Consider the following 230686-nt stretch of genomic DNA (forward strand, 5'->3'; position numbering starts at 1 on the left):
CGGAAAACAAACTCTCGGTGAACGTGTCGGCGCCGCGCATGATCTCCAGTGGGCAAGTGGTGGTTCATCTATCAACGCTTCACGAACTCTGCGCGATGACGTGTTTCAGCGGTACTTCAGCAACCTGTTAGGTTGAAAACTCGGACAAGCGGAGCCAAGCCGAATGCAGATGTTGACGCACGCTGGATAGAAATCCCGAATCAGGAGGTCCATTCCGGAAACGAACTCACGGAATATTCCCGCCATCGTGTGGTCTGCAACTGGCTTCTGGCCGAGTTGATCGAAGATCTGTCGCCGCAGTTCGCAGCTCTTTCTGCGGGCACAACGCTTCATTTTGAAGCAGTTTCGTACTGCGCCCTCGAGACCATCGACGTTTCCGACAGACTCGAGAAACTTGTCATCGGCAAGTTCCCGGGTTTGCGAATGATCGCAAAACCGTCGACAGAGCCGTCCTCGGTGTTCCGTACGGATGCGCTACTCGACAGCATGAGGCCAGGTGTCATTCATCTGCTGGTCGCGGTTCAATTGCGCGAAGCTGTAAGCGAGCGCTTGCAGGACGGTGATGCTGAGGCGGGCGTCGCATTACTGTTGGGACATCCAATCATCGCTGAGAAGAAGCCGGAGTCCAGTGCGCTGCTGTTACATCGCCCCGCACGTGGTCGGGCCAATTCCATAGGCGAGACGCTCGAAAACGCGATGCGTTGGGGAAAAGCCACGTCGGCGAATGTTGGCGCTCTCTGGAGTCACGGAATTTCACCGGATATGGAGGTCGCAATCAGGTCATCGTCCCAAATCGACGGAAACAAATCCCGGATTGACTTGAGAACCACCGTTGGGGATTGCGGAGAGGCGGGGGGATGGTTAGCCACCGCACTCGCAGCAGAATTCGCCGCGCGAACCGGCGATCCCCAACTCGTTCTTACGCAGGAAAACCGCGACCTGATCGCGCTGGTGTGCAGAAAACAAGCATGAGTGAGCACAAGTCTGAACCCGTAGCCCTTTTTATCGGCATCGGCATTTGCATTCTATTCGTTGCGCTGGGTCTGACTGTCTGGCTAGAAGGTCCGGCGCACGGATGGACGCAAGAGACACGAATTATTATCGAATTGTGCCTGCTCTCGGGCATGCTCATCGCGCTGATGCTCGTGAAGTACTTCGAGGCCGTCGTGCTCTGGATCGCATCGATGCGCGCGACGCAGTGGTTCGCCCGCTACGATTCGAAAAATAAGCGAGCACGAGGCGCGAGCGAAGACCCGGCATTAGCGCATTTCACTGCACCGGAAAATATTGTTGCGTTGCGCGAAGCGCTCCGCGCCCTCCACGGCCGCCACTGGCGCTACCGCGACCGCTGGCTCCTGCTAACCGGCGACCTCCCCCTGGTAAAACGCCTCGCTCCCGGCCTCGCCGAAACCGGCTACGCCATCACCGGCAACACAGTCCTGCTCTACGCAGCTCAAACCAGCACGACCCTCGATTCCACCTGGCTCACCCAAATCCGCCGCCTGCGCCGCCGCCGGCCGATCGACGCAATCGTCGCGATAACCCGCAACCGCAGCTCAGCCAACTCCCCCTTCGACGCCGACGCGCTCGCCCAACGCCTCGCGTGCCACGCGCGTGCACTGCGCTGGTCTGCGCCTGCCTATCTGCTCAACGTAACGGACTTCAGCACCGAACCGAAGGGCGACGACGAAGCGATCGGCCTAACGTGGTCGAACGCCCGAGTGCATGCGGCCCACATCGACGACTCGCTACAAAACCTCACGCGCCGCCTCGCGGACGCCGGCGTCCTTCGCCTCGCCGACGACAAACACGATCGCTATCCGGCGGAGTTGTCGCAACATATCGAAAGGCATTCCAGCGCGTTGTCGGGACTGGTCGCGCAGACTGCGCATTCGAGGTACTGGCGCCAGACCGTCCACGGCCTTCTGTTCGCGCCGCTCTTCAAGGAGCGCGAACTAGCCCCGCCCGCGACCCCTGACGACGACAAAGACAACGCAGACGAATACCTCGAAGCGGAACGCATCACCCCCCCAAACCGCACGCTCTGGCAAACCATCGCCGACCACAGTCGCAAGCTCCACGGTCACCGCATCGGCTTCTCGCTATCGACCACCGTCGCGTGGACGGCCTCCGCGGCGATCGCGCTATGGATCACCGGCACGATGATCTCGGGTTTCACGAACCGCACAACGATCCACACCGCCGCCGATACGCTAACGAAGCTCGCGGAAGCACCCGACCCAAGCCGATCGATGCAAACGCTCGACACACTCGACAGGCAGATCGACACGCTCGAATCTCACCAGCGTGACGGCGCCCCACGCCTCGCACGCTTCGGCCTGAACCGTGACGCCGCGTTGCTCGACGCCCTATGGCCCAGCTATGAAAACGCCGCCGGCCGCATTCTCGTCGGCCCGATCCGCGAGAAGCTGGAGGCGCGGCTGCATCGGCTTGCGTCACTGACCGACGCCGAGATTGCAAGCGGCGGCAGTGGCGAGGTGCAGGCCGCCTACGACACGCTGCAGACCTACATGATGCTCGCCAGGCCCCAACGCGCGATCGCGGCCTTCCTCGCACCGCAGCTCGCCGCGACGTCCGCACCCGCGCGTCCCGCCAATTCGCCGCTGTCGGCCGGCGCATGGGAGGACCTGCGTCAGCACACCATCGCCTTCTTCGCGAATCATCTAGGCCAGCGTGCCTCGACGAGCGGCTCGTCGCTCGCGATCGTCGCCGACAGCGGTCTGATCTCGGCGACGCGCCAAACGATCATCGGCGTGCGTGGCATCCAGAACTCGACCGACGCGGTCTATCAGCAGATCCTCGACGACGCCAAAGCCAAATACCCGTCCGTGCCGCTCGCGACGCTGCTCGGCGACGCATCGAGCCGCGGTTTATTCGGCACCACGGCCACGGTCCCCGGCGTCTTCACGCGCGCCGCGTGGGAGGAGCGCATCGCAAAAGCGATCGACGACGCGAGCGAGCAGAGCAAGGTCACGGGCGACTGGGTGCTGTCGGACGTCGAAAACAAAACCGAGCCGCCGTCGTCGCTGAAAGCCGAGCTGCGTCAGCGCTATTTCGACGACTACGCGCGCGCATGGTGGCGGTTCCTGAACAGCCTGCGTTGGCAATCGGCACCGTCGCTGTCCGCCACCGCCGATCAGCTAACGCTGCTCGGCGACCCACAGCGCTCGCCGCTCGTGACGCTGATGAACGCGATCGTCTATCAGGCGGGCACTGGCGCGCGCACGCAATCGCTGTCGGACACGCTGGTCAGCAAAGCGCAGCAACTGGTCGGCGCAGACCAAAAAAATCCGTCGAAGCAAACGCAGCCGCCGCTTGCACCGCTCGCAGTCGCGTTCGGGCCGATCCTGCGGCTTGCCGGAAGCGATCTAGCGTCCGGCGTCACGAGGGAGAACGCGAAGTCCGCCGCGCAACTGGCCGCGACCGGCGATCTCAGCGTCGCGCGCTATCTCGAACGCGTGACCGCGATGCGTCTGAAGATCGAGCAGATCGTGTCGAGTCCCGACACCGACGCGATGGCGCGTATCGCCGCGCAGGCGGTGCTGCAGGGCAAGACCTCGGACATCGCCGACAGCCGCGATTACGCAAGCCGCGTTGCCGCGAGTCTCGGCGAGCGGTGGGCCGGCTTCGGCGGGCTGTTCCAGGCGCCGCTCGATCAAACGTGGCAGGTACTGATGCAGCCAGCCGCGGCGAGCCTCAACGAGTTCTGGCGCACGGCGATCGTGGCTGACTGGGACGGCGCGTTCGGCGGCCGTTATCCGTTCGCGGACTCCGACAATGACGCATCGCTGCCGGAAATGGCGCGCTTCATGCGCCCCGACAACGGCGTGATTACGCAGTTCGTCACAACACAACTGGCGGGTGTGGTCGAACGGCAGGGCGATCGCTGGATCGCCGCGCAGGGCACGAGAAACGGCCGCGCATTGACGCTCGATCCGGCGTTCCTCGACGGACTGAACGAAATGACCCGCGCGTCGACGGTGCTGTTCCCGTCCGGCGACGCTCACGTGCGCTACGAATTGCGCGCGGTGCCGACGCCGGGCGTCACCGACATGCGTTTCGTGCTGTCGAGCCGCGAACTGCATTACTTCAACCAGAAGGAAGAGTGGACGCCATTCCTGTGGCCCGGCGATTCGCTCGAAAACCTGTCGCATATCGAATGGCAGACCGAGCACGGCGGCTTGCGCTCGGCACTCGACGCTCAAGGCCGCTTTGGCCTGATCCGTCTACTCGAACGCGCTCAGGTGTCGCAACAGGACGCCGCGCGCTATGTGCTGTCGTGGCAGCCCGACCAGAGCGAGGGCATCCCATTGCGCGTACAGCTGCGCAGCGAGGCTCGCTCGGGCCCGCTCGAAGTGCTCTCGCTGCGTCACTTCAAGCTCCCCGCTCGAATCTTCGTGACCGGCAACCCAAAGAGCGCGCCGAAGCTATCCGAGGCGAACCTGCCGCCGCCATTGCCGCCCGCGGCGCTCAACGCGGCGAAGCACGCGGCCGTGGGCCTGCCGCAAGGTTCGCTGCCGGAGGTTGAATAAATGCTGTCGAGTTTGTTGAAGACGCTGTTCCCGTCGCGCGACGAAGAACAACGCGTACGCGCGCGTCTCGATGCGTGGAGCGCATGGCTTCAGCCGCTGCCCGGCGAGCACGGCTGCGGCCGCGACCCGGGCTATGAAGACCTGTTCTTCGAGTTGCGCGAGGAAACGCAAAAACTCTCCGGTATCGACGACAGCCTGGTCGTCCGCTCGTGCGAGCAGTTGCTGAAGGAGACCGGCAAGGATCTGCGTCTCGCCGGTTACTACGCGGTTGCACGTCTGCGCGCGGACGGTCCTTCCGGCTTCGCGGATGGGCTCGAACTAGCGGCGTCGCTCGTCGAGCGCTTCGGCGAGAATGTGCTCCCCGCGCGCGCCGAGGCGAAGAAGGGCGCGCTCGACATGCTTGCCACCACACGCGTCATCGAACTGCTGGAGCGTCGCGGCGAGTTCGCGACGGCCGACCTCGAACGCGCGATCGCCGCGCTGGATCTGCTCGTCACGCGTACGGCCACGTGGAGCGGCGCCGCTCAGCCGAATCTCGCCGCGCTGATCGCGCGCTTCGAGCAGAACGACGCAGCGTCGCGTGGTAATGAGCTCGATCCGGCAACGTCACCCGTCGCGTCGGGCCGAGCTTTTGCAGGCAGCCCAAACGTATCGATCGCATCGACGCGCGACCTGCTCGACCAGGCCCGCTCAATGGCGCTGTGGCTACGCGACCAGGAGAACGGTTACCTATCGTCTGTGCGGCTGGTCCGCACCGTTCGCTGGGACACGCTGCACGAAGTGCCGCCCGTCGATGCGGCATCACGCACACGTCTGATGCCGCCGCGTGGCGAGCTGCGTCAGCAGATGAAGCGGCTCGTGCTGCAAAAGCAGTGGCATGAGCTGCTCGAACGCGTCGAGGGCGCATTCCTGGAGGGCGTCAATCACCTGTGGTTCGATCTGCAGTATTTCCAGCATGTCGCACTCGATCACGTCGGCGCGCCGTACAGCGCATGGCGTGACCAGTTGCGCGGGGATTTCGCGCTGTTTCTCGAACGCTTGCCTGGCATCGAGCGCCTGGCGTTCAACGACGGCACGCCGTTCGCCGACGACGTATCCCTCGAATGGATCGCGCGCCACGCGGTGGTGCGCAATCTGGAGGCGGGCGAGAGTATTGCGCCGCTGCCGGTAGCGGCCGGCAGCGACGACGAAGGGACCGGCGACTGGCCCGAGATCGAAGCACAGGCGCGCGACCTCGCGGAACAGGACGGCATCGGGGCGGCATTCGCCTGGCTCGACGCGTTGCCGGGCCTCAAGACAGACCGTCATCGCTATCTGCGGCGGCTAGTGATGGCGCGCCTCGCCGATCACGCGGGTCGCGCGGACACCGCGCTCGCACTGTTCACCGAACTGGACACGAGCGCACGGTCGCTGCCGCTCACGCGCTGGGAACCCGCGCTCGTGTTCGAGGTGAAGCAGCAGTTGCTGCGAACGCTGAAGGCGCTGAGCAACCGTAAGGACGCCGACAAACCCGCGCTCGCGCGCCGCATCGGCGAACTGCAAGCCGAGTTGACCGTGCTAGACCCGGCGCGGGCGTTGACCTTCTGACAAGAACACCAAGCATGGAACACGATGACCCCATCCTGCGCTACTACGAAGCCGAAATGCGCTACCTGCGCGAGGCAGGCAAGGAATTCGCGAGCGCGCATCCCGACCGCGCGCGCATGCTGAATCTCGATCGCGTCGGCGATCGCGATCCCTACGTCGAGCGCTTGCACGAAGGTTTTGCGTTTCTGACCGGCCGTCTTCAGCAGAAGCTCGACGATGAATTGCCCGAGTTGACCGAAGGCCTCGTGAGTCTGCTGTGGCCGCACTATCTGCGGATGATTCCGTCGCTGTCGATCGTCGAGCTGTTGCCGCTCGCGGAGAAGCTGCAGCGAACCGAGCTGGTGCCGGCCGGCGTGCCGGTGCGCTCGGCGCCGATCGCGGTGCCGAACGCGGCAGGCGCCGAGGGCGCGACGCCGAAGACCGTGCAATGTCTGTACCGGACCACGCAGCCGGTCACGCTGCAGCCGCTATCGATCACGCACGCGGGGCCCACTGTGCGCCACGACGGCCGCTCGATCGTCCGGCTCGGCTTCGAGCTCGATCAGTCCGCGCGTCGCAAGGAAACGGACCTGTCGCGCGTGCGGCTGTATCTGAATGCCGATCTGCCGACCGCGTTCGCAATGCATCTGGCGCTTACGCGCGAGGTCGAGGCGATCCACTGGCGCATTCCGGAAGTGCGCGATGGCGAAGCGCTGCCGCTCGCCAACGTGACGATCGAGCCGGCCGGTTTCTCTGCCGACGAGCGGCTGTGGCCAAAGGCCGACGCGGCGTTTTCCGGATACCAGTTGCTGCTCGAATACTTCACGTTTCGCGAGAAATTCCTGTTCGTCGATCTGTGCGGACTCGACGTGACGAAGCTGCCGGACAACTCGACGCGCTTCGAACTGGAGATCGTTCTGAAGCGCGCGTATCCGTCCGAGCAGCGATTCAGCGCGGAAAACGTGCGGCTTTTCTGCACGCCGGTGATCAACCTGTTCGAACTCGATGCCGAGCCGATCGAGATCGATCATCACGAAACCGAATACCGCGTGTTGCCCGCTGGTCATCAGGGCGAGCACGTCGAGACCTATTCGGTCGATGCGATCGAGGCGTTCGATCATGACACCGCCGAGCGCTACGAGTACGTGCCGTTCGCGACGTTCCGGCATCGTGGCGGCATGCTGCGGCACGAGGCGCCCGAGCGCTACTTCCACGCGCGCGTGCGGCCCGGCGTCGCGGGTCTGCATGAGACGTGGGTCGTGCTCGGCGGTCACGCCTGGGAGACGATGCATACGCTGCCCGAGGAAAGCCTGTCGCTGCGCGTAACCGGCACGAACGGCATGCTGCCACGCAAGGGCCTGCGCGAAGCGAGCATCGCCGAGTTGGTGACGAGCACGCCGAACCTCTCCGGCGTGAACAATCTCGTCACGCCGACGCTGCCGCTCTATCCGCCGACCGGCGACCGCTTCCAGTGGCGTGTGCTATCGCATCTCGCGCCGAATTTCTACCGATTGGCCGCGCAGCAAGGCGCAACGGGCTCCGTTATGAGTGCATACGCGAACGCTTTCGAGGCGCACAACGAACCGCCGAATCTCGACCCGCTCGTCGGCGCGCTCCTCGCGCGCGCGCCGCGGATGAACTTCATGCAGCTGTGCCGGCTGCTCGAATTGCGGGTTCCGCAGCATGCAGGCTTCGGCACGCGCGATACCGCGGCGCACGAACCGGTACGCTTCCGGCCACGCGCGCGCACCGGTTTTCCGGCGGGCGAGATCGCCGCGGTCGAATTCGACGATGATCCGGACTCCTTCGTCGCTTACACGCGGCCGACGGTTCGCACGACCTTCATGGGACTCTACGGCGTCGACGCGGCGATGCCGTCGCACATGATCGATGAGATCGTGCTTCGCGAAGAAGGGCACGAAGTGGTCGAAGCCTTTCTCGATCAGTTCAATCACCGTTTCGTCACGCTGCTGTATCGCGCGTGGAAGAAGTACCGCTATCCGGAGAGTTTTCGCGCGGGCGGCAGCGATGCGCATTCGCGCAATCTGCTGTGCCTCGCCGGCTTCGGCTGGGGCGACAAGCCTCAACGTGCAGGCTTGCCCGATTCGCGGATGCTCGCGTTGCTCGGCCTGTTGATCCAGCGTACGCGCACGCCCGAAGGGCTCGCGGGCGTAATCGCGCTCGCGGTACCGGGCGTCGATGTACGGGTGGATGAGTTCTTTCCCGCGCGCGCGCGCGTCGGCAAGCCGCAACCGCTGACGGCGTTGGCCGTTCGTGCTGGTGCGACCAACGACAACGGCGCGCGCCGCGGCCTCGGCGGCGGCTATGTGCTCGGCAAGCGGCTTGCGTATCGCAGCCGGGCGGTGCGCGTGACGTTGCGGCCGGCCGATGCCGCCCAGGCGCACGATCTGTTGCCGGGTGCGTGGCTGCATCGCGAGTTGATGGCGTTCGTGCAGTTGTATGTCGGGGTGAAGGCCGACGTGCATCTGCATATGGAAATGTCGTCGCGCGTCGCACCGCTGCCCGCGATCCACGGGGAATCGGCCGGACCCGCGCCGCGCCTCGGCTGGACCACCGTGCTGCCCGCCATGAGCAAACGCCTGATCAACGTCGCGCTCGGGGTTTATCAAGCGTTTCCGAAGCCCGCGGCCAATCCGTACCTGACTCGATCCGCGTGATGAACGACGCGCCCAAAGGACTATTGATGAATCTTCGTTCTACCGTTTCCGCCGTTGCGGCCGTTGCGCTGCTGTCGGCGTGCGGCGCATGGCAAGCCGTGTCGGACGCGTCGTCGAGCGCGTATCATGCGGTGTTTTTCAAGCAGATCAAGGTGCTCGACGTCGATCTGTCCGCGCGCGAAGCGCTGAACCCCGACGACGCCGGTCGCGCGACATCGGTCGCGGTGCGCGTGTATCAGTTGAAGGACCGCAAGGTGTTCGATGGCGCGTCGTACGAGGATCTTCTAAAGAACGACCGCACGCTGCTCGCCCAGGATTTGCAGGCTAGCATGGCATCGGTGCTGAATCCGGGGGCGTCGGCGAGCCTGTCGCAACCGATGCACGCCGATACGAACTATGTGGCGGTCGTCGCGTTCTATCGCAACCCCGGCGACGGGGATGGCTGGAAGTATGTGATCGCGAAGAAGAAGCTCGACGCGAATAAGCCGTTGAAGATCTCGTTGATGGATCAGTTTCTGGTGACGGCGGGCAGTGTGGCTCACGATTGAGTTGAGCCACCGGCTCAATCCTTTCGACCGAGATAGCCCGGCAGTCCCAATGCCAAGTCGCTCTTTGCCAGCTTCAAGGCTTCCTTGAGCAAAGCCGAGAACTTTTCGTCGCTATCGGGCCGCGGCAACATCGCGCGGAAGAAGTCGGCCCAGCGAAATTCTTCCAGCGGGACATTGGTTTTTTCATAGCCGCCGGCATCGCGGACCGCTGCCGCGAGGCTTCGATATTCGTCGTCTTTCAGTTCCCAGACGTGCTGCGCCAGGTCGGAGAAAGGCCGGCGCACCCCTTGCGCATCATACGGAAAGGTCCATCGTTCGTTTTCCATGCTGAGCCAGAACGACGCCCACGTGTACGAGGAAAGATCCCGCACCAGCACGACCGGAACCGAGCGCACGCCAACCTGCCACAGCGCCGCCGCCACATGGTGATGATCGATCGCGAACGGTATGCCTTTCGGTCCGCAGACGATCGGTATCGGCTTTTCGGCTATGGCCATTTGCAGGTCATGGCCGCTCAGCGATCGGTATTGGCGCGCTTTTTCCCGCACCTCGCGCGCGCCGTGGGTCATCTGCGTCGGACGCAGTTCTTCGATTTGCCGCGTGTCCATGCCGGTCTCCCAATACGGATGCACGACGGTCTACGCATATTTCATGCCCCGAAGGCGAGCGGTTGACGACCGAAGCGCGGGCCGTTATTCCTTTTGCGTACGCAGCAATAGAGCAAAACGCTGCATACGGACGACCACGCGGCGCGCATAGCCCTTTCCGCCCCCGCTGTACCGCCACAGCGCGGCGTTGACGTCGCCCCCAGAGGCATCGAGGTAATCGCGCAATATCGACGAGCCGATGCGGATATTGACGATGGGATCGTCGAGTTCCTCGACACTGGCGAATGCCTGCGGATGGGCGGCGGGCAATATCTGCATCAGTCCGCGGGCACCGGCCGCGCTCACCGCACGCGGGTCGAAGCCGGATTCGACAGCCATCACCGACAACAGCAGAACAGGCGACATCGCATAGCGGTCCGCTTCGGTGAGGACGGCTTGTGCAATCTTCAACGAATCGGCAGTCGATAGGCGAAATTGCGCGCGCAGCGCGGCGACGATGTCGTCGGGACTCGACACGGGATGAGCCTCCGTCGCCTCGCGGCCACCGGATGTTTGCGCCTTGGCGTAGTGCAACAGACTGCAAAGTGCGAGGGCCGTCGTCATTAAAGCAAGCCGCAATAATGTGTATCTCCAACGTGCTTTGGCAACGGCATGGTTTGGTGCGTGCATATGATCAGGGATGAGCCCGGATGCAAGCACTGTAGAGACGATATCGTCGAAGTCTTCAAAAAAGATCAGTAGTGCGCGTAAAAATGGTGTAAAGATCCTGAAGATCTGGAGGGAGTCCTAGCGCCGCGCGCACCGTCGAGGATGCCTACGGCGCATCGTCCACACACAGCACCGGATCGCTGACCAGACAATCCGCATCGGATGGGGCAGGCGCACCGCCGCGCGTTTTCAACGATGTCTGCTGCGCGGCGATGCGCAAGCCTTTGGGCAGCAGCACCCACATGCGCAGCCGCTCTTTGGTGTGGCTCGCCTGGGTCTGCGCGGTTCGACCGAAGCCGTAGAAATAGTCCGCTCTGACGGCGCCCTGAATCGCGCCGCCCGAGTCCTGCGCGAGCATCAGGCGGTTGATCGCACCGGGTGCCTGAGGATCGTCACGCGTGGACACGAATACCGGCGCGCCGAGCGGCGTGGTGCGCGGATCGACGGCCACCGAGCGGCCCGCCGACAGCGGCACGCCCAGCGCGCCCAGCGGACCGTTCGGCGAATCGGGAATCGCACGAAAGAACACATAGCTCGGATCGGAAATCGCGAACACAGGGTGAGGTTTCGGCGCATTGGACGTTTGTGCATTGGTTCCGGCTCCAGCCGCATTGCCGGCAGCGTGCCCGCCAGTGGAGCCCGAGACCGCCGGCCTGATCGCGCCTGCATTCGCTGGCGTGGTCGTCGCCAGTGTGAAACCGCGCAGCAACGGTGAGGTCGGTTCGTCGTCGCCGTCGGCAGCCGTTGCGTTGCCGTTGTTGCTCGCGGCGGCCGCGCGGTCGTCGCTGACGTCGACCTCCATCTCCATGCCACGCACGACGAGCTTGCGCGCGCCGGCCGTCGCGTTGCCGTTGCGCGCGAGCGGCGGCAGGAACGGTCGGCCGTTCTGTTCCGCATAGGCGAAGCGGCGAATCGAGCCGTCGCTCATGCGGACCTTGCCCGCACCTTGCAGCTGCATCGAGTACAGCATCACCGGGTCGTCGACATACGCGAGGATCGGCGCCTTCAGTGCGCCGCGCTCGATCTCGGCGCGGGTGTAGTACGGCACGATGCGCCCGCCGTCGAGCCGCAGGCGGATCTTCTTGTCGCGGATATCCGGCACGCTATCGCGCAGGTCCAGCGCGTAGACGCCCTTGAGGTCGCCAGTCGTTGCATCGCTGAGCGGGATCACGTTACGTCCATCGATGCGCGCCGCGCTCACGCCGCCGCGCGCGCGGTCCGGCAAGCGCCGCGCATCGAGGTAGAGCATGTCGGCCGGCGTGCCGTAGACCGGATAAAGGTAGGCGCCGCCGTACTGCTGGCTGCCGTTGAGCAGCGGCTCGTAGTAGCCGGTCATCGTGCCGTCGAGCGAACGGTCGGGATTGCGGATCTGGTACGCGTTGAAATACGTTTCGAAGAAACGCCGGATCGCCGCGACGTTGCCAACGTCCACAGCTCGCGCAGCATTGCACGGCTCCGACCAGCCGCTGCGCGCGCCGAGCACGGTGCAACTGCGGCGAAACGCTTCCCACGACGCGGTGACGTCGTCCGTATCCCAGCCGGGGAGATCGGCGAAAGCGGTCGGCTCGTAGTAGGCGTGGCGCGTCGCGAAGCCGCCGCTCGACTCGGTCCTCGGTCGCGGGTTATCGGAGCCGGTGGAGGTGCCCGGTGCCGTCGCTTGTGTCGTTGCGGGAGCGGGCGTAGCAGCTGGTACGGTTGGCGGCGCGGTTCGCGATGCCTGCGCCGTTGGCGCAACCTGCTCGACCGGCGATGCCCCTGCATGGCTCGCGTCCCCCAGGATCACGCTGGTCGCGGGCGTGTTGCCCGCGCAAGCCGCGAGCGTGGCTGTCAGCGCAAGCAGGAGAAGCTGAGCCCTTTGCATGCGGCCTCCTTGCGAACCATCGCAAACGTCGGGCGCGCTAGCCGCGCGGCTTGACGGCATCGATGGTGAACGTGGCGGCGCCGAACGCGCCGGCGCAATCCGCGGTGCCTGCCGGGCAACGCGGCTTGCCCGCGAACGGCGAATAATGCGGGCCGCGGCGCGCGGCCGCCTGCTGCTGGGCATCAGCGGGGAACGACTGGAACGGCGCCGCGGACTTCAGTCCGCCGTCGGAAAAATCGCGCGGCGTCGTCGACACCAGCGTCAGGAAGTGATTGGGACCCGGCGGGTTGCCCGCCAGCATCGGCCAACTGGCGCGCGGCAACGACAGCGTCTGACCGGCGGCGATCCGGTTGTTGCGATCGAGTCCGTTCGGAAACAACATCAGGTACTGACCGTCCGGATCGACCATGAACACATACACGTAGCCCGCACGGTTGCTGTCGAGTTTGAACTGCAGATAGTCCTTGCCGATCGTGGCGGACGTTCTGCCCGGGGTGGCGGTAACCTGAATCGACGGATCGGCCAGCGTCACGATTCGCTCCAGTTCGCTGGCGGGGGTGAAGGGTGCGAGATTGTCGGCTTGTTCGGGTGGTGTGGCGGGCGCGGTAATCGTGGCAGGCGAAGCAGGAGCAGCCGGCGCAGCGGGGGCAACAGCAGCAACGGCTGCCGGATTTGGAGCGGCATTGCCAGACGTCTGCGCTGGAGTCTCGGCCGGCTTCGGCGAAGCCGTGTCGTGCGCATTCGTGCTTGCAGTGACAGCCGGGCTCGCGGCCGGTGGTGTACGCATCGCAAACCACGTACCGATCCCCGCGAGGGCCACGACGCAAAGAGCACCTGCCGCGATTAAGCCCGTGCGCTTCCGTTGACTACCGGCTGGTGCAGGAACGGCCGCCGCGGCTGGCTCATCGCGCTTCGCCTCGACAGTGGCGGCTGGCGCCGTTCGCGGCGCAGCGGTACTCGCTGTCTCGACCGAAACGCGCGTGTTGGGTTCGATCGCCGCATCCGCGTCATCCCGCGTATCGATGGCAATTCCCAGTTCGTCTGCCAGCGCCTGGACGCTTTGCGGGCGATCTTCGGGGCGCACCGCGAGCGCATGATCGATCGCGCGCAGGAACCGTTCGCTATACCGGCCGGCCGCGGCAGTGGCGAGCGGCACATACGTGTCGCTCATCAGCCTGCCGACGGAAGGCGGCGGTGTCTTGCCCTGAATCGCGAAATAGACGACCGCGGCGAGTGCGTACACATCGGTCCACGGCCCCTGTTTCAACGCCGCCACTTCGGCATATTGCTCGACCGGCGCATAGCCCGGCTTCAGGATCACGGTCAAGGCCTGGGTCATGTCGCCGATCACGCGCCGCGCCGCGCCGAAGTCCAGCAGCACGGGGCGGCCGCTGCCCTTGAGCAGCATGATGTTGTCCGGCGCGATGTCGCGGTGATAGCACTGCGCCGCATGCAACACCGCCAGCGCTTCGAGCAGCGGCGCAAGCAGCGCGCGCAGCCAGGCTTCATCGGGTGGGGCGCTCATGCGGCGCAAGCCGTCGCGCAGCGTCACGCCCTCGTAATACGGCATCACCATGTACGCGGTGCCGTTGGCCTCCCAGAACCGGTACACCTTGACGAGCGAATGATGATCGAAGCGGGCGAGCAGCCGCGCTTCGTTGATGAAGCTTTTCAGGCCGGCGCGGAAAGTGTCTTCATGACGTTCCGAGCGGACCGATACTTCGGCCGCGCCGACGCGCGTGGCGAGCGCGGCGGGAATGTATTCCTTCAGCGCGACGTGACGTCCTAGCTGGGTATCGTAGGCGAGATAGACGATGCCGAAGCCGCCTTCGCCAATCAGATCGACGATCTCGAACTCGCCGAGCCGGGTGCCGGCGGGCAGCGCATGTTGCGCGTTCGAACCCTGCGCGGCGGGGCGGAGGACGACTGTACGATCGGCGCCCGCCGCATCGGCGGGGTTCTGCTGGCCGTCCGGTCCGGACGCCTGTTGCACGATCACGGTTTTGTCGTCGGGGCTGCTCATCGGCTTTGGCTCCCTGGAGGGTACGACGGCTGAGCCCGGCACATGCGAGCGCCACCCTCACGCGCAGGCGCGTCCATCCTTAAGACGAGCGAGCGAGCCATTTTTTGAAATCGGGCCGGCCCGCGCGCGCGGGCGTTGGTCCGCGTGCGGCCGCCAGTTTCAAAATCGGCGGGCCGAATTCGTCTATACGGTGTTAGTCAACCGCTGCGTGCAGCTTGCGGGTTGTACGCGCATTCCATCCCAGCCGCTTCCTTTTGCCTTCTTGCAGGAAGTTAAAGTGAACGAGCGCCAAGGCCTATCGAGCGGGATGGCACACAGCGTCGTGCAACGCGATTCGCGGCGTGCGCTCGTCGCATGGGTCCCCCGGCTCGATGCCGCGTGGATCACGGGCGCGCTCGTGATTGGCTCGATACTGCTGGGCGCGGCGGGCAATTCGCTGGCCGCCGGCCCGTCCGCCGCCGCGGCGCGGCCCGCGAGCGGCGTGGCCCTCGCGCCCGAGTCGTTCGCCTTTCGTCAGGCCGACGAACGCGAACGCGACGCCGAAACGATCAACACGTTGACGTCCGAAGGGCGTCTGCTGTTGTCGCGTGACCGCGTCAAACTCCCTGCCTACGACTATTGCAGCATGTCCGTCGCGGCCGCCGAGCGCGGCGACTTCCGCGACAGCGTCGATGCCGCGGCGCGCGCGCTGGTGGTGGCCGGGCAGACCAACAATGAGGATCTGGCGGCCCTGTCCAAACGCGACCTCGCGATCGCCTACAGCTATGCCGGCGACCTCGACAACGCCGAGCGCTATGCCCGCGATGCGCTAGCTTCCACACCGAAGGCGCCCGAGCAGGTCTTTGCGCCGGCCAACAAGGTGCTTGGCGATGTCGCGTTGCGCCGGGGCAAGCCGCAGCAGGCGCTGGCCGCCTACGAAGACGCGCTGACGACCGCGTCGCCGCGCTACAAGCCGCTGGTGCTGATGTCGATCATCAACGCGCAGCTTGCCCGGGGCGATACGCTCGGCGCGCGCCAAACCTTCGACGCGGTCGGCGCCCCGGCCACCGCAGAGCTAGCACCCGCCTACCGGCGCATCGAAGGCAATCTGCTGCTGGCCGAAGGCAAGCCCGAGGAGGCGAAACACGCGTTCGAAACGCTATTGAGCGAAAGCGGCAATTCCAGCGACGCCAACTACGACCGTCTGTGGGCTCACGAAGGCATCGGCCGCGCCGACCTCGCGCTCGGTGACAAGGCGAATGCGCGCGAAGCCTACCTGCTCGCCGTCGACGACTCCGAGAAAATCCGCGCGCGGTTTCGCAGCGACGAGTTCAAGACGGCGCTGTTCGGCGACACGCAAACGGTCTTCGAACAGGCGATCGCGCTGACGGTCGAAACCGGCGACTACGCGATTGCCTGGGATCTATCCGAACGCAGCCGGGCGCGCGCGCTGCTCGACGTGGTGCGCAATCGCGTCGATACCGGCGTCGACGACCGTCAACTGAACGGGCAGGTGCCGAGCCTCGCCGCGACGCGCAATGCGCTCGAGCCCAACGAGGCGATCGTGGAGTTTCACAGTCTCGACAAGGAGCTGATCGTCTGGGTGGTGCGTGCCGATGGCCTGACCGGCCACACGTTGCCAATTGCGCGCGCCGACATGGATGCCGCCGTGACCGACCTGCGCAATGCGATCGTGCGCCGGCGGCCGGCCGCGCTGACCTACGGCGACAAGCTCGACGCGTTGCTGATCGCGCCGCTCGGCCTGCGCCCGAACGAGCGGCTGATCATCGTGCCGCACGGCGCGCTGCACTATCTGCCGTTCCAGGCTCTGCACGATGCCGACGGCTTTCTGATCGAACGCCATGCGATCGCGCTCGTACCCTCGGCGAGCGTCGCGGTGCAACTCGCGCAGCGCCAGCGGAAGATCGCGAGCGATCTGGTCGCATTCGGCAATCCGACCATCACGCCTGCTTATGCGCTGCCGGGCGCCGAGGCGGAAGTGCAGGGCATTGCGCCGCTGTTCGCGCGCAACGAAGTGTTCCTGCATAGCGATGCCACGCGCCTGAGCTTTCGCGACAACGCGCCCGCCGCACGCGTGCTGCACGTCGCGACGCACGCGCAGGCCGACACCATCGATCCGTTGCACTCGAGCATCCTGCTCGCGCCCGCGACGCAGCCCGCCGACGGCCCGGACTCGCTGCTCGCGAAAGACATCTACAACCTGAAGCTCAACGACGTGTCGCTCGTCACGCTGTCGGCCTGCGAGACCGGGCTCGGCCGGATCGCGCGCGGCGACGAGATTCTCGGCTTCACGCGGGCGTTCTTCTATGCCGGCGCAACCAGCCTGATCGTGTCGATGTGGCCGGTCGCCGACGAATCGAGCGCGCTGACGATGCGCACCTTCTACGCGCAACTCGCGCAAGGCCATGAGGCGATCGACGCGATGCGCACCGCGCAACTGGCGGTTCTGCACACGCCGCGCTTCGCGCATCCGTTCTTCTGGGCGCCATTCGATCTGATGGGTGGCTGGCGTTTGACCATCGCGCGTCAGCAACAGGGATGAACCCAACCAACCCTAGACCGATGAGAAGACTCCGACTGATCGCCGCGGCGGTGTCCTGCAGCAGTGCGCTCGCGTGGGGCCAGACATTGCCGAACGCGGGCAGCATCCTGAACCAGACGGCGCCGCGCGAAACCCGGCCCGCGCCGCCGGGCGGCAATCAGGCGCTGCCCGCCGTGCCGCCGCCGGCGGCACCCGTGACGGCGCCCGGCCAGACCTTCCTGCTGAAGAGCATCACGCTGAAGGGCAACGACACGATCGCCAGCGATGCACTGCTCGCGCCCGTGCAAGACAAATTCGGCAAGCAAACCAGTTTCGCCGGGCTCGAAGAAATTGCCGCGCGCATCACGCAGGTCTATCGCGATCACGGCTATCTGCTCGCCCAGGTGGTGATCCCGCCGCAGGACGTGACGTCCGGCAACGTCGAATTGAGCGTGCTCGAAGGACGCGTCGGCCACGTGCGGCTCGATATCGCGGCCGGCACGCCGATCCGCGAAGACCTGTTGCGCGCGCGGGTCGCGCAGATTCCGCTGGGCAAGCCGCTGCAGCAGCACGAACTCGAACGGACCATGCTGCTGCTGTCCGATCTGCCGGGTATTCAGGTTTCCTCGGCGATCGAAGCGGGCGAGGAGCCGGGCACGGTCGATCTGACCGTCAACGTCGCGCCGGCCAAACGCTGGACCTTTGCGCTCGATGTCGACAACTTCGGCGCGGAGTCGAGCGGTACCTGGCGGCTCGGTGCGCTCGCGCGCCTGAATTCGCCGTTCATGATCGGCGACAACCTCGACCTGCGGCTGCTCGGCAGCGAACGCGGCGACACGCTTTATGGGCGCATCGGCTACGAAGCGCCGATCAATGCGCAAGGAACGCGCGTCGGGGTCGCGGTGTCGCGGCTCAACTATGTGCTCGGCAAGGAATTCGCGTCGCTCGACGCGCAGGGCGAGGCGACCGTGGTGGACTTCACGCTCACGCATCCACTCGTGCGCACACGCAATCAGAGCCTGTTGGCACGCGTGAATCTCGAGTATCGCGACCTGATCGACAACATCGGCGTCGTCGATCAACACAATCCCAGATCGCTCGTTGAGGGCAGTGTCGGCCTCAGCTACGAAAGCCGCGACGCGCTGTTCGGCCGCGGCTTCAACAGCGCGGATGTCGAACTGTTGATCGGCAGTCTGCATTTTCGCAACGCGCAGGCCGAGGCACTCGATGCGTCGCCGCTCGGGCGCGACACGCAAGGCACCGAAGTGCGCGCGACGTTCTTCGCGAACCGCCTGAACGCGATCACCGAGCGGCTCAGCGTATTCGCCGGCGTATCCGGCCAGTGGGCCGGAACCACGCTCGACAGTTCGTCGCGCTTCCTGCTCGGCGGACCGCACGCGGTGCGCGCTTATTCGCCGTCCGAGGCACTGGTCGACGAGGGTTTCGTCGCGACCCTCGAAGGGCGCTTCGCGATCGATGCGCGGGCCACCGTGTTCACGTTCTTCGACTTCGGTACGGGCTGGTACAACGCGACGTCGCGCCCGGGCCAGGGGTCGAACGTGATCACGCGCAGTGGCGTGGGTCTCGGCGCGTTCTGGGCCGCGCCGGGCGGTTTTTCGCTACAGGGCACGGTCGCATGGCGCACGACCGGGCCCGATACGACCGGCAACGACAGGTTGCCGCGCTTTTATGTGCAACTGACCAAGACGTTCTAGCAGGCAGCCAAACGCAGCCAGACGCGACCAAACGCAACGCAACGCAACGACAAGCAGCAATCTGTGCCGAGGTGTGTGATGAACAAGCCATGCAATGTGCGACCCGCGCATGCGAGCACGATCGCCGGCGCGGTCGCCGCGTTGTTCGCGGCATCGTATATGCCGCTCGTGCTCGCGAATCCGACCGGCGGCCAGGTGGTGGCCGGCACGGTCAGCATCAACTCGCCGGCCGCTGGCCAGATGCACATCACGCAGGGCTCGTCCAATGCGATCGTCAACTGGAACACGTTTTCGATCGGCAGCGGCGAAGCGGTCCGCATCGCGCAGCCGTCGGCTTCCTCCGCGCTGCTCAACCGCGTGATGGGCAACGACCCCAGCGTGATCGCCGGACGCTTGCAGGCCAACGGCAAGGTGTTTCTCGTCAATCCGGCGGGGGTGATCTTTGCGCCAGGGTCCTCGGTGAACGTGGGATCGATGGTCGCTTCGACGCTCAATATCTCGAATGCCGACTTTCTTGCCGGCAACTACCATTTCGTCGGCGCGTCCGCGGCGCCGCTCAGCAATGCCGGAACGCTCAGCGCGGCCGAGGGCGGCACCATCGCGTTGCTCGGCGGCACGGTCAGCAATAGCGGCACGGTCAGCGCGAAACTGGGCACCGTCGCGCTGGGCGCGGGCAACGACATCACCGTCGACTTCGCCGGCGACGGGTTGACCACGCTGAAGATCAACCAGGGCGCGGCGCACGCGCTGATCGGCAATACCGGCACAGTGGCCGCCGACGGCGGCACCGTCGTGATGAGCGCACAGACGGCCGATGCGCTGGCCGGCACGGTCATCAACCAGCAAGGCATCGTGCGCGCACAAGGCCTCAGCGAGCATAACGGCCACATACTGCTCGACGGCGGCACGAATGGCGTGACCCAGGTGGGCGGTACGCTCGACGCCAGCGGCGGCGCAGGGCAAACCGGCGGCAGGATCGACGTGACCGGCTACGACGTGGCGCTGCTGCCCGGGGCGTACATCGATGCGAGCGGTGCCGCGGGCGGCGGCACCGTGCACTTCGGCGGCGGCCCGGCGGGCGCGGACCCCGCCATCCGCAATGCCGATGCGATCTGGATGTCGCCCACCGCCAGCATCCATGCGGATGCGCTCGTCGACGGCAATGGCGGCAACGTCGTCGCTTACAGCGAAACGGCCAGCCGCATTTACGGCACGTTGACCGCGAAGGGCGGTCCACGGGGCGGCAACGGCGGCTTGATCGAAACGTCCGGCCACACGCTCGATACGACCGGCATGAGCGTCGATGCATCGGCGCCGAAAGGCCAGGGCGGCCGGTGGCTGCTCGACCCGTTCGAGGTCGACATCGTGACGCAGATACCGGATGTCACCGCTGCGCCGGTCCAAACGCAAACCGCGGCCGATTCGAACACGATGACGTTCGGGCCGATCACCGGCAGCACGTTCATCCTGAACACGGCGCTTACCGGCCCGCTGAGCCTTGGCACGTCGGTGACGGTACTGACAGGGACCGATCCCAACCTGGGCGCGGGCGACATCGTCGTCGACGCGCCGCTCAGCCTCACGACCGGCACGCTTCCCGCCACGCTGAAGCTGAGCGCGACGGGATCGGTGCTGGTCAACAACACCATCACGTCGAGTGCCGGGCCGCTCAGCCTCGTATTCGATGCGAACGTGGGCGGCACGAGCCCGCTCAGCCTGGTCTCGTTCCAGGGCGTCACCGTGAGGACCAACGGCGGCAGCGTGACGTTGGGCAGCGGCGGCGCGAGCCCGATCCTGATCCAGAACTCGAACATCGACACGGCGGGCGGCGATCTGACGGTGACCGGCACGTTCCCGATCAATGGCGTGGCGATTGGTTATCTGGTCACGTCGTCGTCGGGCATCTTCATCGACGCGTCGACCATTTCCACGCAGGCCGGCCTGTTCTCGCTGTCGGGCGTCGCGCTGGGCGCGAACGCCAACGGCGTGGCGATCGAAGACGCCAGCGCGCTGTCGACGACGAGCGGCGCGCTGCGTATCACCGGCACGGCGACCGCCGGCGGCGGAGGCAACGACGGCGTCTTCGCGCAAGGTAACAACACGATTCGAACCGGCAGCGGCGCGCTCAACATCAGCGGTGCCGGCAGTTCGAATATCGAGGATCAGGGCATCGGAGTGTTTCTATCCAGCACTTCCGCCAGCACGACGAGCGGGGCACTGAGCGTGAACGGCAGTGCCTCAGGCAGCGGCGCAACGGGCGTGTTCCTGAGCGGCGGCGCCACGGTGGGCGGGAGTGCCACGCCGCAACCCGGGCTCAGCAGTTCGGGCGGCGCGATCGCGGTCAACGGGAGCGTCGCGCAAAGCGCGCAAGGGGGCTTCGGCGTCGAGATTCAGAACACCACGATCTCCAACACGACCGGCTCGATCGGCGTGACGGGCAATGTCAACGGCACAGCCACCGGCGGCACCTTCGCGGACGGCGTCTTTTTTTCGGGCGCCACGCTGAACACCGGCAGCGGCGACATTTCCGCCGCCGGCAGCGTGTCGTCGAACATGAACGTCAGTATCGGCCTCGACATGCATGGGTCGTCGGTCCAGTCGACGAGCGGCAACATCAAGTTCACCGGACAAAGCGTCGGCGCCGCGGTGAACGGCGACTCGGTGATCGGACTGATGTTCGAGAACACGCCATGCGTGGAATGCGTCCAGACGTCCCCCGTATCGGTGACGACCGGAACGGGCACGGTGAGCCTGTTCGGCAGCGGCACCGGTCCGTTCGTGCAGGGCGTGCTGATCACTGACGGCACGACGATCACGTCGACCAACGGCGGGGCGATCGATATTCGCGGCACGGTGAGCGGCCCGGCCGGCAGCAGTCCGAACCTGCAGAACGACTACGGCGTGCTGATCGCCAATGGCACGATCGGCGCGACCGGCACGCGTAACACGACGATCGGCATCGCCGGTTCGACTACCACGTCCGATCCGGGCGTCGCGATCGGCCTGGCCGTCCCGGAGGTCGAGCAGAGCGAGTTCGGGCTGCTCAATCCGACCACCGGCGTCACCGGCGGCATAACGACTGCGGTCGCCAATGCCGCGACCGACAACGTGACGATCTCGACCACGAGTCCCGGTTCGATCGTATTGCGCGCATTCAACGACGGCACCGCGAGCAGCCTCGCGATCACGCAGGCGACGCTGACGTCGTCGGGCGGCGTGCTGTCGATCATGCCGGCGTCGGTGGACCCGTCGAGCTTCGCGATCACCGCGCAGAACGCGACGCCGATCACGCTGCTCGGCACGGGCGGCGGCCTCAGCATCGACGCCCCGACTTTCGCGAGCTTCGCATCGATCCCGAACATCGTGCTGGGGTCCAGCACCCAGACCGGACGCATCACGGTAAGCGGGCAGTGCGTATCGGCCGGCTCGCCTTGCGTGCCGACGCGGCCGTCCTTCGCGAACAATCTGACGCTGTCGAACCCGGGCGCGGGCAGTCAAGGGATCGCGCTGAGCTTCGGCATCTCGACCCCGGGCCAGACCTTGATGTTGTTGTCCGCAGGTCCCGTCACGGACCCCGGCGGCATCCAGACCGCCGGGCTCATCCTTGCCGGCCCCGGTAGCTTCACGCTGACCGATCCGCAAAACGACGTCGGCGTGCTGGCGATGGCCAATGCGGGCAACGTCGACTTCTCGAACTCGCATGGTTTCGTGATCGGCCCGCTGACGAGCCGGACGTTCGACACCGCCGCGAGCCAGCTGAACCCGATGAGCGTGACGAACTCCACGCTGACCGGCAACCTCGTCGCGACCGCCACGACCGGCAATATCGGGCTGGGCGCGGCCACGCCGTCCGCGACGGCGCCGAGCACGAATCTGAGCGCGGGCGGCTCGATCGATCTGGTGATGGAGAACGGCGTTTTCGTCGATGCGAACTCCGGCACACTTGGCGCCGGCAACGCATGGCGAGTCTGGGCCAGCACCTGGACCGGCGAAACACGCGGCAGCGTGCAGCCGAACACCGCGCAGCCGAATTTTTACGGCTGCCTGTTTGGCTCGGGCTGTAGTTGGGGCGGCACGGTGCCCGCTACCGGCAATCATTTCGTCTATGCCGCACGGCCGACGGTCACGGTCACCGCGGATGGCGCGACGCGCTTCGTCGGTGCGCCTAACCCGGCGTTCACCTATACGACGAGCGGCCTGATCAATGGCGACACTGCCGCGGGCACGTTGAGCGGCTCGGAGACGACCACGGCCACTCTGACGTCACCGGCGGGCGGTTATCCGATCGACCCCAACTTCACGTCCAGCGTCGGCTATATCGTCAACGAAGTGCCGGGCACGCTGACGGTGATTCCGTTCCAGAACTCGAACCCTCAGGGCCCGATTCCCAATCCGGTCGCGCAAAGCGGGCTGCAGACGTTTTTCAGCAGCCAGGAGCAGACGTTCGTCTACGAAAACAATCTGCAGGGCACCAACATCTGCATCGGCTCTAACCAGCCGCTCTTCAGCACGACGCCGCCGGGCGAGAATCAGGACATCCTCGCGGTCGAATGGAAACGGGTGCGCTCGCAGCCGAACCTGAACAGCTGCATGCTGACGAACGCCCAGCACGGCTGCGGCGACTTCTAGCGGGAGCGAGGCGAAGCGGACGGAACCGGCGGCGGCGCGCCTTCGGGCGAATGCAGCGCGCGCAGTTGTGCGATGGCGGCCTCGGCGCTCGCGACGAACCGCTGCGAGAGCCGCCATGCTTCGACGACGTCCTCGTGGACGGGCTGCTCCATGCCGAGGTGAATGCGGAAGAATCGCTCCGCGTGGATTTCCGGGTGGTAATGCTGGCGCACCCGCTTCGCGTCGATCAGCCGCCGGTTGCCGAACAGCCGGCTCAATGCCCACGAAAACGCGCCGTCTTCGCCACCGACGCGGCGAAAGAACACGTCGAGCGGAAACCCGCCCAGCGCGCGATACACCGCCCGCCGGATCACCAGACTGCTGGGCACGGTGTTGCTCAGGATTGCAGCGTATTTTTCGAAATCGGGATGCTCGACGATCGCGCGAGGAAAGCCCGCATAGTCGACATCGAGCCGCACCGATGCCTCTCCCGGACAGCGCTGCAGATAGCCACTCGCCGCAGCCAGCGCGCCGGGCAGGTATTCGTCGTCAGCGTCGATGAAAGCGAGCAGATCCTCGCTCGCGTGCATCGCGGCCCAGTTGCGCGCGGCCGCGACGCCGCCGTTCACGTGCATGCGCAGCACCTGCACGCGCGCGTCGAGGCGGCCGTAATGTTGCGCGACGTCGATCGAAGCATCGGTCGAGCCATCGTCGACGACGATGATTTGCGCGGCCTCCGGCTGAATCAGGCAGCTTTCGAGCGCGCGGCCAAGCGTTGCCGCCATCTGCAGACAGGGAATGATGATCGAGATCGGCATGATGCGAGCCCCGTTGCGATGCTGATCCGCTGCGTCACGGTTGTGCCGGGCCTGGCATCAACTGTGTCGCTTCCCCATCGTCACCGACCCACACCGCGAGCGCCGTGAAGTTGTCGTGATTCGTGCTGGCGTTCGCGCGCACCTGCTGCGCGAGTGCGTCGAGCCAGTCGCCGGGTGTCGCCGCATGGGCTAGCGCATCGGCGATGCCGGCGTCGTCGGCGTACTCCCACAGACCGTCCGTGCAGATCAGGAAAGCGTCGCCGTCGCGTAGCGCGAAGGTGCCGTCGATGCCCGCAATGGAAAGCGCGTCGCGGGTGCCCAGCGCCGCATACAGCACGTTGCGGCGCGGGTGATGGCGCATCTCCTCCTCGGTGAGCAACTGCGCGTCGACCATCTGCTGAACCATGCTGTGGTCGCGCGTGCGCGCGCTGATTTCGCCGTGGCGGAAGCAGTACAGGCGGGTGTCGCCGCAATGGGCCCACGCGGCCGTCGCGCATTCGCGATCGATGGCGAGCACCACGGCCGTCGAACGCATGTCTTTTTCACTGTCCTTGCCGCGCAACTGTTCTTCGAGGATGTTCTCGTTGGCATGCGTGAGCGAGCCGATCAGCCGTTCGCCGGTCGGCGGCAATTCGGCCACGGTCAGATAGCGCAAATCCGCCAGCACCGAATCGACGACGAGGCGCGCGGCGGTGTCGCCGCCGCCATGTCCGCCGGCGCCGTCGGCGACGACGCAATAGTAGAGCCGCTCGCTCGACCAGTCGCCGAACGAATCTTCATTGCGCGGGCGGTCGCCCCGGTCGGTCAGGCTTGCGGTGGCGAGTTGCACCGTTGACCTCTCATGTGCTCGTGGTCGGTCGACCTCATTCCTGTGCGTGCGACTGCGCGGACAGGATGCCCAGAACCAGCAGGATGACGATGCGATTGCCGGGCGCGATGTCGATGCCGAGGCTGTGCTCGATCCATTGGCCGATTTCCGTACGGGCGAAGTCGGCGGGTATCGAGCCTTTTTTCAGCGTGACGCCGAGCTTGCGCGCCCGGTAGTGATACGACGCGATGCCGTAACGCGCGGCGACCTGCGACAGACCGCCTTTCTCGTTCGACAGCCATCCGAGACTGCCGGCGAGCAGCATGCGGTTCGCTTCGTCGAGCGAAGCGATGAAATCCGACGCGGATTCGCGGACTTCGGCTTCGTGCAGACCGTATTGCAGCAGGACCGAGCCGATCGGATCGGGGTGAAAGGCGGTTTGCCGGTCGATCTCGAGCATCACGTCGTCTTCATCGAGCGACACGTTGCGCTGATGGCTCGCGCTACGCAGACAGTCGATCAGGTAGCGGCGGAAATAGGCGCACACGGCATGGCTGTTCGAGGGCGCGCTATGCAGCGGGAAGGTGGGCGAGGCGGTAGGCGCGGTATCGAGGCGGAACACCTTGAAATAGAGGAACTGCGAGATCAGTTCCTCCTTGTCCTCGCCCAGCGCCTGCAATTCCGAAGGATGGTAGCCGGTCAACGCGCGGCGCACGATCGTATAGATCGACGCCATTTCGTCGTGGCTCAGGCAGGTGCGGCGTTGCCACAGGTCGGGCAGCGCGCTCTCTCCAGCGTGGTCGGCCATTGCTGCGCTTTGGATATCTGCCACTTTTCACCCCGAGGTGTGAACTCCGCTTCCTGCGGCGGAGCCCGCTGCTGACACTACCCATTGCGCCGCGCTTGTGGTGCGCCGGCTTCCTGTCCCCCAACGAATCCGGCACTCGCTTTGCCGCCATATCGGGCTGATGCGAGTGCCAAACGCCTGCAATACCAGGCAATTCGGCCGGGCAACCGGCGCATGATTGGAAAACAAAGTTAGTCTATTGGCACGTTTTATTTATTACAAGGTAAAACTCAATATGTTATTCACCGCTTTGTCGCGGTGTTCTATCGCTATCAGGATTAACCCTGGACGAAATGTAAACGCTTACCGGTAGTCTCGAAAGGTCGAATTTTTTAAAAATCGAGCGCTTGATTCGTTTACTTAGATGTCGGGCGATCCCGCCAATCGCCTGTCCTGAAAGGGCGCGCTGGCGAGGTCGTAAGACGACTGGCCGAGCATTGGATGGTTAATGGTGACTGAACGAAAGGTGAAAACTTTTTAAATGTTTATGGAGTTGAATGGTATTACATATACTGTTTCGCTTAATTAAACAAAATCCGCTTCTATTGGTATCCGGCTTTGTTTTTCCGGGCTGCGTGCTATTCTCATATCGGATTGCCGCCGAGAATGGGCAATGCCCGCTAAAAACAGCGCAATAGGTGGCACGGGCAATCTAATTAGAGTTAACACGTATTTCCGGGAAACGCTGATTCCTGGCGGGCAAGGGCAACGCGTACCGGTCACTTACGGTGCGTCGAGACTACTCATCCGAGACCGATACAGACATGGCCACGCTTCTCGCGGGCGAACTGCTCGCCGACATATCAGCTGCCAGTCCGTGCGGGGACGACCTCGAGTACGACCCTGACTTCCTTGCGCTCGAACAGGTCGTTCATGGCAAGCCGGAGGTGCAGTTCGGCGAGACCATGGTCGCCGCCACACCGCCCGACTGGAAAGTGGCCGAAGCGCTATCGCTCGATCTGCTCGTGAAAGGCCGCGACTTGCGTGTCGCGGTACACCTGGCGCGCGCGCTGCTCAATCGCCGGCGTTTCGCCGGCTTCGCCGAGGGTCTAGCGCTCGTCGAAGGCCTGCTCGAACAGCGCTGGGACCACGTCTACCCGCAGCTCGATCCCGACGACGACAACGATCCGACCGCCCGCGTCAACGCGCTCGCCGCGCTCGTCGACGCGTCCGGCATGCTGGTGGATGTGCGCGACGCGCCGCTCGCGTCGTCGCGCGCGCACGGTGTCGTCAGTTTGCGCGACATCGAATATGCGACCGGAGAAGTGCCGCTGCCCAAGGGCGTCGAGGCGCCGTCGCTGAGTTCGATCGACGCGGTGATCGCCGACGCTCACGAAGACGCCGCCGAAGCGCACACGGCCTTGCTCGCGGCCACGCATAGCGCGACGCGCATCGAAACGGTATTGACCGAGCGTGTCGGCGCGGCGCGTTCCATCGATCTGTCGCCGCTGTCGAGACTGCTGCGGCGTGCGGCCGATTTTCTCGGCGAACGTCTGGACGTCCCGGGCGGCGCGCCGCAAGCATCGACAGACGGCGACGCGGCCACGGGCGAGCACGCCGGCGCGGCGCCCGCACCCGTACCGGTGTCCGGCGACATCACGGACCGTCAGGACGTGATCCGCATGATCGACAAGATCTGCGCGTACTACGAGCGTCACGAACCCTCCAGCCCGGTGCCGCTGCTGCTGCTGCGCGCGCGCCGGCTGGTCGACAAGAACTTCATGGAAATTCTGCAGGACCTCGCGCCCGAAGGCGTGAGCCAGGCCCGGCAGGTCGGCGGTATAGAAAACGAGTAAGCAGTCAGGCGGGGATGTGCCTTTTCGCTTATAGCAACGCCAGTCATGCGCCATGCTGCTCGCGGCCGTGCGGCGTCAACCAGGGGAATCGTCGTGGCCAAGGAAAGCAGCCAGAAATTCATCGCGCGCAATCGAGCGCCGCGGGTTCAGATCGAGTACGACGTCGAAGTCTACGGCTCGGAGAAGAAGGTCAATCTGCCCTTCGTGATGGGCGTGCTGGCCGATCTGTCCGGTCAGCCGGCCGACCCGCTCGCGCCGGTGGCGGATCGAAAGTTTCTCGAGATCGACGTCGACAACTTCGACGAGCGTCTGAAGTCGATGAAGCCGCGCGTCGCCGTGCAGGTGCCGAACCTGTTGACCGGTGAAGGCAACCTCGCCGTCGACATGACCTTCGAGAGCATGGACGATTTTTCGCCTGCCGCGGTAGCGCGCAAGGTGGACGCGTTGGCGAAGCTGCTGGAGGCGCGCGGCCAGTTGCAGAACCTGCTGACCTATATGGACGGCAAGACCGGCGCGGAGGAACTGATCGCGAAGCTGCTCAACGATCCTGCGTTGCTGCAGTCGTTGGCGTCCGCACCGAAGCCGCAGGAATGAGCGTGACCTACAGGGGAGTCTGACCATGGCTGAACCTAGCACCGAAGGGCAAGCGCAACCCGGCGAGACGTCGCTTGAAACCAGCGATTTCGCGAATCTGCTGCAAAAGGAATTCAAGCCGAAGAGCGAGAAGGCGAAGGAAGCCGTCGAGACGGCGGTGCGCACGCTCGCCGAACAGGCGCTGCGCGATACCAACGTAATTTCGGGCGACGTGCTCGCGACGATCGAATCGCTGATCGCGCGGATCGACGAGAAGCTGACCGCCCAGGTCAATCAGATCATTCACTCGGAGGAGTTCCAGAAAGTCGAGAGCGCGTGGCGCGGCTTGCACTATCTGGTCAACAACACCGAGACGGACGAAACCTTGAAGATCCGCGTGATGAACGTATCGAAGGGCGATCTGTACAAGACGCTCAAGAAGTACAAGGGCACCGCGTGGGATCAGAGCCCGATCTTCAAGAAGCTCTACGAAGAGGAATACGGCCAGTTCGGCGGCGAGCCGTATGGCTGCCTGGTGGCCGACTATTACTTCGACAACAGCGGGCCCGACGTCGATCTGCTGACGCAGATCGCCAAGATCTCGGCCGCCGCGCATGCGCCGTTCATCGCCGGCGCCGATCCCGCGGTGATGCTGATGGATTCATGGCAGGAGCTGGCCAATCCGCGCGACCTGACGAAGATCTTCCAGACTCCTGAGCATGCCGCGTGGCGCTCACTGCGTGAATCCGAGGATTCACGCTACGTCGGTCTCGCGATGCCGCGCTTTCTCGCGCGCGCGCCGTATGGCGCGAAGACCAATCCGGTCGAGGAATTCGATTTCGAGGAAGACACCGCGGGCGCGGACAGCAGCAAATACGCGTGGGCCAATGCGGCCTATGCGATGGCGACCAATATCAACCGCTCGTTCAAGATGTACGGCTGGTGTTCGCGGATTCGCGGCATCGAATCGGGCGGCGCCGTCGAAAATCTGCCGGTGCATGCGTTTCCCACCGACGACGGCGGCGTCGACATGAAGTGCCCGACCGAAATCGCGATCAGCGATCGCCGCGAAGCCGAACTCGCGAAGAACGGCTTCATGCCGCTCGTGCACAAGAAGAACTCCGATTTCGCGGCCTTCATCGGCGCGCAATCGCTGCACAAGCCCGCCGAGTTCGAAGATCCCGATGCCACCGCGAACGCGAACCTCGCCGCCCGCCTGCCTTATCTGTTCGCATGCAGCCGCTTCGCTCACTACCTGAAGTGCATCGTGCGCGACAAGGTCGGCAGTTTCAAGGAGAAGGACGACATGCAGCGCTGGCTGCAGAACTGGATCCTCCAGTACGTCGACGGCGATCCGGCGCACTCGAGCGAAGAATCCAAAGCCCGACGCCCGCTCGCTGCCGCCGAGGTGGTCGTCGAGGAAGTGGAGGGCAACCCGGGCTATTACACGTCGAAATTTTTCCTGCGTCCGCATTACCAGTTGGAAGGCCTGACCGTATCGCTACGGTTGGTTTCGAAGCTTCCGTCCGCCAAGGCGGCATGACGGAAATCCCCATTCAGTGACGAATTGCTTTGAGCGGAGAATAAGATGGCCATCGACATGTTCATGAAGCTGGGCGACATCAAGGGCGAGTCGCAGGACAAGACCCACAAGGAAGAGATCGAAGTGCTCGCGTGGAGCTGGGGCCTGAGCCAGAGCGGCACCATGCACATGGGCACGGGCGGCGGCGCCGGCAAGGTGTCGGTGCAGGATCTGTCGTTCACCAAATACAGCGACAAGGCGAGTCCGCCGATCATGGCGGCCTGCACCAAGGGCACCCACATCGACAAGGCCTTGCTGACCGTGCGCAAAGCCGGCGGCGACAATCCGCTCGAGTACTACAAGATCACGCTGGAAGGCGTGCTGGTCAGCTCGTATTCGACGGGGGGCTCCGGCGGCGAAGAGCGCTTCACCGAGAACGTCACGCTGAACTTCGAAAAATTCCATGTCGAGTATCAGCCGCAAAACGCCAAGGGCGCGAAGGAGGGCGGCGTGGTCGAAGTGAAATGGAACATCCCCGGCAACGCGGAAACCTGATCGGCTGTCGGCAAAAAGGGGCGACTGCACTGCACCGGCCGCGCCGCTGCAGTGCGGCGGCGAGTGGGACGACTTGAGACAGACCGGAGCGAACCGGCATGAACGCAGAAGAATGCTTGCGCGAAGGCGATCTCGACGGATGTCTGCGCGAATTGCAAAACCAGGTTCGCAAGGATCCGTCGAAGGCCGCCTATCGCGTGTTTCTGTTCCAGTTGCTCGCGGTGATGGGCGCCTGGGATCGCGCCTTGACGCAACTGAACGTCATCGGCGAACTCGACGCGGCCGCGTTGCCGATGGTGCAGACCTATCGTGAAGCGTTGCAATGCGAGGCGCTGCGCGAGGCGGTTTTCAAAGGCGAGCGCGCGCCGCTGATCTTCGGCGAGCCGACCGGCTGGCTCGCATTGCTGCTCGAGGCATTGCGGCTCGATGCCGCAGGCGATAGCGGCGCGGCGGCCGCCGCGCGCGCGCGGGCGCTCGACGAGGCGCCCGCCACCGCCGGCGCATTGAACGGCGAACCGTTCGAGTGGCTCGCCGACGCCGACAACCGGCTCGGCCCGACGCTCGAAGCGGTATTGAACGGCCGCTATTACTGGATTCCTTTTTCGCGCATCAAGCGCATCGAAATCGAGCCGCCGTCCGACCTGCGCGACCGGGTCTGGATGCCGGCCGTCTTCACGTGGGCCAACGACGGCCAGGCCGCCGGCCTGATTCCCGCCCGCTATCCGGGCACGCTCGCCGAGGCGAATCGCGCGCTGTGGCTCGCGCGCCTGACCGAATGGATCGGTGACGATCCCGCGCTCGCGCGGCCGGTGGGACAGCGCATGTTCGCCTCCGATGCGAACGACTACGCGCTCTTCGACGTGCGCAGCATCGAACTGACGAGCGGCGACGCGCCTGCCGAACAGGACGGCGCGGCCGTGCCGGATCATGGCTGAGCTGACCGCCCGTGATCGCCTGCAACCGTCGCTGCTCGACCGGCTGACCGATCTCGAACCGGAAGTCAAACAGGAAGCGCGCGAGCGCCGCGTTCTGTCGATGCGCGCGCTGCGCGAGAGCGTGCAGCGCGACCTCGGCTGGCTGCTGAACGCGAATGGCCTCGCGTCGGTGCAGGATCTGAGCGGCTATCCGTATGTCGCGACCTCCGTGATCAATTTCGGCTTGCCGGATATTGCCGGCAAGACCGCCTCAGGCATCGATCCGTTGCGGCTCGAGCGGCTGGTGCGCGATGCGATCTGGGCGTTCGAGCCGCGCATTCTGCGCGATACCGTGCGGGTCAGTTTGATGCAAGTCGAAGAGACGACCGGGCGCCACAACACCGTGTCATTTTTGGTGGAGGGCGATCTGTGGGCGCAGCCGTATCCGGAGCGGCTTTTCTTCAGGACCGAACTCGATCTGGAAGTGGGCGAAATCCGTGTGATCGACCAGGGCGGCCCGCGCTGAAGCCATGAATCCCGACCTGATCAAATACTACAGCCAGGAATTGCAGCATCTTCGGGAGATGGGTGGCGAGTTCGCGCGCGAATTTCCGAAGATCGCCGGGCGCCTCGGCATGGAAAGCCTCGAATGCGCGGACCCCTATGTGGAGCGTCTGCTCGAAGGCTTCAGTTTCCTCGCGGCGCGCGTGCAACTGAAGATCGACGACGAGTTCCCGCGCTTCACCCAGCACCTCGCGGAACTGGTGTATCCGCATTACCTCGCGCCGACACCGTCGATGGCCGTGGTGCAGATCCAGCCCGACCTGACGAGCTCCAATCTCGCGGACGGCGTGCGGGTTCCACGCGGCAGCGCGCTGCGCAGTGTGCTCGACAAGAACGGCTCGACGCGCTGCGAATACCGCAGCGCGCACGAACTGACGCTTTGGCCGCTAGAAATCACGGAGGCGCGGTTTTTTACGCACGCGGGCTCGCTCGGCGGCGTCGACAGCGCGTTGCCGGCGAGCATGGCGGCGGGCGCCGGTATCAAGGCGGGTCTGAGACTGCGTCTGCGCGCCACCGCCGGTCTGAAAATCAACCAGCTGAAACTCGACCGGCTGACGCTGTATCTGCGCGGCTCGGACGGGATGGCCACGCGGATCCACGAGCGTCTGCTCGGTTCGGTGAGCGGCGTCGTTGTGATGCCGGCCAAACGTCCGGCGACCTGGCACGTGCAATTGCCGGCGAGCGCGCTGCGGCCGCTCGGTTTTGCCGACGATCAGGCATTGCTGCCGGTCAGCCGGCAGTCGTTCCAGGGCTACCGGCTGTTGCAGGAGTATTTCGCGTTTCCGCAGCGCTTCATGTTCGTCGCCATCGACGGCTTGCAGGCGGCGTTGCGGCGCTGCGCGGACACCGAGATCGAAGTCGTCGTGCTCCTCAAACGCGGCGATCCGCTGCTCGAACAGTCGCTCGATGGCAATAATTTCGCGCTGCATTGCACGCCCGCGATCAATCTTTTTTCGAAGCGTACCGATCGCATCGCGCTGTCGGACGAACAGTTCGAGTATCACGTGGTGGCCGATCGCACCCGGCCGATGGACTTCGAGATCTACCAGATCGAGAGTGCGACGGGCTATAGCGCGGGCGCCGGCGGCGAGCAGCGCTTCGAGCCGTTCTATCACGCGCGCGATCTCGGTGCGACGTATCGTGCCGGCGCGTACTACCAGGTGCGCCGCGAAAAGCGTCTGCCGTCGGCACGTCAGCATGAGCGCGGCCCGCGCACGAGCTACCTCGGCAGCGAGATGTTCATCGCGCTGGTGGATGCGAGCAATGCGCCGTTTCGCGCCGACCTGCGTCAACTCGGCTTGCAGGTGCTATGCACGAACCGCGACCTGCCATTGACGATGCCGGTCGGCGTCGGCCCCGCCGATTTCACGCTCGATGTCGAAGCGCCGGTGCAAAGCGTGCGCTGCGTGAGCGGCCCGAGCCGGCCGCTGCCGTCGTATGCGCATGGGGCCGTGGCATGGCGGCTATTGAGCCACCTGTCGCTGAACTACTCGTCGCTGCTCGATAACGATGCGCAGGAGGGCGCCCGCGCGCTGCGCGATCTGCTGAGCCTCTACTGTCCCGCCGACGAGATCGCGAGTCAGCGGCTGATCGAGGGCGTGCGCTCGATCGATTCGCGCTCGGTGACGCGACGCTTGCCGTGCGCGGGACCGATCGTGTTCGGCCGCGGTCTCGAAGTGACGGTGACGCTCGACGAAGCCGCATTCGAAGGTGCCGGCGCGTTTCTGCTCGGCGCGGTGCTCGCGCATTATTTCGCGCAATACGTATCGATCAACTCGTTCACCGAGACCGTCGTGAAGACGCTTTCACGCGGCGAGATCATGCGCTGGCCAGCGAGGGTCGGACAATGCCGGACGCTCTGACACTGCTGCGCCGGCTCGAAGACGATGCGCGCCGCTTCGACTTTTTTCAGGTCGTGCGGCTGCTGGAGAACGCGTACCTTGACAAGCCGCGCGTGGGGGAGTCGATGCAGCCGCGCGACGACGCGATTCGCTTCGTGCAGGAACCCGAACTGGTTTTCCATCCGACCACGCTCGGTGATTTCACGCCGGCCGGCGAGCATCATGCCGCGCGCCTCGCGGTCAAATTCTTCGGTCTGCTCGGGCCGCACGGACCCCTGCCGACCCATCTGACGGAATACGCGCGCGACCGCGCGCGCAACGCGAACGATCCGACCTTCGCGCGCTTTCTCGATGTCTTCCATCACCGCATGGTGTCGCTCTTCTATCGCGCTTGGGCCAATGCGCAACCGGCCGTGAGTCTGGACCGTCCGGGGCTCGATCGCTTTTCGTTTTATGTCGGCAGCGTGTTCGGGCTCGGCGAGCCGACGCTGCGCGAGCGCGACGCGGTGCCCGATTTCGCCAAGCTGCACTTCGCCGGTTTGCTGGGCGGGCCGACCCGTCCCGCCGCCGGTTTGAAACTCGTGCTCGCGCGCTTTTTCAACCTGCCGGTCGATATCGAGCAGTGGGTCGGCCATTGGATGACGCTGCCCGCGAACTCGCTGTTGCGCCTCGGCGCAGCGGACGGTTCGGCCCCGCTCGGCGTGTCGACGCTGCTCGGCGCGCGCGTGTGGGATTGCCAGCACAAGTTCCGCATCGTGATCGGACCGTTGAGCCGCGCCGATTACGAGCGCTTCCTGCCGGGCGGCGAGAGTCTGAACCGCCTCGTCGATTGGGTGCGCAATTACGCGCGCGACGGGCTCGATTGGGATCTCCGGCTGGTGTTGAAGCAGGAGGACGTACCGCGCCTCAAGCTCGGGCGCCACACGCGGCTCGGCTACACCACGTGGACGCTCGGCCGCCCGGCGCGCGGCGATCAGCGCCAGCTGGTGTTGCAGCCGACCGGTCCCGACGGCCGTTCACGGATTGCCGTGGCGGCCCGCGAGGCGCCCGCGGGGGCGCCGCCATCGACATCATCGAGGGAATAGAAAAATGGCCGAGATCAAACGGGCAGCGTTGTTCGGCAAGCTGAACAAGCTCGGGTTCCGCGCAATCGAGAGCGCGAACGTGTTTTGCAAGCTGCGTGGCAATCCTTATATCGAGCTGTCGCACTGGTTCCATCAGATCCTGCAACTGCAGGACTCCGACTTGCACCGCATCATCAAACACTACGGGCTCGAGCCTTCCGCGCTGGCGCGCGATCTGACCGAAGCGCTCGACCGGTTGCCGCGCGGGTCGGGTTCGGTGACCGATATTTCGTCGCAGGTCGAGGAGGCGGTCGAGCGTGGCTGGGTGTTCGGCTCGCTGATGTTCGGCGAATCGCAGGTGCGCACCGGGCATCTGGTGGTCGGCCTCCTGAAGACGCCGTCGCTGCGCAACGGGCTCTACGGCATCTCGCGTCAGTTCGAGCGCATCAAGCTCGATTCGCTCGTCGATGAATTTCACAGCCTGCTGCGCGAGTCGCCGGAAGCGGCGATGAGCGCGAGCGATGGTTTTCAGGCGGGCGGCGCGCAGCGCGAAGGCAGCGACGCGGACACCACCGGCGGGCCGGTGCCGGCCGCCGCGCTAGGCAAGCAGGAGGCACTGCGCCGCTTCACCACCGATCTGACCGAACAGGCGCGCAACGGCAAGCTCGATCCGATCGTTGGGCGCGACGAGGAAATCCGCCAGGTGGTCGACATCCTGATGCGCCGCCGGCAGAACAATCCGATCCTGACCGGCGAAGCGGGCGTCGGCAAAACCGCGGTGGTCGAAGGCTTCGCGCAGCGCATCGCGGCGGGCGACGTGCCGCCGTCGCTGCGCGACGTGCAGTTGCGCACGCTCGACGTCGGTCTGTTGCAGGCCGGCGCGAGCATGAAGGGCGAATTCGAAAATCGCTTGCGGCAGGTGATCGAGGAAGTGCAGGCTTCGGAGAAGCCGATCATCCTGTTCATCGACGAAGCGCACACGCTGGTCGGCGCGGGTGGGGCGGCCGGCACCGGCGATGCGGCCAATCTGCTGAAGCCCGCGCTCGCGCGCGGCACGCTGCGCACGGTGGCCGCAACCACGTGGGCCGAATACAAGAAGCACATCGAGAAAGACCCGGCGCTGACGCGGCGCTTTCAGGTCGTGCAGGTCAGCGAGCCGGACGAGACCCGCGCGATCCTGATGATGCGCGGCGTCACCTCGACGATGGAGCAGCACCACAAGGTGCAGGTGCTCGACGAAGCGCTCGAAGCCGCGGTACGTCTGTCGCATCGCTACATTCCGGCGCGGCAGTTGCCCGACAAAGCGGTCAGCCTGCTCGACACCGCCTGCGCGCGCGTGGCGGTCAGCCAGCATGCGACGCCGGCGTCGGTCGACGATTCGCGCAAGCGGATCGCGGCGCTCGAAACCGAGTTGGCGATCATCGGCCGCGAAAGCGCGGTGGGCGTCGACACGCGGGAGCGTGAAGCCGCCGCGGCGGAAAAGCTCGCCGCCGAACAGGCGCGTCTCGCCACGCTCGACGCCCGCTGGCAGGCGGAAAAAGAACTGGTCACGCGGATTCTCGCGCTGCGCGCGCAACTGCGCGGCGAGACCGGCAAGGTGGAGGGCGCGGCGCAGGTGAGCTACGCAAACGAAGCCGCAAACGAAACAGCCGCACCGGGCGCAACCGGAAACCCCGCCACCGATACCGCGACGCGCGAAGCGCGGCTCGCCGAACTGCGCGAGTTGCAGGCGCAGCTCGCGCAGCATCAAGGCGAAGACCCGCTGATCCTGCCGACCGTCGATCAGCAGGCGGTCGCCTCGGTCGTGCAGGACTGGACCGGCATACCGGTGGGCCGGATGGTCCGCAACGAAATCGAGAACGTGCTGAAGCTCGCGGAGAACCTGAACCGCCGCATCATCGGCCAGGCGCATGCGACGGAGATGATCGCACGGCGCATTCAGACTTCGCGCGCGGGTCTGGACAATCCGAACAAGCCGATCGGCGTGTTCATGCTCGCCGGCACCTCGGGGGTCGGCAAGACCGAGACCGCGCTTGCGCTCGCCGAGGTGCTGTATGGCGGCGAGCAGAACGTCATCACGATCAACATGAGCGAGTACCAGGAGGCGCATACGGTGTCGTCGCTGAAGGGCGCGCCACCGGGCTACGTCGGCTATGGCGAAGGGGGCGTGCTGACCGAGGCGGTGCGGCGCCGCCCGTACAGCGTGGTGCTGCTCGACGAAGTCGAGAAGGCCCATCCCGACGTTCACGAGCTGTTCTTCCAGGTGTTCGACAAGGGCTGGATGGAAGACGGCGAGGGCCGCGTGATCGACTTCAAGAACACGCTGATCCTGTTGACCACCAATGTCGGCACGGATCTGATCACGAGCCTGTGCAAGGACCCGGAGCTGATGCCGGAGCCGGACGGCATCGCCAAAGCGTTGCGCGAGCCGTTGCTGAAGGTGTTTCCGCCGGCCTTGCTGGGACGCGTCGTGGTGATCCCGTACTTCCCGCTGTCCGACGAAATGCTCGGCGCGATCATCCGGCTACAGCTCGGCCGGATCGAGAAGCGTATCCGCGTGTCGCACAAGATTCCGTTTACCTACGACGACGACGTCGTGAAGCTGATCGGCAGCCGCTGCACGGAACTCGAAAGCGGCGGGCGCATGATCGACGCAATCCTGACCAACACGCTGTTGCCGCGCATCAGCACGGAATTTTTGACGCGCATGATGAACGGAAGCGCGGTCACGAAAGTGCAGATCGGCGCGCGCGACGGTGAATTTCTCTATACGTTCGATTGATCGATCCAACCGGAGGATGCCTTCATATGCCGCAACAAGTCAGCATGGGCGCGACGCTGCAATGTTCGTTCGGCGCGGCGCCTTCGACACTGGTGGTGCTACCGATCAACCGGGTGATGGGCGAAGGGCCGCCCGCGGCCAACATCATGGATCACATTCCGCTCGTCAACATCATGCCGTTCGGCGTGTGCAGTTCGCCGGCCAACCCGACCGTCGCCGCCGCGACGGCGGCGGCGCTGGGCGTGCTGACGCCGATGCCGTGCATTCCGGCCACCATGACGCCGTGGACGCCGGGCGCGCCGACCGTGCTGCTCGGCAACCAGCCGTCGCTCGACAACGTGTCGAGCTGCATGTGCAACTGGGGCGGCGTGGTCACGATCGTCAATCCGGCGACGGTCAAGACGATGATTCCGTGATATGACCTCGCAAAACCCGAACCGACACGTCACCGTCAGTTGCGCGCCTGCCGGCGAGGATCTGCTGTTTCTGCATCTGAGCGGCACCGAGGAGCTGGGGCGCCTGAGCGAATGGCGGCTCGACCTGCTGAGCAAGCGCAACGATCTGCAAGCCGGCGATCTGCTCGGGCATGACATCTCGATTGCGCTGTCGTTGCCGGGCGAGGGCGAGCGGCAATTCAACGGCATCGTCACGGCATTCCGGATCGTCGCGCCGGGCGACAACACCCGCAACCGCATGGCGCGCTACGAAGCGGTGGTGCGCCCGCGGCTGTGGCTGCTCACACGCGCGTCGCACAGCCGCTTTTTCCATGAAAAGAGCGTGCTCGACATTGTGACCAGCGTGCTGCAGGACTACAACATCGACGTCAGCAACAAGTGCCAGGCGACCTATCCGTCGCTGCAGCACTGCGCGCAATACCGGGAGACCGATTTCGCGTTCGTGAGCCGCCTGATGGAGCACGAGGGCATCTACTACTACTTCGAGCACAAAGGGGGCAAGCACACGCTGGTGCTGACCGATTCGAGCGACGTGCACGCACCGATCGAACACTATGCGTCGATTCCATACGATGCGTGGTACGAGCCTTCGAACGAGATGGAATGCGTGTATGCGTGGAGTTCGGGCGCGGAATTGCAGACCGGCAAGTACGAAGTCAACGACTACGATTTCGAAAAGCCCACGTTGAGCAATCAGCAAGGCCTGCTGTCGCGCGCGACCCGGCCGAAAGTCTACGATCCGCCGGTGTACGCGATGCAGGAACATCTGAGCGGCCACGTGCAGGCGAGCGACGGCGACCGCTATGCGAAGGTCGGTATCGAGATTCGTCAGGCGCGCAACGACAGCATCTCGGGCCGCGCGAGCGCGCGCGGCATCTGGCCGGGCGGTCAGTTCAAGCTCGAAAATCACGCCTGTGACACGCAGAACCACGACTATCTGGTGGTCAGCGCCGCGTACGAGATCAATTCGGATGTCTATGTGTCGACGGTGCGCCACGATCCTTCGCTGCCGTTCTTCGACTGCGCGTTCAGCGCGTTGCGCAAGGAAAACCACTTCCGCTCGGAGCGGCTGACGCCGCAGCCGGTCGTGGCGGGCCCGCAGACCGCGATGGTGGTCGGCCCGGACGGTGAAGAAATCCTCACCGATAAATACGGCCGCATCAAGGTGCAGTTTCATTGGGAGCAGTTCGCCCCGCCGTCCGATTCGGACGCGCGCATGAAGCGGTGCTGGGTGCGCGTGTCGCAGAGCTGGGCCGGCAAGAACTGGGGCACGTTCTTCCTGCCGCGGATCGGTCAGGAGGTGGTCGTGGAATTCGTCGAGGGCGATCCGGACCGGCCGCTCGTGACCGGATGCGTGTACAACGCGAACACGATGCCGCCGTACGCGCTGCCGGCCAATCAGATGTTCTCGACGCTGAAGAGCAATTCGACCAAGGGCGGCGGCGGTTTCAACGAAATGCGCTTCGACGACGACAAGGGCAGTGAACAACTGTTCTTCCACGCCGAGAAGGACCACGAGACCTGGGTCAAGAACGACATGCTGAGCAATGTCGGCAACGACCGGCATCTGAAGGTGACCGGCAACGAGTTCGTCGCGATCACCGGCGCGCGCCACGATGCCGTGACGGGCGACCAGAACGCCCAGGTCGACGGCAACGCGTCGCTGAAGGTTGGGCAGAAGCTGCAGGAAAAAGTCGGCATGGACTACGCGATCGATGCCGGCATGAATATCCATATCAAGGCGGGCATGAACATCGTGATCGAAGCCGGCGCGAGTATTACGCTGAAAGCGGGCGGCGCGTTCGTGGTGGTCGGCCCGGTGAGCGTGGCGGTGTCGGGCACACCGATCCTGCTCAATTCGGGCGGCTCGGCGGGCTCCGGCAGCGGTTCGTCGCCGAGCGCACCGAGCGCGCCCAAAGACGCCGATGATGGAACCAAAAAAATCAAATCGTGAGTGATGCACCTGACCGCTCGTGGGGAGCCAAGTGAACTATCCGATTCTTTCGCTGCGGGTTGCGCGATTCAACGACGAGACGCTGGCCGAGCCGATCGTGATCGCGTTCGGCCCCGCCGGCGGCACGATCGGCCGGGCCAACGACTGCACGCTGGTGCTGCCCGATCAACAGCGCGCGATCTCGCGCGTGCACGCGCGCGTCGAGTTTCGCGGCGGCGATTATCTGCTGTGCGATCTGGGCAGCAATCCGAGCGTGCTGAATCAGCGCGCGCTCGGCGGCACGCGCGAGGCGCGGCTCGCGGACGGCGACCGTCTGGTGATCGGTCCGTATCTGCTGGAGGTGTCGATCGGCGAGCAGGCGGCGGACGTGCGCGGGCTGACGGGCGGCCATGATCCGCTGAGTGCCGCGCAAGTGCTCAGCGGACCGTTGCCCGCCGATTCGCAGGGCGACGTGTTGCAGCTCGGCGCGCTCGATCCGCTCGGGCAGCCGGGCTTCGGCGCACAGCAGCGGATCTCGACGGGTCCGGGCTTTGCGGGCTCGGAGAGCGATCATGTGTCGCCGGAGTTGCAGGCGTTCTCGGCGCCGCAGGCATCCCGGCCCGAGCCCGGCAGGCCGGCCACGCCCGTGGGAGGCATCCCGGCGGACTACGACCCGCTCGCGGATGCGTTGGCGCAGTGGGAAACGCCGGGGCAGGGCAGCGGGTCGCCGGCCGCACCGCGTCCTGCGCACGAGTTGCCGGGATGGCCCACTGCGCCCGCGCCGTCGGCGGCGCCTTTGGGCGGCCCGACCGGCTTGCCGCCGGGATTGCTCGATCCCGGCGCGGCGGGGTCGGCCCCGACACCGTTCGATGATCTGTTCGGGATACCGTCGGCGGCGTCCACGCCGTCGACCCAGTTCGCGCCATCGACCCCTCTGGCGCCGGTGGTGCCGGTGATCGTGCCCGTGGTCGCGCCGCAGGCCGCCACCGCGCGGGTTGCCGTGCCGGCTGCGGCGCCGGGGCCGTCGCTGGCTGGGCAGTCCGCTTTGGAGCCCGCTTCCGAGCCCGCTTCGGAGCCGGCCCCGCAGCCAGTGGCGCAGCCGGTTCAGCGGCCGGCTCCATCCGCGGGCCCGACCGCATCGCCGTCTCCGGCACCAGCGCCGAGCGCGCAGCCAGCCCCAGCCCCGGTTCGCCAAACGGCCACCGCCACCACCGCGAGCCAGAACCCCGCCACCATGCAGGCGCTGCTCGAAGGCCTCGGCCTCGACCCGTCGCGCGCGCCGAACCTGCCCGAACCGGAGTTCGCGCGTCTGGTCGGCACGATGCTGCGCGAAGCGCTGCGCGGCACGATGGGCGTGCTGCGCGCGCGCTCGATGACCAAGCGCGAAGCCCGTCTCGACATGACGATAATCGTCGCGCGCGACAACAACCCGCTCAAATTTTTCCCCGACGTCGACAGCGCGCTGGCGCAGATGCTGACCGGCCGCTCGGCCGGTTATCTGCCGCCCGACGAAGCGCTCAGGCGCGCCTTCGACGATATCGAGGCGCACGAGCTCGCCGTGCTCGCCGGCATGCGCGCGGCGCTCGCGCACGTGCTGGCGCGCTTCAATCCCGCTTCGATCGAAGCGCAGCTGAAAGACCCCGGCGCGCTCGAAAAAGTGCTGTCCAACCGCAAGGCGAAACTGTGGGATCTGTTCGTCGCATTGCAGGGCGCCGTCGCGCGCGATGCCGACGACGACTTCCAGAAGTTCTTCGGTCGGGCATTCAATGAAGCGTACGAGGCCCAGATCGACGAACTGCGCGCGGCCCGCGAGCGTCAGCCGAAACATCCCGGCGATCCCACCTAGCAACATTTGAACGAGACAACATGTCCTGGAACAGCAAAGTCATCTGGTCGGAGGGGATGTTTCTGCAGCCCCAGCATCTGCAGCAGCACGACCGCTATCTGCAGCGGCAACTGGAGACGCGCGCGGCCGGCCTGCGTCCGTATAGCTGGGGCTTTACCGCGCTGGAGATCGACGAGCCGCTGCTCAAGCTCGGCAAGCTCGCGCTGCTGTCGTGCTCGGGCGTGATGCCGGACGGCACGCCGTTCGATCTGCCCGCCGACGATGATCTGCCCGAGCCGCTCAAGATTCCCGAAGGCACCCGCAACATGCTGGTCCAACTGGCGCTGCCGGTGCGCAGGCCTGGCGTCGCCGAAACGGGCAACGAAGCCAGCGAGGAGAACTTCGCGCGGCACCGTGTCGCCGAATTCGACGTCAGCGACAGCAACGATCCGAATGCCGGCGCGGCGTTGCTGCAGATCGGCAAACTGCGGGTGCGCCTCGCGCTCGCGCCCGACGTGGCGAACGCGTACACGGCGCTCGGCGTCGCGCGCGTGCTCGAGCGTCTGCCGGACAACCGCGTCGTGCTCGAAAACGACTACAGCCCGCCGTGTCTCGACTACCGGGTGGCGCGCCGGCTCGCGGCGTTCGTCGACGACCTCGTGGGCCTTCTGCATCAGCGCGGCGAAGCGCTGGCCGGACGGCTTGCGCAGCCCGGCGTGACCGGCGTCGCGGAGGTGGCCGACTTTCTGTTGCTGCAACTGATCAATCGCCACGAGCCGCTCGCCGCGCATCTGTCGACGATGACCGGTTTGCATCCCGAAGCGCTGTACCAGGTGGCCGTGCAGCTGGCCGGCGAGTTGGCAACTTTCAGCCAGGCGTCGAAGCGGCCGCCGGCGTATCCGGTGTATCGCCATGAGTGGCTGCGCGAAACCTTCGCGCCGGTGATCGACGACATTCGCGCGTCGCTGAGCATGGTGATGGACCCGCACGCGGTGGCGATCCCGCTTGAAGAGCGCAAGTTCGGTTTGCGCGTGGCGATCGTGCCGGACAAGACGCTGTTTGCCGGCGCGACCTTCGTGCTCGCGGTGCGCGCGCAATTGCCGGCCGAGCACATCCTGACCGGCTTCGCGCCGCAGGTGAAGATCGGCCCGATCGAACGCATTCGCGATCTCGTCAATCTGCAATTGCCCGGCGTCGGCCTGCGCGCGTTGCCGGTGGCGCCGCGGCAACTGCCGTTCCATGCGGGCTTTACCTACTTCGAACTCGATCGCGGCAACGAGCTGTGGAAGCAGTTCGCGAATTCCGCGGGCATGGCGTTGCACGTCGCCGGTGACTTTCCCGGACTGACGATGGAGTTCTGGGCAATTCGCCGCTGACGCATTGATTGAGGAAGTTCATCGTGAGTCCAGACGAACCGCGTGGCCCCGCCGACGATCCCGGCGCGACGATCCTGATTCCGACGCCGGGCGGCACGCGGGCGCCGTTCATCGCAACCGCCGCGACGCCCGCGCCGATGCTGCCCGCCGGCGGCGGTTTGAATCCGCTGTTGCGCGCTGCCAATCCGCTGATCGAACTGGCGCTGCCGTTGCGCCAGTTGCCGACCCATCCGAATGTCGAAGACCTGCGCAACCAGCTGATGCAAATGGTGCGCAACTTCGAGACGCAAGGCCGCGCCAATGGTATCGACGACGAGAAGCTCGGCGCCTCGCGCTACTGCCTGTGCACGTTCCTCGACGAAGCGATCGCCAGCACGCCGTGGGGGGCGGGATTGTGGGGCAGCCGCAGCCTGCTGGTGACGTTCCACAACGAGGCTTCGGGCGGCGAGCGCTTTTTCCTGATCCTGCAGCGTCTCGCGCAGAACCCCGCGGGCAATATCGACGTGCTCGAACTGATCTACGTGATTCTCGGCCTCGGTTTCGAAGGCCGTTACCGTCTGATCGACGGTGGCCGCACGCAGCTCGACACGATCCGCGAACGCCTCGAACAGATGATTCGCGGCCAGCGCGGCGCGGCCGAACGCGATCTGTCGCCGCACTGGCTGCCGGTCAAGGTCGAGCGCAAGCCGTTGCTGCAACTGGTGCCGTTGTGGGTCGCGGCGGCAATCGCCTGCCTCGTGCTGGTGATCGCTCATCTGGTGTTGAGCTTCAGGCTCAACGACATGTCCGACCGCGTGTTCGAAGCGCTGCACGGCATCCGCGTCGCGCCGGCTCCGGTGCTCGCGTCGAAACTGGCGGCGGCGCCCAAGCCCGCGCCGAAGCTGTCGCAATTCCTTGCGCCGGAAATCGCCCGCGGTCTCGTGCAGGTGTCGGAGTTGCCCGACCGGACCGTCGTCACGATCAACGGCGACGGCCTGTTCGCGTCGGGCAGTACCGATGTGGCCGCGGGCTTCGTGCCGCTGATCCAGCGCATCGGCGATGCGTTGAAAGAAGTGCCGGGCAACGTGGTGGTCGCGGGACACACGGACAACCAGCGAGTCTTGTCCGCGCGCTTCCCGTCGAACTGGCATCTGTCGCAGGCGCGCGCCGAAGCGGTGCGCGACATGCTCGCGTCGCGGGCCGGCAACCCGGCGCGTTTCAGCGCCGAAGGGCGCGGCGACGCCGAGCCGATCGCGCCGAACGATACCGCCGCGAATCGCGCGCGCAATCGCCGCGTCGATATCACGGTGCTGGCGCCGGGAGCGGCATCGTGAAGGCCTGCGGGATCAGTCCGTCGCGCGTGGCACAGGGGAGCCGGATATGAAAATCTTTGGCTGGCTCAGACGAGCCATCGTGCTGTCGTTGCTCGGCGTGCTCGCGCTGTCGTTGATCATCTGGGTCGAGGGGCCGCTCTTCGCGTACGCGGGTCATGAGCCGCTCGAAAGCGACAGCAGCCGCTGGACCGCGATCATCACGCTGCTGCTGGTGTGGGCGGTGTACTGGGGCGTGCGCTGGATCGCAATGCGTGTGGCCAACATCAGGTTCACCCGCGTGGTGGCGGAAGGACCGGCCGAGCCCGGCAGGAAAGAATCCGAGGCCGACATCGCCGCGTTGAAGCAGCGTTTCGAAGCCGCGATGGCAACCTTGCGCAAGGCGCGGGTCAAGGGGCGCTTCGGCAGTCAGTACGTGTACCAGTTGCCGTGGTACATGTTCGTCGGCGCGCCCGGCACGGGCAAGACCACCGCGCTGCTGAACTCCGGGCTCAAGTTTCCGCTCGCCGAGCGGCTCGGCAAACAGTCGATCGGCGGCGTGGGCGGCACGCGCAATTGCGACTGGTGGTTCACCGACGACGCGGTGCTGCTCGATACCGCGGGCCGCTTCACCACCCAGGATAGTTTCGCCGAAGCCGATCAGGCCGCGTGGGCCGGCTTCCTGCAACTGCTGCGCAAGTATCGGCCGCGCCGGCCGCTGAACGGCGTGATCGTGGCCCTGTCGACGCGCGACCTGCTGCAACTGTCCGACACGCAACGCGCGCAGCAGGCGCAAGCCGTGCGCGAGCGTCTCAGGGAACTGTACGGCAAGCTCGGCATGCGCTTTCCGGTCTACGTGGTCGTGACCAAATGCGATCTGCTCGCGGGCTTCGCCGAATTCTTCGACGACCTCGGGCGCGACGAGCGCGAACAGGTCTGGGGCATGACGTTTCCGTTCACCGAGGGCGGTTCGCCCGACGACGCGCTGGCCGCATTTCCCGCCGAATTCGGCGCGCTGGAAAAGCAGCTGCAAGCCCGCGTGCTGAGCCGCATGCAGCGCGAGACCGACGTGCGCAGGCGTGCGCTCGTCTATGGATTCCCGCAGCAGTTCGCGGGTCTGCAAGCCGTGCTGAAGAGCTTTCTCGACGAAACCTTCAGCACCACGCGCTTCGAGCAGTCCGCGTTGCTGCGCGGCGTGTACTTCACGAGCGGCACCCAGGAAGGCCGGCCGATCGATCGCGTGATGAGCGCGGTGGCCTCGGCGCTCGGCTTCCAGCAACAGGCGGTGCTGCCCGATCCGGCGAGCGGGCGCGCGTACTTCATCACGCGGCTGCTGCGCGGCGTGATCTTCGAGGAAGCCGGACTCGCGGGCGTGAACCAGAAGCTGGAGCGGCGCCGCGGGTGGTTCCAGCGCGCCGCGCTGGCGGCGATCGGTGTCGTCACCGTGCTCGCGCTGGTACTGCTGTTCGTCAGCTATCAACGCAACCGCGCGTATATCGCCGATGTTCAACAGCATGTCACCAACTTGCAGAAGCTCGCGCAGACCACTCAGCCCGGCGACAACCCGCTGGCGCTGCTGCCGCTGCTCAATGCCGCGCGCGACCTGCCCGGCGGTTATGCGGACCGCGCTAAAAGCGTGCCGTGGCTGTCGCGTCTCGGCCTTTATCAGGGCGACAAGCTCGGCCTCGAAGCGCAGGCCAGTTACCGGCGTCTGTTGCGGCAGACGCTGCTGCCTCTGGTGGTGAGCCGGATGGAAGAAGAATTGCGCCGCGGCGACGCGAACAATCCCGACTTCCAGTACGAAGTCTTGCGCGCGTATCTGATGCTGGGCGATTCGATGCATTTCGACGCCGACTCGGTGCGCTTGTGGGCCGACGTCGATTGGCGCCGCGGGCCGTTGCGCGATGCCAGCGACGATCAGCGCAACGATATCGACGGCCATCTCGCCGCGTTGTTCGAGCCGGCGCGCTTCGATGCATCGCTGCCGCTCGACAAGGAGCTGATCGCGCAGGCGCGCGCGACGCTCGCCAAAATGCCGCTGACGCAGCGCCTGTTCAATCGCGTCAAACGCGATCTCGAACAGAGCAGACTGCCGGAGTTCAGCGTCGCCAACGCGGCGGGGCGCAATGCGTCGCTGGTGCTCGTGCGCAAGAGCGGCGCGCCGTTGACGCGCGGTGTTTCAGGCGCGTACACGCGGGCCGGCTATCAGAAGTTCGGCCAGTTGCGCGACGCGGCGGTGATCGATATCGCGAAGGACGACTGGGTGCTCGGCCGTCAGGAATCGGTCTTGACGCCGAACGGACTCGAGGATCTGAAGGCGGGCATCACGCGGCTTTACTACGACGAGTACATCCGCCAGTGGGACGCGTTGCTGAACGATATCGACGTGGTGCCGTTCGACGGCGTGCAACAGGGCGCGCGCGTGGCGAATGTGCTCGCGGCGCCCGACTCGCCGCTGCGCTCGCTGATGCTGGCCGCGGCGCAGGAAACCACGCTGGGCAGCACCAGAACCGGCGGCTCGCTGACGGAGCAGGGCGTCGCCGCATTGACGAACAAGCTCGATGCGGCCAAAAAGCGTCTCGAGAGCGCGCTCGGCAATCAGCCGGAAGACGCCGCGCCGCCCGCACCGGCCGAACTCAATCCGGTCGACGCGCATTTCCAGGCGCTGCATGAACTCGCCGGCAAACCCGGCGCACCGGGCCCAGTTCCACTCGATACGCAGCTCGCCGCGCTGAAGGACGCCGCGACCTATCTGGAGGCCGCGGACTCGGCGCGCCGCCAGGGCTTGCCGCCGCCGCCCGGCGACGCGTTGAACAAGCTCAAGCTGGTCGCCCAGGGGGCGCCGCCGCCGCTCGCGACGGTGGCCACCGACGTCGCGGGCGGCGCTGGGTCGCTGATGGTGGGCGGCGAGCGGGCGCGCCTGAACGCGTTGTGGCAGGCGAACGTGGCGCAGCTGTGCCGGCAGGCGCTCGACGGCCGCTATCCGCTGGTGCGCGCCTCGACGCGCGACGTCGCACCCGATGACTTCGGCAAGCTGCTGAGCCCGGGCGGCCTGATCGACGACTTCTTCCAGAAGAACCTCGCAACGATGGTCGACATGTCGGGACCGCAGTGGAAGTGGCGCAGCGGCGTCGATACGCTCGGCATCCCGGTCGACGTGCTCGCGCAATTCCAGCGTGCGGCGCAGATCCGCGATGCGTTCTTCCGGGCTGGCGGCCGCGACGTGTCGGTCCGTTTCACGGTGAAGCCGCTCACGATCGATCCATCGATTACCCAGTTCACGCTCGACATCGATGGGCAGCAAATGGTCGTCAAGCCCGACGCGCCGCAATCGATGGTGTTCCAGTGGCCGAGCGGCAAGGGCACCGGCCAGGCGCACGTCGAGTTCACGCCACCGGGCAATGCACCGGCGGCGCGCGCCGACGGACCGTGGGCACTGCTGCATCTGATGGACGACGCGCGCCTGCAACCTACCGCGCAACCTGACCGCTTCCGCCTGAGCTTCGACTCGGATGGCCGGCGCGCGGACTTCGAACTGGCGGCCAGCAGCATCGTGAATCCGTTTCGTCGCGCGATGCTCGAGCAGTTCCGCTGTCCGGATCGGCTATGAGAGGCGAGCATGCGCAGGAGCCGGCGCCGGGGCCCGGTTTCTTCGGCAAGGTGCGCACGCATGGCGATTTCGTAGGACGTCGCCTGGACGCCGAGTTCGTCACGCGTTGGGATGAGCGCTTGCAGGAAGGCATGTTGCTCGCGCGGCAGCGCTTCGGCGCGCAGTGGCTCGAACTGTATCTGAATGCCCCTGTGTGGTGTTTCGCGCTTGGCGCGGGTCTGTATGGCCCGAGCGCGTGGGCGGGCGTTCTGACGCCCGGCGTGGACCGTGTGGGGCGCTATTTTCCGTTCACGATCGCCGAGGCGATCGACGGCGCCGAACTCGAACGGCGACTGTCCGATGCGCAAGGATGGTATGACCGGCTGGTGACGTTGGCCTTGTCGACACTGACGCCGGAATTCGCCCTCGATGCATTCGACGCGGCGTTGTGTGCCGAGAGCCTGTTCAACGAGGATCGCACCTTGATGCCGTGGCGGCTCGCCATCCCCGATGCAGCCGACGGCGGATTCGCGGCCTTGCTCGAACGGACCGTCGCAGTGGGACACGCGGTCTGGTGGAGCGAAGGATCGCCGGCGGTGCCGGCTTCGGTGAGAGTTTCCACAGCCGCGACGACCGGCCTGCAGTTCGCGAGTCTGCTCGACGTCGGCGGGCAGGAGTGGGACTCGGTGATCGACGTGATTTCGAACCCGGTCGCGTAGTCACGGCCTCACACACACGCGCGGCGCGGGGTAAGGAGCAGCGTTTCAAATTGACTTCCCGTCATTCGTCTTTAAGTGATGAGGCTGTCATACGCCGGTTCCCGCCGGTGTTCGCCGACGGTCCGGGACGGGGCGCTGGCGGCCTTACCGCAACTCCATTGCGCGGAGATCGCCGTATGTCACGCCTGTCACGCCTGTCACGCCTGTCACGCCTGACCTATTCCTGTTCCGCACGACGCTTTCCAGGCAGCGTTCTGTCCGCTGCGCTGTGCCTGCTTGCGTTGCTGTGCACGGCCGCGCGCGCAGCCGAACCGGTCCTGAACGAGCAGGACATCAACGAGCAGTCGGTGACACGCGCGCTCCAACCCGACGAGTCGAGCGAGACGGGCGAGAACGTCGTGACGCGCGGCTTCGTGCTGTCGAACAAGCCGCCGTCCGCCGCGCCGCGCCCCGCGGCCGCGAGAAAACCCGCCGCGCAGATCCTGATCACGTTCGCCACCAATTCGGCCACGCTCACCGACAGCGCGAAGGCCGCGCTCGACAAGGTCGCCGGCGCATTGCAGTCGGAGAAACTCGCGGCGTACCGGTTTCGCGTCGAAGGGCACGCCGATCCTCGCGGGTCGGCCGATGCCAACATGAAGCTCTCCGAAGACCGTGCGGCCGCGGTGGTCGAATATCTGACGCAGAAGGACGGCATCGCGGCGGAGCGGCTGTCGTCGCTCGGCAAGGGTTCTTCCGATCCGTTGAACAAGCGCAATCCGACGGCACCCGAGAACCGTCGGGTGACGATCGTCACGGTCACGGATTAGGTGCTTTCGAGGTTGCCGCCGATGACACGTTATCGCGTGTATTGCGACGTCGCGAAACGGGCGATGCTGCTGTTCGCGTGCGTGGCCACGATCGCGGTCGCCGCGGGTCCGCAGGCCTCGAACGAGGCCGCCAACCGACCCGCCGCCGTCGACGACGACACCGGCGCGGTGCGCTTGCCGCTTGCCCAGCTCGCCGCCGCGTTGGCGCCCGACGCCCGCCAGCAACTGTTCACCGTGACGGACCATCCCGGCCTCTATGTGATGCAGGCGGCCAGCCTCGAGCAACAGGGCGCGATGTTCGCACGGGTGGTGGCATTGCTCGAACGCCGCGACATGCCGCACGACCGGGTGGTGTCGGCGGCGGCCATCGCGGCTCACGCGCGGCGCTTCGGCACCGACCCGACCGGGCTGACGGCGGGCAACAACTTCAGCACGGAGGAGTTGACGCATTTCTTCGAACTCGCGCGCGAGCAGGGCGTGGTGCTGAACCAGGGCGAGCGCACTCTGCAGACGATTCTCGTGCGATGGCGTTTGATTCGCGACGAGAAGGGGACCTGGAAAGCGGCCAACGCACACGACTTTCTGATCACCATTCCCGGGCTGGGTCGCGCGCCGGGCGGCGAGATGATCGACGCCACGGTCAGGGCGGCGATCCTCAGTCACGAATTGGGTCATTGGCAGTACTTCTCGGACGGCGCATACGCGCACGCGTGCCGCGCGTTCTGGTGGCAGGTACTGAGCTACGAGGAACGCGCGGAGCTGACCCGGCAACTGGAGAATCTCGGCTATGACCCGAGCGACCGGATCGTGATCGATGAGATGCAGGCCTACTTGCTGCATACGCCCGCGCGCTATATGCCGATCATCGATACGCCGGGACCCGGCGGCATCGATGTCGGCAAGGTGCGGCGGCGCTTGCAGGAGGCGGTCGCGAGAGCGGGCGGATAGCGAGGACCAAGCGAGGACGAAGCGAGCCCGCGCGAAACGCGCTGTCGAGGTGACGTATGACGGATTACGCAGAACTCAACCGCATTTTGCCGCGCCTGTCGCAAGCGCATGCGGCAGACGCGTTCAACGACGAGGTCGCGCCGCTGCTAGTCGACCTGTGGGCTGACGACTACGTTGGGCGCGTGGCATCGTGCGACTTGCTCGAAACGACCGTGAGCCAGTTTTCCTATCTGTTCGACATGTCGACCGAGCGCCTCGTCGCGGCGTGGGGCATCAGTCAGGGAAAGAGTGCGGTGCCGCGCAAGGCAATCGCCACGCGGATGCGCGGACACCCGCTCGCGAACGGCGGGACCTACCATCGCGGCCACGCGATTCCGCACACGCTCGGCGGTTCGACCGATATCAACCTCGTGCCGCAATTGGGCAAGATCAATTCGGGGCCATTCCAAGCGTTGGAACGGCTCGCGGTCAGTCATGCGGGAGCGCTTTACTTCACCTACTGGCTGTACGGGCCGGGCAAGAGTCAGGTGCCCGTCGGCGTGGAGCAGGGGCTGCTGATGCCGGGGGCGACTGCGTGCACGTTCAAGCTGGCCACGTTTGCGAATTGACGCGGGCGCGGCGGTTCGCGTGCCGCGATTGGGGCAAATACGTTGTGCGTCGGCGATCGTCGGTGAACCCCTCGACGAATCGGACCGTCTACGATACACAGTACCGCAGACCCCGACGTAACGGACCCCGATGATGCCATTCGCTCGCCGTTTCCTCGTCATGCTGGCGTCGGCCTTCTTGCGCGCACGCGCGGGCGGCGCGTTGGCGCTGCTTGCGTCGGCGGTGCCGCTTGTGCATGCGGAGGTTGTCGTGTCGTTCGCCGAGAGTCCCGTGTCGGTGATTCGCGGCGCCTCACTGTATCGGACGGGAGAGGGCGCCAGGCTGCGCGACGATGACATCATCGAAACCGACGTCGGCAAGTCCGCGCAACTCGAAGACAGTGCGGGGACGCTGATCGCGCTCGGGCCGCAAACGCAAGTGCTGCTCAACGCGCCGTCGGCGCCGCAAAACGCCGCGGCGGGACCGCTGCAAATCACGATGCTGAGCGGCTGGCTCAAGGTCACCCGCAACCCGAGCGCAGCCACGCAAGCGCCGCTGTCGATCGAGCTTCACGGCCTCGAGCTCAAACCTTCAGGCAATGGTCCGTGGTCGGTCGTCACGATGACCTCCGGCGAGCGCGCCGCCATCTTCGCGGAGTCCGGCGATGATGCGATCGCCGTCGTTCGCGCCCCTGCCCAGGCGCCCAAACTGACCTTGCGCGCGGGCCAGTACCTCGAGCGACATGCCGACGACCCTCTGCGCGCGCAACCCCGGCCGTCCGCGGAGTTCATCGGCACGATGCCGCCGGGCTTTCGGGACGCGTTGGTCGGGGTAGCGGGGCGGCTCCCGAGCAGACACGAACTTGCCGCGCCACTGCGCGCCGTCGATTACGCCGACGTCTCCGCCTGGCTCACGAGCAGCGTCAGCGAGCGCGGCACTTTCGTCAAACGCTTCGTGCCGCGGCTGAAAACTGCTGCCTTTCGCGCGCAGGTCGATAGCCATCTGGACGTTTTGCCGGAATGGCGGCCGATTTTGCATCCCCCACCGCCGCCGCGCCCGGCGAGCGAGCCACCCAAAAGGCCCGCGTCAGCAGCGCCGCTAGTGCGTCCACCATACGGCCCCGGCTCGATATACCGGGACAAACCGACGGCGGACGACGACGAGCATCATTGACATACCATGCACCACCGGGCGTTGACGCCCTTGCACACCATTCGCGTGGAGCAGCCATGAACCTGTCGTTGACCGTGAAGTTCAATCTCGCCTTCCTCGTCGTGTTCGCCGCGGGATTCGCCGCGACCGGCTTCGTGGCCGACCGGGTGTTGCAGCAAAACGCGGTGCAGACGACCGTGCGCGACGCGAGCCTGATGATCGAAGCCGCCACCGCGGCGCAGAACTACACGTCCGAACAGGTGACGCCGCTGCTTGCCACGCAGATCAAATACGCGTTCGTGCCGCAGTCGATTCCCGCATATTCCGCGGTCGAAAGCCTGCTCGCGATCCAGAAGAAATTTCCGGGCTTCTCGTACAAGAGCGCGATGCTCGATCCGACCAACCCGCGCGACCGCGCCACGGACTGGGAGACCGATGTGATCCGGCGCCTGCACGACCACCCCGAACTGCCCGAACTGATTGGCGAACGCGCGACGCCGTCGGGCCCGAGTCTCTACATCGCGCGGCCGACCCGCATCGACTCGGCCGCGTGCCTCGAATGCCACAGCACGCCCAGCGCGGCGCCGCGCACAATGATCGACAAGTACGGGCCGGCCAACGGCTTCAACTGGCCTTTGCATGAAACGATCGGCGCGCAGGTCGTGTCCGTGCCGATGTCGCTGCCGCTGGGACAGGCGCACAGCGTGTGGCGCACGTTCATGCTGTCGTTCGCCGCGGTGTTTGGCTGCGTGCTGATCGCGCTGAACCTGATGGTGCATTTCCTCGTGACGAAGCGGCTCAAGGCTTTGTCGCGCGCGGCCGATGAAGTCAGCCTCGGCAAGCTCGACACCGCATCGTTTTCGACGCGCGGCGGCGACGAAATCGCGTCGCTCGCCGTGTCGTTCAACCGCATGAAAACGAGTCTCGTCGAAGCGCTGCGGATGCTGGGGGCGTAAGCTGGCGTGATCGGCCAGGCGCCCCTCGATCGGAACCCGCATGAGCAACGAAGCAACGCCTACTCGGATTGGCAAGTACCGGATCGACCGCGTGCTCGGCACGGGAGCCATGGGCGTCGTCTATCTCGCGTTCGATCCGCACCTGGAAAGACCGGTGGCGCTGAAGACCGTGCGCCGTGAACTCCTCGCCAGCGAGGACAGTAGCGGCGACATGCTGCTGCGTTTTCGCAACGAGGCGCGCGCGGCCGGTCGGCTCGCGCATCCGAACATCGTCACGGTCCACGATTTCGGCGAAGACGGCGATACGGCCTACATCGTGATGGAGTACGTCGCCGGACATGGCCTCGATACCTTGCTGGTGCCCGGCCACCCGCTGCCGCTCTCGGACGCTTTTCACTGGCTTGCGCAATTGCTTGCCGCGCTCGCGTATGCGCATGAGGCGGGCGTCGTGCATCGCGACATCAAGCCCGCGAATCTGCTCGTCACGGCGGCGGGACTGCTGAAGGTCGCCGATTTTGGCGTCGCGCGCATCGGCTCATCGGCAACCTCGTCCGGGTGGATGATCGGCACGCCGAGCTACATGTCGCCCGAGCAGTTCGAGGGCGAATCGGTCGATGCGCGCGCGGACCTGTTCTCGGCCGGCGTCGTGCTGTACCGGATGCTGACCGGCCGTCAGCCGTTCGTCGGCTCGCCGGCTACGATCAGGCAGAAGATCCTCAAAGATGCGCCGGCCCGGCCATCGGAAATCGTCTCCGCGTTGCCGCCGGCAATCGACGCGATGCTCGCCAGGGCACTCGCGCGGCGGCCGGACGACCGCTTCGGTTCGGCCGCGGAATGGCTCGCGAGCTTGAGGTCGTTGGCCGTCTCAGCCGCCGCGGCCGACGATGACCGGACTATCGTGGCGCCCACCGCGTATTGGTCCGCGTCCGCTTCCTTGCCGGCGCACGCGACGGCTGGCGGCAACCCGCCGATGCCTGTGCCTTCGGCGCCGCGGAGCTGGTCGCCTGAGATGCTCGCGCGCATCGAACGCCAACTCGCGATCCACATGGGCCCGCTCGCGAGCCTGCTGGTGCGACGCGCGGCCGCCCACGCGAGCGACCTGCCGGCGCTCGGCGCGCAACTGGCGGCGGGGTTGCCCGACACGGCGCGGCTCGAATTCGAGCAGGCCTTCGCGCGGCTGACGGCGGGCTCGCCAGATATGTCGATGGTCGCGTCGTCATCGCCGGGCTCAGGCGTCGCGGCGGCTGCGGCGAAGGTATCGGCTGTCTCGCCCGCGAGCGCCGCAGGCACGTCACCGGGCAGTGCGATCGATCAGGCCAGCATCGATGCCGTCGCCGTTAAACTGGCCGTCTATGTGGGGCCGATCGCGAAGATGATCGCCAGTCGCGAGGCGCGGCATGCCGCAAGTTTCGACGAGTTCGTTCAACGGGTCGAAGCTTGCATCACCGACGCCGCGCAGCGCCGTCGATTCCGGCACGATCTCGATTCATCGGGTTAGCTTCACGACTCGAACGCTGGTACATCGAATGCAAAAAGGGGGATGATTTGAACCACAGTCTGCAGATGTTCGACCTGAGTGGGCGCCGCGCGCTCGTTACCGGATCGAGTACCGGTATCGGTTATGCGTTGGCGCAAGGGCTCGCGGGCGCCGGTGCCGAAGTCGTGCTGAACGGCCGCAATGAAGCGAGGCTGACTGAAGCGGTCAGCCGCCTGCGCGACGCGGGCGCGAAGGTGCACGGGCGATGTTTCGACGTGACTGCTCCGGACGCGGTGGACGCGGCGGTGGCGCAGATCGAAAGCGAGATCGGCTCGATCGATATTCTCGTGAACAACGCCGGCATGCAGCGGCGCGCGCCGCTCGAGCAGTTCTCCCATGCGCAATGGGAACAAATGATGAAGACCAATGTGGATAGCGTGTTTCTGGTCGGGCAGGCGGTCGCGCGGCACATGATCGCGCGTAGGCGCGGCAAGATCATCAATATCTGCTCGGTGCAAAGCGAACTCGGCCGGCCCAATATTGCCGCCTATACCGCGAGCAAAGGCGCCGTGAAAATGTTGACGAAAGGCATGGCGATCGATTGGGGCCAGTATGGCATTCAGGTCAATGGACTCGGCCCAGGCTACATCAGGACGGAACTGACCGACGCGCTGGTCAACGATGAAGCGTTTAGCAACTGGCTCGTCAATCGCACGCCTTCGCGGCGTTGGGGCGATGTGCAGGATCTGGTGGGCGCGGCGATCTTCCTCGCGAGCGGCGCGTCGGACTTTGTTAACGGTCATGTTCTTTATGTCGATGGTGGGGTGACGGCGACGCTTTGACAGGGCTCGAACCGATGATGCGACGTGAGTCGAATCGGGAATAAGCACCGCATCTCGGTGGTCTTGCAGGTAAGACTGACATCGGATGGGTGATCAAATGAACATGGTCGACGATGCGGCGTTTGCCCCGCACGTGACGCACGACACCAGCGGAACGTTCGCATGACGTTGCGGACGCAGGCCGCATTGCGGCGATTGCAACTCGGCTCCGGCGTGGTGTTGCTGGTCTATCTCTTTCTCCATCTGCTCAATCACGCGCTCGGCATCTGGTCGCTCGAACTGGCCGGACGCGGTCTGGTTCTGGCGCTGCGGCTCTGGCGCAGCGCGCCTGGAACGATCGCGTTATACGGAGCGGCCGCGCTGCATTTCGTGCTGGCGATGCGAACGATTTATGCCCGCCGTCACTGGGCATTGCCTCTGGCGGAATGGGTGCGTTTGTGGGCAGGACTCAGCCTGCCGCTGCTGCTGATCCGTCATGCTGTGACGACCCGGCTCGCGTCCACGCTCTATGGCTTCGAACCGGACTACGAGCGTGTCGTGATCCAGTTGCTGACGACCGGTACGCAGGGTTTGCAGCTTGCGCTGCTCGCGCCGGGATGGATACACGGATGTCTCGGACTATGGTTTCGCTTGCGTCACATGCGTTGGGCGCTTCGCATGAAGCCCGTGCTGTTGACATGGGTCATCGTGCTGCCATTGTTGTCCGCGGCAGGCTTTGTCCGGATGATGCGAGCGGTCGAAGCGAAGCGGGCGGTCCTTCCAACTCCCGATCCGAAACTGATTGCGCATCAGCTTGCATTGAACGCATGGCGTCACGATCTCGTGGCCTTGTATCTGTCTCTGATCGTCGGCGCGTTCGTCGCAGGTCAATTGCGCAATGGGATCGAACGTCGGAAATTGCGTGGTAGTTCTATTTAGAAAAGACCGGGAATATCCAACGAGAAAACTCCGTCTACCGGATGTGCATCGCGTAACACTCACGATCTGACGAGACGGTCCGAAGTGAATGCAGATGCGCGAATACATCCTCAGGTCAAAAGGAGTACATCATGAAATCCGATTCGTTGAATCAATACGCGGTTTCCCCGTTACTGAGCCTCATGATCGCCGGTGCGATGTTGATGGCGAGTTCCGCAAGCGCGGAGGCGCAAACTGTGTCGGAGCCCCAGCCTCATCAACTCACGCGTGCGGAGGTCATGCACGAACTCGAGGAACTGGAAGCGGCGGGATACAACCCGTCGATGGGCGATGATGGTTCGTATCCCGCCGATATTCAGGCAGCGGAAGCGAAGGTGGCCGCGATGCACCGAGCGGAAAGCGCCGCGGCGATGAGCTCGAGACAGAGCGGGCAAATGGTGGGCACGCATTGATAACTTCGATATTAAAATTCACAATGACACTATTGCATCCATTGCATTGCCAGCATGAGGTCGGAATCGTATCTTCGTCTCCATATCACGGAGACATCTATGAAGATCGCATTCCTGGGAGCCGGCGCGTTGGGTTGCGCGATCGGCTCCGCGCTGACTGAAGGCGGCCATCAGACGTGGCTGGTCGACCGCTTCGCGGCGCACGTCGAGGCCATGCGCCGCGACGGCCTGCTAGTCGACGATGCCAACGGCTCCCGCCGCGTAAAAGTTCGCGCGACGATGAACCCCGCCGAAGTCGGGCCGGTGGACCTCGTCATCGTGCTGGTCAAGTCCTTCCACACCGATTCGGCAATGCGCGGCGCGCTCGATCTCGTCGGACCCGACACGCTCGTGTTGTCGCTGCAAAACGGCCTCGGCCATGAAGATGTGCTCAGCGAAATCGTCGGCCGGGAGCGCGTGCTGGCGGGCAAGACCTATGTGGGCGGCGTGCTGAAGGCGCCGGGGCACATCCAGTCGGGCGTGAACGGAAAGCTGACGATCGTCGGCGAACTCGATGGCCGGGTCACCGACCGGGTCCGCGCCATCGCCGACGCGTTCAACAGCGCGGGTCTGACGACCACGATCAGCGACAACATCCTCGGCACCATGTGGGACAAGTTGCTGATCAACGTCGCGACGGGCGCGATCACCGGCATCACCGGTCTGACGTATGGGCAACTGTACGAAGAGCCCGTTCTGAAAGCCACCGCGTTGGCGGCGATCGAAGAAGCGATGGCAGCCGCGAAGGCCGCCGGCATCCATCTTTCGATGACGAAAGCGGAACAAGCCTGGACGCTCGCGGCCGAAGGACTCTCGCCCGCGTTCAAGACCTCGATGCTGCAGAGCCTCGAAAAAGGCTCGATCACGGAAATCGACTTCATCAACGGAGCGGTCGTGCGCTGGGGCGAGCGCCTCGGCGTGCCGACGCCGGTCAATTCGACGCTCGTCGCGTGCATCAAGGGCATCGAGCGCGCGTTGACGGACCGTCAGCGAGAAGGAGCGACGGCATGAGCGGCGCGAAAGCCTATCTGGAGCACGTCGCCATCTGGGTGACGGATATTCACTGGCATATCCGCTTTTTCGAAGAAGTCTTCGGCATGACCATGCGCGAGGTGGATGGCACGCGCGACGAGCCGCGTCAGTACTGGACGCTCGGCGGACTGCAGTTCATCAGTGATCCGCGCTACGAAGGTCCCGAGGGCCGGCTCGCGCATCTCGGCGTGATGTGCGAGGACCTCGAGGCGTCGCTCGACGCGGCGCAAGCGTTCGGCGTCAGTGAAATGCCGCAAGGGCGCAACTGGCTGCGTCTGCCGGATGGACTCGCGGTCGAACTGATTCAGGCCAAACCTGCCACGTGCGTTGCGCAGGCGCTGGCGATCAATCCACGCGCGGAGGCGTAAAGCATGAGCACGATCATCGAAAAGTACTGGGACGACGCGAACGAGGGCGACGAGTGCGTGAGCCCGACCTATACCGTCACGAAAGAACGCATTCTCGCTTACGCCGATCTGACCGGCGATCACACGCCCGTGCATGTCGACGAGGAATATGCGAACGCGAGCCACTTCGGTTCGATCGTCGCGCACGGGCTGTTCGGCCTGTCGATCGCGGATGGGCTGAAGACGCAGAGCGACTATCGCTTTCTGCCCGGCATGTCGCTCGGCTGGACGTGGGATTTCCTGCTGCCGATCAAGGTCAACGACGTGCTTCACGTCAAGTTCCGCGTCGGCAATATGCGCGCGAGCAACAGCCGTCCGGACTGGGGCATCGTGGTGCTGCCGTCCGAACTGATCAATCAGGACGGCCAGGTCGTCCAGCGCGGCGAACATCGCCTGATGGTGCCGCGCCGTCCGGGAGCGAACTGATGCAAGCCCGCCCCCTCGAAGGTATTCGCGTCGTCGACTACAGCCACTTTCTTGCCGGTCCGTACGTGGGCCGCTGCCTCGCGGCGCTCGGCGCCGAAGTGATCAAGGTGGAGCGTCCCGGCAGCGGCGATGCCGGCCGGCAGCACGCGACCATCCTCGACGACCAGCAAAGCGCCTATTTCCTGCAACTGAACATGGGCAAGCGCGGCGTCAGCGTCGACATGAAAGACCCGCGCGGCAAGGAGTTCATGCAACGCCTGTGCGATTCGGCCGATGTGTTCATCGAAAACTACCGGCCCGGTGCGCTCGACAAGCTGGGCCTCGGCTATGCCGCGCTGTCCGAGCGCAATCCGGGTCTCGTGTACTGCTCGATTTCGGCGTACGGTCACACCGGACCCGACGCGCATCGCGCGGGCTTCGGTCTGATCGCCGAGGCGAAGAGCGGCATCATGCAGATGATCGGCAATCCGGGTGAACCGCCGCCGCTGATGCGCATCTCGCTCGGCGATATGTACACGGGCATTCACGCGGTCGCCGCGATCAACGCCGCCTTGCTCGGGCGCGTGAAGAGCGGTCGCGGCCAGCACATCGACATGGCGTTGTACGACACGCTGGTGTCGATGCACGAGTACGCGGTGCAGTGCTACACGATGCAAGGCGTGCTGCCCGAGCAGACGGGGCACGACATGCCGACTTCGACGCTGTACGGCGTGTTCCGAGCGGCCGATGGCGATCTGGTGATCGCCGCGCAGGTCGACGATGCGTGGAAGCGGTTTGCTTCGCTCGTCGAACAGCACGGCGGTCCGGCCGGCTTCGGAACCGATGCGAGGTTCCACCGTCTGAACGGACGCAACGCACACCGCGAAGAAATTCTCGCGGTCGTGAAGCCATGGGTTGCGGCGCGCCCGGTCGCCGACGTGCTGGCGCTGCTTGATGGCGTCGACGTGCCTTGCGCAAAAGTGCAGCGCATCGATGAAGTGCTCAACGATCCGCAGATCGTCGCGCGTGGCATGGTGATCGAGCAGGACCATCCGCGCTTCGGAAAGCTGCGCCTGCCTAACCTGCCGTTCCGCTTCTCCGACTGCGATACGTCGATCCGCGAAGTCGGCCCGGACCTGGGGCAGCACAACGCGGAAGTCGCGCAGTCGCTCGGATTCAGCGCGGCGGAAATCGACGCGATGCAGACCCAGGGCGTGCTGTTTTCGAAGAGGAGCGCGTGATGAGCGACCGATACGCGGTGATCGGCAATCCGATCGGCCACACGAAATCTCCGCTGATCCACGGTCTGTTTGCGCAGGAGACCGGACAGGACATCAGCTACTCGGCGATCGAAGGTCCGATCGAGCCCGCCGACGCTTTCGCCGAGACCGTCAAGACGTTCATCGCCACGGGCGGCAGAGGCATGAACGTCACCGCACCATTCAAGCTGCAGGCGTTCGCGATTGCCGACGAGCGCAGCGAACGGGCCGCGCTCGCGGGCGCCGTGAACGCGCTGAAGTTCGAAAACGACCGGATCATTGCCGAGAACTTCGACGGCGTCGGTCTCGTGCGCGATATCGAAGTGAACCTCGCTCAGCCGATGGCGGGCAAGCGCGTGCTCGTGCTCGGTGCGGGCGGTGCGGTGCGTGGCGCGTTGCTGCCGTTCATCGCGGCGCGTCCGGCGCAACTGGTCGTCGTGAATCGCGATGTGCGCAAGGCCGAGGCGCTGGTCGCGCAAGTCGCGAGCAGCCGCCCATTGATCGCATGCGGCTACCGGGAACTCGAAGGGATGGGGCAGTTCGACCTCGTCGTGAACGCGACATCGGCGAGCCTGACCGGTCAGTTGCCCGCCGTTCCCCCGGAGGTGTTCAGTCCAGCGGGAACCGCGTACGAACTCGCGTATGGAAAGGGGCTCACGCCGTTCCTGCGGCTCGCGCGAAATGCGGGCGTGCAGGGCATCGCCGACGGCGTCGGCATGCTCGTCGAGCAGGCTGCGGAGGCGTTCGAGTGGTGGCGCGGCGTTCGACCGCAGACGCAAGCGATCATCGACCGCCTGACCGTTCCGCTCATTTGACGCATATGGGGGCGAGGAGGCCCACGGTACGGACGTCCATTCATGGGCATAACGTAATGGATACAATGGCGATATTGCAAATGACAATACCGCCATGAGTACCACTGAGCTTCCGGACCTCAAGCTGCTTCAGCTTTTCGACCTGCTTTACGACGTGCGAAGCGTCACGCGCGCCGCAGAGCAGCTCGGGCAAAGTCAGCCGACGGTCAGCATCTGGCTGGGTCGCTTGCGCGAGCATTTGCAGGACCCATTGTTCGTTCGCACGCCGGGCGGTATGACGCCCACGCCGCAGGCTGACGCGCTGATCGGGCCGTGCAGGGAAATTCTGGAGTCGCTGCGCCGGTTCGCTGCTTGGGAGATCTCGTTCGATCCCGCCACCGCCAAACGACGCTTTCGTATTTGCATGACGGACGCGAGCCACATTACGCTGCTGCCGCGAATGTTGGCGCATTTGCGGGCGCAGGCGCCGGGCGTTCGGCTGGAAGCGGCAGGGATCGACGGCAATACAGAGCGGGCGCTCGAATCCGGCGAGGCGGATCTTGCGATCGGGCACGTGCCATGGCTGGGGGGCGGTATGTACCAGCAACAGCTTTATATGCAGGACTGGGTATGCCTTGCGAACCGCAATCATCCTCGCGTGCGTGCGCGGCTGAGTCTGAAGCAATACGGCAGCGAGGGGCACGTCGTCATTGCGGCTGGCACGGGCGGCCAACTGCTCGAACAGGCGTTATTGCGCGAGAACATCGAACGCGACGTCGTGCTCGAATTGCCCGGCTTCCTCGGACTCGGATCGATCATCAAGTCGACCGATCTGATCGCTACCTTGCCACGGCACATTGGCGAGACGCTGGCGCGGACGAATGACGTCGTGGTCCATTCGTGTCCTTTTCCGGTTGACAGGTTCGCGGTGCGCCAGCACTGGCACGCGAAATACCATCACGAAGCCGGCAATCGATGGCTGCGCTCGGTCGTCGCGGATCTGTTTCTCAATGGGAGCAGACGCTAGCTGCCGAGGTTGCGGCGGACGAGGACAGAGAGCATTCGCACTGAACCAGATTCTCCGCCTTCATCGGCTTCGTCAAAAAGAACCCTTGCACGAAGTCGCAGCCTGCGTCGCGCAGCGCATGCAGCTGTTGATTCGTTTCGACACCCTCGGCCGTTACCTTGATGCCGAGTTCGTGCGACATCTGAATGATGCCCCGGACGATCGACGCGGCCGCCGAGTCGCGGCCTAGCCTCGCCGTGAACGAGCGGTCGATCTTGACGATGTCCGGCGAAAAATCGGCCGGATAGCGCAGGCTCGAGTATCCCGTTCCGAAGTCGTCGATGGCGATGCGCACGCCCAGGCGCTTGAGCGCCATTAGCGTTGCCTGCGCGAGTGAGGGGTTTTCCATCAACGCGCTTTCGGTCAGTTCGATCTGCAGGCAGCGCGGCGGCACCCGGTGTTTTCGCAGCGCCTGGTCGACTATCGCGACCAGCGAGTCATCCCGCAACTGACGCGCGGACACGTTCACCGACATCGACAGCCCTTTTTTGCCAGCGGCCTGCCAGACGGCGAGTTGGGCGAGGGCCGCGTCCATGACCCATGCCCCGACTTCGACGATGAACCCGCTTTCCTCCAGGATCGGGATGAAGCTGCCGGGACCCACCAGGCCTCGGGCTGGATGATTCCATCGAACGAGTGCTTCGACGCCTTTCACCGTCAGAGAGGCTGGCTCATGAATGCCCTGGAAATGCAGCACGAACTGGTTCGACGCCAGCGCCGTGGGCAGATTGCACTCCAGTTCGAAATCTCCGAGCACATCGCTGGACGCTTCGTCGGCGAACCGGAAGCCGTTGCGGCCGCCTTTTTTCGCCGCATACATCGCGATGTCCGCGCTCGTCAGCAGCGCCTCGTGATCGCGGCCATGCTCGGGATAGATGGATATGCCGATCGACGCCGTGACGAACGGCGCGGCGTGGTCTTTTCGAACGTCGCTTGAAAACAGGTTCAGAAGAGACTGCGCGAGGCTTGCCAGCGTAACCTTGTCGCTCTCGCCCCTGACGATCACCGCGAACTCGTCTCCGCCGAGGCGCGCTACACAGGCATCCGGCGGAAGCGCGCCCTGGATGACTTTGGCGATGTCCTGCAACAGACGGTCAGCGGCCGTATGGCCCAGCGTATCGTTGAGGACCTTGAAGCGGTCGAGATCGACGAACATCAGACCGAAGGCGACGTTCTGCCTGCAAAGCTTCTTCATGTGGCGGATCAGCGCGCCGCGGTTAGCCAACCCCGTCAGCCCATCGGTGTAGGCCAGATGGTCGAGCGCCGCGAGGCGTTCCTGTTCCAGCGTGATGTCCTCGCTGACGCCGACGATGCGCACCACGTTCGCGGAGCCATCGCACACCGGGTAGGCCGTGCTTCTGATCCAGCGCAGGCAACCGTCCGGGCGGCGGATGCGGTATTCGAAGCGACCTTCCGACACTTCGGACGCGATGCGGTTCATCTCGGCGAGCAAAGGCTCCAGATCCTCCGGCACCACGAGGTCGAGCCACGCCGAAGGCCGGTTGCTGAGCTCTTGAGGCGTAATACCGAATACGCGTTCGACCCCCGCGCTGATGTGATGACAGTGTTCGAAATGCGAGCTATACGAATAGAACACGAGCCGGACATGCAACTCCATCTCATGCATCAGCTCATCGCGTTCGCGCAGTGTCTTCAACAGTTCCGATTGCTGGGTGACGTCCTCCGACGCACAAAGCAGCGCGGTCACCGCGCCGTCGTCGCCTGTTACTGGCGTGAGCGTCGAGTTCCACCATTTGGTGCGCCCGCGCGTCGTCGCGCAGCTTCCCGTGAACGATGTGCTGTTGCCGGCGGCGGCGCCCGCCAAAGCCTGCTCGGCCGCCGCGCGGTCCTCGCCGGTCCAGAAAGCGAGCCAGTCCGCGCCGGACAGTTGCTCCGGCGACTCCGCTTCCATCAACATCGCGCCATGCTCCGACACCCGCAGCATTTTTCCGTCGGTAGAGAGCACCTTCAGGCAGTCGCGATTCGCATGCAGAAGCCCGCTCGCCAATGCGGTGGCGGCGCTTTGCCGCGCGTGATCCAGGCCGAGTTTGCGACGAACGATCGCGAGGCCGGCGACGCCGGACATCATCGACAACGCAACACGTAGAGTAGTCGCCGCTTCACTGGCCGCTTGATGCACGAGAGCGCCGACGCCAACGCCGGCAATGACGGCGATGCAAAGACTCGTCAGCGGTATGGTCCTGCGTTGACCATACCGCGACAGGAAATAGGAAAGAAACTGCTGGTTGCGGGCTGACCAGCCATTCGGGTGTGCGTCGCTATCGACCCGGGACTCAATCGGGTTGGGTTTGTTGGGGCACGGGGCCGCCGCTTTGAATCTCACGCTGTTCTCCGACTACCGGGTGGAGCGACGGCTCGAACGCTGCGAGCCGCCTCACTTTTACGATTACGGTAGATTTTCACGAATCTTTAATGCGGGGAAACCAGCGGGAGCCGCGGATCGCATCGGATCGGGACGAGTTGCGCACCTGTCAGTCTTTGCGAGGCTGGACCTGCGCGAATTGACGAATGCGCTCCGCAAGAGCGGGTATGCCCGAGTCGCGAGCGACATAATGAGCGACCTGTCGGGTGGCCAGATCGATGGTCACCTGGTCGTCCGGGGTTTTCGTATTGGGTCCGTCGACGGCGGGATGGTATTCGATGCGCAGCTGCCTCGCGTTGGCGACGAGCCGTAAATAGCCGAAGTTGCGGTCGTCGTAGCTTTCAAGGACAACCGCATCGGTGTCTTTCGACGCGGCCTGGATCAGCTGCGGCGCGCGAAGGGGCGGCTGTCCGTTGGTGGTGAGCCGCTGCACCTCGTGACCGCCGTTGCCACAAACGATGTAAGGGATGTGGGTGCCATCGGAACGGGTTCGCGTAAAGCGCTGATAGTTGTGCGCGTGTCCCGCGAGGTCCGCATGCGGCCAGATACCGACCTCATCGCAAACGGTATCGATCTGCTGTTGCATTTCCACGCTCCAGCCGTGACGCCCGCGCGCCACATACGGCGGATGGTGATGCGCGAACAGCAGCGCGCCTCGATAGTTCTCTTTCTTCACTCGCAATAACGCCGCTTTCAGGAACTTCAGCTGACTGTTGCCGATGTGGCGGTCCGCGATCACACCGGGGTCCTCGAGCGTATTGCTGTACAACGCGATGATGCGCACGAACGGCGCCTCGAACGTGAAGAAAACGCCTGGCTGAATTTGCGCGGTCCGCGAAAGGTGGCCCGCGTCGGGAGAGACCTGGAAGCAGTCGGAGCAGAAGTTCCTGAGAAACGCCTGCAGGCTTTTCTCATGCTTCAACGGCGAAACCATTCCGTCGTGGTTGCCGGCAGCGGCGAGAATCGGCGCATGATAGTTGCGATACGGTTCATAGAACTGATCGTAGTAGTACTGCGCCTCGCCAAAGCTGTAGACGATGTCGCCCAGCAGAAAGTTGAATTGCGGCACCTCGGCGGGATCGGCTTCGTCGAAGTCGCTGACCATCTTGTCGGAGACTTCGTTCTGGGTGGACGGACCTTTCGTACTGCCGCAATCGCCGGTGGCATGAAACACGATCTGTCCACTCTCGCTGATCGTATCGAGCAGCTTCTGGTTGTTGTTCACCACTTCGGCAAACGTCAGCCGGGGCTCGGTGCCGCCGCGCGGCGGCGGAAACGGCAGCGCCTTCAGCTTGTGCTCGCGGTTCAGTTCGTCGATGACCTTGTAGGCCGCGGTGTCGGATGCGTGCCTGACCACGAAAGTTTGCGGGTCCGGCGTGGGCTGCGGTTGCGAGAAAACCGGCGCGGCGAGAATCCTGCTACCGCGGTTGCCGCGTGCGGCTGGCGATTCGTCTGAACGCTTCTTCGGCATGTGCAATCCTCCTTGATCGTCGAACGGGGAGCGGCCACGCGGTTGTCGGCGAACCGTCAGCATATGGCGGCGCCGTCCGTGGCCGGACGCACCGTTCAGACGAACGTAAAACGAGGAAGTTCAGATACGGTTGCGGTTGCGCAACCCGTGCGGCGCGAATTGCGAAGCATCGTTTTCACATACGAAAGCCGGGTTCGAGGTGAACACGCGTCTGGTTACGACGGCACGAACACGCCCACCGCCGCCAGCGCCATCGCGAGCGTTGCGAGCCATCCTCCCCAGGCCAGCACGCCCTTGACGGCGAACTGTCCCATGACCCGCCGGCTTCGCGCGATCAGCATCATGACGACCATGATCGGCACCGCGGTAATGCCATTGATCACCGCGCTCCAGTAGAGCGCACGGATCGGGTCGAAATGCATGAAGGTGATGGCCACACCGCCGACGATGGCCAGTGCGATCACCGCATAGAATTCGCGCGCGAGCGTCAGATGCAACGCCAGACTGCTGCGCCAGCGAAAGCTGCCCGCGGCGGCGTAGGCGGCCGAGCCGGCGAGAACCGGCAGTGCGAGCAGGCCGGTGCCGATGATACCGAGCGCAAACAGGACGTAAGCAAAGCGCCCGGCAAACGGCTCGAGCGCCCGCGCGGCATCGGCCGAGGTTTTCACTTCGATGTGATGCAGATGCAGCGTAGCCGCCGCCGTCAACATGATGAAAAATGCCACGAAGTTCGACACGCCCATGCCGACCCAGGTATCGAAGCGGATTCGTCGCAGCTGCGCGGGCGCCTGGTGCGGCACGCGGCGCAACGGCGCCTGTTGCGGTGCCGAGCGCATTTCTTCGACTTCCTGCGACGCCTGCCAGAAGAATAGATACGGACTGATCGTCGTGCCCAGCACCGCGACGATCATGGTCAGATAGTCCGACGTCAGCGAGATGCGCGGCAACACGATCGCGCGCGCGACTTCGCCCCAACGGATCGGCACGATGAGAGCGACCGCGACGTACGCAAGAAGCGATAGAGCGGTCCACTTCAGTATCCGCGCGTAGCTTTCGTAGGGGACAAAAATCTGCAGGATCACCGAGAACGCCCCGAGGCCGACGACGTAAAGGTGCTGCGGACCTGGCAGCAGCAGTCCGGCCGCGGCGCCCATCGCCGACAGGTCAGCGGCGATGTTGATCACGTTTGCCACGACGAGCAGGGCGACCGCGCCGTACAGCAGCCACGCCGGATAATGCGCGCGGATGTTCGACGCGAGGCCCTTGCCGGTCACCCGGCCAATCTGCGCGCTCACCAGCTGGATCGCGGTCATCAACGGATACGTGATCAGGATCACCCACAGAAGGTTGAACCCGAACTGCGCGCCTGCCTGCGAATAAGTGCCGATGCCGGAGGGATCGTCGTCGGCCGCGCCCGTGATCAGGCCCGGGCCCAGGCGTCTGATCCAGGATCGCTCGACGGGATCGCGTACGGCGGATTCCGGCTCGATCAATTTATCGTCGTTCATATATATGTCACCTCGCCGCCACATTTAGCAAATTGCGGGCCCGGGGTGTTCGTGGCGGCGTTGCGCGGCTTCGGCAAGCAGATGCGAAGCGCGGCTTCGGTGGAAATACGCGGAAATACGGGCTTCTACAGGGAACGAACGAACTTCGGGCCGTGCCGACGGACACCGTCACCCATGATGAGCAGGAGTCTTCGTCTGCAATTGGATCAAGTCGATTGCGTAAAGCAATTCTTCGAGCACGATGGGCTTGGCAACGATGGCATCGACCTTGCCAGCGAAACTGGCTGCGTCTTCCGGCCGCGCCAGCGCGACGATGCGCGGCTTATCGATGCTTGTATCGAAGCTCTCCACGAACCACAACGCTGTCGTAATTGAATTGACGGGAACGTCGAGAATGATCAATTGGCGCGATGGCTCGAGCCATATTTCATGCCAATGGTCGAAACCGAGCGCTTTGGAGCGCCCATATCCTTTTACATTGAGCAGAACACGCAGAGAATCCCGGACCGCCTTGTCGTGCCCAACGATGACGACCGCGCCGATGCATTGTGATGGTCTCTTCACTGCGTGGGCCGTTGCGGCCCGCAGTTGCCACTGGCAGCGCTGCCATTGCACCCGGGTCAATTCGTAGTCGCGCTGCGCTCTTGACAGCGCATTCAGCGATGTTGCCGGGTTACTTCTCAACTGTTGCAGATCGCGAGTCGCCTGGTCCAGTGCGGTGCAGGCGACGCAGAAGGCGAGCTTGTCTTCTGCCGTCGGTCCCGGATTCGAAGATGACACGCCGCGTTTCTCCCGAGCCGGTATGCACGTTTTGTGCCGTTGACCTTGCTCATTCCCGCAGCATAGGGCGGCGGGGCGCAAAATTCCAGGCGCGGTTCAGTTCATTCGCGGCTTGAACGCATACTGCTCGATCTCGCCGCCGCGTGCGACCACCGCCGTACTCTCGGGGATTTCCTGCCAGATGCCCGGCAAGTCGGAGAGCGGCTCTGACAGCACGAGAAACGCGTTCTCGCCGGCCGTCCTGATGCGCTCGTCGTCCGGATACAACTCGCGCAGATGACGGAACGACGTGCTGTGAAACAGCGAGCGCGACTGCCCCTCGCTCGAATAACGGACCGCGATGATCTGCTCGCCGTCGGTCGCACACACGGTCATGTTCAGCGGTTCATCGATGCCATGCCGGCGGCCGGTGGCTTCGACGAAGCCGACCATCCGTTCGAGCGCGGTGACCGGCGTGAGCTCCAGCCCGAAGGACAGCGCGAGAAAAAACAGCACCTCGGAATCGGTCGAGCCCTCGATGGAGGGGAATAGTTCGGGGTCGATCTGCACCATCAGATCGCGGCGCACCTTCGGGTAGTTGCGCACCAGCCCGTTGTGCGCAAACAGCCAGCGGCCGTGGCGGAACGGATGACAGTTGGTTTCCTGCGACGGCGTGTCGGTCGCCGCGCGTATATGCGCAACGAATAGCGGCGAATGGATCGCCCGTGCTGCCTCGCGTAGATTGCGGTCGCTCCATGCGGGCTGGATGCAGCGGTAGCGAAACGGAATGTCGGTGGGATGGCCATACCAGCCGATCCCGAAACCGTCGCCATTGGTGGTGGTGGCGCCGAGCCGCGAATGCATGCTCTGATCGATCAGCGAATGCCGGGCATTGAACAGCACGGTTTCGAGCTGAAGCGGGTTGCCGGTATAAGCGAGCCAACGGCACATGATTGCTCTCCTGTCGGTTGCGCATCACAAACCTACACCACCGCGCGGGCGGCGTTTGTAGGACCAAAGTCCGATTGAGGGAGACTTGACGCATGTCACCATAGATGGAGACGTTGAGTGTGCCAAGGAGCGTCCGTGCCGGGCATCAAGGCAGCCCTTCAGGCACGAAGCGGACGTGGTCCGCAGTTTGTCCGTTTCAAATCCCCTTCGCGACCTTGCGCCGACCCACTCCGATAGAGGCAGGACGCACATGAGCCATCTCCTGGACAGGTTACGTTACTTTACGGCCCTCCGTCCGCAGTTTTCGGATGGTCACGGTGCTGTCACAGATGAAGACCGGCAATGAAGATGCTTACCAGCCAACGCTGGCAGCACGACAAGATAGTTCGTTCCACTCATGGCGTGAACTGCACGGGGTCCTGCTCCTGGAAGATCTATGTCAAGGGCGGCATCGTCACCTGGGAAACGCAGCAGACGGACTATCCGCGGGGTCGGTGCTGCGGGCGGTAGGCGGAGCGCTGGCCGATCGCCTCGGCGCCCATAGCGTGACGTGGTAGGGACTATGCGTCGCGTGGATCTGCCTGTTCCAGCTGTCGTATCCGCCGACCGATTTCGTGATTCACACGATCGACGGTACCGCGAGCATTCACCTGCGCGTAACCGTCTATGCGTTCGTTGCGCTGGCGTTCCTGCTCGGCGCGGCTTTCGCGTTTGGCATCGCGTCGAACTTCAAGTACGTGGCCGACGATTTTACGGAGATCATGGGCGTCGTCACCGGGATCGTCGGGCTTGCAGGGGGCCTGGGCGGATTCCTGCTGCCTATAATCTTCGGCATCCTGCTGGATTTTTTCAGGGTGCGTTCGGCCTGCTTCATGTTCGTTTACGGGATCGTCTGGGTTTCGCTGATCCTGATCTATCTGTCGGATGTGCGGCGTACACCGGTTGCGGGTTCTGCCTGACCGTGTTCGCCAACGCGCAGTGCCGAGATTCGCGCAGGCTGCAGGCTTTGCCTGCCAGCCTGCTTTTTTGCTGATGGAGGTGCCCAATGAAACGCCGTGAACTGTTGGTTGCGCTGGCCGCAGGCGCGCTCGCCGAGGGTTCTACCAGCCTGGCGCACGGAGCCGAGGCGAAATTCACCGATCAGATCGAGTTGCCCAAGCCCAACCTCACAGGCACGGTGTCCCTCGAGGAAGCCATCGCAAAGCGCAGGTCCGTGCGCAGATTCGCGTCGAGGCCGCTGCCGGTCGAGGTCATCGGCCAATTGATGTGGGCCGGGCAGGGCATCACCAGCTCGGACGGCAAGCGTGCGGCTCCGGCGGCCGGCGCTTTGTATGCGCTCGAACTGTACGTGGTGACTGCTACGGAGGTGATGCACTATCTGCCGCAAGGCCATCGGGCAGAGAAGCGCGCCAGCCACGACCTGCGCCCCGAACTGCGCGCGCTTGCGGTCAATCAGGCGTCGGTCGAGGCGGCCCCGGCCTTGCTCGTGGTGGCCGCCGACCCCAGCAGGCTGACCGCGAGATATGGCGGGAGAGCCAATCTGTATGCCGATCTCGAAGTCGGGCATTCGACCGAGAACATGCTGCTGCAGATCGTCGCGCTGGGGCTCGTCGCCGTGCCCGTGGGCGCCGTCGACGGCGCTCCGGCGGCGCGCAAGCTCGGGCTGCCTCGCGGCCAGACCGTCCTCTATCTGATCCCGGTAGGCTATCCGGCCTGAGTCGTTGCGACAGGCGCGATGCGTTCGATCAAGCCTTGGCGAGATTTACGGTCTCCAGCGCCGTGCGGTAATCGGCCAACGCCTGGGGCTGAGTTCGCTTTGTTGCACGACCGGCAGTAGCGTATCGACGCAGTCCAGCGCGTCCGTCAATCGCCCGAGCACGATCAGCGAGCGCGCCGCATCGAGACGACCGTGAAACATCGCGTCGCGCGGTCCGGCCCGTTCCACCATGTCGATGAGCTGCCCCATCTCGGCCTTGACGCGCGCTCGGTCGATGGGCCAGTGGCGGTCAATCCAGTTCCGAAGTGCGCGAACCAGCACCACGCAATCGTCGTACTCACACTGCAAGCTATCCATTGCCACCCTCAGCCTTATCGCGGGTCGGCCTGACCGAGCCGTTCATTGGGGGAACAAACCCTCTGCGTCTCGCCTGCGCATCAGTATACGAAGCAAGCGGCGCGCCACGTGTCGCCGATGCTCTGTTTCGTTACTAGAGCGGGGCTCGGCCATGTTCTCGCAATTCGGGCTCGAAGAATATCCATCGGGCGGATGGAAAGCGCTCCTTCAATTCGTGCTCGATGCGGTTGATCGTGCGCACCATGTCGTTCGCACTGTCGTGCGGTTCGAGTTCGGCCTGAATCGCAATCACCAGATCCTCCGACCACTTCAAGGCGATCAGACTGACGATGCGACGGACTTCGTGGCGCTCGCTGAGCCACGCGCGCATCTCCTGGCGTATGCGCTGGTGCGCCGATTCACCGACGAGAAGCGATTGAATCTCGCGCATCGAGAACAGAGCCGTGACCATCAGCACGACGCCGACGCCGACACTGCCGAGCGCATCGTAAAGCGGGTTGCCCGTGAGCACCGTAATGCCGATCGCGATCAGGGAGACGAGCACGCCCGTTACCGCGGCGACATCCTCGCTGACCGCGAGCATCACGGACGGCCTGCCGCTTTCCCTGAACCATTTCAGTAGCCCGCCGGCGCGATGGCGGGGTTCGATCGTGCGAATGGAGGCTCTGAGAGCGACTGCCTCGATCACGCCGGACACGCACAACACGGCGATCGCGAGCAAAGGCTGTTCGAGCCGTGAGTGATGGATTGCTCGAAAGCCGCCGATCACCATCGACGCAACGCCGCCGAAGATGAAAAGCTGCAGCGCCACCAGCATTGCGTAGACATAGGTCGCGCGACCGAAGCCGAGTGGATGCTGCTCGTCGGGCTCGGCTCGCGCGGCGCGATGCCCGACGAGCAGCGCAATCTGGTTCAGACAGTCGGCGCTGGAGTGTACGGCTTCGGCGAGTGCGGACCCCGAGTTGGTGTAGAACGCGACGGCGAACTTGCACACGGCGACAGCGATATTCGATGCGAGGGCGTAGTAGACCGCCCGTGGCGCAGATATGTGCCGCCCGGACCTGGCCCTCATGAGCCTATCTCCTTGTTCGAATCGAAAATGGGCGATTCCCGAGCCTGGAGATTGAACAGCATAAAGCAGGCCTCGAGACGCTGGTCGATTACAGGGGAGTCCAACCGATCAGGCGTCCGTTGCGGTGTGCGAGCTGGAACATTCCCATCGGCCCTCTGTCGCCTCTGCTGAGGAACCAGACGAATGGAGGTGCAACATGACTTCCTACGCGAACCGGCCGACACTTCTTTTCGGTGTTTCGGAGCGGGCAGTGGAAGCCGCGCTCGCGCCGCTGATCGAAAACGGCACCGTGCGTGTATGTTTGAACGCGCGGCGCGTTTCGGGCTATTGCCTGAGCGGTGCGCGTCACGTCGTGAATGGAGCCGCCGCGACCGAAACGACACACGAAGACGCGGTCACAACCACTATCGCGACACGGTCGGCTGTGCGCTCTTTCGAAGGCGCGCTTGCCGGATATGACTCGCAATTGCAGCAGCATCGCTCGCTTGCCATGCTCGCGCGACGGTGAGGCAGTACTCGCCGCCTGCTCGTAAAGGTGGTCGAAGCTGCGATTAGACAAGGCCTTCGCCGACGCATCATTGCGTGCAGCGAAGGCTTCCTTCAAACGAGACCGAGCACACCGAGGCGCGCCTGGCCGATGAGCTCGAACGACGCATCAGCGTTAGGCGGATGGAATGCGCCCGCACGTACATCGCGATATAGCCGTTCCAGTTCCGCACGCCGCGCCAACGCGCCGGCCCCGGCAATTTGCAGCGAAAGGTTCACGACGCGCAGCGCGCCATCCACCGCGTGCTGTTTCGCGGCCAGCAGTTTCGCGATCCACGGTTCGGGCTCCGGGTGCCCGGACCACCATCTATCGGCGACGCGTTCCAGTAATGCCTCGATGCTGTCGAGTTCGATCGACGCCTCGGCGACGCTGCGCTGCGTGAGAGGCTTGTATGCGTAGGTCCTGCCCTGCAATGCGGCGGATGAGCGCGTGGTGGCGGACGCAAGCGCGAGAGCAAACGCACGTTTTGCCGCGCCGTAGTACACGGCGGCCAGCCCCGGCAGGACGGCGCCGAGAATGCCGTCGACGAACGGATCGTTCGGCGGTCCGGCAGGCAGCACGCGAATTACGCGATCCTTGCGCGCCACGGCGCCCTCCAGCAGGGTATCGTCGCTTTGCGTCGCGCGCAGGCCGAGCGCGTCCCATGTCTTGACCGTGCGATGACCCGGCGCGCTGCGCTCGATAAACGCATGCACGATCTTAGGATGCGCGGGGTCCGAGTCGTCGAGTCCGTGAACGCCGAGCCAGTCCCAAACGGGAGCCAGCGACGTGAAAATCTTGCGGCCGTCGAAGCGGTAGCTGCCGTCGGCGAGCGGCGTCGCCTTCACGAACGAGTGGGCGAGACCCAGATCGTTGCCGGGTTCACCGTGGCCTGCGGCGAAGACCTTGCCGGCTGCGGCCTCGGTAAGAATCCATTGCGCGGAGTTGTCGCTAAGCCGCCGCAAATGCAGCGCCGCGCCGATCCAGTATTGATGCATGTTCAACGCGAGCGCCGTGGCGGGCGCACGTCCCGCGAGCCGGATCTGCTGCTGGATGAATTCGGGCAATGTAAGCCCCAAGCCTCCCAACTCGACTGGCACGCTCGCACGCAGAAATCCCGCCTGTTTCAGCTCGTCGAGGTCTTCGGCAAAGAAGCGGTTCTCACGATCGTATAGCGCCGCGCGCGTACCGATGCGATCGAGCAGCGCTTCAGAGAGCAACGAACTGGATCTGTTGGCGGCTTGCGCTTCGTTATTCGTGGGGGCGGATAGGTCGGGTTCCGGTGCCGTACTGACTGTGCTCACAGTGATTTTCTCCTTCTCCCATACGACGATTGTTCAAGCGAAGTATTTGTCGTCTGGGACGACGCCCAGCGAAATGAAAATGCGGTTCGTGTGGTTGAACCACGACGCCGTTTCAACAGCTTCGAGAATGGCCGGCTCGGAAAGGCCTTCGCCACGCAGCCGCTCGAAATCTTTTTGATTCACGCTGCGCGGGTCTTGCGTCACCTTGATCGCAAGATCGGCGAGTGCCTGCTCACGCGACGAAAGCCCCGCGAAATGAAGGTCCGTGGCAATGCGGCGTGCTTTTGCCGGATCGTCGAGCGCGGCGCCCAGTGCGTGAGTGTGATGAAGCGCGCACAGACCGCAGCGGTTGGTCGTGGAGACAACGACCGCGATCAGTTCGCGTTCGACGAGCGGGAGCTTCCCGCCTGTCGCGCCAAACAGTTGTTCGAAGTAACGGACGAAGCGCCGGGTGGTGTCCGGATTCAACGCGAGCGCGCGAATCCAGTTATCGCCGTCATGCGATTGCACGAGCCGCTCGATGTCGTCGGGAAGGGCGTCATTATTGGCGTGTCTGAGCCGCGAGAGCGCGCTTTCCGCTTGAGTGTCAACAGCTGCTGTCATATCAATGCTCCTTGGACGGGTTGCCGCGAGAAGAGAGACTGATGCGCCTGATTATCGTCAGCGGCTTGCCGCGCGCGCCAATATTGATTTGGCATTTGCATAGCGGCGCGAATGCGTTTCGACGCAGTGAAACGAATGCCCCTGCGATGGCGTCGAAGAGTGCCGCGGCGTCGCCGGAAAAAGCGTGATCGACGTTGTTGATTCGAAGGCCTCGGAACGCGGCGACGTTCGATCGTCCGGAAAAGATTAGCGTTTGATACGCGTAGTGAAATCCAATCCATCAAACCTTGTTTGCCGTTCTTTTATGCGAACGCTAGATTGAGTCCATAGAGCAATGGATCGATTGGAGGTCGCATGGCCACGGCAATTTTCCTGAGTGGGCTGCTGCATCCCGTGCGGACCTTGGGGCAGCGTTATGCGAAGCGTTCATCGGCACAGTCCGATGAGCGTTCCGACGGACTACGCGCGCCAGACGAGCGCGCGCAATCGGCGGAGCGGATCGCGGCGTATGCGCGCGGCGGCTATTTCCATTTGGAATACACGCCGGTCATGTTTGTCGTGCCGCACGATCCGCCGCCGGATTGAATGGCAAGCAGCGTTTCCGTAAGTCGCAGCGACTAAACCGATGCTTCTTTAGAAATGAAAATAAATTGGTTCGGCTTCGGTCGCCGATCTCTCATAGTGTCTCCTGATGGCTATAGGCGGTTGCATTCGCCATTGTCTAGAAACAGCGCGTAAGGAATCGCGCTATATCGAAGGAGACGTCATGACGCTTGAACTCGCAGAACGATCCACCGACGCGCTGCTCGAAAGCGCCCGCGCACGCGCTGCCGAAGCGGGCCTGTCCTATGCGGGCGGCGTGCCGCCGCAAGACGCGTGGACACTCGTTCAGGCCGGCGCCGCAGTCCTCGTGGACGTGCGCACTGCCGAGGAACGCAAATTCGTCGGACTCGTGCCGGACAGTCTGCATGTTGCATGGGCAACTGGCACGAGCCTGACGCGCAATCCGCGCTTCGTGCGCGAGCTTGAAGCGAAGACCGGCAAGGATGCGGTCGTGCTGTTGCTGTGCCGCAGCGGCAACCGCTCCGCGCTGGCGGCCGAGGCTGCCGCGAAAGCGGGCTTCACGCAGGTTTTCAACGTGCTGGAAGGTTTCGAAGGAGAGCTGGACGACGCGCAACGGCGCGGCGCCAGCAATGGTTGGCGTTTTCACGGCCTGCCGTGGATTCAGGACTGATGCACCTGAAACGGTCCGCGCTGCACTTTATGGGGAGTCAACGCTGTGGCAGTGTTCGACGTCGATGAAATAGTTCAGGCGCTTCAGACGGTGCGCCAGCAGTGGCGTGAAGTGCAGAAGCGTTCGCTCGAACCAGGCGGGCGCGAGTTGCCGGGGCGCGAAGCGCTCGCGGACATCGTCGATACGCTGAAGGGTGTGCTTTTTCCGATGCGTCTCGGGCCCGCCGATCTGCGGCAGGAGAGCGAGAACTTCTACGTCGGGCATGCGCTCGACGCGGCCTTGCATGCGCTACTGGCGCAGGCGCGGCTGGAGTTGCACTACCGCACCCGGCACGACCCACCGCCCGCGGCCGTGGTGGAAGCGCAGGCAAGCGTCGCGGTGCGCGCGTTCGCGACGCGCTTGCCGGCAATCCGCACGCTGCTCGACAGCGACGTTCTCGCCGCGTTTCATGGCGACCCCGCGGCGGGCAGCGTCGATGAAGTGCTGTTGTGCTATCCGGGCGTGCTCGCGATGATTCACCACCGCATCGCGCACGAATTGTACGGACTCGGTTTGCCGCTGCTGGCGCGGATCGTTGCTGAGCATGCGCATGCTCAGACCGGCATCGATATTCATCCCGGCGCGAAGATCGGCGCGGCGTTCTTCATTGATCACGGCACCGGCGTGGTGATCGGCGAGACGGCCGTGATCGGCGAGAGGGTGCGCGTCTATCAGGCGGTGACGCTCGGCGCCAAGCGCTTTCCTCGCGACGCGCAAGGGCACCTGGAGAAGGGGCACGCGCGTCATCCGATCGTCCAGGACGACGTGGTGATCTACGCGGGCGCAACCATACTCGGACGCGTGACGCTCGGCCGGGGTTCGGTGATCGGGGGCAATGTGTGGCTCACGCAGGATGTCGCGCCGGGGTCGCACGTGACGCAGGCGGTGTCGCGCAATGAAGGCACCGGCGTTGCCGTGCCGGGCGAACGCACGTCACGCGCGCAGCGGGAGGACGAACCTCTCGTGACGGGAGCAGCGCGATGAGCGGCCTCGTCAGGGAATTCGGCGCGGCGGTCAGACGGATTCGCGAGACTTATGGCTGGTCGCAGGAGCAACTGGCCGAGTACGCCGAACTGAACCGCTCCTATGTCGGCGAGATTGAACGCGGTGCCGCGATCGCATCCATCGTCACGGTCGACAAACTCGCGCGCGCGTTTCAGGTGCCGATAGAACGTCTGCTCAATCCTGCCGCTGCAACTGCGGAGGTCGATCCCGCTTCGCTGCGTTAGATCGAACGTTGCTGTCTATAGCATGTTGAAGGGCCGGGGTTGGCTCTCGATAATCTGTTCCGCTCATAAGCTTTCCCGATTTTCATCTAACAACCCCGGAGCAACAGATGACAGCAACAGTGGGCGGCCTGACGGCGCTCGGCGATACCGCAGCACGGCAACTAGCTAATGCCACCAAAACCGTTCCGCAACTCGCGACGATCACGCCGCGTTGGCTCACGCACCTGCTGCAGTGGCTGCCGGTCGAGGCAGGCATCTATCGTCTGAACCAGGTGAAGAATCCTGAAGCGGTGGTGGCCGCCTGCACCGCGCGTGAAGATGAGAGCGCATTGCCGCGCACTTTTGTGCCGTACGAGGAAGCGCCGCGCGAGTATTTTCTCAATGCGGTCAGCACGGTGCTGGATGTGCATACGCGGGTCTCGGATCTGTACAGCAGCCCGCACGATCAGATCAAGGAGCAACTGCGCCTCACGATCGAAACGATCAAGGAGCTGCAGGAAAGCCAGCTCATCAATAATCCCGATTACGGTCTGCTCGCCAACGTCGCTGAAGAACAGCGCGTGTTTCCGTTGACCGGCGCGCCGACCCCGGACGATCTCGACGAGCTGCTCACGAAGGTCTGGAAAGAGCCCGCGTTCTTCCTCACTCATCCGCTCGCGATCGCCGCGTTCGGCCGTGAATGCACGCGCCGTGGCGTGCCGCCGCCCACCATCAGTCTGTTCGGCTCGCAGTTCCTGACGTGGCGCGGTATTCCGCTGATTCCGTCGGACAAGGTGCCGGTTGCGGACGGCAAGACCCAGATCCTGCTGCTGCGCGTCGGCGACAAGCGCCAGGGCGTGGTCGGCCTGTTCCAGCCGGGTGTCGCGGGCGAGCAGGGTCCGGGGCTGTCGGTCCGCTTCATGGGCATCAACAATCATGCGATCGCGTCGTATCTGATCTCGCTCTATTGCTCGCTCGCCGTGCATTCGCCGGACGCGTTGGCGGTTCTCGATGACGTGGAGATCGGCAAGTACCATGACTACCCAGACACCTACAAGTAAGCCGATGGACAACGTCCCGCCGCACGAAGTGCCTGACGGTCCTCCAGCGGGATTGCCCGACCCCGCGCTTCTGGCGTCGCTCGCTAACGCGTTCTTCTCGGCGCTGCCGGGCAATGCGCCCGATACGTCGGCAACGCCGGGTCTCGCGGGCACGCAGCCGTTCACCGCGCCCGTGACCAGCGAGCTCGGCAATCCAGCTCCGGCTGGTTCGCCGCTCGCGGGACCCGGAGGCACGGGCACCGGCATACCGGGCGCGGCGTTGCCGCAAGGTCACGTGCCGGGCGGCAACCTGCTGCCTTCCGCGCCGACGCACGTTCTGTCGCTGGGGCATCGCGCGCCCGCGCTGGTGCCGCATGCGGCGGCTCAGAACGGCTTGCCCGATAACGTGGTGACGGTTGCGCCCGCGCTCGATCCGCCTTTTGGCAGCGCCGCGCTGGGTGTGCCGGAAGGACAGGGCGCGCAGCGTCAGGGCGGCGGTGGAGCGCTGGCAACGCAGTCGGCTTCGCCTTACTACTTCCTCGGCGATGCGACGCACTCGCGAGAGACTTCCGCCGTGCCGCCGGAGATCGTCGTGCCGGGCTGGCAGGAAGTGACCGCGCAATCGCTCGGCTTGCCTGCTGTTGACGGGCCGCTTGTCGAACAACGCTTTCCGTATGACCGGGCGGCTGCTTCACCCGCAGCGGCGCAACCCGCGAGCCCGTCACACTATTTCCTGAATATGCAGGATCGTTCTCGCACGCCGGGGCAGTCGCTTCATGGCGCGCAGAACGTCCCGCAGGCGGCAAGCGCGGCGCATCCACCGTTCGACGTGAATGCGATTCGCCGCGACTTTCCGATTCTGCAGGAGCGCGTCAACGGCCGGCAACTCGTGTGGTTCGACAACGCCGCGACGACGCACAAGCCGCAGGCGGTGATCGACCGGCTCGCGTATTTCTACGCACACGAAAACTCGAACATCCATCGCGCGGCGCATGCTCTGGCCGGCCGCGCGACCGATGCCTACGAGGCGGCGCGCAGCAAGGTGCAGCGCTTCATCGGCGCGGCATCGCCGGAGGAGATCATCTTCGTGCGCGGCACCACCGAAGCGATCAACCTGATCGCGAAGACGTGGGGCGTGCAGAACGTTGGCGAAGGCGACGAGATCATCGTGTCGCATCTGGAGCATCACGCGAACATCGTGCCGTGGCAGCAGCTTGCCGCGCAGACCGGCGCGAAGCTGCGGGTGATTCCGGTCGATGACAGCGGGCAGGTTTTGCTCGACGAATACCGTCGGCTGCTGAATGACCGGACAAAGATCGTCTCGGTCACGCAGGTGTCGAACGCGCTGGGCACCGTGGTGCCGGTCAGGGAGATTGTCGAGCTTGCGCATCGTGCGGGCGCGAAGGCGCTGGTCGATGGCGCGCAGTCGGTATCGCACATGCGGGTGGATGTGCAGGCGCTCGACGCGGATTTCTTCGTGTTCTCGGGCCACAAGGTGTTCGGTCCGACCGGCATCGGCGTGGTGTACGGCAAGCGCGCGATACTCGAAGATATGCCGCCGTGGCAAGGCGGCGGCAACATGATCGCGGACGTGACGTTCGAACGCACGGTGTTCCAGCCGCCGCCGAACCGCTTCGAAGCGGGAACGGGCAATATCGCCGATGCGGTGGGCCTGGGTGCGGCGATCGATTACGTTCAGCGCATTGGTATCGAGAATATCGCGCGTTATGAACACGATCTGCTCGCGTACGCAACGAGCGTGCTGCAACCGGTGCCGGGCGTGCGGCTGATCGGCACGGCGCGCGACAAGGCCAGCGTGTTGTCGTTCGTGCTGAAGGGCTACGAAACCGAAGAGGTGGGCAAGGCGCTCAACGAGGAGGGCATCGCGGTGCGCTCCGGGCATCACTGCGCGCAGCCGATCTTGCGTCGCTTCGGTGTCGAGGCAACGGTGCGGCCGTCGCTCGCGTTCTACAACACCTGCGATGAGGTCGATGCGCTGGTGTCGGTGGTGCGGCGGCTGTCATCGCGACGCTGAAACAGGCGGCGGCCAGCAATGGCCGCCGCTTCCTCGCGTGTGAAATGCGCGGGCGGCAAGCACGGCGATCGCTCCATGAGCGCCGCACAAAGCGCGATGCATAGCTGACACGCCACGATAGCCATTGAAGATTCGCTTCCTTCACCGTCGTCGCAAATTCCGTTATCGTTCATTGCGCTGCGGCGCTAACCTCGCATGGTTCGGCTATCCCGCGGCGCAACCTGGACACGGCAGCAACGGAGCGCCTCGGGCGCGTAACGCCTTCGCCGCGGTCCAGCCCAACAACGCAATCGGCGAAGCGCGAGACATGAGCACGCTTCGCCGACGAGCTTGACTGCGCGGCCGGCATCCATCCAGTCCGCACTGGCCGCGGTAACGGAGAAGATCGGCCTCGTCGCCACCGCCTCGACCACCTTCGACGCCCCTTACCATGTCGCGCGGCGCTTCGCATCGCTCGATCGCATCAGCGGCGGGCGGGCAGGCTGGAACGTCGTCACGACGTCCAATCCCGATGCCGCGCTGAACTTCGGAGGCGCGGGCTGTTTCGTCGTGAATACGTGGGCGCGACGCTGCGCGAATATCTCGGGCTGCCACGGCCTGCCAATCGCTTCTTTCCCACCTGAGCGCCGCGCGTTCTTTAGTCCATTAGACTGGCGAAGTACCGCACTTGCGTCGCCGGACAGTCTCCGGCCTGCCCACATCTATTAGCCAAACATGCCGACCGGCAGCCCTTGCCGGTTGTGTCACATCGCGCCTACGCGGCGCGGCTTGTCATCCTTGTTCTGCTCGAACACGTATTGCGACGCCATAGCCAGCGCAACCATCGAGCGCTATCGAAACGGCGAATCTTTGACTATAGGCAACGCATCGCCCGCACGGAAAGAAACTTTGGTTCGAACCTAGTATGACCGCGCCGACTAAACGAATCGCTATCCGTCACATATTCATGCGCGGAATCGTTGGTTGCCGATGCCGTGCGCGCTCTGCTTTCATGGAGTCCGCCATCGATCCCATAAGGAGGAAGCCATGAGTTCAGTACTCGAGGTTCAGCAACCGCACTCCGCAGCACATCAGGACATTCGCGTGCGCCGATACAAACCGCTTATCGGCGCAGTCATCGAAAACGTCGACCTGTCCCAACCGCTCAGCGACGCCAACCAGCGAACCGTGAGGCAGGCACTCGTGGATCACGGCGTGATCTTTTTTCGCGAGCAGGAGCTTACGCCCGAGCAGCATGTCGCGCTGGCACGCATCTTCGGCACGCCCATTCGCAAGAACATCTATCTGCCGGCCGTCGCGGGCTTCCCGGAGATCGAGGTCATCGCCCATAGCGAGAAGACGCAATCCGGCGGCACCGACAACTGGCACGTCGATGTTTCATGGCAGGCACAGCCGCCCAAGGCAACCGTCCTTCACGCGCAGGAGATTCCCGAGGGGGGCGGCGGCGACACGATCTGGACCTCGTCGGCGGCAGTCTACGACTTGCTGGATCCCGATCTGGCCCGCTACTTCGAGAAGCTGAAAGCGGTCAACACGTTCATCGCTTCGCCGAAAAAGCATGCGCTTGCGGACCTGTTGAGCGGCTACGACATTCCCGAGGGAACGAGCGAGGACAACGTTCAGGCCGGGCTCGAACGGGTGCGCGACGCTTCGCAAAAGTTTCCGCCGATCGAAGTGCCGGTGATCAAAACGCACCCTGAAAACGGCCGCAAGCTGGTGTTCGTCAACGAAGGACATACGAGCCATCTGCTCGGTGTTTCGAAGACGGCGAGTCAGAGCCTGCTGAACTATCTATACGACCTGATCAAGACGCCGGAAGTGCAGGCGCGCTTCGAGTGGAAAGCCGGCGACGTCGCGATCTGGGACAACCGTCAGGTCCAACACTACGCGGCGCGCGACTACGGCTCGGCGCGGCGGCGCATTCACCGCATCACGCTGGAGCACGACGGGGTTTTCTAACTGGGGCTCGGCCTTCGGCATCGGATCACGGAGAAACGGAACATGAAGCAATCGGCTCGACGCTGGCGGCAGCGTGTCACATGGATCTTCTACCTGGCGTCGCTGATCGCGGGCGGATTGTTTTGCGGCGCGTCTGCGTTTGCGCAGACTCCTGAAAAGCTCGAACTGCGCTATCAGGGCTGGGCGAGCAAGGTGCTGTATCCCGAGCTTGCCGAGGATCTGGGCTATCTCGCGCCGATCAAGTTGAAGTGGGTCGGCAATACGATCAGCGGACCGCAGGACATTCAGGCCGCAGTAACCGGAGACGTGGATTTCGGCGGCGCGTTCAACGGATCTATCGTGAAGCTGGTGGCCGCGCATGCGCCTGTGAAGGCCGTGATTTCGTACGTGGGCACCGACAAGGACACCAACGGCGGACTGTTCGTGTTGCAGGGCAGTCCGATTCATGGTCCGCGCGATCTGATCGGGCACAAGGTGGGCGTCAATACGCCGGGCGCGTATGAGCAATACCTGGTGACGGCGTATCTGGAGAAAGCGGGCTTGTCCAAAGATGAAATCGACAAGGTAGTGTTCGTCGCCGCGCCGCCGGTCAACCTCGCGCAGCTTCTCAAGCAGAAGCAGCTCGACGCGGTGTTCCTCGAAGACATCATCAAGGACAAGCAGCTCGCGCAAGGCGGCGCCACGCTGCTGGTCACCGACTATCAACTGTTCGGCTCGTTCGGCTACGCGAGTTATCTGTTCACGGATCGCTTCATCGCGCAGAACCCGAACACGGTGCGCAAGTTCGTCGATGGCACGGCGCGCGCGATCGAATGGGCGAAGACCACGCCGCGCGCCGAAGTGGTCGCGCGTCTGAAGAAGATCGTCGAAGCGCGGCATCGCAACGAGGATACGACGATCGTCGATTACTGGAAGTCGGCGGGCGTCGGCGGCAAGGGCGGCTTGATCGACGCGAACGATTTCACGACATACATCGACTGGTACGTGAAAAACGGCGTGCTGAAGCAGAACCAGGTGAAAGCCGAGAGCATCTACTCGAACCAGTTCAATCCGTTCAATCAGTCGGTGGCGTCCCACTAGGGCGCTATCGCGTCGACTTCCGAGGCCTGCGATGGGTGCTGCAATCGGCGTGCGCAACGTCACGAAAGGTTTTCATCTGAAGCGGCGCGGACACTTCAGCGTGCTGGAGGACGTGTCGTTCAACGTGGCCGCTGGCGAGTTCGTGACGCTCGTCGGACCCAGCGGCTGCGGCAAGACTACGCTGCTCGATCTGATCGCGGGATTGGCGAAGCCCGACCGTGGACAGATTCTCGTCGATGGCCGCGCGGTCGAAGGGCCGGGTCTCGACCGGGGCGTGGTGTTTCAGCAGTACGCGCTGTTTCCGTGGCAGACCGCGCTCGGCAACATCGAGTTCGGTCTCGCGGCGAAAGGCGTGCCGAAACCGGAGCGCACGGAGAAGGCTCGCGCATTCCTCGGACTCGTGGGCCTGAGCGGTTTTGGCGACCGCTATCCGCACGAACTGTCGGGCGGGATGAAGCAGCGTGTTGCGATCGCGCGCGCGTTGTCATTCGAGCCCGACGTGCTGCTGATGGACGAGCCCTTTGCCGCGCTCGACGCTCAGACCCGCGAGACACTGCAAGACGAACTGCTGCGGATCTGGCAACGCACGGGCACCACGATCGTGTTCATCACGCATTCGATCGATGAGGCGATCTATCTCGGACAGCGCGTGCTGGTGATGGCGGCAGCGCCGGGACGTGTCACGCATGCGCTCGACGTGAATCTGGAGCGGCTCGACCTGAATGAAGACCTGCGCTCCAAACCTGAGTTCGTGCAGCTGAGACACGAGATCTGGCAACTGACGCATCAGCCGCGCGCGGTCTCGCGCGCGGCGGTCGCGCATGCGGCCTGAACCTGGAGCCCGAACGAAGATGAGTACGTTATCCACCCGCTTTTCGTCGGCTGGCTCGTGGGCCACTGGTCTCGTATCGACATTGTCGCGCGTGCTGCGCGGCGGTGTCGTGATCGTCGCGTTCTGTGCGCTGTGGGAGATTCTGCCGCGTGCTGGCTGGATCGACGCGACGTTTCTGCCGCCTTTTTCGACGGTGCTTGGCGCGCTGATCGAGATGCTGCGTTCGGGCGAGCTTGAACAACACCTGTTCGCCAGCGCGTCGCGAGCGCTCGCGGGGTTCACGATCGCAGTCGCGGTTGGCGTGCCGTTCGGTTTAGTGATTGGCTGGTATCGAACGCTGGCCGAAATGCTCGATCCGCTGCTCGAACTGTTTCGCAATACCGCGCCGCTCGCGCTGCTTCCGGTGTTCGTGCTGGTGCTGGGAATGGGCGAGACCTCGAAGGTGTCGATGGTCGTCTATTCGTGCGTGTGGCCTGTCATGCTCAACACCGTGAGCGGCGTGCGCAACGTCGATCCGCTCCTGATCCGCTCGGCGTTGTCGATGGGACTCACGCCGGTGCAACTGTTTCGCAAAGTCGTATTGCCAGCATCGGTCCCGGCTGTGTTCACCGGCATACGCGTCGCGGCGGCCTATTCGATTCTCGTGCTGATCGCCGCCGAGATGGTCGGCGCGAAGGCGGGGCTCGGCTACCTCGTCAATTACTCGCAATTCACGTTCGAGATTCCGAAGATGTACGCGGGCATCGTCACGCTCGCGCTGCTCGGGCTCGTCTTCAATCACGCGGTGTTGCTTGCGGAGCGGCGGCTCACGGCCTGGAAGGGCGAGCGCTGAGCGCGCTTTGGCTTCGTGAGGGAACCGCAACGGTCATCACAGGAGATGCATTTTCATGACGGACAATCCGGCGAGAAGCGGTGCGCCCAGGGTCACTCACGCGGATAAGGGCACGCGGCACGATGCCGACGTGCTCGTGATCGGCGGCGGTCCCGCCGGCGCGTGGGCGGCAATCAGCGCGTCCGCGCGCGGCGCGCGAGTCGTGCTTGCGGACAAAGGCTTCTGCGGCACGTCGGGCGCGACCGCGCCAGCAGGCACCGGCGTCTGGTATGTGCCGCCGGACGGGACATCGCGCGCTGCCGCGAAAGCGAGCCGCTTCAAGCTCGGCGGCGAACTCGCGGACCAGTCGTGGATGGATCGCGTGCTGGAGCAGACCTGGCTGAACGTGCAGCAACTCGCGGAGTGGGGCTATCCGTTCCCGCTCGACGAAACCGGCACCGAGCGGCGCACGTCGCTGCAAGGGCCTGAGTACATGCGGCTGATGCGCAAGCGCGTCAAGGAGGCGGGCGTGCGCATCCTTGACCACAGCCCCGCGCTCGAATTGCTGATCGACGAGGACGGCACGGTGTCGGGTGCTGCGGGTGTCGATCGTCAGGCGGGCGAGCCGTGGCTCGCGCGCGCGGGCGCAGCGGTGATCGCGACGGGCGGCTGCGCCTTTCTCAGCAACGCGCTCGGCTGCAACGTGTTGACGGGCGACGGCCAGCTGATGGCCGCCGAAGTGGGCGCGGTTCTTTCGGGCATGGAGTTCTCGAATGCGTATGGACTTGGGCCCGCGTTTTCGTCGGTGACCAAATCGCTGTTTTACAACTGGGCGACTTTCTATTATCGCGACGGATCGGCGATTCCCGGCGCGGGATCGTCTCATGGGCGCGGTGTGATCGCTCAGGTACTGGAGAGCCAGCCGGTGTACGCGCGCCTCGATCGCGCCGACGAACAGGTCCGCGCATGGATGCGCAAGGCGCAGCCCAACTTCTTTCTGCCGTTCGACCGTCAGGGCATCGACCCATTCGCGCAGCGGTTTCCCGTTACGCTGCGCCTCGAAGGCACGGTGCGTGGAACCGGTGGTCTGCATCTGATCGACGAGTCCTGCGCGACGTCCGCCGAGGGCTTGTATGCGGCTGGCGATGCGGCCACGCGCGAGCTCATCTGCGGCGGCTTTACCGGAGGCGGCAGCCATAACGCGGCGTGGGCGATGTCGTCCGGCTTTTGGGCCGGCGCGGGCGCAGCGGACTATGCGCGCTCACGACGGGGCGCTACGCGCTCAACATGCGTCGTGCGCGCCGGAGGCGTGGCGCTGCGCGACGGCGGCGGCAGTGCGCCTTATGACGCCGATGAAGTCATCCGCGGCGTGCAGCAGGAAGTGTTTCCCACGCAACGCAACTGGACGCGCGACGGCGCGCTGCTCGAAGACTCGCTGACGCGCCTGGATACGCTATGGCAGCGGGTACGCCGGGCGGCTCCAGCACGCAGCGCACAGGAGGCCGTGCGTGCGCGCGAGGCGGCAGCGATGCTGGCAACCTCGCGCTGGATGTATCGCAGCGCGTTGCAACGCACCGAGACGCGCGGCATGCATCGGAGGAAGGAGCATGCGACGCCGGACCCGGCGCAGCGCGAACGGTTGTTGAGCAGCGGACTGGACAGAGTGTGGGTCGAAAGACTGGATGCACGACGCTCGGCGGATTTCGTCAAAGGAGTTGCCGCATGATCGAGATTGTCGATAGCGAGCGCTGCACCGGCTGCAATATCTGCGTGCGCGCGTGTCCGGTCAACGTGTTCGAGGTCGTGCCGAACGAACCGCCGCGTATCGAGCGTCAGAGCGATTGCCAGACATGCTTCATGTGCGAACTGTATTGCCCGGAAGATGCGCTCTTCGTCGCGCCGCAAGTCGAGCCGTTGCCGAAGGGGGAAGTGCGTCCGGTCGAATTCGGTCAGTACCGTCGCGCGATTGGCTGGGGGCGCGACCGGCAGCCTACCGCCGATCAGGACGCGAGTTTCGAATTGCTGGCTCGTGTTCATTGAACGGCATAAGTCTTCGGGTGCGCAGAATTAGCTTATGGTCGACGCGCTGCCACGCTTAGCCCATATACATCGTTGAGCTTACCGCGTGCGCTTGATGAGATAGATGCCCATTTCGTCGATTGGGCGAAAAATGATCAAAGGAACGGACAGGTCGTTGCGGTATTTTTTCTGGGCGCTCGCGATTGCCGGGGCAGTCGGATCGCTGGCTGCGTGCAGAGAGGCGGACTCCGCGCAAGAGGCGCGGCAAAGCGCGTCGAAGAAGCCGGTTTCGGGCGGCACCCTCACCTGGGGCGTAACGACCGAGCCCGCGTGATCCGATCCGCGTCGCGACGGCTCCTATTCCCGGATAAGCCACGTCTCCCCCGAACGTGGCATCGCATCACGCGCTGGACGCGCACTCACCTATTGATGCGTTGCTGACATGCAAAACATAAATATTGAATAAATATAAACATATCGAAATCGAATAATTCTCACGCGGGTCCTTCCTCGCTACTCTGTGCTGACTATCTTCGGCGAGGACTTATGACCCCTTCCGTTCCAGCGTCTTTTTCCACGCGGCGACGCGTGTTGCGTGCGCTCACTGCAGCGCCGCTCGCCGCAGTGGCCGCCGCGGCACGTGGGCAAAGCGTGTCCGCGGCCAGTCCAAACGCGAGCACGGCAAGCAACGGCGTAACGCTGGTGCTCGGCGATCAGGCCGGCGGCACGCGGGCGCTGATCGAAGCATCGAATGTACTGGACGGCGCACCTTACGCATACCGCTGGGCTAACTTCCAGGGCGCCGCGCCCTTGTTCGAAGCGCAACGCGCGGGCGCCGTCGATCTCGCGCCTGCGGGCGACTTGCCAGTGCTCGCCGCGGCAGTGGGCGACCCGTCGTTGAAAATCGTGGCGACCCGCGTCGGGTCGGGCGCGCAACTCGGCATTCTGGTGAGCCCGAATTCGACTATTCGCACCGTGGCCGACCTCAAGGGGCGCACGGTGTTCGTCTCGTCGGCGCGCGGCAGCATTTCGCAGTTCCAGCTTTATGGCGCGCTGGCGGAAGCGGGTTTATCGAAGGATGACGTCAACGTGCGCTTCATTCTGCCGGTCGACGCGTTCGCCGCCTTCGCGTCCGGTTCGATCGAAGTGTGGGCGACCTTCGACCCGTACTACGGAATCGCCGTGCAGCGCGGCGGCCGGGTGCTGCGCGACGGCAGCGGGATCAACAGCGGCCTCGGCTTCATCACCGCGTCGGGCAACTCACTGACGGACCCGCGCAAACGCGCGGCGATTGCCGATGTCCTGAAGCGCTATCAACGCGCCGGCGATTGGGCCCTTGCGAACCCCGATGCCTATGCGCAGATTTACGCGACGCTCACGCGCTCGCCACTCGACGCCGCGAAGCAGATCACGCAGCGCGCTTCGCTGAAGCAGCACTTCGTCACCAACGCGGACATCGAAGCGCTGCAAAAAGTAGCCGACAGCGCGAACCGCGACGCGATCCTGCCACGCCGGATCGACGTGCGCGCGATCTCGGAAACCCATCTTGCCAGCGCATGACCTCGACTGACGGAGCGCGACATGTCCACGCAAACACAAACTTTCCCTCGGGCCAATCTTGCCGCCGATGCCGCGAGCACTGCGCGGCACGACCCCAAGCTGATCGTGTCCGGGCTCGCCGCGCTTGGATGGCTCGGCGGCGCGGCGATCACGCAGTGGTGGCCCGCACTCGACGACTGGCCATACACGCGTGAACTGCTGATCCTCAAGCTGCTGTTCGCGGTGTTATCGGCGGGTATCGGCGTGGCGGGCTGGCGAGTGAATGCCTCGACACACGCGGCAAGCGCAAAGCGTCTGCGCGTGCAGGCGTGGCTCAACGCGGCGCCCTGGCTGTTGGCGCTGTCTATCGGATTGACGGCATGGGAAGTGGTCACCGCGCAGCTCGAATGGCTGCCGCGTCCGTTCTTCGCGCCCCCGCAAGCATTGCTCGCCGTCTATGCGGACGATCTGCCGAGACTCGCGTCGAGCGTCGGCCACTCGTTCGTGTTGCTCGCGTATGGCTACGTGTGCGGCGCGCTGGCGGGCTTCGTGATCGGCGTCAGCATCGGCTGGTCGAAGGCGGTGGGGTATTGGCTTCATCCGATCCTGCGCCTTGTGGGTCCGTTGCCCGCCACCGCGTGGCTGCCGCTCGCCTTCTTCTTTTTCCCGTCGAGCTTCAGTGCAAGCGTGTTCCTGATCGCACTCGCTGCCGCGTTCCCGGTCGCCGTGCTCACATGGTCCGGTGTAGCGAGCGTGAGTTCCGCGTATTACGACGTGGCCCGCACTCTCGGCGCGCGGCCATCGTTCCTGATTCTTCGCGTCGCCATTCCGGCTGCGTTGCCTTCTGTATTCGTCGGGCTGTTCATGGGTCTGGGCGCGTCGTTCGCGGTGTTGATCATCGCGGAGATGATGGGCGTGAAAGCGGGCCTCGGCTGGTATCTGCAATGGGCGCAGGGCTGGGCCGCCTATTCGAACATGTACGCCGCGCTGCTCGTGATGGCGCTGATGTGCTCGGGGCTCATCACGTTGCTGTTTCGCGTGCGTGACCGTCTGCTGACATGGCAAAAAGGATTGCTCAAATGGTAGCCGCTTCTCCGTCTCAATCGTTTTCCGGGTCGTTTCGGCAGGCGTCGTCCGCTCACGCGCGGCGAGGCACGCGAATCGATGTGCGCGAGGTCAGCCATCAATTCACGCTGCGCGGCGAGGCGCTGCCCGTGCTCGACAACATCAGCCTCACGGTCGAGCCCGGCGAGTTCGTCGCGCTGCTCGGCGCCAGCGGCTGCGGCAAATCGACGTTGCTGAGGCTCGTCGCCGGCCTCGATGCGCCCGCGCGCGGCGAGATCCATGCAGACGGCGAAGCGGTCGCTGGTCCCGATCCGTCGCGCGTCGTCGTGTTTCAGGACCCGACGCTGTTTCCGTGGCGCACGGTGCGCGACAACGTCGGGCTCGGTCCCCAGGCGCAGCGCAAAGCACGCGGCGATCAGGCGAAGCGCGAAACCGCGGAACGTATCGACGCAGCGCTGCAGACGGTCGGCCTGTCGGCGTTTGCGAACGCGTTTCCGCATCAACTGTCGGGCGGGATGGCGCAGCGCGCGGCACTCGCGCGCGCGCTGGTCAATAACCCGCGCCTTCTCGTGCTCGACGAACCGTTCGGCAAGCTCGATTCGCTGACGCGTATCCGCATGCAGGCGGAACTCGTGCGGCTGTGGCAGGCGGAAAGGTTTTCCGTGCTGCTCGTCACACACGACGTCGAGGAAGCGCTGTACGTCGCGAACCGCGTGATCGTGCTGAGCGAACGGCCGGCGCGCATCGTTTCCGAGGTTCGCAACGACGCGCCGTATCCGCGCCATCGCGACGATCCCGCGCTGGTGTCGTTGCGCCGCGATGTACTGGGGCTGCTGGGCCTCGAAACGTAGCCCGCGCGCAGACGCGGCCATAGACCATCCACTCAAGCACAGGGAAGCAACACGATGAACCATACCGACGACAATCAGCCATCGAACGCCGCGCGCCGCGTGTGGCTGCGCAACACCGCGTGGGCCGCCGGCGCGGCTGCGCTGGGCGGCGCGGCGTTCGGACTGCCGGGCGTGCGCGCATCGGCTGACGAAGCGCTGAAGCCGCTCAAGCTTTCATGGAACGCGTCGGCGATCTGCACCGCGCCCGTGCCGGTCGCGGAGAAGCAGGGTTTTTTCCGCAAGCATGGCTTGCAAGTTGAACTGGTCAACTTCGCAGGCTCGACCGACCAGCTGCTCGAAGCGATCGCAACCGGCAAATCGGATGCAGGCGTCGGCATGGCGCTGCGCTGGATCAAACCGCTTGAACAGGGCTTCGACGTGAAACTGACGGCGGGCATTCACGGCGGCTGCATGAGACTGCTCGCGACGAAGGCGTCGGGGATCGTCGATCTTCAGGGGCTTAAGGGACGCACGGTCGGCGTGAGCGACATGGCGAGCCCCGCGAAGAATTTCTTCGCGGTCACGCTAAAGAAGATCGGCGTCGATCCGGACAACGATGTGCACTGGCGTCAATATCCCGCTCCGCTGCTTGGCGAAGCATTGAAAAAGGGCGAAGTGCAGGCGATCGCCGATGGCGACCCGACCATCTGGACCTTGCGCGAAGGCGACCATTTGCAGGAAGTGTCGAACAACCTGTGCGGCGAGTACGCGAACCGCGTGTGCTGCGTGCTGGGCGTGCGCGGCTCGCTGATCCGCAAGGACCGCGCGACGGCGCAAGCGCTGACTCAGGCCTTGCTCGAAGCGACCGAGTGGACCGCGAACAACCCCGCGCAGGCCGCCGCGATCTTCGCGCCGAACGCGCCGGGCGCGAATGTCGAGCAACTGACGGCGATGCTCAAGAGCCATACGGACCACCATCATCCGGTGGGCGATGCGTTCAAGAAGGAAATCGCGCTCTATGCCGACGATCTGAAATCGGTCGGCGTGTTGAACGACGGTACCAATTCGGACCGTTTCGCGGCGCGTGTGTTTTCGGACGTGCTTGCCTGACGTGCAAAAAGCCGCGACGCGCGCCCGGTTAGCAGGCGCGCGTCGGTTGCATGAGAGAGATAATCAAACGGGTGCCGTTTCGCGCGCGACGGCGGCGCGCACCACAGGCAACAGATCCCGGCCATACGCCAGCGCATCTTCGAGCGGATTGAAGCCGCGAATCAGGAAGGTCGATACGCCGAGCTTGTGATATTCGAGCAGCGCGTCGGCCACCTGTTGCGGCGTGCCGACCAGCGACGTCGAATTGCCCGCCGCACGCGTGAGCGCGGTAATGCCGGTCCACAGTCGCGTATCGACGACATTGCCCTTATCGGCTTCGGCGAGCAGCCGTTGCGAGCCGACGTTCTGCGGGTTCTTCGGCCGGCGCGTGAAATTCGGCGACGTGGCGACAATGTCTTTCGCGCGCTCGAGAATGGATTCGGCGCGCGCCCATGCGGCGTCTTCGGTGGGCGCGATGATGGGACGCAGAGACAGGCTGAAACGCACATGCTGTTCGCGGCCATAGCGCGCGGCGGCTTTGCGCACCTTCGCGATGGTCTCTTCGACGGCCGCGAGCGACTCGCCCCACAGCGCGTAGACGTCGGCGTGCTTGCCCGCGACCTCGATCGCCGGCTCGGACGATCCGCCGAAATACACCGGCAAATGAGACCGCTGCAACGGGCGAATCTGCGACTTGTGGCCCGTCACGCGGTAAAACGCGCCATCGTGATCGAACGGTTGATCGCTGGTCCAGGAGCGCTTGACCACATCGAGATATTCGTCGGTGCGCCGATACCGGTCAGCGTGCGACAGATAATCGCCATCGCGCTGCTGCTCCGCGTCGTCGCCGCCCGAGATGATGTGCACGGCGGCGCGTCCCGCGCTGAAGTGATCGAGTGTCGCGAGTTGCCGCGCGGCGAGCGTCGGCGCGACGAAGCCGGGCCGATGCGCGAGCAGGATGCCCAGGCGCTTCGTCTGCTGCGCGACGAACGACGCAATCTGGAAGCCGTCGGGCGACGCGCTCGAGTGCGCAATCAGCACACGGTCGAAGCCGCCATATTCATGCGCTTGCGCGACGGCGGCAATGTACGGCGGATTGACCGCAGGTCCTTTCGGCAAATGAATCTCGCTCGATTCCTGATGGCTCACATAGCCGATGAATTCGACGCTCATCTGGGTTCGCTCCTCGTGGGTGAAGTGGTGTTGAATGCGGCGCGGCCCAGATTGCCGAGCACGGTGTCGTTCTGCGGTGTGTGAATGCGCGCGCACAGCACGTCGCGGTAGTGGCGCTCCAGTGCGTTGTTGCGACTGAGGCCAGGATTGCTGCTCGCTTCGAGTGCGAGTTCGACGGCATCGATAGCGTGCTGGCTGACGAGATACTTGATGGTCGGCGCTTCGACCGTACCGATCTGGCCGGCTGCGCCTGCATTGAGCAGCACGCGGTTGTTGAACAGCAGCGCATCGATGCGCCCCACCGTCTGCTGAAAACTGTCGAGCGTCGATAGCGGGGCGTTCAGTCCCGAAGGCACGCGTTGCGCCGCCCACTGCACGAACCAGTCGCGCGCGGCGCGTGCGACGCCGTCGTAGATCGATGGCAGCAACACGTTCATCCACAGGCTCGTCACCGGGTCCATGCCGTTGGTCGGGCCGGGCGGTTGGAGATCGACGGCCTGCTCGAACGGTACGCGTACGTTGTCGAAGATCACTTCGTGGCTGCCCGTCGCGCGCATGCCCAGATGATTCCACGGCTCGCCGAAACGGATGCCCGGCGTGTCGCGATGAACGAGCCACGTGCCGACTCGCGGTGCCGCTTCGTCCGTGCGTCCCCACACGGCGAACCAGGTCAGACCGGGACTGCCCGTCGAATACAGCTTGCGGCCGCTCAGTATCCAATGATTGCCTTCGCTGCGGCCAACCGTGGCGGGCAGACCGCCACGCGAAGGTGAGCCGAGTTCGGGCTCGACGCGCAACGAGTTGATCAGCGCGCCGCGTTCGACGGCATCGCGCGCAATGCGTTGTTTCAGCGCGAGTGGCCAGTTTTGATTGGCTTGCAGGCGCAAATGGTAGAGGCATTGCATGACGAGAATCAGCGCCGTCGAAGGTTCGCCGCGCGCTACCGCGCGGACCACTTTGAGCGCCTGTGCAAGCGTGGCTTCGCGTCCGCCGAGCGCGCGCGGCACGGTCAGCGAAAGCAGGCCCGCGCGACGCAGACGGGCGAGGTTCTCGTGCGGGAAGATCGGGCCGGCGTCGAGCGCGGCGGCGCCTGCGCCGAATTCGGCCGTCAGCGCGGCGAGCCACGCATCGGCTTGCGGACTGTCGAGATCGGCGAGTGCTTCGAGCGCATCGGCGTCGCGTTCTACATCGGCAAGCGCGGCTTCGGGTTGACGGCTGGTCATGGTCGGTCGGTTCACTGTGCGGAGAGCGGAAATTGCCGGTCGAAACTCTTCGTGACATCGAGCGGTGTCTTGATCACATCCGCACGGTGATAGAGATCGGCCGTCTTTTGCTGTTCGGCGATGAGGCCATCGTCGATGACGACGGGATGCAGTTGCGCGCGCTGATACACGGTCTTCAGCACTTCGGGCGGTAAGCCCGTCACTTTCGATTGCATTGCGGCCACTTCGTCCGGATGCGAGAGCGCCCAGCGCTGGCCGGCCGCGACGCGCTTGAGGAAATCGGCGATTTCGGCATGCTTGTCCTTGATGGACGTTTCGGTCGCAGCCTGGAAGCTAAGGCCAGAAGACAGATTGACGCCATTCGCGATGCTGCGATCGTGATCGCGCTGCTCGGCGAGCGCGACATACGGGTCCCACGTGGACCACGCGTCGACGTTGCCGGACGCGAGCGCTGCTTTTGCGTCGGCGGGCTGCATGAAGCGCAGCGATACATCCGAGAGCTTGATGCCCGCGCGTTCGAGTGTCGCGATCGCGAGGTAATGGCCGATTGAGCCGCGCGTGGTCGCGATGCGCTTGCCCTTGAGATCGGCGGCCGTCCTGATGGGCGATGCGTCAGGCACGATGATCGCGAGATCGGTCGGCGTCGAGCGCGTTGCGGCTACTGCACGCACTCGCGCGCCCGCTGCGTACGCGAAGATCAGCGGCGCATCGCCGAGGCCGCCGACATCGATTGCCCCCGCGTTGAGCGCCTCTCCCAGCGGTTGCGCAGCAGGGAAGTTGAACCATTCGATCTTGTAGGGCAGGTCCTTCAACTGGCCTGACGCTTCGAGTATGCCTCGCGTCTGCAACTGCTGGTCGCCGACTTTCAGCGTCGTGTCTGCCAGCGCGACAGGCGATGCGCTCGCGACGATCGCGCAAATCAGAAGGCCGGAAAATCTTTGCAGGAATCGATTGGGAAAAAAGTGCATGAGGGAGCGCAGCATGAGGTAGTTGGATAAGAACACACGATACGGTCGCAGGTTTTATAAGGCAAACGCATTGTTCTTCTTTGTTAATATGCGTGGGAGGAAAACGGAAAGCGGGAAGTACCGCTTGAGCATGCGGGCGGTTGCACGCTAATGTCGCTCCACCAACACTTCAATCAACGACAAGATCATCCATGAAACTCGATGAAATCGAGGCCTTCGTTGCCGTCGTGCGCAGCCAGTCGCTGAGTCAGGCCGCCGATTCTCTCGCACTGACGCAACCTGCCGTGACGCGCCGCATCCAGAACTTCGAAGAGGCGCTCGGCGTCGAGCTGCTCGATCGCAATACGAAACCGCTGAAGACGACGCCGATGGGCCGCGTCGTTTTCGAGCAATGCCGTGTCATCGTGCGCGAGGTGGACGCGCTCAGGCATCTGGTCGCGGACGACGCGCCACTCGCGGGTGTATTGCGCCTCGGCGTCGCACAGACGGTTGCCGATGTGGCGATGCTGAAGGCTCTCCATACGCTGCGCAGTGCGCATCCCGAGTTGCGGGCGCGGGTGTCGACGGGATGGGGCAACCCGCTGCTGCAGAAGGTCGACGAGGGCGAACTGGATGCGGCGTTCGTGCTGCTGCCAACGAACCGGGCGTTACAGGAAACGCTCGCAGGCGAAACGCTAGGCGAACTGAAGCTGGCTGTGGTCGCGCAAAAGGGCAGCATGAAGAAGCGTGCTTATGCGCTCGCCGAATGCGAGGCGTATGGCTGGGTGTTAAATCCCGATGGCTGCGGTTTTCGCGCGGGCTTGCAGCAGGCTCTCGCGGCGAAAGGCTACACGCTGAAGCTCAACCTCGAAACGCTCGGCACAGAATTGCAGCTCGGACTCGTCGCCGACGGCGTTGGCCTGGGGCTGGTTCCGCTGCCCTTGCTGCGCAGCAGCGTGCATGCAGCGCACCTCGACGTGGTTCAGATCACCGACTTCAAACCTGAAATCGCCGTGTGGATCGTACGTTCGCGCGCGTTGGGCAAGATGCAGTCCGCGCTCGCCGTACTCGCGGAAAGCGTCGAACAGAGCTTCAAGGCGGCGGCACGTCTGTCACGCGCCGCCTGATGGCGCGCTTAGATCACGAAAAACCCATGCGTGCCGTCGCGATCGAGTTGCGCGACGAGGCCGTATTCCCATTCCAGATACGCGTTCATCGCTTCGCGCGCATTGTCGGTCCCTTCATACGGACGACGATAACGATCGATACGCGGCGAAGCGAGCCGGGCGTCTCCCGATTCGGTCGCAAATCCCGCACGTATCCACGCTGATGTGCCGCCCTCCAGCACATGCACGGGCTTACCCGTTAGCGAGGCAACTTCGGGGGCCGCGAACGGTGCGAGCGCGTTGGTCGCGCAGGTGACGACATAACGTTTCGCGTCGGGCAGCGCGCGAAGATCGTCGACATCGTTCGACAGGCGCGAACGCACAATCCAATGCGCACCCGGAATATGCGCCTTCACGTGGTTCGCGCTCGACGTAACGTCGATCACCACGGTGCGGCTCGATGGATCGGCGAGCAGCGCGGCGAGTTCTTCCGCGGATAAAGCGGGGGTATGCGCGGGCTCCGGCTTCGTGCTGCGCCAAGGGCCACTAGCCGTGAGTTCCTGTCCGGCAGCGTCATCGATCACGTAGACGTCGATGTTCATCTGCGCGAGCCAAGATGCTGTCATGTTGGCGCGCACGCCGTCGTCGTCGAACAGCACGACGCGCGCGCCGCGCACGGGCGCGAACATGTCCGTCTCCTGCACGAGCTGGCCGCCCGGCGCGCCCTGAAACCCCGGTGCATGCGCGCGTTCGTATTCGGCTGGCGTGCGCACATCGAAGCGATACGTGGTGCGCGACGGATCGGACGCCCAGCGAGCGGCTTCATCGGCCGTCGTGCGTTGGACGCCCGCGCGGTCGGCGAGCGCGCGCGCTGCGGTGCGCGATGCAGCGAGGTTCGTCTGATCGAGACCGGCCTCGGCATCGAACCGACGGCTGCTGCCGTGCTCCAGCGTCTGCCCCGCGAGCGTCCAGCCGATGGTGCCGTTGCGCAGCGCCGCGACGGGGTTCGGCAGCCCCGCATTGACTAGCGATTGCGTGCCGATGATGCTGCGTGTGCGCCCCGCGCAATTGACGATCACACGCGTTTTAGGATCTGGCGCGAGCGCTCGCGCGCGCAGCACGAGTTCCGCGCCGGGCACGCTGATGCTGCCGGGAATGTTCATCGTCTGATATTCGTCGAAGCGGCGCGCGTCGAGCACGACGACGTCGTCACCGCTTTCAAGCAGGGTTCCGACCGCCTCGGCGGAAAGCGAAGGCGTATGCCGCTGCGCTTCGACGAATTCGCCGAAAGCCTTGCTCGGCACGTTGACGTCGCGGAACACTTCTCCGCCGGCGCGAATCCATCCGTCGAGTCCGCCCGCCAGCAGCGCGATCTGCGTGTAGCCGAGCGAAGCGAGCTTGTCGCCGGCGCGCGTCGCAAGTCCTTCGCCTGCGTCGAATAGCACGATGGGCACGTCGCGGCGCGGCAAACGCGTGTACGCGTCGAGTTCGATCTTCGACAGCGGAAAATTCGCGGCGAAAAGCGGATGAGCCTGTGCGTGCGGGTCTTCCTCGCGCACATCGAGCAGCGCGATTTCTCGGCGCGCGAGCAGCGCTTCGCGCACGTCTTCATACGTGCGGACGGGATATGACGTCATGAAAGAGGTATTTCCTTGCTGAGATCCCACAGGTTGGGGAGCGTGTCGTTCGAATAGCCTGAAATAAAGGGTTTTGGCCGCTCGTTTGGCGGATACGTGGAGCGGCGCACCGCGCCGATGTTCGCACCATAAACGTGGATGCTGACGGACGTGCGGTCGTCGTACGCATTGCGCACGCGATGAATGTCGCCGATGGCGGGCGACACCGCTTCGACATCGCCCGCTTCGAGACGTACTTCGGCGCCCGCCACGCATAGCGTGCCGTCGTCGTTACGCGCGTAGGGTGCGGCAAGTTCCGCGCCGCGCAGCACACCGATGAGTCCCCACACGGTGTGATCGTGAATCGGCGTCTGCTGGCCCGGACCCCAGACGAAGCTGACGACGCTAAAGCGTTGACGTGCGTCGGCGTAGAGCAGAAATTGCTGGTAGCGTTCGGCGGACGGCTGCGCGTAGGCATTGGGCAGCCAGTCGTCGACGCGGATCAGTTCGCGCAGCGCAAGCGCGGCCTGATCGAGCAGCCCGGCTTCATCGACGCCGGCATCGACGAGTTCCGCAATCTCGCCGACAAAGTGCCGCAGTTTGTGAATGGCCATCAGTCGAGCAACTCCCGTTCGCTTTCGATCAGCCCTTCATACAGACTGTCGAATGCATGACGCGCACCGTTTGCGCGGCCGACCTGCTGATGCGTGAGGGCTGCCATGTCGTGAGGAATCGGCTGCGGCGTGCCTGCCGCTTCCGCGAGCAGTTGAGCGTGGCATGCGTTGTCGAGCGCGATGTACCACCATGCAGCCGCTTCGACCGTCGGACCTGCTGTCAGAATGCCATGATTCTTCAGGATCACGGCCTTGCGCGACCCGAGGGCATCTGCAATGCGCGCGCCTTCCGTCGTATCGAGCACGACGCCACGAAAATCATCGAACAGCGCGTGGTCTTCGTAGAACGCGCACGAGTCCTGCGTCAACGGATCGAGCTTTCGGCCGAGCGTCGACCATGCCTTGCCATACAGCGAATGCGTGTGAGCGGCTGCGACGACATCGGGGCGCGCCTCGTGAATGGCAGCGTGAATGGCAAACGCAGCCTGATTCACAGGACCATCGCCCACCACGATTTCGCCGTGGCGATTCACCAGCAGCAGATCGGACACGCGCATGCGGCCGAAATGCCGACCCAGCGGATTGACCCAGAAGTGATCGGTCCATTCGGGATCGCGCGCGGTGATATGGCCCGCGAGACCTTGCGCAAAGCCATATTGCGCGAACAGTCGAAATGCGCCCGCAAGACGTTGCTGACGATGCAGACGTTCATCTGCAAGCGTACGTTGAGGTTCCGGTTCTTCGTCGAACCAGAACTTGCGCACGGGTGCGTGACGCCGCACGAGCGACGGTTGATCGGCGGCGAGAAGGGTGCTCATGATCGCTCCTGTCAGGCGGCGCGGCGTTCGCGGGACGTGAGTTCGCGGGTCGCGGGAATCAGTTCGCGCCCATAGTCGATGGCGTCTTCGAGCGGATCGAAGCCGCGAATCAGGAAGGTCGTCACGCCGAGTTCATGATATTCGGCGAGCGTCTGTGCGACTTGCGCCGGCGTGCCGACAAGCGCAGTGGAATTCGAGCGTCCGCCGATTTCTTTTGCCACGGCGGTCCAGAGACGTTCGTCCGCGCGTACGCCGTCGCCGGATGCCGCGAGCAGGCGGCGCGCGCCTTCGCTTTGCTGCGGACCGCCGCGCGAGAAGCCCTGTTCGACACGCAGGCGACGTGTCTCTTCGAGTATGTGTTCTGCGCGCTCCCATGCGGCACTTTCCGTCGCGGCAAGGATCGGCCGGAACGACACGGAGAAGCGCACGCTGCGGCCGTGTTTCGCGGCTTCGGCGCGCACGCGCGTCACCTGTTCGTGCACCTGCTGTTTCGATTCGCCCCACAGCGCGTAGACATCGGCATGTTTGCCGGCCACGGCGAGCGCGGGCTCGGATGCACCGCCGAAATAGATGGGCACATGCGGCGACTGTTTCGGCTTGACCTCGGAGAACGCCTTTTCTACGCGGTAGAAGCGGCCTTCGTGATCGAACGGCTGATCTTCCGTCCACACGCGACGCAGAATCTGCAGGTATTCGTCGGTGCGCGCGTAACGACCGTCGTGACTCAGGAAGTCGCCGTCGCGCCGTTGATCTTCGTCGCTGCCGCCGGAGATGAAGTGCACACCGAGTCGGCCGCCCGAGAAGTGATCGAGCGTGGCGATCTGCCGGGCCGCGAGTGTCGGCGCGACAAAGCCCGGGCGATGCGCGAGCATGAAATGCACTTTCGATGTCACGCTCGCCGCGTAGGCGATCGTGATCGTCGCATCGGGGCTCGTCGAACTGTGCGGGACCAGAATGCGGTCGAAGCCGGCGTTCTCGTGCGCCTGCGCAAAGGCGCGCACGTAGTCGGTATCGATAGCGGGCCCTTGCGGAAGATGCGTTTCCGACACCTTGCGCTGTTGAATCATGCCGATGAATTCGACGCTCATGTTAGTTCCTTGCGGAAATCCGTTTTGATGAGGAAATACATGTCACAACAGACGCAACGATGAACGAAGCGCCTGCGGATGATCGAAACGAGGCTAACACTACGTTATGCAAAGACTAAATAGTAAATTCAGATAAACATATAGAGATCGCATGTTGCGCAAGCGATCTGCAACGCTTTCATATCGCGTTTTACGATTTCCATTCGAAAATCGCTTCGTAGACCGGGTTTTTGCGTGACTCTATTATCGGCTCTCCCCGGACTGAGCGCGGCGAGGTCTTATCGAACGGCCAAATGGGTTCCCAGTCCATTCCCGCACGTGGAAGTCCGTGGAGGCGTGATCTGAGCCTCTTGCAGTCGCGAGCGCTTTGAATCAATACATTCCATTGACGAGAGTCGAGTATGAATCAAGCTTTGTCCACATTACGGCGTTTCTTTTTCGCTCGAAACGCGTCGGCAGTCCACGCTATCCTCTTCGTGCTGGCCTTCAGTACGTCATCCGCATTCGCGGGCGACGCACAGACACTCAAGATCGGCACATCGACCAGCCCGCAAATCGAAGCGTTGAAGACCGCGGCTCAGGAAGCCAAACAGCAAGGGCTCGACGTCAAGATCATCGAATTCACCGACTGGAATACGCCGAACGCCGCCCTCGCGAACAAGGATATCGACGTCAATTATTTCCAGCACATTCCCTTCCTCGAAAACGCCAAGAAGCAGGGTGGTTACAACTTCGTGGCGATTGCTCCCGGCACGATCATGAAGATCGGCCTCTATTCGAAGAAGGTAAAGCGCTTTGAGGATCTGAAGGATGGTGCCACGGTTGCGATCGCGAACGATCCCGTCAACGGCGGTCGCGGACTGCTCCTGCTGCAACGCGCTGGACTTATCAAGCTGAAGCCTGGCGTCGACTACCGCGCGACCACGCTGGATATCGTCGATAACCCGAAGCATCTGAAGATCGTTGCCCTCGAGGCGTCGCAGCTGGCACGCTCGCTCGATGACGTCGATCTCGCGCAGGGCTATCCGAGCTTTATCAAACTCGCGGGCACGGCCGATCCGAATAGCGCGCTGTTGTTCGATGGCCTCGAAAACAAGAACTTTGCGATTCAATGGGTGGTGCGCCCGGAAAGCGTCAACGACCCGCGCATCCTCAAGTTCATTTCGATCTACCAGCATTCGCATGCTGTGCGAGTTGCGCTCGATAAGGCGTTCGGCAATCTGTACGCTGTCGCGTGGTGAGACGGGGATCGGCAAGGAATTCCACATGACCCATCTGCTCGACGCTGCGCGCTTCATCGATGAAGAATCGGCATTCGCCGTCGGAGCGCCCCAGCACGGCACCGCACCTGCCGTCGTATTCGACGCCGCAGGCAAGGTATTCAAGCCGGCACGCGGTCAGCCCGCCGTCGCGTTGACGAACGTACGGTTGAATGTGCGTCGTGGCGAGATATTCGGCATCATCGGGCGCAGCGGCGCGGGCAAGTCGACCTTGCTGCGCCTTGTCAATGGACTCGAAAAGCCGTCCTCGGGAGCGGTGCTCTTGAACGGCGTGAACGTCGGCGAACTCGACGAGAGCGGACTCGTCACATTGCGTCGGCGCATCGGCATGGTTTTCCAGCACTTCAACCTGCTGTCGGCGAAAACGGTCTATGACAATATCGCGTTGCCGCTCAGGATCGCGGGCGTGTCCCGGGCGGCCATCGAAGAGAAAGTCTCGGCCCTGCTCGATCTCGTCGGGTTGTCGGCCAAGCGAAACGCATTTCCGGCGAGTCTTTCGGGCGGGCAGAAGCAGCGCGTCGGCATTGCACGTGCGCTCGTACACGATCCCGACATTTTGCTGTGCGACGAAGCGACCTCTGCGCTCGACCCGGAGACGACACAGTCGATTCTCGCGTTGTTACGCGATATCAACCGGCGTCTCGGTCTGACGATCATTCTCATCACGCACGAAATGGGCGTGATACGCGAAGCCTGCGACACCGTCGCTGTCATCGAGCAGGGCGCCGTAGTCGAAACAGGCCCCGTGTGGCGAGTGTTCGGCGAGCCACGGCATGACGCGACGCGCGCGCTGTTGCGCACATTGGTGCACGCCCTTCCCGACGATCTTGCCGCCCGCCTGAAGCCGGCGAGCAATCCTGCATTGCTTGGCGAGGCGGCCGATGTTCTGCTTGACGTGCGCTACACGGGGGCCAGCGGAAACGATCCGGACCTTGCGGCATTGAGCTCGGCGTTGACGGTGGACGGCGGCGCGGTGAGCTTCGTGCACGGCGGAATCGACCGCATTCAGGGACATGCACAGGGGCGTCTCGTGCTGGCGGCGCGGTTGTCGGCGCATGAGAGGTCAGAGGATGCATTCGCGAGCCGCATCGCCGTGCTGGTTGAGCGTGCGCGGCGACACGCGGATCATGTGGAGGTGCTTGGGTATGTCTGAACTGTGGCTCTCGGAACTGACGGGTGCGATTCGTGACACGTTGCTGATGGTCGGCATTTCGGCATGCATCGCGTTGATCGTCGGTATTCCGCTTGCGCTGGTGCTCGTCACGACCACGCGGGGTGGTATCTACGAGCGACGCACGGTGAATTCGACGCTTGGCGGTCTCGTCAACGCGCTGCGCTCGACGCCGTTCATCATTTTGCTCGTCGCGCTGTTGCCGCTCACGCGTGTTCTGGTCGGCACGACGATCGGCGTGTGGGCTGCGATCGTGCCGCTCTCTATCGCAGCGATTCCATTCTTTGCCCGCGTTGCCGAAGTCAGTCTGCGCGAAGTGGATCGCGGTCTGATCGAAGCCGCCCAGGCGATGGGTGCGCAGCGCCGCCACATCATCTGGCATGTACTGCTGCCGGAAGCGCTGCCGGGCATCCTGGGCGGATTCACGATCACGATCGTGGCGATGATCGGCTCGTCCGCGATGGCGGGCGCCGTCGGTGCGGGCGGGCTTGGCGATCTCGCGATCCGTTATGGCTACCAGCGCTTCGACACGACTGTGATGGTGACGGTCATTGTGTTGCTCATCGCGATTGTCACGGCGGTGCAGGTCGTCGGGGACCGCCTCGTTCGCCGTCTCGCGCGACGGGCGTGAAGTCCGGCCAGATCGGCCGGAAGCGAATCGTAGCGCTGCGGGCTTCACTTTTGCATTCGAGCCAACATCATGTCGACATTTCAATCTGATGCCGTGGCGCAGTTGCCGCGACGTCCCGATCCTGCGCGTGTCAAGCGCATCAAGGACGATTCCGAAGCCCTCGATGCGGCGCGCACCCTCGCGGCAGACTTCGCAGCGGGTGCCGCCGAACGAGATCGCGACCGCATCCTGCCATGGGCCGAACTCGACCGGTGGTCCGAAAGCGGGCTGGGAGGGATTACCGTGCCGGCGGAATACGGCGGCGCCGACGTTTCGTTCGCGACTCTTGCGGAAGTCTTCGTGATTCTTTGCGCGGCCGATCCCGCGTTGGGTCAGATCCCGCAAAATCATTTCGGCGTGCTGGGCGTACTTCGCGAGATCGGCACACCAGCCCAAAAAGCGCGCCTGTATGGCGAAGTGCTGGCGGGCCAGCGGCTCGGCAATGCCGGCCCGGAACGCCGCTCCGCATCGAGCGCGACGATCCTGCAAGGCACGACGCGCTTGCGTGCGACGCAAGATGGGCTGCGGCTAGACGGCAAGCGTTTCTATTCTACGGGCGCGCTGTTTGCGCACCGCGTTCCGGCCCGCGCGACCGACGACGAAGGATGTGCCGTTCAGGTCTGGGTGCCGCGCGATGCCGCTGGCCTGAGCGTGGTCGATGACTGGAATTCGTTCGGGCAGCGCACAACCGCGAGCGGTACCGTGATTTTCGACCAGGTGTCCGTCGATGCCGACGATGTATTGCCCATCTGGCAGCTTGGCGACCGTCCGGGTCTGTTCGGGCCGACTTCTCAACTGATACAGGCCGCCATCGACCAGGGAATCGCCGAGGCGGCCGTGGCCGATGCAATCCATTTCGTGCGCGAGCGTTCCCGGCCGTGGATTGATTCGGGGCTGCAGCGCGCCGTCGACGATCCCTACATCATCGCCGACGTCGGCCGCCTGCAAATCGATCTCCACGCCGCGCACGAAGTGCTGATCGAGGCTGGCCACACGCTCGACGCCACCGCCTCGCAGCCGGTCGATGCCGCGGCGAGCGCGCGTGCGTCCGTTGCCGTGGCTCAGGCAAAAGTGCTCACGACGCGCATCGCGCTTGAAGCCAGCGAGAAGCTGTTCGAACTGGCGGGGTCCGCGTCGACGCGCGCGGCACACAGCCTCGATCGCCATTGGCGCAATGCGCGCACCCACACGCTGCACGATCCCGTGCGCTGGAAGTTGCATCTGGTCGGAAACTATTTTCTGAATGACGTACTGCCCGTGCGGCATTCGTGGAACTGAAAAATGGCAACAGACATTCATGACAGTACGCTTGAGCGCATCTCGCCGGCCGAATCGACGCGCGCGAGGCCGGCACGAATCGCCGATGACGCACACGCGTTGCTCGCCGCTCGACAGCTCGCCGCAGCTTTCGCCCCCGAAGCCGCGGCGCGCGATCGCGATCGCCGGTTGCCGTGGGCCGAACTCGATGCGTTCGTGGCGAGTGGTCTATGGGCGATCACGGTGCCTCGCGAATATGGCGGCGCGGGCGTCAGCAGCAAGACGCTCGCGGAAGTGACGGCGATCATTGCGGCAGCTGATGGCTCTTTGGGCCAGATTCCGCAGAATCATTTCTATGCACTGGAAGTGCTGCGTGTCGGCGGGCGCCCTGAGCAACAGCGCTTCTTCTATGATCTCGTACTGGCGGGAGACCGATTCGGCAACGCACTCGCCGAGACTGGCCACAAGGACTTCAAACGGCGCACGCGGCTCACGCGCGGCGCGGCCGGGTGGCAAGTCGAAGGGCGAAAATTCTATTGCACCGGCGCGCTGTTCGCACACTGGATTCCCACACTGGCGGTCAGCGAAGAAGATGGGCGCGATGTCACTTACCTCGTGTTCATCCCGCGCGACGCGCCGGGTGTCGAAGTGATCGACGACTGGGACGGTTTCGGGCAACGCATCACGGGCAGCGGCTCCGTGAAGTTCGATCAGGTGCGCGTCGAGCCAGAATGGATCGTGCCGTTTCAGACTTCGTTCGAGCGGCCTACGACGATCGGCCCGTTCGCGCAGATCATGCATGCGGCAATCGATCTGGGACAGGCGCGCGGGGCATTTCAGGCAGCGTTGCAGTTCGTGCGCGAGCATTCGCGGCCATGGATCGACGCAAGGGTGGAACATGCGTCGCAGGATCCGCTCACCATCACGGCCTTCGGTGATCTTGCCGTTCGCCTGAGCGCGGCGGAAGCGCTGTTGCGCCGGGCGGGCCGCCTGGTCGATGCAGCCCAGGCGAAGCCAGCCGAACGCTCCGTTGCTGAGGCGTCGATCGCCGTGGCCGAGGCGCGCGCGCTCACCACGACGGTCTCACTGGAAGCCGGCTCGCGGCTGTTCGAACTCGCCGGCACGGCCGCGACGCTCGACGGCCTCGGCCTCGACCGGTTCTGGCGCAATGCACGCACCCACACGCTGCATGATCCCGTGCGCTGGAAGTATCACGCCGTCGGCAACTTCTATCTCAACGACAAACATCCGCCCAGGCACGGAGCCTTGTGATGGCAAAAAAGCAGATCCTGCTGAACGCATTCAACATGAATTGCGTCGGCCATATCAACCACGGGTTATGGACGCATCCGCGCGATCGCTCGGCAGACTATCGGACACTGCCGTACTGGACCGATCTGGCGCGCACGCTCGAGCGTGGACTGTTCGACGGGCTGTTTCTGGCCGACATCGTTGGCGTGTATGACGTTTATCAGCACAACGTCGACGTGACGTTGCGGGAATCGATCCAGCTTCCCGTCAACGATCCCACGCTGCTGATTTCGGCGATGGCCGCCGTTACCCGGCATCTCGGCTTCGGCGTCACGGTCAACCTCACCTACGAGCAGCCCTATCTGCTTGCACGGCGTTTCTCGACGCTCGATCATCTGACGCAAGGCAGAGTCGGCTGGAACATCGTGACGGGCTATCTCGACAGTGCGGCAAGGGCGATGGGACTTGAAGAGCAGTTGCCCCACGACGAGCGCTACGACCGCGCGGACGAATACCTCGACGTGCTGTACAAGCTCTGGGAAGGGAGCTGGGAAGCGGATGCGGTGCTTCGCGACAAGTCGGCGCGTGTGTATGCCGATCCGGCGAAGGTCCACAAGATCCGGCACGCGGGGCGCTACTACAACGTGGACGGCTATCACCTCGCGGAGCCGTCGCCGCAGCGCACGCCAGTTTTGTTTCAGGCGGGGAGTTCGGGGCGTGGTCAACGTTTTGCCGCCCGTCACGCAGAATGCGTGTTCATTTCGCCCCCGAGTCGTGCGGTTGCACGCGAGACGGTCAAGACGCTGCGCGAGCAACTGGTTGAAGCGGGACGACGCCCAGATGACGTGAAGGTGTTCGCCGGCGCGGCAGTCGTGACCGGCGCCACGGAGCGCGAAGCTCGCGAGAAATACGCGGACTATCTACGGTATGCAAGCCGCGACGCAGGGCTTGCACATTTTGCCGCCAGCACGGGCATCGATTACGCACAATACGATCTTGACGCCGCCGTCGATTACGCGCCCACCAATGCCATCGAGTCCGCCACGCGCACAGCAAAGCAGCACGGCTGGACACGGCGCAAGCTGCTCGAGATGTTCGAGCTGGGTGGCCGGTATCCCGCCATCGTCGGAAGTGCCGCGCAGGTCGCGGATGAACTGCAGGGCTGGATCGAAGAAACCGGTATCGATGGATTCAATCTGAGCCGTACGGTGGTGCCCGAGAGCTACGAAGACTTCATCGATCACATCGTGCCCGAACTGCAGAACCGGGGTCTTTACAAGACTGCTTATGCGGACGGAACGCTGCGCGGCAAGCTGTTTGGGCGCGGCGATCATTTGCCCGAGCAGCACGCCGCGTCAGATTTCCGTGTCGGATCGAACGAGCGAAGAGAGATTGAGCCAAACGTCCACCGTTGATCAATCTCGTTGCTATCGCGGATGAGCTGGCCGCTCGTGCGCTTCGCGGCTGATTCATCGAATGACGATCTGACCGCGAAAGTTCATATGTCCAATAGAGACCGCTGCGCCGCCACTGCTTTGCCCGTACTCGACCTGATGCAATTCGACCACGGCGATGCCGAAGCGCTCGCGAATTTTCTGGTTAAGCTGCGCGAAGCCGCGCGTGATATCGGCTTCTTCTATCTGCGCGGTCACGGTATCGACGCGGCGACCATTCGCGAGGTGCAAGCACGCTCGCGGCAGTTCTACAAAACCGTCGGTCATAACCGATGGTGCCGAATGCCTCCACTCAATCGCCTGTCGATTGCCGTTTTCTCAGCTTCATGTTTCCAAGATCGCGAATGCGCGGGGCAAACCGGAATCCAGCCAGGGCCATCAGCACAAGACATCCCGTATCACTCACCGTAACTCCGCGCGGCAGCCTCGTCTTCGCGCCGACGAACTAGCCGACCTATCTGGACAAGCGCTGCGACGAGAAGCAGGACTGCAAGCCAAAGTGCTCCATCGTGTAGCATCCGTGTCGTCACACCCCCAAACACCGCGCCTGCGAAAAAACAAAAGCCTGCCATCCCAAGCAGTGACGCCTCGTGCAACGCAATTCTGTCGTAACTCGGGATAAAGGCCTCCAGCAGTTTTTTCGCCGCTCGCCGTAGGTTTCCTGTTGTCATGACCGACGTGTAGGTCAGATTCTCGATGTGCGTGAAGGACAAGGTCTGCAGGGTGGCGACGAACGAAATGCCAGGGATAAGCCAGACATCCGAGTCGCCGACCAGACCGCTTGCCGCGATGGACAGAAAGGCAATCTCAAGAAGCAGGCAAACGAGTGCTGGACGACGGACCGAAGCCGCAAAGGCATCGAGGCGCAGGAGATGAACGACAAATACCGCGAACACGAAAGCGATCAATGGAGGAATATGGCGGGCCGCCCGCGCCCAGTCCCCCGCCGCGATCTGGATACCGAGAAGGGCGACATTCCCCGTCATCGTATTGGCAAATACGCCACCATGCCCGACATACGCGAAAGCGTCCAGAAAGCCTCCCGATAACGTCAACAGCGCCGCGACGCTACGAGTTCTACTCGCCGAATCAAAGTCCATCGAATCGACCTCTCGTCTTGACCGGTAATGCCAATATATAGGTTGCATGCCGCGCGGCAATCTGCTGCGAAGGTTACCTCGCAATAAATACCTGGCTTGTCAAGTTTGACCGTCGTGCGCTTACGGCCGCAAACGCGCGTAGTTCCCAATGGGTGCTTTGCGCTGCATCGTGCAAAATACCTGATTTGAAACGCGGAGGGATGACCTGTGGGCGTCAATTTCGACTTGAACGACTTGCAGGCGTTTCGAGCGGTCGTGGAACTCGGAAGCTTCCGCAAGGCCGCCGAGGCGGTCAGCATTTCGCAGCCGGCCTTGAGCCGCCGCATCGACAAGCTCGAGGAAGCGCTCGGCGTGCGTCTGTTCGAGCGCACCACGCGCAGCGTCACGCTCACCACGGTTGGTCGTGTATTTGCGCCTAGCGCCGAACAGCTGCTCGATGATCTCGACGTCGCGTTGCTCGGCATCCGCGACGTTTCTTCGAGCCGCCTGGGTCATGTGACCATTGCCTGCGTGCCTTCGGTCGCCTACTACTTCCTGCCAAACGCCGTTGCCAGCTATCATCGCCGCTTTCCTCGCATCCGGGTCAAGTTGCTGGATGTGAGCGCCAATGAGGTGCTTTCCGCCGTCATCAGCGGAGAGGCTGATTTCGGGGTGAGCTTTGTGGGCAGCCAGGAGACCGAGGTCGACTTCAAGGTGCTGCTGCAGGAGCGCTTCGTGGCCGCCTGCCGTCGTGATCATCCGCTCGCCAGCAAGAAGCGCGTGAGCTGGAGCGAGCTTTACGAGCACGAGTACGTCTCGGTAGACAAGACTTCAGGCAACCGATTACTGCTCGATCAGGCGCTCTCGGCGGTGGCACCGCGCTTGCCGAGTATCTGCGAGACTCGCCATGTCACGACCATGCTGGGTTTGGTCGAAGCGGGCCTCGGTGTCGCGGCGGTGCCGTCGATGGCCATGCCCGGGCACAATCACCCCATCCTCACGAGCGTGCCGCTCGTCGAACCGGTGGTCAAGCGGCGCGTGGGAATCGTGAGGCGCCGCGGGCGTCCGCTGACCCCGGCCGCTCAGGAGTTCCACAGAACGATTATCGAGCTCAGGCGCGGCGGCGCAAGCGGCGATGCCTTAAGCGACGAAGCGTCTCCGAAAGAGCGGCAAGGCAGGAAGACGGCATCGTGAGATTGGTGAGACCGCTTCGCTTGCTCTATGTGCAGGTTGTGCTGGCCATGGTGCTCGGTATGGCGCTCGGTCATTTCTTGCCGCAAGCGGGCCCGCTGCTGAAGCCCCTGAGCGACGGGTTCATTGGCCTTGTCAGGATGATGATTGCGCCCATCGTTTTTCGCACGATCGTCTCGGGCGTTACATCGCTTGGAAGCGGAAACGCGATTGGTCGCACAATTTTCCGGGCGCTGGCGCTCTTTTATCTTCTAACTGCCGCGGCGCTCGCGCTCGGACTCGTCACGGCGTTCGTGCTGCGCCCCGGCGCGGGAATGCACATCGACGCAAGCCACCTGGACGTGAGTAACCTCGCGCAATATGCGAAGGGCACGCATCCGCGCGATGTTGTCGCGTTCGGGATGAGCCTCATCCCCGAGACGATGCTTGGTGCCTTCGACAAGGGCGAGGTGCTGCCCGTGCTGCTGCTCTCGCTGCTCTTCGGTTTCGCGCTGAATTCATGTCCGGGCGCCGGCAGGCCGGTGCTCGCGCTCATCGACGGCATCGCCGAGACGCTCTTTCGCATCCTCGCGATGATCATGCGACTGGCGCCTCTCGGCGCATTCGGCGCGATGGCATTCACGGTGGGCCGCTTCGGGATCCGCTCGGTCGGCTCGCTTGGCATGTTGATGGTGTCTTTCTACGTGGCATGCGTGCTGTTCATTGCGCTGGTTCTCGCTCCGCTTGCGCGCGTGCAGGGTTTCGCTCTCTGGCGGCTGTTGCGCTACCTGCGAGAGGAGTTGCTGATCGTTCTGGCGACGTCGTCGACGGAGCCGGTACTGCCCCGTCTGATCGCGAAGCTGGAGGCGCTCGGCTGCGACAAGGGCCTAGTGGGGCTTGTGCTGCCCGCGGGCTATTCGTTCAATCTCGACGGCACCGCGATCTATCTGACGCTCGCCTCGATGTTCATTGGGCAGGCGTGCGACGTAGCGGTTTCCGCGCCGCAGATCGCGACGATGCTCGCGGTTATGTTGCTCACCTCAAAGGGGGCGGCCGGCGTGTCGGGCAGCGGGCTGGTCGCGCTCATCGCGACGTTGACAGTGATTCCCGATTTGCCCGTCGCCGGAGTGGCGCTACTGGTAGGCATCGACCGCTTCATGTCAGAGGCGCGGGCGCTGACGAGCGTGGTCAGCAACGCTTGCGCAGTGATCTTTGTTTCGATGTGGGAAGGTGCGTGCGATCGTGCGTGTCTCGGGCGGATGCTCGGGGCAGCAACGCCAGGCGGCGCGCAGAGTGCGGAGGAAGTCGCGAGGAATGCCCCGAAGACGTGAGAGGGAAATGGCCAGAGCCAAGCCTTCCTTCAGGTTTCCATCAGAAGCCAAAAAGAAAGAAGTCGAACTGTTCCAGAAAATTTCCGGCCGTTACGCGGAAAACCGCCGGAGCCTTGGAGTGTCCCGGCAACGGGTAGAGGGCGAGGGGTGCATCAATGTGTCTCCTGAAATCCCGATAAATGCGGTGGTCCGGTCTTGTCTTTCGGGAATATTGGCCCATGACCAATAAAACCATAATTGCAATGTTTTGAACGATTGATGTTTGTTAGTTATCGATCGACATTTGGCTCTGCCGCGCCGGGTGCTACCTGTGCACTAGCGCCCGGCGCGCCTTCAGAGTCCCACAGTCAGGCCACGAAACGACACTGTGATGCGGGCGTTCGCGTGTCCATATTGCGTCCGCGGTTCAGATGATCGTCAATTTCCGCCGCGCATCCGAGCATGCGCGGGTAGAGGAAGATTGTGAACGCGGCGGTTTCAAGGTCCGCCTCGCTGAACTCTCCGCGTTTGAGCGGCTGCCACAGCATCTTCAGTAGCAGCGCGGCGATCACGGCATCGACATTGACGCAGTAGACGTTGCGCGAGACACCCGCGTCGAACAATGCCTGCACCAGCGCGCGGTAGTACGCATGGAACGCGTTGTACTCCCCGCGGGCCTCGTAAAGCCTGGAGATAAACACCTCGCGCGGATCATGGTTCACCGGCTTGTCCTTGAAGACCGGGTGGTTCACGCCCGGCAGCTTGGCGATGTCGAGGCTGCCCAGCTGTTTCTGCTGCGCCTTGTACTGCGCATAGTGCTCGACCGAACGGCGCGCGAGTGCTTCGAGGTCGACGCCGTGTTGCGCGTCGGCGGGGTCGTCGAGGCCACTGTCGCGAAACGCCTCGATGAGAAAGGCGATGCCTTCATAGCCGTTGCCGCCGTGCGTATAACCCGAATGGGTGAGAAAGCCCGTGAGCGCCTTGTTCAATTGGACGCGTTCTGGAGATTCGGGACCGTCGGCGGACACCGCACCCTTCGCACCTTGCGCCGAGATCGCGCCCGGTCCGTTCGTGAGCAGTAATCCGGTCAGCGTCCTGAATGCGAACAGGTCGTCGGCGGACTGTTTCAGACCGAGCAGCGCTGCGAATGCCACCTCCGTCAGCGAGCGCTCGCCGAGCAACGCCTCGGTGGAAAAGTCGCAGAAACCGTCAGCACGGTGGCGCGAGGCGTCCGCCGAGGCGCCGATCAGCGTGCCGAAGAGTTTCATCCACCATGGCAGGTTCTCCGCCGTGAGCCGCGAGATGCGCTTGCGCATGAGCGGGCCCCAGGCGAGTGTCGTCGTGATCGCCGCGAGCACGGCGTCCGCTCGCGGATGGCCCGGCCCGTTGGCAAGCCATCGCACGAATACCGAACTCACACTGCGCACGGCGAGCCCGGCGAGCATGGCCTGCGCTTGCAGGTCGGGTTCGTCGGAAAAAAGTGCCGCGCTGCCTTCGGTGTCGATCGCGTCGATGTCGAATTCGTGATCGAACGCGTCCATGAGTTTTGCTGCCGCGAAGCGGTCGATCATCAGCCTGGCTGCCTCGCGCGCCGCGCGCTGGCGATTCGGCCCGACGATCGCAGCGGCGGCGGCAAGCACCGCGTTTGGCGCATTGCCCGCCTCGCGCGCCGCCTGCGCGGCCGCCAGTTCAGGCGTGCCGTACAGGTTCACCGCCGCGCCGATTGCGACGTCGACCAGTTTCTCGTCATTTGTGCCACCGAACTCGTGCAAAAGTGCGAGGCACACGTTCGCTTCGAACGAATGCGTCGCCGCTTCGAGCATCGATACGCCGTGCAAGCTGCTGACCTGGGTCTTCGCGTCCATCTGCGAGGCGCCCGAGGCGTCTTTCAACGGCTGCCGCGGCGGGATCGCGCCGACCTGGTCGTTCACCCGCGCGACTTGCTCGTCGTAGGGCGCGACGGCCCGCACGACTGGCAGCGCGAGTTCGCCGGGTAACTCGAGCCCCTGATCCGAGCCGAACCACGGTTTGAGCGCGAGGCTGCCTTCCGGCTCGAAGTCGGGCATCGTTGCGTTTGCGCGCATCACCGCCGTGAGCGCGGCGGGAATATGGGCGATGTTCGTCACCACCGCGCCCTTCGCCGAGCAGCAAGGATCGTCGGGCGTGAAGAGCCGCTCGACGCCGAATTTCTCCATGAACCAGCGTTCCTTCGCGAGCGCATCGTCGGCGCCACCCGCCATCGCGCCCGCGTGTCCCACTGCGCGCGTGAGACGGCTTTTCCAGCGGCCCACCACGCACGCGACCACGGGTTTGGTGAACTCCGCTTCGGCCTCGTAGTACCCGCCGGGCTCGCAGTACAGCACGGCGGCCTTGCTGCGCGCGTCGTTGGCGAGGGCAAAGGCGAACTCCGGTGCGGCATAGTGGATATAGACATCCTTTCCGCTGGAAACGACGGTCGATGTGCCCCAGCCGCTCATGCGCAGGTACTGCGCGATCGTGGTACTGAAGCCGCCGGAGTTCGAGAAGATGGCGATCGATCCCCGGCGCAGCGTTGCGCCCGGATCGTCACCGCCGAGCGCGCCGCCGATACGCACGCGCTGCCACGAGTCCGCGACGCCCAGCCCGTTCGCGCCGAAGATGTCGACGCCCGCCTGTTGTCCCATTGCGCGGATTTCACGGGCGTCGTGCACGGCGATCTTCTCCGTGATGATGAAGACCTTGCGCAGATCCGGATTCACACGGATCAGCTCGGCCACGCCGTCGCGCGCGGCCGACGGAGGCAGGTACACCACGCCACAGTTGAACCGATGACCGGCTTCCAAACCCTCTCTCACGTTGTTGAAGACCGGAATGTCGCCTGCTGGCGTCGCGAGCACTTGCCCGCCTTTGCCGGGAGCGGTGCCGAACACGACGTTCGCGCCCGAGAAGGCGTGACTCACCGGCGTGACGTCCGACGACTCGCCCCCAAGAATATTGAGCACGCAGACGCGATCTTCACGCGTGGCGATGTCCGCCAGCGACTGGATTGCGACGAAGTATTTGAAGTGGCTGTTGCCTTGCTTGTGCATGTCGATCTCCTCAGGCCGATGCCGTTTGCGATTGAGCGTCGCGCGCGCCGATGCGCGCCGCGACCTGCGAGCGTCCACCCGAGCGCATCCATGCATCGGCCTTGCGTGCGTACTGGATCACTTCGCTGATATCGGAGTCAAAGCCGAAGAGACGATAGGGCAGGCCGAGCGAATCACAGGTGTCGCGCAGTGCGGACATGCCACGAACCAGGTTAGGACCGCCGCGGCCGAGGACGACGTAGAGCGGCGTCGGACCGTGCTCGCTGAAGTGCTCGCGCAGTGCATCCGCCATCGCACGCAGGGTTTCGTAGATGTCCGTGTTGTTGGATTTGCCGCCGATGATGAATAGCACGTTCGATTGCTTGAGCCAGTGCCGGAAGCAGATGCGCGCCACTTCCTTCATTTTTTCGTAGGGCGGGTTGCCACCGAAATCGGACGAGATAATGGCGGCGTCGCCCAACATCTCGGTGACGAGTGAGTTCGCCCCGCCCCCGAACGTGGGCGCGAGGATGGTTCCCTTGTCGTTGATCACGTAGACATCACTTTGGCCTTGGTGCGTGCGAAGCTGGTTGATCTCCTGCTCGAAGTCCGAGTAGTCTGCGGCGAAGAGATGGGGCGGGAGACCGAGTCGCGAAAAGCGCGGATCGTCGCGATCGAATCCGCACTTGAAGTCGCATGCCACGGGCGTGAGACGCCCCTTTTTGTCCTCGCGCATGCGGATCGGGTTGAGTTCGAGCGTCGTCATGCCGAAGTCATGGAAGAGTTCCCAGAGCTTCGGCAACTGCTGCACGAGTGGCGAGATGATTTCACGCGGCGCCCCGATCTCGCTCAGCGCATTGGCGACGACGAACGCCTTAAGTCCGGTCAGCGCATCGAACGGCACCATCGCGACGTGCTTTGGATCGACCTCCTCGATGTCCATTCCTCCCATGTGCGACAGCGTCATGGTGGGAGCGCGAAAACGCGTGGAATCGGAGATCGAAAAGTAGACTTCGTGCTTGGCGGGCACACCCGCTTCGAATGTCACGCCGTTCGCCTTCGCCCGCACGTGACCTACAACGTGCTCGGCAAAGTACAGCCGTTCTTTTTCCGCCAGCGCCGTCTTGAGATCGGTTGCGCGGCCGAGCAGGCCGGCCTTGCCTTTCTTGCCAACGCCGCCCTTGAATACCGGCTTGATGAATATCTGGCCATGCCGGTCGATGAGCGACTTGATCTCTTCTTCGCTGGCGCCCGGGCCCAGCACTTCGCTGGACGGAAAGCCGACGAATTGCAGCAGGCGCGCGCCGTGCAACATTCCGGTGATCTGCATGTGAGTGTCTCCCGAATTTGAAGGTAATGACGAATGAAGCGGATACTGGATATTCAGTCAGCTCGCTGCGGCAGGCGCGAGACGCACCGCTGCCGTGGACGCGCTCGAAGGCGGCGGCAGGAGAATCACGTGGCCAGGTGGGGCGGGCGAGATGCGCGTCGGTACCTCCAGGCGGCAGCCATAATCGGGCTTGCACTGGGAGAGGCGAAACACGGTTTTGCGCTTCGCGCCTTTCTCCGACGAGTTCTCTGTTATGAACGTCTTGGGGATCGATATTTGCGCAGGACGCGCAAAACGGGAAGTGCAATTTTTCGAAGCATTGATGTCCCAAGGTTATCAATGCAGACGTGCAAAGGGGCCCCGCAGCGGGTAACGCATCGGCCCGGCGGTCTCGCTCGCGGTGGCTGAGGCAGGAGCAACCCTCAGGCGAGCAACGCGGACCGCCCGGCTACTGCCTCGCTCGCCACGGGAGCGCGGCCGGTCATAAAGGGGCACCTGGTCTCGTGGGCTGTCTTGCCGACAGTTGCCCCTTCATGCTGGCGCTTCTGTTGCCAGTCAACCGCTCCATGGCTGCCGCGTGGGTTACTGGATCGACGGCGCCACGCCGAGCTTTTCAGCCAGCATCCTCTCGTAGACACCGAAGTGCAGGTCGACTTCCTCCTGTGTAACGATGGTCACGAAGATGTTGATCTGCGCTGGCTGCAAACCCAGTACGGTCGCGATCGCCGCTTCAAGCTGCTGCACGCATAACCGGTCGTCAGCGAGCGTGGTGCCAACCGCAATTTTGTAAACGGATTCCTATCCATTCAGCAACGGTTGGAACGCCTTCAAGAAGTTGACGGCACACGCTAGCGCTGGCGAACGCGAGGCTTTGTTCCGGGGAACCGCGCGCAAGGCTTATCGCCTTACGTGAACGGGACGGATGGAGCGGCGGCAAGCAGTAAGCCTGGAATGACCGCTGTCCATCCGACAGCTGTAGCGACAGTCCTTGCCGCCCAATCGGTAATCAAATTTCCAGACTTTCGAACCCGGGACCGAGACCCGCAAATACATGGAATCGCGATCACGAAGTTTATAGGGCTTGCTCTGCGGTTTGGCGTTCTGCAGGAGCGGGTAGGTGAGCCTCATGGAGTTCTCCTTGACGGACAACTACCAAAAATTTTTCCCGCAATTTACCCGCAAAACCGGCGGAAGCAGCCGGATTTCCTCGGCCTGAGTCGGACGTGCCGATCGCCACCGAATGCGCTACCGCAGCGAATCCATAGCGTCTGACCCATTCGCTGTAACCCTTGACCAGAAAGGCTCCGGAGCGTTCTATGTACTGCTGGCGGGACGTTTGATAGACCGTCCGAAGCGCAAACCAGGGCACCTGCGGCAAGTCATGGTGAACCAGATGATAGTTGTTGTTCAGAATCAGCTTGCTATCGTGCGCGGCCTTGCTGGTTGGGCCTCCGACATAGTTTTGTGAGGCGAAATGTCGACTCCTACCCGCAAATTACCCGCAGGATCGAACGTCTATTCGCCGACCGGCTTTTTCCAGCGTTGCCTGGCTCAGACGGCGCGTGTAAGTCAACCGTGGTGCACGTGCTCAATGACGGGCGTTGGTTAGATCCGCTCAGGAGAGGACTCGAATTAAGCACATAACCAATGGAAAAATAACAAGAAAATTTATTCCGATAACGATGATATACGCACCTGTATACGCAAAAAACTTGGTGTTAGCGGTGCGTTGTGGCTCCCGTGGGACGAATATTTGCTCGGGACGACGCTACCCTAATTCTCCGAGGAACGAACCAGTGAGCTAACAACGGGCCTTTTGGCAGATCGGTCCTGGGGCATTCCGGCTCCTACAAACTGCAAGTCTGTCCCCAGTTGATGGCAATGAGGTTTTGCTAAGTCGTCCGCACCCGCTCAAGCAACCCTTAAGCCAGATCACGCCATCGTTTAACAAATTCGCATTATGAGGAGTCGATACACTATTGGCTCCCGCTATTTGGCAGATGAAACCGAGCAAACTAAGCTGAACTATTACTTCATGCGACTTTTCTTTCTTATAGCTTTCAGTCATGGCAAGCGCTACATGCGAACTGGGTTTTCTCTGTCCCAAATGCAGTGTTCCGATGGAAGACTGCTGGGAAATCCTCGCCGCAGGTGAGGTTCACCGCCTCACTTGTCAGTGCTGCGGTGCCGTGTTCAACGGTTTGATCGTGGAGTGTGATGCGTGTGGGTCCGAGGACTTTATTTCTAGTACGTCAGAAATCGACGCTGAAGGGATTGCCTGCTCCTCCTGTGGTCATCGCAATCTCCGTGACGGAGCTGATGATGAAGAGCCTTATTTTTGAGCGCGGGCTCCTTATCGGCGGAGAGCGGGTTGTGCTCAGTCTGTTTAGGGCCTCCCCGGGGTTCGTTCTGGAGCGACGACTGATTGAAAGAGATCAAACGACATTCGTTCAGGTGCTTCCCATAACGGTTCCCTACGATGTCCAACGATTTGCCGTTGCAGATAACTATTCGAAAGAACTCGCCCCGTTGTATTACGAGGTTCGGCGTCAACTTCTAGAAAGTCGCGCGCTCGGATAGCTGGAGAGATCGGAAAGGGGATAGAGGCGGAAGAGATGGCCACCCAACTGACGCCCCCAGACCTAAGCGTCCTTTTTGAAAGGCTCATCAGCGCCAGCGGCGATTGCGAATTGGCCGATTGCGTGAAGGCCATAGTCAGTGCACTGGGCGGAGAGTCGTACGTCTTCGTTGCCATTTACCCCGGAGTGTCGACGGCGGCCCGTCCTACGCATCGTTTTTTGATCGGCTGCAGCCCCGAATGGTGCCAGATGTACAACACCAATAAGTGGTATATGACCGATCCATTTTTGGAGTATGCGCGAAGCAACACCGCACCAATCACCGGTTCGGAGATTGCGCTTGAGACGCAAGGCCAGTGTGAAATGCTTGCAGCCGCGAGTGAACATGGCTTCAGAAGTGGAATCGTCGTTCCGGTCCATACGAGCGTTTCAGACCGTCTGGGCGTTCTGTACATCGGTTCCGACGATAGCCAGGAGATCGGGGAAAAAAAGCTCGCTGCACATCGGTTGTACTTCAGGGCACTCGCCTCGGAGCTACTGGATTGGTTCAATCGAGTCTCAAAGCGCGAGCTAATTGAGGCGCATGGAATTACTGAAATGGATCTTCGTGTAATGGGCTACGTGAAGATGGGATTTACTGCTGAAGATATTGCTCGCGAATTAGATATTTCTATTCAGACGGTCTATGGAAACTATAAAAAGATAAAGGATAAGATTGGGGTTTCTCATATTTCGGAAGCGGTTAAGTTTGCTCAGGTAAATGACCTTCTGGCGTAACTCGATTAGTGCATTTTGGCTATCACTAACTTTGCCGATAGCCGCGGCTGGTCTGTTCCTTGTCGGACAACCGTGGGCGTTCGCGATGATCGTTCTTTTTCTTGTTCCTATGCTGGACGCGGCGATAGGCCGTGGAGCTCCGGGAGCGGGGAAAGTCTTCGAGAACACAACTGAGGATCAAGTGCCGTGTTGGTTCGCGGTCGCGTGGATGGTCGCGATCGGAGTCGGGGCATGGCGCGCAAGCATGTCGTCCTGGATAGAGTTGATCGGACTTGCCACAGCTTGCGGATTACTCAGCGCGACCGCGATGGCGCACCTTCATGAACTTGCGCATCGACCGAATAGATTCTGGAGGGAGACAAGTGACATCGCATTCGCCGTCGCCGGCTATCCGCATTATCGATTCGCACATCAACTACATCATCAACACGTGGGAAATCCGAAGTTCGGTTCGGCGGCGCCGTTGGGAACGTCGGCGTGGCGCCATGCCGGTAGATCCTATACGGCTGCCTTTGCCTCTTCACTCTCTCCGCAGTCATATCGCGATGGGAAGGTGCCGTTGAGTTTGTTTAGAAACCTGGTTTTCTCCTTGTCTCTACTGGCCATAGCAGCGGTTCTGCAAGTACGAGTTGCGACGTTCTATATTGGCTATTCCATTGTTAGCATCTTTGTTGTCGAAACAGTGGGATATATGCAGCATTACGGTATCGTCGTGGACTCCTCCCGTCCCACGATAACAGCTTGGGACGTCGACTTCTGGCTGTCGAACTGTCTGCTTGTCAATAACGGATTTCACAACGCTCACCACCGCGAAAGTGAGGTGAGATATTTGAGTCTCGGTTCGCAAGGCGTCGCTATGCCCGCAGGCTACTTTCAGATGCTTTGGTTAGCGCTGTTTCCGCCGGCTTGGTACCACTTAATGGATCGACGCGCAAAGATTTTACTCACGCGTCAACGACGTCGGCGTCTCGCTCTCAGAAATCAAACGCTTTGCGACGGTAGCAAGATATGATGAGTCTAATGTCTCAAGTTCGACCTCTATAGGGCAGCCGGTACGCGAGTAGTTTTTTTTCGTGGAGCGCGAGTATGCAGGATCATAGTAATCGAGCATGATGCTCTCGAACAAGGGGACGATTTCATGACGCTCAGCCAGCGACATCCATTTTTGTAGGGTTACCCCGCTTATGAGGGCTTTTAGATAGCTTAGGCGCGTGACTAGACCCTCGGGGTCTTTTTCGAAGTGGGGATACTCGCGACGCCACATTTCGATCCGCTCGGCCATCGGCGTTTTGACCGAAAACAAACGTCCCTCATGCATTCGATCGAACAGCGCAGTAGGTAATTGGACTTGCCCAATACGTTTGCTCTCACCTTCAATCCAGACGCGTCTCGAAGAGTCCAGCCGATAAAGCTCGGCAAGCAACGTGGTGTCGAATAGCTTCTGAGTGGGCTGTTGTCGTCCGGGAATTGCCCCAATGATCGATCCTCGGTGCGAGGCGAGATCTTCGAGATCGATGATCTGTGCACCAGACTCTCTCAAAGCAATCAGCAAACGCGTCTTCCCGCATCCTGTGGGACCGGAAAGCACATTGAACTGCAAGCGGGCAGGGATCTCTTCAAGAGTTTCACGAACCCAGCTCCGATATCCTTTCCAACCCTTCGGGAGTCGTTCGACCTTGTAGCCAATTGTTTCTAACGTGTCTGCCCAGAGCTTGCTTCGTTTTCCACCCCGGAAGCAATAAACCAGAATTGACATTTTTCGACTTGGCCGAAAATACGGAAGCTCGAGGTGCCGCGCAATGTTTTTTAAAGAATAGGCGACGCCGATCTGATACGCGCGCATAGGATCAGTTCGATGCGTAGTACCGACTTCGGCGTACTCATCATCGAATACAACGGGCAGGTTTATCGCGCCTGGCAAATGGTCTTCGGCGAACTCACGCGGGCTCCTCGCGTCAATCACCAGGTCAAACTTCTTCAAAGCATCCACGTCGTACATGTTTTGCCTCAGCTATCACATTGACGGTTAAAAGTCAATGTAGTTTGGTATGGTGCCGATCCCTCAGCCAGCGAACTAGACTTTTTCTTGCCGCGCTGCGTCCGACAACAGGTGCTGCCAGGCCGGCTCGTACGATCGTTCTACTACTGACCGGCCGTCAGAGTGTCATGTCTGACTTCAGGATACGCCGCCGCAACGGGGCGCTGTAGTAATCGAATGAGGGAATTGCGGGAGTTGCAGGTCAACGCTAAGGGACCGTGCTGCACATTTGGATCGGCTGGACGATCGATGTCGCCGTCCGGTTTGATTTGTGGCAGGTAACGGGGAACTGATGCGGCAGAACGCTGCAGGCGATGAGGAGGATCATGGATCACTCAGAGAACCCATGTCAGCCAGCAGGAGCACGCGACGATAGCACCGTAGCGCTTGCTCCAAATTCACTGCAGAGGCGCGTCGACCAGGCCGAGGCTGACGTTCGCCGCCTAACGGAGCAATTGAGAGGGAAGGAGCGACAACTGAGCGATATGGGAAAGGCGTTGCTTCGTACGGTGGCCGTGCATCATGCGATAGAAGAGCGACAGGAGCAGGAGCTCGAGTCGTTGCGTGCGATGGCCCCATCATGGAGGACGTTGCAATGCGCCTGCGAGGAGCAGTCGGAGCATTCTTACGGGATCACCGTTCGGCTGCCGTTTATTACCGAGATTCTTTCCGGAATGTTTGATGTCATGCAAATTTTCTGGTCCGACTATGACGAGAACAATCCGCCCAAGTCGTCCGTCGTAGCGCGGGCGATCGACGAACGGTTGAATCTGAAAGCTCAACCCGACGGCGAGGCGTCTCGAAGCGCGCAGACGTATGCGTCTGCAATCCGACCCGATTGGCTGAAGGAAACTGCTGGCAGCCGATACTCGCGGTCGCGGTCCTGACGGGTTGTCCTGACGGTAAGACGGACTTCCCCGTCTGTGCTTCCTGTTGCTTGAATCTGATCTGTGCCGGACAGATCCGCACAAAGCCAGGAGGACGGAAGTCATGTCGGATTCGATACATGTGGCAGGCGCGATCCTGCGTCGCAAACAGGTTGAGAAGGTCGTCGGCCTGTCTCGTTCCACCATCTATCAGCGCATCAAAGATGGAACGTTCCCGAGGCCAGTATCGCTGGGCGGGCGAATGGTAGGCTGGCGAGCGTCGGACATCGAGACGTTTTTGGTCAATCCAGCCGGATACCGCGTGGCGGCCAGTCCGTTCGACGGGGCGCATGATGATTGATCCATCCCGTGCGTCGCTGCAATCCCGTCTCGACAACTGGGCCAATGCGTCACGTGGCGCCTACAATCCGATCGACGCAGCCAGGATCGAGGCGGCTTGGCGATGTCTCGAGCCTCGTCACAAGGAATTGCTTCGTATGGTGTTCTTGTGGCGCGCCGGTCGCGAAGTGGTTTGTCGCCGCCTCAAAATTCCTCGTCATCCGCACAGTCTTTACCAACTGGAACTCGCCGCAGCCGAGCACGCGCTTGCCCGTCTGCTGGAGAAGAAACGGCCGTAAAATATTTCCGGAATTCGCCGGACACCCCCGGAACCTGACGGACGACAGTGCGGAAATACCGGCGATTTCGAGGCTTGCCTCTCTGCAAAATCGCACCTAGAGTGCAGTCAACAACCTGTTCCGGTCGACGCGCAAACGCACGACCGAGTACGCGCCAGCGGCTCCGATGTCCCGAGGTATGTGTGTGGGCGTAGTGGTCGCAATGCGAGTCAAGCCTGTGAACCTTACGGTCGCAGGCTTTTTTGTTTTCTGCTGATCCCCCTTGAACCCGCGGCGTGCCTCCCCGGCCCCGCGGGTTTCTTTTCCCGCGCACATCCGTGTCGGTACGTCGGTGCGCGACGGATTGAATCGATGGAAGGTGGATCATGAAGATGGATCGTTTCGTTCTCTGGTGTCGTGAACTGCGCGCGATGCGCGGTATTGTGCGGCGCCGGTCGCTCGCGCTGGCACTGCTCGCCGGCACCTCGGTTTTCACGCCGGGCGTGGCGCATGCGGACGACTGGGGTTGCCAGGTCATGCTCTGCCTATCGAATCCCGGCGGTCCCGAGCAGTATGGCGAATGCGTGCCGCCGATCGAGAAGCTATGGCGCGCGCTGCGGCACGGCGACCCATTTCCGACGTGCGAGTTCGGTGCAGGCGGGGTGCACGGTACGTCCGCCACCAATACGTTCGCGAGCGGCGGTTATTGTCGCGAAGACCTGCTGTTTTGGGGTGGTCCGGAACAGAACGAACTGCTGTGTCGGGCAAGCGGCGCTATCAACGTCACTATCGATAACCAGCTCTATGCACGTGTCTGGTGGGACGTTGGTGGACAGGGGCCCACGATCACTGAATTCTATGGGGCGGGCAGTACGCAAGCGCCGTACGACCCGACGCAGTCCGCAGCGCTCTTCCAGCAGCGCATCGACCAGCAGTGGGATCGCCTCGGCGGGGGGAACTGATCATGTTCCTCGACTTCATGGCACTCGCGCAGCAGTGCGCGCCGCAGATCGCGCCGGTCACGATGGCCGCGATCGTGCGCACTGAATCCGGATTCAATCCCTATGCGATCGGCGTGGTGCATGGCCGGTTGCTGCGGCAACCATCGAATGCCGCCGAAGCGGTGGCAACGGCACGCGCGCTGGAGACGACGGGTTGGAAGTTCAGCGTCGGACTCGCCCAGGTGAATCGCGCGAACTGGCCAGCCTATGGCCTGACTGCGGATAACGCTTTCGAGCCGTGCCGCAACCTGGCGGCAGGCGCCGCGATCCTGCAAGGCTGCTTCGCGGCGGCGCGGATTCGGCAGGTCCATGGAGATGCCGGTTCTCAGGTTGACAGACAGACCGCGCTGCGCGCGAGCCTGTCCTGCTATGCGAGCGGCAATTTTTCGACCGGCTACCGGACGGGGTATGTACAGCGCGTCGTGGACGACGCGGCGGAGCAGTTGCCATCGCCGCCGAGCGTGCCGGCGATCATCCGCATCCCGTTCGTGCCGGTTGATTCTGCGACGCCGGTTCGCGCAGCTCGCCCCCGATCTGTCATTCGACAGCCATCGCGGCAGGACCGCAATGGAGAGACTGCCACATCACCGGTTACGGATAAGCGGCACGAGCCTGATGGCAGTGCAGTGGTGTTCTAACTCGTCGTTTTGAAGAATCAGATAGTGATCGATCGAACAGGAGCTGATCATGTATTTAGGAATACGTTATAAATTGCGAAAAGTCGATATGTGGACGATGCGATGGCTGTCCGGCCGAACGGCGGCGCGAGGAATCGCGATCGCCGCTTCCTCCCTGATGTTCGCGTCGCCTGCGTGGGCACAGCTCTCCCAGGTCAATACGCTGCTGAGCACGATCCAGACGACGTTGCTGGGCGTGGGGGGCGTGATCTGCTCGATCTCCATCATCTGGGCGGGCTTCCGGATGATGTTCCAGCACGCCCGGTTCGGTGATATCGCGAACGTGTTCATCGGCGGACTCTTCGTCGGCTGCGCGACGGTCATCGCCGGCATGCTGATTCCGACGAGCTGATCCGGGAGCGCCGAACCATGACCCCGCTCAAGGATCCCGTATTCAAGGGCTGCACGCGTCCCGCAATGCTCTGGGGCGTGCCACTTGTGCCGTTCCTGATGGTCGGCGGCGGCATGCTGATTCCGGCCATCTGGGCACTGCTCGCGAGCCCGCCACTGGGTGTCGCAATCCTCTTCCTGATGATCCCCGTGTTCGTCGTGATGCGGGTGATCACACGCCACGACGATCAGCGTCTCGCGCAGTACATGCTGCGCCTGCGTATGGTGCTGCGTCAGCGCAACCGTCGCTTCTGGGGCGTGCATGCCTACGTGCCGGTCCGCCTGAAGAGGAGGGCGTGACATGCCGACCGAACCGCAACCCGTGTCCGTCGCGAACCGGGAAGTGCCGCTCGCCGGTTATATCCCGTACTCGACGCATGTGAGCGACCACATCATCAAGACGCGCGAAGGTGACTACCTGCAGGTCTGGAAGATCGCAGGCATCGCGTTCGAGGCAGCCGATCCCGCCGATATCCTCGCGCGGCACGACGGCCTCAACCAGTTCGTGCGTGGGCTCGCGGCCGGGCATGTGGCGGTGTGGTCGCATCGCCTGCGCCGGCGCGTGGCGGATCGCTTCCCGACGGAATACCGCAACCGCTTCTGCGAGGAGCTGGCCACGCGCTACTACGCGAGTTTCGCAGGCTACCGGATGATGGCCAACGAGCTGTACCTGACGGTGGTCTACCGGCCGAACCGCACCCGGCTCGGACGCGTATTCAGTCGCGCCGCGCGTCGTACGCGCGACGATATCCGGCGCGACCAGTTGGACGCGCTGAAGGTCATGGCCGAACTGGCCGCCCTGGTCGAGTCGAGCCTCAAGCCCTACGATCCGGTCGCGCTTGGTGTCTATACGAGGCAAAGTCCCTTTATGCCGCGCCCGCGCCGCTATTCGTCGGCGCTGGAACTGCTCGGCTATCTGGTGAACGGCGTCTGGGAGCGGGAGCCCGTACCGTCCGGCCCGATCCGCGAGGCGCTGCCGACGTCGCGCCTCTTCGTCGGGGCCGAAAAGGTCGAGATTCGCATGCCGGTCGAGACGCGCTTCGCCGCGATGCTCGACATGAAGGATTACCCGGAAGACACCGAGCCGGGCATGCTCAACGGTCTGCTGTATGGCGACTTCGAGTACATCGAGACGCAGTCTTTTACGATCCTCGACCGGCCCAGTGCGAAGGAGGCGCTGGAGCGGCAACGCAACCAGCTCATCGCGGGAGAGGACGTCGCCGTGTCCCAGGTCACGGCGATCGATCAGGCGCTCGACGATCTGATCAACGGCGATTTCGTTCTCGGCGAATACCACTATTCGCTTGCCGTGCTCGGCGAAACGCTGGATGAGGTATCTCGAAGCGTCGCGAAGGCCCGCACGCAACTCGCCGATGCCGGTTTTCAGACGGCACTGATTGACCTCGTCGCCGATGCGGCCTGGTTTGCCCAGCTACCGGCGAACTGGCGTTACCGGCCGCGCGAGGCGAAGCTCACCTCGCGCAATTTTTGCGGCCTGTCGAGCCTGCACAACTTCGCGACGGGAAAGCGCGACGGCAATCCGTGGGGCGAGGCGATCACGATCGTCAAGACGCCCAGCGGGCAGCCGCTCTATCTGAACTTCCACGCGACATCCGACAAGCAGGACTCGCTCGACGAGAAGGCACTCGCCAACACCCAGATCATCGGCCGGGCCGGCGCGGGCAAGACCGTGCTCGAACTGTTCCTGCTCGCGATGGCGACGAAGTACGGCATCACGGCGGTGTTGTTCGACAAGGATCGCGGCACGGAGATCGCAATCCGCGCGATGGGCGGCACCTATACGGTGTTTCGCCGCGGTGAACCGACCGGGCTGAACCCGTTCCAGATGGCGCCCGGCGAACCGGTGATCGACTTCTGGGAGCGCCTCGTGCGCAAGCTCGTCGACATCGGCGAGCCGCTGTCCGCGCGCGACGAGCTCGACATCTCCCGCGCGGTGCGCGAAGTCGCGCGCATGGACAAGCCCCTGCGTCGTCTGTCGATGGTCCGGCAGCTCCTGTCGAACGTGGGCGAAAACAGCCTGCATGCGCGGCTCGCGAAATGGTGCGCGGGCGGGCGCCTGGGCTGGGTGCTCGACAACCCGACCGATCGCATCGATCTCGCCCACGCGACGCTGTTCGGCTTCGACGACACCGAACTGCTGGACGATGGCGAGGTGTCCACGCCCATCACGATGTACCTGTTGCACCGAACGGAGAATTTGATCGACGGGCGCCGCTTCATCTACGTGATGACCGAATTCTGGAAGCGCCTGGACGATCCGGTTTTCACGGACTTCGCGAAGAACAAGCAGAAGACGATCCGCAAGCAGAACGGGCTTGGGATTTTCGATACCCAGTCGCCGGCCGACGTGCTGCGCAGTGACATTGCGAGTGCGTTGATCGAGCAGAGCGCGACGTTCTTCTTCCTACCGAACCCGCGCGCCGATTACGACGATTACGTGCGCGGTTTCAAGCTGACCGAAGCCGAATTCAACATCGTGCGCAACCTCGGCGAGAACAGCCGCCTGTTCCTCGTCAAGCAGGGCCATCGCTCGGCCATCGGCCGGCTCGATCTCACGGGCCTTGGGGATGTGCTCGATGTGCTGTCGGGCACGACCGACAACGTTGAACTGCTCGACACTATCCGCGCCCGGGTCGGCGACGCGCCACAGGACTGGTTGCCCGTCTTCCATGAACAGCTTGCGAAGCGCCGCGCCGCACAGTTAGAACAGGCCAGTGCGCGCCTATCTTTGTTGCCGGGGCCGGGAGGTGTGCGATGAGCGGCCTCTTTACCGCTGTGTGCGGCACGCTCGAGAACGGCATGTCGATCTACGTGACGAACGTGTCGTCGGCGCTGTCCGGCGCGCTCGTGCCAGTTGTCACGACGGCTGGCACGATCTGGGTGTTGGCCTACGGTCTCGCGGTGGTGCGCGGCGAAGCGCACGAAGCCGTGCCGGCGTTCGCGTGGCGCGGGCTAAAGGTGGCGATCACGCTCGCGTTCGCACTGAGCGCCGGCATCTACCAGCAGCAGGTCGTCACCGCTGTCGACGGTGCGACGTCCGGACTCGCCCAGACGATCCAGAACGCGGCGAACACGACGGGCGGTGGCAATCCCGGCTGCGGCTCGGCCAACGGCAGCAGCGTGACGGGGCAGGGTGCAGCGACCGGCATCTACCAGACGCTCGACTGCTACGACCAGCAGATCGATCTCGTGATGGACGCCTACTTCGACAAGGCGACGCACGAAGGAATCAGCCCGAGTGGCCTCGCCGCCGCGATAGGCGATTTTCTGTGTGGCCTGGTGGCCGCGCTCGGGGGCTCGATCTTCCTGATCGTTCTGGCTTTCGAGGTCGTGATGGCGAGGATGCTGCTCGATCTCGTGCTCGGGCTTGGGCCCATTTTTATCGCCTGCGCGGCGTTCGCGCCGACCGCGCGGTTTTTCGAGGCGTGGACCGCGAAGGTCGCCAATTACGCGTTGCTACAGGTCCTCGTGGCCGCCTTCCTCGGTATGGCGCTCACCGCGTTCTCGGCTGATCTCACGTCGCTTCATGCGACGGGTAGCGCACCCGGCGCCGATGCATCGGTCCTCGTGCAAGCCATTTCCGCCTCCCTGGACGACAGCGCGGCGGCCGCCGCCGCGATTGGCCTCTTCGCGACCGGCGTGTTCCTCGCGATGGTCGGCTGGCAGTTGCCGTCCGTGGCGGCGGGCTTGTCGGGCGGCGCAACGCTATCGGGCTTTGGCGCATTCGTGGCGGGCTTGGCCTCGCGGAGTCTGGCGGTTGCGATCGGCCGGGCGATCAGCGGTAACGGGCGAGGGCCGCGCCCAGGCGGCGAAATTCGCGATCGGACGGGCTCAGGTGGTGGGCCAGGAGGCGGCGGTGCGACCCCGGCCTATCAGAGAGTCGCGCGCGCGAACCTCGGTCAGCAGGGACGTTGAAGCGGAGGAGACGATCATGAACGGACGATGCAGATGGATGAGCGCCGCATGCGTGTGGGCGACAGGGTGCGTGGGTGCTTACGGGCAAGGTATCCCGGTCTATGACGCGCAGAACGTCATCCAGGCCATTGCCTCGGTGGGGCAACTGAAGCAGGAAGTGCAGCAGGAGATCCAGATCTACCAGTCGACGGTCGGCACGCGCGGCTTCGGCGCACTCCTGAGCAATCCGGTCGTGGCGAACTCGTTGCCGTCGAACTGGCAGAGCGTCTATACGGCGATCCAGAACGGCGGCTATGCGGGCCTGACAGGCAGCGCGCAAGCGCTGCGCTCGGCCAGCCAGATCTACAACTGCGAGGACCAGACCGGGATCGATCAGCAGGTGTGCCAACGCGCGCTCAACAAGCCCTATCAGGACAAGGCTTTCGGCCTGCAAGCCTACCAGACCGAGATGCAGGAGCTGGACCAGATCCAGGGCCTCGCGCGGCAGATCGACGTGACGCAGGACCAAAAAGGCATCGCGGAGTTGGAGGCGCGTATCCAGACCGAGTCCACGGCGGTCGGCAACGAGATGACGAAGCTGCAGCTCTTCCGGATGCTGGCAGAAACCGAGGACAAGCTCACGGCCGAGCAGCAGAGTGAACTGGTGCTGAGCCGGGCAGCCAAGACCAACCGGCTGCAGGACCAGATGGTGCCGGCGTCGTTCGGAAACTGAGGAGATCACCATGTCCCTGCTGACCTCTTTGGCACTGGCTTGCTGCGTCGCCTGGAGCCTGGCTGCCTGCAGCAGCGGGCCGACGAAACCCGTGTTGCCGGACGGGCTGCATCGTGTGCCGGTCAACCGCGTGCCGCCGGTGCCTGACGCACCAGCCCCGGTACCGGTGGCTCCGGATCAGCACGCGTGCTCGGATGCCGGAGACCGGTCATGAGTGCATCGCACGATTACGGGCGCGTGCTCGACATCGAGGCGTCGCTGACCCACATGCAGGAGCGTTCCGAACGGCGCGCGTGGCATGTCGCCTACGCGGCGATCGGCGTCGCCGTGCTCAGCGCCACTGCGCTGGCGGTGATGGTGCCGTTCTATCGCGTGGTGCCGCTGCCCATCGAGGTCGATCGCCTGACGGGCGAATCCCAGGTGATCGACGTGCTCGATGCTCGCCACGTGCATACGAAGGAGATCCAGGACAAGCACTGGGTCGAAACCTATGTGCGCGCACGCGAGCGCTACGACTGGGGGCTGCTGCAGATGGACTACGACAGCGTCCTTGCGATGAGCGACGACGTGGTCGCTCGCGATTACCGCGGCATCTATAGCGGCCCCGATGCGCTGGACCGGCAGTTGGGGCCGGGCATCGAGCGGCGCATCCGGCTCCTCTCGATCACGCTGCCGCCCGACGAACCCGGTCATGCAGTCGTACATGTCGAGCGCACATCGTTCAAAAACGGCGAGGCCCATGCCGAACCCACGCAGCGTTTCGTGATCACGCTGGCCTACAGCTACCGGCCGCCTGTATTCACGCGCGAAAGCGTGGCGATTGCCAATCCGTTCGGTTTCAAGGTCACGGCCTACAGTCGCGACCCCGAATATACGCCGCCGGCTGCGGCCCCCGCCTCGAATGTCGGAGGCACGCCATGAGAACGCCTGCTTTAGTCGTGGTACTCGCTGCTGTGTTGCTCTCAAGTACGGCCTACGCGTTCGACTTGCCTGGATGGAACGACGACTCGCGCGTTCGCCAGGTGATCTATCGCGCGGACGACGTTGTGCGCATCGAGGCGCAGCGCGGTTTTTCCACGCACATCGCTCTCGATCCGCACGAGCACATCCTGGTCGTCGCGCCCGGAGACCGGGACGGCTGGCAGGTGGTCGCGAACAGGGGCGATCACGACGTGTACCTGAAGCCGCAGCTCGCCGCGCACGACTCGAATCTCGAGATCCGTACCGACCGGCACAGCTACAGCTTCGATCTGGTGGTGCTCCCGCTCAAGGCCAGGTTCGGCAACGACCGTGAGATGTACCGCGTGACCTTCGTCTATCCGGATGAGCTGGCGAAGCAGGCGCAAGGGGATTCGGATGCGGCGCGGGTCGCGAAGCGCCTGGCGCAACTGCCCACCGTGCGTAACGCGCGGTACTCGATGCAGGTCATGCCGGACTCCGACGACATCGCACCGACCGCGGCATGGGACGACGGGCGCTTTACCTATCTGCGTATCCCGAACAACCGACGCATGCCGGCGATTTTCCGGGTGGCTGACGACGACACGGAAAGCGTGGTCGACAGGCACGTCGAAGGCGACACGATCGTCGTGCACGAGGTCGCGAAACGATTCGTGCTGCGGCTCGGCAATGAGGTCGTGGGCATCTGGAACGACGCCTACGACATGGACGGCGTGCCGCCACGTGACGGCACGACGGTCAATGGGGTGAAGCGTGTGCTGCGGAGTCACGACGATGAATGACGAACCTTCGCGCAATGTGATCGAGCCCGAGGATGCTCCTGGCTCGATGCCTCGAAGTGGTCAGAACGACGAGGTATCGGGTGCTGCTTCGGATCGCGGCATGCCCGCGCTGGGTCAATACCGTGGTGCCCGCCCGCGCGCCTGGTGGCTGACGCCGGTCGTGATCGTACTGATGGTCGGCGCTGGTGCCGTCTGGACGATACACGGTTTTCTCGCGCGCCACGATGCCGAAGCGAAGGCACGGCGCGACACGCTAACCGATACGTCTTCCCAGGGACGCGTGTTCAAGGATCTGCCTGCATCGTCGGCCGATCGTGTGGCCTCGGCCCCGGTTCCTGCAAGCGCCGTTGCGGGGCCTTCCACGCCGGCGCCGGGGGCAGCCGTGGCTGCCGCGCCTGCTCGCACCACACACGCCGTGGCAGCCCGCAGCTACTTCGATGCGCCGCTGCTCGCAACGGGCGGTGGACAAGCGTCTGCGGGCGAATCTTCCCCGGTTATAGCTGCGGCGAGCGGCAGCGCCGGAGCGTTAGCCCAGGGGCGGGGGCAGGCGGGTGGCGCACTCGCCCAAGCACTGACACCGACCGTCACGCCGCGCGTTCAGGCCGGGACGCTGGGCAACCGCAGTCTGGTGCTCGCGCAGGGCGCCAAGATCGACTGCGCGGGCGATACGGCGTTCGATTCGACCGAGGCCGGCATCTCGACGTGCACGGTGACGAAGAACGTGTATTCGGACGATGGTCGTGTCGTGCTGATCGAGCGGGGTTCGCAGATCAACAGCCAGTATCGCTCGAACCTGTCGCCGGGCCAGAAGCGGGTGTTCGTGCTGTCGGCCCGTATAGAGACGCCCGACGGCGTCACGGTCGAGATTGACTCGCCCGCGGCCGACGCGCTCGGCCGCATGGGCATCGACGGGTACGTGGACAACCACTGGCGCCAGCGCATCGGCGCAGCGATGCTGCTCGGCCTCACTCAGGATGCGATTGGTTATCTGTCGACACGCGGTGGCAATAGCAGCGGATCGGTGGTGTATGAGAACACGCAGCAGCAGGGCAACGACATGGCTACGCGCGTGCTCGACAGCACGATCAATATCCCGCCGACGCTGACGCAGAACCAGGGCGCGGAGTTTACGATCGTCGTCGCGCGCGATCTGGACTTCGGGGCGGTGTATGCGCTGCAGCCAGAGGGCACGCGATGATGCCCCTTGCGCCCCTGCCGGATGCATTCCAAGACCCGGTGCTGGTCCGGCTGCCCGATGACGCGTCGGTGCGCGAGCTGATGCGTCCGTTTGCGCGGTTGCTCGACGACTCCGACGTGACGGAACTGGTGATCAACCGGCCGCAACGTGTGCTGACCGAGAATGCGCTCGGCTGGCATGGCCACGATTGCCAGGAACTCGATTTCGACCGGTTGATGTCGTTCGCCGTGGCGGTGGCCACGCTGACCAGTCAGGAAATCTCGGTCCAGCATCCGATACTGTCGGCGCTGCTGCCGGGGGACGCGCGCATCCAGATCGTGGTGCCCCCCGTCGTCTCGCCGCGCACGGTGTCGGTGACGATCCGCCGCCCGTCCGCGCGCGAGAAGACGCTCGAGGCGTACCGTGACGAGGGGCTGTTCGACGACACGGTCTGGCACCGTCCGGATGGGCTTGATTCAGCCTTGCCCGCATTGCGCGCTGAAGACCGCAAGCTGGTCCGGTGCCTGGAAGAGCACGACTGGGACGCCTTCTTCGACGGAGCGGTCACGGGCCGGCTCAACATCGCGGTCGTCGGCAACACGGGATCCGGCAAGACCAGTTTCATGAAGACCCTGTGCCGCTCGATTCCGGCGACCGAGCGGATCGTGACGATCGAGGATGTCCGCGAACTGTTCATCCGGCACATCGAGAACTGCGTCCACCTGCTGTACAGCAAGGGCGGCCACGGCCAGGCGCGCGTGACGCCCGCCGATCTGATCGCGAGCACGATGCGCATGCGCCCGGATCGCGTGCTGCTCGCCGAGTTGCGCGGTGCCGAAGCCTATGACTTCCTGAAGCTCCTGACAACGGGCCACGCGGGTTCGATCACGAGCTACCACGCGCCCAATGCGACGGTCGCGATCGAACGTTTTGCGCTGATGGCAAAGGAACACCCGGAAGCCGCTGCCTGGGACGATGCCACGCTCAAGCGCCTGCTGTTTCTGACCATCGATGTCGTCGCGCATCTGGATGCGCGCCCGCTCTTCAATGCAGCGGGCGAGCAGACCGGCAGGCGATGGGGCATGACGGAAGTCTGGTTCGATCCGGTGCGCAAGGCGCGCACCGCGTTCGTCTAGGGGGAGCCATGAACCACCCGTCTTCCTCTTTGCTTCAGCACACCAGGACAGCTGCCATGACATTGGCCGTGCTGGCTGGACTGATGGGTGGCGTAGCCGCATCGTTCTGGCTCGCGTCGTTTTTCCTGTACGCCAGCCTGCGGATCAATCCGCTGCATGCGGGGCTGTGGGGCTGGCTCGATGCGGTGCTGGCCTGGCGGCACGGAATGATGCCGAACGTCGGCCGCAAGCTCGCGGGGGCGGCGCTGTTTGGCGTGCTCCTGTCCTTCGGTGGCCCAGTGTTCGGTCTGCGTGCGCTATGGGCAAGCACGAACCGGCGTCGTCTCTACGGCAGCGCCCGTTTCGCGAGCGAATCGGACATCCGTCGGGCGGGGCTGCTATGACGATGCACACGCACCTCGATACCACGCCCGCGATTGTCGTCGGCATATGGCGCGGGCGTTACCTGCGCTTCACGGGGCAGCAGTTCGTGCTGCTGGCCGCGCCCGCCCGCTCGGGCAAGGGCGTCGGCATCGTGATCCCCAATCTGCTCAGTTTCCCCGATTCGGTGGTGGTGCTCGACATCAAGCAGGAAAACTATGCGGCCACGGCCGGTTTCCGACGAGCGCATGGACAGGATGTGTACCTGTTCAATCCGTTCGCCGAAGATGGCCGCACGCATCGGTACAACCCGCTGTCGGCGATCTCGGACGGCCTGTTCCGGGTGGGCGATATCCTTGCGATCGGCTATGCCCTCTATCCGCCGGGTGGCCATGATGATTTCTGGAAGGACCAGGCGCGAAACCTGTTCCTCGGCATCGTGCTCCTGCTGTGCGAATGGCGTGACGTGCGCCGGGCCGGTCGGGGGACGTCGATTCCCGACTACCCGGTCACGATGGGCGAGGTACTGCGACAGTCGTCGGGCAATGGCATGCCGGTCAAGACGTATCTCCAGCGCGCGCTGGTCCAGCATCGTGATCTGCTATCGGGGCAGTGCGTCGATGCGCTGAACCGCTTCCTGTCGAACGACGACAAGGTGCTCGCGAGTGTGCTGGCAACCTTCAACGCGCCGCTCACGATCTGGGCCAATCCGATCGTCGACGCGGCGACCAGCGCGAACGATTTCGATCTACGGGATGTGCGCCGCCGCCGGATGTCGGTCTATATCGGCATTACACCCGACCATTTGTCGGAGGCGGCGCTGCTCGTCAATCTCGTGTTCTCTCAGTTCGTCAACCTGAACACGAAGCAGTTGCCCGAAGCCGATCCCACGCTGAAGTTCCAATGCCTCGTGCTGCTCGACGAGATGACGTCGATCGGAAAGATCCACATCATCGCGCGCGCGGTCGCCTATATGGCGGGCTACAACCTGCGTCTGCTGTCGATCGTCCAGTCGATCGCGCAACTTGAGTCGGTCTACGGACGAGCCGATGCGCGCACCTTTATCACGAACCACGCGATGCAGATCCTCTACGCGCCGCGTGAGCAGAAGGATGCGAACGAATACTCGGAAATGCTCGGTACGTTGACCGATCAGTCCCGCAGCGTGAGTCGCCCCAATGCGTTCTTCGGTTGCCGGGGCGGTTCGAGCGAGAGCGTATCCGAACAGCGCCGGCCGCTGCTGTTGCCGCAGGAGTTGAAGGAGCTCGGCCGCGAGAAGGAAATCATCGTGTTCGAGAACACCAAACCGATCCTAGCCGACAAGATCTGCTACTGGCGCGACCCCGGGTTTGCGTCGCGCGTCGTGGCCGCGCCCTCCGTGCCCGCCATGAATCTGGCCCATTTCAGCGCGGTGGTCGAGCGCCGGCTACGCGATCTGCATCCCGACGAGATCGATCCGGACAGCGAGGGGCTGATCCATCTGCCGCCCGAGTACCTGGAAGTGCTGCAGGCGTGGGATCCGCGTGACCTGCCGCCGAATCTCGCCGACATCAGCGAGGAGGAGGCCGTGGCCTACGTGGAACGGCATTTCATGCTGCTGGGTGTCCCGGCCCGCCAGGTGGTACAGGCGAGACGTCACCTCAGCGTCGACGACCTCGATGTGGCGGAACTCGATTTTGTTGAGCCGGCGCGGCGCGCAGCCGCAAACGGCTCGCGAGCCATGGGAGCGCTGCAATGACGACCCCTTACGTGGATGAGACGGACCGTGCGCGTGCCGCGCTTGCCGTGATACCCGCTGACGACTACGAGACCTGGGTCGATATGGCGTTCGCGCTCAAGCACGGATTCGGCGACGAGGGTTTTGAAATCTGGGACGCGTGGAGCCGCACGGCCGCCAACTATAACGAGCGCGCGGCCCGAACCACGTGGCGCTCGGTCAGCGCGTCGGGTGGCAAGACATTGGCCACCTTGTTCTGGCAGGCGCGCCAGCATGGCTTCGACCTGAAGCGAACGGCTTATCCGGATCGCTTGACTGCAGTGCTCGCACAGTCTCCCGAGGTGCTGGCGCAACGCGCGCGCGAGGAGGCACAACGGCAGGCGCGCCATGCGACTGTGGCGCGAGAGGCCGTGTCGATCTGGCAGTGGGCGAGGCCGGTCGGACCGGAGCATCCATATCTCGTGCGCAAGCATCTTGAGCCGATGGGCACATTGCGCGAGCTGGATGCACTGGAACTGCATGCATTGCTCGGTTATATGCCGGCCAGCGAGGAAGAACCGCTGACGGGGCGTGTGTTGATCGTGCCGGTCTGGAACGGACCGATCTCGACGCTGGAACTGATCGATGAGCACGGACGGAAATCGTCACTGGCTGGCGGCGTGAAGAGGGGCGGCTACTGGATGACGGAGCCGACGCTGGTTTCGCCCAGTGAATCGTCGCGGATCCTGGTCGCTGAAGGCATGGCGACTGCGTTATCCGCTTCGCGTGCGACAGGCTGGTCCGCAGTGGCGGCGCTGTCGAGCGGGAATCTCTCGCTGGTGGCGACGCACCTTCGTGAGCGGTATCCCGATGCGGACCTGATCGTACTCGGCGAACTGGGCAGCGGTGAAGCCCAGGCGCGGCAGGCTGCGGAAGCTGGCCAGGCCGATGTGGCCTGGCCCGTGTTTGCCGCCGACGCCCGCATCGACGGCAAGGTACCGACCGATTTCAGCGACATGGCGGTGTTGTCGGGCTTTGAGGCCGTTGGCGCACATCTGCGCGCCGTGGTCCCTTCTGTCGTGAAGGCGGAGGGGCAGCCGGGTGTCACCACTGCATCCGGCACAACCGTGGTGAAGGTGGATCAGCGTGAGGAGGATGGAACGATGAGCAACGCCAAGGAAAATCTGCTGGCCGACGAGGAAGGGAAGCCGCGTCGCCAATCCTCGAAGCGTAGTGCGCCGAAACAGGCGGCGCCTGAACTACCTGCAACTGACGGGGTATCCGACGCGGCACAGCCCTCGGTGGATGCGCCTCCGTCGCCGCTGGCTGTTGCTTCTCCGCTTGCGGATCCGCCGCGGTTTGCGTCGACGCGGCCGCCCGTCGGTGAGCCGCTGTTTGGCGTGGGTGACGTGCCTAACGAAGTCAGGGCATTGGCCGAACACCGCTTCGGATCGCCGCTCAGGATGGGGACGCCGCGCGAGAACGGCGGCCCGTACCGCGGCGAGGTGTTCAACACGGAACACTACCTAATCCAGGAAGTCGCGACGCGCAGCGTCGTGTTTCACCGCAAGGATCAGATGACGTTCGTGTCAGACCGTTTGAAGTGGATGGACGAAAACGCGCGGCTGAACGGTTCGGAGTTGCAGGTCGGTTATGACGGCGGCGAGGCCCGGGTCTATCCGTGGGACCGTGCGCGTGAACTGCTGGAACGTGCCGTCGGCTCGCTGAAGAAGTCCGCCCGCGAATTGAATTACAGCCCGAATCTGGAGGGGATGCTCGACCAGTTGCAGGCGAGATCGTGGGCCCGTATCCGGGAGGCGAGGACAGCCGCGCTGGAGAAATCTCGGGAACAGAACGCGTCGCGTGAGGCTGATTCGACGCCCGACCGGTGAGGCACGGCAGCGTAGTGCTCACGTGCAACGCCGATCCTGATGATGCGAGGTGGTGACATGGCTCAGACAACTTCCGATCACGAGGCCGATCCGGTTATCAACATAATCGAACCGGACGTGCCGGGCGACAGCGGCGCGCCGGCTGTCCCGGACCAACGTCGGGACAGGCTGGACTCGGCCGCGATGGACGCCGTATCCGCGCGACGCCGGCGCGAGTTCGATGCTGCCCGGGCACGGTTGCGCGATCAGGCGATCCGTGACGATGCCGCCACGCCGCAGCAGACCGATAGCCGATCATCGGGAGAGTCGATGGCCGGGGTAGATCGAATTCGTGCGCCGCTTGACCAGCCGCCCGAACGCGTGCGCAAGCGCTACCTGCGCGCGGGAAACCAGTATTTCCTGAAGGATGCGCCGTATCAGCTTGCGTTCGAGGATCTGGGGCCATACCTCGTTACCGAACACAACCGGCCCGACGTGGTCGAGTCGATGATCGACATGACGCAGGCGAAATCGTGGCGGCGCGTTCGCGTGTCGGGACACGAGGCATTTCGCAGCGAGGCGTGGTTGCAGGGCACGCTGCTCGGTATTGAGGTGAGCGGCTACGAGCCGAAAGCCGCGGACCTGGCGCGTCTGGCGGATGCCCGGCAGGCTAGGATGGACGATCGCGTAGAGGTCGCGACGGAGGTTGGCGCGACGGTTGCTGCAGGCGTGCAGGGTCGCGTCCCGGTCGGGGCTTCGTCTGTGCCTGGGATCGACGCAGGCGCGACCGTCGACGGAGCCTCGTCGTCTGCGCCAGTCCGTGCGTTCGCATCGAAGCCGCCCATCCCTGACCCAAAACGGAGCGCCGCCAACGACGAGGCCGACGTCCCTCGATGGTACTTCGGCGAACTGCGTGAGCATGGAGGTGCCCCCTACCAGCACAATCCCGCACGCAGTGACTCGTACTACGTCGTGTTTCGCGATGAGGCCGGCATCGATCAGGTCGTGTGGGGCGTCGATCTCGAGCGTGCGATACGCGAAGCGAATGCCCAGATCGGGCAGCAGGTGACCCTCGAAAACCTCGGCAAGCGCTTCCTCACCGTGCGGGCACCCATCCTGGATGAGGAAGGCAGAGTGATCCGCGAAGAGGAGAAAGACGTTTATCGAAATACGTGGCACGTGGAGGCCGCGCAGCAGGACCGGGCAGCCTCCGTTTCGCCGTCACGATCCGACGGTCCGGATGCAGGGCGTGTTGCTGTGGAGGAACAGTCTCGCCGTCGTGCCGCGGGATACCAGGAAAGCGAACGGGCCTTGCATCTTGCCGTGCTGATGGCTGCCATGCGTGAGCAGGGCTTCAGCGAACGTTCTGTTGCCCGCGTGCAGCAGCGTGCGGAGCGCATGCTCGTAGCGTTCCAGCACGAAGGCATTCCGGTTCCGATACCGAAGGTATTTGATCCGGCCGCACCATCGGGCCGGGATCGTCGTAAGCGTTCTACTCCGGAACGCACGCCTGTCCACGAGATCGACCGGACACCCGTTGAACCGTCATCCCCGTCGCCGTCACGCTGAGGTGAGTCGTGGTTATGCGCGAGCGTTTGTGTGTCGAACTCGGAGCCGTCAGGTGGCGCTGGGACGACTGGTGCACACGCCGCGGTTTGACAGCGGCCGAAGGCGTGCGGCAATTGATCGCGATTGCTGTCCGTGAGGATGCAGGTGAGGAGTCCGGCGCGATCCTGCCGGGCCTGCGCGGGCCGGTCGTTGGGGAGCCGCGCAGTCGCATCGAAATCCGGCTGACCGCGGCGGAACTGGGCGCGATCGAACATCTCGCGGCTGCGTTGGGCCTCAGTGGGAATCGATGGATCGTGTCACTCATCCGTACGCAATTGACGAAGGAGCCGCAGTTGGGCGAGCACGAGATGCGAGCACTGGCGGTATCCAGCCAGCAGCTTGCCGGGATCAGCCGCTTATTGGGCCAACTGGCGCGTGCGAGCGGGACGGAATTCTCGCATCGGAATTTGATGACCGATTGGTCGGAGATGCGAAAACACATCGAGGACCACCTGCGTGCAACGGCGGCCGTCATGCGCGCGAACCTTGATCGATGGAGTCGCTGACATGCCTTACCCAAAAATCTACATCGATGCGATGCTCGTGAACTGGGGCGATCGGTTGTTTCAGGAGCCGTTGCGGCACGCACGTGCGTCGCGGCTCTCGCGTGTGGACATTCGGGACGGGGCCGCCCGCATGCGCGCGCAGATTGCCCGCACGCTCAGGCGCACCCCGGAGGTCATGGTCAAGATCACCAACAAGGCGGCAAGTGCGCAGGGCATGGGTGCCGTGCGTCGGCATCTGCGCTATATCTCGCGTAATGGCAGGATCGAGCTGGAAGATCAGAGCGGCGAGCGTATTGCGGGGAAGGATGCCCTGCGCGATCTCACGAAGACCTGGGAGCTTGGCGGATGGAGTATTCCGGAGACCAGCACGCGGCGCGAGGTTTTCAACATCCTTTTGTCGATGCCGCCCGGAACGGACCGGCAGGCGGTGCGCGATGCGGCGCGGGACTTCGCGGCGCTTGAGTTCGGAGATGGCCGTGCGTACGTTTTCGCGGCACACGACGACGAGGCGCATCCGCATGTCCATATGAGCGTGCAGGTGCGCGGCCCGGACGGTCGCCGCCTGAATCCCCGCCACAAGGATCTCCAGCGCTGGCGCGAGCGTTTTGCGGAAGCGTTGCGTGTGCATGGTGTTGAGGCGAATGCGACGCCGCGGCGCGCGCGCGGCGTGACGCAGCGGTATCCGAAGCCTGCCGTCGTTCATCTGATCGCGCGCGGTGAAACGCCGCGATACTGGAAGCCGTGGCCGACTGATGCGCAACGCGACGCGCGCCGGATCGCCCATGGCGGTGTATTTGCCGGCTGGCGAGAAATAGCCTACGCGATGGCGAGGTCGCGTGCGCGTGAGGATCGTGCGATGGCCGTTGAAATGGCTTATTTCGTTGGCGGCATGCCAGTGCAGGGAGACCGGCCGATGCTGGGGCGCGGGCTGGATACCCGACGCGAGCAATCGGATCGTCAGGTGTCGGACACCACAGATCGTCCGGATGTCGCCGGGCCGGACGTGGAGCGTTGATGTCGGGAAGGCGTAACGGCTGCACATATCATGTCGTCGATCGGCGGCATACGTCGTCTGGCCGATATCCTGATTCCCCGGTTTCCCCGCATACCTGCTATGTCGAGGTCTTTGCCGCCGCCGCGGCGCTATTCTTCGTGCGGCCGCTGGCAGGGGGCGAGGTATTGAACGACGTCAACGATGATTTTTGAGCGTGTGGAAATTCAGTACATGGTCGGCGGTGCGGAGGCCGTTGGACCGCGTGGGGAACTGATCTTCTACAGTTGGAGCAGAGCGGATGAGCCAACGGGGCTGTATTGACAAGGTGAGCAGACAGTGTAGAGGCTGCTGGTCGCAAGGAAGGTCGGGCATGCAGTCTCGCTCGACCGGGATCGTTCATCGATCGATGAGCCACGCCGGCGTTCCTTTGAATGTCGCGAAGAGCAAAAACAGCAGGGCGATCACGAGAAGGGGAACACCGTAGAGCGCCACCGGGAAAAACAGCGCGAGCTGGAGGACCGATCCACCCGCGCCATACGGTAGGTTCGTGTCCCGGATGTTTTCGTAGATCAACCAGGCGACTGCTGCCAGGCCCAGTGCCATGAGGACGACGCCGCCCGACGTCGGTTCATGATGGAGGAAGGCTGTGCCCCACGCGACGCATCCCCACCAGAGCAGATTGATGCCAATGGCCGCAAGCCAGAATCCGCGTGCGGTGAAAAAGCGGTAGCCAAATCGGTGCCGACAATGGCGGCTGAAGAACTGGATACCCTTGGCCATTCCAAAAATGAAGCCAAGGATAATCACAAGTTTTAGAATCTCCATGGAATATTCTCCTGGATATTTAATTCGATCGTATTGCTTGCGCCGTTCAGTGGAAAAGGACTGGTGGCAAAGGGCGAGATTTAGACCCCGATCTTTCCAAGAATAGATGGCCATGCCACGAATGCAACAGTTCCTATCCAGATGCTACATGGGAGGGCAGTAGCAGTAAGCCCGACCGGCGTTAAACCGGAGTTGCACATTCGCCTTCTCCGACGGAGCACGCAAATGGATACGGCTGGCACAGTCCTCCCACATCTAGGCTTTTGATTAAACCGCGAATCGAGGGACAGTAGCGCTTCCTTGAACATAGACGGTCATTGAAAGAGCGCACCGATAAACCGCGATTGTTGTTCAGGGGGAACGGTGACGTGCGTCGGCTGGACTCGGAGGTGCCAGCAAGTGCCGTGGCGAAAGGACAGTTGGGTTCGAAGCTTGGCTGTCGATTGAGCTATCCGGGCGATACTAGGAACTCAGAGCATCTTGGCGCAGAACAAGCCCGAAGCTCATCAATATGGGTTCCGCTTAAAAAAATCGCTCAATTCCACATAAATGGAGCTATCCGGGCCTTCATTTCCGGACACTATGTCCGTCAGTTTTTGACTTCATCGATTTTCCGGTGTCGAGGCGTGCACTAACAGTCATCCGGCGGGGTACGGGCGACGGAGGCGCGACCCGTTCGCCAGCTCGGCCCAGTTCCAGGGATCGACATTGACGGATCGATAGACCTTGGCGCCGCAGCGTTGCGAGCCCGAGGCGCGGAACGCCGGACGCTTTCGCCGTGTGTCCGGAAGTCGGGCAGGTGCGTGCCGAAGGAAAACTCCGCCACCTCGTCCATGCGCGCCGATTGCGCGAACACCGGCAGATCGGGTAGGGTGGCGGCATCTTCACTACCTCTGCGGAGTAACCATGAACAAGCAGGAACTTGTCGATGCGGTCGCCGCGAAGACCGGCACCACCAAGGCGCTGGCCGGCGAAACCCTCGATGCGCTGATCGGCACCATCACCGCCGCGGTCACGCGGGGCGACACCGTGCAGCTGGTCGGCTTCGGCTCGTTTTCGACGGGCGCGCGTGCCGCGCGGGTCGGGCGCAACCCGGCGACCGGCGCGGAAATCCAGATTGCCGCGGCGAAGACGGTCAAGTTCACGGCGGGCAAGGCGTTCAAGGATGCAGTGAACGGCGCCTGACAACGCGTCGTGAGTTCCACTTGCGGGAGACGGCGATGCCGGAAGGTTCGCCGTCGTCTCAGGCGCTGCTTGACGGCTTTACGTCAACACCGACTCGCCTGCAAAGGTCAGGCTGACCATAGATTTTCGTTTGCCTCAAACATCGACCGCCGCTGTTCGCCAAAAGCCAACAGGTAGGACGGCTCCGTTTGTCCGGGCCGAACTAGGCGCGTAGCCAGATCGAACTTGCTAGCCAATATATATTCCTTGGAAGCTCCAATTATCCCATTCGATTCATGGACTTATCGGTATGGAATCACTGCTCTAGCATCGATTGGCACGCCGCTCGCATAAGGAGTCGCGAGCGCCCCTACCTCGATCGCCCAACAAGTTTTTCGCGATAACATGCGCAGCCCGATCATCAAAGCGCCGACCAACGTCAATGCTCCCGTGAACGTTGATCTGACGAACATCAACAAGACGGTGAACAAGTACAGCAGCTACGGCTACGGTTACCCCGTGCTGTACTAATCGGCTTTCGGCAGCAAGAGGGAAGGGACGGGAGTTTGTTTGCTTCTACTGTCTCTGAGCCAGCCTTGGTCGACGCCGAGATGGCTCAGAGAGAGGTCCGCTTCTCCGGCGCGGCCTCTCTCCTTAGAGATGGGTCGGCCCACTTCGGTGGGCCTCTTTTTGGTGCGCCGAGCATGCGCAACAGCGCGGGGGTGCGAGTTCCCTGTCCAACCTGATGGTGGTGAAGGACTGGCGAAACGCAAGGGCGTCGTCGTGAGGCGGGGTCTGAAGGAAGCGTGTAGCAAAGCCACGACCTGACGAACAGAAACCAGATGCGAGGCCTATCTGGTCCCCAGCTGTAGAGGGGCTTCCCTTGTCGAACATGGCGATGTTGATTCTCCTGAGACGCATGTCGCGGCATGGGATCATGGTCCATGGATTCCGGTTGACGTTCCGCGACTGGATCGCCGAATGCAAGGAATACCCAGATTCGCTAGCGGAAGAAGCTCTGGCGCACATCATCACTCTGCAGACGGTGGCGGCCTATCGGCGTCGCGACCAGCTTGAACGGCGGCGCCTGATGATGGAAGACTGGGGCGCGTACTGCGCCGGTGACAATCCGCATGCCGCCTCAATCAGGTCGGCAACCCCGCGGACGTTTGCAGCGTAAGCTGACATCGTTTTTGTATCGACATCGTGTATAACGACCTCGCTGAAACGGTAGTCCGCTTCGCTTGCCCCACACAAGAAAAACGGGCCGTTTGTCACGAAATGGAAAGCCGCGTTTCATCAAAGTATTGAGACGGGGAGGCAAAAGAGATTGGGGTGGCGGCGCGCATCTATAACAAAGACAATCCGATAATCGAGCCGGCGTTAGATGATCTGCCGGGCGTGACGGTGCTGTTGTGATCCGGGACCGAATGGCACGGCCCGATTCTGCGGCGGCCAACTTGGGACGGCCCGTACGCAGGCGTAATGTGTGCTTCCGGGGGGCAGACAAATGCTTTTGCGCGACGGTCGCAGGCGTCGCGAGGAGAAGGAGAATGCTAACTCCCAAGTCTGGCCGGCGAATCCGAAGTCAGTTCCTTCTGCATGCGTGGCTGCTCGCGGCCGTGGGCGTCGCAATGGTGCTTGTAGGCATCTATTTCATTTTTGCGCGCCCTCCCTTGCTGCCTGAAGACGTGCGTTATTTGGCTGTGTCGACTGCCCAGCTGCAGGCTGACGTGCCCCGGCTTATGCTGTGGCTCCGATGGGTCTTCACGGTTCTTGGTGGATACATTGCCGCCACGGGCGTTCTCTTCGTACACCTTGCTATGGGTGCTTTCGCCGACAGAAAGCGATACGCAATTGTCGTGGCGGCGGTGGCCGGCGCTCTCTCGGTCGGCATGATGAGCGTTGTCAATCTCATCATTGACTCGGATTCCAAGCAGGCCCTTCTGGTCCTCACTGCAATATGGGGTGTCGCGCTCGTCTGCGCGTGCTACCGGAAGGGCACCGACGTCCGTTGATTTGTGTGATGCGTCTCGTCTTCTCGTCCGGCTGAACCGCAGTAAAGGATTTCATTTTGCGGTTCCTCACTTGCTACGACGTCCCGCCGCACGGCCAGACGGAACTCATCACAATTGCGCCGCCATCCACATCGAGCAGCACCGAGTAGCGCACGCCAGGGGAGAGCAGATAGACGGCTGCAAACTTCCGCAAGGCGAGCGGAAGATGCTGCACAGGACGTTTGCGAATCGACCGGCTGGCTTGACTAACGATGCCCGACAGGAGATGACTATGCTTTCCCGCAGCACCAATTCGGTCTTGCCTACCGAAGAGTCGGCAACAGCGGCTGCCTTCAACACGGCCGGCTGGTGCCACCAACGCCGGGACTTTTTGCGCGTCCTCGGTGTGAGCACCGGCTTAACAGTGCTGGGGCCGTTCGCAGCTAGCGCTCAAGACATAGCGCGCGCGACCGATGCGCCAGGCCAGCTTCGCGCCCGATTGTTGGCGGATGACGCGTTTTGGGCCCAGGTCCATAACATGTTTGCGTTAGATCGGTCCAGAACCTTTATGAACGTCGGTACAGCCGGCTCCATGCCGCGGGAAGTGCTGAAATCGTTCGACGCTGAAAACAGGGCCTATGCCCGCGAGTCCAAAAGTGGGTATAGCAATTTCCTCGACCAGCGAAAGCAGATCGCAACCGGCTTCGGCGTCGACCCGGATGAAATAGTGCTCTCCTACAACACGTCCGCAGGGCTGTGCGTGGCCATCCTCGGCATAGCATGGAACGAGAGAGACGTAGTCGTTACAACGAACCATGAACACGCCGGGGGTAACACTCCACTACAGATCGCCGCTGATCGCTACGGCATCCAGGTGGCGCGCGTCGCTTTGCCGGTGGGCAACAATCAGAAGGCTTCAGACTATGTCGCACTGTTCGACGATCGCGTCCGTCAGTTGAAACGGCAGGGAAAGAGAGTGCGCGCAATGATGTGGTCAGCACCGACGTATAAGACGGGCACGATGCTCCCCGTCGCTGATCTGATGACCGTAGCCAGGGAGCACGGCTTGATCTCGATCGTGGACGGTGCACACCTGCCCGGGATGATGGCGTACAACTACGCCGATCTCGGCATGGATTTCATGTCCGGTGCGGGCCACAAGTGGCAATGTGGACCGGGCTCGACGGGCATCCTGATTGTTCGGAACAAGATTCGCACTTCGAATCCGACTCCCTTGCCGACGTACTGGCCGATCCTGACCAGCAGGTATCCACCATCCCAGCCGCCCGGGGCAAAGTGGGGCGTTCGGGCGACCGGACCGGTGGAGACTTACGATATCGCATCGGTCATCCAGAGCTGCGGCAGCATGCATGTGCCTCTCTTTAAGGCCCTTGCGAAGTCTTGCGAAATCTGGGATCGGATCGGGCGCGCCAAGATCGAAACCTACATTGTGTCCCTGGCCTCCTATCTGAAAGACAAGGTCGCGGAACGCTGGGGCGTTGATCGTTTGTATTCGCCGAAGGACGATCCCAAGCTGCTTTCAGCGCTCACATCGTTCAATCCGTTTGTCAACGCCGCCGACATCACACACCGCACAAAGAGCGAACAATTCGTGGCAAGGATGCTCAGCGACTATGCGCCGGGATTCGTGATCCGGAGCGTCGATGTCCCGGTCATCAACTCGACTTCCGAACATTGGCCTATGCGTATCTCCACGCATTTGTGGCACAACGCCGCCGATGTCGATCGGCTCGTCGACGCAATGTGGGATCTGTCGAGGAAGATGGCCTAGTGATTTCCCGATGCGACGAAGGCTCCGCATGTGCGCAATGCGCTTAAAACCAGCCTGACGGTGTGCCCGACTGGCAAGCGCTCCACTACCTTGAGCGACCAGCTACCTGGCTAGCACATCGTCGATGGATTCCGGGTTGAACTCGAAGACCACAGTCGGATCCGGCCGCGCCAGATTTTCATCCTTGTCGCAGTAGTCAAGTCTGGACAGTATGTGGCGAATCAGATTCAGACGTGCCCGCTTCTTGTCATCGGCATGGACAATGTGCCATGGCGCAAGAGGTGTATGAGTGCGCAATAACATCGCGTTGCGGGCTTTGGAATAGGCCTTCCAGTGTTTTATGGCGACCTCGTCGATCGGACTGATCTTCCATTGTTTGAGCGGGTCGTGTCTACGTGCCTCGAGGCGTCTCGACTGCTCGCGCCTTGTGATATCCAGGTAGTACTTGAGTAACCTGATCCCCGATTCGACCAGCATGGCCTCAAACTGCGGAACCGACCGCAAAAATTCCTCATGTTGTTCAGGGGTACAGAAGCCCATTACATGCTCCACGCCGGCCCGGTTGTACCAGCTCCGGTTGAAGAGTACGAGCTCCTCGGCGACGGGTAGATGCGGCACGTAGCGCTGGAAGTACCATGCGCCGAGATCTCGATCCGAGGGACGGCCAAGTGCCACGACGCGGGTCTCGCGTGGACTCAGGTGTTCGACGACACGCTTGATTGCCCCGTCCTTTCCGGCTGCGTCCCGGCCCTCGAGCAGAACGAGAATCTTGTCGCGACAGCCGATGAAGTGGCGCTGCAGCTTCACAAGTTCCACCTGCAAGAGGTGCAACTGCAGTTCGTATTCGTCGTGCGGGATGCTCTCTCGCGCGTGAGGCGAATTATCGTCGTCGGAGTCAAACCGACGGGCCGATGCAGTCGCATGCACTTGCTTGCTGTTCATGAAGACACACTCCAGTCGCGAGATGCAGGCGTCTCAAGCCGGCGTGTCCCTGGTCCATCCATGTTGCATGCGCCCGTGGGCTTTCGCGGGATTGCCGCGCGCACAGGAACCTCATGTCGGGTGCCGGTCATTTGCCAACTGTGGGACGGCGGTGACGAGCTGTCTTCATACACGACATCAACATCCGTGATGGTGTCGATGCATGCCGCCGCCGGCAAACCTCTGCGGATCGCTGTTGAACTCCGCCCGTGATTCTTCCGACTCGAAATAGTACGTGCGCCCATCGAATATCGAGGTAAGCGCGTGAGTGCGGTCGACCTAGTGTCCGTTAACCGGGTCGCGTGGAGAGCCGGCTTCCTGGGAAGGATGCTCGTGAGGTTCTCGACGATGTCCGCCCATGCCGCAACTCATGCCGCCGCGTCGCATCAGAACGAGGACGCCGAGTGCGAGCACGATCCACAACCAGTTTTGTGTTAGCCATGCCATCATGCTTCTCCACGATATAACACGTTGCAAACCCAGGCGAAAAGCGTCCCCACGGCAAATCCCCACACCACGAACACGACAAACGGGTAGACAAACATACTCAGTGAGAAAGGCACGCCGGTATCGAGCTTGCGGAAGTCGAGGCCGTGAAACAGTGCATTCAGGAAGTCAATACCGAGCGTGGGCCACGTCGCATATAGCGCGGCGCAGACCGTGTAGCCGGTCGCGAGGGTCAACGCAAAGGCAACCCCCAATTTCCAGTATGGCTTCATGTTCATGATCGGCTCCAGCACAGTCCGCGGCGCATCAATTTCGTGCGCAGATCGCCTTATTACACCCACATCGTAGCGCCGCAGCGCGGGCATGGATTGATCGAGATCAATCGGCCATGCAGACGAAATCGCCGGTCTCCAGGACACTTCTTTGAGCTACGTCAAGTGATGCTGGTGCTGCTGCTTGCAGCATCGAGAGTATGGCCATGGCAATCGTGCATCGCCTGATATGCAGCCCGGGCAGCGTGGCGTGATCAGCAGGACACGGGCGCCCAGGGCAGTGTTGGTAGTCCGCATTTGCGCGACAGGGACGGTACAAAATGCGAAATATCGGGTTCATCTTGACAATGCTGGTGCTGCTGACCCTTTCTGGCTGTGGCTATAACCGCATCCAGTCGGAGGATGAACAGATCAAGGCAAGCTGGTCGGAAGTCGTCAACCAGTACCAGCGCCGTGCGGATCTCGTGCCGAACTTGGTCAACACGGTGAAAGGCTACGCCCAGCAGGAGCGGGACGTACTGACTCGCGTCACCGAGGCGCGCGCGCGGGTGGGCGCGATACAGGTGACTCCGGAGGTGCTCGACAATCCGGAAGAGTTCGCGAAGTTTCAGGCCGCACAGGCGCAGTTGACCACCTCGCTTTCGCGCCTTCTGGTTGTCTCCGAAAATTATCCTCAGCTGAAGTCCGACGCCAACTTCAGGGATCTGCAGGCGCAACTCGAAGGTACCGAAAACCGCATTGCCGTCGCGCGGAACCGGTACATCAAGGCTGTCCAGGAATACAACACAACCGTTCGCTCGTTTCCGGCTGACCTCATCGCCATGGCGTTTGGGTATAAGGAGAAACCGAATTTCGCCGTCGCCAACGAAGCGGAAATCGCCAGACCTCCACGCGTCGAGTTCGGCACAACGCAAGAGGGGCGTCCGGCGGCTGCGGGAGCCACCAATTGAACGTGCTGGAGAAAGTCTCATGGGCGCTGGTTGCAGCGTTCGCGCTATGCGTAACGTCGCAGGCAGGGGCTGAGGTCGCGGTTCCGCCTTTGACGGCGCGTGTGACGGACCAGACCGGCACGCTCACGGCTGGGCAGGTGGGCGAGCTGGAGCAGACGCTGCGGGCTTTCGAGAACAGAAAAGGCACCCAGATCGCAGTGCTGATTGTTCCGACGACCGGCGAAGAGACGATTGAGCAGTACTCGCTGAAGGTCGTTGAGCAATGGAAACTCGGACGCAAGCAAGTGGACGACGGGGCGCTTCTCATCGTGGCGAAGGACGACCGTGCATTACGTATCGAGGTCGGCTACGGCCTGGAGGGCGCGCTCAACGATGCCATCAGCAACCGGATCATCCGCGAAATCATCGTGCCGCGATTCAAGCAAGGCAATTTCTATGACGGTATTGCGGCGGGCGTCGACCAGATGATCCGGGTCGCCGACGGTGAACCGTTGCCGCCCCCGCAGACCCGTGCACGCGGTGGCTCTCCGGACGTCTGGAAGCTCGCCCCGGTGATTTTCATGCTCGCAGTCGCGCTTGCGGGTGTACTGCGTTCTGCCTTCGGCAGATTGCCTGGCTCGGTGATCGCGGGTGGCGGGGCGGCACTGATCGCATGGCTGCTGGCCACGGGGATTGCCGTAGTCGTGGCCGCAGGCGTGATCGCATTCCTGTTCACGCTCTTTGGCACGGGCATGGGCGCATATGTCGGGACGTATGGCATCGGCCGACATCGCGACGGCTTCGGAAGAGGCGGGCGCGGAGGGTTTGGCGGTGGCGGTGGCAGCTTCGGTGGCGGCGGCGCATCGGGCAGGTGGTGAGCATGGACATCAGGCGAATCGTCAGGCACCTCGTTACGACCCACTGGATGGTTGGGCGTGCGTTTCCGCCCGACGCTCGCGCAGCAATCGGGCAGGCTATCAAGGCCTGCGATGCCGGTCACGCCGGCGCAGTCTGCTTTGCCGTTGAAGGCGCACTTCACAGCGCAGCGCTCTTGCGCGGGGAGTCCGCACGCGAACGCGCGATCGAAGTGTTCTCGCAATTGCGGGTCTGGGATACAGGGCACAACAACGGCGTGCTTATCTACGTGCTGCTCGCCGATCACGCTGTCGAAATAGTTGCGGACCGGGGCGTCCACGAAAAGGTCGGGGAACCCGGGTGGCGGGCGATCTGCATCGCGATGGAGGCTGCGTTTCGCCACGGCGCCTATCGCGACGGCGCGGTGAAAGGGATACAGGCAGTGGCTCAACACCTGACGAAACACTATCCGGTCATTGGACCCAACCGCGACGAACTGCCTGACGCGCCGGTGATCCTGTAGCCCGATGCACGTGGCGGTCCGGGCCGTCTGTACGCGCTGTGGCACCGGATTCATGGTGCTTGACATGGATCAACAGTGGCGTTTCGCGCGCGCGTAACCTGCGATGGACGAAACCGGAGGCACTGACATCCCACTACCGGTGGAGACGAGAATGGAACATGACAATCACGATCACAAGGCGAGCGGCTTCGGGTTGCCGCGCGCGAACATCGTTCTGATCGCGTTCATCGCAATCGGCGGCTTTTATCTGGTGACGGAACATCGAGCGCATCTTTGGGGCTGGTTCCCCTTTCTGCTTATCCTCGCCTGTCCCCTGATGCACCTGTTCATGCATCACGGGCATGAACATGGAGATTCGGGTGAGGGCATCGACAAAGACGAAGCAGAACAGAACCGGAATACCGGTACCCATCATCATTGATGACAGCGTTCGCCTCTGGAGTCCCACATGCACGACAATCCCCCCGCCTACGGCCTGTGGTTGCTGGTTATCGTCAACTCGGCCTTTTTCATCTTCTTTGCCTTTACCTTCTTCAAGCCGAAGACCAAACGAGACTGGCGTTCGCTCGGCGCGTTTTCGGCTTTTATCGTGGCGCTCTTTACAGAGATGTATGGATTTCCGCTGACGATTTACTTGCTGTCAGGCTGGTTGCAAACGCGCTATCCGCAGGTCGACTGGTTCTCCCACGACGCGGGGCACCTGCTCGAAGAGATGATCGGCTGGCGAGCCAACCCGCACTTTGGCCCGTTTCATCTGTTGAGCTTTGTATTCATCGGTGGCGGCTTCTGGCTCATTGCAACCGGCTGGCAAGTGCTGTACCGCGCGCAACGCACTCATGTCATCGCCACGACAGGTATCTATGCCTGGATGCGCCACCCGCAATATGTAGGCTTCGTGCTGGTCATGTTCGGCTTCCTGCTGCAATGGCCGACGCTGCTCACGCTCGCCATGTTTCCTGTGCTCGTATTCATGTACACGCGGCTCGCGCGTGCGGAGGAACGGGAATCCATCGCCGAGTTTGGTGACGCTTACCGTCACTATATGGACGAGGTGCCGGCTTTCATACCCCGCTTCGGCGCGCATCACGGCGGCCCCACACGTGGTCCGGCCGGGAGGAACTGAAAAGGAGCCGGATCATGGAATTCAAACGCGAGCACCAGATCAATCTCCTCTATGTTCTCGCGGCGATGATCGGGGTGCTGGTAATCCAGAGCCTGATATCTCAACCCGATCACATCCGGACGATCCCGTACAGCGAGTTCCAGCAGCTCGTGAGCCAGGGCAAGGTGACAGACCTCGTTGTTGGCCCGACCCGGATCACGGGGAGCTACAAGGACGCGCCCAAGGGCACACCGCCACACTTTTCGACGCTGCGGGTCGATCCCGCGCTCGCGCAGTCGTTATCCAGCGAGAAGCTGACGTTCTCCGGTGAGCCGGAGCCGGGCATCTGGCCGACCGTACTCGGGTGGCTGATGCCCACCATTGGCTTTGTGCTTGTGTGGATGTTCCTGATCCGCCCCATGTCGATGGGTTCCGGCGCGGACGGCATGATGTCGATCGGCAAGAGCAAGGCAAAGATCTACGTCGAGAAGGACACCAGCGTAACCTTCGCGGACGTCGCTGGGGTGGACGAGGCGAAGGAGGAGCTCAGGGAGGTCGTGTCGTTTCTCAAGGATCCCCGCAGCTATGGCCGGCTGGGCGCGCGCGTGCCTAAAGGCGTGCTGCTGGTCGGTCCCCCGGGCACCGGGAAGACGCTGCTGGCGCGCGCGGTGGCGGGTGAAGCGGGCGTGGCATTCTTTTCGATTTCCGGCTCCGAGTTTGTCGAGATGTTCGTTGGTGTAGGAGCCGCGCGCGTGCGTGATCTGTTCGAGCAGGCACACAAACATGCGCCGGCCATCGTATTTATCGACGAATTGGACTCTCTTGGCCGCGCACGGGGAACCATGTTTCCGGGCGGCGGCGGTCACGATGAGAAGGAACAGACGCTGAACCAGTTGCTTGCCGAACTCGACGGCTTTGATCCCTCCGTCGGCGTCGTGCTGCTCGCGGCGACCAACCGGCCCGAGATTCTCGACCCCGCACTGCTGCGGGCAGGCCGGTTTGACCGGCAGGTGCTCGTCGACAGGCCGGACAAGAAGGGGCGTTCTGAAATCCTCGAAGTCCACCTGAAGAAGATCAAGCTAGCGTCCGGCGTGCCGGTCGCAGATATCGCCGCACTCACGCCCGGCTTCTCAGGCGCCGATCTGGCCAACCTGGTCAACGAGGCGGCGATCCTGGCGACCCGTCGCAACGCCAACAGCGTATCGCTGGAGGACTTCACGCAGGCCATCGAGCGGATCGTAGCCGGCCTCGAGAAGCGCAACCGGCTGCTGATCCCGCACGAACGTGAGGTTGTGGCGCACCATGAGATGGGACACGCGCTGGTCGCGATGGCATTACCCGGTGTTGATCCGGTCCAGAAAATATCGATCATCCCGCGGGGCATTGCCGCCCTTGGCTACACAATGCAACGCCCGATCGAGGATCGCTTCCTGATGGACCGGGGCGAACTGATGAACCGCATGACTGTGCTGCTTGGCGGTCGGGCGGCGGAACGGCTGGTCTTCGCGGAAGTATCAACGGGGGCCGCCGACGATCTCGCCAAAGCGACAGGCATCGCGCGAAGCATGGTGGTGCGTTTCGGCATGGATCCCACGCTCGGGCAAGTTACCTACGAGCCGGAGACCAGTTCAGCGCTCGGCATTTCCACCGACGCGCAGTGGCGTCCTCGCCAGTATGGCGAACAGACGGCAACGGCCATTGATATGGCAGTGCGCGAGCTGATCGACACCGCTTTCCAGCGAGCCTCGTCCATCCTGCAGGCGAACCGTGCATTGCTCGACGAGGCGGCAAAGGATCTGCTCTCGAAAGAGACCCTGTCCGGCGACGATCTTCAGGCGCTGGCGGGAAGGCTAGGCGGCAAAGGCGCAGTCGTGGCAGCACTTCAATTCGGCGCGTCTGACGCTGTCGAAGCCAGTAGCGGGGCAACCGCTGGATGACGACGGGACAGGGGGCAATCAGATGAAAGCGCTCATCTTCCTGATGGCATTGGTGGCAACGGCAGTCGCCGCTGGTCAGGGCAATGCGGGCCAGCACCTATTTATCTTGCTTGTCCCGTCTGAGCATGTAGGGACTGCGAGTTGCTCATTAGTACCATCGGGGCAGTTCCGCCGACCATGCACACTGGTCGGCGCATTGCTCGGTAAGGCGTCAATGCCAACCCGCTGTATCAAACCATGAAGCCGGTTCGCTGCGGATACAGACGAACGCACTGCAACTGTAAACTTTCGCAAAACTGGTAGGATGCTGGCGCTACACTAGCGACGAATGAAACAACTGTTCCGGACCCTCTTCATCCTGCTGCTTTGCGCGATGCTACCCATCAGTGGGCTGGCAGCCAGCGGCATGGCCGGGGAATGTCCGATGCAGCAAACTATGTCGATGGACGACGGTATGTCTGTCGCCATGCCCGGCTGCGACTCAATGAAATCGGCCTCGACCGACAAGGCAAAAGGTGGTTTCTGCAAGGTAACGGCACAGTGCCAGTTCGGCAGTCTGTACTATCCTGCGGTAACCGCGACCGTCAGCCATCCCACGTCCGTGGGAAGTCGCGTTGTCTTCCACTATGCACAGTCGCTCACCGTCCGTGAAGCGGGCGGCCTGTGGCGACCTCCTCGAGCTATCTAATCCCTTACTGACAGGTTCGCCGCATTTGCGGTGAGGTCGTCCTGCGTCCAGGACGTGGATTCCCTTTGGGTCTCCGCCGTTGGGGTTAGAACATGCAACCAAAACCTATCGGTACGCCACTGCGCTGGCGTGCACCACTTCGCGCGCGCTTGTCCTTCGCCGCGCTGATACTCGCGAGTGCCGCCGTGCACGCCCAGAACGCGTCCTTCACGCTTGAAGCCGCTTTGCAGTCCGCGACCGACCGCTCGGCTGCGATGCAGGCGGCGCAGGCATCGGAACGCGCCAGTTCGGAAGCCGCTGTCAAGGCCGGCCAGTTACCCGACCCGACGCTCAAAGCTGGTCTCGACAACCTGCCGGTCACCGGGCCACAGAAATTCACCATCGGCCAGGACTTCATGACGATGCGCCGCATCGGCATCGAACAGGAGTGGGTCTCGGGTGAGAAGCGACAACTGCGCTCGACATTGGCCAACCAGATGGTCGGTCGTGAACACGATGGCTATCTGCTGCAACTCGCCAACGTCCGGCAGCAGACGGCAGGTGCATGGCTGAACGCCATCTATGCAAAGAAAGCCGCGTCGCTGCAGCAGGAACTGTTGGACCACATGAACCACGAACTCGCCGCGACGAAAGCCTCGTACCGGGGCGCAAAGGCGACGGCCGCAGATGTCGTGCAGGGTCAGGCGATGCTCGCGCAGACGCAGGACCAGGTGCTTAAGGCCGAGCAAACGTACAAGACTGCCCTCATCGCGCTTTCGCGCTGGACCGCGACGCCCGTTTCCGACGTCACGGGTGAACCGCCCGCGCCGGCGTCGTTCGTGTCGTCGCTGCCTCCCGAGGAACTGAAGCAGGTCCAGCCCACGCTGGTAGCCGCAGCCGACGACATCGCTGTCGCCGACGCCGACACGGCGGTCGCGAACAGCGAGCGCAGTCCCAACTGGACGTGGGAAGTTGCGTACCAGCAACGCGGTGGTGCGTACTCGAACATGGTGTCGGTTGGCGTGAGCATCCCGCTGCCCATCAACCGCAAGAATCGTCAGAACAGGGATGCCGCCGAGAAGGCGGAACTCGCCACCAAGGCGCGCCTGCTGTACGAGGATACGCAACGTCAGGTTGAAGCGGACATCCAGGCCCAGTCAGCCAATCTCGCCAGCGGCCGCGAACGCATCGCAAATCTCAGTCAGTCGCTGTTGCCTGCGGCCGACGAGCGTGTGCAGCTTGCGAATGCCGCCTACCGGTCAGGGACAGGCTCGCTTGCCGATACGTTCGCCGCGCGCCGTGCGCAGCTCGACGCACAGCTTCAGGTGCTCGACCTCAAACGCGATGTTTCCCAGACCTGGGCGCAACTCGAGTACCAGGTTGTGCCATCGACGATGGCTGCTGGCCAGTGAAGGAGAGAACGATGATGAATAAACCACTGGTCCGCGCGGTGCTACTGGTATTCGCCAGCGCGGCCCTGCTTGGCGCAGGCTACTTCGTGGGCACACGTCACGCCGCGACAAATGGAATGGGCGTAGCCGTGAATGGTGCTGCGACAGCTTCAACGGGCGACAAGGTCGACCCGAAAACTGGCAAGAAAGTGCTCTACTGGCACGACCCGATGGTGCCTGCGCAGCATTTCGACAAGCCCGGCAAGTCGCCCTTTATGGATATGCAGCTGGAGCCCGTCTACGCGGATGAAGGCGGTGGTGCGGCGGGCATCAAGATTGACCCGGGTTTGCAGCAAAACCTCGGCATCCGCTATGCGACCGTGCACCGGCAGGACACCTCGGACGGATTCGACGCGGTAGGCACTACACAGTTCGATGAGTCACGGGCTGACGTAGTGCAGTCGCGTGTCACAGGCTATATCGACCACCTATACGCGAGCGCTCCGATGCAGCGCATAAGCAAGGGCGCGCCGATAGCGTCCCTGTTCGTGCCCGACTGGCTCGCGCCACAGGAGGAGTATCTGTCGCTCAAGCGCGGTCGGATGGACATAGGCCTGCTGGAGGCGTCGCGTGCACGCATGCGTGCGCTCTCGATTCCGGACGGCCTCATCTCCAGCCTCGACCGGACCGGAAAGGTGCAGACACACGTTGTTCTGTCGTCGCCCGAGACCGGCGTCGTGAGCGAACTCAACGTGCGAGACGGGGCCCAGGTTACGCCCGGTCAGACGCTTGCCAAAGTTGCCGGTCTCTCGAAGCTGTGGCTCATCGTTGAAATTCCCGAAGCGCTCGCGCTAAGCGTGCAGCCCGGCATGACGGTGGATGCCACGTTCTCCGGCGACCCGACGCAGCACTTCAGCGGGAAGATTCGCGAAATCCTGCCGGGCATCAGCACCACGAGCCGTACGCTTCAGGCGCGTCTTGAAATCGACAACGCTGCGCTGAAGCTTACGCCCGGCATGTTGATGCGTGTGCGCGTCGGCGGCGAGAAGTCGGTTTCGCGGCTGCTGGTGCCCTCAGAGGCCGTCATCACGACGGGCAAGCGCTCGGTGGTCATCGTGAAGAACGCGGATGGCCGCCTGCAACCCGTGGCGGTTACGGTCGGCAACGATGTCGGCAATGAAACCGAGGCGCTCAGCGGCCTGAACGATGGCGAGACGGTCGTCGCCTCCGGCCAGTTCCTTATCGATTCAGAAGCCAGTCTGAAATCGGTGCTGCCACGGCTCGAAGGCAGTACGGGCGCAGGGGCAGCTCCTGAGGCAGCGGCGTCCGCGCCCGCTGCAGCTGCGACTGCGAGTGCGGCCGCGACCTACGAGACAACGGGCAAGGTCGAACACGTCACGGGTAAGGACATCACTTTCTCGCATCAGCCCGTGCCGGCGCTCGGCTGGCCCGCGATGACGATGACGTTCAGCAAGCCGGCATCCGATGCATTCCCGGACGTGAAGCCTGGCCAGACCGTCCACTTCGTCTTTAAACAGTCGGATGACGGTTACCAGGTGACGAAGGTTGAACCGGCAGGAGGCCCGAAATGATTGCGCGCCTCATCCGCTGGTCCATCCATAACCGGTTCCTCGTGCTGCTTGCGACGGTGCTCGTCACCGCGTGGGGTGTGTACTCGGTGACGCACACGCCACTTGATGCGTTGCCCGACCTGTCTGATACGCAGGTCATCATCAAGGCGTCGTATCCGGGCAAGGCACCGCAGGTCATCGAGGACCAGGTGACCTATCCGCTCACGACGACCCTCCTGGGTGTCCCCGGCGCGAAAACCATTCGCGCATACTCATCATTCGGTGATGCGTTCGTCTACGTGCTGTTCGACGACAAGACTGACCCGTACTGGGCCCGCTCGCGGGTGCTCGAATACCTGAACCAGGTGCAAAGCCGCCTTCCCCAGGGAACGACCGTTTCGCTCGGACCCGACGCAACCGGAGTGGGCTGGGTGTATGAATACGCGCTGGTCGACAAGACAGGAAAGCACGACCTCGGGCAGTTGCGCGCACTGAACGACTGGTTCCTCAAGTTCGAGCTCAAGGCTGTCCCGGACGTGTCGGAAGTAGCGAGCGTCGGTGGGATGGTGCGCCAGTACCAGGTGGTGCTGGACCCGGACAAGCTTCGCGCATATGGCATCACGCAAACGATGGTCGCCGACGCGCTCGGCAAGGCCAACCAGGAGTCCGGTGGCTCGGTCCTTGAACTCGCCGAATCGGAATACGTGGTTCGCTCGTCAGGCTATCTGCATTCGCTGGATGATTTTCGTAATGTCGTCCTTCGGACCAATGATGCGGGCACGCCAGTGCTGCTCGGAGACGTCGCACGCATACAGATTGGGCCCGAGCCGCGTCGGGGCATTGCCGAATTCAACGGTGAAGGTGAAGTGGCCGGCGGTGTCGTCGTCATGCGTTCCGGCAAGAATGCGCTGACGACCATCGAGGCGGTGAAGTCAAAGCTCGCTGACCTGAAGCGTTCGTTGCCGGCCGGCGTCGAAGTCGTGACCACCTATGACCGCTCACAGCTCATTGAAAAAGCGGCAGACAACCTGAAGGACAAGCTCATCGAGGAGTTCATCGTCGTCGGGATTGTCTGTGCCGTGTTCCTGTTCCATCTGCGTAGTGCATTCGTGGCCGTCCTGTCGCTGCCGCTTGGTGTGCTCGTTGCCTTCATCGTGATGCGCTATCAGGGCGTCAATGCGAACATCATGTCGCTGGGCGGGATTGCGATAGCTATCGGAGCAATGATTGATGCAGCCATCGTGATGATTGAAAACGCCCACAAGCACCTGGAGGCGTTCAAGCATCAGCATCCGGACACGCAGATAACGGCCGCTCAACGCTGGGAGCTCATAGCCTCGTCAGCGGCGGAGGTGGGGCCGGCACTCTTCTTCTCGCTGCTCATCATCACACTGTCGTTCATTCCTGTGTTCTCGCTGGAGGGACAGGAGGGCAGGCTCTTCTCGCCACTGGCCTTCACGAAGACTTACACGATTGCCGCTGCTGCAGGTCTGTCGGTAACGCTTGTGCCCGTGCTGATGGGATACCTGATTCGCGGGCGCATCCCGCATGAAACGTCCAATCCCATCAATCGCGTGCTGGTGCGCCTCTACCGCCCATTGCTCGAAGCCACGCTGCGGCGTCCCTGGTTCACCATCGGACTAGCGGTCGTCGCGCTCGTGCTCACTGCCATTCCGCTGACGCGATTAGGCGGCGAGTTCCTGCCGCCGCTCGACGAGGGGGACCTGCTGTACATGCCGACGGCGCTGCCCAGCATTTCGACCGAGAAAGCGGCCGAACTACTGCAGCAGACCGACCGGCTCATCAAGACGGTACCCGAGGTGGCCACGGTGTTCGGCAAGTCGGGTCGTGCAGAGACTGCCACGGACCCGGCGCCGGGCCTTGAGATGTTCGAAACCACGATTCAGTTCAAGCCCCGCAGCCAGTGGCGCCCCGGCATGACGCCGGAGAAGCTCATGGACGAACTCGACCGGACCGTGAAGGTGCCGGGGCTCTCGAACCTTTGGGTCCCGCCCATTCGTAACCGGCTGGACATGCTGTCGACGGGTATCAAGTCACCAGTCGGCGTGAAGATATCCGGGCCCGACCTTAAGCAAATCGACAAGGTGGCTGCGCAGGTCGAGGCCACAGTCAGGAACGTACCAGGCGTCACGTCAGCTCTCGCCGAGCGGCTGAATGGCGGCAGGTACATCGACGTCGACATCAACCGCCAGGCCGCCGCGCGTTATGGCCTTTCCGTCAGCGATATCCAGTCGGTCGTATCGTCGGCTGTCGGGGGCGAAAACGTCGGTGAAGTGATTGCGGGGCGGGAGCGCTTTCCCATCAACATCCGTTATCCGCGCGAGGTACGCGACTCGCTCGAGAAGCTGCGACAGTTGCCGGTGGTTACGGACCGGGGTGCGCAAATCCAGCTCGGCGATGTGGCCGACATCGGGATTGCCGACGGCCCGCCGTCGATTCGCAGCGAAAACGCACGGCTTTCAGGCTATGTCTACGTCGATATACGGAACGTGGACCTGCAGTCAGCGGTGAAAGCGATGCAGCAGGCCGTGGCGGAAAAGGTCACGCTTCCGCCAGGGTACTCGATTAGCTGGTCGGGCCAGTTCGAGTACCTTGAGCGCGCGGAGGCAAAGCTGCGAACCGTCGTTCCTGTGACGCTTGTCGTCATCTTTGTGCTGCTGTTCCTGACGTTCAACTCGGCTGCCGATGCGCTCTTACTGATGTCGACGGTGCCGTTCGCGCTGGTCGGCGGATTCTGGTTCATCTGGATACTGGGTCATGCGGTATCGGTCGCGACATCCGTGGGATTCATCGCGCTCGCCGGTGTTGCGGCTGAGTTCGGCGTTGTGATGCTGCTGTACCTGAAAGGTGCACTGAACCGGCGACTCGAACTCGGTGAGCCTCTTGACGAGGCTACGTTGCTCGACGCGATTCGCGAAGGCGCCGTGCTGCGCGTGCGGCCGAAAGCGATGACAGTTGCTGTCGTACTAGCCGGCCTTATTCCCATCATGGTCGGCCATGGCGCTGGCTCAGAGGTCATGCAGCGCATCGCCGCCCCGATGGTGGGCGGAATGGTCACCGCGCCCATTCTCTCGATGTTCGTCATCCCCGCCGCCTGGTTCCTCTTGCAGCGCCGTCGCGTTGTGCGAAGTCAGGACACGCGGTTTTCTCATGCAGTACTTTCCGGCACGAAAGTGCCATCAACCGAAACTGGAGAAATTCAATGAAGAAGATGATTGTTGTATTTTCAGCTATCGCAGCCGTTGTGACTGCACCCGCATTCGCAGGTGACGACATGGCCGGCATGAGTATGTCCGGGAAACCTTCCGCAACGAAGGCATCAGCGAACTCGGCCCTGACCGATGCCGAGGTCAAGAACGTCGACACGGCCACGGGTATGGTCACGCTGAAACATGGCGCACTCGAAAACGTAGGCATGCCGCCGATGACCATGGCGTTCAAGGCAAAGGATGCGGCGATGGCTAAACAGGTTCACGAAGGCGACAAGGTCAAGGTGCGCGTTGAAAACGTCAACGGTACGCTGACCATCGTGAAGATGCATAAACGGTCGTGATGCGCTGCTGACACGGTAACCGCAGGCTGAACGTTACCTGTTGGCCTGCGGACCGGTTTTGCCTGGAGGGAGCGAGAGATGCGGGACGTATCAATCAACGTCGGGCAATGGAGTTGCCGTGTGAACGACGCGTTCAGGCGGGTGTTGCACGTCACACTTGTCCTGTTCGTCGCGCTGACGTCTCTGGCTGCACATGCCGTAAGCGAGACCGACCTGCTGCCACCTGACCAGGCATTCCCGTTGACGGTTAAGCTCAGTGCGCCTCAGCAGGTCACCCTCGATTTCAGGACGCACGCTGGCTACTACCTGTATCGGGACCGGTTTGATTTCGCCGTGGACGGCGCATCGATAAAGCCGGACCAGATGCCACCGGGAGAAGTGAAGAACGACCCGACATTCGGCATGGTCACGGTCTATCACCAGCCGGTGGAAATCCAGCTTGGGTTGCCTCGTCCCGTCTCGACCAGCGTCGTACTATCTGTCACTTCGCAGGGCTGCGCGGACCTCGGCGTCTGCTATCCGCCGCAGACGCGAACCTATCGAATCGCGGCTACCGGAGCCGTCACTTCCGTCGCGGCCGGAAGCAACGCAACGGCCAGCGCTGCCGGATTCCCCGACACCGGCGTGAATCCTTCGCTCGCGGTATTCGGTATCAACCTGCGACCGGCAAATGGCATTTCAGTAATTGAACTGCTGGGTTTTCTGCTCGCAGGCCTGCTCATGGCCGGAACGGTTTGCATGTATCCACTGGTTCCCATCGTGACGGCTGTCATAGGTGGTGGCCGGGAGAGGCCAACACTTTATCGAGGCTTTGGACTGTCATTCGCCTACGTACAGGGCCTCGCGCTCACCTACGCTGTTGCGGGAACGCTTGCCGCGCTGGCAGGAATTCCGCTCGTCGCGGTTACGCAGCGGCCGTGGGTGCTCGCAGCGTTTGGTGTGCTGATGGTATTTCTGGCGCTTGCCATGTTCGGTGTGTTCCGTTTTCAGCTGCCGGCCAGTTTGCAGACAAGAGCCTCGGCATGGACTAACCGGCTGCCCGGTGGCCGTGTTGGGGCGGTGTTCGTAATGGGCATGTTGTCTGCCCTGATTGTCGGACCATGCTCGACGCCTGTGCTTGCGGGCGCGCTGCTGTATATCGCGAACAGTCACGATGTGCTAGGCGGCGCCCTCGCCCTGTATGTGTTGGCGTTAGGACTGGGGATTCCGCTACTTGCGGTCGGGACGTTTGGCGCTCAGGTACTCCCGAGAGCTGGCCGATGGATGGTAGCGGTACAGAATGCATTGGGCTTTCTGCTGCTCGCCGCCGCCCTGTGGTTTGTCTATTCGCTGTTGCCGGACTGGCTGCTCATGGTGCTCGTCGCGGCGTTGCTCGTGAGCTGCGGCATGATGCTCCGGGCCATCGACCCATTGCCGGCCGACGCACCTGGCATTTTCCGCCTGGGGAAAGCGGTCGGTGTGCTGCTCCTGGTCGCAGGCGTCGCGGAGTTCATCGGAGTCGTGTCGGGCAACTTCGATATCCTGGAGCCGCTCGGTGGCGTGATGCACACGTCCTCGACACCGCGCGCGAAGGCGGAAGCGGATTCGACCACACGGTTCGAAGCAATACGGTCGAATGCCGAACTGGACCAGGCGCTCAAGGCAGCGAATAGTCAGCCGGTCATGGTCGATTTCTACGCTGACTGGTGCATCAGCTGCAAGGAGCTCGAGCGATTTACGTTCACGGACCCTCAGGTTGTCAGTGAATTCGCTCACTGGAAGCTGTTGCGCATCGATGTGACAAAGAACACGCCAGAGGACACCGCGATGCTCCGTCGCTTCGGGTTATTTGGTCCGCCAGCACTCATCTTCTACGACAGAACTGGCCGGCAGCAACCTGATGCGCAGCTCGTCGGATTCATCGGTGCCGACGCGTTCGCGGCTCACCTGAGGCAATGGGGGAAGTAGCGTGGATACGAAGTGCCAATGTAGCTGCGCGTCGTGACAGCCTCTTGTGTCAAGGCATATACTGAATCCATGAAGCTCTGGGTCAAACTGGTCGCTTGCTTTCTGATTGCGTGGTTGCCGCTGCTCGGCTACCCGGCGCAGATGTCGCTTTGCCCCCAAATGGAGTCGATGACCGCGTCGATGCCGAGCGAGCAGCAGCAAACGCATGCTGCGCACGCATCCGACATGACGGCGGCTTGTGGGCAGGTAGCCAATCACCACGCGGCCAATGCCAATGCGCCCTGTCAGGGCAGCATCGGCGGCCTCGTCTGCGGCATGCCAGCCATACCCATGACCCACACGGTTATGGTTGTCCCTTCCTCACCCGTCTACCGGGCTGTCGCCAGCCACTTCGCGAAGCAGTTCATTCCTGAACTGCCGGCGCCTCCTCCCCGCTCGCTGTAGTTCGCTCAACGACTAGATTTTTGCGGTTTGACACCGTGGCTTAACGCACGTCCGACGCGCATGCAATGCGCGGGGCGGTGCGCGACCAACCTACCTTCTATCTGGATATATCCGAATTCGGAGATACACGTATGAACGCGAAATTGATTCGAACGGCCATTGCTTCCGTGCTTTTGGCCGCGACAGGTACCGTCGCCCTGGCGGCGGGCACCGTCAGCTCGTCGAATACACCCCAGCAGGGCCGTGAGTATGAACACGGTTCGATGATGGGCGGAATGATGGGAATGGGCGGAATGATGGGAAGCTGCCCGATGATGGGCGGCACTGCCGGCATGGACCCGAAGACTGCGATGCGCATGCATGGAGAAATGATGCGCGCAATGGGCGACATCATGCTCAAGTACGCCGAGCAGGCGGGAACAGCACCGTCGAAGTAGTGCGTGCTGCGCTTGGGCATCGTCAACATCCAGTCTGACTTTCAAAGGGAACTAATGATGAAGTGCAACACGAAGATGATGGCCGCTATTGCGGTTGCTCTCGCGCTGGCGCTCGGCGTTGCGTACTGGGCGCTACCTCAATTGCGAGGGTCGTTGGCAACGCTCCTCGTTGCGGTCTCCGCACTGGCTTGTCCGCTGTCGATGCTGCTGATGACGAGATGCATGCATTCGAATGCGGACCAGGAGCCGGGTCCGAGCCAGGCAATCGAGGAGCGAAAGCTGCAATCCGGCTCTAGCTCGTAGGCACATCAACCGGCAGGGGCGGTCCGTCATTGCTGTTTGACGGACTGCCCCAAGGCTTTTGCAGGAGCAAGCCATGTTCAATGGCAATCGAATACTGAACATCCTTGTCGCAGTCTTTGCTGTCATCGGGCTCGTTACGGTGCTTGGCGCGGCGGGCATCACGGCGGCACATTTCAGCATGATGCACGGGATGCGGTCCTGTGGGCAGACAATGCATCTCTGGCAGCACGGTCAGGATGGCGGGTCGGGAGACGTGAGATGAAGAGTCAAACATCGCGACGGAAGGTAACCCGGCAACGTGAACGTAAGTCGGCGGCCAGATGGTATCTGCTGGCCATCGTGGCGTTGATTCTTGCCGCCGTTGGAGCCCTCATGTCCGGGCCGTTGCTCATGCAGCGTCACGAGACCGAAGTCGCTCCGCAGAAGGCAGCCTCGTCCGCTCACAGTGCCCAGGCCGCTGGCTGGCATGTGGGCATGCTGCGTCCGGATGGACTACGCATCATCCCGAGCGGCCGCTCGGACGCCTCTCACGTTCTCAATCCCAATCAGTTTGTGGACAAGGAGGTCAGGCACGCCTACTGGGTAGCGACGCAAATTCCCGCTGTACTCAACAAGCTCTACTGCTGGTGCGGCTGCGAAAATCGAGGCATACATCGTTCCAATCTTCAATGCTTCGAAGACAACATGGCAGTCACGTGCGAGGTATGCCTTGGGACAGCGGAAATCGCCTGGCAAATGACGCAGGCCGGGGTTCAGGACGCTGGAAAGATTCAGGCTGGCGCCGATGCAAGATGGGGGCCGAAGGGTTAGCGGTCCTCGATGTCCCATCAATCGATTGGAGGAGGCGAACATGGACCTGAAATGCGTTGTCGCTATTGTGAGGCCTGACGTCCTGGAGGTGCTGGAACGACGGGTCGGAGCGATTCATGTGCACGGCATGACTGTGACCCGGGTACGAGGGTTCGGCGCGCATCCCAACGTGTTCGCCGACGACTGGACGACCCAACACATCAAAATCGAAGTATTCACCGAGGCGGACAACGTCGATGCGCTGGTCAAGACAATCATGGATACCGCGCACGTCGGCGCAGTCGGCGACGGAGTGGTGGCGGTGCTCCCTGCGGAGCGATTTTTCCGGATTCGCAACCAGGCCGAGACGAAGCCTTAAAACGATGGTGTGTACAAGCGCGCTTGTCCGCGCAACTCAAGCTGAAATTTGGCAGGGACGAGTGATCATTGGTGACAGAATTACTTCGTTTTGCTAAAGCCCTGTCCAGCAAGGCTGGACCGATATTGGCGTCTGTCAACGGCGCGGATTGACAGTTTTATTGTCGCAACGTTGACACTTTTAATACGTTCTACGGAAAGCGGTGAGCCGTTGAGCACCGCTGGGCCGACCAGCCCTTCGCAGTCGGCTGAAAGCAGCGTGATAGCCCAGCCGGCCTGGCAGTTGCCATACAGGACAGGCGGCTTGCCCGGGTGCCGTCGTGCGACTTCCTCGACGAATCGCCTCAACGCGTGCAGCACGTCGGCGAGCGTCTGGTCCGGACAGGGCTCGGGAAAGAAGATGACGAAATAAACCGTATGACCTTCGTGCATGGCCATGCCCACTTCCGAGTCGCGCTTGAGGCCGCCGATGCCGGGTCCGTGCCCGGCACGGGGATCGACGATGACGACGGGCGGTTTCGTCGCATCGAAACAGGCGTCGAAGCAGACGTCGTCGGCTCGCGTGATTCGCAGCAGTGCGTAATTCGCCGGGCGGTCATAGCGGCGCGCATCGAGCACTAGCTCATAGTCGAAGTCGAGGAGCGGCGGCTTGCCGGCGCGCTCGTGTCCGATCATGTTGTCAGCACGCTGCCGCAACGCGTCCCAGAACAGCACGCTGCGTTCCGCGAAGTCGCGCAGATAGTCCAGCGCATCCTGCAGGGCGCTGCCGGTTTTCGCTACTCCCGGCGGCTCAGACTAGGGGGCCGTGGCAGACTCGCGCGGCGCAGGCGTCACCTTGCTGCGCTTCGAAACGACGGTGGACCGCACGGGCACATTCACCTCGGTTTCACGCATCGATCCGTTCTCCATTCCCGGGGAGTGGTAGTGAGTGCGGCACCTGGCAGAGGGGCACCTGCAGTGGTCCGGCATCTTGCATCGGCACAACAGCCTCACCGTAGCAATTGTGCGTTCGGCGCGCTTGATGTGGATCAAGCCGACGGCGACAACGCAGCGCATCATCAACAGGACCATCACGTCAGTGTGAGGCCCCTGGGCCGCCCACTTCATGATATCCACTGCAAAGATCGTCGTGACCGTTGAGCGCACCGCGCCGCTTGATTGAGCTTCCCTCGGTTTCTCGCCTTCCATTGGTCCCAAGTTATGCAGCGGCATCCTTGGTCTGCTGAGCTTTGATCCAGTCCCGAAGGAACCGCTCCGGAGAAACCAGGCCGAGCGACGAATGACGACGACTGCGGTTGTAAAACACTTCGATGTATTCGAACAGATCGGCCTTCGCGTCCTGATGCGTCCGGTAGCGCGTGGCGTGAACCCGTTCGTTTTTCAAACTGTTGAAGAAGCTTTCCGTCGGCGCATTGACGCTCCTATGTCAAGAAGTGCGCGCTGAATCGGCCAGGTCGGCCAGAATGAGCGGGTACAGTTCCCTGACGATATAGCGCTTCAGGCAGCGGTGAATTTCCTTGTTGGACATGCCTTCCCTGGTTCGTCGCTCGACGTACACCCGGGTTCTCGGATCACTGCGCATTCGCACCATGGCAATGGTCCACAGGGCGTTGTTTGCAGCACGGTCACCTCCACGGTTCAAGCGATGTCTGACCGTTTTGCCAGAGGATGCCTGCAATGGGCTCGTCCCACAAAGCGCAGGGAGTGCAGCGTCGCTTTTCAAGCGTTCTGGATTGTCGCCTGCGACGGCCACAAGTACTGCTGCCGTTTGAGGGCCAACGCCGAATCGCTCTCGAAGCCGTCTGGCATGCTTCAGGGTCAAGCGCTCAAGCATCGCATCAAGCGTCTTGAGCTCTTCCGCGAGCGCGAGGTAGCGCTTTGCCAGCAAGCGCAGCGTGGTTGCCAGAGTCTGCAACATAGGTGTGTCACCCAGCGAGCGCAGCCTTGCGCAGTTTGCAACGCATTCCGCTGTCTTTGTCTTCAGAAGGCGTTCGCGGATGTCCTGCGGCGCACTCACCAGCAAGGCTCGCAACTGGTTTATCGCCTGAGTCTTGGCCTTGACGGCGCTGCGACGAGCAACGGAAACAGCTCGCATCGCTTCGGCCGCGCCAGACTGATCTTTGGGAATCGCAGTTGCCTTTCCGGCGAGGACCGATCGTGCGGCGTTTTCCGCATCGGTCGGATCGGATTTCCCGCGCGAACGACGCGCAGCCCGATCGGGACGATTGACCTCCAGCACTTCGATCGCGTGATCGCGCAGCACGCGGGCCAGGCCCGCCCCATAGGTGCCAGTCCCTTCAACGCCAGCGCGGCGCAGATGACCAAGAGAATTCGCCCAGGTCAGCAGCTTGAGATATCCCGCAGTTTCGGCCGCCACCGACAGGGTTCCAAGGAGCTTCCCTGTTTCGCTGATTATTGCACCGACATGCGTATCGAGATGCGTATCGACACCCAGAATGACTTCGTGTTGTTCCATGCGTGTTTCCGTCGTGGTGGGCGCATCGCCAACCCCAATCGCTGGACAGGACACTCACGGTGCAGGACAAAGCTCCTATCAGGTCACAAACGCTGGGCCCGGCAACGCTCGGGGAACGCCGGAGCCCGATCGACAGGTCAACGCCAAGGCAGCTCGGCCAATCCCAGCACGGGTCAGATCGGTCCGACGTTCAAGGCGTATTTTGGACTGAGTGTCCCAGCAATTTCCTTTGCGACTCATCGAGCAGCGCATGCCGTAAGCGGCCAGCTTGCGCTGGAATTCGTGACTCGCGTACTGACTGCCTCTATCCGAATGACACAGCGCGCCTGGCTCGGGGCGCCGCCGGAACCAGGCCATCGTCAGTGCGTCCGTCACGAGATCCGCCGTCATGCGCGGCTTGACCGACCAGCCCACCACTTCCCGGTTGAACAGGTCGAGCACCACGGCCAGGTACAGCCAGCCCTCGTCGGTCCAGATGTACGTGATGTCCGAGCTGAACACCTGGTTCGGCTCGGTAGGCGTGAACTCGCGATTCAACAGATTCGGCGCGACCGGCAGCTTGTGCTTCGAGTCGGTTGTCACCCGGTAGCGGCGTTTGTGCCGGGCCCGGATGCCGTTCTCACGCATCAGCCGTTCCACGCGTTCCTTGCTGACCGGAAAGCCGCGATCACGGATTTCCTCGGTCATACGCGGCGAACCGTAGGCACCCTTGACCTCGGCGTGCACTGTCCGGATCAGCGTCAACAATTGCGTGTCCGTCAGGCGCGTTCGTCCAGGCTTGCCGCCGCGCTTCCACGCGCGATAACCGTTCACACTAACCGACAACACCCCGCACAGCGAGGACAGCGGATATTGCCCGACCTGCCGGTCGATCCAGGCATACCTCACAGCAGGTCCTTCGCGAAGTATGCTGCCGCTTTTTTTGCGATCTCAAGCTCCATTTGCAGGCGCTTGTTCTCGGCTCGCAGACGCGACAGTTCCATCTGCTCTGGCGTGACTGGCTTAGCTCCGGCTCCATTCAGCTTGCCCGACGCCTCGGCCTTCACCCAGTTGCGGAGCGTCTGCTCCGACATGCCCAGTTCCCGGGCCACCACGGCGAAGCCCTGGCCTTCCTTGACCCGCTGGACGGCGGCCACCTTGAACTCCGCCGTGTACGCTTGTTTCGGTACTTTAAACATCCCTGATTCCCTTCCTTTCCGTCGAGTTTATACACGACCGGTTGGAAGGCGAAATTTCTGGGGAAGCTCAGACCACGCGGGCGTCGAAATGTGTGAGCACAAGGGTGTCGGTCACCCCGATACTTTGTGCGACGGCGCTGTGGAGGCCGCGGCACGCGCGCTGGGTCGTGCCTACCTTGACGATTACAACGCCGTGCTGCACTTCAACCTGGACAAGGCGCTCCTGGTTGGCGGCCTGAGCGAGCCTCGTTTCGGCGGCGGCCGTATCACCCGGCGCATGAAGCTGTTTGTCTCGGGGCCAGTGACCACCCGCGTGTCTGGGTCACCGGAGACGGTGATCCGGCAGGCTGTGAGCGACCATGTTGCCGGGACGCTGAAGCTCGAAGATGGTCTGATCGACGTGGTTCCGATGCTGCGACCGGGCGCGCCCTGTCTGCAGCGGGTCAACGCTTGTACGGGCATGCCGCTGGCCAACGACACATCATTTGGAGTGGGCTATGCCCCGTTGTCGGACCTCGAACAACGGGTGCTGAAAGCGGCGGAATTACTCAAGTCCGATGTGCTGCGCACAACGTTTCCTGCGCTGGGCTTCGACTACAAGATCATGGGTCACCGCATCGGGGAGCTGATGCGTCTCACGATCGCACTGGCTTTCGTGGACCGTTATGTGGTCGATGCAGCCAGCTATTTTTCGCAGAAGTCGGCAGTGAAGACGTTTCTTGCCAGTCATCTCGGCGAAGCCTGCACCGTCCGGTGTAACGCGCTTGATGAGCCGCATGCCCGAGAGGAGAGCGGACTGTATCTGACGGTCACCGGCCTGAGTGCCGAGCAGGGCGACGACGGCGAAGTGGGGCGCGGCAATCGCATCAACGGGCTAATTACGCCTGGGCGGCCGATGTCGCTCGAAGCAGTTGCGGGCAAGAATCCGGCCTCTCACGTCGGAAAACTCTATAACGTGCTCGCGCATCGGCTCGCGCAATCCATCTTCGATGATCTGGACGGCGCGATGACGGTGACAGTCCGGTTGCTGTCGGCGATTGGCAGCCGGATCGACGAGCCACAGCTGGCTGCAGTCGACGTCTGCGCGTCCGATCGCCTGTCCGACGCACAGCGCCATCGCATACGGGAACGCGTTGCACATGGACTGGCCGGACCGTCCGCACTGACCCGGGAGCTGATCGACGGCAGCGTGCCGGTCTGCTGAGCGGCTGCCCGTTCGCGGCCGGCGGTCACAACGCTCATTGAGCGGGGGCCGGCGGATTTTGCTGCTGCATCATTTGCTCCATCATCATCTGCATCATGTCCATGCGGTTTTCCATCATGTTCATGCGCTCGTTCGCGCCCGAGCCGCGCTTGCCGCTCTGAGCGCGATTGGTGGTGCCTCCCATCCCTTGCTGTCCCATCATGCCCATCATCATCGGGCCGCCCATCCCGTGCATCGACTGCATCGCGTCCTGCATGGTACGCATGTGTTCGTCCAGCAGCCGCTGGCGCGCTGCGGGATCCTTTGTGTGGCGGATTTCATCCATCTGCGCGAGCATCTTCTGCATCTGCCGGCGTGCTTCTTCAAGTCGGTCGGCGGATTGCGCAGCCGGTGCCGGTGGCGCGCCGGCGGAACTCTTCGGTGCGGATGCACCCGATTGCGCCGCTGACGCCGGGTGATGCGAGTCGTCGGCCTGCACATTGGCTGCCATGGCCAGTGCCGTGCTCACCGCGAACAGGGACAAGGCGGTTCTCATTTTCATGATGTCTGCTCCAGTCAATGGGATTCCATTTTGCGAAATGCGTGCGGCGCACCAGTTGACCAGGATCAACCGCGACGCAACATGAATGCTCCCGGCAGCATGAAGTCCGCGCAACGCGGGCTGCAGGTCGCTGGCGACGATCGCGGAGGCGTTTCGGTTGCGCGCGGGTGCCGCATCGGGCCACCGTTATGTGACGTCGCTTCGTCTGATCAACGAAGTGCGCGGTGCGTCATCCGTTAGGCTTACTGCTGACGCTGTGCGTATTGATCGGCGCCGGAAGGCGCGACTGATGCGCCATCGGTGATGAAGCTGCTATCGTATGACGTCAACTAGTGCGATGTCGGGAGCCTCAACATGCAACGTCGTGAGTTCATTAAATGTGCTGCGGCATGGACGGCCGCGACCGCACTGCCCATCTGGCCTGCATATGCTTTCGCAGCGAACCAGCCACAACTGCCAATTCCTCCCATTGTGGAGCCCGACGCCCAGGGACAGATAAACCTGAACGTCCAGGCAGGAAAGTCCAGGATCAAGGGAGCGAATTTGACGGCGACGTGGGGATTCAACGGTGCATTATTGGGACCAGCTTTGCGTTTGAAGCGCGGCAGCGGCACTACCATTCTGGTGCACAACAGATTGCCTGAGGCTATCGCCGTACACTGGCATGGCGTCGAAGTTCCCGGTACCGCTGATGGGGGGCCGCAGGCGCCAATCGATCCGGGCAACACCGGCATGGCTCAGTTCGTCGTTGATCAGCCGGCTGCAACCTGCTGGTTTCATCCGCATACCCACCACGTGAGCGGACACCAGGTCGCGATGGGGCTGGCCGGACTGATCCTGATCGAAGACGCCGAAAGCCGTGCCCTGAACATGCCGAAGACGTGGGGAGTAGATGATATTCCGGTCGTCCTGCAGGACAAAAGAATTAACAGCAAAGGGCAGATCGATTACAAACTGGATGTCATGAGTGCGGCAGTTGGCTGGTTTGGAAACGTGATGCTATCCAATGGCGTTGTCTACCCAAAGCATGTTGCCCCCCGTGGCTGGTTGCGCTTGCGCTTTCTGAATGGATGTAACGCCCGCTCGCTCAGACTGGCCATCAGTGACAAACGGCCTATGTACGTTATTGCCAGTGACGGCGGATTTCTCGGCGAACCAGTCAAGGTGGCGGAACTCCCGATATTAATGGGGGAGCGGTTCGAGGTTCTGGTCGATGCAACCGATGGCAGGCCATTTGACATCATGACGCTTCCGGTGCGCCAGATGGGGATGGTTTTGGCACCATTCGACAAGGAACTACCTGTTCTAAGAATCGAGGCAGTAACAGAGTTGGGGGCAGGCAGGATGCCGGATAAGCTGGTAGCCATTCCCGGCATACCGTCAACCGAACCGATGCCGCAGCGGACACTTCAACTGTCAATGGACCCAAATCTTGATATGTTGGGCATGGACGCGTTAATGGAAAAATACGGTGAGCAAGCGATGGCCGGTATCGATATGGTGGGTCATGGCATGGCCATGCATGACATGGGCGATATGCCCTCCGCGAAAGATATCAACCTGCATTCCGCTAACTTCATCAATGGACAGTCATTTGACATGACGAAGCCCATGTTTGACGTCAAGAGGGGGCAGTATGAAAGGTGGACTATTTCTGCGGAAGGAGACGCGATGTTGCATCCATTTCATATCCACGGAACTCAATTTCGGATCATCTCTGAGAATGGAAAACCTCCTGCGGATCACCGTCGTGGCTGGAAGGACACCGTGAATGTTGAAGGCGCGAAGAGTGAAGTTCTGGTGCGGTTTAACCAGTTGGCTCCGCCGGAAAGAGCGTATATGGCTCATTGCCATCTGCTGGAGCATGAAGACACGGGGATGATGACTTCATTTACTGTCAGTGCGTAGGAGTGTCGGCACGCGACAGCTTCGGCGCATCAGGAACTATCCCGTCGGCCGAAAACAGAGGCCCATCGCCGTCGCCCGGATACGCTGCCGAAACTCCGCAATTGGCGAGCACTCGACGAGGCGGTCGCGGGTCTGCTGCAACGTCACGGCCAAAACGGCAAGAGCCGTCCGCAGCGTCAGGATGTCATGGCAGACCCTGGCACCATTGAATATCATAATTTCGCCTGCGGCGATTGGACGCACCGGCGCCGCAAATCGGGTTCGCTGCGCCGGTTCCGGCTTTTCACGCTCGTACCGATGCGCTGTAACCCGCCTCCCGGATCGCGGAAACAAAGTCGTTCGCCGGACGCGTGGATTCGATGTGCACGGTTCGGGCTGCGATATCGACGTCGACTTTCGCCTGGGCGTCCACGTCTTTCACTGCCCTCGTGATCACGCCAGAGCAGTGTCCGCATGTCATATTGGGTACTTGCAGTTCCATGCTAAAACTCCATTTGTTAGTAAGACACTTGGATTTTCGACATTCCAACCGTGGGAAGGTCAAGGGCTTTTCGACCGACGCGGCATGTTCCAAGCGACAGTCGACGTTTTGGGGATTGGCAAGTCGAGGAACGAACGACCGCGTGCGCGGGAATTTCGGGCGCAAAGGTCGTTCACTGGCCTGAAGTTCGCGTAGACTGCTGAGCCGTGTCTCTCGATCTTCCTATTCAACACGGTATGCGTATCAACCTGCAAAGCGCTTTCGCCGCCGCCGTCGTATTTGCGGCAACCCAGTCCGCCATGGCGCAGACACCCAGGACAGTGCAACTGGAAGAGTTGACCTGGACCGAACTGCGCGATCAGATTCACGCAGGCAAGACTACGATCATCGTCCCCATCGGCGGGACGGAGCAAAGCGGACCGTACGTCGCGCTCGGCAAGCACAATGCGCGCGTCAAGGTGTTGTCGCAGCGCATCGCGGAACAACTCGGTAACGCGCTCGTCGCCACCGTGATTGCCTACGTTCCCGAGGGTGGCTATGCGCCGCCCACATCGCACATGCGTTTCCCCGGCACGATTACGGTGCCCGACGACGTATTCGAAAAGACCCTCGAGTCTGCCGCGAATAGTTTTAAGGTTCACGGTTTCACGAACATCGTTTTTCTCGGCGATCATGGCAGTTACCAGAACGACATCAAGCACGCGGTCGCGTATCTGAACAAGACGTGGGCCGGGTCGGGCGCGCGCGCGTTCGTCCCGCCGGAATATTACGCATCGAGTTCCGACGGCTACGCACAGATTCTGCGTCAGCGCGGCGTGCGTGACGACGAGATCGGCACGCACGCAGGACTGGCCGATACGTCATTGCTGCTGGCGGTCGCTCCGCAAATGGTGCGTGTCGAACGCTTGCGCAACGCGCCGAAGCCCGGTGCGACCGATGGCGTCTATGGCGGCGATCCGCGCCGCTCGAGCGTCGAGCTCGGGCAGCTCGGCGTCGATGCGATTGTCTCGCGCACAGTCGGCGCGATCAGGGCGGAGGTCGGCAGCCGCTAACACCGCCGGTTAGTCGTCTTGATCACCCGTTCATTCAATAACGAAAACTGCCATGAAATTGAATTCCAGCCGTTTGTCGCGCATCGCAACGTCGCTTGCCGCCGGGATGGCGGGTTGCTGGGCTGCGAGCGCGGTATTTGCCGCATCCGCCGTTTCGACCGCACCGGGAATGCCGCCCGTCGTGAATCCTGCCAACCTGTATGGCGAAGCGGGTGCAGGTCATATGAGCCCGGCAGTCGCGGGTGCGCTGTCGCGCATCTATGTGCCGAATCTGCGTTCGAACGACGTGTACGTGATCGATCCGGCCACGTTCAAGGTCGTGGACAAGTTTCGTGTCGGCTATAGCCCGCAGCACATCGTTCCGTCCTGGGATCTACAGACGCTGTGGGTCACCAACAACGCCGAAGGGCGTTCCGACGGCAGCCTGACGCCGATCGATCCGAAAACCGGCAAGCCCGGAAAAGAGGTGATGGTCGACGATCCGTACAACATGTATTTCACGCCGGACGGCAAGGAAGCGATTGTCGTCGCGGAAGCGCACGAGCGTCTCGACTTTCGCGATCCGCACACGATGGCGCTTAAATCGAGCCTGTCCGTGCCGGAGTGCAAGGGGATCAACCATGCCGACTTCTCGATCGACGGAAAATATGTGCTGTTCACGTGCGAGTTCGGCGGCAGGATCGCGAAGATCGATCTCGTGAATCGTAAGGTCGTCGGTTACCTCGATCTGAGTAAAAAGGGTATGCCGCAGGACATCCGCATTTCGGCGGACGGCAAGCTGTTTTACGTCGCGGACATGAAGGCCGACGGCGTGTTCGTCGTGGACGGCGACAGCTTCACGAAGATCGACTTCCTGAAGACAGGCGTCGGCGCACATGGCCTCTATCCGAGCCGCGATGGGACGAAGCTGTATGTCGCGAACCGTGGCTCCAATTTTGTTCATGGGCCGCGGCATGGCAAGGGCAGCGTATCGGTGATCGACTTCGCGACGCGCAAGGTCGTCGCAACGTGGCCGATTCCCGGCGGCGGCAGCCCGGACATGGGTAACGTCAGCCCGGACGGCAAGACGTTATGGCTCTCTGGCCGGTTCGACGATGTCGTCTACGTGATCGACACGACGACCGGTGTCGGAAAATCCATCCCTGTCGGCATGGAGCCACACGGGATGACCGTCTGGCCGCAACCTGGGCGCTATTCGCTCGGTCATACCGGCAATATGCGCTGACCAGCGGCGTTTCGGGTTACCTCCTCGATATCCCGAAAGACACCGGACCGGCACAGCCATTGTCCTGACGCTGCTCCTTTTGCACGGCAAGGCGAGGCTGGCAGAGAGGACGTCGATTGCAAGGCTCTGTCGCCGGTGTTCGTCGCATCAGGGCGGCGACGTGCAGCGCATCCGGTCACTCGACTGTCGAGCGAGGGAATCGCAATGTGAACGTCGTGCCTTGATCGCTGCTCCGAACGTCGACGGCGCCCCGATGAAGCTCCATGATGGATTTCACAATGGCAAGTCCCAGCCCCGCGTTCTTCGAGGAGCCGTGTCGGGACGTGTCGATTCGATAGAACCGCTCGAAAATCCTGTCCATATGCTCGGGTGCGATGGGACGTCCTTGATTGGTGACTTCGACGGACGTGTGTCCGGACGAATCAAATGAGGCCAGCATGACAGTCGAGCCCACAGACGCATGGTCCAATGCGTTGGAGATGAGATTACTCACCGCACGTCGAAATAATGTGGCGTCGGCAGATATCCGGGTGTCTCCTTCGACCACGATCGTGACGTTCTTGTCGTCGGCGATGCCTTGAAAATAGGAGGCCAGCCGACCCAGTTCGGTCGCTGCGTCAAAGCTCGATAACCTGAGATGTTGCCGCGCGTTATCGGTGCGGGCGAGAAACAACATGTTCTCGATCATCCGCTGCAGGCGTTCGCACTCCTCGATATTGGAGTCGATGAGCGTTTCGTATTCCTCGCGGGTTCTGGGCCGCGACAACGTGATTTGGGATGAACTGATGACGTTCGCGAGCGGCGTGCGCATGTCGTGGGCCAGATCGGACGAAAACTGCGACAGTCGGACAAATGCCCGTTCGAGTCGATCCAGCATGCGATTAACGGATAGGGCGAGTTCCCGCAATTCCACAGGGCCGCCTGCTATGTCGAGTCGCTCGTTCAGGTTGTGCGCCTCAATGCTCGACGTTTGTCGCCCGAGGCATTCAACAGGTTGGAGCCCACGGCGTGCAACTGCGTAGCCAAGTGCCCCGACCAGGATGGAGCCTGCCACCGCAGCAAACCAGATGTCGATCCGGTAGCTGTCAAGAAGCGAATGCCGGTCTGTTGCCGCTCGTACGAGCGATACCCGAACGATCTCGCCGGACGGGAGTTTTTCCTCAGCGAAGATGCAGCGGGAGGGTCCGATTCCCTCGGGAGAGCAGGCGTAGGGCGTGCGACTTGGGTACTGGTCAGTGATGACCGCCTTCAGCGACACACCTGGTTTGTCGGAATGCTCGACAAGCGGACTGTTTTTGCCGTCATAGATGCCCAGGTACACCCCGGGATGCGACAGGAGAACCTCGTGAAAAGCGCCAGGGTTCGCGCGGACAGCCTGCGTAGAACCGCTCGTGCGGACGAGTTGCAGAAACTGGCTAAGTTTGCCAGCAATCTCGATGTCGTCGCGCCGTGTCAGTTCCGTAGACAGAGACCGATAGAGGTAGGCGCCCGTCAGCGCAAAGACCAGTGCTGCGACCACGGCGAACGCAAGCGTCAGCCGCCGGAGCAGCGAATACGAGTGGCCGTCACTCACGAGCGGTCCTCGAGCACATACCCCATCCCGCGAATCGTATGAATGAGCTTCTTCTCGAAGGCGTTATCGATTTTGCCGCGTAGCCGCTTGATGGCTGCGTCGACGACGTTCGTGTCGCTGTCGAAGTTCATGTCCCAAATCTGCGAGGTGATGAAAGTACGGGTAAGCACCTCGCCTTCACGCTCGGCGAGCAGCTGGAGCAGAGCGAATTCCTGAGCGGTCAGCTCGATACGGTTGTCGCCGCGTCGCACGCGCCGCTTGATGAGGTCGATCTCGAGGTCGGCGATGAGCAGGATGTCGCGAACATGCCGTGGAGCACGTCGCAGCAGCGACCGGATACGGGCGAGGAACTCGGCGTAAGCAAAGGGCTTCAGCAGATAGTCATCGGCTCCGAGTTCGAGCCCAGTGACCTTGTCCTCAATCGCCTCTCTGGCGGTCAGGAGGAGCACCGGAGTCTGCTTCTGGCCCCGAAGGCGCTTGAGTACCTCGAAGCCGTCCATCTCCGGCAGCATGACATCGAGGACAACGAGGTCGAAGTTTTCGTGCAGGGCGAGGAACAGGCCATCCCGACCGTTCTCGGCGACGTCAACCGTGTAGCTCGCCTCAATCAACCCTTTTCGGAGGTACGACGCCATTTTGGGTTCGTCTTCGACAATCAGTATCCGCATGGCAATTGGGGCTGGCTGCTGTTGGGGCTGGGCAGTTTAATTCCGGAGCATATGAGCGCCGGCATGCGCAAAATATGACCGCTGGATGACAATTTTTTCATGAAACGCTGGCGGCAGGATCATCTGTTTCGGAAAATTCAATGTCCACACGCATGGTGCCTTGCTGCGTGAAAATTCTGTCATTTTGTGGTCACGCCGTCGTCGCACTGGCGGCGATAAGCTCCAGCCGTCCATCGTAAAGGGGGAATTGACTCCGGTTACACCCTGACACGTTCTTGACCTTTCAGGCTTAATAGCTGCGTGCTAGACTCCGCTCCCATGTCATATTGGCGCAAGTTCTTCATCGTCGTGTTGTTGGCACTGAGCCTCCCGGTTCAGTCGTTCGCGGCTGTCTCGATGAAATGTATTGCGGCACGCGCCGATTTGAGCGAGCTGCCTTCCCTGCATGCCGAAAGGGACGCGCCCGCACATCATCACCATGACATGCAGGACATGGCGGTTGCCGACGACGGCCACCATCATCATCACCACGGCAGTACTGCTGATGCGCATTCGTGCTCCACGTGCGCGTCGTGCTGTCTCGGCATGGGTTTGCCCACTGTGCCAGCGCTTGCCGCTTCCACGCACGTTACGCGCGCTATCGTTGCCTTCCCGCCATCCGCCGGCGTCGTGTCATTCCTGACCGACGGTATCGAGCGGCCTCCACGCAGCCTTCCCGTCTAGTCCTTGCTCGCGGCGATCAGGCCGCAGCTTGAATCCGTACTGGCGGCCTCGCCTGGGCTCGCCGGATGACTTACGACGAGAAAACGTATGCGATTGATATCTGCAGCGCTGCTCGGCGCGGCGGCTTCCTTGCCGTCGCTCGCGCACGCCACGACAACAATTCCCGACCCAACGGACGCAGCAGCCTCGGTGCCGGCCATCACGGTGCCGGCCATCTTCGACGGATACCAACCCTATCGCGACGGCGATGGCCCGACGTGGCAACAACTCAATCGAGCCGTGATGGAGAAGCCCGTGAAGAAGGGGGGCGTGAAGTACGACGCCAAGCCCGTCGACGGCGGCGACAAGGGCCACTCGACACATGGGGAGTCCGTCAAGTGAAGAAGCAAGTCATTTCCACCCGGATGGGCGTGGGGATTGCCGTGATGGTTTTCCTCGCAGGCTGCACGACGTTCTCGAAAGATGGCGGATTCAATGCCGTCTCGTCCACTGCTTCGGAACGAATCGGGAAGGATGCCGTCATCGTCAAGACCGACGCGGACCGGGAATCCGCCGCAAGGCGGACGCAGGAGCTACTGGCAAAACCTTTGACCATGGACGATGCGGTGCAGGTCGCGCTGCTGAACAACCGCGGGCTCCAGGCTTCCTATGCAGAACTGGGGTTGTCGGAAGCAGACCTGGTGCAGGCCGGCCGACTTCCCAATCCGGGGTTCACCTTCAGCCGGACGCGCGCCAGCAATGGCGACCTGACTATCGGCCGAACGTTTTCGGCAGATGCTCTCAGCATTCTGACACTCCCGTTTGCCGCGCATATCGAGGGTCGCCGGTTCGAGCAGACCAAGCTTGAAACCGCCGATGCGATGCTCAAGGTGGCAGCGGATGCGCGCCGTGCATATGTCAATGCCGTTGCAGCCGAGCAGGCGGCAAAGTATGCAGAGCAGGTCCGGGACTCCGCGGACGCCGGCGCCGAGTTGGCGCTGCGCATGCGTCAGGCGGGCAATTTCAGCAAGCTCGACTACGCACGGGAGCAGGCCTTTTACGCCGATTCAGTCGCACAGTCTGCCAGGACGCGGCAGCAGGCCGTGGCTGCTCGCGAAAAGCTCACGCGCACGATGGGTTTGTGGGGCGCGGAAACCCAATATCAGCTTCCGGACCGCCTGCCCGACCTGCCGAAGGAGCGACCGGACCTCAAGGATCTGGAAAGCTATGCGATGCAGAACCGCCTGGACATTCAGGCGGCAAAACTGCAGACCCAGGGCGTTGCCTCGTCGCTGGGCCTCAGCAAGGCCACACGCTTCATTAACGCACTCGACGTTGGCTATCTGAACAACTACGAGACCGACAAGGGGCACGAGCGCGGCTACGAAATCAGCGTGGAAATACCCATTTTCGACTTCGGCAGCGTCAAGGTCGCCCGAGCGGAAGCCACCTACATGCGCTCGGTCAACCAACTGGCGCAGACGGCCATTGATGCGCGCTCGGAAGTTCGTGAGTCGTACCTGACATATGTGACCAGCTACGACGTTACCAAGCATTATCGAGACGAAGTCGTTCCGCTGCACAAGACCATCTCGGACGAGCTGCTCCTTCGGTACAACGGCATGCTCGCCAGCGTGTTCGAGTTGCTCGCCGATTCGCGCGAGCAGGTAAGCGCGGTCAACAGTTATATCGATGCGCTCAAGGATTACTGGCTGGCGGAAACGGACCTTCAGCAAGCGCTTGGCGGGCGTCTGCCTCCAGCGGGTGAGGCTCCGGCAGTGAAGGCGGGGCAAGCGGCCACCGCGGCGCAGCCCACAGTGCAATCTGCTTCGGCTCCTGCGGCGCAATCGGCGCCGGCAACGAATTCGGAAGGTAAATAACATGGTGTCCCGTCGACAATTTCTCAGCGGCTCGGGGGCCGCGCTTCTGGGTGCCGCGATGGTCAGCAAGGCGGGCGCCGCTTCGCTGCCTGAGGCGCCCACCATGGCCAAAGCGACCACCCAGCCGCCTCTCGTGCCTCCCAACGGCCGCCCGTACACGCCGGTTGCGACGCTCAATGGCTGGACATTGCCGTGGCGGATGAAGAACGGCTGGAAGGAATTCCATCTGACGGCCGAACCCGTCGTTCGCGAGATGGCGCCCGGGATGAACGCGAATCTCTGGGGTTACAACGGGCAAACGCCCGGTCCGACCATCGAGGCAGTCGAAGGGGACAAGGTCCGAATCTTCGTGACGAACAAGCTTCCCGAACACACGACCGTTCACTGGCACGGCATGCTGCTGCCCAACGGAATGGACGGAGTGGGGGGGCTCACCCAGCCGCATATCCCGCCAGGCAAGACGTTTGTGTATGAATTCCAGCTCGAGAAGCATGGCACGTTCATGTATCACCCGCATGCCGACGAGATGGTGCAGATGGCGATGGGGATGATGGGCACGTTCATCGTCCATCCGAGCGACCGCAGCGTGATGCCCGTTGATCGCGACTTCGTCTTTCTGCTGGCGGCCTACGACATTGATCCCGGCAGCTACACGCCGCGCGTCAATGAAATGACGGACTTCAACATGTGGACGTTCAACTCGCGCGTATTCCCCGGCATCGATCCGTTGCCGGTTCGAGCGGGTGACCGCGTGCGCATTCGGTTCGGCAATCTGACGATGACGAATCATCCGATTCACCTTCACGGCTACAGCTTCGAGGTGGCTGGTACCGACGGGGGATGGATCCCGCCCGGGGCCCGCTGGCCGGAGGTGACGACCGACGTGGCGGTGGGTCAGATGCGGGCGATCGAGTTCACGGCGAACCGTCCAGGCGATTGGGCATTTCATTGTCACAAGTCGCACCACACGATGAACGCGATGGGCCACCAGGTTCCCAACCTGATTGGCGTACCCCAGAAGGACCTGGCGAAACGCATCAACAAACTGGTGCCCGACTATATGGCGATGGGCAGCGCCGGCGGTGCGATGGGTGAGATGGAGATGCCGCTACCCGATAACACGTTGCCGATGATGACCGGTACCGGTCCGTTTGGACCGCTGGAGATGGGCGGCATGTTCACCGTCGTCAAGGTCCGGCAAGGGCTGGGCCGAAACGACTACCGCGACCCGGGCTGGTTCAGGCATCCGAAGGGAACCGTGGCCTATGAGTACACCGGCGAACTGCCGGACAGCTGAATCACAAGGCCGGGTTTGACCCGGCCGGCAATTTGATTACCTCAACTCTGGAGATAGCACGATGAAAAAAGCACTTGTTCTGATTGCGACGGGCTGCGCACTGGCGTTTTCCGCTGCGTCGTATGCAGCGGGCGACATGGGCAACATGGACATGAACGGTGGCGCGAAGCAAAGCGCTGATTCGAAGAACAGCATGTCGCATGGCGAAATCAAGAAGATCGATACTGCCAACGGCAAGCTGACCATCAAGCACGGTCCACTTGAGAACCTCGGCATGGAAGGGATGACGATGGTCTTCAAGGTCAAGGGTCCGGCAATGCTGTCGCAGGTGAAAGTTGGCGACAAGATCGATTTTGTGGCCGAGGAAGTGGACGGCGCACTCACCGTGGTGAAGCTGCAGAAGCAGTGACGGCATTCTGGGGTGACAGCGCTTTTTTTTTGCGCCCCATCTTAACCTTACGAGACGAAAGACAACATGCAGATACTGACTCTGAGGCATTTTGCAGGACTGGCCACCGCTGGCGTGATCGCGTTCGTGCCGCTCGCAGCGCTGGCACACGGAAAACTCGAAAGCGCGGCACCCGCATCGGACAGCACGGTCGACGTTGCGCCGGATGCGTTGCGCCTGACTTTCAACGAAGCCCTCGAACCGACATTCAGTTCGATAAAGGTATCCGACGCAAGCGGCGCTGCCGTCACGAAGGACAAGGCCAAGGTCGACGGGTCCGATCCGCGCATCATGACTGTCGCACTGCCGAAACTTGCATCGGGTAAGTACACCGTCCAGTGGGCCGTGATGACCGCCGATTCTCATAAGACTAAAGGCACATATGCCTTCCAAGTGAAGTGATGAACGACGGCTTCCTCGGCATCCTGCGCCTCGTTGCGGTAGCCATACAGAACGTCGGCTTCGCCGTCATCGTCGGGACGTTGCTCAGCAGCCAGTGGCTCGCCCGGGGCGAGTCTGACTGGCAAGTTGCGATTGGCAAACGTCTGCTCGGGACAGTGCGAATTGCATCCGTTGTCTCGCTGACCGCGAGCGCACTGTCATTCTGGGCGCACTGTGCATTGATGAGCGAGTCGACGCTATTCGAAGCTGGCCCCGCCGTATGGTCGATGGTCGTGGAAACCGGTTTTGGGCATGCGTGGCTGGTCGGCGCTGCCTTCACACTTTGTATCATCGGGTTGTCATTCCTCCGGTCAGGAAGCGAAACCCGCTTCCCGCTCCGGATGTGGATTGCTTTGGCGGGTGTCGCTCTTGCTCGCAGTAATGGCGGGCATCCAGTGGATTCAGGGCTTTTCGGCCTGCCGGTCTGGGTGGATTGGCTGCATTTGCTGGCTATCAGCGCGTGGGTCGGCCTCGTGCTCGTGACAACGTACGTGGTGATGCCCCAGCTGATTCGCGTACCCGGGAGCGAACGCCGGAACGGCGCCTCGTTCGTGCAGTCGCTCTCCGACGCGTCGACTTACGCATTGATTATCCTGTTCAGTACGGGCGCATACAACGGATGGCGTGGAGTCAACACGCCTTCAAATCTGCTCGAGTCGATATATGGACAGATTTTGTTGCTCAAGCTCGCACTGGTCCTGATTGCCGCTGCGCTCGGAGGACACAATCGCTTCTTCGAGATGCCCAAGTTGCTGTCCGCATTGAAGAATCCTTCTGCAGCCGCGCCTGCGAGGCCGCTGCGGCGTTTCGCTGCGGTGCTCCACATTGAGTCTATCGTGTTGGCCGGCGTGCTGATGGTGGCTGCCGTACTGGTCTCCAGTCCACTGCCAGGCACGACGTAAGCCATTAGGACTTGCATGTCTGCCCGAGGTTTGGAACCTTGGTGGTGGCTCGAAACAGGGTTGAAACTGGCTCCTCTTTCCCGGCGCGCAGCTCCAGGACTTGACCTTCCCACTATGGGAAGGTCAACACTGGTTGCAGTGTGGCGGATGAACCGCCTGGGAGAAAGTCATGAATATCGGCGAGGTCGCGAAATCTTCGGGCGTTTCGGCCAAGATGATTCGCCATTACGAGGAATCCGGGCTGATTCGTCCCGCGACGCGAACCGACTCGAACTATCGGATCTACTCGGCGCGGGATGTCGAGGTCCTGCGATTCGTACGCAGGGCACGGCATCTCGGCTTCTCCACCAGGCAAATTTCCACATTGCTGGCACTTTGGGAAGACCGCGAACGGCCCAGCGGCGAGGTCAAGCAAATGGTTACGCAGCACATCGGTGATCTGGACGAGCGCATCCGCGAACTCGTTGAGATGCGGGATACGCTCCAGTATCTGGCCGAGCACTGCAAGGGAGACTCGCGCCCGGACTGCCCGATTCTGGCGGAACTGGCTGGCCAACTGCGTTGCAGTTGATCCAGGACAGGGTATAGGTCACAGAAACCGTGTACGAATGAACCAACCGTAAATGGAGTTGGGAAATGGAACTCGAAATCAAGGATATGACGTGCGGCCACTGTACAGGCGTTGTGACGAAGGCCATCAAGGTTGTCGATGCAAACGCGCAGGTCCATATTGACCTGACCGCCAGGGTTGTCCGCGTTTTATCGGGGCATGCACCGGGCGATTTCATCTCGGCCATCCAGAAGGCCGGATATAGTCCTGCCGAACTTTGCTGATTTGCCGGGTCTCACCAACCCCGGTTACGGCGACGCAAATGCGTGCGTCTTCAATGCAAACCGGATCGGGCGGAGCCCTGCTGTGAGTCGAAGGCAGCCTCTGCGGGTATCAAGGGAGCCTCAAGATGGACAACAGTCAAGGCAGCAAAGACAGGTCTTATCACCAACGGAATTCCGGGCACTCATCGTCGGGCGCGCATCACTCGCACGGAGCAGATGAACACGATGGGTGCACCGAACACGAACACGAGCACGGCGCTCGTGCCCATCATGGTGACAGCAACCACGCGCATACGGGGGCCGTCGAATCACTTCGAGACCCGGTCTGCGGGATGAAAGTGACAAACGACTCCAGCTTTCATTGCGAGCACGGCGGCAAGGAATACTACTTCTGCAGCGACGCATGTTTGACCAAGTTTCAGTCTGTCCCGGAGAAGTACGTCGAGGCCCCATCAGCCGAGCCTGCGCGACCAGCACCTGTGGGCACAATCTATACGTGCCCGATGCACCCGGAAATACGCCAGGACCATCCAGGCCAGTGCCCCAAGTGCGGCATGACCCTGGAACCGATTCTGCCCAGCATCGACGAAGGCGAAAATCCAGAGCTGATCGATTTTCGGCGTCGCTTCTGGTGGACGCTGCCGCTGACTGCAGTCGTCTTCGTGCTGGCGATGTTCGGCCATCGGCTTGGATTGATGTCTGCGGTGACCGGAAGCTGGGTTGAGTTTATCCTTTCCACTCCTGTCGTCCTGTGGGCCGGTTTCCCGTTTTTTGAACGGTGCGTGCGCTCGTTCATCAACCGTAGTCCAAACATGTGGACACTCATCGGGCTCGGTACAGGTGCCGCCTACATTTACAGCGTCGTCGCCACCATCTTCCCGGGCGTATTTCCTGAGACGTACAGCGCACACGGCCGGGTCAGCGTCTATTTCGAAGCTGCAGCAGTCATCATTTCGCTGACGCTTCTCGGGCAACTCCTCGAACTGAAGGCTCGCTCCCAAACGTCTGCCGCCATCAAGGCGCTTCTCGGGCTTGCGCCAAAGACTGCCCGGCGCATCAACCCGGACGGCTCCGAAGAGGATGTCCCGTTGTCCGATGTGCACGTAGGAGACTTGCTTCGAGTGCGACCGGGCGAGAAAGTCCCGGTGGATGGCGTCGTGACTGAGGGGGCAAGTTCGCTCGATGAATCCATGATTACCGGGGAGCCCATTCCCGTGACGAAGCGCGTTGGCGACCATGTCATCGGGGCGACGATGAATGCGAGCGGAAGTCTGGTCATCCGGTCCGAAAAGGTCGGATCCCAGACCGTGCTGTCGCAAATCGTCCAGATGGTCGCGCAGGCACAACGGTCCAGGGCGCCCATGCAGCGGATGGCCGACAAGGTTGCCGGCGTTTTCGTCGTTGTGGTCGTCGGTATCGCGCTGCTGACGTTCCTGTTGTGGTGCCTGTTTGGGCCCGAGCCCAGTCTGGTATTTGGTCTCATCAACGCGGTCGCGGTGCTGATTATCGCGTGCCCCTGCGCGCTTGGCCTCGCCACGCCGATGTCCATCATGGTCGCCAGCGGCAAAGGAGCATCAAACGGGATTCTCTTTCGCGATGCAGCCGCCATTGAAAATCTGCGCAAAGTCGACGTGCTCATTGTCGACAAGACAGGAACACTGACTGAAGGTCGTCCAGCCTTCGAGCGAGCCGTGGGCACAAATGGCTACACGGCTGACGACGTGCTTCGACTGGCGGCGAGTGTTGATCAGGGTAGCGAGCATCCGCTTGCCGCTGCGATTGTCGCGGCTGCCCGCTCGAAGCAACTGGTTCTCGAACGTGCGGAGGACTTCGAATCAGCGACAGGCATAGGTGTGCGGGCAGTCGTTGCGGGCCGCAAGGTGGCATTGGGCAACACGACGCTTATGCAGACCGATTCCGTAGCGGTCGAGCCGCTAGCCACCGAAGCGGACAGCATGCGGGTAGAGGGGGCAAGCGTCATGTTCCTGGCTGTTGACGGTCGCCTGGCCGGTCTACTGTCCGTCGCCGACCCGATCAAGGCAACGACGCCGGAAGCACTCGCGACGTTGAAAGAGAACGGCATTCGTGTTGTGATGGCGACCGGCGACGGTGTGGTGACGGCAAAGGCCGTTGCCGGGAAGCTCGGTGTCGATGAATTCCACGGCGAGGTCAAGCCGGCCGACAAACTCGATCTGGTGACGAAACTTCAACATGAAGGGCATGTTGTGGCAATGGCTGGAGACGGTATTAATGATGCGCCGGCCCTTGCGAAGGCTGATGTGGGCGTTGCCATGGGAACAGGCACAGACGTGGCGATGAGTAGCGCGCAGGTGACTCTCGTGAAGGGTGACTTGCGCGGCATCGCGCGGGCTCGGGAATTGTCCGAAGCAACCGTTTCAAATATGAAGCAGAACCTTGGCTTCGCGTTCATTTATAACGCGCTTGGCGTTCCGCTCGCTGCCGGGGTGCTTTTCCCGTTTACCGGTTTGGTACTTTCGCCGATGATTGCAGCGCTTGCCATGAGCCTGAGTTCCGCTTCAGTGGTCTCCAACGCACTGAGGCTGCGTAACGCGCGCATTTAGAATTGATGTTGCCCGAGACGGTTTGCATCCTCAGGCGATGCGTGATTGCGCGACCATCACGCATCGCTGCTGCCCGGCCTGCGTGGGCGGTCGGTTTGTGCCGGTTTCAGCGTGATCTCGCGCGATGTGCGTCGACACCCGAGCACACCGCACGGCAGTCAGGCTCTGGTCTAGCTGGACTTCCCGGAACCCTGTAGCGGCCAGCCGATAAATGCGAGCACCCAGAGCCCCACCAGGTTCAGCAGCGGTATTACTGCCAGAACTGCCCACAACGGGGAGAGGCCGATCCGTGACAGAATCCTCGCGATTGGGTAGACCAAGACTAGCGCCAATATCAGACAGACGATCCAGTTTGCGGCGACGTATCCGGCTATGCCGGACCAGTGAGTCATCACGATGCACCTCCTCGGCTGTGATCGACGCCCATCTCCGTTGACGGAAGCCATCTCATTCGACAACCGGGCGTCTGTGAACCCTGCCCATCGGACAAGCGCCGTCCGCGACGGCGTTGCCCGATTATACCGGGCACTTGACGCGCTCACCGGCCACAAGCTGACGATTTCTACTGATGTGCGCATCTGTTCCATTATCACCGCGACTACCCATCACAAGTATCGCCAGGGCGAATGCAGGAGGTTATGCACTGGTCGAGCCACTCGTCAAAGTGCGGAAGTAGCGATTGATTGATTTGCCCGGTAGGGTGCAAAGAAGCAGCGAAGGCGCTGACCGCATGAGAAATCACTCACCTCCGTGCTTGGCCTCCCACCGTTGCATGAACGCAATTTCATCCTTCTGCGCCTTGATGATGTTTTTCGCCAGCTTCTTCAACTCGGGGTCCTTTCCATACTTCAGTTCTACCTCCGCCATGTCAATGGCACCCTGGTGGTGAGGAATCATGTGCGCAACGAAGTCTTTGTCGGCATTACCGGTATAAGGTGGCGACTGCATCTGCTGCATCATCTTCTGGTCGGCACTTTTGAAGGCCTCTGTGGAACCGGTTGACCCGGCATCTGAAGAGTTCCCCATGTTCATTCCCGGCATGGACGCTCCCTGTTGAGCCAATGCTGGACCGGCAGAAAGACCAAGTACGAACGCCGCGCACACCGCCGTCGACCAAGCTCGAGTTCGCGTTTGCATATTCACCTCCTTTGCAAAATCAATGTTGCTGGTGAGAGCCGGGGCCATGCCCCGGCGAATGATGTTCGTGGGAATCTGCCCGGTGCCCAGCACCGTGATGGTCATGTTCGCCGCGTTCCATCGTCCGCATCATTTCGGGACCACCTGTCCTGAAGAACACAAACGTCAATATCATGAACACGACACCGAAACCGATGTTGAGTATGGCGGTGTAGTTGAAGGAAATAGTCGCATCGACCATCGCTGTCCGATGTTCACGCGGAATCAAGCCGGCCAACTGGAACACCGCCTCCACGATAAGCGCTGCCACGACCATTGCGATATAAAAGGTTACGGCCATGAACACAGTCATCTTGCCGCCGTAGTACTTCCGGTAGATGTTCAGGATGGGAAGGATGATGAGGTCACCGAATATGAACGAGGCGACGCCACCAAAGCTGATGCCCCCTTTCCACAGAACCGCTGCCAACGGTACGTTTCCGACGGAACAGGTGAATGAGGCAACTGCGATGAGCGGGCCGATGAAAGCGCCCCAAATCATTGCGACGGTCGGACGATTTGCCAGGAAAAACTTCTGCCAGAAACTGTCCGGTACCCAGGCGGCTATGGCACCGGCAACAAGTAGCCCGATGCCAATGTCACGCCATAGCATGGCCCAGTTCATCACATAGCTATGACTGATTGCCCTCCAGCCGTCCCTTGATGTGAGCCGCTCTTTCCACGTTCCCTTCTGTTCGCCCATCGACATGGCAGCATGCCCTTCCATACTGCCGGCGACACCTTTGTTCGCCTGGTCGATAGCCTGGTTTCGCAGCGAATCGCGCAGGAAGAATCGAAACAGCAGGACGAGCACACCAATCATGATGGTGCCACCGACGAACTCCGCGGCGGCGAACTGCCAGGCAATCAGTATCCACATCAGCACGCCCAGCTCAAGCACCAGATTGGTCGCAGCGAACTGGAATGCCATGGCAGCGGTAAAGTCGGCTCCTTTGCGAACCATGGAGCGCGCCATGGCGACGGCTGCATAGGAGCACGATGACGACGCTGCGCCAAACAGGCTCGCGCGCACCAGCGAACGCAAGGAGGCGTCCGGAAGCAGCTTCGACATCTCGGACTTCGAGACCGTCACCTCAATCACGGCGGAAAACAGGAAGCCGAGGCTGAGCCCCCAGAAAATCTGCCAGAACATGGTGAAGGACATCCACAGGGCATGACCCAGTGCGCTGAGAATGTGCATCACGAACTCCGTGAATTGCGCTCCTACGACAATGGTGCGCGATCGCAAAAAATAGATATCGTGAGGTGACTTTCCTACCTTGATGGTGCTCACGAACGGGTAAAGCGGAAGGTATCCCTCAGGTATCGTCGGTCTGGGGCAGCTCCATTTCGTCCGGCCTCAGCAGCAAACCCGTGATGGTACCTACGTTCATCAGCGAATTCTGGTCAAGGGTGCTCATGGTATTGCCGCCGCGATTCGTGACGAGCACGTGCTGACCGTAAGCGAGCGAGCGAACAGAAATCGTGTGCCCCCTTCTCGGTGTGGATGGCCTTCACAATTTTCTGGGCGCGCCAGTCGATAACAGTGACGTAGTCAGCAATCGTCATGCCTTCCGGCAGATATTTGTCGCCGCGAGTCGGCCACAGCCATAGCCCCGCAGAAGCCTTGCCGACCGGCATCTCTTCCACAGCGCGGTCTGCGTCGCCAGGTCAATCGCCGCGTACTTGCCCGAGACCTGTAGCGTAGACTTGGTTGATTCTTGGGGGGCAGCCCAATTGAAAGTTCTGACCCCAAGATATGCGGATTGGCGTCTCTGGATCCCATTGAAAATCATGAGACGAGACAAGGTCCGTCTCTTGTTCACAAACCTGGGATTAGCGAGCACGTTACCCGGAATGCCAATCGCCGAGCTTTCGATCAAGCCTCGCATCATCTCGCGTCGCGTTCTGCTCCCCCAATGCAAACAAAAGTGGAGTGTGAGTCGCCTGAACTGTTCGTGCCCACTGCGTCTGTGGTTCAGGGTTGCCGCGCAAATCAACACCCACACGCAGGTCACCATTCGCGCTATGCGGAGCCGTTTTCGAATTTGAGCGGATGATTAACGTGACTTAAGACATGCAGGGCGGAGCATCTATAACGCTTATATCATTGCGCGTGCCGACAAAATAGATGGTGGCCAGCGCGTGGTCCGACCTTTCTCAAGGAAACGCGATGCTCCGCACGTCACTGAAGGTAATAAAGATAGGTGCATTGGTTGCTATCCTGCTGGCGATGGTCGCGCTCGGGTTGCGCGCATGGTACTCGCAACGTCGACCCGAACTGTCGGTCTGGCACACCTATGTGCCGCGCGAGATGAGCGTCGAAGATATAGACGCCGGTGACTGGCGCGCGTATATGAAGACGGAAGCACGGATCTTCGAGGACGTGCGCGTCAATGTAGTCGAAAAGCTGAAGCCATCCGAGCGCGTGCCAGCGAACCGGTACTACGAAGGGTCGCCGATCTATCCGGAACACTTTGCCGAGAACTGGAACCGCTCGTACATCCTTGAACCCTTGGGGCCGCCTGTTGGTGCGGTGGTACTGTTGCATGGAATGACGGATTCGCCCTTCAGTTTGCGGCATATTGCGCGCCATTATCGCGACCGCGGTTTTATTGCGATCGGGATCCGCTTGCCGGGTCACGGCACAGTGCCAGCCGGGCTGACCGACGCTCACTGGCAGGAATGGGCTGCGGCAACCCGGCTCGCAGTGCGCGAGGCGCGTCGGCGTGTGGGCCCGGAGAAGCCGCTCGAACTGGTCGGTTTCTCGAACGGTGGCGCGCTGGCGCTGCAATACGCGCTCGACGCGATCGAGAATCCCGCTCTGACGCGTCCAACGCGCGTCGTGCTGATTTCGCCGATGATCGGCGTTACGCGTTATGCGCGCTTCGCCGGCCTCGCCGGATTGCCCGCGGTATTGCCAGCGTTCGCGCGGGCTGCGTGGCTTGGCATCGTCCCGGAGTTCAATCCGTTCAAATACAACTCTTTTCCGGTGAACGGCGCACGTCAATCATGTCTGCTGACGAACGTCATTCAAACGCAGATCGCAAGGCTCGAGCGCGAGCACGGGCTCGATACGCTGCCGCCGATCCTTACGTTCCAGTCCGTGATCGATTTTACGGTCAGTACGCCCGCGGTCATGTCGTCGCTTTATGACAAGCTTCCCGAAAACGGCAGTGAAGTTGTGCTGTTCGACGTGAACCGCAGCGTGCGCTTCAGGACCTTTCTGCGAACGGCGTCCTATTCGGCGCTTTCCCGGCTGCTGCGTGTCGGCCCGCAGAACTATCGCACAACCGTGGTTGCCAACGCTTCTCCGAGTTCGGCACATACCGTCGAGTCCAAGGTCGATGCAGGTGAAGTGCGGACGCGTGTAAGTCCGCTGGATATCGACTATCCGGAGGATATTTTCTCGTTGTCGCACGTCGCGATTCCGATCCCGGTCACGGACGCGCTGTACGGCATCACGCCAGATGATTCGGAAAATTTCAATGAAAATCTCGGCGCACTTGCCCCTCGCGGCGAGCGCGGCACGCTGATTCTAACGCTCGACTCGTTGTTTCGGATTGCCTCGAATCCGTTCTTCCCTTATCTGCTACAACGCATCGACGAGGGGATCGGCAAAATGCCGTCGCCGGTCGTCAAGTCGCCGAAGCGCTCCCATGAAACCGACGGACACCCTGACGATTTCATTAAGGATCTGAACGAACTCGAACAGGTCGGCTCCGACTCACCTTAAGGCGTCGACGTTTCAGCGTGATCTGGCAGCTTTTGCGATATGGCCCGCATGTACTGGCGTGTGCGATCCGGCTTTAAGCGAAGACATTGCGTCCGCGCCTTCCGGCGAAGCGCGGTACCTTATCGCTGCAGACGTGCTGTCGAATCTCAGCATTCTGGCCGCCGGAGAATCGGTCATGGACCGCCTGCCTGCGATGTCGTTGATCGTTCTTCCGCTTCCTGCGAGGCGAGCGGCGGTAGCGGGCAGTCGAGCGTATCGCAGATGGCGCGGAGCAGCTCCGCTTCCCGCACGGTGACCTGCTGGTTCGCGAGGATGCAGCCCGCGCAGGCGGCGACGATCCTGCGCTTGATGGCGGGGACCGATTGATTGAGCGTTTGCAGGGCCGCGTCGAATCCGGCGAGGGAGCATTCTTCGCGAGGCCGCAAGCGGTGGGCGTGTTCGCCGCCGATGTAGCCGCGCATGCCCGTATCGAAAGCCCGGGCGGCCTGGTCGGTTTCCGGCTGGCCTTCCCAGGCCAATAGCGCCAACACCGTTGCCACCGGGTGCGCGAGGCTCTGCAGGGAGCCGCGCACTGCACGCGCCGGGCGCTGAGGGAGGAATTGGGCGTCGAGATGCCGATGCAGCACACAGCGAAGCGTGTACTCGAACAAGCTCAGCCGCTGGTCGGCGACCATCAGCATCTCGACCTGAGCGCGGAATGCACGATGCTGCCGCGGCGACATCTGCCGCAGTGCTGGCAGGCTCAGGTCCAGAAGGGGCAGCCGATGTGTGTCCGGCAGAGCCTGGACAGGGGCGATCAGCCGCAGGGTTTCGGCGAAGTCCTGAGGCTCAGCGCCGACTTTTAGCCGGGTCAGCTGGAGTTCCCGCAGGTCCGACCCCGGGTCCATGAGGAGGGCGTAGACCAGTGCGCGAGCACTGAACGGCTCCTGGGCGGCGACCAGGAGCACGTCTGGCATACCGTCGTGTAGCCCCTGCGCATAGCTAATCAGTTCCGGATCGATGTGGCCGACCCGCGATGTTGTTTCGTCGGCGAGCCCCAGGACCGGCACCGGCACCTGCGGAAGCCCCGGTAACGTCGGAGCGCCGCCGAACGGCGGGGCGTGGCGGAGCCGGGGGCCTTCAGGCTCTTCCCGATCGACGCCTACCGGCCGCACCTCCGGGAACCGGCCGTCAAACTGGGGATTGAGCCGGCGGATGCGCTCGACGAGGGGCGGGTGGGTAGCGAGCAGTCCGGCAAGTCCCGCGCCAGCGAAGGCGTTGGCGAAAAACATGTGACCGGCCTCTGCGGCCTGGGGGTTGCCGATGCGTGAGCCCTCAGCCAGCCCGCCGATCTTTTTTAGCGCCCCGCCGATTCCGTCGGGGTTGCGCGTGAACTGGACGGCACTGGCGTCGGCCAGATACTCGCGCTGCCGCGACACCGCCGCCATGATCAGCCGACCGAAGAACGCTCCCACGAGGCCGAGCACGAACACGCCCAGCCCCAGCAGCACCATGCCGCCCTGGGAATTCTGCCTTCCCGACGAGCGTCCTCTGGAAGCGAACATGAGGCTGCGGCCGATGATGGACAACGCCATGATCCCGAAGATCAGGCCGATCAGCCGGATGTTGAGCCGCATGTCGCCGTTGAGGATGTGGCTGAACTCGTGGGCCACCACGCCCTGGAGCTCGTCGCGGGTCAGGTAGTCGAGGCAGCCCTGCGAGACGGCGACCACGGCATCTCCCGGAGCATAGCCGGCCGCGAAGGCATTGATCCCTGGCTCGTCCAGAACATAAACGGGGGGTACCGGCACTCCTGCAGCGAGGGCTATCTCCTCGACGACGTTGAGCAGCCGTTTCTGCCGCGGGTCGGTGGTCGTGCCAGGCACTTCCACGCCGCCCAACATCAGGGCGACGGCCTGGCCGCCGGAAGCCAGCTGACTCACCTTGAATGCGCTGGCACCGCCGACCACAAGGCCCACCCCCAGCGCCGCGAACAGGAGCATCTCCGGCTGCCACCAGGACACGGGTGCGTGGGCGTCATACGTGCTGAACGCCACGAGCAGCCCGTAGACCAGGGCGATCAGTATCAGGATCGCCAGGACGAAATAGACCACCAGCTGAAAGGTCTTGCGTCGGGCCGAATCCTGCTGCTGAAAGAAATTGGTGGTCACGGTCAGAGCGGCCTGGGGAGCATGAGACGCACAGAGCGATCGCGGTCCCGGCCTACCGGAACGACACCTTGGGCGCCGCGCGCTCGGTCTCCGCGGTTTCCAGTAGCGTCGCCTGCCTGAAGCCGAACATGCCGGCCACCGTAACCGCCGGGAAGACCTCGCGCCGGATGTTGTACTCGGTGGCGGCGTCGTTGAACGCTTGCCGGGCGAAGCCGACCTTGTTCTCGGTCGAAGTCAGCTCTTCCTGCAAGGCGAGCATGTTCTGGTTGGCCTTGAGGTCCGGGTATGCCTCGGAGAGGGCAAAGAGCCGGCCTAGGACGCCGCCCAGCTGAGCCTCGGCCTGGTTAAACCCCTTGATGGCCTCCGGGTCGCTGGGGTTGGCGGCGACTTTCTGCTCGGCAGCCATCGCGCTGTTGCGGGCCTTGATGACGGCGTCGAGCGTCTCTCTTTCGTGGCCCATATAGCCCTTGACCGCTTCGACCAGGTTCGGAATCAGGTCATAGCGCCGCTTGAGCTGCACATCGATCTGCGCGAAGGCGTTCTCGAAGCGCTTCCGGGCAACCACCAGCCCGTTGTAGATGCCCATTAGCCAGAGCGCGAGCAGCAGCCCGATGCCCAGGAGCACGAGCAGGGTGATGATGACGGGATTCATTGGCCGTGACCTCCAACGAGAGGGCTGCTGGTTTGGACCATCGCTTGACTATGAAAACAGGATAAGTGAAATGGCGTTTAATTCAATCAATTCTGGATACCAATATAAGTAAAATGGCGCTGATTCAAGCGTACTGCGTCAATTCCTTTCCTGCCATGATTACCTCTTCGTTAGTTATCGTCGATAGGGCTAACTGGTAATGAACTCGACCTGACGATCTACGTTCATCGCGCCCTTCACGAAACCAGAAGCGACGACGAACGCCACCAACAGCATGAACGAGCCGCGCGGCACTCCGGATTCGGACTCTGCAAGTGCAGGAATCACGTTTCGCGTCATGCGAATGGTCATGCCGACCTGCAGCACCTGAAGCAGCTGCTGCAGGAACTGTGTCAGATTTCTTTGGATACCAAATTGCATGGCTTAACTCACGAATGCCGGGAGGCTTTGAACTTCAACTGGTGCCACAGGCGATTTGTGCGACTAAGCGGAACCGATGAAAACGACAAATCGACTGACGTTGCTCCCGGCTTGCCGCACGCGCAGGCGACACACCGGTCCGGTATCGCCGTCCATACCCGGTCACTCATCAGATGGCATTGAGCGGGATCTTGAGGTACCGCACTCCGTTCGCTTCCGGCGGGGGAAACTCCCCGGCCCGAATGTTGACCTGCACTGAAGGCAATATCAGGGTTGGCATCGCAAGCGTCGCATCCCGCGCCTGTCGCATCGCCACGAACTGGTCCTCGCTCACGCCGTTGTGCACGTGGATGTTGCCTTCGCGCTCAGCATGAACCGTCGTTTCCCACGCAGGTCCGCGCCCCTCGGGCGGATAGTCGTGGCACATGAACAGGCGCGTGTCCGCTGGCAGGTCCAGCAGCCTGTGAATGGAGCGATAGAGTTCGTGAGCATCGCCACCCGGGAAGTCGCAACGCGCGGTGCCGACATCCGGCATGAAGAGCGTGTCGCCGACAAAGACCGAATCCCCAATCTGGTACGCCATGTCGGCCGGCGTGTGCCCCGGCACATGAATCGCCTTTCCGGTGAGGCCGCCGATGGCGAACGTCTCGCCATCCTCGAACAGATGGTCGAACTGCGACCCGTCGAGCCGGAACTCCGGTTCGAGATTGAAGAGCTTCTTGAACGCGCCTTGCACACGACGAATGTTCTGGCCGATGGCGATACGGCCACCCAGCTGGTGCTTCAGATGTGGCGCGGCAGAGAGATGGTCTGCGTGGGCGTGCGTCTCCAGAATCCACTCGACGCGCAGCTCATGCTCGCGCACGAAAGCGATGACCTTATCGGCGCTCGTCGTCGACGTGCGCCCAGCCTTAGGGTCGTAGTCCAGCACTGAATCGATGATGGCGCACTCGGGACGCCCCGCCTCGTAGACCACATAGGTCACCGTCCAGGTTGTGGGGTCGAAAAACGGGTGAATGGTCGGTTGCATGGACGCCTCCTCAGATACAAACATTCTATTCACAAACATTTTATTATTAAATATAATGTCAGCGTATAAATTATGGGTAGCCTATGAAACCGTCCCATCCGACCATTGACCTAGCCGCGATGCAGGCAGCCGCATCGAACGCCTGTGCCTTGCTGAAAGTGCTCGCCAATCCGGACCGCCTGCTACTGATGTGCCAGCTTTCCCAGGGAGAACTGTCCGTTGGCGAACTGGAGGAACAACTCGGCATCCGGCAGCCAACCCTTTCGCAGCAGTTGGGCGTGCTACGTGAAAACGGTCTCGTGGCGACGCGTCGTGACGGCAAGAGCATTTTTTATTCGGTGGCAAGTCCGCAGGCGCTTGCCGTCATGGCCGTGCTTTATGAACAGTTCTGTGCCAATCCTTGAGGGGACGAATCATGCTGATTGACCTCGCCCATTTCACACCCGTTCTCTCGTTGACCGGCGGACTCATCATCGGCGCGGCGGCCGCCGTGCTCGTACTGTTCAACGGCCGTATTGCCGGCATCAGCGGCATCTTCGGCGGCCTGTTGAGCCTGCCGCGCAACGACATCAACTGGCGCCTCGCCTTCGTCGCAGGGCTCATCGGCGCTCCGGTCGTGGCAGGCCTTCTTGGCAAACCAGCAGTGGCGGATATCGAGGCGAGCTGGAGCGTCGTCCTCGTCGCAGGCTTCCTGGTGGGTCTCGGCACCCGCTACGCGAGCGGCTGCACCAGCGGCCACGGTGTATGCGGCCTCTCGCGCGGCTCCCTTCGCTCGCTCGTCGCCACACTGACCTTCATGGCGGCGGGATTTATGACTGTTTTTGTACAACGGCACCTGATAGGAGGCTGACATGGCAATCTTCACCGCCTTGCTTGCGGGCCTGCTTTTCGGCCTTGGCCTGATGGTCTCCGGCATGAGTAATCCGGCCAAGGTTCTCGGCTTCCTCGACATCGCTGGCCGTTGGGACCCCTCCCTCGCGTTCGTGATGGTCGGCGCCATCGTCGTGGCTTCTCTCGCCTTCTTCGTCGCGAGACGTCGCAAGCGCTCGCTCCTCGGCTTGCCGGTGCAGCTTCCGGCCAGCACGACGATTACTCCGAGGCTTGTCCTTGGCAGCGCCGTCTTCGGTATCGGCTGGGGCCTGGCGGGTTTCTGCCCAGGTCCTGCATTGGTCGCCTTGGGTGCGGGCTATCCGAAGGCCATTGGATTCGTGGCAGCCATGGTGGCGGGTATGGTCGTCTTTGAACTCGTCGAACGGACGAAATCGGGCGTGCAACGGGCGTAAGCAAGGTACACGGCAACGGGGTCGTCGCTGCTCGCAGCGAGCGGTATTGCGCGCGGGGTGTGTACGCTGTCCGTGAACCACTGCGTGAACGCATCGCGCTTTTGCGCCGACCGAACAGCCAGGTGGTGGTGTCGACGATGCCGTCTGTCTACGTTGCTTCAGGTCAACGACTGGAAGAGGGGTGCCTCCATAGTGAACCCGCGGTGCTAGTGTGAGGACACAGTCGGACCTAGTAGCCAACGGCGATCTGAACGAGGAGCATGGGTGTGCATCTATTCTGCAGTGCTTCGAAATAGCTGAACGTTGACTCCGTCTGCGTGAAGTGCGCGTCATCAGCCGTTCCGTCGCGTCGTCAATGAATACCAGCAGCGTGCAGGCGGGCGCCCGGTCCCCGAACCAGTGATGATTGCTGCCGTCGATCTGCACCAGCTCACCCAGACAGGCGCGCCGGGCACGCGGCTGGTAGACCTTCGGCGGACGCTGTGTGCGCGGCACCCAGAGCCCCGCATCCGTCATCAGGTGCCGCACGGTTTCCTTCGATAGCGTGAGCCCATGGCATTCGCGCAGCTTCTCGCAGGCCAGCGTCGGCCCGAAATCGGCGGAGCGATCCCGGATGATCGGAAGCACCCGATCGGTCGTGTTCGCATCCACTCGGTTGTTGCTGGGCTTCGAGCGCCGACGCGATACGAGACCTTCCGGCCCATGTTCACGCAACCGGCCAACCGGCCGACGAATCTGCCGCGTCGTCAGCCCGAGCCGCTCGGCCGCACGCCAAGGCTTGAGCGTGCCGTCTGCCACGTTCTGAATGACCTTGAATCTGTCCAGCTCGCGCATTGTCATCGTTATCCGTTCTGTCGCAGCCATCGAAGCCTCCGGCGCCAGGAACACGGCGGCCGGATAGCTTACGCTTTAAGAAATCGGACATTACTTATATGGTCGCCTCCCATTTGCAAGGTGATTGCGTGGCGAGGAGGGTGGTTGCGGACTTATATCCGGACTCGATCGCGGGCATGCCCGCCGGCCCCGATGGATTTCGCCGCAAAGGTCCTAATCTAAAAGACGGACTCGAGGTCCGAGAAATGTCTCAGGCTTGCCTTTGCGCGGTCCAACCTGTCTTGCCATCACTCAGTACACCTGTGCAACCGTGAATGGGGTTACTGCCTTTGAAGCGTGATTACTGCGCGGGAGCTGTTTCATACGTTCGGCCGTACGCCAGCAGCGCCCAGATTGTTCGCGCCATCTTGTTTGCGAGTGCGACAGCAACGACGTTCGTTGGGCGCCTGGACAGCATCTGGCGCAAACGCTCCGGCAAGTGCCTTGCGCTCACGATGACCGATCGCGCACCGTGGATCAGCAGCGTTCGCAGATACACGTCGCCGCGTTTCCTGATGCTCCCGAGCTTTACCTTGCCGCCGGAGCTGTTCTGTCGCGGCACGAGCCCCAGATAGGCGGCAAATTCCCGTCCGGAGCGAAACGTCTTTGCCTGCCCGATGACCGATACTGCAGCGGTCGCCGTGAGCACGCCCACGCCGGGAATCTCCGAGATTCGGCGGCATGCATCGTCGTTGCGGCGCCAGTCGAGAATGCGCTGCTCGATCTGGGCGATCTGCTCGTCGAGCCCGCGAAGCCGCGAGAACTGGTCCTGCAGGCTATCTGCGAGCATGACTGGTAACTGGTCGGCCAGTGACGCCAACGCGGCTTTCGCGGCTTCGATCGATGCCCGGCGGCCTTGCGGCAGCACGACGCCGAATTCGTAGAGCAGCCCACGAAGCTGGTTGACCTGCATGACGCGAATCCGGACCAGTTGCTGGCGCATGCGGTGCATTGCAAGCATGGCCTGCTGGTCTTCGGTTTTGACGGCCACGAACCGCATGCCGGGACGCTGGGCAGCTTCCCAGATCGCCGCGGCGTCGGCTGCGTCATTCTTGTTCGACTTCACGAACGGCCGCACGAACTGGGCTGCGATGAGCCGCACGTCGTGGCCGAGCCCCGCCAGGACACGGGCCCAATGATGGGCGCTGCCGCAGGCCTCCATGACGACCCGGCTCGCAGGCCGGTTGGCAAAGAACGGCACGAGCTGAACGCGCTTCAGAACCTTGCTGTGGATCGCGCCGGTCGCAGGATCAACGTAGTGAATCTGGAAAACGCGCTTGGCCAGGTCGATTGCAATGGTCATGGGTTCCATCTGGTTCTCCTTGACGGCTGGACTGCCGAACCAGCAATGTCGCACGGACTGACTGCCAGACTCTTGAGCGTCGATCAGACCGCTAAGGCGGGAGGCGACCATTCCATCTAAAAAGCTCTTACAAACCAGTCCCGGTGATTAAAACAATTATGTCCATATGAACGGCAACCCCCAGCCGCGGGTCTGGCGCGATCAGATCGGCCTGCTTGAGAGCAGCCACGATTTACTCGATCGAATACTGTTTGCGTTTCATCGGCAAGCGCTCATTTCACCTCTACGGCCACGATCTGTCTGGCAAAGATGCATTCGAAAGAAGGTTTGCATTGGCAGCTAATCGAGTTCCTCAGTGAGCATTGGTCGCATGGGCGCCTAAAACCGGCGATAGCCTATCCTGCCGTCACCGATTTTCAAGTTGTTGTTGGTGTCGAGCGTGACTTCGGTGTGCACGAGATGCAAGCCGTGTACAACCGGAATGCGCTTCCGTGTAACTGCCGTGCGCTGCGACTTCGCGGTCGTGATGCAACGAAGCGCCCGGCGTGCGTCTGATCTGCGAGTGCTGCGCGCTCGAGATTTAATGCACGAAAAAAGAATGTCGACAACGGGGTGACGTCGAATGTGCGCCACCTGTCACGTGATGCAAGGCAGGTGGTGTTAAACGTTCGGGTTCCTCTCGCACGACAGTAACTACCGTACAAGTCGAGTGTGCAGGCGTGGCGACTGCGAAGTGAGGCAGAGGCGTGCCGAGTGCGTCTACCAGTGGCTTCAAATGCGCCGCGGTTGTCTTGCAGCGTGAATCCACGGGTGTACGGTGCTCGCCGCCGTTGAAGTCCGCGTGCATGCGTGATGCATGCGCGTAATTCCGTGTGCGTGGACGGGACGTCGAATAACAGCAGAAAAATATTTTTTGTTCCGTCCTGTTCCTCTGGATTCCGCTGTATTCCAGCCACGCCGGAAAGCACCAGCGGTGGGTGTTGACGACGTATTAACGCCTGTTCAAGATGCGATCAAGGTCGTGCGTCGGAGCCAGTCATGCCGGTTGTCAGGAGTTTCACGCGAGGGCAGTGGGAGGCGCTCGGACGCAGGCTCGATGCGCTGCCTGAAAAAGCGACAAGCGATCAGCCGCTCAAGGTAAGCGACGGCGTTAAATCCATCCAGAAACAGATCGGCACAGCGCGGGAGAGGGGATACACGCTCAGTGAGCTGATCGAGGAGGCTGCACAGGAAGGCATCGCTGTATCGGTCAATTCCCTGAGATACGCGATGCGCCGTGCGGAAGGAAAAGGACGAATCCGGCGGGGCGGGAATGAGCCGGCGCCCGCCAATGCATCGGTCGCCGTACGAGGCAGGAAACCCTCACAGGCAGATGCAACACACGATAAACCGCCACGCAGCGGGACACAGCAAAAAGGGGATGGGGGCGTAACCAGGCCGGGGCAACCGGTGAGGGGCTTCCTCGGATTTTCGATCAGCCCGGACACCGAAAATCTGTAGAGGTGTGGCATGGCAACATCAAATCCCCCCATCTATATGGTCGGCGGCAGCAAGGGTGGTGTCGGAAAGAGCGTCGTGACGCTGGCACTGATCGATTACCTGCGACGCACGGACGTCGACGTCGTGCTAGTCGAGACGGATACGTCCAACCCGGATGTCATGAAAGCGGTTCACGGTGAGATCGAATGCGGGGCATGCGATCTGGATGACGCGAGCGGCTGGATCGATTTCGTCAATTTCTGCGACCGGCACCGGAACGCGACCGTTGTCGTCAACACGGCAGCGCGGAGCCAGACCGGCGTCGCGCAATATGGAGGAACGCTAGCCAGTACTCTCGATGAACTGGCGCGACGACTTGTTGTGCTGTGGGTGATCAACCGGCAGCGGGACAGCCTCGAATTGCTGTTCAAGTTCGGGGCGACGTTTCCGGATGCGGTGACGCATGTCGTGCGTAACGGCTATTTCGGTTCACCGGAGAAATTCACGCTGTACCGGGATTCACAACTGAGGACGGCTGTCGAGAAGCAGGGCCAGTCGCTGGATTTTCCAGACCTTGCGGATCGCGTCGCTGACGAGTTGCGTAGCCAACGCCTGTCGATCTGCAGGGCAGCGGAGACAATGCATATCGGCGAACGGGCAGAACTGCTGCGCTGGTGCGCGCTATGCGGAACGATGTTTGCCAGGGTGACGGCCGGTGGGTAACAGACGCGGTGGATCGCTGGACGCGCTCGCCCGCCTGTTTCTCGACGTCACGGGTGAATTGCCCGACGATGCCAGTGTCCTGAGAATGCGGCGGGTGTCCGGCGCACTCAACCTGCGCGACAACGATGCACTGTGGTCCGTGCTGATCATGCTTGAACATTACGGGCGGCTCTATGAGGCCATGCCGGAACGGATCCGGCAGGCGGGCGCGGGCAGTCTCGATGCCGTGCGGGCCGAAGCACGCGCGGCGACGGATGCGCTGATGGAGCAGCATCGCGATGCGCTTGCCCGCTGCAAGGCCACGATCGAACTGGCGGAGCAAATGACCGCCGAGCACGAAGCGCGCTACCGGGCTGCGGTTGCCGCGCTGAACGACGAGGCGCTGGCTACACTCACGCAGCGGGCAGCGAACCACATTGCCCGCGTTGCTGGTAACCGGCTCGTGGGGGCGACGACTGTCGCCGTACGTGAGCAGCAGAAACGGATCGATGTCGCGCTCACGTCATTCGGGCACGTCGCCACGCGGCGACTCGTGCGGGCATGCTATGGGCTGGTCGTCGGTGGGCTCATTGTGATGCTGGCGGCGGCGGGTGCGGGCGCACTGGCCGGATGGTGGGCAGGCGTGCATTGGGGGCGGGCAGAGGGCTCGCCGTCTGCCCGCACGGATTACAAGTCGTTTGTGTCACCTTCCATGAAGTCAGCGGGGTGACGAAGCACGTTTGCTGCCGTGTCGTGCTGGTCGAAGGCAATCATCGGTGCCCGGTAGCCTTCATCTTCTGCGCGGGCAAGGGTCATGTCGTAGTGCTGGCCTTCGTCGTATTGCAGATCGGTGGCTTCAACGAAAGTCAGGTAGAGGTCGGGCGAGCCTTCGGCATTGGTGGCGAGCAAGGTCATGCGGATGCGGTTGGTCATGATGGGTTTCTCCAGTCCAGTCCGGCAGGCGGCGGATACGGGCTTGCCGCCTGCTTCGCCTCGTTGCCTGGGCGAGGGGTTGCATTACGTCGCGAGCGGGCGGGATTGCGTGCCATTCACGCTGTCCGAAGTCGGGAAGGGCCACGGCGTCAGCGGGCTACCGGCGGCAGGCGCAACTCCTGCGTCGGGAGGGTGTGTCGTTGACGTGTTCTGTGCCGTTACATGCATCCGGTTCCGCACCGGGGGTCTCGCCTTCCGGCGTTTCGTCCGCGCCGTCTCCGGTGTCCGCGTCGTCGCTGTCGGTCTCATCCTCGTCGTCACGGTTTTCCCATGTTGATATGGCCGGGAATTCACGATCGGTGAGGATTTCCGGGAGCCATGCTGCCTTTGCGAGCCGAAGCTCCGCTGCTGCTGCCGCGTCTGCTTTCTTCATCTTTTCGAGGTCGATTGCGGCCTTGGGTGACACGGCGGCGGACACGACTTCCGCGATACGCGCCTTGCTGACATGATCGAAATACGTCGCACGTGTCGCTGTCCAGTACCGGGTCATGTCGATGTTCAGCGCACTTGCGAGCGTGTTGATCGCAAGCGGCTTTTCTTCGGCCACGATTCCGTCGAGCAGGGTGCCGGTGCAGAACGCGAGCAGGTCGAGCAGCGTCGTGCCGGGATCCTGTTCGATTAGCCACGGCAGGAGGTCACCCCGCTTTGCGGGCAGTTCCGCAATCCAGCGGGCCCGCTGCGTTTCGATGGCATTCCATGCGGGGCTGGCGGACAGGTCGTCGGCGGCGCGCAGCAGGCTGTCGTGGTTGGTCTCGCCGGACAGTGCGAAATAGCTGCGTGAGGACGCGTGCCCGTAGTGCTCGGGCAGTGCCTTTGGGACCAGGTGGTGCAGCAGGGCGGCGAGCGCTACAGTGGGCTGCGCGACCAGTTCCGCGTGGACGGCAGCGGTGCGGTGTGCCGTGAGCCGCTGGCAGAGTTTCGCGCTGTGGACGGGTTTTACCTTCGGAGCCTTCGCGCATACGGTATCCGGGCCTTCGGCTGTGGCGGTGCCAGTGACGGTCGCGCCTGCCGCGTCGAGCGCGGCGCTATTCTCGCGTCGCACGAGGCCGCGCTCGATGACGAGTTCGCCCTGCGGCCCGACGATCACTAATGCACCCGCTTCGGCCATCTGCTGCGCGTCCCATACGAGCGTGCGGCTTTCGAGTGCGATGATCGCGGCATTGACCTGCTCCATTTCGTCGTTGAGCCGGTCGGCTTCCTCGTAGGCATCTTCGTCGCCCTCCGACAGTGCTTCGATCTTTTCAGCCAGTTCGTCCTGCTGCGCGGTGAAGACGTCCATTTCGCGCTGTTCGTCGTCGGTGTATTGGCGCTGCACCGGGCGCAGCCTGCCGTGGCGGTTCAGTTCGGCAAAATCGCGTTCGACTCGCGTTTCCGTCCAGCCCCATCCCTCGGCCTGGACTTCGGCTGCAGCAGCGTCGAGCTTTTGCGCGACGAGCTTCTGCAGCAGTTCCGCATCGACGATATAACCGGCGTTCTCGTCGTCGCTGAACAGGTCGCGACGCACGTAGCCGCCCGCTGCTTCATAGGCGGCGAGGCCAACAAAGCGTACGAGACGGCTACGGCTCGCGTTGATCTCGGCGCGCGTGATCGACTGCCGAAGGTAGTTCGGCTGACGTTGCCACTCGTTTGCGTCGAACCATATTTTTTCCTGCGTTTCGTGATCGTCTGCGAGGGCGAGCGCAGCAAGCTGATCAAGCGTGATTGCGTCGTCGCGCAGCAGCGTGAGCAGTTTGGGCGACACGTTAGCGAGCCTCATGCGACGCTTGACCGTGAGTGGCGAGGCAGAGAACAGCGCCGCGATGTAATCGACACTGCGGCCTTCCTCAGCGAGCATCCGGTACGCGCGCAGCACGTCGAACGGGTCGAGTCCTTCGCGTTCGCTGTTTTCGATCAGCGAAATGGCGAGGGCTTCGCCTTCGCTGACGATCCGCACCGGCACCGGATAGTCCGCCGCGATATGGTTCTGCTCGTAAAGCAGGTCGAGCGCGGCTTTGCGACGCTGGCCCGCGCAGACCCCATACCGGCGCTGTTTGCCCCGCGATCCCTTCATCTCATGGACGACGAGGTTTTGCAGCAGACCCTTTGCCCGGATGCTCGCGGCAAGCGCCGGAATATTCGAGAGCGGTTTCGTGCGGGCGTTGAGCGGCGAGGGCCGCAGGCTGGAATGCGCCACGGTGGCGACCAGCTGTTCGTTGCCGAAGTTGGTTTCGAGCGGCGAAACGGTTTCGTCAGTGGTTGCCGCAGGGGTTTCGACTTGAGATTGCATGACTGACTCCAGAAAGCTAAAAAGAAGGGTCCGGGTTGGGTGCTGCCTGATTCCATCAGGACATGCCCGGATAGGAATCCTGATGGAACGAGGTAGGACGGGGCGGAGGGACGTTGCCGCCCCGGCGGCGCTTATGTTTTCATCTGGCGCATGGCGTCAGCGAGCATCCACAGCGCGCGGTTGAGCTTCACGTTCTGGTCGATGCCGGTGATAGGGCGAGTCGACATGGCGCGTCCACTGCGCGAGCGTCCATGCAGCCCGCCATTCATGAGGTTTTCCTGCACGCGGTTGAATACGGTCCAGAGGTCGTCACGGCGATCCTCGAAACGGCGCGGCACCAGTAGCTCGCTTTCAGTGACGGGGGCCGGTGCCTCGGCGTCGGTCGGGTCGTAACGCAGCGCAAGGGCGGAGCGGGCGAATGCATGCTGCTCGTCGCGGTTCAGCTCGACGGCGCGCATGCCGTCCTTCTGCTCGCGGATCAGGTCGAAGCCGTCGAGCACGTCGAAAGCGCCATTGATTACGTTCTGGATGACGTTGCCTTTGTGTGGCACGCGGATATCGGCGATGTTCTCGCCCGCGACCATGCCGTTCTGGCAGACAAACCGGAATGTGCCCGCCAGCATCTGGTAACTGCTGGTGCCGTCGTGCGAGTTCAGCAGCACGATTTCGTCGGCTTCCTCGCCGGTGATCTGGTCGGCGTGGCGAAGCCGCAGCATGTGTTTTGTGAACTCGCGCTTGCCCTGATCGCGAACACGGGTCTGGCAGATCATGAACGGCTGAAACCCTTCGTTGCGCAGACCGCGCAGGACGTCGATGGTGGGAATGTAGGTGTAGCGTTCGGAACGGCTTTCGTGTTTGCCGTCCGCGAAGATGGAGGGAGCAACCTGGCGAATCTGGTCGTCTGAGAGAGGCGAGTCAGCGCGCAGCATCGGGGAGCCGTAATGGAAAGAGGAAGCGAGTTGCATGGCAATCTCCACAGTCAAGGATGAGGACCTGAACCGGGCGAGGGGAGGTGCCTTGCCATTGCGGCTGGACACTTCCCGGTGGAACTCGGGGTTGGCGTTGCTACCGCCTGGCTCCCGGGTTCCCGCCCGTGCGACTGGAGGAGCTGATAGCGGGCGGGTGTCAAGGAAAAAGGCGAGGGAGGGGTGCGGGCAACACGGTCCCTCGCCCCTTGATGCGCGCCCGCTATCGGCTACTGTCGCGGGTCAAGGGCGGGAAGCTGGGAGCCGGGTGCATGCCATGCCGTGAGTTGACCGGGCATTAAGGAGCGGTTCTAAGGGCATAGCCGTGAAGGCCGGCCCTCGATAGAAAGCGACGGGGTTGACTGTTGTGCCTTCAATTGCTGACCGACCATCGGCGCAATAGGGTGATTAACGATGGTGCGCGAGTGCAGGCCAAAATGCCCCCGTCCTCCTCGGACTGACCGCAGTTCTGCAGCCTTCCGCTTCCACGGCCTCGCGGCCGCCGGCCTCTCTTAGCGAAGGGATCGGGAACTTGCCGACATCGTGACGCGGGGCGGGTTTTCGGCCATAGGAGACGCTCGGAGATACGAGCGGTGCGTCGGCTGCCCCCTGACAACGGATCTTCTCGCTCTAATCATGGCGGGCGCGTCTTGGGCCGAAGCGGATATTCCCCAGTGTGCTTGCACTCAACTCTGGGTATCTGGCGCGCAACCTACGCAGGCGAATTCGACAGTGATGGGACCTGGCTGCCCGCCGGAAAATAACTTGACTACTACACGTTTCCACCTCGAGTCTGCGTCGTATTGAACTGCAAGAGGCGGTGCTAACCCAGTCGCTTCCGACTCGAAGCCAGCCTGATGCTCGGGTTGCTGGGGAAGAGACGCGACTCTCACCCTGGGATAGTTCCGTTTATCACCGCGATTCGCCGGCCGAGACCCGTGCAGACGCCCAGTCACCGCAGTCCGCCCGCAAGCAGTGTCAGCGCGACGCCAGCAAACACGGTGGCGTGATCGCTCGGAAATGACGAGTCCGGCGCGTGCACCAGGAACGTGTGGCCGAGCCCGAGCATGAACGGCCGGGGATGCTGCCAGACGAGGCCGATCAGCTGGTTCGCGCCCACGGCCAGCATTGCGACGAGGCATGCGCGCAGCGCCAGTTCGCGCTGGCGCGCCTTCCCTGTCAGCCATATGCCGACCAGCACAAGCGGAACCCGCCAGATCAAGTAGTCGGCAAGGACGGACGCGGTGCCGATCGTCCAGGCCGGAGTTGCCGGTGTGCCGTTGATCATCCGGAAAAATGCCTGGTTGAATGCCTCGATGGTTTCCATTGCAATGATTTTGTCGTGAAGGTGAAGAATGCGTCAGCGGCCATGGATCGACGGCCGCGGCGCCAGGCCGCACATGACCAGCGGCACAACGGCGAGTGACGCGCCCGTGAAGAATGTGATCGATGCGCCATGGTGATCCCACAGCCAGCCGGCGATGACGCTGGCGAACAGCATGCAGATACCACTGGCCAGATTGAACACGCCGAAGGCGGTGCCGCGCAGTGAGCCGGGCGCCGTTTCGGCCACCATCGCGGCGAGAATGCCCTGCGTGAAGCCCATGTGCAGGCCCCAGATGGCGACACCCGTGAACACCGTTGTCACCGACGTCCCCGCCCCGAGCAGCACATCGGCCGCGATCAGCAGGACGAGTCCACACGCGAGCAGGGTCCTGCGATCAAGTCGATCGGACAACATGCCAACGGGATACGCGGACAGCGAGTACGCCAGACTCATCACGACCATCACCCCGGGAATCCATGCCATTTCGAGGCCGGTCTGCTGGGCGCGCAGCACGAGGAACGCCTCGCTGAAGCGCGCGAGCGTGAAGGTGGCGCCGATGGCAACGACGAACCAGTACCGCGCCGGAAAGTCGCGCAGCCCCCGCCAGTGCAGTGGCGACCGGAAACTGCGTTGGGCCTGCGCGTGTTCGGGTTCGTGAATGCCGAGGAGGATCACGGCGATCGCGACGAACGCGGGCACAGCAGCGAACCAGAGCACCGTCCGGATGTGATCGGCAAATGCGAGCATCAGCGCGATCGCGAGGAGTGGCCCTGCAAATGCGCCAATCGTGTCCATCGACTGCCGCAGCCCAAAGCATGCGCCGCGGATTTCCGGTGGCGCCACGTCTGCGACCAGCGCGTCGCGCGGCGCGCCGCGGATGCCCTTGCCGACGCGATCCAGCAGCCGCGCGGTCGCCACGACCGCGGGGGTGCCTGCAAGCGGAAAGAGCGGCTTGGTGACGGCCGCGAGGCCGTAGCCGAGCAGGAGCAGCCCCTTGCGACGGCCCAGCCAGTCGGAGAGCGGTCCCGAGAAGATCTTCACGATCATGGCGGTTGCCTCGGCCGCGCCCTCGAGTGCGCCCAGCGCGGTGACGCTCATGCCCATCGTGGTGACGAGGAAGATCGGCAGCAGCGCGTGGATCAGCTCGGACGACAGGTCCATGAACAGGCTCACGAGGCCGAGTGCCCAGACCGTGCGCGGAACGATCATGCGGTTGGCGGTCGAGGTATCAGGGGTCATCGGTCGCAATGGGTAAAGTGAATTCGATCGTGATACGCCAGTGCCGGTTGACTTGCACGGCAGGCTTGCATCGGCCGGGCTCTGAACGGTTGGCGGTCCTGCAAGGCTGACGCGACCACCCGCAAGCATTGCCATGCCTACTTGCCTCGCTGGATATTGACGTCTACCGCGCAGACGGCCTTGGCTACCGCGTCAGCCTTCGTCGCCACGCGAATCGGCTGAAGCTCGCCGGTTGGCCCCGTGAACTGCCGGAGGACGTTCCCCGAGGCATCGAGGAACCTGCCGCCGGCGATGCCGTAGCGCGCACCGGCGCAGTCCAGTACGAAGAGCGTCATGTCCGCCGTATAACGGACGCCGACGTCTGCCTGTTCAGACGCATAGCGTGTTTTCGTCCACACGCTGCGAAGGCCATGCGCGTCCCTGGTCAGCGAACTTACATCGACAAACACCTGGACCTCGGGGCTTGCAGCCATGCGCACCCAGGCTTCCTCCGCGAGCACGCCGGCGGCGCTGGCCAGCACCGTGGCGGCCAGGATCACTCGCTGACCCGACTGCTTCATGAGTTCCGTCCGCCCGGGGATACGGGGACAGGCGCGCCATGCACCGTGCCGGGTTCATTGCGTTCCTCTCTCTCACAGAGATCCAGCGCAGGGTTCGCCGCCGCCCGTGGATCAGGTTCTTGCGCGCGTGCGTCAGCACACAGAAGCCACACGCGGCGGTCCCACTGCCGGAAAATCGCACCTGCTGCGTCATCGCGCGTCACGCTGCGTGCGCCGGGGAACTGTTGGCCAAACGCGCTGGCCGGTGACGTAAAATCGTCGTCGACCGACGGGGCGGAGAACGCCCATGACCAGGCTGCCGGCGCGCGCTCACGCGTAACGGTGCCGACCCAGACCGGGACATCGCCGCCATCGCCTGGCGGGCCACCGGGCCACTCAATGACGTAGTCGCCCGGCCACAGCCGCAGTACCGTCAGCGTGTCCGGCAAGGCCGCGTCACCCTGCACGAATGTCATCGTCGGCAAAGCGCCGTCGTGGAACCTGAGGGCAACCGCACCGGGCGCAGCCCACGGCAGCCAGGCCGGTCCATTGCGCGCCGTCTGCCACCCTGCAGCCTCCAGCGCGCTCCCGATCGCTGCGGAGGATCCCGCCCACTGAACGCTGAACGGCTCGTCGATCCGGCCCACCACCGCGACCCGCCCCACGGGGAGCGTACGCCATCCATCCGAGCGCCATTGCGCGGCCGTCATCCGCCCGACATGGCGAGCCGGTGCGTAGAGCGCCACGTCCGCTTCGTGCTGCCGGACGATGTGCAGCGTGGCGCCGGCCAGCAGCGTGATCACGACAATCCCCGTGAGGCGCGTCGACCCGATGGGCTGATTTTTCTGGAGCGAGTACGCGATGGCCAGCACCGCGATCCAGGCGAGGCCCAGGCTCAGGCCCGCGACGACGTCCGACACCCAGTGCACGCCCAGATAGAGACGTGAGACCGCGATCAGCGTCACGGCGATCGTTGCGGTGAGGAGAATCGCGACACGCGTCCGATGCCGCCGGCCTTCGCAAAGGAGAAACGCGAGGAACCCGTAAGCGACCATGGCCAGCGTCGCGTGAGCGCTTGGAAACGAGAAGCTCTCGATGCCTGCAGCAAACGGATTCGGCCGTGCGCGTTGCAGCACGAGCTTGAGCAGCTTGACGATGGCCTCTGCACCACCCACCGCGGCGAGCCAGTAAAGCGCGGTACGCCAGAGCCGATGCCAGATCAGCCAGGCGAGCACGACCAGCACGACGGGGACCACCACTGCGGCGTCGCCCAGCTCGGACAGCCCGGTCATCAAGCTCTCGGGCCACGACGGCCGGAGGTCCTGCAGCACGCGCCAGACTATCAGGTCGGCCTGCAGGAGCGGATCCCGCGAAATCACGTCTTCCAGCACGCCGAGGAAGAGCCACGTGCTGCCGGCGAGCAGCATCAGGGTCGCGGTGACGGAAATGACGTGCCGCCGCCACAGGGACAGCAACGCGGGCAGGAACGGCCCGGCGGGCGCCGTATCGCCGCGCGGCGGTGGTCGTTCACCCGCGCGGGATCGGGGTGTGAGCGCGTGCATGCCCGCACAGGCCAGGATTGCGATGCCGGCCGCGCCCAGCCATATCCGCACCGGTAGCACATCGATCGCAAAGAAGGTCCGCAACGGGGCAACGACGACGATGACAGCGAACGCGGCAGCCATCCCGGCGACGATTACGAGCCGCGAGGTGTTCAGGGGGCGTGCGAGCCGGGCGAGAATCCACAGGGAAATGGCGCACAGTGTTACCGTCGCCGCAGTGCGGGCCTGATCGAGCGTGCCGTGCAGATAGCTGAGCGAGATCGCGTAAGTCGCAAACGTTGCGATGGCAGCCAGCACGCCGGCGGGCACCGTGAAGCGCAGCACGCGCTCGACAAAGCCGCTTTTTGCGCGCTCGGCGCTGGCCTCGAGCGACAGGAAGAAGGCCGGGATGCCAATGGTCAGCGAACCGACCAGCGTCAGATGGCGAGGCAGAAACGGAAAGGCGAGATCGGCGATGCCTACTGCGAAAGCGAGCAGCATCGCATAGACCGTTTTCGTCACGAACAGGTTGGCCACGCGCTCGATGTTGCCGATGACCCGCCGGCCTTCGTCCACGATCGCGGGCAGGCTCGCGAAGCGGTTGTCGGTCAGCACAGCCTGGGCAACGGCCGCCGCGGCGCTGCTGCCCCCGCCCATGGCGATACCGATGTCGGCTTCCCTGAGCGCAAGCAGGTCATTGACGCCGTCGCCAACCATCGCGACCACATGGCTGCGGCTGCGCAACGCGGCCACCATTGCCGCCTTCTGTTGTGGAGAGACGCGGCCGAATACGCACTCCCGCTCCATCAGATCACCGGACAGGTCAGGGCCGTCGGGCAGGGTGCGCGCATCGACGCCCGCCTGTGCGGACGTTATGCCAACGCGTCGTGCGACCTCGGCCACCGTTTCCGGGTGATCGCCTGAGATCACTTTCAGCGACACGCCCTGTGCGGCAAATCAGGCCACGGTGCCGGGCGCATCGTCGCGGATGCGCTCCGCGAGCAGCACCAGCGCGACTGGCGTCAGCGTGCCCGGCAACGTGTCATCAGCGAGCGGCTGGTCCGAGCGGGCAAGCAGCAGCACCCTGCGACCTTCACGGACATGGCGGGAGACGGTGCTGCTCACGTCGTTGGCCATAGCGGTGCCTGCGAGCACGACATCGGGCGCGCCAAGCACCCAGGCGCCGTGTTCGCCGAACGATGCGCCCGCCCATTTCCGGGCAGAGGAAAATGGCACGGTGTTCGTAGCATGCCATCCCGGCGGCGCCGTGCAGTTCAGTGCGATGGCGCGCAGTGTCGCGTTCGGCGCGGGTTCGCCAAGTGCCAGCGCCGCGAGCGCATCGTGCGCGTCCCCGTCGCCAGCAAGCACTTCGATCCGTTCGAGAACCGGCTCGCCCTGTGTCAGGGTTCCCGTCTTGTCGATACACACCACGTCGACACGCGCCAGCGTCTCGATGGCCGGCAGCTCCTGCATCAGTGTGCCGCGCCGCGCGAGCCGCATCGCACCGACCGCGAGTGCCACGCTCGTGAGCAGCACGAGTCCTTCCGGCACCATGCCGACGACCCCGCCGGCGGAGAACAGCACCGCCTGGGCCAGGGGCATCGCCCGCAGCAGTTGCGTCGCCACAAGCAGCACCGATAGCGGCGCTATGGCCCACCCGACATAGCGCAGAATGCGGTTGATGCCGGCCGCGAGCTCCGAACGTGCAGGCGCGAATCGCCGCGCCTGCGCCGCGAGCCGGTGCGCCCACGCCTCCTGTCCGACTGCTGTTGCCCGATACCAGCCCTGTCCCGCGACGGCAAAGCTGCCAGACAGCAACGGTGCCTCACACGCCTTGTCCTGGGGATCGGATTCGCCGGTGAGCAGCGACTCGTCGACCTGCAGCCCGGACGAAGCAACAACGACCCCGTCGACCACGATCTGCTCGCCGCGCTCAACCCCGATCAGGTCGTCTTTCACGATGTCGGCGACGTCGATCCCGATGGTCTGCCCGTTGCGACGCACGCGCGCGCGTGGCTGGTGCAGCAGCGCGAGACGGTCGAGCGTGCGCTTCGCACGCCATTCCTGAACGATGCCGATGAGCGAGTTCGCGACGAGCACGCCACCGAACAGCGCGTCCTGCCATGGTCCGGTGATGAGTACCACCGCGCACAGCGAACCGAGCAGTGCGTTGAAGCGCGTGAACACATTGGCGCGCACGATGTCGGCGAGGCTGCGGCTGGTGCGGCGCCTGATCCGGTTGACGTCGCCGCGCTGCCTGCGCCCGGTCACCTCAGACGAAGTCAGGCCGTCGGGGAGTGCAGCGACAGGTTTCAGTTCGTCCACGGGGCGTCTCCTCTCCCGGCTTATGCGGCTGTCGGGCCCGGTTCGGCCAGCGCATCGCGCTCGAAGCGCCCGTAGCGCAGCGCGAGCGTAGGCAGCACGATGAGGTTGAGCGCTGTCGACGTGATGAGGCCGCCCAGGATCACGATCGCCATCGGCCGCTCGATCTCGTTACCCGCCGCGCCGCTCGTCACCGCAAGCGGCAGCAGCGCCAGCGCGGTCACGAGCGCGGTCATCAGGATCGGCACCAGCCGCTCCGATGCACCGCGCACGGCCGTGTCCGGCCCCCACGCCAGGCCGTCCACGTGCACGAGATGCTCATAATGGCTGATCAGCATGATCGAGTTGCGCAGCGAGATGCCAAAGAGCGTCACGAAGCCCACCATGCCGCCCAGCGACAGGTTGGCGCCCGTCAGCACCACGCTCAGTACGCCGCCCACCAGCGCGAACGGCAGGTTGACCATCACGAGGAGCACACCGCGGCGGCTTTTCATCGCAAGGAACAGCAGCAGCGCGATGCCGACGAGAGACATGGCGCCGTACGCGAGCAGGTCGCGCTGCGACTGAGCACGCGCTTCGCTTTCACCGGCAAACACGGCATACGTACCCTGCGGCATGACGACTTCGCGGTTCACGAGCGCCTGAGCTTCCCTGACGAAGCCGCTCACCGCGCGGCTGCCGAGATTGACGGACACCGTCTGCATCCGCCGGCCACCGTCGTGGGTGATCTGGTAGCGGCCCGAGACCTGGCCGATTGTCGCGAGTTCACGCAACGGCACGGCAAGGCCATCCGGGTTGCGCAACATCAGCGCGCCGAGGTCGGCAGGCGTGCCACGCGCCGCGGGGGCCAGCACCACCGTGACGTCATACGTGCGGCTGCCCTGGTAGATCTGGGAGACCGTCGTGCCCTGGTACGCCGCCTGGATCGCGTCGAGCACCTCCACCGGCCTGAAGCCCCAGCGGCTCAACTGGTCGGGCTTGAGCTTCACTTCGAGTTCGGGAATGCCGGGAGGCGATTCCACCCGCACGCTCGCTGCACCCCGGATCGTCCCAAGCAGCCGGGCGATCTCCTGCGCCTTGCGGTCAATCACATCGAGGTTGTCACCGAATACGTTGACAACCACCGGAGCCGTGACGCCCGAAATCGTCTCGTCGATACGCTCGACCAGAAACGTGTTGACCGAGGTGGTCAGTCCTGGAAAGCGCGCGAGCGCCTGCTGGATGCGATAGAGCGTCCAGCTTTGACCAGACGCGCTCATCGGCTCCAGATCGACCTCGAACTCGGAAAGCTGCACGCCGGCCGGGTCGACGACTTCATTGGCGCGGCCCGCGCGTTGTGCGACAAGGCGCACGCCGGGCACCTGCATCAGCGCCTGCGACACCTGGGTGCCGATGCGCATCGACTCGGCGAGCGACGTACCAGGCGTGAGGCCCATGTGCACGATGTAGTGTCCCTCGCGCAGCTCGGGAATGAAGTTGCCGCTCATGAACGGCAGCGCGGCCAGTGCAGCGGCGCACATCAGCGCGACCGCGATCATGACCGTCTTCAGACGCTGCTCAACCTTCATCAGCAGCGCGATGTACCGCGCCTTGAGACGCGCAATCAGTCGCGGCTCGTGCTCGGGCAACGGGCCCTTCGCCAGCAGTGCAAGCGCCATCGCGGGCGTAAGCGTGAGCGCGACGCCGAGCGAGGCCAGCACGGCGAGGATGTACGCGATGCCGAGCGGGGCGAACAGCTTGCCGGCCACGCCCGAGAGGGTGAGCACCGGCAGGAAGATCAGCATCACGATGAAGGTGGCGAACACCACGGCACTGCGCACCTCGAGCGAGGCGCGCAGCACGACGCGAAACGCGGGCAACGGTGCAGGCAGTTTCCGGTTCTGCCGCAGCCGCCGGTAGATGTTCTCGACATCGATGATCGCGTCGTCGACCACTTCGCCGAGCGCGATCGCAAGGCCACCGAGCGTCATCGTGTTCAGGCTCACCCCGAACGACGTCAGCACGATGATGGCGATGAGCAGCGACAGCGGGATCGCGACGGCGGAAATGACCGCTGTGCGCACATTGAGCAGGAACAGGAACAGCACCGCGACCACCAACGCCGCGCCCACGAGCAGAGCCGTGCGCAGGTGGCCGACCGATGCATCAATGAAACTGGCCGGCCGGAACACGTTCGCGTTGACGTCGACTCCCTGCTTCGCGAGGACTGGCCTGAGCGCGACAAGCGTCTTCTCGATGTCTTTCGTGACCGCGAGCGTGTTCGTGCCGTACTGGCTTTCGAGGACCAGCATCACGCCCGGCTGGCCCATCACCGAGGCCGCGCCCACCGCGGGCGCGCTGCCCCAGGCGACGGTTGCGACGTCCCCAAGACGGACGGCCGCGCTGTTGCTCCAGTGCAGCACGATACCGGCGAGCTTCTCTGGTGTGGCGATCTGGCCGTCGGCGTTGACGGCGATGCGCTGGTTGTCGTTCTCGATGAATCCGGCACCCCGCACGCCCGTGGACACGCGTGCCGCGGCAATCACGTCCTGGATCGAGAGCCCGTAACGCATCAGCTTCGCGGGGTCCACCTGGATCTGCAGCTGGCGCGCGTCGCCACCGAACACGATGACGTCCGCGACGCCCGGCACGCTCAGCAGCTGCGGCCTGACGGTCCACTGCGCGACGTCGTAGAGGTCCATCAGCGAGCGCGTCTTCGATGTGAGGCCGATGGTCCGCACGACACTGGTCGTGGTCGTGAGCGGCAGGAGTCGCGGCGGCATGACGCCGGCCGGCAGCGTTGCCGCGAGCGCATTGACCCGCTCGGAGACCAGCTGGCGGATCTGCATCACGTTCGCGTGCGCGTCGAATACCAGCGTGATGGCGGACAGCCCCTGCATCGACTTCGAGCGCATCGACTGCAGCCCGACCATGCCGCCGAGGCCATTCTCGAGCGGCTGGGTCACGAGTGTCTCGACCTGTTCGCTGGTCAGGCCCGGGGCTTCGGTCTGGACGATGCTCATCGGCGGGGCGAACTCCGGGAACACGTCGAGCCTGGCGCGCGTCAGCGTAAAAAGACCGTAGCCAGCCGTGATGACGGCCAGCGCGTAGATGACGCCGCGAAAACGCAGCGAAAACCGGATGATTGCGTTGAGCATGGGCAGTCGTTGGGTTCGTGTAGTGCGAAGCTGGAGGACGGGTCAGTCGTCGCACTCGGGCGGGTCCTTGCAGGCCGTCGCAATGCCCTGGGGCTTCAGTTCCTCTGACAGCAGCAATTGGGCGCCCTGCGTCACGATCCGGTCGCCGGCATGAAACCCGGAAGTCACGACGAAGCCCTGATCGCTCTCGTTGCCTGCAGCCACATAGCGTCGCGTGAAGCGATCGGGGGCGGTCTGCACGTAGGCCCAGGTCTCGCCGCCATACCAGATGACGGCGCGCTCCGGGATCGCGAGCGTCGACGTGACCGGATCAGCTGATGGCACGTCGACGCTGGTATGGGTGCCGACTGGCAGCGCACGGTCGGCGGCGTAGAACCAGGGATTGCCCTGCACGGATGGATCGGCAAGGGGCGAGGCCGAGAGCTTCTGCGCCGGCACTGGCTGGCCGTCCGGCGCATTCACCGTGATGCGCGCAGGCGCGGGGTCGCTGCCGTCCGCAGGCAGCGTCACGCGCAGCACGGCCCCCCGTCCCGACAGCAGGCGCTGGAACAGGCCAGAAGCCGGTGCCGTCGCGGCGTCGGTGAGTGCGTCGCCAAACTGCTGGCGCATCGTCGCGGTGAGGCCGCTGACCGTGGCTGCGGCCGACTGCAGCTTCGCCTGATCGCCCTGCATGGCCGCGCGCGCATCCTGCAGGCTTTTCTGGGAGACGTTGCGGTCGTCCTCGAACAGCACGCGGCTGCGCTCGTATTGCACACGCGAGTTGCCGGCCTGCGCAGTCAGGGTGTCGAGATCGGCCCGTGCGGCAGCCAGCCGGCTGCGCAGGTCAAGGAGCGGCTGCAGGTCGATGACCGTCGCATAGGCGCTGCGCGCAGGCCGCATGGCCGTCGCGACGAGCGGCGAGACCTCGATGTGGCTTGCGCGCTGCACCTCGGGGGCGAGGACGACCACGGTTTCGCCATTGACCGTCTGTACCGCTGGCTGGGGCGCTGTCTGTGCAGTCGCTGGCGATGCCGACGGGTTCGGGTAGAGCGTCTGATAGATGTACCAGCCCGCGCCGGCCGCCAGTGCGATCGTGACGGTGGAGAGGAGGAGCAACCGGTATTTCATCGGGATTCCTGTTGGGTCAGGGATTCATTGGCCGCACCGGAGGCAAGGGGCCGTTGCATGGCATCTTCAAGCGCACCGGCCGCCTGTTGCGCGGCCACCACTGCGTCCAGGTGTGCGATCGCATTTGCTTCATAGTCGGCGCTCGCCTGCGTGAAGGTCAGGCGGTCCGTGTTGCCTGCGGCGAAGCCTGCCGCCTGACTGTCGAGCTGACGCCGTGCGGTTGCGAGGTGGCGCGCCGAAAGCTGCACCGCGTCGAGACCGGAGCGGTAACGCGCGAGTGCATGATCCAGATCACCCAGGATCGTGTCCTGCAGTGCTGTCGTGCGTGCGGCGGCCTCCCTGCGCTTCGCCTCGGCCTGCGCGATGCCGCCCTGGTTCTGGTCGAAGATGGGCAGCATGATGCCGGCAAGTCCGAATCCGATCTTGTGCGTACCCGTGTCGTACGTGTAGCCGGGGCCGAGATGGATGTCCGGATACTGCTTTGCCACCTCGAGCTGGAGTGCCGATTCCGCCGCGGCGTAGTCGGCGAGCGACGCAAGCAGGTCGGCGCGATGCAGGATCGCGTCGCGCTGTGCGTCGGCCGCCGGCGGCGCAGGCGGCGCCGTGCCGAACCCGTCGAGATCGAGCTCGATGCCGAGCGCGGCTACCGGTACGCCAATCGCCGCTGCGAGCTGGGCCCGTGCGTCCTGCTCCGCGCTGCGGGATGCGGCCACATCGGCCTCCGCCTGCGTGGCTGCCAGCACCGCCGCATTGACGTCCGGTCCCGAGTTTTCGCCGACTGCGCGGCGCTTCATGACCATCTGGACGATCTGCTGCGCGGCGTCGGCCTTGCGGGACAGGAACGCGCTGCGCTCGCGCGCCGCATACAGCGCGAGCAGCGCGTCGCGAACCTGCGCGCGAACTTTCCACGCCTCGTTACCGATGGCAAGGCGTGCCGCTTCCGACAGGTGCGATGCCTGGTCGACGCGGTAGCCGCGCTTGTGCGCGGTCTCGATCGGGATATCGAGCGAAGGCCCCCAGGTGAAGGGTGCCCCAGGCCCCGGGTTAGGCGTGTTGTACTGGAACGGCACCTGCAGGACCGGGTTGGGAATCGCGTTGGCGACGTCGATGCCGGCCTTGGCCGTGCCCCATTGTGCACGGGCAAGGTCAAGCGCGGGGCTGTAGTAGAAGGCCGCCAGGGTGAGCAGCTCGCGGTTCCAGCGGACAGGCGGCCACAGCGCAGCGTCGTGGCCTGTCTCGCGCACCACGTAGGCATGCAGCTCGGCGCTCGTGAGCGAGCGCTGCTCGAATTCCTGGGCAAGCTGGGCGGCGGCAATCGGCACGGGGCGGTAGGTCGTACAGCCCGCCACCCCGGCGAAAGCAATGAAGGCTATCGATACCGTGCGGCGCATGTTGGCATCCCATCGGACGTTCTGCCGCCCATCGGGGCAGCTTCCGGGGCGGATGCTACGCCACCGGTTGTGAAGTTTTCGTCAAGAAGGCGCTGCCGGCCAACGCCGGGGCGGGCATGGGGCATTGACGCTTGTCCTGTCCATACGGTATGCGTGAGTCGCTCTTAATGGTGCCTGCACAGCGTCTGATCTGACGGCTGCCACACTGGCGCGCCTGCCTGCGCGCTCCTGTTCATGGACGGCTCGGAACTGGACCGTGTCCCAGACCGTTTCAGATATCGTTTTGGAAGACGGGTAGCTGTTCCCGGGTTGATGCATCTACGGATGTTGTTCGGCAGAGGTGAACTCGCCCTGGACCTCGGCACGCGTCGGGTCAGGTGTTGATTGGTCGTTGATTGGGCAAATGAAAGCGAGGGCAAAATGGCAGAGGATGCGACAAAGAGCATAGCGATTTCATCGCCGACTCCTTCATAAGGCGGTCGCGGATCCGTTGCGCAAACGCGCGGTACCTAGCCGATGAGTCCGTGCCATGCGGCGGCTTGTGAACGTTTCGTCAGGAACCCGTCCGGCTCCCGTGGATCCGGCTCAGGTCCGGCCCGCAGCTGGCAGACGAAGCGACACGCAGGTACCCCGGCCTGGCTCGCTGCTGATCTCGATTGACCACCCGTAGCGGTCGCAAAGCTTTTTGACAGTAGACAGGCCGATTCCGATGCCTGGCGCCGGGGTTCGTGGCGATCCTGCCTGGTAGAATCGGTCAAAGACGTGCGGGAGCGCATGCGCTGGAATGCCCGGCCCCGTGTCTTCGATGTACAACCAGCCGTTGGCGTAGCGAAACAGAAGGCGTCCGCGTTCGGTATGCCGGACGGCGTTGTCGATGAGGTTGGACAGCACGATCGCGAGCGCAGGCCGGCTTGCCACGACCCGAAGATCGCGATCCACGTCAATGACGGTATCGAGTCCCTTCTGCACGAGCCGGTCGGCGAAAGGTGTCAACGCGGTTTCGATCATGTTCGCGATCGCCACCGGCTCGACATCGCCTGCCGACTCTTCTCGCGCGAGCATGAGCAGCGCGTTGACGAGTTCGCGCATGTTGTCGGCCGCATGTTCGATCTGATTGAGCCGCGCGCGCGACTTGCCGCTGATCGCCATATCCTGCTCGAGAAGCTCACAGCTCGTCTTGATCGTCGTGAGCGGCGTGCGCAACTCGTGGCTGACATTGCCGGTGAACTCCTTCTCGCGTTCGATCATGTCAGCCATGCGCCGGTGGTAGTCGTTGAAAGCCTCCACGAGTCCGACGAGCTCTGTCTCGTCGTACTTCCCGGGCTGGACCGGCGCCGATTCGCCGGGCCGGAACGTCTTCACCTGCCGCGCAAGGCCCGCCACCTGCCGCACCAGCAGGCCCGACAGTCCGAAGGACAGCCAGATCGTGAGGAGCGCAAAGACGCCAGTGCCTGCCATCAGGGCATTGATGACCTCCTTGAAATGCTGTTCGTAACTGCTGAAGTTGTAAATGCGATACAGGCGCGCCGTGCCGAGTGGCGCGATCGCGACATGGATCTCGCGTCCGTCGATGATGATTTCGTGCGTGCCGAAGGGCAGGTCCCTGACCGTAGCGGGCAGGGCCATGGCCCGGTGGTCGGCGCCTGACACATAGCCATTCATCCGCATATCGAATGGTGGCAGTAGGGACGGGTTGGTTTCGTAGCTTTTGAGCACGCTGGCCATGTCGTCGCTGATGAGCGCCGCAATCAGCCTTTCTTCCTGTGCCTCGGCGAGTGTTCTTACGCCCAGCGCCTGGGCGAGCAACAGCGCAATGGTCAGCACCGAGAAGAAAAGCGCGACCTTGAAGCGTAGGCTACTTCGCATCATGACCGCTCGCCATGAGCCTGTAGCCGACACCATGGATGGTCTCGACAAGACCGGCCTCGCCCGGCTCGCCAAGTGCCCGGCGCAGAGTGTAAATGTGCGTGCGCAGCGTGTCGCTGTCGGGCAGCTCCTCGCCCCAGACTTCGGACTCGAGCTCGGCCCGACTGAACGTGCGCTGGGGCGACTGCATCAGGATACGCAGCAGCTGAAGGCATTTGGGGGGGAGCTTGACCGGACGCCCGGCGCGTTCGACCGTCATGGTCGACAGGTCGAGCCGCACATCCGCAAACCGGAGCTGCATGGTGGCGACCCGCCCGCGATAGCGTTTGATCAGCGCGCCAAGACGTGCATCGACTTCCTTCAGGGAGAACGGCTTGACCAGATAATCATCGGCACCGTGCACGAAGCCTTCAAGCTTGTCGTCAAGCGCGTCCCTCGCGGTCAGCATCAGCACGGGTGTGTCCCGGCCAGCCTCTTCGCGCAGCCTGCGACAGAGTGTGAGTCCGTCCATGCCCGGCAATGCCAGGTCGAGCAGGATGGCGTCCCAGGACCCGGCGAGCGCCATCTGCAGCCCTGCGTTGCCAGTGGTAGCCAAATCGACTTCATAGCCGCTGCCTTCGAGATAGTCGTAGAGGTTTGCAGCGATCGCGGAATCGTCTTCGACAATGAGCACTTTCATGGAGATCCGTTCATCACGCTGGGGGCTGCAAGAGGGCCGATGCTACCGCAAAATTTCAGGCGCCGCCGTTGTCGGGGATCTCCTCGTCGTTCTGCTGAACGATGTCAACGAGGGAGTGCCGGTTTCTCGCGCCTGGTTTGAGGTTGGCCCGGTGCAATCTCACATGCCCGTCGTCGGGAAAATCCAGCCAGAGCAGGCGCGTGGGGAAAAGCAACGGTGAGAGGACGTAGCAGCCGCTTTCCTGCTGCCGCAAGCGATCGCACACCATGCGTTCCAAGTTGGAGCCAGTGCGTGAACGAAATGGCGATGCAGCCAGCCCTGCGGGTCGGCTGTGGGCGGCAAATGGGCCGGCATGAACGCCAGCCATTCGAGCAGGCCGAAAGGCGGATAAGCTCCGTGTCAGCGCATGAGCGTCTGCATGCTGAAGCGCCGCTCCCAGGACAGGCGCCATCCCAGCAGGGCAATCGACTGGGCAGTGGTCTTGCCGTCGCACAGCAACAATCCGAATTCGGGCGAATGGCGAACGGAGCCGGCCCCTGGCTGTACGGGCCGCATTGAACGCGCCAGACGGCGCACACGATTTTTCCTGATCTTCCTGTAAGCGGCGCACAGCATGATGCATGTCTGGTCGACGTGTGGCCAGTCGGCCGTCCACGCGCAGCGGGCCGGTGGGCACACTGACGCACGGGAGCCACCCGTGCTTTGTGCACGGGCGTCGCCTACGGGATCGACGCCGGGCAACTCGTGCGGGCGGCGAAGGTGTCGTTCCAGCTCGCCAATAAACGTGAGACGACGGAGGAAATCCGAACATGCCCGGATTTCTTCGCCGAGAAGGTACTGCCCGGCCGCATCGCGCATCCGGCGCCTGCCCGGGCCGAGCAACTGCACATACCGGAAGAAGTAATCGTGCCATGCGCGCAGGCGATCCAGTCCCGTAGCGTCAATACCGGTCTTCGCGCGCAAGCGGCGAAGCGAGGCCGCAGCGAGCAGGGAGCGACCGCAGGCCGGACAAGCATACGAATGCCGTACGAGCCCAGCGTGGAGACGGTATGCGAGCGGTTGAAAGAGGCTGCGTTTCTCGTGCGCACACTGCTGACTGAACTTGGTCTACAGGCATGGCTCAAAACGAGCGGCGGCAAAGGGCTGCATGTTGTCGTCCCGTTGACGCCGACGATAGACTATGCGGACGTCAAGAAATTCTCGCGTGCCTTCGTGCAACGTATCGCCGCCGTCATCCCGGACCGCTTTTCGTCGAAGTGCGGCCCGGCCATCGTGTTGGGAAAGTCTACGTCGACTATCTGCGCAACGGGATGGCACAGACGACCGCGCCGGCCTTCTCGGCGAGAGCAAGGCATGGCCTCGGAGTGTCGATGCCCATCTCATGGGAGCAGCTTGATTCGCTCAAAAGTGCATCGCAATGGACCATTGCGAACGCCCGCGAATATCTCAGTTTTCTGGCGGCTGATCCATGGCGGGACTTCGCGCTGGCGAGCCAAACGCTCGACGTCGCTGGAAGGCTTCTTTCCAACTGATATTCGATGTGCTGATGATTCGGCGAGCATCCAGACGCAGCGCTAAGCGACTGTGAGTCGCAAACCGGCCACTTTCTGCCGCTCGCCTGGGTCATGCGGTGGTCGTTTGAACGGCCGGTCCACTCCGAAACCCGCCCGATACTCAATGTGCAGTCGTCGGCCACAGCTGACGGTCGGCGATCAGACGTTGTGCGGCTGCTGACGGCCGCATCACGGACATTCACCGATCCGGTCATTGCTGCCCAAACTTTAAACAAGATCCAGCCGCGCCCCCATCTCCACGACCCGGTTGGGAGGCAAGCCCAAATGAGCAGTCGCATCCAGTTCGTTCCTGCGCAGCAGAGTAAACAGGGCTAGCAGCACGTAACGTCCTAAGCTCTTTTTCCTCTGTATGGCGAACGATTCACGCCCGAGGTAAAAGGTGGTTGTCATCGGGTCATAAGGCGTACATCCCGCGTGCCGGAGTGCCTGTTCGAGAAGTTGCGGCACATCCAGCATTTCAAGATAGCCGTAGCGTCCCTCGATTCGCACGAAGCCTTGTTCAAGGCGTTCCACCTTGAACCGTTCTGTCTCTGCGACACGAGGAATCTCCTCCGTCAATAAGGTCAGCAGAATTACCTGCTCATGAAGCACCTGATTGTGCTTGAGGTGATGCAGCATGGTGGTCGGCACCGAGTCTCCTGCGGCCATCAGAAATACACCCGTACCATGCACGCGGTGCGGCGGAGCCATGGCAATACTTGAGACAAATGAGTTCAGCGGCAGCTGCGTATCCCTGCGAGCGCGTTGCAACGCTCGCAATCCGATAAGCCATGACGTCGACACAAGGAACGTCAATGTGCCGATGGTGAGCGGCAGCCAGCCGCCTTCGGCAAACTTCATCGCGTTCGCCGCGACGAACGCCACGTCCACTACCATGAAGATGCCGGCCACGAGCGCGACGCGCCAGATCGGCCAGTTCCACCGCACGCGCGCGAATGCGGCGAACAGCATGGTCGTGATCAACATTGTCGTGGATACGGCTATACCGAAAGCGGCCGCAAGACTGTCCGAGGTGCGGAAGCCGAGCACCACCGCGATGGTCGCGACCATCAGTACCCAGTTCAGGCCTGGCAGATAAATCTGCCCCTCTGCGCTCGACGACGTGTGCTTGACCTTCACGCGCGGCGACAGGCCAAGCTGCGCCGCCTGGCGCGTCAATGAGAACACTGCGGAAATCAGCGCCTGCGATGCGACGATGGTCGCCAACGTGGCCAGCACCACCATCGGATAGAGGCCCCAGGACGGCACCGTCGTGTAGAAGGGCCGGGCCGCCGCACTGGCATTGCGCAACAGTAATGCGCCCTGACCCAGATAGCTGACGGTCAGCGCGGGCAACGCGAGCCCGTACCACGCGAGACGGATCGGCCGCGCGCCGAAGTGGCCCATGTCCGCGTACAGCGCCTCTCCGCCGGTCAGGCACAACACGACGGCGCCCAGCGCGACGAAACCCTTGAAGCCGTTATGCGCGAAGAATTCGATACCGGTCAATGGGTTGAACGCGGCGAGGATGGCCGGAGTTTGCACGAGCGAGACCAGCCCCAAGCCGAAGATCACCACGAACCAGACCGTCAGTATCGGACCGAATGCGACCCCTACGCGTCCGGACCCCAGCGGCTGCACCGCAAATAGCGCCACCAGGATCACCACCGTGATCGGCACCGTGTAATGCGCAAAGGCGGGCGTCGCCACTTCGATCCCTTCGATCGCGCTCAGCACCGAGATCGCGGGCGTAATGACGCCGTCGCCGTACAGCATCGCGGTGCCGAACATGGCCATGAACACCCAGCGCAACGCGCCGGCCCGCGTCACGCGTCCGGTGCGCTCGCCGACCAGCAGCGCGAGAAGCGCGAGCAGTCCGCCTTCGCCACGGTTGTCGGCCTGCATCAGCACCAGCACGTACTTGACGCTGACCATCAGCAGCAGCGACCACAGGAACAGCGAAACGACGCCGATCACGTTCGCGTGCGTCGGCGCGACGCAGAGCGCGCCGCCGAAAGCGGCCTGCAATGCGTACAAGGGGCTCGTGCCGAGGTCACCGAACACGATACCGAGCGCGGAGAGTGCGAGGGCTGCCGTTCCTGTCGCGCGATGCGCAGACGGCGAAGCCTGCATGGTGGACATGTTGTTCATGGAACTTTCATTCCGAAAGATGCCGGATGAAATCTGACCCGGCGTTGTAGCGAGTCTCCATGTTGCCTGCGCGCGCCGGGTACGACTAGCACAGTCACAGAATGCCTGGTAGAACACCTGGTCCCGGAAAGTGCACGAACTGACCGCTGCCATGGCGAGCTACCGCAGATGGCTCTCTAATTCCAGGCGTCGTTAATTAAATGGTGTTCCGGATGGAAACGACCTTCGGAGCGAATGGAAAGGTAACGGTGCAGCGCCGATGAGCTGAAACGCCACTCCATGGGATCTCAACTTCATTACCTCGCCAAACATATTTACACTGATATGGATGCCAGCAAGAAATCGGCCGTTTCCCCGGTGGCCGAACGGAAGTCGTCATCCAACGTAGCCATGACGCAGCTCTCTTTCTTTCTTTATTGGAGCCGTTCGGATGGACTTTAACGTTGGGCTTTTCGAACTGCTGTTGCTGGTTTCGGCGTTGGTGGCGATGCTTGTGCGGCGCTTGCATATGCCGTATAGCGTTGGTTTGGTCATAGCAGGCATCAGCTTCTCCTTTCTGGCATCTTCCAGATTTCCCGATATTCCCCTCAACAAGGATTTCATTTACAACGTACTCTTGCCACCGCTGATCTTTGAGGCGGCGTTTCACATGCGGTGGGACGAAGTACGCAGAGATTTCGCCGTCGTCCAGACCTTGGCCATCATCGGGGTTCTCCTATCGGCTGGCGTGACCGCGATAGGCATGCACTACCTCTTGCATTGGGAATGGATTAGCGGGTGGCTTTTCGGCACGTTGATTTCCGCCACGGATCCGGTATCCGTCCTTGCACTGTTCAAAGACACCGGCGTAGCGGGCCGCTTCAGGCATCTGATGGAAGCGGAGAGTCTCTTCAACGACGGGACTGCAGCCGCCGCTTTCCGGGTCACACTCACATTTGTTGCCGGCGCGCACGTCGATCTGGTCGCCGTGCTCAAGATTTCCGGCGTGGTCATTCTTGGGTCGGTCTTGTGCGGACTGCTGATCGGCAATATAGCGCTATCGCTGCTTCACCGCGCCGACGATCACCTCGTCGAGATTACGTTTGCAATGATCGCGGCCTATGGCTCGTTTCTGCTGGCTGAGAGCCTTCACTTGTCCGGCGTGATGGCGACGCTGATCGCGGGCCTTGTGATGGGCAGCCGTAACGCGGTTGATCCGATGACAGAGCGAGGACGGCAAGCCGTTGAGACCGTGTTGGAGTACGCGGTCTTTGCCGCGAATTCCTTCATTTTTCTCTTTATCGGAATTCAGCAGGTGCATCGGAAGTACGACACTGTATGGGTATCGATAGCCATCGCCGTGGTGGTCGTAATGCTGGCACGCGCTGTAGCCGTGTACCTGTGTTGTGTTCTTTTCTCGCGTTCGACGCTTCAAATAGAAATGCGACACCAACATATACTGTTCTGGGGAGGACTGCGCGGCGCTCTGGCATTGGCTCTCGCTATGAGTCTATCGTCCGGCGTTCCTCGTCGTGAGGAAATCGTGACGGTGTGCTTTGCGGTGGTGGCCTTTTCAATCTTCGTTCAGGGCACGACGATGACAGCATTTCTCCGGCGATTGGGGATCATATAGCGCCCCAGCAGCGCGTATCGAATCAGTGCAGCATCGTGACGGGTATCGAAGACCAGCGCCACAACCTCGCGAGTACAGTCCATCTGTGAAAAAAACCAAGGTGGCTTGCGTCCAGCACCACGATGTCGGCATGATCTTTGGCCGCGTACTGAGCGATGGTTCGCTCAGGTGGCCCGAAAACGCGCTTCCAGGTGTAGGGCACACCGGCATCGTCGAGGACCGCACAGGTTTGCATCAGTGCATCACGTGCTCGCTCCTTCTCGGATCGATGCAACTCCGAGCGCGAATGAAACGCTCCTGAGCGACCTTGCGCCAGGTCATCGAGCACTTCGATCACTTCCACCTCGGACACGCACTTCTCGGCAAACAGGAACGCTCCATGACGAGCCGCTTCGGTTGCCTCCTTGTCACCTAGCACGGGAATAAGCAATTTCAGCAAAGCAGGCCTCCAGTCCAAGTATCGAGCGAGATACCCTGATTGAAGCACGGCCGTTCCCGGAATGCTGTAAAAGCACGGGTGCAACGCATAAAAATGTCGTCAAAACAGGTAGCATTGCAAGCCGGTAGCGCTCAAACGATCAGCCGGTATCCAATCCCCGTCTCGGTCACGAGGTGCTCGGGCTTTGCGGGGTCACGCTCGAGCTTTTGCCGAAGATGAGCCATGTAGATCCTCAGATAGTGCAGACTTTGCGCATGAGCCGGTCCCCAGACCTCCTGCAGCAGTTCGCAATGCGTCATCACGAGACCTGCATGACGAACGAGCGCAACGAGGAGCCGGTACTCGACTGGCGTCAAATGGACGTGCTCACGGCCGCAACGCACCATTCGGGCCGACAGGTCGACCGTGACCGAGCCGAACGAGACGCTGGCGGATTGCGCGACCACGCACCGGTTATATCTGCGCAGCAGGGCACGAATGCGAGCCTCCAGCTCGGCAATACTGAACGGTTTCGTCAGATAATCGTCCGCCCCGGCGTCTAGCGCCGTAACCTTTTCCTGATCCCCAGCCTGATCCGACAGCACGATGATCGGCACGTCGGACCAGCCGCGCAGTTGACGGACTACGTCGATCCCGCCGAGACTCTCCAGTCCGGGATCGACGATGACCAGATCCGGTCGCACACTCGCCGTGATGGCTATACCCTGCGGTCCTGTGTCGGCATTCAGGACGCGCATCGCCTCGCTTTCCAGCGAGGTTCGCACATAGCGGCGCAAATGCCTGTCGCCCTCGATCAGCAGCACTGTGGCGATTGGATCGCTCATGACGCTGGGACGTCATTGATGGCATCCCCGGAGACGGTCCGCGACGTCTCCTGTGACGTGCCTTCACTGAGAGCATCGGCAGCCCCGGGTTCCGGCGGGGGTGTCTCATCGGCCGGCAACATGAACCAGAAACAGGCGCCCAGCACGCTCCCGTTCGGATCTGTGCGGTTCGCCGCGCCAATCTTTCCTCCGTGCGCATCGACGATCGCGCGGCAAATGGCAAGACCCAGTCCTATGCCGGGCAACGCCGACTCTTTCTCGCCGCGGGTGAACTTGTCGAATACGCGAGACTCCATGCCCGGGGACAGACCCGGTCCGCTGTCTTCGACATTGACTTTCACATAGCGGTGCTCGTGCTCCTCGACGACCGCGGCACTGACGGCGAGCGGTGAACCGGCGGGTGTGTACTTCGCGGCATTGTCGAACAGATTGGCGAGGAGCCGTTCCACCAGTACGGCATCGAGCCGGACCAGCGGCAAATCGTGCGGCACATGGGTAGTCACCTGACGGCCGGAGAGCAGACGGCGCGAAGCGGCCAGCGCAGCGCCGATCAACTCTTCCAGCGATGACCATTGTCGGTTCAGGCGCATGCTGCCTTCCTGCAGACGGACCATGTCGAGCAGGTTGGTCACAATGCCCGTCATCCGCATCGCCTCATCATAGATCCCTTCGGCGAGTTCATTGGTATCCGGATGCCTCGCCTTCTCACCGCGGCCCGGTTCCGCCAGTAAAGAGGCGAAGCCCACGATCGCGGTCAACGGCGTACGCAAATCGTGCGAGATCGCCGACAGCAACGAATTCCGCAGTCGTTCTGATTCCATGCTGATCAGCGCGTCCTGGGCAATCTCGACATAGTGAACGCGCTCGAGCGCCAGCGCGATCTGGGCCGCAAACGTATCGAGCATGCGGCGCTGTTCCGGGATTGCAAACTCTCCCATTCCCGCGGAGAGCAGCGCGAGGACGCCCCGTGTACGCATCGGTGCGCGCAGCGGCAGATAGAGTGCCGCAGCTGCAGGTAACGTCTCTGTTCCGTGGCCGGCAGGCTTTTGCTGGTCATAAACCCATTGCGCGATATCACAATCGAGATCGGCGCCGGTCAGCGTGACCGCCGGGTCCGGGTTTTCGACCTTCTGTCGCACCTTTTCGGCGCTATCGGGCAACAGGATGGCGACGCGCACCTGGAATACCTCGACGACATGCCGCGTACCGATTTCGAGGATCTGGTCGGTCGTGAGGGCGGTGCCCAGCTCGCGCGTCATCGCGAACATGGCATCAGTCCGGCGCTCACGCATCGTCGCCATACGGGCCTGTCTGCGCAGACTCGAGGTCAGATGGCTGATCGTCAGCGACGTGACGAGCATGACTGCGAACGTCAGCAGATACTGTGTGTCCGATACGGAAAACGACAGCCGGGGCGGTACGAAAAAGAAGTCGAATGCCGCGACGCCGAGAAAAGAAAGCAGCACGCCAGGTCCGCGCCCTAAACGCACAGCCGCGAAGACGGTCCCGAGCAGATACAGCATGACGAGATTGGCAAGCGCGATGCGGTCCGCGAACACGCTGGCGAGAGCCGTAATCACCGCGCAGATCGCTACCGAGTACAGGTAGGAATAAAGCGGGACGCCGTGCCGGTCCTCACCCGGCGCGGCAAAGCTGGCTGCCACACCGCGAGGCGCGGCGGATTCGCGCGCCGCACCGGAATTGATCAGCGTGACATCAATGTCCCGAGCGGCGCGGATTACACGCGCAGCCGTGGACCATCCGAGCCAGCCGCGCCAGCCACGCAACTCGACCGTTCCCACGACAAGCTTCGACACATTGCGCATGCGCGCATAGGCAATCAGCGTTTGGGCGACCTGCTCGCCCTGCAACGTCACGGTTTCTGCGCCCAGTTCGGCGGCAAGCTTGAGCGCGTCGAGCGTACGTCCACGTATCGCGTCGGGCAGTCGCTGAAGTTTGGGCGTCTCGACATAGACGGCCAGCCAGTCGGCCCTCAGGTTCGATGCGAGTCGAGCCGCCGCGCGCACGAGATTGCTGCTCTCTGGACCGGCACCGACGCACACGATGATGCGCTCGCGCGCCTGCCAGATCCGCTCGATCGACTGATCCGCACGATACTCGCGCATCTGCGCATCGACGCGGTCGGCGGTGCGGCGCAACGCCAGCTCGCGCAGCGCGATCAGATTGCCCTTGCGGAAGAAATTGCGCACGGCCTGCTCGGCCTGCTGGGCCATATACACCTTGCCTTCACGCAGGCGATCGAGCAGTTCCTCCGGCGGCAGGTCGACCAGCGTCACTTCGTCGGCGAGATCGAACACGCGGTCGGGTACCGTTTCCCACACGCGGATGCCTGTGATCTGCCCGACCACGTCGTTCAGGCGCTCGAGATGCTGAACGTTGACGGTCGTGTATACATCGATGCCGGCGTCGAGCAGCTCCTGCACATCCTGCCAGCGCTTCGGATGCCGGCTGCCCTGGACATTCGAATGCGCCAGTTCGTCGACGAGAATCAGCCGCGGCTTGCGTGCGAGTGCGGCATCGAGATCGAACTCGGCAAGCAGCCGTCCGCGATATTCGATCCGCGCGGGCGTAATGACCTCCACCCCGTCCATCAGCGCGAGCGTCTCCTTGCGTCCATGCGTCTCGACGACCCCGACGACGACATCGACGCCTTCTTCCTTGCGATATCTGGCGGCCTGCAACATTGCAAAGGTCTTGCCGACTCCGGCCGATGCACCGAAGAACACCTTGAGCCGGCCGCGCTGGCTCTTTTCTTCATCGCGCTGGATGCGGTCCAGCAGTTCGTCGGGATCGGGCCGGTTCATCGCACCCCCTGCGGGTCATCCCGTCATCATGTCTTCGAGGCCGTGCCCGCTGAACCTCAATGCATCGGCTTGAGCTGGTCGAGCGCGAGATTGAGTTTCAGCACGTTCACGCGACGCTCGCCCAATACGCCGAGCTGCCGCCCCGACGTGTTCTGCGCGATCAGCGCATTGACCTGCTGCTCGGACAGCGCCCGCGCCTTCGCGACTCGAGCCGCCTGATAGGCGGCGGCAGCCGGTGAAATCTCCGGATCGAGGCCGCTGCCCGATGACGTGACCAGATCGACAGGCACGGGCGCTGTATTCGACGGATCGGCGTCGTGAAGCGCCGTGAGGCGCCCCTTCACTTCATCGGCGAGCGCCGGGTTGGTGGCGCTGAGGTTCGAGCCGCCCGAGTTCTGCGCGTTGTACGGATTCGGCGTCGTGGCCGACAGCCGTCCCCAGAAGTAATACGGCGCGTCGAACTGCTGGCCGATGATTTCCGAGCCGACCGGCTTGCCGTCCTTGTCCATGAAACTGCCGTTGGCCTGATGCGGAAACAGCGCCTGCCCAATAGCGGTGACGACAAGCGGATAGACGATGCCCGTGATCACCGTCAGGAACAACAAAAGAACCAGCACGGGGCGCAATGAATTCTTCATGATCGTGCACTCAGTTTTTCCTCAAACCCATCCGAACGCAGCCAGCACCATGTCGATCAGCTTGATGAACGGAAACGGCAGAATAATGCCGCCTAGGCCATAGATCAGCAGGTTGCGCCGAAGCAGCGCCGCTGCACCCAGCGCACGATATCTGACGCCCTTCAGCGCAAGCGGGATCAGGAATACGATGATCAGCGCATTGAAAATCACCGCCGACAGAATCGCCGACGCCGGGGACGCAAGATGCATGACGTCCAGTACACGCAGTTGGGGGTAGGTCGAAGCGAATGCGGCCGGAATGATCGCGAAGTATTTCGCAACGTCATTGGCGATCGAGAACGTCGTCAGCGATCCACGCGTCATCAGCATCTGCTTGCCGATCTCGACGATCTCGATCAGCTTGGTCGGATTCGAGTCGAGGTCGACCATGTTGCCGGCTTCCTTGGCGGCCTGGGTGCCGGAGTTCATCGCCACGGCAACGTCGGCCTGCGCGAGCGCGGGAGCATCATTGGTGCCATCGCCTGTCATCGCGACCAGCCGTCCGTCGGACTGATGCCCTCGAATCATCTTCAGTTTGGCCTCGGGCGTCGCCTCGGCCAGGAAGTCATCGACGCCGGCTTCCGCTGCAATCGCCGCAGCCGTCAGCCGGTTGTCGCCGGTGATCATCACGGTCTTGATGCCCATCTTGCGCAGTTCCGCAAAGCGCTCCTTGATACCACCCTTGACGATATCCTTCAGTTCGATCACACCCAGTACGCGGGCTGGACCACTATCCGCGCTGTCGTGACCACCCGGCTTCTCGGCGACAACCAGCGGTGTACCGCCGCGCCGCGCGATATCCGTTACCGCGTTGTTAACTTCCGCCAGATAACGGCCGCCGTGCGCCTCGACATACTGCTTCACTGCTTCGGATGCACCCTTGCGGATTTCCCGGTTGGGCAAATCCACGCCGCTCATCCGCGTTTGTGCGGTAAACCCGAGGAAGGTCGCGTGCAGCGACGCCATGTCGCGCTCGCGGATATTGAAGCGCTGCTTCGCCAGCACCGCGATGCTACGGCCTTCAGGCGTTTCGTCGGCAAGCGACGCGAGTTGCGCCGCATCAGCCAGATCGTGCTCCGACACACCGGGTGCCGGTACGAAGGCAGACGCCTGGCGATTGCCGAGCGTGATCGTTCCCGTCTTGTCAAGCAGCAGCACGTCGACGTCGCCAGCCGCCTCGACGGCACGGCC

Annotated in this window: 197 protein-coding genes and 16 pseudogenes (1 of these 213 cut by a window edge); 140 read left to right on the forward strand and 73 right to left on the reverse strand. The window is 62.9% G+C overall.

Annotation, left to right across the window (positions count from 1 at the left end):
* Positions 1 to 132: 132 nt before the first annotated feature.
* From AB3X89_RS02660 to tssJ, 5 genes are read left to right on the forward strand one after another with little or no spacing between them, the layout of a single operon-like run.
* The gene (locus tag AB3X89_RS02660) at positions 133 to 972 is read left to right on the forward strand and encodes a hypothetical protein (RefSeq protein ID WP_368581701.1); all 840 of its coding nucleotides are present in this window, start codon (positions 133 to 135) and stop codon (positions 970 to 972) included.
* The gene (locus tag AB3X89_RS02665; protein WP_368581702.1) at positions 969 to 4553 is read left to right on the forward strand and encodes an ImcF-related family protein; all 3585 of its coding nucleotides are present in this window, start codon (positions 969 to 971) and stop codon (positions 4551 to 4553) included. Before AB3X89_RS02660 ends, AB3X89_RS02665 begins: the two co-directional genes overlap by 4 nt.
* Positions 4554 to 6140 (forward strand): type VI secretion system protein TssA, encoded by a 1587-nt coding sequence (tssA, locus tag AB3X89_RS02670; protein ID WP_368581703.1) that lies wholly within the window; start codon positions 4554 to 4556, stop codon positions 6138 to 6140. It abuts the gene before it with no gap.
* Positions 6141 to 6154: 14 nt separating this feature from the next.
* Positions 6155 to 8797, forward strand: coding sequence for a type VI secretion system baseplate subunit TssF (gene tssF / locus AB3X89_RS02675; protein WP_368581704.1), 2643 nt, complete (start codon positions 6155 to 6157; stop codon positions 8795 to 8797).
* 26 nt (positions 8798 to 8823) lie between these two features.
* Positions 8824 to 9345, forward strand: coding sequence for a type VI secretion system lipoprotein TssJ (gene tssJ / locus AB3X89_RS02680; RefSeq protein ID WP_368581705.1), 522 nt, complete (start codon positions 8824 to 8826; stop codon positions 9343 to 9345).
* Positions 9346 to 9359: 14 nt separating this feature from the next.
* Here tssJ and AB3X89_RS02685 read toward each other — a convergent pair whose 3' ends face one another.
* The 4 genes from AB3X89_RS02685 to AB3X89_RS02700 form a co-directional block, all read right to left on the reverse strand.
* A complete protein-coding gene (locus tag AB3X89_RS02685) occupies positions 9360 to 9953 on the reverse strand; it encodes a ParB-like protein (protein WP_368581706.1) in 594 nt (197 codons plus the stop codon).
* A gap of 84 nt (positions 9954 to 10037) precedes the next feature.
* Positions 10038 to 10622 (reverse strand): transglycosylase SLT domain-containing protein, encoded by a 585-nt coding sequence (locus tag AB3X89_RS02690; RefSeq protein ID WP_368581707.1) that lies wholly within the window; start codon positions 10620 to 10622, stop codon positions 10038 to 10040.
* A gap of 145 nt (positions 10623 to 10767) precedes the next feature.
* On the reverse strand, positions 10768 to 12522 hold the full coding sequence (locus AB3X89_RS02695; protein WP_368581708.1) for a murein transglycosylase A: 1755 nt from the start codon (positions 12520 to 12522) through the stop codon (positions 10768 to 10770).
* 37 nt (positions 12523 to 12559) lie between these two features.
* Positions 12560 to 14545, reverse strand: a complete 1986-nt coding sequence (locus AB3X89_RS02700) for a DUF4384 domain-containing protein (protein WP_368581709.1) — start codon at positions 14543 to 14545, stop codon at positions 12560 to 12562.
* Here AB3X89_RS02700 and AB3X89_RS02705 point away from each other — a divergent pair.
* The 3 genes from AB3X89_RS02705 (at position 14526) to AB3X89_RS02715 (ending at position 23410) form a co-directional block, all read left to right on the forward strand.
* The gene (locus tag AB3X89_RS02705) at positions 14526 to 17087 is read left to right on the forward strand and encodes a CHAT domain-containing protein (protein ID WP_368581710.1); all 2562 of its coding nucleotides are present in this window, start codon (positions 14526 to 14528) and stop codon (positions 17085 to 17087) included. The two genes, AB3X89_RS02700 and AB3X89_RS02705, sit on opposite strands and share 20 nt — an antisense overlap.
* A gap of 20 nt (positions 17088 to 17107) precedes the next feature.
* The gene (locus AB3X89_RS02710) at positions 17108 to 18781 is read left to right on the forward strand and encodes a ShlB/FhaC/HecB family hemolysin secretion/activation protein (RefSeq protein ID WP_368581711.1); all 1674 of its coding nucleotides are present in this window, start codon (positions 17108 to 17110) and stop codon (positions 18779 to 18781) included.
* Between the two features lie 78 nt (positions 18782 to 18859).
* The gene (locus tag AB3X89_RS02715; protein WP_368581712.1) at positions 18860 to 23410 is read left to right on the forward strand and encodes a beta strand repeat-containing protein; all 4551 of its coding nucleotides are present in this window, start codon (positions 18860 to 18862) and stop codon (positions 23408 to 23410) included.
* Here the strand turns inward: AB3X89_RS02715 and AB3X89_RS02720 are convergent.
* From AB3X89_RS02720 to AB3X89_RS02730, 3 genes are read right to left on the reverse strand one after another with little or no spacing between them, the layout of a single operon-like run.
* The gene (locus AB3X89_RS02720; RefSeq protein ID WP_368581953.1) at positions 23407 to 24210 is read right to left on the reverse strand and encodes a glycosyltransferase family 2 protein; all 804 of its coding nucleotides are present in this window, start codon (positions 24208 to 24210) and stop codon (positions 23407 to 23409) included. The genes AB3X89_RS02715 and AB3X89_RS02720 overlap by 4 nt on opposite strands.
* A gap of 31 nt (positions 24211 to 24241) precedes the next feature.
* On the reverse strand, positions 24242 to 25036 hold the full coding sequence (locus tag AB3X89_RS02725; RefSeq protein ID WP_368581713.1) for a PP2C family serine/threonine-protein phosphatase: 795 nt from the start codon (positions 25034 to 25036) through the stop codon (positions 24242 to 24244).
* Positions 25037 to 25070: 34 nt separating this feature from the next.
* The gene (locus AB3X89_RS02730) at positions 25071 to 25751 is read right to left on the reverse strand and encodes a hypothetical protein (RefSeq protein WP_368581954.1); all 681 of its coding nucleotides are present in this window, start codon (positions 25749 to 25751) and stop codon (positions 25071 to 25073) included.
* An 875-nt stretch (positions 25752 to 26626) separates the two neighbouring features.
* Here AB3X89_RS02730 and tssA (AB3X89_RS02735) point away from each other — a divergent pair.
* The 31 genes from tssA (AB3X89_RS02735) (at position 26627) to AB3X89_RS02885 (ending at position 61764) form a co-directional block, all read left to right on the forward strand.
* Positions 26627 to 27658, forward strand: coding sequence for a type VI secretion system protein TssA (tssA, locus tag AB3X89_RS02735; protein ID WP_368581714.1), 1032 nt, complete (start codon positions 26627 to 26629; stop codon positions 27656 to 27658).
* Between the two features lie 93 nt (positions 27659 to 27751).
* A complete protein-coding gene (gene tssB / locus AB3X89_RS02740) occupies positions 27752 to 28252 on the forward strand; it encodes a type VI secretion system contractile sheath small subunit (RefSeq protein WP_368581715.1) in 501 nt (166 codons plus the stop codon).
* Between the two features lie 25 nt (positions 28253 to 28277).
* Positions 28278 to 29774, forward strand: a complete 1497-nt coding sequence (gene tssC, locus AB3X89_RS02745; RefSeq protein ID WP_368581716.1) for a type VI secretion system contractile sheath large subunit — start codon at positions 28278 to 28280, stop codon at positions 29772 to 29774.
* A gap of 45 nt (positions 29775 to 29819) precedes the next feature.
* Positions 29820 to 30308 carry an Hcp family type VI secretion system effector gene (locus tag AB3X89_RS02750; RefSeq protein WP_368581717.1) on the forward strand — a complete coding sequence of 163 codons (489 nt, stop codon included), beginning with the start codon at positions 29820 to 29822 and terminating at the stop codon, positions 30306 to 30308.
* Between the two features lie 98 nt (positions 30309 to 30406).
* Positions 30407 to 31243 carry a type VI secretion system accessory protein TagJ gene (locus AB3X89_RS02755; RefSeq protein ID WP_368581718.1) on the forward strand — a complete coding sequence of 279 codons (837 nt, stop codon included), beginning with the start codon at positions 30407 to 30409 and terminating at the stop codon, positions 31241 to 31243.
* Positions 31236 to 31748, forward strand: a complete 513-nt coding sequence (tssE, locus tag AB3X89_RS02760) for a type VI secretion system baseplate subunit TssE (RefSeq protein WP_368581719.1) — start codon at positions 31236 to 31238, stop codon at positions 31746 to 31748. Before AB3X89_RS02755 ends, tssE begins: the two co-directional genes overlap by 8 nt.
* Positions 31749 to 31752: 4 nt before the next feature.
* Complete coding sequence (gene tssF / locus AB3X89_RS02765) at positions 31753 to 33648, forward strand: type VI secretion system baseplate subunit TssF (RefSeq protein ID WP_368581720.1); 1896 nt, start codon at positions 31753 to 31755, stop codon at positions 33646 to 33648.
* On the forward strand, positions 33633 to 34712 hold the full coding sequence (gene tssG, locus AB3X89_RS02770; RefSeq protein ID WP_368581721.1) for a type VI secretion system baseplate subunit TssG: 1080 nt from the start codon (positions 33633 to 33635) through the stop codon (positions 34710 to 34712). Before tssF (AB3X89_RS02765) ends, tssG begins: the two co-directional genes overlap by 16 nt.
* Before the next feature lie 4 nt (positions 34713 to 34716).
* Positions 34717 to 37473 carry a type VI secretion system ATPase TssH gene (gene tssH, locus AB3X89_RS02775; protein ID WP_368581722.1) on the forward strand — a complete coding sequence of 919 codons (2757 nt, stop codon included), beginning with the start codon at positions 34717 to 34719 and terminating at the stop codon, positions 37471 to 37473.
* Positions 37474 to 37499: 26 nt separating this feature from the next.
* Complete coding sequence (locus AB3X89_RS02780) at positions 37500 to 37889, forward strand: DUF4280 domain-containing protein (protein WP_368581723.1); 390 nt, start codon at positions 37500 to 37502, stop codon at positions 37887 to 37889.
* Between the two features lies 1 nt (position 37890).
* Complete coding sequence (locus tag AB3X89_RS02785) at positions 37891 to 39882, forward strand: type VI secretion system Vgr family protein (protein WP_368581724.1); 1992 nt, start codon at positions 37891 to 37893, stop codon at positions 39880 to 39882.
* A 31-nt stretch (positions 39883 to 39913) separates the two neighbouring features.
* On the forward strand, positions 39914 to 41707 hold the full coding sequence (gene tagH / locus AB3X89_RS02790) for a type VI secretion system-associated FHA domain protein TagH (RefSeq protein WP_368581725.1): 1794 nt from the start codon (positions 39914 to 39916) through the stop codon (positions 41705 to 41707).
* 20 nt (positions 41708 to 41727) lie between these two features.
* Positions 41728 to 43062 carry a type VI secretion system baseplate subunit TssK gene (gene tssK, locus AB3X89_RS02795; protein ID WP_368581726.1) on the forward strand — a complete coding sequence of 445 codons (1335 nt, stop codon included), beginning with the start codon at positions 41728 to 41730 and terminating at the stop codon, positions 43060 to 43062.
* A gap of 23 nt (positions 43063 to 43085) precedes the next feature.
* Positions 43086 to 44375, forward strand: coding sequence for a DotU family type VI secretion system protein (locus tag AB3X89_RS02800; RefSeq protein ID WP_368581727.1), 1290 nt, complete (start codon positions 43086 to 43088; stop codon positions 44373 to 44375).
* Positions 44376 to 44421: 46 nt separating this feature from the next.
* Positions 44422 to 47961, forward strand: coding sequence for a type VI secretion system membrane subunit TssM (gene tssM / locus AB3X89_RS02805; protein ID WP_368581728.1), 3540 nt, complete (start codon positions 44422 to 44424; stop codon positions 47959 to 47961).
* Positions 47958 to 48659 (forward strand): type VI secretion system-associated protein TagF, encoded by a 702-nt coding sequence (tagF, locus tag AB3X89_RS02810; protein ID WP_368581729.1) that lies wholly within the window; start codon positions 47958 to 47960, stop codon positions 48657 to 48659. The genes tssM and tagF overlap by 4 nt, the downstream gene beginning before the upstream one ends.
* 176 nt (positions 48660 to 48835) lie before the next feature.
* Entirely contained in the window at positions 48836 to 49468 is a 633-nt protein-coding gene (locus AB3X89_RS02815; RefSeq protein WP_368581730.1) for an OmpA family protein, read from the forward strand.
* Between the two features lie 21 nt (positions 49469 to 49489).
* On the forward strand, positions 49490 to 50416 hold the full coding sequence (locus AB3X89_RS02820) for a hypothetical protein (RefSeq protein ID WP_368581731.1): 927 nt from the start codon (positions 49490 to 49492) through the stop codon (positions 50414 to 50416).
* Between the two features lie 56 nt (positions 50417 to 50472).
* Complete coding sequence (locus AB3X89_RS02825; protein ID WP_368581732.1) at positions 50473 to 51024, forward strand: hypothetical protein; 552 nt, start codon at positions 50473 to 50475, stop codon at positions 51022 to 51024.
* A 130-nt stretch (positions 51025 to 51154) separates the two neighbouring features.
* Positions 51155 to 52177 (forward strand): hypothetical protein, encoded by a 1023-nt coding sequence (locus AB3X89_RS02830; RefSeq protein ID WP_368581733.1) that lies wholly within the window; start codon positions 51155 to 51157, stop codon positions 52175 to 52177.
* Positions 52178 to 52233: 56 nt separating this feature from the next.
* On the forward strand, positions 52234 to 53112 hold the full coding sequence (locus AB3X89_RS02835; protein ID WP_368581734.1) for a DUF3365 domain-containing protein: 879 nt from the start codon (positions 52234 to 52236) through the stop codon (positions 53110 to 53112).
* A 40-nt stretch (positions 53113 to 53152) separates the two neighbouring features.
* Positions 53153 to 54610, forward strand: a complete 1458-nt coding sequence (locus AB3X89_RS02840; protein ID WP_368581735.1) for a serine/threonine-protein kinase — start codon at positions 53153 to 53155, stop codon at positions 54608 to 54610.
* A gap of 65 nt (positions 54611 to 54675) precedes the next feature.
* Positions 54676 to 55431, forward strand: a complete 756-nt coding sequence (locus tag AB3X89_RS02845; protein ID WP_368581955.1) for a glucose 1-dehydrogenase — start codon at positions 54676 to 54678, stop codon at positions 55429 to 55431.
* Between the two features lie 162 nt (positions 55432 to 55593).
* Positions 55594 to 56349 (forward strand): hypothetical protein, encoded by a 756-nt coding sequence (locus tag AB3X89_RS02850; protein WP_368581736.1) that lies wholly within the window; start codon positions 55594 to 55596, stop codon positions 56347 to 56349.
* A gap of 131 nt (positions 56350 to 56480) precedes the next feature.
* Positions 56481 to 56801, forward strand: coding sequence for a DUF4148 domain-containing protein (locus AB3X89_RS02855; RefSeq protein ID WP_368581737.1), 321 nt, complete (start codon positions 56481 to 56483; stop codon positions 56799 to 56801).
* Between the two features lie 99 nt (positions 56802 to 56900).
* Complete coding sequence (locus AB3X89_RS02860; protein WP_368581738.1) at positions 56901 to 57851, forward strand: ketopantoate reductase family protein; 951 nt, start codon at positions 56901 to 56903, stop codon at positions 57849 to 57851.
* Positions 57848 to 58240: a VOC family protein gene (locus AB3X89_RS02865; protein ID WP_368581739.1), complete on the forward strand. Its 393-nt coding sequence runs from the start codon at positions 57848 to 57850 to the stop codon at positions 58238 to 58240. The genes AB3X89_RS02860 and AB3X89_RS02865 overlap by 4 nt, the downstream gene beginning before the upstream one ends.
* Before the next feature lie 3 nt (positions 58241 to 58243).
* Entirely contained in the window at positions 58244 to 58705 is a 462-nt protein-coding gene (locus AB3X89_RS02870; protein WP_176120311.1) for a MaoC family dehydratase, read from the forward strand.
* Positions 58705 to 59925: a CaiB/BaiF CoA transferase family protein gene (locus AB3X89_RS02875; RefSeq protein ID WP_368581740.1), complete on the forward strand. Its 1221-nt coding sequence runs from the start codon at positions 58705 to 58707 to the stop codon at positions 59923 to 59925. The genes AB3X89_RS02870 and AB3X89_RS02875 overlap by 1 nt, the downstream gene beginning before the upstream one ends.
* Positions 59925 to 60758, forward strand: a complete 834-nt coding sequence (aroE, locus tag AB3X89_RS02880; protein WP_368581741.1) for a shikimate dehydrogenase — start codon at positions 59925 to 59927, stop codon at positions 60756 to 60758. Before AB3X89_RS02875 ends, aroE begins: the two co-directional genes overlap by 1 nt.
* A gap of 94 nt (positions 60759 to 60852) precedes the next feature.
* Complete coding sequence (locus AB3X89_RS02885; RefSeq protein ID WP_368581742.1) at positions 60853 to 61764, forward strand: LysR family transcriptional regulator; 912 nt, start codon at positions 60853 to 60855, stop codon at positions 61762 to 61764.
* Here AB3X89_RS02885 and AB3X89_RS02890 read toward each other — a convergent pair.
* The 5 genes from AB3X89_RS02890 to AB3X89_RS02910 form a co-directional block, all read right to left on the reverse strand.
* The gene (locus AB3X89_RS02890) at positions 61745 to 64147 is read right to left on the reverse strand and encodes an EAL domain-containing protein (RefSeq protein ID WP_368581743.1); all 2403 of its coding nucleotides are present in this window, start codon (positions 64145 to 64147) and stop codon (positions 61745 to 61747) included. The genes AB3X89_RS02885 and AB3X89_RS02890 overlap by 20 nt on opposite strands.
* Positions 64148 to 64295: 148 nt before the next feature.
* Positions 64296 to 65657, reverse strand: coding sequence for a metallophosphoesterase (locus tag AB3X89_RS02895; protein WP_368581744.1), 1362 nt, complete (start codon positions 65655 to 65657; stop codon positions 64296 to 64298).
* A gap of 215 nt (positions 65658 to 65872) precedes the next feature.
* Complete coding sequence (locus tag AB3X89_RS02900; RefSeq protein WP_368581745.1) at positions 65873 to 67165, reverse strand: NRAMP family divalent metal transporter; 1293 nt, start codon at positions 67163 to 67165, stop codon at positions 65873 to 65875.
* Positions 67166 to 67333: 168 nt separating this feature from the next.
* Positions 67334 to 67945, reverse strand: coding sequence for a response regulator receiver protein (locus AB3X89_RS02905; protein WP_368581746.1), 612 nt, complete (start codon positions 67943 to 67945; stop codon positions 67334 to 67336).
* A 96-nt stretch (positions 67946 to 68041) separates the two neighbouring features.
* Positions 68042 to 68875 (reverse strand): class II glutamine amidotransferase, encoded by an 834-nt coding sequence (locus AB3X89_RS02910; protein ID WP_368581747.1) that lies wholly within the window; start codon positions 68873 to 68875, stop codon positions 68042 to 68044.
* A gap of 250 nt (positions 68876 to 69125) precedes the next feature.
* On the opposite strand from AB3X89_RS02910, the pseudogene AB3X89_RS02915 reads away from it, so the two are divergent.
* From AB3X89_RS02915 to AB3X89_RS02925, 3 genes and pseudogenes are all read left to right on the forward strand, one after another.
* Positions 69126 to 69364, forward strand: a pseudogene (locus AB3X89_RS02915) (nitrate reductase); the annotation flags it as partial.
* Positions 69364 to 69834, forward strand: a pseudogene (locus tag AB3X89_RS02920) (MFS transporter); the annotation flags it as partial. The pseudogenes AB3X89_RS02915 and AB3X89_RS02920, both read left to right, overlap by 1 nt.
* 86 nt (positions 69835 to 69920) lie before the next feature.
* A complete protein-coding gene (locus AB3X89_RS02925) occupies positions 69921 to 70592 on the forward strand; it encodes a SagB/ThcOx family dehydrogenase (protein ID WP_368581748.1) in 672 nt (223 codons plus the stop codon).
* A gap of 45 nt (positions 70593 to 70637) precedes the next feature.
* Here AB3X89_RS02925 and AB3X89_RS02930 read toward each other — a convergent pair whose 3' ends face one another.
* The gene (locus AB3X89_RS02930) at positions 70638 to 70949 is read right to left on the reverse strand and encodes a hypothetical protein (RefSeq protein ID WP_368581749.1); all 312 of its coding nucleotides are present in this window, start codon (positions 70947 to 70949) and stop codon (positions 70638 to 70640) included.
* A gap of 133 nt (positions 70950 to 71082) precedes the next feature.
* Positions 71083 to 72021 carry a cation diffusion facilitator family transporter gene (locus AB3X89_RS02935; protein ID WP_368581750.1) on the reverse strand — a complete coding sequence of 313 codons (939 nt, stop codon included), beginning with the start codon at positions 72019 to 72021 and terminating at the stop codon, positions 71083 to 71085.
* Positions 72022 to 72217: 196 nt separating this feature from the next.
* Between AB3X89_RS02935 and AB3X89_RS02940 the strand changes: the two genes are divergently transcribed.
* A complete protein-coding gene (locus AB3X89_RS02940; RefSeq protein WP_368581751.1) occupies positions 72218 to 72529 on the forward strand; it encodes a hypothetical protein in 312 nt (103 codons plus the stop codon).
* A 92-nt stretch (positions 72530 to 72621) separates the two neighbouring features.
* Here AB3X89_RS02940 and AB3X89_RS02945 read toward each other — a convergent pair whose 3' ends face one another.
* Positions 72622 to 73851: an acyl-CoA dehydrogenase family protein gene (locus AB3X89_RS02945; protein ID WP_368581752.1), complete on the reverse strand. Its 1230-nt coding sequence runs from the start codon at positions 73849 to 73851 to the stop codon at positions 72622 to 72624.
* Between the two features lie 33 nt (positions 73852 to 73884).
* Positions 73885 to 74454 (reverse strand): peroxidase-related enzyme, encoded by a 570-nt coding sequence (locus AB3X89_RS02950; RefSeq protein WP_368581753.1) that lies wholly within the window; start codon positions 74452 to 74454, stop codon positions 73885 to 73887.
* A 354-nt stretch (positions 74455 to 74808) separates the two neighbouring features.
* Between AB3X89_RS02950 and AB3X89_RS02955 the strand changes: the two genes are divergently transcribed.
* The 13 genes and pseudogenes from AB3X89_RS02955 to AB3X89_RS03015 all read left to right on the forward strand — a co-directional run bounded on the left by AB3X89_RS02955 (position 74809) and on the right by AB3X89_RS03015 (position 86732).
* On the forward strand, positions 74809 to 75039 hold the full coding sequence (locus AB3X89_RS02955) for a hypothetical protein (RefSeq protein WP_368581754.1): 231 nt from the start codon (positions 74809 to 74811) through the stop codon (positions 75037 to 75039).
* Positions 75040 to 75220: 181 nt separating this feature from the next.
* The gene (locus AB3X89_RS02960; RefSeq protein ID WP_368581755.1) at positions 75221 to 75688 is read left to right on the forward strand and encodes a rhodanese-like domain-containing protein; all 468 of its coding nucleotides are present in this window, start codon (positions 75221 to 75223) and stop codon (positions 75686 to 75688) included.
* A gap of 45 nt (positions 75689 to 75733) precedes the next feature.
* Positions 75734 to 76711, forward strand: a complete 978-nt coding sequence (gene epsC / locus AB3X89_RS02965) for a serine O-acetyltransferase EpsC (protein ID WP_368581756.1) — start codon at positions 75734 to 75736, stop codon at positions 76709 to 76711.
* Complete coding sequence (locus AB3X89_RS02970; protein ID WP_018436421.1) at positions 76708 to 76956, forward strand: helix-turn-helix domain-containing protein; 249 nt, start codon at positions 76708 to 76710, stop codon at positions 76954 to 76956. Before epsC ends, AB3X89_RS02970 begins: the two co-directional genes overlap by 4 nt.
* A gap of 107 nt (positions 76957 to 77063) precedes the next feature.
* On the forward strand, positions 77064 to 77996 hold the full coding sequence (locus tag AB3X89_RS02975) for a family 2A encapsulin nanocompartment shell protein (protein WP_368581757.1): 933 nt from the start codon (positions 77064 to 77066) through the stop codon (positions 77994 to 77996).
* Positions 77971 to 80010: a family 2A encapsulin nanocompartment cargo protein cysteine desulfurase gene (locus AB3X89_RS02980; RefSeq protein WP_368581758.1), complete on the forward strand. Its 2040-nt coding sequence runs from the start codon at positions 77971 to 77973 to the stop codon at positions 80008 to 80010. Before AB3X89_RS02975 ends, AB3X89_RS02980 begins: the two co-directional genes overlap by 26 nt.
* Before the next feature lie 330 nt (positions 80011 to 80340).
* Positions 80341 to 80541, forward strand: a pseudogene (locus AB3X89_RS02985) (LLM class flavin-dependent oxidoreductase); the annotation flags it as partial.
* Positions 80542 to 81036: 495 nt separating this feature from the next.
* Positions 81037 to 81969 (forward strand): TauD/TfdA dioxygenase family protein, encoded by a 933-nt coding sequence (locus AB3X89_RS02990; protein ID WP_368581759.1) that lies wholly within the window; start codon positions 81037 to 81039, stop codon positions 81967 to 81969.
* A gap of 42 nt (positions 81970 to 82011) precedes the next feature.
* Entirely contained in the window at positions 82012 to 83049 is a 1038-nt protein-coding gene (locus AB3X89_RS02995) for an ABC transporter substrate-binding protein (protein WP_368581760.1), read from the forward strand.
* Between the two features lie 31 nt (positions 83050 to 83080).
* Entirely contained in the window at positions 83081 to 83881 is an 801-nt protein-coding gene (locus AB3X89_RS03000) for an ABC transporter ATP-binding protein (protein WP_368581761.1), read from the forward strand.
* Positions 83882 to 83900: 19 nt separating this feature from the next.
* Positions 83901 to 84713: an ABC transporter permease gene (locus AB3X89_RS03005; protein WP_368581762.1), complete on the forward strand. Its 813-nt coding sequence runs from the start codon at positions 83901 to 83903 to the stop codon at positions 84711 to 84713.
* 55 nt (positions 84714 to 84768) lie between these two features.
* Positions 84769 to 86418 carry an FAD-dependent oxidoreductase gene (locus AB3X89_RS03010; protein ID WP_368581763.1) on the forward strand — a complete coding sequence of 550 codons (1650 nt, stop codon included), beginning with the start codon at positions 84769 to 84771 and terminating at the stop codon, positions 86416 to 86418.
* On the forward strand, positions 86415 to 86732 hold the full coding sequence (locus AB3X89_RS03015; protein ID WP_368581764.1) for a 4Fe-4S binding protein: 318 nt from the start codon (positions 86415 to 86417) through the stop codon (positions 86730 to 86732). The genes AB3X89_RS03010 and AB3X89_RS03015 overlap by 4 nt, the downstream gene beginning before the upstream one ends.
* A gap of 78 nt (positions 86733 to 86810) precedes the next feature.
* Here the strand turns inward: AB3X89_RS03015 and AB3X89_RS03020 are convergent, their stop codons facing one another.
* Complete coding sequence (locus AB3X89_RS03020) at positions 86811 to 87011, reverse strand: hypothetical protein (protein ID WP_368581765.1); 201 nt, start codon at positions 87009 to 87011, stop codon at positions 86811 to 86813.
* Positions 87012 to 87257: 246 nt separating this feature from the next.
* Here AB3X89_RS03020 and AB3X89_RS03025 point away from each other — a divergent pair, with 246 nt between their 5' ends.
* The 4 genes from AB3X89_RS03025 to AB3X89_RS03040 are packed head-to-tail and all read left to right on the forward strand — an operon-like array spanning position 87258 to position 91255.
* On the forward strand, positions 87258 to 88271 hold the full coding sequence (locus AB3X89_RS03025) for an ABC transporter substrate-binding protein (RefSeq protein WP_368581766.1): 1014 nt from the start codon (positions 87258 to 87260) through the stop codon (positions 88269 to 88271).
* 21 nt (positions 88272 to 88292) lie between these two features.
* Entirely contained in the window at positions 88293 to 89336 is a 1044-nt protein-coding gene (locus AB3X89_RS03030; protein WP_368581767.1) for an ABC transporter permease, read from the forward strand.
* Positions 89330 to 90166 carry an ABC transporter ATP-binding protein gene (locus tag AB3X89_RS03035; RefSeq protein ID WP_368581768.1) on the forward strand — a complete coding sequence of 279 codons (837 nt, stop codon included), beginning with the start codon at positions 89330 to 89332 and terminating at the stop codon, positions 90164 to 90166. Before AB3X89_RS03030 ends, AB3X89_RS03035 begins: the two co-directional genes overlap by 7 nt.
* A gap of 54 nt (positions 90167 to 90220) precedes the next feature.
* Entirely contained in the window at positions 90221 to 91255 is a 1035-nt protein-coding gene (locus AB3X89_RS03040) for an ABC transporter substrate-binding protein (RefSeq protein WP_368581769.1), read from the forward strand.
* Positions 91256 to 91318: 63 nt separating this feature from the next.
* Here the strand turns inward: AB3X89_RS03040 and AB3X89_RS03045 are convergent, their stop codons facing one another.
* From AB3X89_RS03045 to AB3X89_RS03055, 3 genes are read right to left on the reverse strand one after another with little or no spacing between them, the layout of a single operon-like run.
* Positions 91319 to 92407: an LLM class flavin-dependent oxidoreductase gene (locus AB3X89_RS03045; protein WP_368581770.1), complete on the reverse strand. Its 1089-nt coding sequence runs from the start codon at positions 92405 to 92407 to the stop codon at positions 91319 to 91321.
* Positions 92404 to 93630: an acyl-CoA dehydrogenase family protein gene (locus tag AB3X89_RS03050; protein ID WP_368581771.1), complete on the reverse strand. Its 1227-nt coding sequence runs from the start codon at positions 93628 to 93630 to the stop codon at positions 92404 to 92406. The genes AB3X89_RS03045 and AB3X89_RS03050 overlap by 4 nt, the downstream gene beginning before the upstream one ends.
* Before the next feature lie 11 nt (positions 93631 to 93641).
* A complete protein-coding gene (locus tag AB3X89_RS03055) occupies positions 93642 to 94613 on the reverse strand; it encodes an ABC transporter substrate-binding protein (RefSeq protein ID WP_368581772.1) in 972 nt (323 codons plus the stop codon).
* Positions 94614 to 94789: 176 nt separating this feature from the next.
* Here AB3X89_RS03055 and AB3X89_RS03060 point away from each other — a divergent pair, with 176 nt between their 5' ends.
* Entirely contained in the window at positions 94790 to 95704 is a 915-nt protein-coding gene (locus AB3X89_RS03060) for a LysR substrate-binding domain-containing protein (RefSeq protein WP_368581773.1), read from the forward strand.
* Positions 95705 to 95712: 8 nt separating this feature from the next.
* Here the strand turns inward: AB3X89_RS03060 and AB3X89_RS03065 are convergent, their stop codons facing one another.
* Genes AB3X89_RS03065 through AB3X89_RS03080 form a run of 4 tightly spaced genes read right to left on the reverse strand, consistent with a single transcriptional unit; the run spans position 95713 to position 99819 of the window.
* Complete coding sequence (locus AB3X89_RS03065; protein ID WP_368581774.1) at positions 95713 to 97320, reverse strand: rhodanese-related sulfurtransferase; 1608 nt, start codon at positions 97318 to 97320, stop codon at positions 95713 to 95715.
* Complete coding sequence (locus tag AB3X89_RS03070; RefSeq protein ID WP_368581775.1) at positions 97317 to 97913, reverse strand: cysteine dioxygenase; 597 nt, start codon at positions 97911 to 97913, stop codon at positions 97317 to 97319. The genes AB3X89_RS03065 and AB3X89_RS03070 overlap by 4 nt, the downstream gene beginning before the upstream one ends.
* On the reverse strand, positions 97913 to 98731 hold the full coding sequence (locus AB3X89_RS03075) for a class II aldolase/adducin family protein (protein ID WP_368581776.1): 819 nt from the start codon (positions 98729 to 98731) through the stop codon (positions 97913 to 97915). The genes AB3X89_RS03070 and AB3X89_RS03075 overlap by 1 nt, the downstream gene beginning before the upstream one ends.
* A gap of 11 nt (positions 98732 to 98742) precedes the next feature.
* Positions 98743 to 99819, reverse strand: a complete 1077-nt coding sequence (locus AB3X89_RS03080) for an LLM class flavin-dependent oxidoreductase (RefSeq protein ID WP_368581777.1) — start codon at positions 99817 to 99819, stop codon at positions 98743 to 98745.
* 401 nt (positions 99820 to 100220) lie between these two features.
* Between AB3X89_RS03080 and AB3X89_RS03085 the strand changes: the two genes are divergently transcribed.
* The 7 genes from AB3X89_RS03085 to AB3X89_RS03115 all read left to right on the forward strand — a co-directional run bounded on the left by AB3X89_RS03085 (position 100221) and on the right by AB3X89_RS03115 (position 107313).
* The gene (locus AB3X89_RS03085) at positions 100221 to 101060 is read left to right on the forward strand and encodes a MetQ/NlpA family ABC transporter substrate-binding protein (protein WP_368581778.1); all 840 of its coding nucleotides are present in this window, start codon (positions 100221 to 100223) and stop codon (positions 101058 to 101060) included.
* 25 nt (positions 101061 to 101085) lie between these two features.
* Positions 101086 to 102252, forward strand: a complete 1167-nt coding sequence (locus AB3X89_RS03090) for a methionine ABC transporter ATP-binding protein (protein WP_368581779.1) — start codon at positions 101086 to 101088, stop codon at positions 102250 to 102252.
* The gene (locus AB3X89_RS03095; RefSeq protein ID WP_368581780.1) at positions 102245 to 102901 is read left to right on the forward strand and encodes a methionine ABC transporter permease; all 657 of its coding nucleotides are present in this window, start codon (positions 102245 to 102247) and stop codon (positions 102899 to 102901) included. The genes AB3X89_RS03090 and AB3X89_RS03095 overlap by 8 nt, the downstream gene beginning before the upstream one ends.
* 69 nt (positions 102902 to 102970) lie before the next feature.
* Positions 102971 to 104218 (forward strand): SfnB family sulfur acquisition oxidoreductase, encoded by a 1248-nt coding sequence (locus AB3X89_RS03100; protein ID WP_368581781.1) that lies wholly within the window; start codon positions 102971 to 102973, stop codon positions 104216 to 104218.
* 3 nt (positions 104219 to 104221) lie between these two features.
* The gene (locus tag AB3X89_RS03105) at positions 104222 to 105469 is read left to right on the forward strand and encodes an SfnB family sulfur acquisition oxidoreductase (RefSeq protein ID WP_368581782.1); all 1248 of its coding nucleotides are present in this window, start codon (positions 104222 to 104224) and stop codon (positions 105467 to 105469) included.
* Positions 105469 to 106863 (forward strand): LLM class flavin-dependent oxidoreductase, encoded by a 1395-nt coding sequence (locus AB3X89_RS03110; protein WP_368581783.1) that lies wholly within the window; start codon positions 105469 to 105471, stop codon positions 106861 to 106863. Before AB3X89_RS03105 ends, AB3X89_RS03110 begins: the two co-directional genes overlap by 1 nt.
* A gap of 21 nt (positions 106864 to 106884) precedes the next feature.
* On the forward strand, positions 106885 to 107313 hold the full coding sequence (locus AB3X89_RS03115; protein WP_368581784.1) for a 2-oxoglutarate and iron-dependent oxygenase domain-containing protein: 429 nt from the start codon (positions 106885 to 106887) through the stop codon (positions 107311 to 107313).
* Here AB3X89_RS03115 and AB3X89_RS03120 read toward each other — a convergent pair.
* Positions 107301 to 108002 carry a YoaK family protein gene (locus tag AB3X89_RS03120; protein ID WP_368581785.1) on the reverse strand — a complete coding sequence of 234 codons (702 nt, stop codon included), beginning with the start codon at positions 108000 to 108002 and terminating at the stop codon, positions 107301 to 107303. The genes AB3X89_RS03115 and AB3X89_RS03120 overlap by 13 nt on opposite strands.
* A 207-nt stretch (positions 108003 to 108209) precedes the next feature.
* Here AB3X89_RS03120 and AB3X89_RS03125 point away from each other — a divergent pair, with 207 nt between their 5' ends.
* Both AB3X89_RS03125 and dctA read left to right on the forward strand, forming a co-directional pair.
* Entirely contained in the window at positions 108210 to 109175 is a 966-nt protein-coding gene (locus tag AB3X89_RS03125; protein WP_368581786.1) for a LysR family transcriptional regulator, read from the forward strand.
* On the forward strand, positions 109172 to 110482 hold the full coding sequence (gene dctA, locus AB3X89_RS03130; RefSeq protein ID WP_368581787.1) for a C4-dicarboxylate transporter DctA: 1311 nt from the start codon (positions 109172 to 109174) through the stop codon (positions 110480 to 110482). Before AB3X89_RS03125 ends, dctA begins: the two co-directional genes overlap by 4 nt.
* Before the next feature lie 347 nt (positions 110483 to 110829).
* Here dctA and AB3X89_RS03135 read toward each other — a convergent pair whose 3' ends face one another.
* From AB3X89_RS03135 to AB3X89_RS03145, 3 genes and pseudogenes are all read right to left on the reverse strand, one after another.
* Entirely contained in the window at positions 110830 to 113529 is a 2700-nt protein-coding gene (locus AB3X89_RS03135) for a CoA-binding protein (RefSeq protein WP_368581788.1), read from the reverse strand.
* A 10-nt stretch (positions 113530 to 113539) separates the two neighbouring features.
* On the reverse strand, positions 113540 to 114838 hold the full coding sequence (locus AB3X89_RS03140; RefSeq protein WP_368581789.1) for an ATP citrate lyase citrate-binding domain-containing protein: 1299 nt from the start codon (positions 114836 to 114838) through the stop codon (positions 113540 to 113542).
* Between the two features lie 582 nt (positions 114839 to 115420).
* A pseudogene (locus AB3X89_RS03145) lies at positions 115421 to 115636 on the reverse strand (hypothetical protein); the annotation flags it as partial.
* Here AB3X89_RS03145 and AB3X89_RS03150 point away from each other — a divergent pair.
* Positions 115635 to 115751: pseudogene (locus tag AB3X89_RS03150) on the forward strand (amidohydrolase); the annotation flags it as partial. The pseudogenes AB3X89_RS03145 and AB3X89_RS03150 sit on opposite strands and share 2 nt — an antisense overlap.
* Here AB3X89_RS03150 and AB3X89_RS03155 read toward each other — a convergent pair.
* Positions 115736 to 115966, reverse strand: coding sequence for an Arm DNA-binding domain-containing protein (locus AB3X89_RS03155; RefSeq protein ID WP_368581790.1), 231 nt, complete (start codon positions 115964 to 115966; stop codon positions 115736 to 115738). The pseudogene AB3X89_RS03150 and the gene AB3X89_RS03155 overlap by 16 nt on opposite strands.
* Positions 115911 to 116255 (reverse strand): annotated as a pseudogene (locus AB3X89_RS03160) (fatty acid desaturase); the annotation flags it as partial. The pseudogene AB3X89_RS03160 and the gene AB3X89_RS03155, both read right to left, overlap by 56 nt.
* Before the next feature lie 1198 nt (positions 116256 to 117453).
* Here AB3X89_RS03160 and AB3X89_RS03165 point away from each other — a divergent pair.
* Positions 117454 to 118194: an autoinducer binding domain-containing protein gene (locus AB3X89_RS03165; RefSeq protein ID WP_368581791.1), complete on the forward strand. Its 741-nt coding sequence runs from the start codon at positions 117454 to 117456 to the stop codon at positions 118192 to 118194.
* A 244-nt stretch (positions 118195 to 118438) separates the two neighbouring features.
* Positions 118439 to 119206, forward strand: a complete 768-nt coding sequence (locus tag AB3X89_RS03170; RefSeq protein WP_368581956.1) for a fatty acid desaturase — start codon at positions 118439 to 118441, stop codon at positions 119204 to 119206.
* On the opposite strand, the gene mnmH is transcribed toward AB3X89_RS03170, so the two are convergent.
* Positions 119135 to 120193, reverse strand: coding sequence for a tRNA 2-selenouridine(34) synthase MnmH (gene mnmH / locus AB3X89_RS03175; RefSeq protein WP_368581792.1), 1059 nt, complete (start codon positions 120191 to 120193; stop codon positions 119135 to 119137). The two genes, AB3X89_RS03170 and mnmH, sit on opposite strands and share 72 nt — an antisense overlap.
* A 365-nt stretch (positions 120194 to 120558) precedes the next feature.
* Here mnmH and AB3X89_RS03180 point away from each other — a divergent pair, with 365 nt between their 5' ends.
* From AB3X89_RS03180 to AB3X89_RS03285, 22 genes and pseudogenes are all read left to right on the forward strand, one after another.
* A complete protein-coding gene (locus tag AB3X89_RS03180; protein ID WP_368581793.1) occupies positions 120559 to 121119 on the forward strand; it encodes a hypothetical protein in 561 nt (186 codons plus the stop codon).
* 103 nt (positions 121120 to 121222) lie between these two features.
* On the forward strand, positions 121223 to 121459 hold the full coding sequence (locus tag AB3X89_RS03185; RefSeq protein ID WP_368581794.1) for a helix-turn-helix transcriptional regulator: 237 nt from the start codon (positions 121223 to 121225) through the stop codon (positions 121457 to 121459).
* On the forward strand, positions 121449 to 121736 hold the full coding sequence (locus AB3X89_RS03190) for a hypothetical protein (RefSeq protein WP_368581795.1): 288 nt from the start codon (positions 121449 to 121451) through the stop codon (positions 121734 to 121736). Before AB3X89_RS03185 ends, AB3X89_RS03190 begins: the two co-directional genes overlap by 11 nt.
* 365 nt (positions 121737 to 122101) lie before the next feature.
* Complete coding sequence (locus AB3X89_RS03195; RefSeq protein WP_368581796.1) at positions 122102 to 122677, forward strand: hypothetical protein; 576 nt, start codon at positions 122102 to 122104, stop codon at positions 122675 to 122677.
* Positions 122678 to 122679: 2 nt separating this feature from the next.
* On the forward strand, positions 122680 to 123354 hold the full coding sequence (locus tag AB3X89_RS03200) for a lytic transglycosylase domain-containing protein (protein WP_368581797.1): 675 nt from the start codon (positions 122680 to 122682) through the stop codon (positions 123352 to 123354).
* A 97-nt stretch (positions 123355 to 123451) separates the two neighbouring features.
* Positions 123452 to 123745, forward strand: a complete 294-nt coding sequence (locus AB3X89_RS03205) for a TrbC/VirB2 family protein (RefSeq protein ID WP_227749247.1) — start codon at positions 123452 to 123454, stop codon at positions 123743 to 123745.
* A gap of 17 nt (positions 123746 to 123762) precedes the next feature.
* On the forward strand, positions 123763 to 124083 hold the full coding sequence (locus AB3X89_RS03210; RefSeq protein WP_368581798.1) for a type IV secretion system protein VirB3: 321 nt from the start codon (positions 123763 to 123765) through the stop codon (positions 124081 to 124083).
* A 1-nt stretch (position 124084) separates the two neighbouring features.
* Positions 124085 to 126562, forward strand: a complete 2478-nt coding sequence (locus AB3X89_RS03215) for a VirB4 family type IV secretion/conjugal transfer ATPase (RefSeq protein ID WP_368581799.1) — start codon at positions 124085 to 124087, stop codon at positions 126560 to 126562.
* Complete coding sequence (locus tag AB3X89_RS03220) at positions 126559 to 127719, forward strand: type IV secretion system protein (protein WP_368581800.1); 1161 nt, start codon at positions 126559 to 126561, stop codon at positions 127717 to 127719. The genes AB3X89_RS03215 and AB3X89_RS03220 overlap by 4 nt, the downstream gene beginning before the upstream one ends.
* Before the next feature lie 37 nt (positions 127720 to 127756).
* A complete protein-coding gene (locus AB3X89_RS03225; protein ID WP_368581801.1) occupies positions 127757 to 128431 on the forward strand; it encodes a type IV secretion system protein in 675 nt (224 codons plus the stop codon).
* A 10-nt stretch (positions 128432 to 128441) separates the two neighbouring features.
* Complete coding sequence (locus tag AB3X89_RS03230) at positions 128442 to 128645, forward strand: hypothetical protein (RefSeq protein ID WP_368581802.1); 204 nt, start codon at positions 128442 to 128444, stop codon at positions 128643 to 128645.
* Positions 128642 to 129352 (forward strand): virB8 family protein, encoded by a 711-nt coding sequence (locus AB3X89_RS03235; RefSeq protein WP_368581803.1) that lies wholly within the window; start codon positions 128642 to 128644, stop codon positions 129350 to 129352. The genes AB3X89_RS03230 and AB3X89_RS03235 overlap by 4 nt, the downstream gene beginning before the upstream one ends.
* Positions 129349 to 130173, forward strand: a complete 825-nt coding sequence (virB9, locus tag AB3X89_RS03240) for a P-type conjugative transfer protein VirB9 (RefSeq protein ID WP_368581804.1) — start codon at positions 129349 to 129351, stop codon at positions 130171 to 130173. Before AB3X89_RS03235 ends, virB9 begins: the two co-directional genes overlap by 4 nt.
* Positions 130166 to 131371, forward strand: a complete 1206-nt coding sequence (gene virB10 / locus AB3X89_RS03245; RefSeq protein WP_368581805.1) for a type IV secretion system protein VirB10 — start codon at positions 130166 to 130168, stop codon at positions 131369 to 131371. The genes virB9 and virB10 overlap by 8 nt, the downstream gene beginning before the upstream one ends.
* Positions 131368 to 132486, forward strand: coding sequence for a P-type DNA transfer ATPase VirB11 (gene virB11, locus AB3X89_RS03250; RefSeq protein WP_368581806.1), 1119 nt, complete (start codon positions 131368 to 131370; stop codon positions 132484 to 132486). The genes virB10 and virB11 overlap by 4 nt, the downstream gene beginning before the upstream one ends.
* Before the next feature lie 8 nt (positions 132487 to 132494).
* Complete coding sequence (locus AB3X89_RS03255; RefSeq protein ID WP_368581807.1) at positions 132495 to 132869, forward strand: hypothetical protein; 375 nt, start codon at positions 132495 to 132497, stop codon at positions 132867 to 132869.
* Positions 132866 to 134584 (forward strand): type IV secretory system conjugative DNA transfer family protein, encoded by a 1719-nt coding sequence (locus AB3X89_RS03260; RefSeq protein WP_368581808.1) that lies wholly within the window; start codon positions 132866 to 132868, stop codon positions 134582 to 134584. The genes AB3X89_RS03255 and AB3X89_RS03260 overlap by 4 nt, the downstream gene beginning before the upstream one ends.
* Positions 134581 to 136434: a PriCT-2 domain-containing protein gene (locus AB3X89_RS03265; protein WP_368581809.1), complete on the forward strand. Its 1854-nt coding sequence runs from the start codon at positions 134581 to 134583 to the stop codon at positions 136432 to 136434. The genes AB3X89_RS03260 and AB3X89_RS03265 overlap by 4 nt, the downstream gene beginning before the upstream one ends.
* 57 nt (positions 136435 to 136491) lie before the next feature.
* Positions 136492 to 137982 carry an LPD7 domain-containing protein gene (locus tag AB3X89_RS03270; protein WP_368581810.1) on the forward strand — a complete coding sequence of 497 codons (1491 nt, stop codon included), beginning with the start codon at positions 136492 to 136494 and terminating at the stop codon, positions 137980 to 137982.
* A gap of 14 nt (positions 137983 to 137996) precedes the next feature.
* Positions 137997 to 138527, forward strand: coding sequence for a plasmid stabilization protein (locus AB3X89_RS03275; RefSeq protein WP_368581811.1), 531 nt, complete (start codon positions 137997 to 137999; stop codon positions 138525 to 138527).
* Between the two features lies 1 nt (position 138528).
* Positions 138529 to 139542, forward strand: coding sequence for a relaxase/mobilization nuclease domain-containing protein (locus AB3X89_RS03280; protein ID WP_368581812.1), 1014 nt, complete (start codon positions 138529 to 138531; stop codon positions 139540 to 139542).
* A gap of 30 nt (positions 139543 to 139572) precedes the next feature.
* Positions 139573 to 139727: pseudogene (locus AB3X89_RS03285) on the forward strand (DNA adenine methylase); the annotation flags it as partial.
* A 190-nt stretch (positions 139728 to 139917) separates the two neighbouring features.
* Here the strand turns inward: AB3X89_RS03285 and AB3X89_RS03290 are convergent.
* Positions 139918 to 140346 carry a hypothetical protein gene (locus tag AB3X89_RS03290; RefSeq protein WP_368581813.1) on the reverse strand — a complete coding sequence of 143 codons (429 nt, stop codon included), beginning with the start codon at positions 140344 to 140346 and terminating at the stop codon, positions 139918 to 139920.
* Between the two features lie 906 nt (positions 140347 to 141252).
* On the opposite strand from AB3X89_RS03290, the gene AB3X89_RS03295 reads away from it, so the two are divergent.
* The 5 genes and pseudogenes from AB3X89_RS03295 to AB3X89_RS03315 all read left to right on the forward strand — a co-directional run bounded on the left by AB3X89_RS03295 (position 141253) and on the right by AB3X89_RS03315 (position 145299).
* Positions 141253 to 141531 carry an HU family DNA-binding protein gene (locus AB3X89_RS03295; RefSeq protein ID WP_368581814.1) on the forward strand — a complete coding sequence of 93 codons (279 nt, stop codon included), beginning with the start codon at positions 141253 to 141255 and terminating at the stop codon, positions 141529 to 141531.
* Between the two features lie 384 nt (positions 141532 to 141915).
* Positions 141916 to 142041: a hypothetical protein gene (locus AB3X89_RS03300; RefSeq protein WP_368581815.1), complete on the forward strand. Its 126-nt coding sequence runs from the start codon at positions 141916 to 141918 to the stop codon at positions 142039 to 142041.
* A 340-nt stretch (positions 142042 to 142381) separates the two neighbouring features.
* Positions 142382 to 142690: pseudogene (locus AB3X89_RS03305) on the forward strand (integrase); the annotation flags it as partial.
* Positions 142691 to 143063: 373 nt separating this feature from the next.
* Positions 143064 to 143528: a hypothetical protein gene (locus tag AB3X89_RS03310; RefSeq protein WP_368581816.1), complete on the forward strand. Its 465-nt coding sequence runs from the start codon at positions 143064 to 143066 to the stop codon at positions 143526 to 143528.
* Between the two features lie 271 nt (positions 143529 to 143799).
* Positions 143800 to 145299 carry an aminotransferase class V-fold PLP-dependent enzyme gene (locus AB3X89_RS03315; protein WP_368581817.1) on the forward strand — a complete coding sequence of 500 codons (1500 nt, stop codon included), beginning with the start codon at positions 143800 to 143802 and terminating at the stop codon, positions 145297 to 145299.
* A 102-nt stretch (positions 145300 to 145401) separates the two neighbouring features.
* Here AB3X89_RS03315 and ppk2 read toward each other — a convergent pair whose 3' ends face one another.
* Both ppk2 and AB3X89_RS03325 read right to left on the reverse strand, forming a co-directional pair.
* Entirely contained in the window at positions 145402 to 146241 is an 840-nt protein-coding gene (ppk2, locus tag AB3X89_RS03320; RefSeq protein WP_368581818.1) for a polyphosphate kinase 2, read from the reverse strand.
* 485 nt (positions 146242 to 146726) lie between these two features.
* Complete coding sequence (locus AB3X89_RS03325) at positions 146727 to 147005, reverse strand: DUF5676 family membrane protein (protein WP_368581819.1); 279 nt, start codon at positions 147003 to 147005, stop codon at positions 146727 to 146729.
* 314 nt (positions 147006 to 147319) lie between these two features.
* Between AB3X89_RS03325 and AB3X89_RS03330 the strand changes: the two genes are divergently transcribed.
* The 18 genes from AB3X89_RS03330 to AB3X89_RS03415 all read left to right on the forward strand — a co-directional run bounded on the left by AB3X89_RS03330 (position 147320) and on the right by AB3X89_RS03415 (position 163847).
* Positions 147320 to 147949, forward strand: coding sequence for a LemA family protein (locus AB3X89_RS03330; protein ID WP_368581820.1), 630 nt, complete (start codon positions 147320 to 147322; stop codon positions 147947 to 147949).
* A complete protein-coding gene (locus AB3X89_RS03335) occupies positions 147946 to 148806 on the forward strand; it encodes a YgcG family protein (RefSeq protein WP_368581821.1) in 861 nt (286 codons plus the stop codon). The genes AB3X89_RS03330 and AB3X89_RS03335 overlap by 4 nt, the downstream gene beginning before the upstream one ends.
* Before the next feature lie 2 nt (positions 148807 to 148808).
* A complete protein-coding gene (locus tag AB3X89_RS03340) occupies positions 148809 to 149306 on the forward strand; it encodes a TPM domain-containing protein (protein WP_368581822.1) in 498 nt (165 codons plus the stop codon).
* Positions 149307 to 149457: 151 nt separating this feature from the next.
* A complete protein-coding gene (locus AB3X89_RS03345; RefSeq protein ID WP_368581823.1) occupies positions 149458 to 149727 on the forward strand; it encodes a DUF2933 domain-containing protein in 270 nt (89 codons plus the stop codon).
* A 27-nt stretch (positions 149728 to 149754) separates the two neighbouring features.
* Positions 149755 to 150429 (forward strand): isoprenylcysteine carboxylmethyltransferase family protein, encoded by a 675-nt coding sequence (locus AB3X89_RS03350; RefSeq protein WP_368581824.1) that lies wholly within the window; start codon positions 149755 to 149757, stop codon positions 150427 to 150429.
* Between the two features lie 14 nt (positions 150430 to 150443).
* Positions 150444 to 152345 (forward strand): ATP-dependent zinc metalloprotease FtsH, encoded by a 1902-nt coding sequence (ftsH, locus tag AB3X89_RS03355; RefSeq protein ID WP_368581825.1) that lies wholly within the window; start codon positions 150444 to 150446, stop codon positions 152343 to 152345.
* 328 nt (positions 152346 to 152673) lie between these two features.
* Complete coding sequence (locus AB3X89_RS03360) at positions 152674 to 153033, forward strand: hypothetical protein (protein WP_368581826.1); 360 nt, start codon at positions 152674 to 152676, stop codon at positions 153031 to 153033.
* Between the two features lie 92 nt (positions 153034 to 153125).
* On the forward strand, positions 153126 to 154424 hold the full coding sequence (locus AB3X89_RS03365) for a TolC family protein (RefSeq protein WP_368581827.1): 1299 nt from the start codon (positions 153126 to 153128) through the stop codon (positions 154422 to 154424).
* A gap of 11 nt (positions 154425 to 154435) precedes the next feature.
* Entirely contained in the window at positions 154436 to 155995 is a 1560-nt protein-coding gene (locus AB3X89_RS03370) for an efflux RND transporter periplasmic adaptor subunit (protein WP_368581828.1), read from the forward strand.
* Positions 155992 to 159201, forward strand: a complete 3210-nt coding sequence (locus AB3X89_RS03375; protein ID WP_368581829.1) for an efflux RND transporter permease subunit — start codon at positions 155992 to 155994, stop codon at positions 159199 to 159201. Before AB3X89_RS03370 ends, AB3X89_RS03375 begins: the two co-directional genes overlap by 4 nt.
* Entirely contained in the window at positions 159198 to 159548 is a 351-nt protein-coding gene (locus AB3X89_RS03380; protein WP_368581830.1) for a copper-binding protein, read from the forward strand. The genes AB3X89_RS03375 and AB3X89_RS03380 overlap by 4 nt, the downstream gene beginning before the upstream one ends.
* A 120-nt stretch (positions 159549 to 159668) precedes the next feature.
* Positions 159669 to 161495: a protein-disulfide reductase DsbD gene (dsbD, locus tag AB3X89_RS03385; protein WP_368581831.1), complete on the forward strand. Its 1827-nt coding sequence runs from the start codon at positions 159669 to 159671 to the stop codon at positions 161493 to 161495.
* Between the two features lie 69 nt (positions 161496 to 161564).
* A complete protein-coding gene (locus AB3X89_RS03390) occupies positions 161565 to 161939 on the forward strand; it encodes a hypothetical protein (protein WP_368581832.1) in 375 nt (124 codons plus the stop codon).
* A 131-nt stretch (positions 161940 to 162070) separates the two neighbouring features.
* Complete coding sequence (locus AB3X89_RS03395; protein WP_368581833.1) at positions 162071 to 162376, forward strand: hypothetical protein; 306 nt, start codon at positions 162071 to 162073, stop codon at positions 162374 to 162376.
* A 3-nt stretch (positions 162377 to 162379) separates the two neighbouring features.
* Entirely contained in the window at positions 162380 to 162679 is a 300-nt protein-coding gene (locus AB3X89_RS03400; protein ID WP_368581834.1) for a DUF2933 domain-containing protein, read from the forward strand.
* Positions 162680 to 162752: 73 nt separating this feature from the next.
* A complete protein-coding gene (locus AB3X89_RS03405; protein WP_368581835.1) occupies positions 162753 to 162941 on the forward strand; it encodes a hypothetical protein in 189 nt (62 codons plus the stop codon).
* The gene (locus AB3X89_RS03410; RefSeq protein WP_368581836.1) at positions 162938 to 163489 is read left to right on the forward strand and encodes a PCYCGC motif-containing (lipo)protein; all 552 of its coding nucleotides are present in this window, start codon (positions 162938 to 162940) and stop codon (positions 163487 to 163489) included. The genes AB3X89_RS03405 and AB3X89_RS03410 overlap by 4 nt, the downstream gene beginning before the upstream one ends.
* Positions 163490 to 163529: 40 nt before the next feature.
* Positions 163530 to 163847 carry a P-II family nitrogen regulator gene (locus AB3X89_RS03415; protein ID WP_368581837.1) on the forward strand — a complete coding sequence of 106 codons (318 nt, stop codon included), beginning with the start codon at positions 163530 to 163532 and terminating at the stop codon, positions 163845 to 163847.
* A gap of 194 nt (positions 163848 to 164041) precedes the next feature.
* Here AB3X89_RS03415 and AB3X89_RS03420 read toward each other — a convergent pair.
* The 4 genes and pseudogenes from AB3X89_RS03420 to AB3X89_RS03435 all read right to left on the reverse strand — a co-directional run.
* Positions 164042 to 164605: pseudogene (locus tag AB3X89_RS03420) on the reverse strand (DUF3141 domain-containing protein); the annotation flags it as partial.
* Between the two features lie 439 nt (positions 164606 to 165044).
* Positions 165045 to 165260, reverse strand: a pseudogene (locus AB3X89_RS03425) (IS3 family transposase); the annotation flags it as partial.
* 12 nt (positions 165261 to 165272) lie between these two features.
* Complete coding sequence (locus AB3X89_RS03430) at positions 165273 to 166322, reverse strand: IS110 family transposase (protein ID WP_368581838.1); 1050 nt, start codon at positions 166320 to 166322, stop codon at positions 165273 to 165275.
* A gap of 213 nt (positions 166323 to 166535) precedes the next feature.
* Positions 166536 to 167500: pseudogene (locus AB3X89_RS03435) on the reverse strand (IS3 family transposase); the annotation flags it as partial.
* On the opposite strand from AB3X89_RS03435, the gene AB3X89_RS03440 reads away from it, so the two are divergent.
* The gene (locus AB3X89_RS03440) at positions 167394 to 168704 is read left to right on the forward strand and encodes a methionine adenosyltransferase (protein ID WP_368581839.1); all 1311 of its coding nucleotides are present in this window, start codon (positions 167394 to 167396) and stop codon (positions 168702 to 168704) included. The pseudogene AB3X89_RS03435 and the gene AB3X89_RS03440 sit on opposite strands and share 107 nt — an antisense overlap.
* Before the next feature lie 34 nt (positions 168705 to 168738).
* On the opposite strand, the gene AB3X89_RS03445 is transcribed toward AB3X89_RS03440, so the two are convergent.
* On the reverse strand, positions 168739 to 169314 hold the full coding sequence (locus tag AB3X89_RS03445) for a hypothetical protein (protein WP_368581840.1): 576 nt from the start codon (positions 169312 to 169314) through the stop codon (positions 168739 to 168741).
* 285 nt (positions 169315 to 169599) lie between these two features.
* Between AB3X89_RS03445 and cueO the strand changes: the two genes are divergently transcribed.
* Positions 169600 to 171153: a multicopper oxidase CueO gene (cueO, locus tag AB3X89_RS03450; RefSeq protein ID WP_368581841.1), complete on the forward strand. Its 1554-nt coding sequence runs from the start codon at positions 169600 to 169602 to the stop codon at positions 171151 to 171153.
* Between the two features lie 283 nt (positions 171154 to 171436).
* On the opposite strand, the gene AB3X89_RS03455 is transcribed toward cueO, so the two are convergent.
* Positions 171437 to 171634 carry a heavy-metal-associated domain-containing protein gene (locus AB3X89_RS03455; protein WP_368581842.1) on the reverse strand — a complete coding sequence of 66 codons (198 nt, stop codon included), beginning with the start codon at positions 171632 to 171634 and terminating at the stop codon, positions 171437 to 171439.
* Positions 171635 to 171870: 236 nt separating this feature from the next.
* On the opposite strand from AB3X89_RS03455, the gene AB3X89_RS03460 reads away from it, so the two are divergent.
* A complete protein-coding gene (locus AB3X89_RS03460) occupies positions 171871 to 172686 on the forward strand; it encodes a creatininase family protein (protein ID WP_368581843.1) in 816 nt (271 codons plus the stop codon).
* A gap of 106 nt (positions 172687 to 172792) precedes the next feature.
* Positions 172793 to 173911, forward strand: a complete 1119-nt coding sequence (locus AB3X89_RS03465) for a hypothetical protein (protein WP_368581957.1) — start codon at positions 172793 to 172795, stop codon at positions 173909 to 173911.
* Positions 173912 to 174086: 175 nt separating this feature from the next.
* Here the strand turns inward: AB3X89_RS03465 and AB3X89_RS03470 are convergent, their stop codons facing one another.
* The 3 genes from AB3X89_RS03470 to AB3X89_RS03480 all read right to left on the reverse strand — a co-directional run bounded on the left by AB3X89_RS03470 (position 174087) and on the right by AB3X89_RS03480 (position 176704).
* The gene (locus tag AB3X89_RS03470) at positions 174087 to 175484 is read right to left on the reverse strand and encodes a heavy metal sensor histidine kinase (protein ID WP_368581844.1); all 1398 of its coding nucleotides are present in this window, start codon (positions 175482 to 175484) and stop codon (positions 174087 to 174089) included.
* Positions 175481 to 176152: a heavy metal response regulator transcription factor gene (locus AB3X89_RS03475; RefSeq protein WP_368581845.1), complete on the reverse strand. Its 672-nt coding sequence runs from the start codon at positions 176150 to 176152 to the stop codon at positions 175481 to 175483. Before AB3X89_RS03475 ends, AB3X89_RS03470 begins: the two co-directional genes overlap by 4 nt.
* 321 nt (positions 176153 to 176473) lie before the next feature.
* On the reverse strand, positions 176474 to 176704 hold the full coding sequence (locus tag AB3X89_RS03480; protein ID WP_368581846.1) for a hypothetical protein: 231 nt from the start codon (positions 176702 to 176704) through the stop codon (positions 176474 to 176476).
* Between the two features lie 258 nt (positions 176705 to 176962).
* Between AB3X89_RS03480 and AB3X89_RS03485 the strand changes: the two genes are divergently transcribed.
* The 9 genes from AB3X89_RS03485 (at position 176963) to AB3X89_RS03525 (ending at position 185238) form a co-directional block, all read left to right on the forward strand.
* Entirely contained in the window at positions 176963 to 177256 is a 294-nt protein-coding gene (locus tag AB3X89_RS03485) for a hypothetical protein (RefSeq protein WP_368581847.1), read from the forward strand.
* A gap of 23 nt (positions 177257 to 177279) precedes the next feature.
* Entirely contained in the window at positions 177280 to 178734 is a 1455-nt protein-coding gene (locus tag AB3X89_RS03490; RefSeq protein WP_368581958.1) for a TolC family protein, read from the forward strand.
* A gap of 1 nt (position 178735) precedes the next feature.
* Positions 178736 to 180031 carry a multicopper oxidase domain-containing protein gene (locus AB3X89_RS03495; protein WP_368581848.1) on the forward strand — a complete coding sequence of 432 codons (1296 nt, stop codon included), beginning with the start codon at positions 178736 to 178738 and terminating at the stop codon, positions 180029 to 180031.
* Between the two features lie 61 nt (positions 180032 to 180092).
* A complete protein-coding gene (locus AB3X89_RS03500; protein WP_368581849.1) occupies positions 180093 to 180440 on the forward strand; it encodes a copper-binding protein in 348 nt (115 codons plus the stop codon).
* 66 nt (positions 180441 to 180506) lie between these two features.
* Positions 180507 to 180881: a copper homeostasis periplasmic binding protein CopC gene (gene copC, locus AB3X89_RS03505; RefSeq protein ID WP_368581850.1), complete on the forward strand. Its 375-nt coding sequence runs from the start codon at positions 180507 to 180509 to the stop codon at positions 180879 to 180881.
* The gene (locus tag AB3X89_RS03510; RefSeq protein ID WP_368581851.1) at positions 180881 to 181822 is read left to right on the forward strand and encodes a copper resistance D family protein; all 942 of its coding nucleotides are present in this window, start codon (positions 180881 to 180883) and stop codon (positions 181820 to 181822) included. The genes copC and AB3X89_RS03510 overlap by 1 nt, the downstream gene beginning before the upstream one ends.
* 169 nt (positions 181823 to 181991) lie before the next feature.
* Entirely contained in the window at positions 181992 to 182393 is a 402-nt protein-coding gene (gene cueR, locus AB3X89_RS03515; RefSeq protein ID WP_368581852.1) for a Cu(I)-responsive transcriptional regulator, read from the forward strand.
* Between the two features lie 65 nt (positions 182394 to 182458).
* Complete coding sequence (locus AB3X89_RS03520) at positions 182459 to 182656, forward strand: heavy-metal-associated domain-containing protein (RefSeq protein WP_368581853.1); 198 nt, start codon at positions 182459 to 182461, stop codon at positions 182654 to 182656.
* A gap of 125 nt (positions 182657 to 182781) precedes the next feature.
* On the forward strand, positions 182782 to 185238 hold the full coding sequence (locus AB3X89_RS03525; RefSeq protein WP_368581854.1) for a heavy metal translocating P-type ATPase: 2457 nt from the start codon (positions 182782 to 182784) through the stop codon (positions 185236 to 185238).
* Between the two features lie 738 nt (positions 185239 to 185976).
* Here AB3X89_RS03525 and AB3X89_RS03530 read toward each other — a convergent pair.
* From AB3X89_RS03530 to AB3X89_RS03540, 3 genes and pseudogenes are all read right to left on the reverse strand, one after another.
* Positions 185977 to 186375 carry a DUF305 domain-containing protein gene (locus tag AB3X89_RS03530; protein WP_368581959.1) on the reverse strand — a complete coding sequence of 133 codons (399 nt, stop codon included), beginning with the start codon at positions 186373 to 186375 and terminating at the stop codon, positions 185977 to 185979.
* 19 nt (positions 186376 to 186394) lie between these two features.
* Entirely contained in the window at positions 186395 to 187615 is a 1221-nt protein-coding gene (locus AB3X89_RS03535) for a permease (protein WP_368581960.1), read from the reverse strand.
* Between the two features lie 48 nt (positions 187616 to 187663).
* A pseudogene (locus tag AB3X89_RS03540) lies at positions 187664 to 188120 on the reverse strand (YncE family protein); the annotation flags it as partial.
* Positions 188121 to 188587: 467 nt separating this feature from the next.
* Between AB3X89_RS03540 and AB3X89_RS03545 the strand changes: the two are divergent.
* The gene (locus AB3X89_RS03545; protein WP_368581855.1) at positions 188588 to 190150 is read left to right on the forward strand and encodes an alpha/beta hydrolase; all 1563 of its coding nucleotides are present in this window, start codon (positions 188588 to 188590) and stop codon (positions 190148 to 190150) included.
* A 173-nt stretch (positions 190151 to 190323) separates the two neighbouring features.
* Here AB3X89_RS03545 and AB3X89_RS03550 read toward each other — a convergent pair whose 3' ends face one another.
* From AB3X89_RS03550 to AB3X89_RS03565, 4 genes are all read right to left on the reverse strand, one after another.
* Positions 190324 to 192300 (reverse strand): M48 family metallopeptidase, encoded by a 1977-nt coding sequence (locus AB3X89_RS03550; RefSeq protein ID WP_368581856.1) that lies wholly within the window; start codon positions 192298 to 192300, stop codon positions 190324 to 190326.
* A gap of 52 nt (positions 192301 to 192352) precedes the next feature.
* Entirely contained in the window at positions 192353 to 192952 is a 600-nt protein-coding gene (locus AB3X89_RS03555) for a LemA family protein (protein ID WP_368581857.1), read from the reverse strand.
* Between the two features lie 189 nt (positions 192953 to 193141).
* The gene (locus AB3X89_RS03560) at positions 193142 to 193372 is read right to left on the reverse strand and encodes a hypothetical protein (RefSeq protein WP_368581858.1); all 231 of its coding nucleotides are present in this window, start codon (positions 193370 to 193372) and stop codon (positions 193142 to 193144) included.
* A gap of 169 nt (positions 193373 to 193541) precedes the next feature.
* On the reverse strand, positions 193542 to 194402 hold the full coding sequence (locus tag AB3X89_RS03565; protein WP_368581859.1) for an MBL fold metallo-hydrolase: 861 nt from the start codon (positions 194400 to 194402) through the stop codon (positions 193542 to 193544).
* Positions 194403 to 194485: 83 nt separating this feature from the next.
* Between AB3X89_RS03565 and AB3X89_RS03570 the strand changes: the two genes are divergently transcribed.
* From AB3X89_RS03570 to AB3X89_RS03580, 3 genes are read left to right on the forward strand one after another with little or no spacing between them, the layout of a single operon-like run.
* A complete protein-coding gene (locus AB3X89_RS03570; RefSeq protein ID WP_368581860.1) occupies positions 194486 to 194806 on the forward strand; it encodes a metalloregulator ArsR/SmtB family transcription factor in 321 nt (106 codons plus the stop codon).
* An 11-nt stretch (positions 194807 to 194817) separates the two neighbouring features.
* Positions 194818 to 195252: a YeeE/YedE family protein gene (locus AB3X89_RS03575; protein WP_368581861.1), complete on the forward strand. Its 435-nt coding sequence runs from the start codon at positions 194818 to 194820 to the stop codon at positions 195250 to 195252.
* 1 nt (position 195253) lies between these two features.
* Positions 195254 to 195685 (forward strand): DUF6691 family protein, encoded by a 432-nt coding sequence (locus AB3X89_RS03580; protein WP_368581862.1) that lies wholly within the window; start codon positions 195254 to 195256, stop codon positions 195683 to 195685.
* 283 nt (positions 195686 to 195968) lie between these two features.
* On the opposite strand, the pseudogene AB3X89_RS03585 reads toward AB3X89_RS03580, so the two are convergent.
* Both AB3X89_RS03585 and AB3X89_RS03590 read right to left on the reverse strand, forming a co-directional pair.
* Positions 195969 to 196549: pseudogene (locus AB3X89_RS03585) on the reverse strand (helix-turn-helix domain-containing protein); the annotation flags it as partial.
* A 310-nt stretch (positions 196550 to 196859) separates the two neighbouring features.
* Positions 196860 to 197870, reverse strand: coding sequence for an IS110 family transposase (locus AB3X89_RS03590; protein WP_368581863.1), 1011 nt, complete (start codon positions 197868 to 197870; stop codon positions 196860 to 196862).
* Between the two features lie 1029 nt (positions 197871 to 198899).
* Here AB3X89_RS03590 and AB3X89_RS03595 point away from each other — a divergent pair.
* Genes AB3X89_RS03595 through AB3X89_RS03605 form a run of 3 tightly spaced genes read left to right on the forward strand, consistent with a single transcriptional unit; the run spans position 198900 to position 200772 of the window.
* Entirely contained in the window at positions 198900 to 199361 is a 462-nt protein-coding gene (locus AB3X89_RS03595; protein WP_176370197.1) for a hypothetical protein, read from the forward strand.
* 9 nt (positions 199362 to 199370) lie between these two features.
* Entirely contained in the window at positions 199371 to 200063 is a 693-nt protein-coding gene (locus AB3X89_RS03600) for a protein mobD (RefSeq protein ID WP_368581864.1), read from the forward strand.
* Positions 200056 to 200772 (forward strand): hypothetical protein, encoded by a 717-nt coding sequence (locus AB3X89_RS03605; RefSeq protein ID WP_368581865.1) that lies wholly within the window; start codon positions 200056 to 200058, stop codon positions 200770 to 200772. The genes AB3X89_RS03600 and AB3X89_RS03605 overlap by 8 nt, the downstream gene beginning before the upstream one ends.
* Here the strand turns inward: AB3X89_RS03605 and AB3X89_RS03610 are convergent.
* From AB3X89_RS03610 to AB3X89_RS03680, 15 genes and pseudogenes are all read right to left on the reverse strand, one after another.
* Positions 200730 to 200975 carry a hypothetical protein gene (locus AB3X89_RS03610; protein ID WP_368581866.1) on the reverse strand — a complete coding sequence of 82 codons (246 nt, stop codon included), beginning with the start codon at positions 200973 to 200975 and terminating at the stop codon, positions 200730 to 200732. The two genes, AB3X89_RS03605 and AB3X89_RS03610, sit on opposite strands and share 43 nt — an antisense overlap.
* Positions 200976 to 201059: 84 nt before the next feature.
* Positions 201060 to 203301, reverse strand: a pseudogene (locus AB3X89_RS03615) (ParB/RepB/Spo0J family partition protein).
* 131 nt (positions 203302 to 203432) lie between these two features.
* Positions 203433 to 204266: a DUF932 domain-containing protein gene (locus AB3X89_RS03620; RefSeq protein WP_368581867.1), complete on the reverse strand. Its 834-nt coding sequence runs from the start codon at positions 204264 to 204266 to the stop codon at positions 203433 to 203435.
* 970 nt (positions 204267 to 205236) lie between these two features.
* A pseudogene (locus tag AB3X89_RS03625) lies at positions 205237 to 205593 on the reverse strand (undecaprenyl-diphosphatase); the annotation flags it as partial.
* Positions 205594 to 205626: 33 nt separating this feature from the next.
* On the reverse strand, positions 205627 to 206832 hold the full coding sequence (locus AB3X89_RS03630; protein ID WP_368581961.1) for an MFS transporter: 1206 nt from the start codon (positions 206830 to 206832) through the stop codon (positions 205627 to 205629).
* Positions 206833 to 206969: 137 nt separating this feature from the next.
* Complete coding sequence (locus tag AB3X89_RS03635; RefSeq protein WP_368581868.1) at positions 206970 to 207392, reverse strand: surface-adhesin E family protein; 423 nt, start codon at positions 207390 to 207392, stop codon at positions 206970 to 206972.
* Positions 207389 to 209854, reverse strand: a complete 2466-nt coding sequence (locus AB3X89_RS03640; protein ID WP_368581869.1) for an HAD-IC family P-type ATPase — start codon at positions 209852 to 209854, stop codon at positions 207389 to 207391. Before AB3X89_RS03640 ends, AB3X89_RS03635 begins: the two co-directional genes overlap by 4 nt.
* Positions 209855 to 209869: 15 nt before the next feature.
* Positions 209870 to 211237, reverse strand: coding sequence for an HAD-IC family P-type ATPase (locus tag AB3X89_RS03645; RefSeq protein ID WP_368581870.1), 1368 nt, complete (start codon positions 211235 to 211237; stop codon positions 209870 to 209872).
* A 20-nt stretch (positions 211238 to 211257) separates the two neighbouring features.
* Positions 211258 to 214371, reverse strand: a complete 3114-nt coding sequence (locus AB3X89_RS03650) for an efflux RND transporter permease subunit (protein ID WP_368581871.1) — start codon at positions 214369 to 214371, stop codon at positions 211258 to 211260.
* 42 nt (positions 214372 to 214413) lie between these two features.
* Complete coding sequence (locus AB3X89_RS03655) at positions 214414 to 215478, reverse strand: efflux RND transporter periplasmic adaptor subunit (RefSeq protein WP_368581872.1); 1065 nt, start codon at positions 215476 to 215478, stop codon at positions 214414 to 214416.
* The gene (locus AB3X89_RS03660; protein WP_368581873.1) at positions 215475 to 216869 is read right to left on the reverse strand and encodes a TolC family protein; all 1395 of its coding nucleotides are present in this window, start codon (positions 216867 to 216869) and stop codon (positions 215475 to 215477) included. Before AB3X89_RS03660 ends, AB3X89_RS03655 begins: the two co-directional genes overlap by 4 nt.
* A 585-nt stretch (positions 216870 to 217454) precedes the next feature.
* A complete protein-coding gene (locus tag AB3X89_RS03665; RefSeq protein ID WP_368581962.1) occupies positions 217455 to 218735 on the reverse strand; it encodes a sensor histidine kinase in 1281 nt (426 codons plus the stop codon).
* Entirely contained in the window at positions 218725 to 219414 is a 690-nt protein-coding gene (locus AB3X89_RS03670; protein WP_368581874.1) for a response regulator transcription factor, read from the reverse strand. Before AB3X89_RS03670 ends, AB3X89_RS03665 begins: the two co-directional genes overlap by 11 nt.
* A gap of 55 nt (positions 219415 to 219469) precedes the next feature.
* Positions 219470 to 219691: a hypothetical protein gene (locus AB3X89_RS03675; protein ID WP_368581875.1), complete on the reverse strand. Its 222-nt coding sequence runs from the start codon at positions 219689 to 219691 to the stop codon at positions 219470 to 219472.
* Between the two features lie 122 nt (positions 219692 to 219813).
* Entirely contained in the window at positions 219814 to 220029 is a 216-nt protein-coding gene (locus AB3X89_RS03680) for a hypothetical protein (protein ID WP_368581876.1), read from the reverse strand.
* 405 nt (positions 220030 to 220434) lie between these two features.
* Between AB3X89_RS03680 and AB3X89_RS03685 the strand changes: the two are divergent.
* Positions 220435 to 220946: pseudogene (locus AB3X89_RS03685) on the forward strand (hypothetical protein).
* 249 nt (positions 220947 to 221195) lie between these two features.
* Here the strand turns inward: AB3X89_RS03685 and AB3X89_RS03690 are convergent.
* A complete protein-coding gene (locus AB3X89_RS03690; RefSeq protein ID WP_368581877.1) occupies positions 221196 to 223118 on the reverse strand; it encodes a potassium transporter Kup in 1923 nt (640 codons plus the stop codon).
* Between the two features lie 430 nt (positions 223119 to 223548).
* Here AB3X89_RS03690 and AB3X89_RS03695 point away from each other — a divergent pair, with 430 nt between their 5' ends.
* Complete coding sequence (locus AB3X89_RS03695; protein WP_368581878.1) at positions 223549 to 224730, forward strand: cation:proton antiporter; 1182 nt, start codon at positions 223549 to 223551, stop codon at positions 224728 to 224730.
* 22 nt (positions 224731 to 224752) lie between these two features.
* On the opposite strand, the gene AB3X89_RS03700 is transcribed toward AB3X89_RS03695, so the two are convergent.
* The 5 genes from AB3X89_RS03700 to kdpB form a co-directional block, all read right to left on the reverse strand.
* Positions 224753 to 225169, reverse strand: a complete 417-nt coding sequence (locus AB3X89_RS03700) for a universal stress protein (RefSeq protein ID WP_368581879.1) — start codon at positions 225167 to 225169, stop codon at positions 224753 to 224755.
* Positions 225170 to 225300: 131 nt separating this feature from the next.
* Positions 225301 to 225993, reverse strand: coding sequence for a response regulator (locus AB3X89_RS03705; protein ID WP_368581880.1), 693 nt, complete (start codon positions 225991 to 225993; stop codon positions 225301 to 225303).
* Positions 225990 to 228818, reverse strand: coding sequence for a DUF4118 domain-containing protein (locus AB3X89_RS03710; RefSeq protein WP_368581881.1), 2829 nt, complete (start codon positions 228816 to 228818; stop codon positions 225990 to 225992). The genes AB3X89_RS03705 and AB3X89_RS03710 overlap by 4 nt, the downstream gene beginning before the upstream one ends.
* Before the next feature lie 56 nt (positions 228819 to 228874).
* Positions 228875 to 229456 carry a potassium-transporting ATPase subunit KdpC gene (gene kdpC, locus AB3X89_RS03715; protein ID WP_368581882.1) on the reverse strand — a complete coding sequence of 194 codons (582 nt, stop codon included), beginning with the start codon at positions 229454 to 229456 and terminating at the stop codon, positions 228875 to 228877.
* Between the two features lie 21 nt (positions 229457 to 229477).
* A protein-coding gene (kdpB, locus tag AB3X89_RS03720; RefSeq protein WP_368581883.1) for a potassium-transporting ATPase subunit KdpB crosses the window boundary here: on the reverse strand, positions 229478 to 230686 show its 3' portion. Its footprint extends 942 nt past the window's final position; only the last 1209 of its 2151 coding nucleotides appear in the window; its start codon lies off the right edge, out of view; its stop codon occupies positions 229478 to 229480.

Origin of the sequence: Paraburkholderia sp. BR14320, assembly GCF_040948665.1 — a bacterium.
Taxonomy (GTDB): domain Bacteria; phylum Pseudomonadota; class Gammaproteobacteria; order Burkholderiales; family Burkholderiaceae; genus Paraburkholderia; species Paraburkholderia youngii.

Bases quoted from the DNA above. Each gene is read 5' to 3' on its own strand.
- AB3X89_RS02665 (WP_368581702.1), top strand. From the start codon at position 969: ATGAGTGAGCACAAGTCTGAACCCGTAGCCCTTTTTATCGGCATCGGC.
- tssA (WP_368581703.1), top strand. From the start codon at position 4,554: ATGCTGTCGAGTTTGTTGAAGACGCTGTTCCCGTCGCGCGACGAAGAA.
- tssF (WP_368581704.1), top strand. From the start codon at position 6,155: ATGGAACACGATGACCCCATCCTGCGCTACTACGAAGCCGAAATGCGC.
- tssJ (WP_368581705.1), top strand. From the start codon at position 8,824: ATGAATCTTCGTTCTACCGTTTCCGCCGTTGCGGCCGTTGCGCTGCTG.
- AB3X89_RS02685 (WP_368581706.1), bottom strand. From the start codon at position 9,953: ATGGACACGCGGCAAATCGAAGAACTGCGTCCGACGCAGATGACCCAC.
- AB3X89_RS02690 (WP_368581707.1), bottom strand. From the start codon at position 10,622: ATGCACGCACCAAACCATGCCGTTGCCAAAGCACGTTGGAGATACACA.
- AB3X89_RS02695 (WP_368581708.1), bottom strand. From the start codon at position 12,522: ATGCAAAGGGCTCAGCTTCTCCTGCTTGCGCTGACAGCCACGCTCGCG.
- AB3X89_RS02700 (WP_368581709.1), bottom strand. From the start codon at position 14,545: ATGAGCAGCCCCGACGACAAAACCGTGATCGTGCAACAGGCGTCCGGA.
- AB3X89_RS02710 (WP_368581711.1), top strand. From the start codon at position 17,108: ATGAGAAGACTCCGACTGATCGCCGCGGCGGTGTCCTGCAGCAGTGCG.
- AB3X89_RS02715 (WP_368581712.1), top strand. From the start codon at position 18,860: ATGAACAAGCCATGCAATGTGCGACCCGCGCATGCGAGCACGATCGCC.
- AB3X89_RS02730 (WP_368581954.1), bottom strand. From the start codon at position 25,751: ATGGCGTCGATCTATACGATCGTGCGCCGCGCGTTGACCGGCTACCAT.
- tssA (WP_368581714.1), top strand. From the start codon at position 26,627: ATGGCCACGCTTCTCGCGGGCGAACTGCTCGCCGACATATCAGCTGCC.
- tssC (WP_368581716.1), top strand. From the start codon at position 28,278: ATGGCTGAACCTAGCACCGAAGGGCAAGCGCAACCCGGCGAGACGTCG.
- AB3X89_RS02750 (WP_368581717.1), top strand. From the start codon at position 29,820: ATGGCCATCGACATGTTCATGAAGCTGGGCGACATCAAGGGCGAGTCG.
- AB3X89_RS02755 (WP_368581718.1), top strand. From the start codon at position 30,407: ATGAACGCAGAAGAATGCTTGCGCGAAGGCGATCTCGACGGATGTCTG.
- tssE (WP_368581719.1), top strand. From the start codon at position 31,236: ATGGCTGAGCTGACCGCCCGTGATCGCCTGCAACCGTCGCTGCTCGAC.
- tssF (WP_368581720.1), top strand. From the start codon at position 31,753: ATGAATCCCGACCTGATCAAATACTACAGCCAGGAATTGCAGCATCTT.
- tssG (WP_368581721.1), top strand. From the start codon at position 33,633: ATGCCGGACGCTCTGACACTGCTGCGCCGGCTCGAAGACGATGCGCGC.
- tssH (WP_368581722.1), top strand. From the start codon at position 34,717: ATGGCCGAGATCAAACGGGCAGCGTTGTTCGGCAAGCTGAACAAGCTC.
- AB3X89_RS02780 (WP_368581723.1), top strand. From the start codon at position 37,500: ATGCCGCAACAAGTCAGCATGGGCGCGACGCTGCAATGTTCGTTCGGC.
- AB3X89_RS02785 (WP_368581724.1), top strand. From the start codon at position 37,891: ATGACCTCGCAAAACCCGAACCGACACGTCACCGTCAGTTGCGCGCCT.
- tssK (WP_368581726.1), top strand. From the start codon at position 41,728: ATGTCCTGGAACAGCAAAGTCATCTGGTCGGAGGGGATGTTTCTGCAG.
- tssM (WP_368581728.1), top strand. From the start codon at position 44,422: ATGAAAATCTTTGGCTGGCTCAGACGAGCCATCGTGCTGTCGTTGCTC.
- tagF (WP_368581729.1), top strand. From the start codon at position 47,958: ATGAGAGGCGAGCATGCGCAGGAGCCGGCGCCGGGGCCCGGTTTCTTC.
- AB3X89_RS02815 (WP_368581730.1), top strand. From the start codon at position 48,836: ATGTCACGCCTGTCACGCCTGTCACGCCTGTCACGCCTGACCTATTCC.
- AB3X89_RS02820 (WP_368581731.1), top strand. From the start codon at position 49,490: ATGACACGTTATCGCGTGTATTGCGACGTCGCGAAACGGGCGATGCTG.
- AB3X89_RS02825 (WP_368581732.1), top strand. From the start codon at position 50,473: ATGACGGATTACGCAGAACTCAACCGCATTTTGCCGCGCCTGTCGCAA.
- AB3X89_RS02830 (WP_368581733.1), top strand. From the start codon at position 51,155: ATGATGCCATTCGCTCGCCGTTTCCTCGTCATGCTGGCGTCGGCCTTC.
- AB3X89_RS02835 (WP_368581734.1), top strand. From the start codon at position 52,234: ATGAACCTGTCGTTGACCGTGAAGTTCAATCTCGCCTTCCTCGTCGTG.
- AB3X89_RS02840 (WP_368581735.1), top strand. From the start codon at position 53,153: ATGAGCAACGAAGCAACGCCTACTCGGATTGGCAAGTACCGGATCGAC.
- AB3X89_RS02845 (WP_368581955.1), top strand. From the start codon at position 54,676: ATGTTCGACCTGAGTGGGCGCCGCGCGCTCGTTACCGGATCGAGTACC.
- AB3X89_RS02850 (WP_368581736.1), top strand. From the start codon at position 55,594: ATGACGTTGCGGACGCAGGCCGCATTGCGGCGATTGCAACTCGGCTCC.
- AB3X89_RS02855 (WP_368581737.1), top strand. From the start codon at position 56,481: ATGAAATCCGATTCGTTGAATCAATACGCGGTTTCCCCGTTACTGAGC.
- AB3X89_RS02860 (WP_368581738.1), top strand. From the start codon at position 56,901: ATGAAGATCGCATTCCTGGGAGCCGGCGCGTTGGGTTGCGCGATCGGC.
- AB3X89_RS02865 (WP_368581739.1), top strand. From the start codon at position 57,848: ATGAGCGGCGCGAAAGCCTATCTGGAGCACGTCGCCATCTGGGTGACG.
- AB3X89_RS02870 (WP_176120311.1), top strand. From the start codon at position 58,244: ATGAGCACGATCATCGAAAAGTACTGGGACGACGCGAACGAGGGCGAC.
- AB3X89_RS02875 (WP_368581740.1), top strand. From the start codon at position 58,705: ATGCAAGCCCGCCCCCTCGAAGGTATTCGCGTCGTCGACTACAGCCAC.
- aroE (WP_368581741.1), top strand. From the start codon at position 59,925: ATGAGCGACCGATACGCGGTGATCGGCAATCCGATCGGCCACACGAAA.
- AB3X89_RS02885 (WP_368581742.1), top strand. From the start codon at position 60,853: ATGAGTACCACTGAGCTTCCGGACCTCAAGCTGCTTCAGCTTTTCGAC.
- AB3X89_RS02895 (WP_368581744.1), bottom strand. From the start codon at position 65,657: ATGCCGAAGAAGCGTTCAGACGAATCGCCAGCCGCACGCGGCAACCGC.
- AB3X89_RS02900 (WP_368581745.1), bottom strand. From the start codon at position 67,165: ATGAACGACGATAAATTGATCGAGCCGGAATCCGCCGTACGCGATCCC.
- AB3X89_RS02910 (WP_368581747.1), bottom strand. From the start codon at position 68,875: ATGTGCCGTTGGCTCGCTTATACCGGCAACCCGCTTCAGCTCGAAACC.
- AB3X89_RS02925 (WP_368581748.1), top strand. From the start codon at position 69,921: ATGAAACGCCGTGAACTGTTGGTTGCGCTGGCCGCAGGCGCGCTCGCC.
- AB3X89_RS02930 (WP_368581749.1), bottom strand. From the start codon at position 70,949: ATGGATAGCTTGCAGTGTGAGTACGACGATTGCGTGGTGCTGGTTCGC.
- AB3X89_RS02935 (WP_368581750.1), bottom strand. From the start codon at position 72,021: ATGAGGGCCAGGTCCGGGCGGCACATATCTGCGCCACGGGCGGTCTAC.
- AB3X89_RS02940 (WP_368581751.1), top strand. From the start codon at position 72,218: ATGACTTCCTACGCGAACCGGCCGACACTTCTTTTCGGTGTTTCGGAG.
- AB3X89_RS02950 (WP_368581753.1), bottom strand. From the start codon at position 74,454: ATGACAGCAGCTGTTGACACTCAAGCGGAAAGCGCGCTCTCGCGGCTC.
- AB3X89_RS02955 (WP_368581754.1), top strand. From the start codon at position 74,809: ATGGCCACGGCAATTTTCCTGAGTGGGCTGCTGCATCCCGTGCGGACC.
- AB3X89_RS02960 (WP_368581755.1), top strand. From the start codon at position 75,221: ATGACGCTTGAACTCGCAGAACGATCCACCGACGCGCTGCTCGAAAGC.
- AB3X89_RS02970 (WP_018436421.1), top strand. From the start codon at position 76,708: ATGAGCGGCCTCGTCAGGGAATTCGGCGCGGCGGTCAGACGGATTCGC.
- AB3X89_RS02975 (WP_368581757.1), top strand. From the start codon at position 77,064: ATGACAGCAACAGTGGGCGGCCTGACGGCGCTCGGCGATACCGCAGCA.
- AB3X89_RS02980 (WP_368581758.1), top strand. From the start codon at position 77,971: ATGACTACCCAGACACCTACAAGTAAGCCGATGGACAACGTCCCGCCG.
- AB3X89_RS02990 (WP_368581759.1), top strand. From the start codon at position 81,037: ATGAGTTCAGTACTCGAGGTTCAGCAACCGCACTCCGCAGCACATCAG.
- AB3X89_RS02995 (WP_368581760.1), top strand. From the start codon at position 82,012: ATGAAGCAATCGGCTCGACGCTGGCGGCAGCGTGTCACATGGATCTTC.
- AB3X89_RS03000 (WP_368581761.1), top strand. From the start codon at position 83,081: ATGGGTGCTGCAATCGGCGTGCGCAACGTCACGAAAGGTTTTCATCTG.
- AB3X89_RS03005 (WP_368581762.1), top strand. From the start codon at position 83,901: ATGAGTACGTTATCCACCCGCTTTTCGTCGGCTGGCTCGTGGGCCACT.
- AB3X89_RS03010 (WP_368581763.1), top strand. From the start codon at position 84,769: ATGACGGACAATCCGGCGAGAAGCGGTGCGCCCAGGGTCACTCACGCG.
- AB3X89_RS03015 (WP_368581764.1), top strand. From the start codon at position 86,415: ATGATCGAGATTGTCGATAGCGAGCGCTGCACCGGCTGCAATATCTGC.
- AB3X89_RS03025 (WP_368581766.1), top strand. From the start codon at position 87,258: ATGACCCCTTCCGTTCCAGCGTCTTTTTCCACGCGGCGACGCGTGTTG.
- AB3X89_RS03030 (WP_368581767.1), top strand. From the start codon at position 88,293: ATGTCCACGCAAACACAAACTTTCCCTCGGGCCAATCTTGCCGCCGAT.
- AB3X89_RS03035 (WP_368581768.1), top strand. From the start codon at position 89,330: ATGGTAGCCGCTTCTCCGTCTCAATCGTTTTCCGGGTCGTTTCGGCAG.
- AB3X89_RS03040 (WP_368581769.1), top strand. From the start codon at position 90,221: ATGAACCATACCGACGACAATCAGCCATCGAACGCCGCGCGCCGCGTG.
- AB3X89_RS03045 (WP_368581770.1), bottom strand. From the start codon at position 92,407: ATGAGCGTCGAATTCATCGGCTATGTGAGCCATCAGGAATCGAGCGAG.
- AB3X89_RS03050 (WP_368581771.1), bottom strand. From the start codon at position 93,630: ATGACCAGCCGTCAACCCGAAGCCGCGCTTGCCGATGTAGAACGCGAC.
- AB3X89_RS03055 (WP_368581772.1), bottom strand. From the start codon at position 94,613: ATGCTGCGCTCCCTCATGCACTTTTTTCCCAATCGATTCCTGCAAAGA.
- AB3X89_RS03060 (WP_368581773.1), top strand. From the start codon at position 94,790: ATGAAACTCGATGAAATCGAGGCCTTCGTTGCCGTCGTGCGCAGCCAG.
- AB3X89_RS03065 (WP_368581774.1), bottom strand. From the start codon at position 97,320: ATGACGTCATATCCCGTCCGCACGTATGAAGACGTGCGCGAAGCGCTG.
- AB3X89_RS03070 (WP_368581775.1), bottom strand. From the start codon at position 97,913: ATGGCCATTCACAAACTGCGGCACTTTGTCGGCGAGATTGCGGAACTC.
- AB3X89_RS03075 (WP_368581776.1), bottom strand. From the start codon at position 98,731: ATGAGCACCCTTCTCGCCGCCGATCAACCGTCGCTCGTGCGGCGTCAC.
- AB3X89_RS03080 (WP_368581777.1), bottom strand. From the start codon at position 99,819: ATGAGCGTCGAATTCATCGGCATGATTCAACAGCGCAAGGTGTCGGAA.
- AB3X89_RS03085 (WP_368581778.1), top strand. From the start codon at position 100,221: ATGAATCAAGCTTTGTCCACATTACGGCGTTTCTTTTTCGCTCGAAAC.
- AB3X89_RS03090 (WP_368581779.1), top strand. From the start codon at position 101,086: ATGACCCATCTGCTCGACGCTGCGCGCTTCATCGATGAAGAATCGGCA.
- AB3X89_RS03095 (WP_368581780.1), top strand. From the start codon at position 102,245: ATGTCTGAACTGTGGCTCTCGGAACTGACGGGTGCGATTCGTGACACG.
- AB3X89_RS03100 (WP_368581781.1), top strand. From the start codon at position 102,971: ATGTCGACATTTCAATCTGATGCCGTGGCGCAGTTGCCGCGACGTCCC.
- AB3X89_RS03105 (WP_368581782.1), top strand. From the start codon at position 104,222: ATGGCAACAGACATTCATGACAGTACGCTTGAGCGCATCTCGCCGGCC.
- AB3X89_RS03110 (WP_368581783.1), top strand. From the start codon at position 105,469: ATGGCAAAAAAGCAGATCCTGCTGAACGCATTCAACATGAATTGCGTC.
- AB3X89_RS03115 (WP_368581784.1), top strand. From the start codon at position 106,885: ATGAGCTGGCCGCTCGTGCGCTTCGCGGCTGATTCATCGAATGACGAT.
- AB3X89_RS03120 (WP_368581785.1), bottom strand. From the start codon at position 108,002: ATGGACTTTGATTCGGCGAGTAGAACTCGTAGCGTCGCGGCGCTGTTG.
- AB3X89_RS03135 (WP_368581788.1), bottom strand. From the start codon at position 113,529: ATGCACAAGCAAGGCAACAGCCACTTCAAATACTTCGTCGCAATCCAG.
- AB3X89_RS03140 (WP_368581789.1), bottom strand. From the start codon at position 114,838: ATGCAGATCACCGGAATGTTGCACGGCGCGCGCCTGCTGCAATTCGTC.
- AB3X89_RS03155 (WP_368581790.1), bottom strand. From the start codon at position 115,966: ATGAGGCTCACCTACCCGCTCCTGCAGAACGCCAAACCGCAGAGCAAG.
- AB3X89_RS03165 (WP_368581791.1), top strand. From the start codon at position 117,454: ATGGCCACCCAACTGACGCCCCCAGACCTAAGCGTCCTTTTTGAAAGG.
- AB3X89_RS03170 (WP_368581956.1), top strand. From the start codon at position 118,439: ATGTCGTCCTGGATAGAGTTGATCGGACTTGCCACAGCTTGCGGATTA.
- mnmH (WP_368581792.1), bottom strand. From the start codon at position 120,193: ATGTACGACGTGGATGCTTTGAAGAAGTTTGACCTGGTGATTGACGCG.
- AB3X89_RS03180 (WP_368581793.1), top strand. From the start codon at position 120,559: ATGGATCACTCAGAGAACCCATGTCAGCCAGCAGGAGCACGCGACGAT.
- AB3X89_RS03185 (WP_368581794.1), top strand. From the start codon at position 121,223: ATGTCGGATTCGATACATGTGGCAGGCGCGATCCTGCGTCGCAAACAG.
- AB3X89_RS03190 (WP_368581795.1), top strand. From the start codon at position 121,449: ATGATGATTGATCCATCCCGTGCGTCGCTGCAATCCCGTCTCGACAAC.
- AB3X89_RS03195 (WP_368581796.1), top strand. From the start codon at position 122,102: ATGAAGATGGATCGTTTCGTTCTCTGGTGTCGTGAACTGCGCGCGATG.
- AB3X89_RS03200 (WP_368581797.1), top strand. From the start codon at position 122,680: ATGTTCCTCGACTTCATGGCACTCGCGCAGCAGTGCGCGCCGCAGATC.
- AB3X89_RS03205 (WP_227749247.1), top strand. From the start codon at position 123,452: ATGCGATGGCTGTCCGGCCGAACGGCGGCGCGAGGAATCGCGATCGCC.
- AB3X89_RS03210 (WP_368581798.1), top strand. From the start codon at position 123,763: ATGACCCCGCTCAAGGATCCCGTATTCAAGGGCTGCACGCGTCCCGCA.
- AB3X89_RS03215 (WP_368581799.1), top strand. From the start codon at position 124,085: ATGCCGACCGAACCGCAACCCGTGTCCGTCGCGAACCGGGAAGTGCCG.
- AB3X89_RS03220 (WP_368581800.1), top strand. From the start codon at position 126,559: ATGAGCGGCCTCTTTACCGCTGTGTGCGGCACGCTCGAGAACGGCATG.
- AB3X89_RS03225 (WP_368581801.1), top strand. From the start codon at position 127,757: ATGAGCGCCGCATGCGTGTGGGCGACAGGGTGCGTGGGTGCTTACGGG.
- AB3X89_RS03230 (WP_368581802.1), top strand. From the start codon at position 128,442: ATGTCCCTGCTGACCTCTTTGGCACTGGCTTGCTGCGTCGCCTGGAGC.
- AB3X89_RS03235 (WP_368581803.1), top strand. From the start codon at position 128,642: ATGAGTGCATCGCACGATTACGGGCGCGTGCTCGACATCGAGGCGTCG.
- virB9 (WP_368581804.1), top strand. From the start codon at position 129,349: ATGAGAACGCCTGCTTTAGTCGTGGTACTCGCTGCTGTGTTGCTCTCA.
- virB10 (WP_368581805.1), top strand. From the start codon at position 130,166: ATGAATGACGAACCTTCGCGCAATGTGATCGAGCCCGAGGATGCTCCT.
- virB11 (WP_368581806.1), top strand. From the start codon at position 131,368: ATGATGCCCCTTGCGCCCCTGCCGGATGCATTCCAAGACCCGGTGCTG.
- AB3X89_RS03255 (WP_368581807.1), top strand. From the start codon at position 132,495: ATGAACCACCCGTCTTCCTCTTTGCTTCAGCACACCAGGACAGCTGCC.
- AB3X89_RS03260 (WP_368581808.1), top strand. From the start codon at position 132,866: ATGACGATGCACACGCACCTCGATACCACGCCCGCGATTGTCGTCGGC.
- AB3X89_RS03265 (WP_368581809.1), top strand. From the start codon at position 134,581: ATGACGACCCCTTACGTGGATGAGACGGACCGTGCGCGTGCCGCGCTT.
- AB3X89_RS03270 (WP_368581810.1), top strand. From the start codon at position 136,492: ATGGCTCAGACAACTTCCGATCACGAGGCCGATCCGGTTATCAACATA.
- AB3X89_RS03275 (WP_368581811.1), top strand. From the start codon at position 137,997: ATGCGCGAGCGTTTGTGTGTCGAACTCGGAGCCGTCAGGTGGCGCTGG.
- AB3X89_RS03280 (WP_368581812.1), top strand. From the start codon at position 138,529: ATGCCTTACCCAAAAATCTACATCGATGCGATGCTCGTGAACTGGGGC.
- AB3X89_RS03290 (WP_368581813.1), bottom strand. From the start codon at position 140,346: ATGGAGATTCTAAAACTTGTGATTATCCTTGGCTTCATTTTTGGAATG.
- AB3X89_RS03295 (WP_368581814.1), top strand. From the start codon at position 141,253: ATGAACAAGCAGGAACTTGTCGATGCGGTCGCCGCGAAGACCGGCACC.
- AB3X89_RS03300 (WP_368581815.1), top strand. From the start codon at position 141,916: ATGCGCAGCCCGATCATCAAAGCGCCGACCAACGTCAATGCTCCCGTG.
- AB3X89_RS03310 (WP_368581816.1), top strand. From the start codon at position 143,064: ATGCTAACTCCCAAGTCTGGCCGGCGAATCCGAAGTCAGTTCCTTCTG.
- AB3X89_RS03315 (WP_368581817.1), top strand. From the start codon at position 143,800: ATGCTTTCCCGCAGCACCAATTCGGTCTTGCCTACCGAAGAGTCGGCA.
- ppk2 (WP_368581818.1), bottom strand. From the start codon at position 146,241: ATGAACAGCAAGCAAGTGCATGCGACTGCATCGGCCCGTCGGTTTGAC.
- AB3X89_RS03325 (WP_368581819.1), bottom strand. From the start codon at position 147,005: ATGAACATGAAGCCATACTGGAAATTGGGGGTTGCCTTTGCGTTGACC.
- AB3X89_RS03330 (WP_368581820.1), top strand. From the start codon at position 147,320: ATGCGAAATATCGGGTTCATCTTGACAATGCTGGTGCTGCTGACCCTT.
- AB3X89_RS03340 (WP_368581822.1), top strand. From the start codon at position 148,809: ATGGACATCAGGCGAATCGTCAGGCACCTCGTTACGACCCACTGGATG.
- AB3X89_RS03345 (WP_368581823.1), top strand. From the start codon at position 149,458: ATGGAACATGACAATCACGATCACAAGGCGAGCGGCTTCGGGTTGCCG.
- AB3X89_RS03350 (WP_368581824.1), top strand. From the start codon at position 149,755: ATGCACGACAATCCCCCCGCCTACGGCCTGTGGTTGCTGGTTATCGTC.
- ftsH (WP_368581825.1), top strand. From the start codon at position 150,444: ATGGAATTCAAACGCGAGCACCAGATCAATCTCCTCTATGTTCTCGCG.
- AB3X89_RS03360 (WP_368581826.1), top strand. From the start codon at position 152,674: ATGAAACAACTGTTCCGGACCCTCTTCATCCTGCTGCTTTGCGCGATG.
- AB3X89_RS03365 (WP_368581827.1), top strand. From the start codon at position 153,126: ATGCAACCAAAACCTATCGGTACGCCACTGCGCTGGCGTGCACCACTT.
- AB3X89_RS03370 (WP_368581828.1), top strand. From the start codon at position 154,436: ATGATGAATAAACCACTGGTCCGCGCGGTGCTACTGGTATTCGCCAGC.
- AB3X89_RS03375 (WP_368581829.1), top strand. From the start codon at position 155,992: ATGATTGCGCGCCTCATCCGCTGGTCCATCCATAACCGGTTCCTCGTG.
- AB3X89_RS03380 (WP_368581830.1), top strand. From the start codon at position 159,198: ATGAAGAAGATGATTGTTGTATTTTCAGCTATCGCAGCCGTTGTGACT.
- AB3X89_RS03390 (WP_368581832.1), top strand. From the start codon at position 161,565: ATGAAGCTCTGGGTCAAACTGGTCGCTTGCTTTCTGATTGCGTGGTTG.
- AB3X89_RS03395 (WP_368581833.1), top strand. From the start codon at position 162,071: ATGAACGCGAAATTGATTCGAACGGCCATTGCTTCCGTGCTTTTGGCC.
- AB3X89_RS03405 (WP_368581835.1), top strand. From the start codon at position 162,753: ATGTTCAATGGCAATCGAATACTGAACATCCTTGTCGCAGTCTTTGCT.
- AB3X89_RS03410 (WP_368581836.1), top strand. From the start codon at position 162,938: ATGAAGAGTCAAACATCGCGACGGAAGGTAACCCGGCAACGTGAACGT.
- AB3X89_RS03415 (WP_368581837.1), top strand. From the start codon at position 163,530: ATGGACCTGAAATGCGTTGTCGCTATTGTGAGGCCTGACGTCCTGGAG.
- AB3X89_RS03430 (WP_368581838.1), bottom strand. From the start codon at position 166,322: ATGGAACAACACGAAGTCATTCTGGGTGTCGATACGCATCTCGATACG.
- AB3X89_RS03440 (WP_368581839.1), top strand. From the start codon at position 167,394: ATGCCCAGTTCCCGGGCCACCACGGCGAAGCCCTGGCCTTCCTTGACC.
- cueO (WP_368581841.1), top strand. From the start codon at position 169,600: ATGCAACGTCGTGAGTTCATTAAATGTGCTGCGGCATGGACGGCCGCG.
- AB3X89_RS03455 (WP_368581842.1), bottom strand. From the start codon at position 171,634: ATGGAACTGCAAGTACCCAATATGACATGCGGACACTGCTCTGGCGTG.
- AB3X89_RS03460 (WP_368581843.1), top strand. From the start codon at position 171,871: ATGCGTATCAACCTGCAAAGCGCTTTCGCCGCCGCCGTCGTATTTGCG.
- AB3X89_RS03465 (WP_368581957.1), top strand. From the start codon at position 172,793: ATGGCGGGTTGCTGGGCTGCGAGCGCGGTATTTGCCGCATCCGCCGTT.
- AB3X89_RS03475 (WP_368581845.1), bottom strand. From the start codon at position 176,152: ATGCGGATACTGATTGTCGAAGACGAACCCAAAATGGCGTCGTACCTC.
- AB3X89_RS03480 (WP_368581846.1), bottom strand. From the start codon at position 176,704: ATGCGCATCAGCAGTACTGCCGTGGTGATGATGATGGTGGCCGTCGTC.
- AB3X89_RS03485 (WP_368581847.1), top strand. From the start codon at position 176,963: ATGCGATTGATATCTGCAGCGCTGCTCGGCGCGGCGGCTTCCTTGCCG.
- AB3X89_RS03490 (WP_368581958.1), top strand. From the start codon at position 177,280: ATGGGCGTGGGGATTGCCGTGATGGTTTTCCTCGCAGGCTGCACGACG.
- AB3X89_RS03495 (WP_368581848.1), top strand. From the start codon at position 178,736: ATGGTGTCCCGTCGACAATTTCTCAGCGGCTCGGGGGCCGCGCTTCTG.
- AB3X89_RS03500 (WP_368581849.1), top strand. From the start codon at position 180,093: ATGAAAAAAGCACTTGTTCTGATTGCGACGGGCTGCGCACTGGCGTTT.
- copC (WP_368581850.1), top strand. From the start codon at position 180,507: ATGCAGATACTGACTCTGAGGCATTTTGCAGGACTGGCCACCGCTGGC.
- AB3X89_RS03510 (WP_368581851.1), top strand. From the start codon at position 180,881: ATGAACGACGGCTTCCTCGGCATCCTGCGCCTCGTTGCGGTAGCCATA.
- cueR (WP_368581852.1), top strand. From the start codon at position 181,992: ATGAATATCGGCGAGGTCGCGAAATCTTCGGGCGTTTCGGCCAAGATG.
- AB3X89_RS03520 (WP_368581853.1), top strand. From the start codon at position 182,459: ATGGAACTCGAAATCAAGGATATGACGTGCGGCCACTGTACAGGCGTT.
- AB3X89_RS03525 (WP_368581854.1), top strand. From the start codon at position 182,782: ATGGACAACAGTCAAGGCAGCAAAGACAGGTCTTATCACCAACGGAAT.
- AB3X89_RS03530 (WP_368581959.1), bottom strand. From the start codon at position 186,375: ATGCAAACGCGAACTCGAGCTTGGTCGACGGCGGTGTGCGCGGCGTTC.
- AB3X89_RS03535 (WP_368581960.1), bottom strand. From the start codon at position 187,615: ATGCACATTCTCAGCGCACTGGGTCATGCCCTGTGGATGTCCTTCACC.
- AB3X89_RS03545 (WP_368581855.1), top strand. From the start codon at position 188,588: ATGCTCCGCACGTCACTGAAGGTAATAAAGATAGGTGCATTGGTTGCT.
- AB3X89_RS03555 (WP_368581857.1), bottom strand. From the start codon at position 192,952: ATGAATCCCGTCATCATCACCCTGCTCGTGCTCCTGGGCATCGGGCTG.
- AB3X89_RS03560 (WP_368581858.1), bottom strand. From the start codon at position 193,372: ATGCAATTTGGTATCCAAAGAAATCTGACACAGTTCCTGCAGCAGCTG.
- AB3X89_RS03565 (WP_368581859.1), bottom strand. From the start codon at position 194,402: ATGCAACCGACCATTCACCCGTTTTTCGACCCCACAACCTGGACGGTG.
- AB3X89_RS03570 (WP_368581860.1), top strand. From the start codon at position 194,486: ATGAAACCGTCCCATCCGACCATTGACCTAGCCGCGATGCAGGCAGCC.
- AB3X89_RS03575 (WP_368581861.1), top strand. From the start codon at position 194,818: ATGCTGATTGACCTCGCCCATTTCACACCCGTTCTCTCGTTGACCGGC.
- AB3X89_RS03580 (WP_368581862.1), top strand. From the start codon at position 195,254: ATGGCAATCTTCACCGCCTTGCTTGCGGGCCTGCTTTTCGGCCTTGGC.
- AB3X89_RS03590 (WP_368581863.1), bottom strand. From the start codon at position 197,870: ATGGAACCCATGACCATTGCAATCGACCTGGCCAAGCGCGTTTTCCAG.
- AB3X89_RS03595 (WP_176370197.1), top strand. From the start codon at position 198,900: ATGCCGGTTGTCAGGAGTTTCACGCGAGGGCAGTGGGAGGCGCTCGGA.
- AB3X89_RS03600 (WP_368581864.1), top strand. From the start codon at position 199,371: ATGGCAACATCAAATCCCCCCATCTATATGGTCGGCGGCAGCAAGGGT.
- AB3X89_RS03610 (WP_368581866.1), bottom strand. From the start codon at position 200,975: ATGACCAACCGCATCCGCATGACCTTGCTCGCCACCAATGCCGAAGGC.
- AB3X89_RS03620 (WP_368581867.1), bottom strand. From the start codon at position 204,266: ATGCAACTCGCTTCCTCTTTCCATTACGGCTCCCCGATGCTGCGCGCT.
- AB3X89_RS03630 (WP_368581961.1), bottom strand. From the start codon at position 206,832: ATGACCCCTGATACCTCGACCGCCAACCGCATGATCGTTCCGCGCACG.
- AB3X89_RS03635 (WP_368581868.1), bottom strand. From the start codon at position 207,392: ATGAAGCAGTCGGGTCAGCGAGTGATCCTGGCCGCCACGGTGCTGGCC.
- AB3X89_RS03650 (WP_368581871.1), bottom strand. From the start codon at position 214,371: ATGCTCAACGCAATCATCCGGTTTTCGCTGCGTTTTCGCGGCGTCATC.
- AB3X89_RS03655 (WP_368581872.1), bottom strand. From the start codon at position 215,478: ATGAAATACCGGTTGCTCCTCCTCTCCACCGTCACGATCGCACTGGCG.
- AB3X89_RS03660 (WP_368581873.1), bottom strand. From the start codon at position 216,869: ATGCGCCGCACGGTATCGATAGCCTTCATTGCTTTCGCCGGGGTGGCG.
- AB3X89_RS03665 (WP_368581962.1), bottom strand. From the start codon at position 218,735: ATGCGAAGTAGCCTACGCTTCAAGGTCGCGCTTTTCTTCTCGGTGCTG.
- AB3X89_RS03670 (WP_368581874.1), bottom strand. From the start codon at position 219,414: ATGAAAGTGCTCATTGTCGAAGACGATTCCGCGATCGCTGCAAACCTC.
- AB3X89_RS03680 (WP_368581876.1), bottom strand. From the start codon at position 220,029: ATGCTGTGCGCCGCTTACAGGAAGATCAGGAAAAATCGTGTGCGCCGT.
- AB3X89_RS03690 (WP_368581877.1), bottom strand. From the start codon at position 223,118: ATGAACAACATGTCCACCATGCAGGCTTCGCCGTCTGCGCATCGCGCG.
- AB3X89_RS03695 (WP_368581878.1), top strand. From the start codon at position 223,549: ATGGACTTTAACGTTGGGCTTTTCGAACTGCTGTTGCTGGTTTCGGCG.
- AB3X89_RS03705 (WP_368581880.1), bottom strand. From the start codon at position 225,993: ATGAGCGATCCAATCGCCACAGTGCTGCTGATCGAGGGCGACAGGCAT.
- AB3X89_RS03710 (WP_368581881.1), bottom strand. From the start codon at position 228,818: ATGAACCGGCCCGATCCCGACGAACTGCTGGACCGCATCCAGCGCGAT.
- kdpC (WP_368581882.1), bottom strand. From the start codon at position 229,456: ATGAAGAATTCATTGCGCCCCGTGCTGGTTCTTTTGTTGTTCCTGACG.